Below are 230,686 nucleotides of genomic sequence, written 5' to 3' on the forward strand. Positions count from 1 at the left end.
CGATCCAGGAAATCACGGGCATGGAGGGCGATGTCATCACGATGCAGGAAATCTTCAGTTTCAAGCAGACGGGCGTGGGGGAGAGCGGGGCCGTCGTCGGGTATTTCTCGGCCAGCGGCATCCGTCCCCATTTCCTGGAACGCCTGAAGAGTTTTGGCATCGGCATTTCCAGCGCGGTCTTCGAGCCAACCGGCCCCGGGCGCTGACGCGGTATGGGCTATCTTTCGTATCTGGTGTATCTGCTGATCTTCCTGGCGGTCATGCTGCTGGTCGGCGCCGTTTACTTCAACCTGCAGTCGCGCGGCGCCGGTGCCGCGCGCGTGGCGCGCCGCTTGCGGGCGATGAATACGGCCAGCGACGACGCGCAGAAAACCGTGTCGATCACCAAGAACCGGCTGCTCAGCTCGCATGCGGGCGTACAGGGCTTGCTGGAATCGCTGCCTGGTGTGCAATGGATGGACCGCTTGCTGTTGCAGTCGGGTAAAAACTGGAATGTGGGCAAGTTGCTCGGCTATTGCCTGTTGGGTTGGCTATTCGGGCTGCTGCTGGGCAGCCTCAGCCCCTTGCCCTGGTATCTGCGTTTGCTGCTGAGCCTTGCCTGCGCGGCGCTGCCGTTCCTGCTCGTGGTCCGTGCCAAGGCCAGCCGGCTGGCGCGCATCGAGCAGCAGTTGCCCGACGCCCTGGACATGATGAGCCGTGCCATGCGTGCCGGCCACGCCTTTCCCACGGCCCTGAAAATGGTCGGCGAAGAGATGACGGGGCCCCTGGCCGAAGAATTCCGCGCCGTGTTTGATGAAGTCAATTTTGGGGTGGCGATGTCCGATGCCCTGTCGGGCCTGGCGGCGCGCGTGCCCAGCACGGACTTGCGCTATTTCGTCATCGCCGTGCTGATCCAGCGTGAAACGGGCGGCAACCTGACGGAGTTGCTGAACAGTATCAGCGCCATCATCCGCGACCGTCTCAAGCTGCTGGGGCAGGTGCGCGTGCTGTCGGCAGAAGGGCGCATGTCGGCCTGGGTGCTCGGTTCGCTGCCATTTGGCGCCGCCCTGATGATGCATCTGATGAACCCGCAATTCCTGTCCGTGCTGTACACCGACAGGGGCGGACGCAAGATGGTGGCGGTGGCATTCTGCCTGCTGCTGGTCGGCGTGCTGGTGATCCGCAAGATCGTGCGTATCCGTGTGTGAGGCAATGAAATGAGGCAATTGACTATACGGAAGGTGGCACGATGAGCGGTTTGCAGATTGGCCTGTTGGTGGTGCTGTTCCTGATCGTGTTCGGCATCGTTCTGGTGCTGGCGCGCTTGTTTGCGGGCAATGCCGTGCAAGTGCGCCTCGATACGCTTGACGGCAAGAAGGTCGATACCGACAAGGGACGCCGCACCAGTCAGCGCTGGATGGCGCGTGTCGTCAGCCTGACGCGTCCGCTGGCCAAGCTGTCGGTGCCGGAAGAGGGCTGGGAAGAATCGCCGGTCCGCATCCGCTTCATCAATGCGGGTTGGCGCAAGAGCACCGCGCCGGCGCTGTTCTACGCCGCCAAGACGGGGCTGACCTTGCTCTTGCCCATTCTGATGTATCTGCTGCTGCGCCATGGTGACCACAAGCTGTTCCTCTGGGGGGTGGCAGCGGCGGCCACCGGCTATTACCTGCCCGACCTGTGGCTCAAGCATTGTTTGAAGGAGCGCCAGCGCGAAGTCTTTGAAACCTTCCCCGATGCGCTGGATTTGATGACCGTCTGCGTCGAAGCGGGCCTGGCGATGGACGCCGCGCTGGCCCGCGTGGCACAGGAAATTGGCATGAAAAGCGAGATCCTGGCCGAGGAGTTGCAACTGGTGACGCTGGAACTGCGCGCCGGCAGTACCAAGGACAAGGCCTTGCGCAACCTGGCCCTGCGCACCGGTGTGGAAGATGTCGATGCGCTGGTGACCCTGCTGATACAGGCGGAGCGTTTCGGCACCAGCATCGCCGCCTCGCTGCGTGTGCAGTCTGAGCAGCTGCGCACCAAGCGACGCCAGCGCGCCGAGGAAACGGCCGCAAAAATCGCCCTTAAATTGCTGTTTCCACTGATTTTTTTCATTTTCCCCGCATTGATGGTCGTCCTCATGGGGCCAGCCATCCTGCAGATTTACCGTGTCTTGTTACCGGCGATGAAGGGCGTATGAGCATGCCCGTGCGTCTTTTCAGCCTGCTCCTGCTGCTCTGCCTGTTACAAGGCTGCACGAGCGCGCCCTCCGTGCCCATGTGGAACATGCAGGCGGTACAGCGCATCAGCCATTCCGCCGGCCAGAATGCCGTCACGTATTTTGAACTGGGCAAGTTCTACCAGGCACGCGGCCAGCTGGTGCTTGCCGCCGACGCCTTCGCCGCCTCGATCGCCCTTGATCCGCAGCAACTGGCGGCGCGCAATGCGCTGGCCGTGCTCGACGCGCGCCAGGGCCGGCTTGAACAGGCTGCCACGGCGCTGCTGGTGCTGGTGCGCGACTTTCCCGAGGCTGCCCAGCCCCTGAATAATCTCGGCTATGTGTATTACCTGCAAGGGGACCTGGCGCAAGCGTCCAGCATACTCGAGCAGGCCATGGCGTGCGATGGCGGCACGGCACTGGCGCGCAATAACTTGCAACTGGTGCAGGCGGCGCAGCTGGCGTTGGTGCAGGCGGCGCAGCTGGCGTTGGTGCCGGCCGCGCCGGTCGCGCCAGCCGTGGCCGTCGCGCCGGAGGCGCTGGCCGAGATCGAAATCATCAATGGCAATGGCATACGCGGGATGGCGGCGCAGATGCGCTTGCGCATGCAGGCGCGGGGCATGGCGGTCAGCCGGCTGCGTAACCAGCCCGGTTTTCGCCAGGAACGCAGCCAGATCCTGTATGCGCCAGGCCACGCACGCCAGGCCGGCGCCTTGCGTCTAGCCCTGGCGCAGCGGGGGGAGGCCATGCAACTGGTGGCGGTCGCCAGCCAGGGGCGCGGCGCCGGCATCCGCCTGATCCTGGGGCGCGACCAGGCTTGAACAAGATAGCAGTAACACATGATCAGCAGCAAAATAACAGGGAGAAGTGCATGTCTGGATTGATGAGTAGCGGTATGCCGGCGCGTTGGGCGCTGTGTCTGGCTGCCGGCACGGCAGTGACCTTGCTGGCCGGCTGTGGTGGGGGCGGTTCCGGCAGCAGCGATTGCAGCACCTTGGACCCGAGCCGCAATCCGAACCTGCCCGGCTGCGTGGTGCCGCCCGTCACGCCGGTGGTTCCCGTGACACCGGTGCCGGCGACCTTGGCGATGAGCCTGAAAGACGGGGCAGGCAAGGCGACCACCTCGGTCAGTCCCGGCAACAGCGCCACCGTGCAAGCCGTCGTCAAGGATGGCAGTGGCGCCGTGCTGCCGGGCGTCTTGCTGACCTTGAACAGCAGCGACAAGAGCGCCAGCTTCACCCCGGGTGCGGCCAGCGCCCTGACGGATGCGAACGGCGTGGCCAGCATCGTCATCGCAGCCGGCAGCCAGAGCGGCGCTTTTGCGCTGACGGCCAGCGCCACGGTGAACGGCAGCGTGTTGACGTCGAATATCAATTACACGGTGGTCTTCCCGACCCTGACCCTGAGCGGCGTGGGCGTCGTGCCGGCGACCCTGTCGGCGGGCGGCACGGCTGGCCTGAGCGTGACGGTGATGAATGGCGCGGCCGTGTATGCGCCGGTACAGTCGGTCGTCTTCAGCTCGCCTTGCGCCGCAGCCGGCAAGGCGGCCATCAGCAGTCCTGTCAATACGGTCAATGGCGTGGCCAGCACCTCATACATCGACAAGGGCTGCGGCGCGCCCGACGTGATCACGGCCAGCACCATTTTCAATGCCACTACCTTGAGCCAGACGGGCACCCTGACGGTGCAGACGGCCAGTGCCGGCCAGATCGGCTTTGTCTCGGCGCTGCCGCAAAACATCGCCCTGAAGGGCACGGGTGGTGCGGGCCGGCAAGAGTCATCCATCGTCACCTTCAAGGTGCTCGACAGGAATGGCAATCCCGTCAGTGGCCATGTGGTTGACTTTTCGCTTAACACCACGGCTGGTGGCCTGAGTCTCAATCCGGCACAATCGACCAGCGGCGCCGATGGCAGCGTCAGCACCACGGTGGCCTCCGGCACCGTGAACACGCCGATCCGCGTCACTGCCACCCTGCAAGGCACCAGCCTGTCGACTGTCTCGGACCAGCTGGTGGTGTCCACCGGCGTGCCCGAGCAGGACAGTTTTACCTTGAGCACGTCCATGTTCAATACGGAAGGCCGGGATTATGCCGGCTGCACCGCGCCGACGGGCGCTACCATCACAGCGCGCCTGGGCGACCACTTCCATAATCCCGTGCCCGACGGTACGGCCGTCAGCTTCACGGCCGAAGGCGGCACCGTCGATGCATCCTGCCTGACGGGCCTGGTCAACACCACCTTGACGGACGGTACGGTGATCACGCAGAAGGGCATACCGGGTTCCTGCAGCGTGCGTTTCTGCCCCGGTAACCCGCGTCCGCTTGACGGCCGCGTGACCATCCTGGCATACGCCTTGGGCGAGGAAAGTTTCGCTGATACGAATGGCAATAATCTGTTCGACAGCGGTGAGACGTATGTCGACCTGGGCGAGCCGTTCCGCAATGACCGCGCCATCGTTGGCAGCAATGCCAATTTCAAGGATGACGCCTACAGCACGGGTAATGCCGTGCGCGCCGATGGCGAACCCACTATCGACTCGAACGGCAACGGAAAATGGGACGCGACGGGCGACAAGCAGTATAACGGCGTGCTGCGTTCGGCCTCCAGCGTCAACACCACGGCGGCCAACACCGTGCATATACGCCAGGCACTGGTGCAGGTGCTGTCCGGCAGCACGGCGCGTTTCACGCCGCTGGGCGCTGCCACCATTGATCTGGACAAGTGCGTCGATGGCACCGTGTTCGAGAACAAGGTTCACACCTTCCAGCTCGCCATCCGCGACGACAATGACACCGTGTTTGTGATCAATGGCAAGGATGTCACCAAGCGGGCGTTCGACTTGCCTGGCAATCCGCTGCCGGCCGGCACGACGATCAGCTTCTCGGCGAGCAATGGCAGCATCGTCAGCGGCGCCAGCTTTGTCGTGCCGAGCATGGACAGCGCCAGTTCCGCGAACTGGATCTATCCCGTGCAAATGATCAGTGACGTGACCCAGATCGGCACCGCGTGCCAGCCGAACAGCGTGCGCAACGGCCTGTTGACGGTGACGGTACGCACGCCGAATGGCATCTTGACGTCGGCATCGTATGCGGTCAGCGACTGATCGCTACACCTGCGGGCAATAAAAAAGCTGCCGGAGTTTCCTCCGGCAGCTTTTTTTACATCAGAGCGCGCTTGGCGATCAGGCGAAAGGCGTCAGCAGGGTGATCATCTGGCCAAAGATCTTCGGGCTGGCGGCGATGACGTCGCCCTTGTACAGGTAGTCCGATTCGCCGGAAAATTCACCGACGATGCCGCCCGATTCCGTGATCATCAGGGCACCGGCAGCGATATCCCAGGGCTTCAAGCCTTTTTCGTAGAAGCCGTCCAGGCGGCCGCAAGCGACGTAGGCCAGATCCAGCGCGGCCGAGCCGGCGCGGCGCACGCCCTGGCTGCGTTCACCCATGATCGCGTACATCTTCAGGTATTCGTCCAGCGCGCGTGCGCTGCCGGCCACGTAGCCGGTGCCCAGCAGGGCGTTCGAGATGCGGTCCAGTTTGGTGACGCGGATGCGTTTTTCGTTCAGGTAGGCGCCGGCGCCCTTGGTGGCCGTGAACAGGTCGTTGCGTACCGGATCGTAGATGACGGCTTGCGTGACAACGCCGCGATGCGCGAGCGCGATCGAGATGCAGTATTGCGGGAAGCCGTGGATAAAGTTGGTGGTGCCATCGATCGGGTCGATGATCCACTGATATTCATTCTCGTCGTGCGAGTTGGCGGAAGCTCCCGATTCCTCAGCCAGGAACGCGTGGTCCGGGTAGGCTTTGGACAGCACCTCGATGATGGCTTGTTCGGCCGCCTGGTCGACGTCGGTGACGAAATCGTTATGTTGTTTTTCCGTGACGACGACGCGGTCGAGGTCAAAAGAGGCGCGATTGATGACGGCGGCGCCGCGGCGGGCGGCTTTGATCGCCGTGTTGAGCATTGGGTGCATGTGAGCTTCCGTTAAAAGCACGCGACCGCCCATGGCCGCCTTGCGGCGCCGGTACGATAGAGTGCAAGAATGAATTAAAGAGCGGAGCGGTGCCGAAGTGGTTAAAATCCCGGCCTGGCGTCAGCGTTTTGTGACTCCGTTTCCCGAAATTTCCTGTATCGATACCGCGCAATAGCGCTATTTTAAATGAATCTGCCCGAAATCAACACGTCTCTTTTCACACGCCTGCGATTTATTCTTGTCGAAACTAGTCGTCCTGGCAACATTGGCGGCGTCGCGCGCGCCATGAAAACGATGGGTTTTTCCGATCTGGTGCTGGTCAACCCGCGTTTTCCCGATGCCTTGACGGACGCGGAAGCGGTGGCCTTCGCCAGCGGCGCGCAGGATATTTTGTCCGGCGCGCGCATCGTCGGTTCGATCGCCGAGGCGCTCGAAGGCTGCAATTACGCGGCGGCCGTGTCGGCCCGTTTGCGCGAATTCTCGCCGCCCGTCACCGCCCCGCGCGCCATTGCCAGTCAGCTGGCCGCCAGCGAAGACCTGCACGCTGCGGTCATCTTCGGCAACGAGCGCTTCGGCTTGCCCAACGAGATCGTCGAGCAGTGCAATGTGCTGATCAACATTCCCGCCAATCCCGCGTATTCGTCGCTGAACCTGTCGCAGGCGGCGCAGGTGGTCGCCTATGAGTGCCGCGTGGCGGCCCTCGGCGATGGGCAGCTCGCCAGCCCCGTCGGTTTCCATGGCGACGCGGCCAGCCTGGCGCAGGTCGACGGCATGTATGCGCATCTTGAGCAGGCGCTCGTGGCCATCGACTTCCTCGATGCCGACAACCCGAAAAAACTGATGCCGCGCCTGAAACGCCTGTTTTCGCGCACGGGGCTGGAGACGGAAGAAGTCAATATCCTGCGCGGCATCGCGCGCCATATCCTGGCGGTGGCCAAAAAAGGCCCATGATCGAGACGCGGCTGCTGCGCCAGTTCATCGCCGTTGCCGAGGAACTGCACTTCCGGCGCGCGGCCGAACGGCTGCACATGGCGCAGCCGCCGTTGTCGCAGGCGATCCTGCGGCTGGAAGACTTGCTGGGCTACCCCGTATTCGAGCGTACCAACCGCAAGGTCAGCCTGACGCCAGCGGGGGATGCTTTCCTGGCCACGGCGCGCCAGGTGCTGGCCAGCCTGGAAGAGGGCGTGGCCGCCACGCGCCGCGTGGCGCAGGGCATCGAGGGGCACTTGCGCCTGAGTTTCATCCACATCACGCCGTATGCCCACGTCTTGCATGCCTTGCGCGCCTTCCGCCTCGCCTCGCCGGCCGTGCAATTGACCTTGCGCGAAGCGTCGACGCAGCAGCAGGTCGAGTGGCTGGAAAAAGGTGAGGTCGATATCGCTCTGCTGCGCGCGCCCGGTCGCAGCACGCCGGGCTTGCGCTTCGAGCGCCTGTCCGGTGAAGACATCGTCGTGGCGCTGCCATCCGGTCACCGCTGCGCGGGCCAGGCAAGCGTGGATCTGGCGGACCTGGCCGGTGACGATTTCGTCGCCTCGCCGCGCGCGCTGGGCCAGGGTTTTCATGATCAGCTGGCCAGCCTGTGCCTGCATGCGGGTTTCGTGCCGCATGTGGTGCAGCAGGCGCGCCGATTGCAAACGGTGCTGGGCCTGGTGGCGGCCGGTTTCGGCGTGGCCCTGCTGCCGGCCAGCCTGAGCGCCTGCATGCCGGCCGGCGTGGTCATGCTGGCGCTGCACAGCACTGCGCCCGCGCCGCTGCGCCAGCTCGACCTGTACATGGCGTGGGACCCGCAGCGCACGTCTCCCGTGCGCGAGCGGCTGCTGGTGCAGCTGCGGCTGTCTGCCACCCAATGCGACTTAAATTGAGACGTTCAATTGAGACGTCAGGCGTCTCGTTTCAAGATAAATAAGATATTTTACAGATGGTGGTCCAGGGGCCAGCATGGCGCTTTGATTATCAGGAATGGCCATGTCCAACGTTTCGTCGCGCAGCCGCGCGCTGCCCCCTTCCATTTATTGGCTGTCGTTGTGCAGCTTTGCCTTCGGCCTGTGCGAATTCATCGCCGCCGGCCTGTTGTCCCCCATGGCGCGCGACCTGCACGCCAGCGTGGCGGCGACCGGCGGCGCCATTGCCGCGTATGCGCTGGGAGCGGCCATCGGCGCGCCCATCCTGACGGCCATGCTGGCGCGCCGGCCCAGGCGCCAGGTGCTGGTGGCCACCATGCTCGTGCTGGCGGCAGGCAGCGTCGCCATGGCGCAAGCGCCTGCACTGGGCGCGCTGCTGGGTGTGCGCTTTGCCGTGGGCCTGGCGCACGGCGTGTTCATGGCGGTGGCCTCGCACGCGGCCACCAGCCTGGTCGACCCGTCCCGCGCGGGCAGGGCGTTATCCATCGTCTGGCTGGGCCTGACTCTGGCGCTGGCCGGTGGCGTGCCGCTGGGGACGTGGCTGGGCGCCGTCGCGTCGTGGCGCTGGGTATTCGCCGCCATCGGCGTGCTGGCCCTGTGCGGCGGCGCCGGCTTGCGCTGCGCCATGCCGGCCGCGCGCCAGAAGGCCGCCGCCGTATCGGCTCTGGCCAGCCTGCGTGCCATCTTGCAACCGCCCCTGCTGCTGGCGGCCGGCGTGGCGGCGCTGGTCAGCGTGGCCACCTTCAGTTTTTTCACGTATATCTCTCCCTTCCTGCTGCAGCTGGGCGGGCTCGATGCGGGCTGGCTCAGCGCCGCCATGCTGTGCTTTGGCGCGTGCGCCATCGGCGGCAACCTGCTGGGCGGCTGGTGCGCCGACCGCCCCCACGCGCTGCGCTCCACCGTGCTGGCCCTGGCCGCGCTGGCGTGTAATCTGCTGGGGTTCTATGTGCTGCGCGCGCAACCCCTGGCCATGCTGGCCCTGTGCGGCACTTTGGGTATGCTGTTCTTTGCCCTCGTCACCCTGTCGACCATGCGCCTCTTGCTCCTGGCACAACGGCATTGCCCGGGCAGCGACGCCGTGGCCGCGGGCCTGAATATCGCCGCCTTCAATGCGGGCACGGCCCTTGGAGGCGCGCTGGGCGGTGTACTGATCGTCACCTTCGGCATGGCCAGCATCGCCATCGGCGGCGCGCTGGCGGCGCTGCTGGCCATGCTGCTGCTGTGCTTCCAGTCGCGCAAACTAGACGCGCTGCTCTAGTTTTTGCGTTCAAACGCCCACTGCCTTTGGCGTACACTGGCCTGCAAAAGGCCGTACAAAACAAGGGGACACATGGGATTGCAACGCAGATCGTTTCTGAAACTGGGCGTGCTGGGCGCCTGCGCTCTGGCCGCTGGCGGCGCCGCGTACCGCGCGCTGCGGGGGCCGGCGGCGCCTGGCCGCTTCGTGCTCGATGGCGCGGCGCGCGCGGCGCTGGCGGCCATCGTGCCGGCCATGCTGGGCGAGGCATTGCCGCACGGGGACGATGCGCGCAGCAAGGCCCTCGACGGCGCCATCGCCGGTGTGGACACGGCCATCCGTGGCTTGCCCCTGTCGGCGCAGCAGGAAGTGCAGGATTTGTTTGGCCTGCTGGCGCTGGCGCCCGCGCGGCGTTTCGTCGCCGGCGTGAAAGATGGCTGGCCCGAGGCCGATCCGGTCCAGGTGGCCGCCTTCCTGCAGTCGTGGCGCACGCACCGCCTTGCCACCCTGCAGACGGCCTATCTGGCCCTGCATGATTTGATCCTCGGCGCCTGGTATGCCGATGCCGCCCACTGGGCCGCCATCGGCTATCCGGGACCGCTGCCCGAACTGAGCGCATAAGGCATCCATGAGCACATCCCCCATACCCGATCCCATCGCCGCCGGCATTGCCGCCGGCTGGAACGTCACCGACGCCAGTACCCTGGCCGCCGATCGCAGCTTCGAGGCCGATGTCGTCGTCATCGGCAGCGGCGCCGGTGGCGGCGTGACGGCGGAAATCCTCGCGCTGGCCGGCCTGAAGGTGCTGATCGTCGAGGAGGGCGGCTTGAAGTCCTCGAAAGACTTCAAGATGCGCGAAGCGGACGCTTATCCCACGCTGTACCAGGAATCGGCCGCGCGCAAGACGCGCGACAAGGCCATCAACATCCTGCAGGGGCGCACGGTGGGCGGTTCGACCACCGTCAACTGGACCTCGAGCTTTCGCACGCCACCCGGCACCCTGGAATACTGGCGCCAGCATTTTGGCTTGGCCGGCTACTCGGTGGACGCCATGGCGCCGTGGTTTGCCATGATGGAAAAACGCCTGCACGTGAGCGACTGGGCCGCGCCGCCCAACGAAAACAACGATCTGCTACGCCGTGGCGCCATGGCGCTGGGCATACCCACGGCCGCCATCCGGCGCAATGTGAACGGCTGCTGGAACCTCGGCTACTGCGGCATGGGTTGCCCGACGAATGCCAAGCAGTCGATGCTGGTGACGACGATCCCTGCGGCGCTGGCGCTGGGCGCGGGCCTGCTCGTGCATGCGCGCGCCGAGCGTTTCAGCTTCAAGGGCGAGCGCATCGACAGCCTGCAGGTGACGGCGCTGGACGCCGCCGGTCAGGCGCCGACGGGCGTGCGCCTCACGCTGCGCGCCAAACACTTCGTGCTGGCTGGCGGCGCCATCAATTCGCCCGCGCTGTTGCTGCGCTCGCAGGCGCCCGACCCGCATGGCTTGCTGGGCCAGCGCACCTTTTTGCATCCGACGTTGATCTCGGCCGGCCTGTTCCCCCAGCGCGTCGATGCCTATGCGGGTGCACCGCAGACGATTTATTCCGACCATTTCCTGCACGCCGCGCCCATCGATGGTCCTATCGGCTACAAGCTCGAAGCGCCGCCCCTGCACCCGCTGCTGATGGCCACCACCATGGGCGGCTTCGGCGATGAACATGCGCGCACCATGCGCGAATTTCCCCATGCGCACGGCTTGCTGGCGCTGCTGCGCGACGGCTTCCACCACGATTCGGCGGGCGGCAGCGTCTCCATCGACAGCTTCGGTGCGCCCGTGCTCGACTATCCGCTCACGCCCTTCATCTGGGATGGCGCGCGGCGCGCGCTGCTGTCGATGGCGGAAATCCAGTTCGCCGCCGGCGCGAAAAGTGTCTATCCTGTGCATGAGCTGGCCAGCCATTACACCAGCTGGGCGCAGGCGAAACAGGCCATCGGCGCTTTGCCGATGAAGGCGCTGCTGGCGCGCGTGGTGTCGGCCCACGTGATGGGCGGCTGCGCCATGTCGGACGATGCGCGCCTGGGCGTGACGGGGGCCGATGGCCGCTATCACGGCGTGCGCAACCTGTCCGTGCACGACGGTTCGCTGTTTCCCACCTCGATCGGCGCCAATCCGCAGCTGAGCATCTATGCGCTGGCGGTGCGCCTGGCCAGCGGCCTGGCGCAGCAGTTGACGGGCAAGCCGGCCCCCGTGCCCGCCCCTGCCACTGCATGATCGCGCGCATCCTCAAGTGGCTGATGCTGCTGCAGGTGCTGGCCGTGCTGGGCGTGGCGTATCTGGCGATGCAGGCGTGGGGTGTGGCCTCGCCAGCGCTGGCCGTGCTGCTGGCGCTGGCCATGCTGCTGGCCGTGCGCGCGCTGATCGTGGCGCGCAATTTTTGGCAAAGCCGGCGCCTGGGCAGCCCGGTACCGCTTGAATACCAGCTGGGCGCCATGGGCGCCGCGCGCCTGTTTTTCGGCGAACTGTGCGCCACCTTGTGGACCTCGTCATGGGGCATGCTGCGTCCGCGCCTGCATGCGGCCGATTGCGTCACGCCCGGCCAGGGCCTGCCGGTGCTGCTGGTGCACGGCTATGTGTGCAACCGCGGCTATTGGACAAAGCTGAGCCGGCAGCTGGCGCAGGCGGGCATCGTGCACAAGGCGATCGACCTGGAGCCGATCGATGCCAACATCGAGGACTTCGTGCCGCAGGTCGAGCAAGCCATCACCGAGCTTTGCGCCCGCACGGGCAGCGACCGCGTCATTCTCGTCGCGCACAGCATGGGTGGCCTGGTGGCGCGCGCCTGGCTGCGCCATTACGGCGCGGCCCGCGTGGCGCGCATCATCACCATCGGCACGCCGCACCACGGCACGGCGCTGGCCAACCTGGCGGCGGGGACGAATGCGCGCCAGATGAGTCGTATCGATGGCGCACCGAGCGGCTGGCTGGCGCAGCTGGCCGCCAGCGAGGCGCCGGAAACGCGCGCCCTGATCACGTCGATGTACTCGCATCACGATAATATTGTCGCGCCGCAATGTTCCGCACACTTGCCCGGCGCGCGCAATCTGGCCTTCGGCGGCATCGGCCATGTGGCGCTGGCCAGCGATGCGCGCGTGCTGCGCCAGCTGTTAGCGGAAATAGCTATCAAGTGCGAAGTCGCCCAAGCCCCGTCCAGCCCCCATTTTTCGTGAATCCTGTTGTGTTTTATCAGCATGGCAAGACTGTCTCTTTTGACTCTGCTGTTGCCCAGGTTTAACAGGTACAGGCCCAGAAAATGCTGTTTTCCACAGGCGTCCTGTATTAAGCTAGCATCACGAAGGTGACGGCCAGCAATGATTGCCGAGGCCGTATGCGCCGCGCCACGGCGATCCGCATGCGAGATATTTGCGGGGATGCATGGCAGGATGTTGTAGGATCAGCATGTTGCCGCGCAAGCGGAAAAATCGGTACAGGCAGAAAATGAGACTATGCAGTTTTCATGGGGGTGCTAATTGTCCGCACGTATCCTGATTATCGAAGATAACGCCACCAATATGGAATTGATGGTGTACCTGTTACGTGCCTTCGGGTACACGCCGCTGGCCGCCTATGATGGCGAAGAGGGCGTGCGCATGGCGCGCAGCGAATTGCCGGACTTGATCATCTGCGACGTGCATTTGCCCAAGCTCGATGGCTATGGCGTGGTGGCCGAGCTGAAGAAAGACCCGCTGCTGCGCAAGATCCCGGCCCTGGCCGTGACGGCGCTGGCCATGGTGGGTGACCGCGAACGCCTGCTCGAAGCGGGTTTCAATGGCTATATCGGCAAGCCTATCGAGCCGGACCTGTTCGTGGCGGAGCTGGAATCTTTTTTACCCGGGGCGCCGTCGACGCCAGTTAAAAACGACATAGCGACCATCTTGATCGTCGACGATCATGTGCTGAACCGCGAATTCCTGACCGCACTGCTGGGCTACGGCGGCCACCGCCTGCTGGAGGCGGCCAATGGCGCCGACGCGCTGGAAATACTGCGCACCGAGCGGCCGGACCTGATCATCTCCGACATCCTCATGCCGAACATGGACGGCTACGAATTCGTCACGCGCGTGCATGCCGATCCCGCGCTGACCGACGTGCCCATCATTTTTTATACGGCCACCTACCGCGAGCAGGAAGCGATCTTGCTGGCGCAGGCGTGCGGCGTGCGCTGGGTGTTGCCCAAGCCGTCCGATCCTGAAGTCATCGTGCGCACGGTCAACGAGGCGCTGGGACTGATGCCGGCGGCCGCCCAGGCGCCCATTGTGCCGGGCGGTGCTGCGGCGCGTCCCGCCACTGGCAAGCTGGCCGGCATCGATCACCAGGTCAGCGGCTACCTCGACGAAGTCGAGTCCAGCAGCCAGCAGATTTCGCAGCTGGCCAGCCTGCGCGAAGGCCATGCCGCCATGCCCGAAGACCTGGGCATCATGACGGAGCGCCTGTCGCGCTCTCTGTCGAGCCTGCAGGCGGTGAGCCTGCGCCTGACGGCCCTGATCGAGCTGGGCATCGAGCTGGGCGCCGAACGCGATCCGCGCGCCTTGATCGAGGCGGGCTGCAAGGTGGCGCAGAATATCTGCGTCTCCAAGTATGCCTGCATCGGCGTGCTGGAAGAGGGCGCCGAAAAGCTCAGTTATTTTTCCTCGTGCGGCGCCGAGAAAGACCTCGAGCGCATTGCCAGCGCGCCGCGCACGGGCATCCTGAACCGCTTGCTGGAACAGCGCCAGCCCTACCGTGTCAATGGCTTGAAGGGCGACCCCGGCGCGCTGGGCCTGCCCGACACGCACCCGCCCGTGCATTCCTTCCTGGGCGTGGCCATCGCCTCGCGCGAGCGCAGCCACGGCTGGCTGTACCTGGTCGACAAGCTGGGGGCGACTGAATTTTCCGAAGTCGACGAACGCGTGGCCGCCACGGTGGCGGCGCAGATCGCCGTCGCCTACGACAACCTGCTGCTGTACGACGAGATCAAGCGCCACCACGAGCAGCTGACCCTGGACATGGCGGCGCGCATCCGTCTCGATGAAGACTTGCGCCGCTTCCGCCTGGCGATGGATGCCACGGCCGACGCGATTTTTCTCGTCGACCGCGCCGGCATGTGCTTCGTCGACGTCAACCAGACTGCCTGCCGCATGCTGGGCTTTGAGCGCGAGGATTTCCTGCGCGTGGGGCCGGGGCGCGCGAACGAGGGCGAGACCCAGCTGGAAGAACTGTACAACAAGCTGCTGGCCGGCGACCAGGGTGGCCCGATGACGGAGTTGCAGCTGCAGCGCAAGGATGGCTCGCCGCTGTCGGTGGAAGTGCAGCGGCGTACCCTGCGCTCGGGGCAGAGCTGGATTCTGGTGGCTGTGGCGCGCGACATCACCGAGCGCAAGGATGCCGAGCAGCGCCTGATGAAGCTGGCCCATTTCGATACCTTGACGGGCTTGCCGAACCGCAGCCAGTTTTACGCCTCGCTGACCCATTCGCTGTCCCAGGCGGCCGAACACCAGTGGGCCGTGGCCGTACTGTTCATGGATATCGACCGCTTCAAGAATATCAACGACACCCTGGGCCATACCATCGGCGACGACCTGCTGCGCCAGTTTTCCAGCCGCCTGGTCGATTGCCTGCGCGTGCGCGATACCATCGGCCGCTTTGGCGGCGATGAATTTGCCACCATCCTGGTGCTGCCGGAAGGCGTCCAGCATGCCGTGGGCGTGGTCGAGAAGATCCGCGAAGCGATGCGCAAGCCCTTCGACTTGCAGGGCCACGAGGTGACGGTGACGGTCAGCATCGGCATTTCCGTGTTCCCCGAAGACGGCGTCGATGCGGACACCCTGATTCAGTATGCCGACACGGCCATGTACCGCGCCAAGGAGGCCGGGCGCGATGCCTTCCGCTTCTTCACGGCGGAAATGAACGCGCAATCGATGGCGCGGCTGGACATGGAAAATGCCCTGCGGCGTGCCATCGACAACGAGGAATTCGTGCTGTTCTTCCAGCCCAAGGTGAATATCATATCGGGGCGCATCAGCGGAGCCGAGGCGCTGATACGCTGGCGCCGCCCCGGCCACGGCATGGTTTCGCCGGCCCTGTTCATCCCCTTGCTGGAAGAAACGGGGCTGATTGTGCGCGTCGGTAACTGGGTGCTGGACGAGGCATGCAAGAAGATCAGCGAATGGGGTGCCAGCAGCATCGGCCCCGTGCACCTGTCGGTGAATGTCTCGGGCATCCAGTTTTTCGTCGGCGGCCTGGAAGAAGAGGTGCTCAAGGCGATCAGCAAGCACGATATCGCGCCCGACCTGCTGGAACTGGAGCTGACGGAAAGCTCGCTGATGTCGAACGCCGAGGAAACCATCGCCGTGCTGCGCAACCTGAAGGCGCTGGGTATCCAGATTTCCATCGACGATTTCGGCACCGGCTATTCCAGCCTGGCCTACCTGAAGCGCTTCCCCATCGACAAACTGAAGATCGACATCGCCTTCGTGCGCGAAGTGACCAGCAATCCGGACGACGCGGCCATCGTGCTGGCCATCATCAGCATGGCGCACAGCATGAAGCTGGAAGTGATCGCCGAAGGCGTGGAAAACGATGCGCAGCTGGCTTATTTGCGGCGCCACGGCTGCGACGAGATGCAGGGCTATTATTTCAGCCGCCCCGTGCCCCAGGAAGAATTCGAACAGATGCTGATGGCGGGCAAGCTGCTGCAGGCGCCGCAGGATGCGGGCAGCGAAGAGCAGCAAACCTTGCTGATCGTCGACGACGATGTCTTCATGCTCGACGTGCTCAGCGACTTCCTGGCGCAGGACGGCTACCGCATCCTGACGGCGCAGACGGCCGCCGAGGGCTTCGACATCCTGGCGCGCCACAAGGTGCAGGTGATCCTGTGCGACCAGTGCATGCCGCTCATGAGCGGCACCGAATTCATGGAGCGTGTCAAGCACCTGTGCCCCGATACTTTCCGCATCATGCTGTCGGCTTTTGCCGACCTGACGCCCATCATGGCGGCCATCAACCGTGGCGCCGTCGACCGCTTCTATACCAAGCCGTGGAAAGGCGCCGTGCTGCGCGAGAACATTCGCGAAGGCTTCCGCCTGCACACGCTGCTGCATGGCCCGGTGAAAGCGGCCGCCTAGGCGCTTGCCACTGCGTGTGCTGGCGCACGTTCAGACGCAGCTTTGTATCGAATTAGACTCCCGTCTCTAGTTTTGCTCTCTAGAATAAAAGCATCCATGAAGTGGCATGGCCTTTCATATGACGGGAGCGGGCGATGGTGAAGAAATTGAAGGAATTGACGGAAGACAAGGAATTGGCGAGCGCCGTGCGCTCGTCCGCGCAGCAGATCTGGCAAGCGGGCCTCGGTGCCTTCGCCAAGGCGCAGGAAGAGGGCGGGCGCGTGTTTTCCAAGCTGGTCAAGGAAGGCACGGAATTCCAGAAGCGCGCCGAAGACAAGGTGGCCGATGTCGGCGACAGCGTCAGCAAACTGGCCGATGGCGTGGGCAAGCAGGCCAGCGGCTCCTGGGACAAGCTGGAACAGGTGTTTGAAGAACGCGTGGCGCGTGCCCTGGCCACCATCGGCGTGCCGATGCAAAACGACATCGCCGCGCTGCATGCCAAGATCGATGCCTTGAGCTTGCAGGTGGCAGCGCTGTCGGACAAAGCCACGCCGGCGCCCAGGCCGAAGGCTGTGGCCAAGCCCGCCGTGAAAGCGGCGCCGAAAAGCGTAGCGAAAGCCGTGCCGAAGGCAGCACCGAAGGCCAGCGTTGCCAAGACCCCGGCCAAGGCGGCAGCTACGGCGGCACCGCGCGCCGCAGCCAGGCCGGTGAGCAAGCCAGTGAGCAAAGCGGTGAGCAAACCCGCCGCGAGAGCGGCGGCGAAGAAAAAAGCAGCGCCGGCCTGAGCTGGCGCAGCATTCCTCCAGCCTGCTCGCGCAGGCTTTTTTTTGCCTGCGTTTTTCACCTGCGCCATGGGGCGCAGTGTTTCATTTCGGCTATCTTAGGTGGTATGCTTGCGGCAGAACACAGAGAGATTGCCCGCCATGCTACAAAAAGCACCACGCCGTACCCGCGAACGCATCCTGGAGTTGTCGCTGCGCCTGTTCAATGAGTTTGGTGAGCCGAATATCACGACGACCGTGATTGCGGAAGAGATGAATATTTCGCCGGGAAACCTGTATTACCACTTCCGTAACAAGGATGACATCGTCAACTCGATCTTCGTCCAGTTCGAGGCGGAAATCGAACGCATCCTGACCGTGCCTGACGGGCGCCGTTCGAATATCGAGGATGTCTGGCTGTATTTGCACCTGATGTTCGAACTGATCTGGCGCTACCGTTTTTTCTATCGCGACCTCAATGATTTGCTGTCGCGCAACCGCAAGCTGGAACTGCACTTCAAGCTGATCCTGGCGCACAAGATCAAGGTGGCCACGCAGCTGTGCGAAGATTTGCGCAGCGAACAGTCTTTGGAAGCGTCGGACATGGAAGTGGCCGCGATGGCGACGAATATGGTGGTCGTCGCCACGTACTGGCTGTCGTACGAATATGTGCGCAACCCGCGCAAGTACAGCGAGCAGCAATCGATGTCCGATGCGCTGGCACGCGGCTGCTACCAGGTGTTGTCCCTGATCGGCCCGTATTTGCGCAATGAAACGCATTTGCTGTTTCGCAAACTGTCGGAAGAGTATGTGACCAAACTCAAGAACGACTGACGCGGCTGCTGGCGCCACGTCGTCATTTACAGGAGAGATATATGGCTTGGAAACAATTCCCCTATCCGGACGCAGCCTATGTCTACACGCCGCAAACCCTGGAAGCGGCCTGGGCGCGCCTGCATGCGGGCGATGTGGAACCGTTTCCCACGCACCCTGCGCTGGTGCAAGCCTGGCTGGCCTTCCACGCGGGCGACTTTGAACGCGCCGTGAAGCTGGGTCTGGCCGTCGGCGTGCCCGGCTATGCGGTGGCGCACAAGGCGACCTGCATCTATGCCACGCACCTGGAAGTGGAGGACCGCCAGAAACTCGACATGTACGAAGAAGTGGCGGAGCGCTGCGAGCGCCAGCAGAGCGAACAGCCGGACAACCCGGCCGGCTACTACTGGCATGCCTATAGCCTGGGCCGCTGCGCGCTGGGCACCTCCGTCGTCAAGGCCCTGGCGCAGGGCATGGGCGCGCGCGTGCGCAATAGCCTGGACCGCACGATGACGGTGGCGCCCATGCATGCGGAAGCGCATATTGCGTTTGGGATTTATCATACGGAAATTATCGACAAGGTCGGCGCCATGATCGGCAGCCTGACCTATGGCGCCAACAAGGAAGATGGCTATCAGCACTTCAAGACGGCGCTGGCCCTGACGCCGTATTCGGCGCTGGCGCATAGCGAATATGCGCGCGCCTTGAGCATGCTTGATGGAAAGAAAAAGCTGGCGGAAGCGCTGGCCCTGTATGAAAAGGCGGCCGAGTGCGTGGCACTGGACGCCAAGGAACGCCTCGAGGTCGAGGCGGCGATCGATGAATTGAAAGGCTAGGGAATACTGTGATCAAGGCTTTATGTGTGTACTGTGGCGCCAACGCGGGCGTCTCGCCCGACTATGCGGTGGCGGCGCGCGAACTGGCGCGCGTACTGGTGGCGGAAAATATTTCACTGGTGTATGGCGGCGGCAAGGTCGGCCTGATGGGCGTGATCGCCGATGAAGTGCTGCGCCTGGGCGGCGAGGTGACGGGCGTGATTCCCACCCAGCTGGTTGAACGCGAAGTGGGCCACATGGGCTTGACGCGACAGTTCATCGTGAAGGACATGCACGAGCGCAAGGCGATGATGGCCAGCCTGTCCGACGCCTTCATCGCCATGCCCGGCGGCTATGGCACCCTGGAAGAGCTGTTCGAGATGCTCACATGGGCCCAGCTGGGCTTGCACGCCAAGCCCATCGGCTTGCTCAATGTCGACCGTTTCTATGATGGCTTGCTGGCGTTCGTGGATAACGGCAAGGAACAGGGCTTCATCCGTCCGCAGCACGCAGCTTTCCTCAATGCCGACGCCGATCCCGCCGCGCTGGTGCAACGCCTGAAGGAATGCGTGCCCTAAGTTCCCGTATGGAGTCTCATCAGGAGCCATGCACGGCGGTGCATGGCTTTTTTATTTCCGTACGGGAAGATTGATCAATCTCAATAAATTGATTAATAAAAATGTGTCCATAATATTTCTCTTGATGCATGTTTTTTTGAAAATGAAGATGCTTTTTATGTAAGCATGTGGTCTACTTGCATGGTTCACAAGACAGGCATGTCGGATCGCCGCTGGGCGCATGGTGCCGCCCCCCGCGATGCCGGTATGTCGTAAGTTGCCACGACCTCGCTACTTCATCATCTTGAAAGGATGTTATTTTGAAACCTATGACCTTCTTGCGCGCGACCGCTGTTGCCGCCATTCTCGCCGCCGCCGGTGGCGCCCAGGCGCAAACCACCACTATCACTTTCGATCCGCTGGAACAGCCGGGTTACCTCAGTTCCGTGTTCCCCTCGTATTCCGAAGGCGGCTACAATTTCGACAGCAGTTTCCTGGGCCTGTTGAGCTCGCCGCGTCAGAGCAGCCTTGCCTACGCCGGCTCGGCCGGCCTTGGAGCCACGGCACTGTCGACGACAACGCTGAGCCGTGCTGACGGCGCCGCCTTCTCGCTGAGCTCGATCAGCCTGGCGGACTTCGTGAGCTGGCCTGGTCCCTACGACGTTACCTTTGTCGGCCACCAGGTGGGCGGCGGCACGGTGACGCAAACCTTCAACCTCAACGGCAGTCATACTTTCAGCAATTACACGTTCACGGGCTTCGATAACCTGTTGTCGGCCTCGTGGAAAGAGGGCGCCTTCCATACTTTCCAGGTTGACAATATCGCCGCCAGCGTGAGCCCCGTGCCGGAACCTGCCACGTACGGCATGCTGCTGGGCGGCCTGGGCTTGCTGGCCTTTCTGCGCCGCCGCAAGAACGCCGCCTGAGTCTGAATTGGCGCCGGCCCTGCCGGCGCACACGCAAAAAAGCCGCCTGTACCAGGCGGCTTTTTCATGCTGGTCGGCACCGGCCGTCACGACCACAGGCGCTGGCCCGACAGGTCGAGCTGGGTCAGGTACAGGCGCACGTCGAATTCGTACTGGTGGTATTGCGGTTCCATATACGTGCACAGCTTGTAGAACGGCTTGTCATGTTGCTTTTCTTTTACATGCGCCAGTTCGTGCACGGCGATCATGCGCAGAAATTCCAGCGGTACTTCCTTGAACATGGTGGCCACGCGGATTTCATGCTTGGCCTTGAGCTTGCCGCCCTGCACACGCGAGATCGAGGTATGCAAGCCCAGCGCATGCTGGATCACGTGGATCTTGCTGTCGAACGCCACTTTGTTGATGGGCTCGGCATTGCGCAGGAATTCATTCTTCAAGTCTTGCACGTACTGGTACAACGCCTTGTCGTTGCGCACATCGTGCGCATTCGGGTAGCGTTTTAACAGTACTTCGCCCAGCTTGTCCTGCGCGATCAGTTGTTGCACTTGCGCTTGCGTTTGTTCGGAATAGGCGCTCAGGTATTTCAGGGATGGCTGCATGCGGGGAAGGGCGGGGCGGGGCGCGAATGTGTCAGTAAGGCGAGAATGTACCATACCGCCGCGCCCCGCGCTGCGCCAGTCCCGGCACGGGGCTGCCAGGGCCGCCCCGTGCCGTCATCAAGCCGCGTGCCAGGCCAGCCAGGTCAGCCCTTGTCGTCTTCGTCCTTGTTGCCCTGCCGGCTGGCCTTCGACTGCTGCTCGGCGCCGCCGCCGCGTGCCGCCGTGCTGCCGCGGCTTTCATTGGCGCGCTGCGCCGATTGCCGGCTTTCGCCGCCCTTGCGGCCGATTTCCGCCATGTGTACACGGTTGCGGCTGACGGCTTCACCGCCTTTCTGCCCGGCCCGGCGTGCTTCTTCCGAGTCGAATTCATGCGCCGTACCCTTTTGATGGGCTGCCTGACCGCCCTTGCTGGCAATTTCGCGTTGCTGCTCCTCGTTCATGGCGGCAAAGCCGCGCTTGCTCGTGCCTTTGCTGCTGCCCGGTTCGCCGGCTTTCTGGCTGCTGCCAGCGCCTTTGCCCTGCTCATTACTGTTAGCCATGTCGCTCTCCTTGCTGTCGGGTGGGGGCACTGTTCAATGCGCCTGATCGGATTGCCTGCCGGTCTCGCGGCCTTGGCCCGCGCCATCGCGGTGGCCCGAGGCATGCATTTTTTCGATCATCTCACGCTGGCGCTGCGTGGCTTTTTCCGTTTCTTCGGCCGTCTTGCGCACCACTTCATCGGCGAAGGCCACGGCCGTGCGGCTCGCTTCGGGCAGGTGGTTCTCTGCCGTGCGGTTCATCTCGACATTGGCGTTGGCGACCAGGTTGCCGAGTTGCTGCTGGTACTGGCGCAGCTTGTCGCTGCCCGGCTGCAACTGGGCTGCGGCCAGCGACATGAACTCGCCCGTGTCGCGCGCAGACAGCAGTTGCTGGCTGGCGTTGCTCCATTCCTGCAGCAAGTCTTGCGCCAGCCGCAGATGCAGCTCGCTCAGTTGCTGCGCCGTATCGAACAGCTTGCGCGATAGTTCCGTGGCGAAATTGCACTGGGTCTCCAGGTGGGACTTCAGGGCGGGGCTGAGACTGGGGGGGGTACTGTTGGTGAACATGTTCTACCTCAATGAAAATCTGGTCCGAGAAACACCCGGTGTACCGGATGCGACGTGTGCTGAAACAAGCAAAGAGATAGACGCCGGATGGCGTGCCAGGTTCCACGCCGGAGGCGGGTTTGGTGCGAGAATGGCGCCTTGCAGCCTGAAAAAAGCGATGACTTTGTGCCAGATCAAAGGAACGTCAATCAGCTTGTCACCGCAGGTAGCCATGCAGCTTGCGTGGAAAATGCAGGTTTACAGGCCCGGCCGTGCGACAATAGCTGGCTCGCGGCAGCGCAGCCGATGGCCGGCGCGCGTGGCTGAGCCGAGCATAGCCCACCTTTTTTGCCTTATTCCGCGACCATGACGCATCCTGAATACATCCTGACCCTGTCCTGCCTGGACCAGCGCGGCATCGTGCACCGCGTGTCCGGCTTCCTGGCCGAACACGGCTGCAACATCCTCGATTCGGCCCAGTTCGGCGACCAGGAATCCCAGCTGTTCTTCATGCGCGTCCATTTCGCGCTGGAAGACGTCGCCGTCAGCGACGCCCAGTTGCGCAGCGACTTCGCCGACCTGTCGCAAGTCATGCAGCTCAATGGCCAATTCCATGGCCAATTGCACGATGCGCGTGTCAAGCCGCGCGTCATGCTGATGGTGTCGAAGATCGGCCATTGCCTGAACGATTTGCTGTTCCGCTACAAGAGCGGCTTGCTGAACGTGGAAATCCCCGCCATCGTCTCGAACCACATGGAGTTCTACCAGCTGGCGGCCAGCTACAATATTCCCTTCCATCACTTGCCACTGGCGGCCGGCGCGCCGGAAGCGGCCAAGCTGGCGCAGGAAGCGAAGATCATCGAGCTGATGGACACGCACAAGATCGACCTGGTGGTGCTGGCGCGCTACATGCAAATCCTCTCGCCCGGCCTGTGCCATGCGCTCGACGGGCGCGCCATCAATATTCACCATTCCTTCCTGCCCAGCTTCAAGGGCGCCAAGCCGTATGCGCAGGCGCACTTGCGCGGCGTCAAGCTGATCGGTGCGACGGCCCATTTCGTCACGGGCGACCTGGATGAAGGCCCGATCATCGAGCAGGATGTCGAGCGCGTCGACCATGCGATGGATGCCGACACTCTGACGGCCATCGGCCGCGACGTCGAATGCGTGGTGCTGGCGCGCGCCGTGAAATGGTTCGTCGAGCACCGCATCCTGAAAAACGGCGACAAGACCGTGGTATTCCGCTGATACCGCCGCCCGTACCATATTGACATCCACTTTACCGAGACAGAAACACGATGGCCCTCAAAGCAACAATTTTCAAAGCCGATCTGCAGATCGCCGACATGGACCGCAATTACTACCAGGATCACGCGCTGACGCTGGCGCGCCACCCGTCCGAAACGGATGAGCGCATGATGGTGCGCCTGCTGGCGTTCGCCATCCACGCCGACGAGGCGCTGACCTTCACCAAGGGCTTGTTCGACACGGAAGAGCCCGACCTGTGGCAGAAAGACCTGACGGGCGCCATCCAGTTGTGGATCGAAGTGGGCCAGCCCGACGAAAAGCGCATCCTGAAGGCCTGCGGGCGTTCGGAGCAGGTCATCGTCTATAGCTATGGCGCAACCAGTCACATCTGGTGGAAGCAGATTGCCAACAAGCTGGAACGGGCGAAGAACCTGACCGTGATCAACCTGCCATCCGAGGCGGCGCAAGACATGAGCAAGCTGGCGCAGCGCAACATGCAGCTGCAATGCACGATCCAGGATGGCCAGATATGGCTGACCGACAGCGTCAACACGGTCTTGATCGAGCGCGAACCGGTGAAGCCGGCGCGCTGATTTTGACTGTTTGAAACGCAAAAAGCCCGGATCGCTCCGGGCTTTTTGCGTTGCGGTAGCGCTTTTATGGGGCCGCGTCTTCGTCGTTGCTGACGATCACCAGCAGCTGCGCCTGCTGTGCGCCGATGCTGCGCGTGCGGTGCGGAATCAGGGCGTTGAAATACACGGAGTCGCCCGTTTGCAACTGCACGGTTTCCTGGGGAAACTCGATTTCAATCGTGCCCTGGTGCACGAACAGGAATTCCTCACCGGCATGTTCCTTGAAGGCGGAGGCCACGAAATCGGGCGCCGGATACACCATGAAGGGCAGCATTTTCTTCGGTGCCACGCCGGCCGCGATGCTGGCGAAATGCGGCAGTGGCGGCATCGCACCCGCGCTGCCCGGATCGCCGGCGCGCGTGATGGTGACGGCCGCTTGCTGGTAGCTGTCGCTGAACAGTTGCTCCACGTCCACCTGCATGGCGTGCGACAGTTTCAGCGCCACAGCGATCGAGGGCACGCTCAGGCCCCGCTCCACCTTGGACAGGTAACTCTTCGTCAAGCCGCTTTTTTCCGCCAGCTGGTCCAGGGTCCAGCCCTTGTGTTTTCTCAGCAGTTTCAGACGCATAGCCATGGTTGCATCAGTCGATTTAAAAAAACTATTGTACCTCATGACACAAAGTGTCCTAAAATACACTCAGTTTCCTTGGATTGGGTTGCGCGGCCACTGCCGTGCATGCCGGGAAGCGTAGTCAGCATGAGTGAAGGAAAGACGATGCAGAAAAATACTCCGTATGAAGTCGCCGCCCCGGGCGCCAGCCTGGCCTTGTCGAAAGACGCACTGGTGGCCATCGCCGAGCGGCGCCTGGCCAGCGTCACGCAGGACAGCCCGTGGTCGGTGCGGCAAACCCTGGCGCTGTCCTGCCGCATTCTGTTCGATGGCGGGCATGATTCCGGACTGGCAGGGCAGATCAGCTGCCGTGGCGGCCAGGACGGCACGTTTTACACGCAACAGCTGGGCCTGGGCTTCGATGAAATCACGGCCAGCAACCTGATCGAGGTTGACCACGACCTGCGCGTGGTGCACGGCGAGGGCATTCCCAACCCGGCCAACCGCTTTCACAGCTGGATCTACCGCCAGCGCCCGGACGTGGCCTGCATCATCCACACGCATCCCACGCACGTGGCGGCGCTGTCGATGCTGGAGCAGCCGCTGATCGTGTCGCACATGGATACCTGCCCCCTGTTCGACGATTGCGCCTTCCTGCCCTCGTGGCCGGGCGTGCCGGTAGGAAATGAAGAGGGCGAGATCATCGCCGACGCCCTGGGCGACAAGCGCGCGATCTTGCTGGCCCATCACGGCCAGCTGGTGGTGGGCCGCACGGTGGAAGAGGCGTGCATGCTGGCATTGCTGATGGAACGGGCCGCCCGCCTGCAATTGCTGGCCATGGCTGCCGGCACCATTTTGCCGCTGCCGCCGGCCCTGGCGCGCGAGGCGCACGACTGGATTTCCACGGCGCGGCGCGACAGCGTGACCTTCGCCTACTACGCCCGGCGCGCCCTGCGCCAGCATGCCGATTGCCTGGCTTAACGACATTTACTGGAGGACACCACATCATGCAAACCTTATTTCAAGGCATCATTGCCTACCCTGTCACCCCGTTCACGGCCGATGGTGGCGACGTCGACTTGCCGCGCCTGCAGCAACTGATCGAGCGCCTGATCGCCGATGGTGTGCACAGCATCGCCCCGCTGGGCAGCACGGGCGAGAGCGCCTACCTGCAGGACGGGGAGTGGGATGCCGTGGCCGCCACCTCGCTGGCCGCCGTCGCCAGACGGGTGCCCACGGTGGTGGGTATTTCCGACCTGACCACGGCGGGCGCCATGCGCCGCGCCCGCTTTGCGGAAAAGCAGGGCGCCGACGCGGTGATGGTCTTGCCGGTGTCGTACTGGAAATTGAGCGAGGAAGAAATCGTGCGCCACGTGGCGCGCATCGGCGATGCCGTGGGTATTCCGATCATGCTGTACAACAATCCGGCCACCAGCGGTATCGACATGTCGCCCGAGTTGATCGTGCGCATCTGGCGCGACGTGCCGAATGTGACGATGGTCAAGGAAAGCACGGGCGACATTCAGCGCATGCACCGGCTGGCGCAGCTGAGCGGGGGTGAGTTGCCGTTCTATAACGGCAGCAACACCCTGGCCTTTGCCGCGCTGGCGGCCGGTGCCCGCGGCTGGTGCACGGCCGCGCCCAACCTGCATGCGGGCTTGCCGCTGGCCCTGTATGCGGCCGTGCAGGCGGGCGACTTGCCGCGCGCGCGAGAACTGTTCTTCCGGCAATTGCCGTTGCTGCAATGCCTGATGAAAGGGGGCTTGCCGCCCACCGTCAAGGCGGGGCTGGCGCTGCGGGGCTTTGATGTGGGTACGCCGCGTGCGCCGCTGCAGCCGCTGGGCGAGGCGGCCACGCGCGAGCTGGCCGCCGTGCTGGCCAGCCTTATGGCTTAATTCGGCGCAGCGCCCAGGCGCTTGATGCTGCTGGAGCGCTGCATGCTGCGGCTGATGCGCGGGTCGCCGTAGTAGCTCACTTCGCCCGAGCCGCCGATGCTGATGCTTAAGTCATCCTTGGCCCACACTTGCGCCTCGCCCGAGCCGCCGATGCTCACCTGCACCTCGCGCGCGGCCAGGCGGCCCGCCTGGATGTTGCCCGAGCCGCCGATCGATGCCGTCAGCTGTTCCGTCTTGCCGCTGGCCTTGAAGTTGCCGCTGCCGCCGATGGCGACAGCCACCGCGCGGCTGTCGAGGTCGCGCGCATTGATGGAGCCCGAGCCGCCCACGTCGAAGCGCAGTTTCTCGGCGCGCAAGCCCGTTGCCGTGACGTTGCCCGAGCCGCCCACGCTGATGCGCTCCACCTGGCGCGCCTGGATGACGATGGTCAGGCTGCTCTGGCGGAAGTTGGCGTTGCGCTTGGCGGGCCGGATGCGCAGGGTGCCGTTTTCCACCGCCGTCTCGATCAGCGGCAGGATATTGTCGTCGGCCTCGATGGTGACGCTGTCCGTATTGCCGATACGCAGCTCGACCGTGCCCGGCACGTTCAGCGCCACGCCATGGAAGCTGCCCACTTCGCGTGTCTGTTTTTGCAGCTTGCCGCTGCCCTGGATGCTGTTGCCGGAGATCCAGTCGAGCGGCGACGCCAGCGCCGGCGCGGCCGGGATGGCCAGGGCGCAGACGGCCAGCAGCAGGGCGGTAGCGGCACGGGCATGGCGTGGCTGGAAAAGTGTCGGTGTCATTCTTGCTCCCTGTTTTGAATTGGACTGCATGCATGGTATGCCAGCCGGTGGCGCCTGCGCAGCGCGCTGCGACGGACTGCGCCAGCAGCGGCATGGAATGCAGGAGGATGCGACAGGATGGCATGAGGTATCATGCCGGTATTGGACATACGACGAGCGGTACGCGCCGCTCACACTACTGGAATTACATGCTGATCATCACCATCAAACAGGGCAAGGAAAAGAGCTTGCTGGGCCAATCGTGGATTTACGCGTCCGCGATTGAAAAAGTCGAAGGTAAGCCGCAGGAAAAAATGAAGCCCGGCTCGACGGCCATCGTGCAAAGCTCGTCGAAGCAATTCATCGCCCGCGCCGCCTACAATTCGAAGTCGCAGATTCGCGCGCGCATCTGGAGCTTCAAGGAAGACGAACCGGTCGATCACGCGCTGATCAAGCGCCGCGTCAAGGCTGCCATCGAGAAAAAGCTGCCAGCCATCAAGAAGGCGGGCGAAAACCAGCTGTTGACCCTGATCAAGGGCGAAGACGAGGGCTTGCCCGGTCTGGTGGTGCAGCTGTTTGGCGGCGTGCAAGGCTATCTGATCTGCGAATTCAATGCGGGCGGCGTCGACGCGTGGAAAGTGGCCATCGTGCAATCGCTGATGGCGTCCACCGCTTGCGTCAACGTGTACGAGCGCTGCGACGACCTGATGCGCAAGGGCGAAGGCTTGCCCCTGATCGACGGCGCCCTGGCCGGCGAAGAGCCGCCCGATGAAGTCATGCTGACGGACAACGGCGTGCGCTATGCGCTGGATCTGAAGACGGGACATAAGAGCAAGTTCCGTTGAGAGCGGCTGCCTGACAAGAAAAAAGCCGGCGCGAGCCGGCTTTTTTACTTCATATGCGTGTCTGCAAAACGTTCAGGGCAAGGCGCATCGACGCAGACAGTACGAGTAGTACGGCAAGGAGATGCAACGCCGCCATGGACGTTTTTCAGGCGCGCTACTCCAGCGGCACGCTGCGGTAGCGATTCACTTCCAGTGCGCTCACCGCCGGCGCATCATTGCCCCACGAAGCGCGCAGATACGTGACCACGGCCGCCACCTCGGTGTCATCCATGACGGGGCCGAACGGCGGCATGCCGTAGGGACGCGGGTTGCCGGTGGTCCCCGGCGCGAAGCCGCCGTTGAGCACGAGGCGGATGGCGTTGACGGCCGAGTCCGTCGTCAGCGCGCGGTTGCCGGCCAGCGGCGGGTAGCCGGGTGGCACGCCCTTGCCGTCGGCCTGGTGGCAGCTCGCGCATTGCGCCTCATACAGTTTCGCGCCCAGCGCCAGTTGCTGCCGACCTTGCTCCGAGGTGTCGCGCGGCGCCTTTTTCGCCGCTTGCGCGGGGCCGGGCAAGCTTTTCAGGTACACGGCCATCGCCTGCACGTCGGTGCTGCCCATGTGCTGCAAGCTTTGCCGCACCACCTCGGCCATGGGGCCGAAGACGGTGGCGCGCGGCGAGACGCCCGTTTGCAGCAATTCCACGATATGCGCCGTGTCCCAGTCACCGAGGCCTGCTTCCGCGTCCGACGTCAGCGAGGGCGCATACCAGCCCAGCACGGGGATCAGGCCGCCCGACAGGCCGTCGTCGCTGCCGCCCAGCGTGGTGCGGCTGCTATGGCAGGCGCTGCAGTGGCCCAGGCCCTGCACCAGGTAGGCGCCGCGGTTCCATTCCATGCTTTTAGTCGTGAGCGGCTGGTATACGCCCGGCTTGAAATACAGCGCGCGCCAGGCGGCCAGCGCGATCTGCTGGTTGTAGGGGAAGCGCAGCGCGTGCGGTGCGTTCGCCTGCCTGTGCGGCGGCACGCTCTGGAAATACGCGTACAGCGCGTCGCTGTCCTCGCGCTGCACCTTGGTGTAGCTGGTGTAGGGAAAGGCCGGATACAGCAGCCGGCCATCCTTCGACTTGCCATTGTGGATGGCGCGCCAGAAATCGTCTGCCGTCCAGCTGCCGATGCCCGTTTCCTTGTCGGCCGTGAGGTTGGGCGAGAGCACCTTGCCGAACGGCGTCTGCAAGGCCCGTCCGCCCGCGTAGGGCACGCCGCCACGCGTCGTGTGGCATGCCATGCAGTCGCCCGCCTTGGCCAGGTAGGCGCCGCGCGCGACCAGCTGCTGCGGGCTCAGGGTGCTGGCAACGGCGGGCGGGCCGATGTCGTCGTCCGGGTACAGCAGGAACTTGGCGCTGCCGCCGGCGATCAGCACCAGGCCTGCCGCGATCATCCATTTCTTCATGGCGCCACCTGCGCGGTAGAACCTGGCACGCCGCCACAGTGCAGCGGCAAGGGCAGGGCGATGCCGCTGGCGGGACGCGCGTCGGCGCTGGCCACCTGCGTGCCCAGCCAGGCCGAGACGGCGCCCACATCCGCGTCCGACAGGCGCTGCGCCACTTGCGCCATGCAGTCGGGCGCATGGGCGCGGCGGATGCCGTTCTTCCAGGCGCCCAGTTGGGCGTTGATGTAGTCGCGCGGCAAGCCCAGCAAGCCGGGGATGGCGGGCGCCACGCCGGCCAGTTTCTCGCCATGACAGGAGATGCAGGCGGGAATCTTTTTCCCACTGTCGCCGTGCAGCACCAGCTGCTTGCCACGCGCCAGGGCTGTCGCACCGGCGCTGCTGGGCTGGGCCGGCGGCGGGGCAGGGTGCTGCGCCGCAAAATACTCGGCGATTTCACGCAGGTAATCGTCCGGCAAGTGCTCGACCATGTAGTTCATCATCGGATACTGGCGCCTTCCCTCGCGGAAATTGAGCAGCTGGTTGTACAGGTAGCCGGCCGGCTTGCCGGCGATGCGGGGAAAGAAGGCGTCGTGGCGTTCCTTGGGCGCATGGCAGGCCGTGCACGCCTTGATGCGCTGTTCCAGGCTGTCGTGGCCGACTGGCACGCTGGCCGGTGCGGCCAGCGCCATGCCGGGCAAGGCGCAAGCCAGGGCCAGCACCAGCACAAGGGGGGAATGCGGTAGCATGGAGAGTTGCATGGGGAAATAACCTGTCTCGTCGGTCGGTGGCGTGCCGGTGTTGCTGCCCGGATGTTGTTACCCTAGCATATAACGGGCGCTGTCACTGTGACAGGATCAGTTGTGCAATAAAAATACGGATCAGTTTGAGGAGCAGGGTTGAAACGATATGAAGAATTGGCGGAAGAAGTCGCCGCCATGATCAGCACGCAGCTGTTGCTGCCTGGTGATAAGTTACCTTCCGTGCGCCAGCAGCATGCGCGCAGGGGCGTGAGCCCGTCGACGGTGTTCCAGGCGTATTATTTGCTCGAAGCGCGCGGCATGATCGTCTCGCGCCCCCGCTCCGGCTATTACGTGGCGCCGCAGCGCGCCGCGCTGGCACCCGAGCCAGACAGCTCGCGCCCGCTCGACGCCAGCACCACCGTCGATGTCAGCGACCTGGTCTTCGAGGTGCTGGGTGCCGTCGGCGCGCGCGATATCGTGCCCTTCGGCTCGGCATTTCCCAGTCCGCATCTGTTTCCGATGGAACGGCTGGCGCGTGCCGTGTCGGCCAGCATGCGCCGCCTCGACCCCTGGAGCACGGTCACGGATTTATCCCTGGGCAATGCGGAATTGCGCCGCCAGATCGCGCTGCGCTACCAGCTCGACGGCGTGCTCGTTTCCAGCGACGACATCGTCATCACGAATGGCGCGCTGGAAGCGCTGAACCTGTGCCTGCAAGCCGTCACGCGGCCCGGCGACACGGTACTGATCGAGTCGCCCAGTTTCTATGCCTGTTTGCAGGCGCTGGAGCGGCTGGAACTCAAGGCCGTCGAGATAGCCACCAGCCCGCGCGACGGCGTCGACCTGGCGGCGCTGGAAGAGTTGCTGCAACGTCACCAGCCCAAGGCGTGCTGGCTGATGACGAGTTTTCAGAATCCCCTGGGCAGCCTGATGCCGCCGGAAAAGAAACGCGCACTGGTGGCACTGCTGGCGCGCCATGGCGTGCCGCTGATCGAGGATGATGTGTATGGCGAGCTGTATTTCGGCAAGCAGCGCCCCGGCCTGACGAAAAGCCATGACAGTGCGGGTCTGGTCATGCATTGCAGTTCGTTCTCGAAGACGCTGGCGCCCGGTTTTCGCCTGGGCTGGGCCGTGGCGGGCCGCTACGCGCGCCAGGTCGAGCGTTTGAAACTGACCACCAGCCTGTCGGCGCCGATACCGCTGCAGATGGCGCTGGCCGATTACCTGGCGCACGGCGGCTACGACCGCCATTTGCGCCAGCTGCGGCTGACCCTGGCGGCGCAGCAAAACACCATGCTGCAAGCCATCGCCGTGCATTTTCCGCCCGGCACGCGGGTGACGCGGCCGCAGGGCGGCTATTTCGTCTGGGTCGAGATGCCTGCCGGCATCGATGCGCTGGCCTTGCACCGCAGCGCGCTGGCGGCCGGCATCAGCATTGCGCCCGGCCCCATCTTTTCCGCCACGCGCGCGTTCCGTCATTGCATCCGTCTCAATTACGGCCACCCGTGGAGCGCGCAGCTGGAAGAAGCCATCGCCACGCTGGGGCGGCTGGCGCTGGCGGCAAGCGGCGCGTGAAAAAAAAGTCCCTTGCGGCAGCAAGTGTTTCATTCCAAAAAGAAATATTGCTGTTATATTGATGTATCTATAACTAGTGATGGGAATGATAATGGATAACACGCAGCCGGAAGTGGGTCGTACGCAAGATACGACGCTGGCCATTTTGTCCCACGTTGGCGGCTTGTTCACCAGCTGGGTGGCGCCGCTGATCATTTATTTGATCAAGAAGGATGATGCGGATAAATTTTCGGCCGAGAACGCCCGCGAGGCGCTGAATTTCCAGATCACCCTGATCATCTGGTATTTCGCCTGCTTCATCCTGTCGTTCGTGCTGATTGGCCTGTTCCTGTTCTGGGTAGTGGCGCTGGCCAACCTGGTGTGCTCGATCGTCGCGGCCGTCAAGGCCAGCAATGGCATCACTTACCGTTATCCCTTGACCTTGCGCCTCGTCAAATAAGCTTGCGCCGGCCGCCGGGTTTCATCCCGGACGGCCGGGCAGGGCCAGGAAGGCGGCAAAGTCGGGCGCCACCGTGCTGGTGGCGCCTGTTTCGTGCGACCACAGCACGACCACCGGTTCACCGCTCGGCCCCGTTTGCGCATAGTCAAAGCAGTAATAGTCGCCCGTGCCGAACTGGGCAAAGGGCAGCAGGGTACTCGCATCGTTGCCGCCATCCACATTCTCCAGCCATTCCTGCCAGCTCGTGTTGTAGTGGCGCGCTATCGATTCCCACGTCTTGCGCGCATTGGTTTCATCGTAGACGGGAAACACGCTCAAGGCGCCCAGCGCGCGGCCATTGTTTGGCAATAACCATTGCACGTAGGACGCGGGCAGCGTTCGCCCCAGCGCCTGTTCGGCGGCGGCGATCGCTGCCAGGCTGGTACCGATGGACTTGTTCTTGCTCATGCTGCAGGATGGCGCGCCGGCTCAGGCGGCGATAGGCGGCGGGACAGGTGGCGTGCTGGCGCGCAGGGCTTTTTGCGGCGTCACTTTACCGCCGTCGGCGATCCAGCGGCGGTACACGCGCAGGGCCACTTGCGCATCGTCGGCCGCGTACAGGATCTGCTTTTCCGTCAGGCGCGAGGTGGCCCAGTTGGTGGTGGAGATTTTTTTCGATTTCTGCAGATGCAGGCCGAAGAACTTGGCCACGGCTGTCTTGGCGCCCAGGTCGTTGCGCTGGCCGCCGCGCAGGGCGACGGACAGGTCGAGCACCTGAACGGGAACAATGCCCAGTTTGTTGCGCAGGCGCTTGACGTCGTCGGACAGGCCAAAGCCCACCTTCAGGGTGGTGGTCGATTCGAGGATGGCTTTCAGTTCGGCCAGGGCCGGCGCAGGCGTGCTGCCCACCTGGAACAGGTAGGCGATGTCGTCGGTGGCCAGCTGGATCAGGTGCGGCCCCGTGGAGGACTCGCCCTTGACAAACGTCGGCTTCGATTCCGTATCGAAGCCGATGGCGTCCGCGGCCAGCAGGGCGGCCATGGCCGCTTTTGCATCGTCACTGGTGCGTACCAGCTTGACGTGCTCGAGTGCAATGCCTTGATACGGGGGCAGTGGCGGTGCGGCAGCTGTGTCCATGAAACCGGATCAGCCTTTGCGCGAGAATTTCGCGGTCAGCTGATTCAGTTTTTCCAGGCGCAAACGGTCCGCTTCTTCGGCCGCCGCCGCGTCGCGTTCGGCTTTCTTGCGCTCGGCTTCTTTCTTGAAGCGCTGCTGCAATACTTGCGTGGCGTGGTCGCGGTGGGTTTGCGTCACTTCCGCGCCGGCAGTGCCGTCGAGGTCGTAGCGGATCTTGGCTTTTTCCATCATGCGCAGGTAGCGCAGCGAACCCGTGTGGATGCCCAGCGCCGTGCGCATCAGCTTGCGGTCCAGGTCCGGCAGGCGCGCCAGGATCTGCTTGTCGATACCGATCGACAAGGGCAGGCAATCGCGGAAAGGCGGGAATTGCTCCTGGAACTGCTTCAGCAGCGCGCGCGCGGTCAGGCCGGCAGGTGCCGGCGTGGTCGCCGCTGCGGCCGGTGCCGCCGCTGGGGCTGCATCGACTGGCGTGTCAGGAGTGGTGGCTTGCTGGTCTGGCGTGGAGCTGGTCATCGACATCATTGGTTGGGCTATAAAAGGGGAGCATAGCACGCGCCACAGGCAAGTGCATTGTCTTTTTTGGCAACTTGCGCAGAGATAAGCGGGTCCGTACTACAGTGCACGCAGCGCGAAATGCGGGAAATGTGTATAATGTCGGCTTGCGCTGATGACTGGGCCCCGTGTTTGACGGTCTGGCTCAGGTGTGCAGGGGATAGGAGCAGTGCGGTGCAGGGCCATCATTATTGATATTTTTGATATCAGATATTTTGCTTATCAATTATCCAGATAACAGGCCTTCGTGCATAATCTTGCTCTCCGCTGTGTCTTCACTGAACAACAATAGATTCAAGCCCGTTCTGGTACGGGCTTTTTTTCATTCCGCAATGTACATCGCTTATTTATCTGATCCGGCTTCGGCCCCGCCGCCCTCATTGCGGGATGCGCGGGCTTTGAGCGCCCTGATAAGCAGGCGCCGCTGCCGTTAACGGCAGCCGCAACAATACGCTCCATCGAGTCCGGTTTCGCAGGCTTAGGTGGAATCATTCACTTCGCGCCGACACCATCTGGTCTCGCATTAAGAGATATCTCATGAAGAATACGCCAAAAACTTTAACGTTGTCCGCCAAGGCGCCACGCCCAGCCGCGGCACCACTTGCCGTACCCAAAACGACTTTATCTTACTTCATCGATAATGCGCAAGCGAATCCGGAAGCGACCGTCACGACGGCACCCACCGTCGTCACCGTGGTGAAGAAAAGCCGCTCGCGCCTGGCCGCCGTGCCACCGGCCGATGCGGCTGTGGAAGCGGCCGTCAGCGCCCCGGCTGCCGAGGCTGTTGCCGACGTGGCCGAGTCCGCCGAAGCCGTACCGGCCAAGACGCCAAGCGTGAAGATCGCCCCCGGCGCCAAGGCCGCGGCCGCGCCGCGCAAGGTCAGCGAAAGCGCCGCCACGAACAAAGTGGTGACGGCAGCCCGTTCGAAAGTCGTGCGCGCCAAGCCTGAAGTGGCGCCCGTGACCATCATCACCGGCGCGCAAGTGGTCAGCAAGACCACTGACGCCGATGCCCTTGCCGCCATCGATACCTCGAATTACTTCTTGCCGACCGTCAAGGTGCCAGGCCGCCGAGGCCGCAAACCAAGTGAATTCACGCCGGAAAACGATGAAGTGGCAGCACTCAACGCCGTCGAGCGCGCCGAATTGAAGGCCGTGTCGAAAGCGCGCGACCGCAAGGCCAAGGGCGGCCTGGCCGATGCACTGGGCGATCCGGAAGCCTCGGCAGCGGACCTGGAACGCCGCCGCAAGCAGATCACGGGCTTGATCAACATGGGCAAGGAACGCGGTTTCCTCACCTATGCCGAGATCAATGACCAATTGCCGGAAAACATCATCGATCCGGAAGCGATCGAAGGCATCATCGCCACCTTCAACGACATGGGCATCGCCGTCTATGAGCGCGCCCCTGACGCGGAAAGCCTGTTGTTGACCGACAACGTCGCCACCGTCACCAGCGACGATGAAGTGGAAGCGGCTGCCGCGACCGCCCTCTCGACGGTCGACTCCGACTTCGGCCGCACCACCGACCCCGTGCGCATGTACATGCGTGAAATGGGCGCCGTGGCGCTGCTGACGCGCGAAGGCGAGATCGAGATCGCCAAGCGCATCGAAGGCGGCCTGAAAGACATGATCCAGGCGATTTCCGCCTGCCCCACCACCATCGGCGAAATCGTTGCGCTGTCGCAAAAAATTGCGCGCGACGAAATCAAGGTCGATGAAGTGGTCGACGGCTTTGTCGACTTGAACGAAAGCAATGCCCCGGCGCCTGCCGCTGCCCCCGCGCCTGCTGCCGCCAGCGGTGACGACGAGGAAGAGGAAGAAGAAGCCGAGGAAGAAGATGGCGACGCGAACGGCGGCGCGGCCGGCTTCTCCAGCGAGCAGCTGGCGCAGCTGAAAAAGAATGCGTTGGAGAAATTCAACGTCATTTCGACGCAGTACGAGAAGATGCGCAAGGCGCCCGAGGGTTATAACTCGAAAGCCTACGTCAAGGCGCAGGAAGCCATTTCGCAGGAATTGCTGGGCATCCGCTTCACGGCCAAGGTCGTCGAAAAGCTGTGCGACACCCTGCGCGGCCAGATGGAAGAAGTGCGCCACATCGAGCGCGCCGTGCTGGAACTGTGCGTGAACAAATGCGGCATGCCGCGCGCCCACTTCATCAAGGTGTTCCCGGGCAATGAATGCGACCTGGAATGGGTCGACCGCGAAGTCGATTGCAAGTATCCGTACAGCGCCATCCTCAGCCGCAACGTGCCTGCCGTCAAGGAACTGCAAAAGAAGATGATCGACCTGCAAGCGCGCGTGGCCTTGCCGCTGGCTGACTTGCGCAAGATCAACAAGCAGATGGCTGCCGGCGAAAAGCGTGCGCGTCACGCGAAACGCGAAATGACGGTCGCCAACTTGCGTCTGGTCATCTCGATCGCCAAGAAATACATCAACCGCGGCTTGCAATTCCTCGATCTGATCCAGGAAGGCAACATCGGCTTGCTGAAGGCGGTCGATAAATTCGAATACCGTCGCGGCTACAAGTTCTCGACCTACGCCACCTGGTGGATACGCCAGGCGATCACGCGTTCGATCGCCGACATGGCCCGCACCATCCGCGTGCCGGTACACATGATCGAAACGATCAACAAGATGAACCGCATCTCGCGCCAGATCATGCAGGAAACGGGCAGCGAACCGGACCTGGCGACCCTGGCCGTCAAGATGGAAATGCCGGAAAACAAGGTGCGCGAGATCATGAAGATCGCGAAAGAGCCGATTTCCATGGAAACGCCGATGGGCGAAGATGGCGATTCGCAACTGGGCGACTTCATCGAAGACAACACCACCCTGGCACCGCTGGACGCCGCGCTGCATGCGTCGATGCGCAATGTGATCAAGGAAGTGCTGGACTCGCTGACGCCGCGCGAAGCGAAAGTGCTGCGCATGCGTTACGGCGTGGAAATGTCGAACGACCACACGCTGGAAGAAGTGGGCAAGCAGTTCGACGTGACGCGCGAGCGCATCCGCCAGATCGAGGCGAAAGCCATGAGCAAGCTGCGCCAGCCTTCGCGTTCGGACAAACTCAAGACTTTCCTCACGCAAAACTAAGCGTAGGGCAAGTACACAAAAAAAGAGGCGCAAGCCTCTTTTTTTTCGTCCATCCGTAGCGTTGGCTTACATGAAACGCGTGCGCGCGCCCAGCAGGCCCATGCGATAGTTGCGCTGCAATTTGTACAGCACCACGCCGCTGGCGGAGATGAGGATGGTGATGAGCAGCCAGTCCAATGGATTGCTGCGCTGCGGTGCGGGCGCCGCTTGCGACGGCACGGCGAAGGCCTGGAACTTGTGCCCCGTGTAGATGGCGCCGACCACCAGGCCCGCATCGGTGATCTTGTTGGTCAGGTACAGGCCGTCGTCGCGGCGGCGCACCGTCATCACGCCTTCCTTGTAGACAAAGGTCATCGGTTCAAAGCCTTTGATGCTGACGCTGCCGACGACGTGTCCGGCCGCGTTGACTGCCGTGGCGTAGCTGTCGCCCTGGCCTATCATGGCGCCCAGGTCGAGCATGCGCTTGCCGTCCCAGGCAAACGCGTGCCAGCGGCGCTTCTCCGTTTCCGATGCGCCCACGACCAGGCCTGCGTCATTGATGGCAGTGGCTGAACTGATGCGTCCGCCGGGCAGGGTGCCGATTTCCTGCATGCCCGTGCCGGGGCGGTAGACGAAGGCGCGGCGGTAGCCGTCGCCGCGCTGCGCCGTGCCCACCACCACGCCATGTGTGTTCAGGCCGCTTGCATAGCTGCTGGCGCCGCCCAGGGTACCCAGGTCTTGCAGGCTGTGGTCGGCTTTCGTGACAAAGGCGTGGAAATCGCCGGCGCTGGTGTCGGCATAGCCGGCGATCATGCCGTCGCGCGTGATGGCCGTGGCATAGCTGCTGGTGCCGCCCAGAGTGCCCAGGTCGCGCATGCCGCCTGCCGCGTCGTAGCGGAAGGCGTGCCAGGCGCCACCGGCCGTTTGCGCCGAGCCGACCACCACGCCATGGGTATTGATGGCCTTGGTAAAGCCTTCATTGCCGCCCAGGGTGCCCAGTTCGCGGATGCGGCCATGCTGATAGGTCACGGCGCGGCGCCGTCCTTCTTCTTCCATGATGATGCCGGCCACCAGGCCGGCCGGGTTCAGGTCGGAAGCGATGCTGCCATTGCCATCCCTTTCACCAAAGCCGCGTTCGGCATAGGTGGTGGCGCTGGCGGTGGGGATAGCGGCCAGCAGGAGCAGGCCGAGCAGTGGGGCGGGGAAGCAGGCGAACCGTGGCAGCATGATAGTTTCCTCAAAGAAAAAACTTACTATACTTTTTTATGGCGCAAATGCATACTTAATTTGCTACTGTTTTTGCTAATTTTTGTGTTTTGGCATGATCGGCATGGCGCTGGCCTGCCTGCTGGGGCAGGTGGATGGCCAGCGCCGTGCCACGGCCCGCCTGGCTGTCGATGCGCAGTTCGCCGCCCAGCGCATGGACACGTTCGCGTATGCTTTTCAGGCCGAAGGCGGCCCGCTTGCCGTGGTCGCCCGGCTGCATGCCGATGCCGTTGTCGCTGATGCGCAGGACGATGGCGTCCGCATCTTGCGCCAGCGCCACTTCCACTTCGCTGGCCTGGGCGTGGCGCACGATGTTCGACAACGATTCCTGCAGCACGCGGAAGATGGCCGACGTCTGGCGCTGGTCCAGGCCCAGGTCGGGCGCCTCGCTGTCGAGCGTGAGCCGGTAGCGGATGGCGCCACGGCTCTCCATCTGTCGGATCAGCCACTCGGCCGCCGGGCCCAGTCCCAGCTCCAGGGTACTGGGATGCAAGTCATTGATGATGGTGCGCACCGAGCGGATGGTGGCGTCGATGGTGTCGAGCACGCGCTGTGCGTGGCGGTGCAGGCGCGGGTGGCTGGTGGCCGTGCGCGCATGCAGCAGCGACACATCGATGCGCAGCACCATCAGGTTCTGGCCCAGGTCGTCATGAATATCGAGCGCGATGCGGCGCCTTTCCTGTTCCTTGATGGTTTGCTGGTGGTCGCTCAGTTCGCGCAGCTGGGCCAGGGTACGCTGCAGGTTTTCCTCGTTGCGCTTGCTTTCCGTGATGTCGATGCCCATGGCGATGATCATCTGCGGCCGGCCTTGCGCGTCGAAGATGGGTTTTTTATGCGTCTGCAGCAGGCGGTTTTCCTGCAGCCGCGCATTCCATACCAGTTCTTCGCGGATCACCACCTGGCGGCTGGCAAACGCTTCCTGGTCCGCCGTGTGGAATCCCTGGGTCTGCTCCGCGGGGAAGTGCTGCACGTCGCGTCCTTCGGCGATATCCTGGAATTGCACGCCCCATTGCTGCTCGCAGGCCTGGTTCATCAGCAGCATGCGCGAATCGGCATCTTTCAGGAACAGCGACAGGGGCATCATGGAAATGATGTCCTGCAGCCGCTCTTCGCTGCGCGCCAGGGCCGCTTCCGTTTGTGCGCGCATGGCGATTTCCGCGGAGAGCTGGAGATTGACATCGAGCAGTTGGGCGGTGCGCAGGGCCACGCGGCTTTCCAGCTCCGCATGGGCCAGGCTCAACGCGTGTTCGGCCCGCTTGTGTTCGGTGATGTCGCTGGCCAGCACCAGTGCGCCCGTCACCGTGCCGTGCTGGTCGTACAGGCGGCGTCCGCTGAGCATGGCCCAGCGCTGTGTGCCGTCGCCATGCCGGTATTGCAATTCGCCCATGCAGCTATCGCTCGCCGTCTGGCGTAGCGGACACAGGCGCAGCAAGGTGGCCTCGTCGTGGAATTCCTCCATGGAGTGGTGCAGCAGCTGGTCGGCGGGGACACCGAGCATGTCGCACAGGCGCTGGTTGACGTACAGGATACGGCCTTGCGCATCCGTTTGCCACATGCCGTCCTGCGCCGTTTCGCTCAGGTGCTGGTAGCGCAGGAGGCTGGCGTCCAGTTGCGAACGCGTGCTGGCGAGGTGGGCGCGCAGCCTGCGCATCAGCCAAATGGCCGTGCCGGCGGCGCTCGCCAGCAGCAGGGTCAGCCAGACATGCTCCCAGAAGTCGAGCGCCGGCCAGGCCGCACCGGCCAGCCAGCCCAGCATGATCAGGATGAGGGCGGCGCAGGCCGCACTCAGCGTTTCAATCGACCATTTGCTCATCCGCGTCCCTGGCGTCATGGTTGGCCGCTGCGGTGTGCATGGGGCCTAAGTTGGGAAGGTGTCAACCGCTAGTGTAATACCAATTGTTGTTTTATTGAGAATATTTTGTAATTGGGCAAGAAAAAGGGCCGGCCCTTGCGGTGCCGGCCCTTGTCTGCCGATGGCAGCCTGGCGCGATCAGCCCGTGTTGCGCAGACCGGCCGCCACGCCGTTGATCGACAGCTGGATGCCGCGGTGGACCCTTTCGTCGATCTTGCTTTCCGCCGACAGGGCGCGGTTGCGCTTGATCAATTCCACCTGCAAGTGGTTCAGCGGGTCGAGATAGGCGAAGCGGTTCTGGATCGAGCGGGCCAGCAGCGGATTGCCCGCCAGGCGCTCCGTGTTGCCGGTGATCAGCTCCAGGCAGCGCAAGGTGTTGCCATGCTCGTCCGTGATGCGCTTGTAGATGCGTTCGCGCAAGTCCTGGTCTGCCACCAGTTCCGCATAGCGCGAGGCAATCGCCAGGTCCGTCTTGGCCAGCACCATGTCCATGTTCGACAGCAGGGTGGCAAAGAACGGCCATTCGGCGTACATGGCGCGCAGGGTGGCGATTTTTTCATCTTTCGACGCGCCGTCGGCCTGGTCGATCCAGGCCTCGATGGCGCTGCCGAAACCGAACCAGCCCGGCAGCAGCAAGCGGCACTGGCCCCAGGAAAAGCCCCAGGGAATGGCGCGCAAGTCTTCGATGCGCTGGTTGGCCTTGCGCGAGGCGGGGCGCGAACCGAGGTTCAGCTCGGCGATTTCCGCAATTGGCGTGGCCGAGAAGAAGTACTCCGTAAAACCCGGCGTTTCATACACGAGGTGGCGGTAGGCGTGATAAGCCAGGTCCGACAGCTGCGCCATCACGGCTTCGAACTGCGCCAGCTCGCTTGCGTGCGCGGGATTGGCCGCCTGCGGCGCCAGGCTCGCTTCGAGGGTGGCGGCGACCAGCAATTCCAGGTTGCGCCGGCCGATTTCCGCGTTGGAAAACTTCGAGGCGATGATTTCGCCCTGTTCCGTCAGGCGGATCTGGCCGTTGACGGTGCCCGGCGGCTGGGCCAGGATGGCTTCGTAGCTGGGTCCGCCGCCGCGTCCTACCGTGCCGCCGCGCCCATGGAACAGGCGCAGCTTGACGCCGGCCTTCTGGAAGTCGGACACCAGCGCCAGTTCCGCCTTGTACAGTTCCCAGTTCGATGTGAGGAAACCGCCATCCTTGTTCGAATCGGAATAGCCGAGCATGACTTCCTGCAATTGTCCCTGCTTGGCGATCAATTGCTTGACCAAAGGCAAGGCCATGACCTCGCTCATGATGCCGGCCGCGCGCTGCAGGTCGGGGATCGTTTCGAACAGGGGAATGACCATCAGCTCGCACGTGCTCTCGCCGTCGTCTGCTGCCTTCCAGTCGGTGCGCAGCAAGCCCGTTTCCTTTTGCAGCAGTAACACTTCCAGCAGGTCGGACACGGTTTCGGTGTGCGAAATGATGTAGTTGCGGATGGCCCGCGCGCCGTAGCGCTGACGGATGTCGCGCGCCGCGCGCAGGATCGCCAGCTCGGAATCCGTTTCCGTGGCGTAGGCGATGTAGGGCGAGTACAGCAGCCGCGGCTGGGCCAGTTCGCTCAGCAGCAGTGTCTGCTTGTCTTCCTCGGACAGCGACGTGTAATCGGCGGCCACGCCGCTGTGCGCGAACAGGTCGGCCAGCACGCGCTCGTGCACGTCGGACGTCTGGCGCATGTCAAGCGAAGCAAGGTGGAAACCGAAGATGTCGGCCGCGCGCGCCAGGGTGGCCAGGCGCGGGCGCACCAGGGCCGCGCCGTGGTGCGATTCGAGCGAGGCGACGATGGTGCGCAAGTCGGCGACAAACGCGCCCGCGTCCGGATAGGCGGCCGCCGGCCCCACTTCCTTGCGCAGGATATTGGTGGCGCCCAGCGCGCGGGCGGTGGCGGCCAGGCGCGCATAGATGCCGATCAGGGCGCGGCGGTACGGTTCATCGCTGCGATGCGGCGAGGCGTCCGGCGACTGGTCGGCCAGTGCCTGCAATTCGGCGCTGACGCCCACCATCAGGGTCGAGACGGACAATTCCGCGCCCAGCGCGTGCACTTCGTCGAGGTAAAAGTCGAGGATGGTGGTGGCGTGGCGTGCCAGCGCGTGCTGCATGGTGCCCGCATTCACGTTCGGGTTGCCGTCGCGGTCGCCGCCGATCCAGCTGCCCATCTGCACGTAGGCGGCATTGATCGGTTCGATGGTGCCGTCGCCGTTCGGGTACTCGGCGGCGATATCGTCCTCGATGTCGTCATACAGGCCCGGCAGTTCGCGCAGGAAGGTGATGCGGTAGTAGGACAGGGCGTTTTCGATCTCGTCGGCCACCGTCAGCTTCGAGTAGCGCAGCATGCGCGTCTGCCACAGGGTGGAGACGCGCGAGCGCAGCAGCTGCATGTTGGCGTGCCGCTCTTTCGGCGTCTGCGGCAGGTCGCGCTCGGCCAGCAGGCGGGCGATGTCGTGCTCGGCGTCGAGAATGCTCTTGCGCTGCACTTCCGTCGGGTGGGCGGTCAGCACAGGGGCGATCAGCGCCTCCTGGAAGAAGGTGTCGACCGTCTTGCGCGGCACGCCGGCGGCGCGCAGTTTTTTCAGCGCGAAGCTGATGCTGCCCTTTTGCGCTGGCGAGCCGGCCAGCAGGTGGGCGCGGCGGCGGCGGATGTGGTGTTGATCTTCCGCAATGTTGGCCAGGTGTGAAAAATAGGAAAAGGCGCGCACCACGGAAATCGTCTGTTCGCGGCTCAGTTCTTTCAGCATGGCGTCGAGTTCCAGCGCGGCGCCGGCGTCCGCTTCGCGGCGGAAGCGCACGGACGTCTGGCGTATGGTTTCCACCACATTGAAGACGGCGTCGCCTTCCTGCTCGCGCAACACGTCGCCCAGCAGGCGGCCCAGCAGGCGGATATCTTCTTTCAGTGGCGCGTCCTTGTCGGAACCGGCCGCTGGAACTATTTCTGGTGCTACTGCGTCATTGAGCATAATAAAGAACCAAAGTAAGTGTAAAAGCAAGGGAATGTGGATCGCACCGGGCGTTTGGCCGCAGAGGGGAGGGGGCGCATGATAAAATTTGTGGTCTTCAACATGGACGCTAGCCTGACTTGGCCTTCTAGGCCAAGGGATAACGATTATAGCGACGCCGGGTGCCTTTTCGATATAAATTGATATCGGACGGGCGAATTGGCAACGATAATGACAACGACAGCCACAGCGAAAGAACTTGTTTTGAAAGCATCCGAATTGACCCCGAACGAATTGAATATTCCTGCCCGCCTGGTGATCGCCACGCGCGAGAGCCGCCTTGCCATGTGGCAAGCGGAACACGTGCGTGCGCGCCTGGCCGCCCTGTATCCGCAGTGTAGCGTTGAAATTCTCGGCATGACCACACGCGGCGACCAGATTCTGGACCGCGCCCTGTCCAAGGTAGGCGGCAAGGGCCTGTTCGTCAAGGAGCTGGAAGTGGCGATGGAAGAAGGCCGCGCCGACCTGGCCGTGCATTCGCTGAAAGACGTGCCGATGGAGTTGCCTGAAGGCTATAGCCTGGCCGCCATCCTCGAGCGCGAAGACCCGCGCGACGCGTTCGTGTCGAACGACTACGCCAGCCTGGCCGAGTTGCCGCACGGCGCCGTGGTCGGCACCAGCAGCCTGCGCCGCCAGTCGCTGATCGCCGCGCGCTACCCGCACCTGACGATCCTGCCCCTGCGCGGCAACCTCGATACGCGTTTGGGCAAACTGGACCGTGGCGATTACGCCGCCATCATCCTGGCCGCCGCCGGCCTGAAACGCCTGGGCCTGGCATCGCGCATCCGCGCCGTGCTGGCGCCGGAAGACAGCCTGCCGGCCGCAGGGCAGGGCGCCATGGCGATCGAAATCCGCAGCGGCCGCGTTGACGGCGCCGACCTGGTGCGCCTGCTGGCGCCGCTGAACCACACGGCCACGGCGCAAGCCGTCACGGCCGAGCGCAAGGTGTCGAAGATTTTCGGCGGCAGCTGCCAGATTCCGCTGGCCGCCTTTGCCACCGTCGAGGGCGAACAGATGCGCTTGCGCGCCATGGTCGCCACGCCGGACGGCGCGCGCATGGCCAGCGCCGACGTGAGCGGCCCGGCCGGCGCGCCGGAACAGCTGGGCGAGCAAGTGGCCGAATTGCTGCGCGGCCAGGACGCCGCCGGCATCCTCGCCTCGTGCGCGGTCACGCCCGACAACCATGAAGGCCTGGCGCCGCATGCCTGACAGCGTGGTGATCACGCGGCCTGCGGCGCAGGCAGGGCCGCTGGCCGCTAAAATTGCGGCGCTGGGCTGGCCCGTGACCCTGCTGCCGCTGCTGGAAATCCACGCGCTTGACGGCGAGGACGAATGCGCGCAGCTGCAAGCCGTGCTGGCGCGCCTGGCCGACTACGACCTGGTGGCGTTTGTTTCGCCCAACGCCATCGATTGCGTCTTTGCGCACCTGGCCGTCTGGCCGCCTGGCGTGCCGCTGGCCGTGGTGGGAGAGGGCAGCAAGATGGCCTTGGCCGCGCATGGCGTCACGCACGCCAACGCCAGCATCACCAGCCCGTTTGACACGGCGCGCAGCGATTCCGAACATCTGTTGCTGGCGCTGGACTTGCCGGCCCTGCGCGGCAAGCGCGTGCTGATCGTGCGCGGCGACGGCGGACGCGACTACCTGGCTGACGGCTTGCGCGCGGCCGGCGCTGAAGTCGAGTTCGTCACGGCTTACCGCCGCAAGGTGCCAACGCTGACGCCGGCCTTGCGCGCGACCCTGGAAAACCTGTTGCAGCATAATAATGAATGGATCATCACCAGCTCGGAAGCGCTGCGCGGTTTGCTGGCGCTGCTGGGCGAAATGGGCGATGAAAAGATGGCTGTTGTGAAAATGCAACAGCAGCATTTGATCGTGCCGCACGCGCGCATTGCACAAACGGCGGCGGCCCTGGGTTTTGCCCGTGTCACCTTGACAGGATCAGGCGACGCAGGAGTGCTCGCCGCGTTACAATCACGACCATGAACGAAATGCCTACACTCTCCGAACCGAATGCAACGCCTGGCGGCGCCGTGAAGACGGCGCCGCAGGCGGCCGACCAACCTGCTGGCCGCGCGCCGACGCTGCTCGAACAGCTGCAAAAGCCCATGAGCATCGCCGTCATCGTGCTGGCCGTGCTGCTGGCTGCGCAAAGCTGGTCGACCAGCAAGCAGATCCGCAACCTGCGCGAAGAAGTAGCCAAGCGCCTGCAAAAGGGCGATGTCAGCAACGCTGAAACGGGCGTGCTGGCGCGCAACGTGCAAGAAGGCACGAAAGAGCTGCAAATCAAGGTGGGCGCGCTGGAAAACCGCCAGAGCGAAACGCAAAGCCAGCAGCTGGCGCTGGAACAACTGTATAACGACTTGTCGAAGAACCGCGACGAGTGGGCGCTGACGGAAATCGAGCAAGTGCTGTCGACGGCCAGCCAGCAGCTGCAACTGGCCGGCAACGTGCCCGGCGCACTGATCGCCCTGCAAAACGCCGACCGCAGCCTGTCGCGTTCCGACAAGCCGCAATTCATCACCATCCGCCGCGCCATCGGGCGCGACATGGAAAAACTCAAGGCCCTGCCCAGCGTCGATTCGACGGGCGTGGCCCTGCGCCTCGATGCCGTGATCGCCCAGATCGACGCCTTGCCGATGCTGTCCGACGAAACGCCGGCCTTGCCGGCCGCGCCGGAAAAGCCTGGCAAAGCCAAGGCCGGGGCCAAGCCCGTGCGCGATGCCAGCGGCAAGCTGGTCGGACCGCCGGCGCCGGAACCGCTGCTGCAAACAGTGCGCGACGGCTTCAATACCTGGAGCGGCGACATGTGGAATGACGTGCGTCAATTGATCCGCATCCGCAGAGTCGATACGCCGGAAGCGCTGATGCTGTCGCCGACGCAGTCGTATTTCTTGCGGGAAAACGTCAAGCTGCGTCTGCTGAATGCCCGCATGGCCTTGTTGTCGCGCAATGAAACGGCATTCCGCAACGACTTGATCGCTGCGCAGGATGCGCTGGCCAAGTATTTCGACACCCGCGCCAAGAGCACGCAGACGGCGCAAGCCTTGCTGCGCCAGGTGCAGGGCAGCAACCTGGCCATCGAAATGCCAACCTTGTCCGACAGCCTGGCGGCTGTGCGCAACTACAAAGCGAAGTCCTGAGCCCATGCGTCTATTTCTCTGGTTACTCGCCCTGATGGCCGCGGCGATCGGTATCGCCGTGACGGCCCGTTTCAACCCCGGCAACGTGGTGCTGTTCTATCCGCCGTACCGCATCGATTTGTCGCTGAACTTCTTCCTGCTGCTGCAGGTCGTGCTGTTCGTGCTGCTATACCTGCTGGTGCGCGCCGTGCGCGGCACCGTGCGCATGCCGGCGCAAGTGGCGGCCTACCGCCAGCGCAAGCGTGAGCGCGATGGCAACAAGGGCTTGCGCGAAGCCTTGAAAGCCCTGTTCGAAGGCCGTTTCGGGCATGCCGAGAAGGCCGCCCTGCGCGCCGCCGAGCTGGAAGAAAATGCCGGCCTGGCCGCGCTGATCGGCGCGCGCGCCGCGCACCGCATGCGCCAGTCCGAGCGCCGCGACAGCTGGCTGGCCCGTGTCGAAGGCGATGCCAGCCTGAAAACGGCCCGTTTGATGACGGTGACGGAATTGCTGGTCGACGACCACCAGCCGGAAGCGGCCCTGGCGGCCGTGCGCGAGCTCAATGCCAGCGGCACGCGCCATATCCACGCGCTGCAATGGTCGCTGAAGGCCGAGCAGCAGGCGAAGAACTGGCCGGAAGTGCTGCGTCTCGTGCGTTCGCTCGACAAGCACCGCGCCCTGCATCCGGCCCTGTCGTCGCGCCTGCGCGAGCTGGCCTACGACCATTTGCTGTCCGACCCCTCGCATGACGCCGAATCGCTGATGCGCGTCTGGTCCACCGTGCCCAGCAGCGACCGGGTCAAGCCGTATATCGCCTGCCGTGCCGCCACGGCCCTGAATGCGCGCAGCCTGCACGATGAGGCGCGCCTCGTGTGCGAAGAGTCGCTGGCCGCCGACTGGGACGAGCGCGTCGTGCGCGCCTACCGCGAAGCGGCGGCGCCCGCCGGCACGCCGGCCCTGCTGCTGCAGATCGAGCATTGCGAGCAATGGATGAAACAGCGTCCGCTCGATGCGGAACTGGCGCTGACCCTGGGCACCCTGTGCCTCAAGCAAAAACTGTGGGGCAAGGCCCAGCGCCACCTGGAGCAGGCTTTGTCCGACGCGAACGAGCCGCAAATGGTGCGCGATGCTCACCTGAAGCTGGCGCAGATGCACGATGCCTTGCAGCAGACGGAACAGGCTGCAGCGCATTACCGGCAGTGCGCGCTGGCCACCATCCTGTAAGCCATTTCATCAGACGTAAAAAAGCCGTTCAGTGCAGACTGAACGGCTTTTTTTTGTGCGCACTGCAGGACGCAGTGCGCTGCTAACTAACTTACTTCTTCGGTACGGCAGTGCCTTCGGGCAAGGCATACGCGATCAGGGTGTCGCTCATCTTCGTGCCCAGCGAACCGTGGCCGCCAGCCATGACGACGACGAACTGGCGTCCCGACTTGTTCGACACATAGCTCATTGGCGTAGCCTGGCCGCCGGCCGGCAGGCGCGCTTTCCAGAGTACTTTGCCGTTGCTGACATCGTAGCCGCGGATGTAGTAGTCGAGCGTGCTGCTGAGGAAGGTCACGCCACCACCGGTGGTGACCATGCCGCCCAGGCTGGGCACGCCCAGTGGCAATGGAATCGGCACGGGACCGCTGTCGCGCGTGGTGCCGTTCTTGTGCATCCACACTTTTTTCATGGTGCGCAGGTCGACGGCGGCCACATAGCCCCACGGCGGTGCCTGGCATGGGAAGCCCAGCGGTGACAAAAAGGCCTTGATTTCCACGGCGAACGGTACGCCCGTCTGTGGCTGCAAGCCCATTTCGCCCCCCGTGCCGCCCTTGGCCGTCGTTTCGGCGCGTGGCACGAGTTTTTCCAGGAAGCCCATGTAGTCAGGGTTGACGATCAACAATTGGCGCACGGGGTCGATGGCCGCGCCGCCCCATTCGAAGATACCGAGCGGGCCCGGCGAGATGACGGCGCCCTTGCCAGCCGTTTGCGGCGTGAACGGGCCTTCATAGCGGCGTTCCTTGAAGATGATGCGGCAGGCGAGCTGGTCGAACGGCGTGGTGCCCCACATGTCCGCTTCGCTGATATTGCGCTCAGGCAAGAAGGTCAGGGCCGAGAACGGCTGCGTGGGCGACAAGGTGTCGCCAGCGGCAGGATTGCTCGTCGGCACAGGTTTTTCCGGCGCCGGCACGACCAGGCTGCCATCGCGGCGGTCGATCACATAGATGTCGCCGCGTTTCGTCGTGGCAACAACCGAGGGAACTTTGCCTTTCGGCGTGTCGATGTCGACCAGCGAAGGTTGTCCGCCGATATCCATGTCCCAGATATCGTGGTGCACGGTCTGGTACACCCAGCGCACTTTACCCGTCGCCAGGTCCAGCGCGACGATGGCGCTGTTGAATTTCTCGCCATTCTTGTTGCGGTTGCCGCCCCAGGTATCGGGGGTTTCATTGCCCATCGGAATGTACACCATGCCCAGCTTTTCATCGATGCTGGCCACGCCCCACGAATTGGGCGAATTGTTGGTGTAGTTCTTGCCTTCAGGGAAGGGCTTGGTATCTTCCGGCGTGGCCGGGTCCCAGTTCCACAGCAGCTTGCCGGTGACGGGATCGTAACCGCGGATCACGCCCGATGGCTCTTCCGTCGAATGGTTGTCCGTCACGCTGGCGGCGATCACGGCCACGTTTTGCGCCACGGCCGGTGGGGACGTTGGCATCAGGAAACCGCGCTTGATCATGGCCATGTTTTTATACAGGTTGACGACGCCGTTGTTGCCAAAGCTCTTGCACGACTCGCCCGTATCGGCGTTGACGGCGATCATGGTGCCATCCATGGTCGGCGCCAGGATGCGGCGCGGGCATTCCATGCTGGCAGCTTCGGGGGCAGGGTTGTTTTTGGCGCGGCCCGCGTTCACGTCCCAGTACGCCACGCCGCGGCAGATCATGTGCTGGTAACTGGCCGCATCGCGGTTGATCTTCGGATCGTGGCGCCAGATTTCCTTGCCCGTATCCGGGTTCAGGGCGATGACGATATTGTGCGGCGTGCACAGGTACAGCATGTCATTGACCTTCAGCGGCGTGACTTCGTTGGCGATCTCGCCCGGGTCGTTCGGACCCTTGAAGTCGCCCGTGTGGTAAGTCCAGGCTTCTTTCAGGCCGGAAATATTGGCCGGCGTGATTTGCGCGGCCGGCGCATAGCGGTCGCCATAGCCGGAGCGGCCGTACGCGGACCAGTCGTTGTGCTCGACGCCGGGCGCCAGGTCGCCGCTGGCGGTGGCGGCCATGTTTTCGGCCGGCACGTCGCCATGCAGGTCATGGTAGTCCTGGAACAGGGCGATGACGCCAGCGATGACGGTCAGGGCCACGGCGGCGCAGAGGGCTGTCTTGCCCGCTTGCGGCTGTTTCTGGGCGGCAGGCGGGGCCAGGCGGCGGCTGACGAAGGGCAGCAGCAGCCAGACGGCGGCGACAAACCAGATATCGAGGCGCGGCAGCAATTGCCACCAGTCGAATTTCACTTCAATCACGGACCAGATGAGGGTGGCGATCAGCAGCAGCGCCATGAAGGCTTGCGCGCTGCGCTTGCCTTTGAAGACGAGCACGCCTGCGATCAGCATGCCTATGCCGGCCAGCAAGTAGTACCAGGAGCCGCCGAGCGTGGCCAGCCAGATGCCGCCGCCCAGCAGGGCGAGGCCGAACAGAACAAAAATAACGCCGGTGACCTTTAATAAAGGACCGGGCCGGAAAGAGGGAATCATCATATTCCTTTTTGCAAGGATTTATCGGTGGCGCGTTGATGCGCCATATTGAATTCAGGGAAAGCGTCGATTGCAGAATATACAAAGTTTGGAATCACCGGAATGTTGCAGTTTATCAGAATTGGTGATTTTCTTCTGGTGGCACCCTTTTTGGGCTGGGGCGCTATTTTAATCAAATACATGCTTCAAATAAGCGCAAATATTATGCTGGAAGAGTGGATTGCCGGGCTGCGCAGCCGTTCGGCGTAGCATGTTGAAGCGCCTGCATAATTATGCGAAGACATCGCTGGATTAATGGTGATGAAATTGTTGTTATAAATTGCTGCAATAAATACAATTCAGCATATAATAACCATGCCTTCTGCAGGGTGATATTGAAATGAAAATACACAGGTATTCAAGGTATTATCTGCTGGGTGGTCGTAGTATTACTTAAGTGTTTCTACTTATTGTTTCCGGCGGCCTGTTTATTCTTTCGCTGGCAGGTTGCGGGGACCGGCGGAGCGTGCCTGCCACTGTTGTTGGCTTGTTGCGCAAAACGCCGGCGTGCCGCTGCTGCATCGCACAAGCCGCCTGTACTTCGCTATAATTGCGCGGTTAAAACACAATCCGCTAATGAGGAACCCCATGAGTTTGAATAACGTCTCTTCCGGCCGCGACCTGCCGAACGATTTCAACGTCGTCATCGAAATCCCGATGAATGCCGATCCGATCAAGTACGAAGTCGACAAGGAAAGCGGCGCGATCTTCGTCGATCGCTTCATGGGTACCGCCATGCATTACCCATGCAACTACGGCTACGTGCCGAACACCCTGTCGCCGGACGGCGACCCGGTTGACGTGCTGGTCATCACCCCGTTCCCGCTGATCCCGGGCGTGGTCGTGCGCTGCCGTCCTATCGGCGTGCTGAAAATGACCGACGAGTCGGGCGAAGATGCGAAAGTGCTGGCCGTGCCAGTCGACAAGGTCCTGTCGATCTACAGCCACTGGCAAAAGCCGGAAGATCTGAATGAACTGCGTTTGCGCCAGATCCAGCATTTCTTTGAGCACTACAAAGATCTGGAAAAAGGCAAATGGGTCAAGATCGACGGCTGGTATGGCCCTGACGTGGCCAAGGAAGAAATCCTGAACGGCGTCGCCGCCTACAAGGCAGATGCTGCAAAAGCATAAATAACGGGGCGCTTCACTGCCGCTCACCGTTCAAAACGCTCCCCGCCAGCCATGGCCGGGAGCGTTTTTTATGCACGAAACGGGCTGTGCTCGTTCAATTCATCGAGGTAGGCATCGATGCCGCCCCGTTCGCGTTCGAGGAAGCGCTGCACGGCGTCGGCAAAGGCCGGGTGCGCCAGCCAGTGGGCCGACCAGGTCTTTTGCGGCAGGAAGCCGCGCGCCATCTTGTGCTCGCCCTGGGCGCCGCCTTCGAAGGTGGCGATGCCGTTGGCGATGCAAAATTCCAGCGGCTGGTAGTAGGCCGTCTCGAAATGCAAGCAGGGCACGTGTTCGAGCGCGCCCCAGTAGCGGCCATACAGGGTGTCCTTTGTATGGATCACCAGCGAGGCGGCAATGGCCCGGCCTTCGCGTTCGGCGATCACCAATAAAATGTTCTGCGGCATGCTGGCACCGATGCGCTGGAAGAACTCCAGGCTTAAGTACGGCGACGAGCGGTGTTCCGCATAGGTATTGCTGTAGCAGCGGTGGAACAGCTGCCAGTCGGCATCCGTCGCGTCCACGCCGCGTACCTGGCGCAGGGTCACGCCCGCTTCCTGTACCTTGCGCCGCTCGGCGCGGATATTCTTGCGTTTCTTGTGTTCCAGGGTGGCGAGGAATTGCTCGAAATCCGTGTAGCCGGGATTGAGCCAGTGAAACTGCACGCCACTACGCATCAGGTAGCCAGCTTGCTCCAGCTGGCGCGCTTCGCTTTCCGGCGGGAACAGGATGTGGCAGGACGACACTTCGGCCGCTTGCTGCTGCGTCTGCAGGAAGGCCAGCAGGGCGGCGCGTGCCTGGTCATCGCGGGCCAGCAAGCGCGTGCCGCTGACGGGCGTAAAGGGAATAGCGGACAACAGTTTCGGGTAATATTCCAGGCCATGCTGCTGATACGCGTCGGCCCAGGCCCAGTCGAACACGTATTCGCCATACGAATGCATCTTCAGGTACAGGGGCAGGGCGGCGGCCAGGGTCTCGCCTTGCCATAGCACCAGGTAATTTGGCTGCCAGCCCGTGTCCGCGCTGGCGCAGCCGGACTCGTGCAGCGCGTGCAGGAAGGCGTAGGAAAGGAAGGGAGTGGCGTCCGCCTGGCTGGCCAGCAGTTCAGACCAGGCCGCTTCGCCAATTTCAGCCAGGGTAGAGACGATAGCCGTGCGATAATTCATTGTTGTAGTGTGCATTCATCACTCTCGGGGCGCCGCCGTCGGCCTGCGCGCCCCTGTCTTGTTTAATAGAACGAAAATATCCATCATCATCATGACAGTCAAAGTCGCAATTGCTCAAATGAATAGTACGGTCGGCGATCTGGCCGGCAACCGTGCCAAGATCTTCGACCTTTCCCGCCGCGCCTTTGAAGCGGGCGCCGATATCGTGCTCACGCCGGAACTGTCGCTGGTCGGCTATCCACCCGAGGACTTATTGCTGCGCAATGCATTCTACGCAAAAACGCAGGAAGCGTTTGCGGCGCTGGCCGCGGACCTGGCGCAGTTCACCGATTTGCACGTGGTGGTGGGCTTGCCCCTGCAGGACGAGAAGGGCGTGCGCCACAATGCCGCCTCCGTGCTGCTGAACGGTGAAGTGCTGGGCACCTACCGCAAGCACGATTTGCCGAATACCACCGTTTTCGATGAAAAACGCTATTTCACCTCGGCGGACCAGGCTTTCGTGTTTGGCGTGAAGGGTGTGCGTTTCGGCATCAATATCTGCGAAGACACGTGGTTCGAGCACGCGCCCATGCGCGCCCGCGCGGCCGGCGCGCAAGTGCTGCTGGTGCCGAACGGCTCGCCCTACCACATGAACAAGCAGCATCTGCGCTATGAAACCATGCGCAGGAACGTCAGCGCGCAAGGCATGGCCCTCGTGTACGCCAACCTGGTCGGTGGCCAGGATGAGCTGATTTTTGACGGCGACTCGTTTGTCATGGACGCGGCCGGCACCATTTGCGCCCAGCTGCGCCACTTCGAGGAAGACTTGCAGCTGGTCGAGTTCGACGGCGCCACGCCCGTGCCGCAGGCCCTGGCCGCCCCGTTGACGACGGAGGCGCAGGTGTATCAGGCGCTGGTGCTGGGCGTGCGCGACTACATAGTCAAGAACGGTTTCCCTGGTGTGCTGATCGGCATGTCGGGCGGCGTCGATTCCGCGCTGACCCTGGCCATCGCCGTCGATGCGCTGGGCGCCGACAAGGTGCGCGCCGTGATGATGCCGTCGCAATTTACGGCCGATATCTCGTGGATCGATTCGCGCGACATGGTAAAACGCCTCAATGTGCGCTACGATGAAATTCCGATCAAGCAAACCTTCGACGCCTTCCGCGCTACCCTGGCCGGCGAGTTCGCGGGACTGGCGGAAGACGCGACGGAAGAAAACATCCAGGCGCGCATCCGTGGCACCTTGCTGATGGCCCTGTCGAACAAGCATGGCAGCATCGTGCTGACGACGGGCAACAAGAGCGAGATGGCTGTCGGCTATTGCACCCTGTACGGCGACATGGCGGGCGGCTTTGCCGTCATCAAGGATATCGCCAAGACCCTGGTGTACCGCTTGTGCGCCTGGCGCAACAGCATCTCAAGCGTGATTCCCGAGCGCATCCTGACGCGCGGACCGTCGGCCGAGTTGCGCGCCGACCAGCTGGACCAGGATTCCTTGCCGCCGTATGACGTACTCGACGGCATCATGCAGCTGTACATGGAAGAAAACCGGCCGATCGCCGAGATTATCGAGGCTGGCTACCCGCCGGCCGATGTGGCCCGGGTCACGCGCCTGATCAAGATCAATGAATACAAGCGGCGCCAGTCGCCGGTGGGCATCCGCGTCACGCACCGTGGCTTCGGCCGCGACTGGCGCTACCCGATTACCTCGAAATTCTACGAATAAGCAGCCATCTGTCCACAATCCAACAATTTTAAGGAGTAGCCATGAAACAGATTACCGCCATCATCAAACCATTCAAGCTCGACGAAGTACGCGAGGCCCTGGCCGATGTGAACGTGACGGGCTTGACCGTGACGGAAGTGAAGGGCTTTGGCCGCCAGAAGGGCCATACCGAGCTGTACCGTGGCGCCGAGTACGTGGTCGACTTCTTGCCGAAAGTCAAAGTCGAAGTGGTGGTGGACGACAGCGTGTCGGAACTGGTGGTCGACGCCATCATCAAGGCGGCCCGCACGGGCAAGATCGGCGATGGCAAGATCTTCGTGCGCGACGTGGAGCAAGTCATCCGCATCCGCACGGGTGAAACGGGTCCGGACGCGGTGTAAGTCTGGGTCAACAATGTTGTCGGATTACGGCTCTTCGAGCCTAATCCGACCTACGTGTAGCAATGTGTGTCATGCCGTAGGTGGGCTGAGCGCGCCAGCGCGTAAGCCGACGCTGCTGAGCCACCAAAGCTGCCGAATTGCGCAGCAGCGCGCTTCACCGCCCCAGCCGCATGTCGAATTTCCAGCATATCAGGCGCAGAATCGTGATGCCGCTGGCGCTGGTCCACAGCGCGAAGTCGTGCTGGGCGCCGAAGTGCATTTGCAATAAATAAGCCCAGCAGCCGAAAAACGCGCAGATGGCGTACGGTTTGCCGTCGCGAAACACCATCGGCACTTCGTTGCAGACGATGTCGCGCATCACGCCGCCAAAAATCCCCGTAATCACGCCCATCATCGAGGCGATAAAGATCGGCATGCCGGCGCGCATCGCTTCGGCCACGCCGGCGATGGCAAACATGCCCAGGCCGATGGCGTCGGCGATGACGATCAGGCGCTCCGAGACGATCTGGCGCAAATGCTGGATCAAGGGCGCGGCCGTCAGGGCCAGCACGAAAATCAGAATCGCGTATTCCTGATGCGAGACCCAGAACAGGGGCCGCTTGTCGAGCAGGATGTCGCGCAGGGTGCCGCCGCCGAACGCCGTGATGAAGGCCACGACGAACACGCCGACCAGGTCCATGCGCTTGCGGCGCGCTTCGATGAAACCGGAAAATGCGCCCACCAGGATGGCGATGACCTCGATGATCTTGATCAGCGAGCCAGGTGGCAATTGGGGTGGCATCATGGGTGGAGCGCTTGAGCAGGAAATAATTGTCACAGGTTAACATGACATGGCCCCGAATGGTGACAAACGGGGCCGTGTGCAGTGCGGAACTTGTTATTGAATTGTGATCTTGCTGTCAAGGCTAGCGAATGGGCTGCAGCGCTGCCGAGAGCAGCACGACGAGGGCGCCATCGCCCCCTTCGGAACGGCGCGCCTGGCAAAAGGCGACGACTTCATCCTTTTGCACGAGCCAGCTGTGCACCATCGATTTCAAGACCGGTTCCTGGCCTTTCGAGCCAAAACCCTTGCCGTGGATCACGCGCACGCAGCGCAGCTTGCGCCGCGTCGCCTGGTTCAGGAAGGCGCTGATGCCGTCGCGCGCCTCGTCGCGGCGCAAGCCGTGCAAGTCCAGCTCATCCTGGATGGGCCAGTGGCCCTTGCGCATCTTTTTGACCACGTCCGGTCCCACGCCGGGGCGGGCGTAGTTCAGGGCCGGATCGTTTTCCAGGTAATGGTCGACCTCGAACAAGTCCGACAGCGACTCGCGCAGCACGGCCGCATGGTCCTCTTCCGGCGTCAGCTTGCGCGCCGGCTGCTGGGCCGCCATGGCACCCGCCTTGGGCAGGCTGGGCACGTAGCGGTCCGACTCGGGCAGGCGCTTGACGCCGCCGATGCTGGCCTTGAACAAATTGCTTTCCACGGCCTGCACCTTGACCTGTTGGGCGCGTTCAGCCGCGGCTTGCGCGCGCGCATCGGCCTGCTCCTTGAGCTGCTTGCTGACCGCTTTCAGGTCGGCAAAGTCTTTCATCGACGCCATGCGACGCTTACTCCTGGCCTTCCAGGTAGCGCTGGGCGTCCAGTGCTGCCATGCAACCCGTGCCGGCGCTGGTGATGGCCTGACGGTAGATATGGTCTTGCACGTCGCCGGCGGCAAACACGCCTGGCGCGCTGGTGGCGGTGGCCATGCCTTCCAGGCCGGTTTTTGTCTTGATGTAGCCGTTGTGCATGTCCAGCTGGCCTTCGAAGATGCCCGTGTTCGGTTTGTGGCCGATGGCGATGAACACGCCGTGCACGTTCAATGCTTCGACCTTGCCGTCGATGGTCGACTTGATGTTCAAGCCCGTCACGCCGCTGTCGTTGCCCGTCACTTCATCCAGTGTGTGGTTATATTTCAACACGATCTTGCCTTCGGCAACCTTGGCGTTCAGGCGGTCGATCAAAATGGCTTCGGCGCGGAACTTGTCGCGGCGGTGGATCAGCGTGACTTTATTGGCGATGTTCGACAGGTACAGCGCTTCTTCGACGGCCGTGTTGCCGCCGCCGACGACGGCCACTTCCTGGTTGCGGTAGAAGAAACCATCGCAGGTGGCGCAGGCGGACACGCCCTTGCCCATGAATGCCGCTTCCGATGGCAGGCCCAGGTATTGCGCGGATGCGCCCGTGGCGATGATCAGCGTGTCGCACGTGTATTCGTGGCTGTCGCCCTTCAGGCGGATCGGCTTTTCGTTGAGGAAGGTGGTGTGGATATGGTCAAACACGATTTCCGTATTGAAACGCTCGGCGTGCTGCAGCAAGCGTTGCATCAGGTCCGGGCCTTGCACGCCCATCGGGTCGCCGGGCCAGTTTTCCACGTCCGTGGTGGTCATCAATTGACCGCCCTGTTCCACGCCGGTGACCAGCATCGGGTTCAGGTTGGCGCGGGCGGCGTAGACGGCGGCGCTGTAGCCGGCTGGGCCGGAGCCGAGGATCAAAACGCGGGCGTGTTTGGTAGTGGTCATGGGAGGCTTCTCTATGAGTGGGGTCTGTCCGAATTGGGGGCATACGCGCGAAGAACAAGGGCGTATTGCGCTTGCGCAAGCAATCTACGATTATAGACCAAGCCGCCTGTAGCGACGAATCGTGGGGCCGTCCGGGGCATATATGGCTTAGAATACTTCCTTATTATGGGAAATTCCCTTTCAGAAACATTTATCACCTTGCAGCGCTTCCCAGAATGACTAAACCAGCCCAGGCCAATCAAAATAGCTACACCCGTAAACCGGTCGAACGCCGGCCTCTGCCGAACCGGCTGGTACGGCTGCTGTCCGAGGCGCGCTGGTTCGCGCTGGCCGCGTTTGCCCTGTATTTCGTGCTGATACTGGCCAGCTTCAACAAGCTCGACCCGGGCTGGTCGCACGCGACCTCCGTCGACAAGGTGGCTAACCTGGGCGGCAAGCTGGGTGCGACCTTCTCCGATTTGTTGCTGTATATCTTCGGCTTTTCCGCCTGGTGGTGGTGCGTCTGGCTGCTGCGCACGGTATGGAATGGCTATCGCCGCCTGAGCAAGCGCTTCCTGCTGGAAGAGGAAGAGGTGGAGCGCGAGCACCATGTCGAGATGCTGATCCGCATCGTCGGCTTCTCCATCATGCTGATCGGCAGCATGGGCCTGGAATACCTGCGCTTGGCGAAAAGCCTGCACGTGCAGCTGCCGCGCGAGCCGGGCGGTGTGCTGGGCCAGCTGGTGGGCCACTCGGCCCACGTGGCCTTCGGCTTCACCGGCGCCACCTTGCTGTTGCTGCTGCTGTTCGGCCTGGGATTCAGCCTGTTCTTCCACGTTTCCTGGTTGCAAGTGGCCGAGCGCATCGGCGGCACCATCGAAGACGCCTTCAACTGGTTCGTGCTGCGCTACCAGGATCGTGAAGACCGCCGCCAGGGTGAAGTGGCCGCCGTGCGCCGCGACGAAGTGGTGGTCATCGAACGGGCCAAGCACGTGGAAAAGCATGTGGCCGCGCCGCCCGTCAAAATCGAGCCGCAGGTGGTGACCGTGGTGAAATCGGAGCGCGTGGAAAAGGAGCGTCAGGCGCATCTGTTTGAAACCCCCGGCGACGGCAAGCTGCCGCCGCTGTCCCTGCTCGACGAGGCGCCGCCCGTGGTGGAAACGGTGTCCGTGGAAACGCTGGAATTTACGAGCCGCCTGATCGAAAAGAAATTGTCGGACTTTGGCGTGGATGCCAAGGTAGTGGTCGCTTACCCCGGCCCCGTGGTGACGCGCTATGAAATCGAGCCGGCCACGGGCGTCAAAGGCAGCCAGATCGTAGGCCTGGCGCGCGACCTGGCCCGTTCACTGTCGCTGACGTCGATTCGTGTGGTGGAAACCATTCCCGGCAAGAATTACATGGCGCTGGAACTGCCGAACAGCAAGCGCCAGATCGTGCGCCTGACGGAAATCCTCGGCTCCAAGGTCTACAACGATGGCGTGTCCAGCCTGACGATTGCGCTGGGCAAGGATATCGCCGGCAAGCCCGTCGTGGCCGATCTGGCCAAGATGCCCCACTTGCTGGTGGCCGGTACCACCGGTTCCGGTAAATCCGTGGGCATCAATGCGACGATTTTGTCGCTGCTGTACAAATCCGATCCGCTCGACGTGCGCCTGATCCTGATCGATCCGAAGATGCTGGAAATGTCCGTCTATGAAGGCATCCCGCACTTGCTGGCGCCCGTCGTGACCGACATGCGCCAGGCGGGCCACGCGCTGAACTGGGCCGTAAACGAGATGGAACGCCGCTACAAGCTGATGAGCAAGATGGGCGTGCGTAACCTGGCCGGCTACAACGCGAAGATTGCCGACGCGAAAAAGCGCGAAGAACACATCCCGAATCCGTTCAGCCTGACGCCGGACTCGCCCGAGCCGCTGGAGAAACTGCCGACCATCGTCATCATCATCGACGAGCTGGCCGACTTGATGATGGTGGTGGGCAAAAAAGTCGAGGAATTGATCGCGCGTATCGCACAAAAGGCGCGCGCCGCCGGTTTGCACTTGATTCTGGCCACGCAGCGCCCATCTGTAGACGTGATCACGGGGCTGATCAAAGCCAACATCCCCACGCGTATCGCCTTCCAGGTCTCGTCGAAGATCGACTCGCGCACGATTCTCGACCAGATGGGCGCGGAAGCCTTGCTGGGCATGGGCGACATGCTGTACATGCCGCCCGGCACCGGTTTGCCGATGCGCGTGCATGGCGCGTTTGTGTCGGATGAAGAAGTCCACCGTGTTGTCAGCTATCTGAAGCTGCAGGGCGAACCGAATTACATCGAGGGCATCCTCGAAGGCGGCACCCTGGAAGGCGATGGCGCCGAAGGCGGCGCGCCGGGTGAGGGTGGCGGCGAGGCCGATGCCCTGTACGACCAGGCGGTGGCGGTGGTGCTGAAAAACCGCCGCGCCTCGATTTCGCTGGTGCAGCGTCATTTGCGCATCGGCTACAACCGCGCCGCCCGTCTGCTTGAGCAGATGGAGCAGAGCGGGGTGGTATCAACCATGCAATCCAATGGCAACCGGGAAATCCTGGTGCCGGCGGCAAGTAGTGAACAAGGGTAAACAGAATGAAGAATACGACTTTCGCAACAAAAATGATCATCGGCGCGGCCAGCGTCGCCTGCAGTCTGCTGTTCGCCGCCAGCGCCTCGGCCAGCGCGCTGGAGCAGTTCAAGAGCTTTGCCGCCGGCACCAAGTCGGCCAAGGGCGAGTTCGTGCAGCGGCAAGTCAAGAAGGCGGACGCCAGCGGCAAGGCGAAAGTATCGACCCCCGCCAGCGGCACGTTTGAATTCGCCCGTCCAGGCAAGTTCATCTGGACCTATCTGAAACCGTATGAGCAATTGCTGCAAGCGGACGGCGACAAGCTGTATATCTACGACAAGGATTTGAGCCAGGTGACGGTCAAGAAACTGGGCGACGCGCTCGGTTCCTCGCCAGCCGCCATCTTGTTCGGCAGCAACGACCTGGAAAGGAATTTCACCCTGGCCGAAGCGGGCACGCGCGATGGCCTGGAATGGCTGAAAGCGACGCCTAAAGCCAAGGATACGACCTTCGACGAAATCACCATCGGCCTGCGCAATGGCGTGCCCGAAGCGATGGAGTTGCGCGACTCGTTCGGGCAGACGTCGGTGCTGGCGTTCAAGAATTTCCAGAAAAATCCAGCCTTGTCCGCGAACCATTTCAAATTCGTGATGCCAAAAGGCGCAGACGTCATTAATAACTGATTGTAGACCTCTTGTTGTTGACCGGCCTCGCAGCGATGCGGGGCCTTTGCATTCTTACCCGGTAAATACTATGGCGGATCTTTTTTCCACCGCACCGCGCCAGCCGCTGGCCGAAGCCTTGCGGCCTGCTACCCTCAACGAGGTCATTGGCCAGACGCATTTGCTGGGCGTGGGCAAGCCGCTGCGTCTCGCATTCGAGGCGGGCAAGGCCCATTCGATGATCTTGTGGGGGCCGCCCGGCGTGGGCAAGACCACCTTGGCGCGCCTGATGGCGAACGCTTTCGACAGCGAATTCATCGCCCTGTCGGCCGTGTTTGCCGGCGTGAAAGATATCCGCGCAGCCATGGACCAGGCACGCCATAGCCTGGACCAGTTCGGCAAGCACACCTTGTTGTTCGTCGACGAAATCCACAGGTTCAACAAGTCGCAGCAGGATGCCTTGCTGCCCTTCGTCGAATCGGGCCTGGTGACGTTCATAGGCGCGACGACGGAAAACCCCAGCTTCGAAGTCAATTCGGCGCTGCTGTCGCGCGCGCAAGTGTATGTGTTGAAATCGCTCAACGAAGACGAGATGAAGCTGCTGCTGGCCAAGGCGCAAGCGACGGCGCTGACGCACCTGACGTTTGACGAGGCGGCCGCCGACACCCTGATCGGCTATGCCGATGGCGATGCGCGGCGTTTCCTGAACTTACTGGAACAGGCCGAGACGGCCGCCAGCTCGACGGGCACGACGAAGATCGACGCGGCCTTTGTCGACAATGCGCTGACCCTCAATTCGCGCCGCTTCGACAAGGGTGGCGACAATTTCTATGACCAGATTTCCGCCCTTCACAAGTCCGTGCGCGGCTCGAACCCGGATGCGGCCCTGTACTGGTTTTGCCGCATGATCGATGGCGGCGCCGACCCGCGCTACTTGTCGCGGCGCATCGTGCGCATGGCCTGGGAAGACATCGGCCTGGCCGACCCGCGCGCCTTGACCATGGCCAACGACGCAGCGGCAACCTATGAGCGTTTGGGTTCGCCTGAAGGCGAGCTGGCGCTGGGCCAGGCCGTGATCTACCTGGCCATCGCCGCGAAAAGCAATGCCGGCTACAACGCGTTCAACACGGCCATGGCCTTCGTCAAGAAAGATAAATCGAAGGAAGTGCCCGTGCACTTGCGCAATGCGCCGACCAAATTGATGAAGGAACTCGGTTACGGCCACGCCTACCGCTACGCGCACGACGAACCCGATGCGTATGCGGCTGGCGAAACCTACTTTCCGGACGGCATGGCCGAGCCGGGCTGGTACCAGCCTGTGCCGCGTGGCCTGGAAAGTAAAATTGCCGACAAGTTGGCGTGGTTGCGCGAGCTGGACAGAAAAGCAGGCAAGGGCTGAGGCTACAGGCCCAGCAAGCTAAAACCGTCATCCTGCGGCGCGTAGCCGACCAGCTGGCGCGTCGCTTCGATGGATAGCCGCTTGTAGCGGTTGTCCGACACGCCATGCACGACGTGGTAGCCGGGCGGCACCTGCGCACTCACGCAGCAGGCCAGCAGCTGCACCACGTCGCGTTCGCTGATGAAGGCGGCGATGTCGCGCGCGCTGTGCTGTTGACCTGGCGCAAAGTGGGCCACGTTGGCGATGCGCACGGCAATCGCCGTCATGCCATGCTGGTGCGCGAATGCGCAGGCCACGCCTTCGCCGAAGGCCTTGCTGGCGCCATACATGTTGGCGGGCCGGGCCGGCATGTGCTCATGCACTTGCATATCGAGTGGATATCCCTCGATTGCTTGCGCGCTGCTGGCAAACACCACTCTTTTCACTTTCTTTACCTGTGCCGCGCGGAAGATGTTGTGCGTGCCGATGATGTTCGGCTGCAGCAATTGCGCATCGAAATCGGCGCTGGCGTGCGGCACGCCGGCCAGGTGCAGCACGACATCGGTATCCATGCAGGCGGCCAGGCAGGCGGCGTAGTCGCTCACGTCGAGCTGCATGGACGGGCAGGGCGCTTCGGCCAGCCCTTCCGTGTGCAGGTCGGCCAGGCGCAGGGAGAATTCCCCGTGCCGGCGCTTCCAGAAAACGGTGCCGATAACGCCGGCGGCGCCCGTGACGAGCACGCGCAATGTTGCTTGATTCATGTATTCCTTGTATTGAGTGTGTGAGGCCGTGCCAGGTTCAGCCAGCGCAGCAGGGCGGGGCGGGGAGCTGCCGTGGAATGCACGCGGATGCGTCCGCTGCCCACGGCTTCGACCAGCACCAGGCCGTCATTCGGTATCGTGTAGCGTTCGCCGCTGCGCAGCACGCAATCGTCGAACTGGGCGTAGGCCGTAATCCACGCCGTGCCGGACAGGCATTCGATGACCCTGGCGTGCGCTTTTTCCAGGCGCAAGGGCCGTTCGCTGCGTAATTCGTGGTCGGTATGCATGGCATCGCTCCTGTTGTGCTGACAGGAACAGCTTAGGCGCTTGCGGTGAACCATGACAGATGCAGGAAAACGAAATTGTGATGCATACAGTACATTTCGTCGTAGACTGTGCTTGTCAAAAAATCGGGCAACTGTATCTGTGCGGGCCGCGCGCGGCAGCCGCATACTGAAGGGATGAACATGAGCGCGCATTTGAATCTGTACGAGCACCTGGCCAACGAGCTGGGCGCCCTGATCGACTCGCGCGTGTTCGCGCCCGGCGACCGCCTGCCGTCGATCCGCCACCTGGCGCAGCAAAAGCGCATTTCCGTCAGCACGGTGATGCAAGCCTTGCGCCTGATGGAAGACCGGGGGCAGGTCGATGCGCGGCCCCAGTCCGGCTATTTCGTGCGCCACCGGGCGCCGCGCCGCCCGTGCAGTGCCGACGCCCAGCATTTGAAGGAGCCGGCCTTTGTCGGCATCAACAATCTGTTGATGCGCGTACTGAAAGACAATGAAACGGCGAATATCGTGCAGCTGGGCACGGCCTGGCCGCCGGACGAGATACTGCCCGTCAAGCGCATGCAGCGCACCATCAGCGCGGTGGCGCGGCGCGAACCCGCGTTATTGAGCAAGGTCAGCTGCTACGACGTCAGCGAAGGCAATTTCCTGCGCCAGGTGACGCGCCGCGCGCTGGACTGGGGCAAGCTGGACCCGCACGAGATCGTCGTGACGAATTCCTGCACGGAAGCGATCAGCCTGTGCCTGCGCGCCGTGGCCAGGCCGGGCGACACCATCGCCATCGAGTCGGCCACGTATTTCGTGCTGCTGCAGATGATAGAAAGTCTGGGCATGAAGGCGCTGGAAATTCCCACCGACCCGAAGACGGGACCTTCGCTCGATGCGCTGGAGCTGGCCCTGCGCGCCGGCCTCGTGCAAGCGTGTCTGTTCGTGCCGAATGCGAACAACCCGCTCGGTTGCGTCATGCCGGAAGCAAACAAGAAGCGGCTGGCGGGCCTGCTGTCGGAATTCAATATTCCGCTGGTGGAAGACGATGTATATGGTGACCTGTGCTTTGCGCCGCAGCGTCCCTGGCCCGTGAAGGCTTACGACACGAGCGGCAACGTCTTGCTGTGCTCCTCGTTTTCCAAGGCGATCACGCCCGCCTCGCGCGTGGGCTATGTGCTGGCCGGGCGCTTCGCGCAGGAGGTGGCCTTGCTCAAAACCGTGTCGAGCGGTGCCACCAGCCATTTCTTCCAGGCCGTGCTGGCCGATTTTTTGGAAGGCAGCAGCTACGACCAGCAGCTGCGCAAGATGCGGCGCACCCTGGTACAGCGCATCGCCCGCATGTCCGACGCCGTGGCGGCCAGTTTTCCGGCCGAGTGCATGCTGTCCGAGCCGCAGGGCGGTTTCGTGCTGTGGGTGCAGATGCCGCCGCAAGTCGATGCGCTGGCCCTGCATGGCCAGGCCATCGCCGACGGCGTGGCGTATATGCCGGGCCAGCTGTTCTCGGCCTCGGGCAAGTTCAGCAATTATCTGCGCCTCAATTGCGGCAATGCGTGGACGCCGCGCATCGAGCAGGCGATTGGCCGCCTGGGCCGCCTGGTGCATGAGGCCTTGTAACTATTGTCTGCGTTTCAGTCCCTGTTTTTCACCGTTCGCTCCCTGTTTTTCGCCGCTGGTCGCAAGCCGGTGGCGTTGTTTGTCGCCGTTGGCTAAAGTACCACCATACCAGCAGCAGTCAACGACGCAAACTAACCAGGAGTCACATCATGCACGCACTGAAAAACATGGAAATCACCTTTGTCGCCGCCGCCATCATCGCCATCGGCGCCAGCTTCGCCACCGCCGGCGCGAACACCGTGGAAGTGAGCGCCAGCAGCACCGTGATCGCTCAGGCTGTCGACAGCACCATGCCTGTCGTCACCGTCAGCGCCCGCCGCCTGACCGCTGCCGAAAAAGCCGCGTTTATCTGAGCACCGGTTGTAAAGCGGGCGCGAGTGCCTGGCCAGGCCGCCATGACGATGGTGGACCGTGCGCAAAACTCATCGAAGTGAACAGGGTCTTGGTACAATGAGTGCTTTCGATACATCGGCACCGCCATCCACCCATGATAGATATCCAACTTCTCCGTAAAGACATCGCCACCGTCGCAGAACGCCTGGCGACGCGCAATTTCCCGCTCGACGTGGCCGGTTTTACCGCCCTCGAAGCCGAACGCAAGGCGATCCAGACGCGCACCGAGGAACTGCAGGGCAAGCGCAACGCGCTGTCCAAGCAAATCGGCATGTTGAAAGGCAAGGGGGAAGACACCTCGGCCGTGATGGCGCAAGTGGCCGGCCTGGGCGATGAGCTGAAAGCCGATGAAGCAGCGCTGACCCTGGTGCAAGCCAAGCTGAGCGACTTCATCATGGCCGTACCGAATTTGCCGCACGAATCGACGCCAGCGGGCGAAAACGAAGCGGGCAACGTGGAAGTGCGCAAGGTCGGCACGCCGCGCAGCTTCGATTTCGAAGTCAAGGATCACGTCGACGTGGGTGCCCCGCTGGGCCTGGACTTCGAAGTGGCCACCAAGCTGACCGGTTCGCGCTTCTCCGTCATGAAGGGCGGCATCGCCCGTCTGCACCGCGCGCTGGCGCAGTTCATGCTGAACACGCACGTGGATGAGCATGGCTACACGGAATGCTATACGCCATACATGGTCAACGCCGACTCGCTGCGCGGCACGGGCCAGTTGCCGAAATTCGAAGCCGATCTGTTCTCGGTGAAAAAAGGCGGCGCGGAAGGCGAGGGCGAGACCTTCTACCTGATCCCTACCTCGGAGGTGTCGCTGACCAATATCGCGCGCGATGAAATCCTCGCGCTCGATCAATTGCCACTGAAAATGACGGCCCACACGCCATGCTTCCGCTCGGAAGCGGGCAGCTACGGCCGCGACACGCGCGGCATGATCCGCCAGCATCAGTTCGACAAGGTGGAAATGGTGCAAGTGGTGCACCCGGATACCTCGTACCAGGTGCTCGATGACATGGTGGGCCATGCGGAAGCCATTTTGCAACGCCTGGGCCTGCCATACCGCGTGATGTCGCTGTGCACGGGCGACATGGGTTTTGGCGCCACCAAGACCTTCGACTTGGAAGTGTGGTTGCCGGCGCAAAACACCTATCGCGAGATTTCCTCGCTGTCGAACTGCGAAGCCTTCCAGGCCCGCCGCATGCAGGCGCGTTTCCGCAACGCCGCCGGCAAGCCGGAACTGGTGCACACCCTGAACGGCTCCGGCCTCGCAGTGGGTCGCACCTTGGTCGCCGTGCTGGAAAACTACCAGCAAGCAGACGGCAGCGTCGAGATCCCGGCCGTGCTGCGTCCGTATATGGGTGGCCTGACGCATCTGAAGGCTTAAAAATAGTCCTTTTCTTTTTGTTGCGGGCTGCTATAATCTTGCCTTCTCGCAGCAATGCGAGGAAAGACCGCAGTAAATGGAGAGGTGGCAGAGTGGTCGAATGTACTTGACTCGAAATCAAGCGTACGTTAAATCGTACCGTGGGTTCGAATCCCACCCTCTCCGCCAGAACAAATAGAGAAAGCTCCCGCAAGGGAGCTTTTTTTATTTGTGCCGGCGGAAAGGAGTACGCCCCCTGCGGGGCGTACGCGTGGGATTCGAAGCCCCGCGCATATTTGCGCGGGGCTCTCCGAATCGCCCATATAGGTTTTGGTTTTAATTGCCAGCCCTCAGTTGCAAATCGCCAATAAAACCCCTACCCAACCCAACAACACCCATGCTAAAATAGCGCCTCATTCAAACCGGCACGCCAGTTTGAATGAATAGACCGCAGTAAACGGAGAGGTGGCAGAGTGGTCGAATGTACTTGACTCGAAATCAAGCGTACGTTAAATCGTACCGTGGGTTCGAATCCCACCCTCTCCGCCAGAATACATAGAAGAAGCTCCCGCAAGGGAGCTTTTTTTATACCCACGACATATGCAAGCCACCAGCGCAACAATGCAGGTAGAAAAACCGCCCAAAGCGCGCAGCGCAAGGCGTTTTTCCTCCGTTCAGGCTTTGAAAGCCAGCGCCGCCACGAACGCAAGCTAGTGCACCAGCCTCGCCACCGCAAACCTTCAAACCAGCAACATCCGTTTTCATCCCCCCGACATCCACCTTGATGCCAGCCACATCAACCTTCAAATCAGCAACATCCAGTTTTACACCAGCCATGTCTTTTGCGAGTGCGTTGACCTGCTCGTCCATGGTGCCATTCTCCGTGCGTTTCATTCCATGCTCCTCGCTTTTTTTACCCCTGTCAAACAGTGTCCCGAGGGTATCGTGCATGGCCCTGCTATTCTTTGCCAAGCGTTGCGCCAGTGCCGTCGCGCGCTGCAGGTCGACTATTCCTTCGCCCTGTAGCTGGTCCGTGGCAGTCTGTAACGCGACGGCGATCTGTTCGCCGGGGCTGGCCGCAACCTGCAGCCATGCATCGATCTTGCGCTGGCGTGCCTGTCGCTCCAGCGCATCAGGCCGCACCCTTGTATCGCTCAGCTTGTGCATGCTGTTCATGCCGCGTCCTCTTCGCCGGGGGCCTATGCCGATGCTGTCCACGCTACCCCTCGCCATCGCCGCCCACCTTGACCCCGCTCAGCCTATGGTAATCTACCGTATCCCATCCCGCCCTCATACCAAAGCAAAGCAATGAGCCGATTCTGGAGCACCATCGTCAGCGAGCTGACCCCCTACATCCCCGGCGAGCAGCCGAAACTGCCCGACCTGGTCAAACTCAACACCAACGAAAATCCCTACGGCCCGTCGCCGCAGGTGCTGGCCGCGCTGCACGAAGCAGCCAACGACAGCCTGCGCCTCTACCCGGACCCGTCCGCCAGCGAATTGAAGCAAACCCTGGCCGACTACCACGGCTTGAATAGCGCGCAAGTGTTCGTCGGCAATGGTTCCGACGAAGTGCTGGCGCTGGCCTTCATGGCCTTGCTCAAGCACGATGCGCCGCTGCTGTTCCCCGACATCAGCTACAGCTTCTACCCCGTGTATTGCAAACTGTATGGCATCGATTACCGCACGGTAGCGCTCGACGACGCCATGCGCATCCGCCCGGAAGACTACCAGGGGCCGTGCGGTGCCATCATCTTCCCCAATCCCAACGCGCCGACCGGGGTGGACTTGCCGCTGGCTGGCGTGGAAGCGATGCTGCGCGACCATCCCGACGCGGTGGTGGTGGTCGATGAAGCGTATGTGGATTTCGGCGGGGAAAGCGCCGTGGCCCTGGTCGAGCGTTATCCGAACTTGCTGGTGGTGCAGACGTTCTCGAAATCGCGCTCCTTGGCCGGCTTGCGCGTCGGTTGTGCCTTCGGGCATGCAGACCTGATCGAGGCGCTGGAAAGAGTCAAGAACAGTTTCAACTCGTATCCGCTGGACCGGCTGGCGCTGGCCGGCGCCGTCGCCTCGCTGCACGACGAAGCGTATTTCCAGCAGACGCGCCAGGCCGTCATCGCCAGCCGCGAACAGCTGGCGGCAGACTTGACTGAGTTGGGCTTCGAGGTGCTGCCTTCGGTGGCCAATTTCGTCTTTGCCCGCCACCCGCAGCACGACGCGGCGCAATTGGCGGCCGGCTTGCGCGCCCGCTGCGTCATCGTGCGCCATTTCAATGCACCGCGCATCAGTCAGTATTTGCGCATCAGCATCGGCAACGTAGGCGAGTGCGCAGCCCTGATGGCTGCCTTGCGCGAGCTGTTGTCGTGATGGCAGGCCTGGTACGGCTGCGGGCAGCCGTACCAGGCGCCAGTTTGATTACTGCAGGTTGGCCCGGCGGCGGCGCGCCATAAAGCCGAGCAAGCCCAGGCCGCCCAGCAGCATGCCGTAAGTGGCTGGCTCCGGTACGGCCGACACGGACAGGTTATTGATGGTTGGCCAGATACCGATCTGTCCGGCGGTGCTGACGGCCAGGTCGGAGAACGCACCCGACGACACGAAGCCGATAAACGAGGCTTGCGTCGGCAGGGCCAGCTCGTAGGTGAGCAGTTCGCCCAGCGCATTGCGCGCTGTCAGCGTGATGCTCTGGCCATTGGCATACTCGCCGGATAAGTTCGATCCGAAGAAGTATCCCCCTACACCGCGTACGGCGCTGGAAAAGTTGGAGAACAACACGCTGTCGTTACGGTTGTTCGTACTCAGCCAGTTGTCGCTGCCCGTGCCCGCGCCATACAGGATGGGCGAGACGCCAACGCTGCTTGCCGTGTAGGCGTAGCTGCCGGCGCTACGGTTCAGCGGCCCGCCAAGCGCATCGATGGGTAAATCATCAAAGGTATCGACGCCGGTATTGCCGACCGCTGCCAGATAGGCGGACTGGCTGGTAAAGACCGTGATGTCTGCCTGTGCGGCGCTGGCGGCGAATAGCAGGACGGCGGCGCTGATGATTTTCAGGCGGGGGAATGTGGTTTGCAAGATTGACTCCTTAACAGGGATGGGGAAAAGGACAGCGGCACTGTGCATTGAAATTCCTAATGCTAAATCAATATAATATTTGCTAGAAAAAAATGCAATACAAAGTTTCTTTATGATAATTTCCGTCTTGTATGGTTGAAATGCGGATGTTCCCCAATCGCCACCGCTGGCGCGGCCATGATGGCCAGATGGCCGCGCCATGCTGCCGTCACGCGCCATTTGTGCAACAATAATCGGATTCATACCTCGACAGGACGGACAATATGGCAAAAGTGGCATTCATCGGTTTGGGCGTCATGGGTTTCCCCATGGCAGGCCATCTGGCGGCGGGCGGGCATGACGTCACCGTGTACAACCGCAACCCGGCCCGCGCGGCCGCCTGGCTGGAGCAGCACAAGGGCAACAGCGCCGCCACGCCGGCCGCCGCTGCCGCGGGCGCCGAGTTCGTGTTTACGTGCATCGGCAACGATAACGACCTGTACCAGGTGATCCTGGAAGAGGGCGGCTTGCTGTCCGCCATGGCGCCGGGCAGCATCCTGATCGACCATACGACGGCTTCCGCCGAAGCGGCGCGCACCATCCATGCGGCGGCGCAAGAGCAGGGCGTGTTCTTCCTCGACGCGCCCGTGTCCGGCGGCCAGGCGGGCGCGGAAAACGGCAAGCTGACGGTGATGGTGGGCGGCGACGCGCAAGCGTATGCGCGGGCCGAACCCGTCATCGCGCTGTTCTCGCGCGCCGTCACCTACATGGGCGCGTCCGGTTCGGGCCAGCTGACGAAGATGGTCAACCAGATCTGCATCGCCGGCCTGGTGCAGGCGCTGAGCGAAGGCATCGCCTTCGCAGAAAACGCGGGCCTGGACGCGGCGCTGGTGGTGGACGTCATTTCCAAGGGCGCGGCGCAGTCGTGGCAGCTGGAAAACCGGGGCAAGACCATGATCGAACGCAAGTTCGACTTCGGTTTCGCCGTTGACCTGATGCGCAAGGACCTCGGTATCTGCCTCGCTGAAGCCAAGCGCAACGGCAGCGACCTGCCCGTGACGACCTTGACGGACCAGTTCTATGCCGAAGTGCAGCAGGAGGGTGGCAACCGTTACGACACGTCCAGTCTGATTACCCGCTTGAACAAAAAGTAAGCCCTTAGGCTCATAAGTACAAGAACGGCGCGTCCCTGCAAAGGGCCGCGCCGTTTGTCGTTTACGGGGGGTAAAAATAAAAAAACGTCAGTTTCCGGAACATCCGGTTTCGATTTTCATGGAAAAGCATGGACTTCGCTAGCTCATCGTGTATTATTAAAAAACGAGATGAAATGTCCCAATTTTTAAAACATTATGAGCGGACCCGCATGAAAACCAACTCCTCAGCGATAACACGCGTTGTCGACAAGAACATTCCCTACCTGTCTTCCGCCGTTGCCATCTGGCGCCCCCGCGCCGTGCTGCGCAGCTGGCCCGGCGTGGCCATCGCGCTGGTGATCGCCCTGTCTGCTACCTTTATTTCCAGCAATTACGGCGGCCCGCAACTGCTGTATGCGCTGTTCTTCGGCCTGGCCTTCCACTTCCTCGCGTCCGATCCCACCTGCAAGCCCGGCATCGAATTTTGCAGCAAGATCCTGCTGCGCACGGGCGTGGCCCTGCTGGGCGCGCGCATCACCTTCAACCAGATCGCTTCCGTAGGCGTAACGCCATTATTGATCGTCGTCGGCGGCCTGGTGGCGACCTTGGGCTTTGGCTACCTGCTGGCCAAGTGGCTGAAACGCCCCATCACGGAAGGCATTTTGTCGGGTGGCTCGGTCGCCATCTGCGGCGCCTCGGCCGCGCTGGCCATCTCGGCCGTGCTGCCGCAAACCAAGGAAAACGAAAAGTTCACGCTGCTGACGGTGGTGGGCGTGACGTCGCTGTCGACCCTGGCCATGATTGTTTACCCGCTGCTGGTCAAGCTGCTGGGCTTTGACCCGACGGAAGCGGGCGTCTTCATCGGCGGCACCATCCACGACGTGGCGCAAGTGGTGGGCGCCGGCTATCTGGTGAGCAACCACACGGGCGACGTGGCCACCTTCGTGAAACTGACGCGTGTCGCTTGCCTCGTGCCCGTCGTGCTGGGCCTGTCGATCATGTTCAAGCGCAAGGATGGCAAGAGCGAAGTCGATGCGCCGCCGCTGGTGCCGTTTTTCCTGATCGGTTTTGTGTGGCTGGTGATTACCAACAGCCTGGGCCTGATCCCGCAGGAAGTGAATGGCTGGATCAACAATGCCTCGCGCGCCTGTCTGGTCATTGCGATTGCCGCGCTGGGCGTGAAAACATCGTTCCAGTCGCTGGCCTCGCTGGGCTGGCGTCCCGTGATCATGCTGGTGATGGAAACGGTGTGGATCGCCGCCTTCGTCGCCATCGCCGTCCTGCTGACGCGCTAAGCGAGTCGGGCCCGCCATGAAGATCCTTGTCCTCGGCGCCGGCGTGGTCGGCACGGCATCGGCCTGGTATTTGCGCCAGGCGGGCCACGACGTGCGCGTGCTGGAACGCCAGGCGGGCGCCGCGCAGGAAACCAGTTTTGCCAACGGCGGGCAGATTTCCGTCTCACACGCGGAACCGTGGGCCAATCCCGCCACCCTGCGCAAGGTGCTCACGTGGCTGGGCAAGGACGACGCGCCGCTGCTGTTCCGTCCCCGCCTTGACCCGCTGCAATGGCAGTGGGCCTTGCACTACCTGCGTGAATGCCTGCCGGCCAGGGTGTCGCGCAATATGCGCCAGATCGTCGCCCTTGCCGAGTACAGCCGGCAGAGTTTGCAGGCGCTGCGGCGCGAGACGGGCATAGCCTACGACCACCTGGAGCGGGGCATCCTGCATTTCTATACGGAGCAGCAGGAGTTCGATAAATCGCAAGCGGGTGCCGCGCTGTTGCGCGAACTGGGCTGCCCGCGCAATACCGTCAGCGCCGATGAAGTGATCCGGCTGGAACCGGCCCTGCGCCACGCGCGCAGCCGCATCGTCGGCGGCGATTTTACGGCCAGCGACGAATCGGGCGACGTGCATCTGTTTACCACGGCCCTGGCCGCGCGCGCCGCCAAGGCCGGCGTGGATTTTCAGTTCAGCACGACGGTGACGCGCTTGCTGGCCGATGGCGAGCGCATCACGGGCGTGGAATGCATCGACGCGCAGGGCCGCCACCGCATCGAGCACGCGGATGCCGTGGTGGTGGCCATGGGCAGTTTTTCCGCACCGCTGCTGCAGCCGCTGGGCATCCGCTTGATGCTGTATCCAGGCAAGGGTTATTCCGCCACGTATCCGATCATCGACCCCGTCAGCGCGCCGTCCGTATCGCTGACGGACGATGGCCACAAATTGGTGTTTTCGCGTCTGGGATCGCGCCTGCGCGTGGCCGGTACGTGCGAGCTGAACGGCTACACGCGCGAACTCAATCCCGTGCGCTGCGCCGCCATCACGCGCCGCGTGCAAGCGCTGTTTCCCCACGCCTGCGATTACAGCGCCCCCGTCTACTGGGCCGGCTTGCGCCCCCTGACACCGTCGAACGTGCCGTATATCGGCGCCACGCGCTACCGCCAGCTGTTCCTCAACACGGGCCACGGCACCCTGGGCTGGACCATGGGCTGCGGCGCGGGCAGGGCGATCGCCGACCTCGTATCGGGACGGCGGCCCGACGTCGATTTTGCGTTTTGCGGCGAAGCCCCGCGGCATGAGGCCGCTTTGGTTCAACTTAGGAGAGCACCACGATGAGAGACGACGCCACCCCCAGCCAACCACCGACCGGCCTGACCCTGGCCGGCACCACCTATCAGTCGCGCCTGCTGGTAGGCACGGGCAAATACAAGGATTTCGAGGAAACGCGCCGCGCCATTGAAGAGAGCGGCGCCGAGATCGTCACGGTCACGATCCGCAGGGTCAACATCGGCCAGGAGAAGGGCGAGCCCAACCTGCTCGACTTCATTCCACCGTCGAAATACACGATTTTGCCCAACACGGGCGGCTGCTACAACGCGCGCGACGCCGTCTACACCTTGCAACTGGCGCGCGAACTGCTGGGCGGGCACCCGCTGTGCAAGCTGGAAGTGCTTGGCGATGAAAAGACCCTGTTTCCGAACATGCCGGAAACGTTAAAAGCGGCCGGGGAGCTGGTGCGCGACGGTTTCCAGGTGATGGTGTATTGCAGTGACGACCCCATCCAGGCGCGCATGCTGGAAGACCTCGGCTGCATCGCCGTCATGCCGCTGGCGTCCCTGATCGGCTCGGGCATGGGCATTCTGAATCCGTGGAATCTCTCCCTGATCATCGAGCAGGCCAGCGTGCCCGTGCTGGTCGACGCGGGTGTGGGCACGGCGTCGGACGCGGCCATCGCCATGGAACTCGGCTGTGACGGCATCCTGATGAATACCGCTATCGCAGCGGCGCGCGAGCCGATCCGCATGGCGCGCGCCATGAAATTGGCAGTGCAGGGCGGACGCGAGGCTTACCTGGCCGGACGCATGCCCCGGAGAGCAGGCGTCATGAGTGCTGCGCCCTCATCGCCGATGGCCGGGCTGATCGCCTGAGCCAGATTTGTAGCACCGTAGTTGATTTTCGTTTCAAGCGTTTATAAAAACCACAATACCTGGAGATGACATGAAACACACACTCGTAGCGGCAGCCATCCTGGCCTCCTTCCTTGCCGGCAACGCCAGCGCCCAATCGTCCGTCACCGTGTACGGCTTGCTGGACGCGGGCCTGACGTCCGAACACGGCGGCGCGGACGGTTCCGTCACCAAGCTGGCCACCGGCGTGCAGTCGGGCAGCCGCATCGGCTTCAAGGGCACGGAAGACCTGGGCAACAATCTGAAGGTCAACTTCTTGCTGGAAAATGGCCTTGACCTCGATACGGGCGCCAACCGCCAGGGCGCGCTGTTTGGCCGCAAGGCCTATGTGGGCCTGTCCGGCGACTTCGGCGCCGTCAACCTGGGCTTGCAACACAACCCGCTGTTCACTGCGCTGGACAATATCGACCCGTTCGAGACGGGTCTGACGGGCGCCTCGCTCAACCTGATGAGCGTGGCCAGCCTGCGCACGAAAAACGCCATCATGTACGAAACGCCGAAGGTGAAGGGCTTGTCGGCTGCCATCATGGTTGGCCTCGGTGAAAAGCCGGACAGCGCCAGCCTGGGCCGCACCGTCGACTTTTCCATCGACTATGCCAACGGCCCGCTGGTGCTGACCCTGGCGCACGACAAGCGCAAGGATAGCGAGCTGAACACAGCCAAGGTGACTTTGCTGGGCGGCACGTACGACTTCGGCCCCGCCAAGCTGCACGCCGCATATGAGACGGACAAGGACGATGCGGGCACGGATTTCCGCAACTACATGCTGGGCGTGTCCGCGCCGGTCAGCGCAGCGGGCAGCGTGATGGCGTCGTACATCAAGAAGGATGACCGCACGAATGCGCGCCGCGGCGGGCGCCAGCTGGCCATTGGCTACACGTATGCCTTGTCCAAGCGCACCAATCTGTACACCTCGTACGGGCGCATCAACAACGATGGCGCGGGCACCAACTTCGTTGGCGACGCTTCCAGCGGCGGCAGCGTGCCCTTGCCTGGGCATAACTCCAGCGCCTTCACGGCGGGCATGCGCCTGAAATTCTAAGGCGCAGCGCACGAGGTATCGATGGCGGGCTGTCTGTTGCGGATAGTCCGCCATTGTTGTTTCAGCAGTGGTGCACATGCACGGATTCCGGATTCAGGAATGAAACAGTCCGATTTTTCATGAATTTTCATTGACAGCGCATTTCGCAACCGTTAAATTGAACACGTATTTCAAATATCGGAACAAAATATACCGATTTTTCATAAAACCGTAAGGAGACTGAGCCATGACCGATTTGTCCGACCAAAAAGCCGCCGCCGCAGTGGCCACCCCCACCGGCCCGCAAAAAATGACGCCTTCCGAAGCGTTCGTGGAAACCCTGGCCGCCAATGGCGTGACCGACATGTTCGGCATCATGGGCTCGGCCTTCATGGACCCGATGGACATCTTTGCCCCGGCCGGCATCCGCCTGATCCCTGTCGTGCACGAGCAGGGCGCCGGCCACATGGCCGACGGCTATGCCCGTGTCTCGGGCCGCCACGGCGTGGTCATCGGCCAGAACGGCCCCGGCATCAGCAATTGCGTGACCGCGATTGCCGCGGCCTACTGGGCGCACACCCCCGTCGTGATCATTACCCCTGAGACCGGCACGATGAGCATGGGCCTGGGCGGCTTCCAGGAAGCGAACCAGCTGCCGATGTTCGAGGAATTCACGAAATACCAGGGTCATGTGACCAATCCGGCCCGCATGGCGGAATTTACGGGTCGCTGCTTTGACCGCGCCATGTCGGAAATGGGCCCGACGCAACTGAACATCCCGCGCGACTATTTCTATGGCGAAATCAAGGCAGAAATCCCCAAACCGAACCGCCTGGACCGTGGCGCCGGCGGAGAACACAGCCTCAATGAGGCGGCCGAACTGCTGGCCAAGGCCAAGTTCCCCGTCATCATCTCCGGCGGCGGCGTGGTCATGGGCGAAGCGATCGAGGAATGCAAGGCGCTGGCCGAGCGCCTCGGTGCGCCAGTGGTGAACAGCTATTTGCACAACGACTCGTTTCCCGCCAGCCATCCGCTGTGGTGCGGTCCGCTCGGCTATCAAGGCTCGAAAGCGGCGATGAAACTGATCGCCCAGGCCGACGTCGTCGTGGCCCTCGGTTCGCGTCTGGGACCGTTCGGCACCTTGCCGCAGCACGGCATGGATTACTGGCCGAAAAACGCCAAGATCATCCAGATCGATGCGGACAACAAGATGCTGGGCCTGGTGAAAAAGATTTCGGTGGGCATCTGCGGCGACGCCAAGGCGGCCGCCAAGGCGATCCTCTCGCGCCTGGATGGCAAGACGCTCGATTGCGACGCCACGCGCGACGCGCGCTATGCCACCGTGCAAGCGGAAAAAGCCGCGTGGGAAAACGAACTGGACAACTGGACGCACGAGAAGGATGCGTACAGCCTGGACATGATCGAAGAGCAAAAGAAAGAGCCGGGCAATTACTTGCACCCGCGCCAGGTCTTGCGCGAGCTGGAAAAAGCCATGCCGGAAGACGTGATGGTGTCGACCGACATCGGCAACATCAACTCGGTGGCCAACAGCTATCTGCGCTTTGAAAAGCCGCGCAGCTTCTTTGCGGCGATGAGCTTTGGCAACTGCGGCTACGCGTTCCCGACCATCATCGGCGCCAAGGTGGCCGCACCGCACCGTCCGGCCGTGTCGTATGCGGGTGACGGCGCCTGGGGCATGAGCCTGATGGAAACGATGACCTGCGTGCGCCACAACATCCCGGTGACGGCGGTGGTGTTCCACAACCGCCAGTGGGGCGCGGAAAAGAAAAACCAGGTGGATTTCTACAACCGCCGCTTCGTCGCCGGTGAACTCGACAACCAGAGCTTCGCGGAAATTGCACGCGCCATGGGCGCCGAAGGCATCACGGTCGACAAGCTGGAAGACGTGGGGCCAGCCTTGAAGAAGGCCATAGCCATGCAGATGAATGAAGGCAAGACGACCATCATCGAAATCATGTGCACGCGCGAACTGGGCGACCCGTTCCGCCGCGATGCGCTGAGCAAGCCGGTGCGGCATCTGGATAAATATAAAGACTACGTCTGATGTGGCGGGTGTTGTTGGATTACGCCCTGGCGGGCTAATCCAACCTACCCAACCTACCCAACCTACGCCACTGTGTAGAGGTCGGATTAGCCGGGCGCAAGCCCGGCGTAATCCGACACCACCCTGACCGATCCTTGTATGACCCCGGCAATCGCGCCGGGTTTTATGTGCCGGAATCATTTGCATGCTGCCATGGTTCCGGCACTTTTTTTACCGAATTGGAGTCGCCATGAAAGCCCTGCACCGCATCATAGCCCAAGCCCGCGCCGTGCCGAAAAACATCGTCTTGTGCGAGGGCGACGATGCGCGCGTATTGCAGGCGGCCGCGCGGGCGGCAAGCGAAGGCCTGGCGCATATCACCCTCGTCGGCAAGCCGGCCGCCATCCTGGCCCTGGCGCGCGAACACGCGCTGGACCTCGATGCCGTGCGCCTGGTCGACCCGGCCACTTCCGAGGAGTCGGAGCACTATGCCCAGCAATTGTTTGTGCTGCGCCAGGCCAAGGGCATGACGGTGGAGCAGGCGCGTATCGCCGTGCAAGAGCCGCTGTGCTACGCCAACCTGATGGTGCGCCTGGGCGACGCCGACGGCTGCGTGGCGGGGGCCGTGCACACGACGGCCGACGTGGTGCGCAGTGCCATCCAGATCATCGGCGTCGATCCCGCCTTCAAGCTCGTGTCCAGCTTTTTCCTGATGATGCTGTGCGAACCGTTCCACAGCCTGAAGGGCGGTTTCATCTTTTCCGACTGCGCCCTGGTGGTCGACCCGAAGGCGGAAGAGCTGGCCGACATCGCCATGGCCGCCGCCGACAGCGCGCAAGCGTTGCTGATGGAAGAGCCGCGCGTGGCCATGCTGTCGTTTTCCACCAGCGGCAGCGCCCACCACGCGGCCGTCGACAAGGTGCACGCGGCCACGGACCGGGTCAAGGCCCAGCGTCCGCTGCTGGCCATCGATGGCGACGTGCAGCTCGATGCGGCCATCGTGGCCGAGATTTCGCAGAGAAAAGTCAAGGATTCCGTCGTCAACGGCCGCGCGAACGTGCTGGTGTTCCCGAACCTGGATGCGGGCAATATCGGCTACAAGCTGGCCGAGCGCATGGGCGGCGCCGTCGCCATCGGCCCCTTGCTGCAAGGCTTGAACAAGCCGGCCAACGATTTGTCGCGCGGTTGCTGCGCCGACGATGTGTATAACGTGATTGCGGTCACGTCCGTGCAGGCCCAGGGTGGGCGCTGAGTTGTTCAGCCTGCCCGTGCTGGCGCTGCTGGGCGTGGTGGCGGCCGGTACGTATTTCCAGACCGTCACGGGCTTTGGCCTGGGCATGATCGTCATGGGCGTGGCCAGCGGACTGGGCCTGGCGCCCGTGCCCGCGCTGGCGGCCCTCGTCAGTTTGTTGTCGCTGGCCAATTGCCTGGTGGCCTTGCCGGGCGCCTTGCATCATCTGGATTGGCGCGCTATCCGCGCGGCCAGCATCGGCTTGCTGCCGGCCATGGCGGCCGGCGTCTTGCTATTGGGATACCTGGACCAGGCGTATGCGCCCTTGCTGAAGCTGCTGCTGGGCGCGGCCATCGTGTATGGCGGCGTCAGCATCCTGCTGCAGGCGCCGCCTGGACCGGGCGCGGCCGATAAACGCAGCTTTTTCATCAGCGGCGTATGCGGCGGCCTGTTTTCGGGCCTGTTTTCGCTGGCCGGACCACCGCTTGTGTACCAGTTCTACCGCCAGGAAATGAGTTTAAAGACCATCCGCTACAGCCTGATCTTCCTGTTCGCCATCAGCGCGGGCGGACGTTCGCTGATGGCGGGCAGCCAGGGTCAGCTCGATGCGAAAGTGTTACTTTTGTGCATGCTGGCCCTGCCTGTCGGCGTGCTGGCCACCATGGCAGGCAAGCGCTATCCGCCACCGATCGCCCAGCGCGGCATGCGCCGCATCGCGTTTGCCGTGCTGACCTTGATCGGCCTTTCCTTGATGGCGGCGGCCGTGCCGCAATTGTTTACTTAGCGAGCGCGGGTTCAGGGCCGTACTGCCGCGTTGGCGAAGAAGCGGTAACCGGCGTTGCGCGCCGTATTGATGGGCAGGGACAGCCCGGTGGCTTGCTCGGTCTTGCGGCGCAGGCGGCGGATCTGCGTGTCGAGGCGGCGCTGATCGTAGTCGAGGAAATCCTCGCCCAGCGACTCGACGATTTGCTGGCGGCTGACGATGCGCTCGGGCTCTGCCATCAGTACCTGCAGCACGGTCAAGTCTTGCTGCGACAGCGCGATGGCGCAGCAACCGGGCGGCAACAGGCGGCGCGGCCCCAGTTCGAGTATCCACGTGGGCACGGTCACCGGTTCGCCCAGGCGGCGGCGCAGGCTGCTCAGGGTGGCAGCCAGCTCATCGAGGTCGGTATTTTTCGGCAGATAGTAATCGGCGCCGTCGATCAAGCCGCTTACCTTGTGTTGCATCGCGCTGCGCGCAGTAAAGACGACAATGCCTAGTTGCCGGCCCTCGGCCCGCAGCGCGCGGACCAGTTCCATGCCGTCGCCATCGGGCAAGCCCAGGTCGATGACGGCAATATGGTGCTGCGTGGGAGCGTAACAGGCTCGAAAGTCAGCCAGGTTGGCGACTGCACTGACGCGATAGCCGCAATCGCCAAGAAATTCGGTCAGTTCTTGCCGCAGGACGGCTTCATCTTCAAGCAGAATAAGGTTCAACATGGGGCAAGGATACCCGATCGTTTTCGCGGCGTGAAGGTCTGACTGGAATTGCCCGCGCTGTTTCCCCGCTTTACCTGTGGCGTTGTCGGCGTCACCGCTGCCGCTGGTCGTCCTGCTCATCGTGCTGGCCACATGGTTCACACTGTGCGGACAGCGTCCGGCACGCGCCTTCCTGCTGATTTTCGTCCTGATCAGTTTTCTGCGCAGTATGGCGGTGCTGCCACCTTGGGCGCGTTTGTCCACATGATGCTGATGAGCCCGCGTTTGAACCGGCGCAATGTGGAACTGTGCTGCGGCAAGGTCAGGCAGAACAGTGCCGGCATGGATGGCATCGTCAGTTTTTCGCTGCATACACCCGCCTGGATACATCGCGATTCCCGACTGAATCAGTCGGGAATCGCTCAGATTTGCTCACTTATAAATCTGGAATCGTTGTTATATTTTCCCTAAAGAAATTTCTGTAGCTTTTGGCCACATTTGTGTGGTGAAAGGCAATAGGGTTGAAAGCGAGGGAGAGGCTGTCTGTGCGCATGGCGCATGCATGGCCGATATCGCCATTTCCACCGACTCACCCGCCGCCAGGGGCGCGGGTGGGTCGGCGCGTGGGTACTCCGTATACAAAATATCAACAAGGATAGACTGCATGCATCGTCACGGATCATTGAATCACATTTATCGACTCGTCTGGAGTCATGTTCTGAACGCCTGGGTTGCCGTTGCCGAGACGTCGCGCGGGCGCGGCAAGGGCGGACGCCGCAAGTTGGCCGCGGCCGCGGCCGCCATGGCGGCGTTGGCGCTGGGAGGCCCCGCCTGTGCCGGGCCCACGGGAGGCCAGGTAGTGGCCGGCTCGGCGAGCATCACCCAGTCCGGCGCGACAACGACGATTCAGCAGACGAGCCAGCAAGCTGCGCTGAACTGGGCCAGCTTTAATGTGGGCAGCAAGGAAACCGTCAACTTCGTGCAACCGTCGGCCAGCGCGCTCGCCGTCAACCGCATTCTCGACAGCAATGGTTCGCAGATACTCGGGCGACTTAATGCCAACGGCCAGGTCTACCTGATCAACCCGAACGGCATCCTGTTTGGCCGCACCGCGCAGGTCAATGTGGGTGCTCTTGTCGCTTCGACCCTCGATGTCGACACTGCCAGCCTTGCTGGCAACAAGCATGTCTTCAGCGGCAATGGAGGCGGAAGCATCGTCAATGAGGGCACCATCCGTGCTGCCGATGGTGGCTATGTCGCGCTGGTGTCCGCGAAGATCAGCAACAGCGGCACCATCGCTGCCCATGCCGGCAGCGTGCTGATGGGTGCTGGCAGCCAGGTCACGCTGGACCTGGGTGGTCCCGTCAAGCTGCAGGTGACGCAAGGCGCACTCGATACCCTGATCGACAACGGCGGCGCCATCCGGGCCGATGGCGGCCAGGTCTACCTGACGGCCAAGGCGGCGGGCGAACTGGCGGCGAGTGTCATCAATAATACGGGCGTGATCGAAGCGCATACCCTGGCCACCGGTGAAAAAGGCCAGATTGTGTTGCTGGGCGATATGAAGAAGGGCAACCTCCATGTCGCCGGCGTGCTCGACGCCAGTGCGCCGCAAGGCGGCGACGGCGGCTTCATTGAAACCAGCGCGAACCAAGTCGACATCGGCGCCGTGCGTGTCACTACGGCTGCACCGCGCGGCAAGACGGGCACCTGGCTGATCGATCCGAACGACTTCACTGTCGCTGCCAGTGGCGGCAACATGACGGGGGCCGATGTGTCCAATGCCCTGGCCAGCAATAATTTCTCCATCATGACGACCAGCATGGGCACGACGGGCGGCCTAGGCGATATCTATGTGAATGACGCCGTCAACTGGTCGGCCAACAAACTCACGCTTACTGCCGAGCGCAACATCAATATCAATGCGAACCTGAACGCCACGGGCACTGCGTCGCTGGCTTACCAGTATGGCCAGGCGACGGCCGATGGCGCGGGCAGCGGCTATCAGGTGGCGGCCGGCGTGGCCGTCAACATTCCTGCCGCCAGTGCCTTTACCTGGCAAAAGGGCAGTGCTGGCGCAGTGAAGAATCTGGTGCTGGATAACGGCAAGGTACGCTTTGGCTCTGGCCAGGAAGACTCCTTTACCAGCGACGGCCTGCTAAAGACGCCATTTTATTTCGATAACACTAGCCCGGGCCGCAACGGCTGGTTCCAGCTGACCCTTGGCCGGCCCTTCGACTTTGCCGTGGCCGCTGGCGGCAATGGCGGCAGCGCCTGGAACAACAATGGACAGGTCCTGACCACCGACCGTTTTAACGGCGGCTTCCCTGGCATGGACGACGATTTCCCCGGCATGCCTACGGGCGGCAGTTATTCCTCGGCGCTGAGCAACCGTACGCTGAACATCGCCGGCTACCGGGAAGGCCTGGGGACGATCGTGACGACGGGGACGCTCAATTTCAGCAGCCTGAATCAGTCAGCCAGCATCGCGCACACCTATATCTTGAAGGCGGGTGATGCCTTCGTCAACATGGACAGCCGGCTGACCAATTTGAGCAATGCGCCGCTGACGAATGTCCGCATGTGGCTGGGCACGGGCGATGATTTTATCGGCAATTCGGATCGCAATTTCAAGATCAAGGGCAACATCGTTTCGGGTGCGTTTGCCCAGTTGACCGATAGCAATACCGCGTCGAATGCCATCATGGTGACGGAAACCAATAGCATTACCAGCGGCTCGGCCGTGCTGTTCTATTCCACGACGGCTGGCGTGGATACCGTGCACAGCAATTGCTGCTTCTTTTCCAATGCCGTCAACCAGAACCCGCGTGGCGCATCCGTCGCTTCCGGCCCGACGGACGGCAGCTACGCCATGTTCCTGCGCGCAGCCGACCTGGCGCCGGGCCAGTCCGGCGGTCTGTCCGTTTACTATGCGGCGGCGCCTGTGGCGCAATTGAAGGACGCCATCGTTTCCGTCGACAATGCCGCCGGCAACGCTTCCAAACCTGTGTATGTCCGCTTGACGCCAGGCAGCAGCGTGTATGGCGACTTGCCCGTCTTTAACTATGCGCTGTACGATGCGCTGAGCGGCGGCACGCTGATTAGCGATGCCGGCGCGAGCGGCACGGTTTCCTGGCTGGGCGCGCCGACGGCTACGTCTTCGGCTGGCGTCTACACGATCAGCTACAACACTGGCTTGGTGCTGGGCAAGACGGGCTATACCCTGACGCCGGGCGGCCCTGTCTACTGGACGGTGACGCCCCGCCCGCTGAACGTGGCCGTGACGAAAACCTACGATGGCAGCAGCACCTTCAATTCGGGCTTCGTCCTGTCTGGCTTGGTCAATGGCGACAGCGCGCCCACGGTTGCCGGTTCGGCCACTGTTGGCAGCCGCAATGCCGGCCGCTACAGCAGTTTCGATTCCAGCACCTTGAGCCTGTCCAACAGCAATTATGTGCTGAACGCCAGCGGCGTCAGCGCCAGCATCGACCCGCGTCCCATCATGGTGGCCGCCGACGCGAAGAGCAAGGTGTACGGCAATGTCGATCCGAACCTGACTTACCAGGTGACGAAAGGTGCGCTGGTGGAAGGCGACAGCCTGTCCGGCGCCTTGCGCCGCGTGGCCGGTGAAAACGTGGGCAGCTACACGATCGACGCCTCGGCCCTGGCCAACGGCAACTATGTGGTGACGGCGCACAACGGCGCCTTGAGCATCGATGCGCGCCCGATCACGGTAACGGCCGATGCGAAAAGCAAGGTCTACGGCAACGTCGATCCTGGCCTGACGTATCAGGTGACGCAGGGCAGCCTGGTGGCTGGCGACAGCCTGTCCGGCGTCTTGCGCCGTGCTGCCGGTGAAAACGTGGGCAGCTACACGATCGACGCCTCGGCCCTGGCCAACGGCAACTATGTGGTGACGGCGCACAACGGCGCCTTGAGCATCGATGCGCGCCCGATCACGGTAACGGCCGATGCGAAAAGCAAGGTCTACGGCAACGTCGATCCTGGCCTGACGTACCAGGTCACGCAGGGCAGCCTGGTCGCTGGCGACAGCCTGGGTGGCGTGCTGCGCCGTGCTGCCGGTGAAAACGTGGGCAGCTACACGATCGACGCCTCGGCTCTGGCCAATGGCAACTATGTGGTGACGGCGTACAACGGCGCCTTGAGCATCGCCGCGCGCCCGATCACGGTAACGGCCGATGCGAAAAGCAAGGTCTACGGCAATGTCGATCCTGGCCTGACGTACCAGGTGACGCAGGGCAGCCTGGTCGCTGGCGACAGCCTGGGTGGCGTGCTGCGCCGCGCGGCCGGTGAAAACGTGGGCAGCTACACGATCGACGCCTCGGCTCTGGCCAATGGCAACTATGTGGTGACGGCGTACAACGGCGCCTTGAGCATCGCCGCGCGCCCGATCACGGTAACGGCCGATGCGAAAAGCAAGGTCTACGGCAATGTCGATCCTGGCCTGACGTACCAGGTGACGCAGGGCAGCCTGGTCGCTGGCGACAGCCTGGGTGGCGTGCTGCGCCGCGCGGCCGGTGAAAACGTGGGCAGCTACACGATCGACGCCTCGGCCCTGGCCAATGGCAACTATGTGGTGACGGCCCACAACGGCGCCTTGAGCATCGATGCGCGCCCGATCACGGTAACGGCCGATGCGAAGAGCAAGGTCTACGGCAATGTCGATCCTGGCCTGACGTACCAGGTCACGCAGGGCAGCCTGGTCGCTGGCGACAGCCTGTCCGGCGTCTTGCGCCGTGCTGCCGGTGAAAACGTGGGCAGCTACACGATCGACGCCTCGGCCCTGGCCAACGGCAACTATGTGGTGACGGCGCACAACGGCGCCTTGAGCATCGATGCGCGCCCGATCACGGTAACGGCCGATGCGAAAAGCAAGGTCTACGGCAACGTCGATCCTGGCCTGACGTACCAGGTGACGCAGGGCAGCCTGGTCGCTGGCGACAGCCTGGGTGGCGTGCTGCGCCGTGCTGCTGGTGAAAACGTGGGCAGCTACACGATCGACGCCTCGGCCCTGGCCAACGGCAACTATGTGGTGACGGCGCACAACGGCGCCTTGAGCATCGATGCGCGCCCGATCACGGTAACGGCCGATGCGAAAAGCAAGGTCTACGGCAATGTCGATCCTGGCCTGACGTACCAGGTGACGCAGGGCAGCCTGGTCGCTGGCGACAGCCTGGGTGGCGTGCTGCGCCGTGCTGCCGGTGAAAACGTGGGCAGCTACACGATCGACGCCTCGGCCCTGGCCAACGGCAACTATGTGGTGACGGCGCACAACGGCGCCTTGAGCATCGCCGCGCGCCCGATCACGGTAACGGCCGATGCGAAAAGCAAGGTCTACGGCAATGTCGATCCTGGCCTGACGTATCAGGTGACGCAGGGCAGCCTGGTGGCTGGCGACAGCCTGGGTGGCGTGCTGCGCCGCGCGGCCGGTGAAAACGTGGGTAGCTACACGATCGACGCCTCGGCCCTGGCCAATGGCAACTATGTGGTGACGGCGCACAACGGCGCCTTGAGCATCGATGCGCGCCCGATCACGGTAACGGCCGATGCGAAAAGCAAGGTCTACGGCAACGTCGATCCTGGCCTGACGTACCAGGTCACGCAGGGCAGCCTGGTCGCTGGCGACAGCCTGGGCGGCGTGCTGCGCCGTGCTGCCGGTGAAAACGTGGGCAGCTACACGATCGACGCCTCGGCCCTGGCCAACGGCAACTATGTGGTGACGGCGCACAACGGCGCCTTGAGCATCGATGCGCGCCCGATCACGGTAACGGCCGATGCGAAAAGCAAGGTCTACGGCAATGTCGATCCTGGCCTGACGTACCAGGTGACGCAGGGCAGCCTGGTCGCTGGCGACAGCCTGGGTGGCGTGCTGCGCCGCGCGGCCGGTGAAAACGTGGGCAGCTACACGATCGACGCCTCGGCCCTGGCCAACGGCAACTATGTGGTGACGGCGCACAACGGCGCCTTGAGCATCGATGCGCGCCCGATCACGGTAACGGCCGATGCGAAGAGCAAGGTCTACGGCAACGTCGATCCTGGCCTGACGTACCAGGTGACGCAGGGCAGCCTGGTCGCTGGCGACAGCCTGAACGGCGTGCTGCGCCGTGCTGCCGGTGAAAACGTGGGCAGCTACACGATCGACGCCTCGGCCTTGGCCAACGGCAACTATGTGGTGACGGCGCACAACGGCGCCTTGAGCATCGATGCGCGCCCGATCACGGTAACGGCCGATGCGAAAAGCAAGGTCTACGGCAACGTCGATCCTGGCCTGACGTACCAGGTGACGCAGGGCAGCCTGGTCGCTGGCGACAGCTTGGGTGGCGTGCTGCGCCGTGCTGCTGGTGAAAACGTGGGCAGCTACACGATCGACGCCTCGGCCCTGGCCAATGGCAACTATGTGGTGACGGCGCATGACGGCGCCTTGAGCATCGATGCGCGCCCGATCACGGTAACGGCTGATGCGAAAAGCAAGGTCTACGGCAACGTCGATCCTGGCCTGACGTACCAGGTGACGCAGGGCAGCCTGGTCGCTGGCGACAGCCTGTCCGGCGCCTTGCGCCGCGTGGCCGGTGAAAACGTGGGCAGCTACACGATCGACGCCTCGGCTCTGGCCAATGGCAACTATGTGGTGACGGCGCACAACGGCGCCTTGAGCATCGATGCGCGCCCGATCACGGTAACGGCCGATGCGAAGAGCAAGGTCTACGGCAACGTCGATCCTGGCCTGACGTACCAGGTGACGCAGGGCAGCCTGGTCGCTGGCGACAGCCTGGGTGGCGTGCTGCGCCGTGCTGCCGGTGAAAACGTGGGCAGCTACACGATCGACGCCTCGGCTCTGGCCAACGGCAACTATGTGGTGACGGCGCACAACGGCGCCTTGAGCATCGCCGCTGATCCAGGACTGGAAAATGCGATTCGCCTGGCGCGGCGCCAAGTCACCACTGGCACCAATGATGTGGCGGCGGGCACGGCGGAAAACGCCGGGGCACTAGCCGTAGCGGGTGTCGCGGCATATGCCGTGCCCGGCGACGGCAGTAAGCCTGATAGCGGCGTCAACCTGATCGGCGGACTGGCGCTGGTGCCGGTAACTGATGCGGTGCACGCCACGCCAGCGCAGGGAGGTAGCGGCACGCCTGGCTTTACGCGCATCTTTGTCGTCAACGGCGGCATTAATGTGCTGGCTGCCGCGCCGGTAGACGGAGGAGTGGCGCAATGATTGTACTGATTCAACAAACAAAAAAATCGATGAAAAAACAACAACTACCTCGGCGCAACACTGTTGCCATGGCGCTGAGCGTCGCCTTATTACATTTTTCGCCCGCCGCACAGGCGCAGGTTCCGCCTGACGCGGGCCAGACCTTGCAGCAACTTCAGCCGCCGATCGCAGCGCCGCGCGAAAGCCAGCCTTTGAAGATACAGGCGCCGCTCGATTCCGCGCCCATCGCGCCGGGAGGGGCGGCCGTCATCTTGAATGCGGTCAAGCTGAGTGGCAATTCCGTGTTCAGCGAAGAAACGCTGCGCGCGGCGTTGGGCGACGTCACGGGCAAGACGTTCGACCTGGCCGGCTTGCGCGGCCTGGCCCAGCGCATCACGGACGTTTACCAGGCGGGCGGCTATCCGTTCGCCCGCGCCATCCTGCCGCCGCAAGACCTGGCGAACGGTGACTTGCGCATCGAGGTGATCGAGGGACGTTATGGCGTGGTGCAGGCACAGGGCGACGATACCGGCCTGGCGCGGCAAGCGACAGCTTTCCTCGATGGCTTGTTTCCTGGCAGCGTGATCGCCAGTGCACCGCTGGAACGCGCCGCCCTGTTGCTCGATGATTTGCCTGGCATCCAGACCAGCGCCACGATGCGTCCTGGCACGCAGGCGGGGACGGGCGATTTGATCGTCCAGGTCGCCCGCGACCAGCGCGTGCGCGGCGACATCGGCCTGGACAATGCCGGCAGCCGCTACACGGGGAAAAACCGCGTGCGTGCGAATGTCGACATCAATAGTCCCTTCCTGCTGGGCGACCAGCTCACCGTGCGTGCGCTGCTGAGCGAGGAGAAATTGTGGCTTGGCTCGCTTGGCTACAGCCTGCCGCTGGGCACGTCCGGCTTGCGCGGCAATGTCGGCTACTCACATACCAGCTATGAGCTGGCGAAGGAATTCGCCAGTCTGCATGCGAACGGAACTGCGAAGGTTGCCAGCGCTGGCCTCAGCTATCCCATCCTGCGCTCGCAAAAGGCCAATCTGACCTTGATCGCCACTTATCAATCGAAGGATTTGCACGATAACCGCGATAGCACCCAGACCTACGAAAGCAAGTCCAGCCAGTCCATGCCACTGGCCCTGCAATTCGATTACCGCGACGCGTTCGATGGCATCACCTATGGCAGCGCGAGCTGGACTCCAGGCAAGCTGAAACTCGATGCGGGCTTGACGGCCGTTGATGATTACAAGAGCAACGGTCGTTTTCACAAGGTCAACCTCGACGTGGTGCGCTTGCAATCCTTGCCCGCCGGTTTCAACCTGATGGCCCACCTGAGCTGGCAGCAAGCCAACAAGAACCTGGATTCGTCCGAAAAGCTGAGTCTGGGCGGCGCCAGTGGCGTGCGCGCATATCCATCGGGTGAAGCCACCGGCGACGAGGGGGGGCTGGTACAGCTGGAACTGCGCTATGACGCCGGCGCCTATACGCCATATGCCTTCATGGATGCGGGCCGCATCACGGTCAACGCCAAGCCGGTGGCGGCCGGTGACAACCGGCGCAGCCTGAGCGGCGGCGGCCTGGGCTTGCGCTACCAGCGGCAGGCATGGAGTGCAGACGTGGCTCTGGCCTGGCGCAGCATAGGTGGCCGTTCACTGTCGGAAACGAACAGCGATCCCAAACCGCGCGTCTGGCTGAATGTGGAATACCGCTTTTAGCTTGTAGTTCGTCGGATGGCAAGGTGCACGGTTGACGCGTGCGCCTTGCAAAATATGCAAACACCCGTTATATTCCCGGTTCTTTCCAGAACCTCTTCCTTATTGGAGCCAAAAGTGCCTCGCTTCTTCGCCATCACCTGCTAACGCTGACGAAATGCTCTTGCAGCATCGTTCGGCGCGTTGACGCCCCCGATTGCTGCGGCACTGCTCTTTCCGCACACGTATCCAGGACCACCGTCCTGATCGTCCACGCCCGAACACGTCGTCAGCACCCCTGACCCTGTATGGACACGCCCCGGTGAACGCGGCGTGGGACGCTATGTTTTTACAATCTTTGCCTTTATTTAAATACCCGCGCACGCCGCACCTGGAAGGCTCGCGCCTGCAGGACGGCGACGACGGCTCGGACCAGATGCCCCTGAAAAAGCTGGCCGGCCAGTACGTCGTCATCGAGGAAAAAATCGATGGCGCCAACTCCGCCGTGTCGTTCAGCGATGCGGGCGAGGTGCTGCTGCAGTCGCGCGGCCATTACCTGGCGGGCGGCGGCAGCGAACGCCAGTTCAACCTGTTCAAACCGTGGGCGCATGCGCATGAACACGCCTTGCTGCATCTGCTGGAAGATCAGTATGTGCTGTTTGGGGAATGGTCGTACAGCAAGCATTCCGTGTTTTACGACCGGCTGCCTCATTACTTCAACGAGTTCGACGTGTACTGCCGCCGTACGCAAATGTTCCTGTCCACGGCGCGCCGCCACGCCATGCTGGCCGGCTCGCCCGTGCTATCGGTCCCCGTGCTGTATGCGGGCCTGATGCCCACGTCGCCCAAGCAGCTGTGGCAACTGCTGCGCCACTCGCTGGCCAAGTCCCTTTTGTGGCGCGACGCTTTCGAGGGTGTGGTGGCGCGCGAACGCCTGCCGCTGGACCTGTGCTGGAAGCAGACGGACAAGTCCGACCATGCGGAAGGCCTGTACCTGAAAGTGGAAGACGACGAGCAAGTGCTGGCCCGCTACAAGCTGGTGCGGCATGATTTTACGCAAACCATCCTCGACAGCGGCTCGCACCACAGCATGCGGCCCCTGATCCCGAACCAGCTGGCCGACGGCGTGGACCTGTACGCGCCGCAGCCGCTGGTCACGTGGGAAAGCCTGGGTTTGCATACCTGCCAGTCGCTCGACGAACTGGCAGCATTCTCAAGGAGTATGAAATGATGAATTGGAAAACCCTGCAGCAACTGGTGCCCATAGCGGGCCAGTCGCCCGACTTCAGCGCCTGCTTGGCCGCTTTCCCGCAGCTGGAACTGGCCAAGACGACGCCGCAAAACCCCGTATATCACGCGGAAGGCGATGTGTGGACGCATACCATGATGGTGGTCGAGTCCCTGCTGGCCATGCTTGAGTACCAGCAAGCCACGCGGGCGGAACAGGAAATCGTGTTCCTGGCCGCCTTGCTGCACGACGTGGCCAAGTGCAGCACCACGGTGATCGACCCGGTGACGGGCGCCATCGGCCAGCCTGGCCACTCGCGCAAGGGCGCGCTCGATGCGCGCATCGCCTTGTGGGACTATGACGTGCCGTTTGCCGTGCGCGAGGAAATCTGTCGCCTGATCAATGTGCACCAGGTGCCGTTCTTTGCGCTGGAAACATCGCGGCGTGGTGTCACGCCCGAGTTCACCGTGCGCGAACTGTCGTGGCAGGTCGATATCCGCCTGCTGGCCATGCTGGCCGAGGCCGATATCTGCGGGCGTATCTGCCCGGACCCGCAGCGCATCCTCGACGCCATCGAGCTGTTCCGGGAACTGGCGCGCGAGGAGGGCTGCTACGGCCAGCGCAGGGCCTTTGTCGACGACCACACGCGCGTCAAATACTTTCGCGGCGCCGAGGCGCATCCCGATTATTCCCTGTTCCAGGAGCCGGGTTCGCACGTGATCGTCATGTCGGGTTTGCCCGCCTCCGGTAAAAACACGTGGGTGGACAAGCACCATCCGCGCCTGCCCGTCGTGTCCTTCGACGACGCGCGCACGGCCCTGGGCTTGAAGCATGGCAAGAACGAGGGGCAGGTGGGCGATTATGCGGAAGAGCGGGCGCGCGAACTGCTGCGCCGTGGCGAACCGTTCGTGTGGAACGCCACGCATCTGTCCAAGCTGATGCGCGAAAAGACGCTCAACCTGCTCTACAAATACCACGCGCAGGTGGAGCTGGTGTACCTGGAGCAGCCGCGCAAGGAATTGCTGCGGCGCAACGGCCAGCGAGACACGTCGCTCAGCAACAAGAAGCTGCAAGCGATGTTGTGGAACTGGGAAATCCCGCTGCCGATGGAAGCGCACACGGTGCGCTACGAGGTCAGCTGAACGTTTAGCGTTTGCGCCCACCCAGCAGCTGGGCGATCTCGCTGAACAGTTCATTGTTCAGCGAGGCGGGCAGGGTGGTGGCCAGGCTGCGGCTGTAGTAGGCGCCCAGGTCCAGGCCCAGGCCCAGCCCGCAAATTTCCACGGCGCCCTGCGCTTCGCGGCGCGCCACCACCTGTTTCAAATGCTGGGCCAGGTAAAACTCGTCGTTGGCCAGATTCGTGGCCGTATCCATCGGGCAACCGTCGGAGACGACGAGCAGGATGCGCCGCCGTTCCGGGCGCGCCAGCATGCGCGTGCAGGCCCAGTCCACGGCTTCGCCATCGACGCCTTCGCGGTACAAGTCCGCTTTCAGCAGGGCCGCGATGTCGGGCCGCGCGCGGCGCCAGCGCGTGTCGCCATCCTTGAACACCATGTGCACGAGTTCGTTCAAACGCCCCGGATTCGCGGGCGAGCGGGCGCGCATCCAGTCGCGTTTTACTCTTCCCCCATTCCACGCACCCGTCGTAAAGCCCAGCAACTCCGTGCTGATTCCCGCCTGGTCCAGCGCACGCAACAGAATGTCGAGCAGTACGGCCACCGATTCCGCGTGCGTCTTCATGGAACCGGAGCAGTCGACGAGAAAACTGACCAGGCAATCGGCTTGCGGCAAAAACTGTTCCTTGCGGAATAGCCTGCGCTCGGAAGGCGAGCTGATCAGCTGCGCCAGGCGCCGCCCATCGATGTATCCCTCTTCCTCGCCAAAGGACCAGCCGTCGCGCCGGGGCACGGCCAGCAATTGCGTGAACCGCCTTGCCAGGCGCGCCGTGTTGATGCCCAGGCTGGCGATGCGACCATCCATGCGCTCGCGGTAGTCGAGCAGCAGGGCGCGGCGCACCAGTTCTCCCGCGTTTTCCTCGCGGTCGTAGGCCGTGGAGTATGCCTTGTAGGCGCCATCGCTGTCGCGCAAGGCGCGGCTGTCGCCCAGCGGGGCGGCATCGGGCAGGTGGTCATTATCGCTGTCGAAATCGAGCAGCAGCTTGAACGCTGCCTGCGCCTTGGCGTCGCCCCCATCGTCCTGGCTACCGTCGCGCGCCGTTTGCGCCTCTTTCAGCATGGCATCGACGGCCTGGGCGATGGCCAGCGCGTGGCGCGCAAAGCCGGCTTGATCCAGGCGGTGGCGGCGCAAGCCCGCCAGGTCGCCGCTCAGTTGCGACGACACCGACCAGCGCGTGGCTTCAATAAAATCTTCCGTTTTTTCCAGTACGGGCCTGGCCGTCAGGCGCGACCAGCACATCTGGAACACTGTATACAAGAGCAAGCCCGAAGCGCCTTCGGCCAGGCCGGAATCGTAAAACGCGTGCGACCATGCCGTAAAACGGTGGCGCAGGTTGGCGATGACGCCAGCGTGGTGCTCTGGCGCAAGCGTTTCCACCCTTAACTGCTCCAGCAGCTCAAAGACGAGGCGCGCCACGGGGTCAAGCGGACACAGCGACTTGTGCAGGGCCGCATCCGTATGCAGCAAACGCAGGGCCACGCTGTCGGCCGCGCCACGCAGCGACGGCAAATCCTGCAGCGCCGCATCGGGCTGCAGATGGGCCGCGTGGATGGGCAGGGGGCGGTGGCCGTCGTGCAGGCGCCGGCCCCGGTAGCGTATCGAGGAAGAACCACTGAGCGCGCGGATGGCGCCCGCGCACAGTTCATCCGTTTCCTGCTGCTCGCGCGTGTAGGGAGCAGGCGCGGTCGCGTCCGTACTCATGCCTGGCTCGCCAGCAATTCCTCATTGAAACAGCGCTGGTAATACTCGGCCACCATGGGCCGCTCGGCCTCGTCGCATTTGTTGAGGAAGGACAGGCGGAAGGCCAGGGCCGGGTCGCGGAAGATCTGGCAATTTTCCGCCCAGGTAATCACCGTGCGCGGCGACATCAGACACGCCAGGTCGCCTGCCGCATAGCCGTGGCGCGTGAGGCTGGCCACGGCCACCATGGCGGCCGCCAGCTGGCGGCCCGCTGCATCGTTCATGGCAGGGACTCTCGCCAGCACGATTTCCGTTTCTTCCGCTTGCGGCAAATAGTTTAACGTGGCAACGATATTCCAGCGGTCGATCTGCGCGTGATTGAGCACTTGCGTGCCGTGGTACATGCCGTTCAGGTTGCCCAGGCCCACCGTGTTCGAGGTGGCGAACAAACGGAAGTGGGGATGCGGCGTGATGACCCGGTTCTGGTCGAGCAAAGTAAACTTGCCGTCGCGTTCGAGGATGCGCTGGATGACGAACATCACGTCGGGGCGGCCCGCGTCGTACTCGTCGAAGATCAGGGCCACTGGGCGCTGCAGTGACCAGGGCACGATGCCTTCCTGGAATTCGGTGACTTGCTGCTGCTCGCGCAGCACGATGGCGTCCTTGCCGACCAGATCCAGGCGGCTGATGTGTCCGTCCAGATTGACGCGCACGCAAGGCCAGTTCAGGCGCGCCGCCACCTGCTCGATATGCGTGGACTTGCCCGTGCCGTGCAAGCCTTGCACCATCACGCGGCGGTTATGCGTGAAGCCGGCCAGGATCGCCAGGGTCACATCCTGGTTGAAGCGGTAGGCGGGATCGATGTCGGGCACGTGCGCGTCGCGCTCCGTGAAGACGGGCACGAGCAGGTCGCTGTCGATATGGAACAGGCCGCGCACGGACTGCATGGTTTGCGCTGCGGCGGCGGGGGGATGTTGGCGTGAATCTGGCACCTTGTTCTCCTGTGAAACCGCAGCATGGGCGCTACGGCGGTTATGAATGACCGGTTTGTAATGCGGCGTCGTCGTCCCCGCCCGTCGTCGGCATGGTTTCCGATTCGATGGCGGCCAGGGCTTGCGCGGCGCGTTGTAATGCTGGTAAGAAATGTAAAGCCTTGTCGTGCGTCAAACGGATAATGGGCGCCTGGATCGCCACGGCCAGGTTCGAGCGGCCGTTCGGGTTCGGTACCAGCACGGCCACGCACAGCAGGCCGGGCAGGAATTCTTCGTCATCTAGCGCGTAGCCGTTGCGGCGCACCAGTTCCAGTTCGCGTTCCAGCTTGACGGGGTCCGTTTCCGTCTTGTCCGTAAAGCGCGTCAATTCCATGTGGCCCAGCAGGCGGCGCCGTTGCACGGGCGTCATTTGCGCCAGGAACAGCTTGCCGCTGGACGAGCAGTGGGCCGGCACGCGCGAGCCGGGGTGCAGATAGAAGCGCAGCGGCGCCGCCGTTTCCACCCGGTCCAGGTACACCACTTCGCTGCCGCTGAAGGCCGTCAGGTTGCAGCTTTCGCCCACTTCCTCGACCAGCTGGCGCAAGACCATGCGGCGGGCGCCATGGAAAGTATTGTTAATCAAGAGGTTTGACGCCAGGCGGCGCAGGCGCACGCCGGTGCTGTAGTGGCGGCCATCGCTTTCGCGCTGCAGCACGCCCACGCTTTCCAGTTGCTGCAACATGCGGTGCAGGGTGGGTTTCGGCAAGCCCGTTTCTTCCACCAGCGCTTGCAGCGACAGCAACTGGTCTTTCTCGGCAATCACTTCCAGCAAGGCAAACAAACGCATCGTGGGCGTGTCGCCTTCCAGTTTTTCCGGCTCAAGTTTTGGGGATGAAATCATGTCCATGGTGGCCTCGGTGTGGTGTCTGTCGTGTTATTTCATTTTCGAACTCAAATTGTACCGTTTTCTTGAAAATCTGTTTGACTTTTGATTGCTGAACGCTTAAATTGAATTGTATATCAAATTTCGGAACAAAATATACCGTTTTTTGATAATTTAGACGAAACTTATTACCACAGACCAGGAGACACCCATGAATGACATGACCGAGCAAAAAGCCGCCGCCGCAGCGGCCACCCCCACCGGCCCGCAAAAGATGACGCCTTCCGAAGCGTTCGTGGAAACCCTGGCCGCCAATGGCGTGACCGACATGTTCGGCATCATGGGCTCGGCCTTCATGGACCCGATGGACATCTTTGCCCCGGCCGGCATCCGCCTGATCCCTGTCGTGCACGAGCAGGGCGCCGGCCACATGGCCGACGGCTATGCCCGTGTCTCGGGCCGCCACGGCGTGGTCATCGGCCAGAACGGCCCCGGCATCAGCAATTGCGTGACCGCGATTGCCGCCGCCTACTGGGCGCACACCCCCGTCGTGATCATCACGCCGGAAACGGGCACGATGAGCATGGGCCTGGGCGGCTTCCAGGAAGCGAACCAGCTGCCGATGTTCGAGGAATTTACGAAATATCAAGGCCACGTCACCAATCCGGCCCGCATGGCGGAATTTACGGGCCGCTGCTTTGACCGCGCCATGTCGGAAATGGGCCCGACGCAATTGAACATCCCGCGCGACTATTTCTATGGCGAAATCAAGGCAGAAATCCCCAAACCGAACCGCCTGGACCGTGGCGCCGGCGGAGAACACAGCCTCAATGAGGCGGCCGAACTGCTGGCCAAGGCCAAGTTCCCCGTCATCATCTCCGGCGGCGGCGTGGTCATGGGCGAAGCGATCGAGGAATGCAAGGCGCTGGCCGAGCGCCTCGGTGCGCCAGTGGTGAACAGCTATTTGCACAACGACTCGTTTCCCGCCAGCCATCCGCTGTGGTGCGGTCCGCTCGGCTATCAAGGCTCGAAAGCGGCGATGAAACTGATCGCCCAGGCCGACGTCGTCGTGGCCCTCGGTTCGCGTCTGGGACCGTTCGGCACCTTGCCGCAGCACGGCATGGATTACTGGCCGAAAAACGCCAAGATCATCCAGATCGATGCGGACAACAAGATGCTGGGCCTGGTGAAAAAGATTTCGGTGGGCATCTGCGGCGACGCCAAGGCGGCCGCCAAGGCGATCCTCTCGCGCCTGGATGGCAAGACGCTCGATTGCGACGCCACGCGCGACGCGCGCTATGCCACCGTGCAAGCGGAAAAAGCCGCGTGGGAAAACGAACTGGACAACTGGACGCACGAGAAGGATGCGTACAGCCTGGACATGATCGAAGAGCAAAAGAAAGAGCCGGGCAATTACTTGCACCCGCGCCAGGTCTTGCGCGAGCTGGAAAAAGCCATGCCGGAAGACGTGATGGTGTCGACCGACATCGGCAACATCAACTCGGTGGCCAACAGCTATCTGCGCTTTGAAAAACCGCGCAGCTTCTTTGCGGCGATGAGTTTTGGCAACTGCGGCTATGCATTTCCGACCATCATCGGCGCCAAGGTGGCCGCACCACACCGTCCGGCCGTGTCGTATGCGGGTGACGGCGCCTGGGGCATGAGCCTGATGGAAACGATGACCTGCGTGCGCCACAACATCCCGGTGACGGCGGTGGTGTTCCACAACCGTCAGTGGGGCGCGGAAAAGAAAAACCAGGTGGATTTCTACAACCGCCGTTTCGTCGCCGGTGAGCTCGACAACCAGAGCTTCGCGGAAATTGCACGCGCCATGGGCGCCGAAGGCATCACGGTCGACAAGCTGGAAGACGTGGGGCCAGCCTTGAAGAAGGCCATAGCCATGCAGATGAATGAAGGCAAGACGACCATCATCGAAATCATGTGCACGCGCGAACTGGGCGACCCGTTCCGCCGCGATGCGCTGAGCAAGCCGGTGCGGCATCTGGATAAATATAAAGACTACGTCTGATGTAGCGGGTGTTGTTGGATTACGCCCTGGCGGGCTAATCCAACCTACCCAACCTACCCAACCTACGCGTGGTGCTGGCGTAGGTCGGATTAGCCGGGCCTCGGCCCGGCGCAATCCGACATAGCGCTGTGACCAAATTCTCACAGATTGTCACGGAAACATCATAATTTCATTAAAGAATACAAGGCGTCCCGTTTTTTGGATTATTTGATTTGACAAGGTCATGCTTAAGGCTTAAATTCAATAAAAGACAAAAAACGGAACGTAGCGTATCAAAAACGATTTACGGAGACAAAAATGAACACACGAGTACCTACCGATGCTGTCACCACCGACTTTCTGCAAGCGTTCGGCGATGCCTGGAACCGCCATGATATTGAGGCCCTGATGGCCGCCATGGCCGACGATTGCGAATTTCACGCCGTGGCCGGTCCTGACTTGCTGGGCAAGAGTTTCATTGGCCGCGACGCCGTACGTGCCGGTTTCGAATTGGCATGGCAAACCTTCCCCGATGCCGCCTGGCTCAATCCCCAGCACTTCGTCAGCGGCGAGCGCGGCGTGACCGAATCGACGTTTGCCGGCACCAAGGCGGACGGCACGCGTATCGAGGCGCGCATGGTCGACATCTTCACCTTCCGCGATGGCAAGATCGCCGTGAAGAACGCCTTCCGCAAGGATCGCCCACCGGTCGCTACCGGCCACAAAGCCTGAGCCAGCACGTTCACCGGGAATGATCATGAACAAACCTGTCGACACTCCATCTGACGTACTGGGCAACAGCACCGCCGCCCGCACGCCTTACGATCCCGCCTTCGATCCGCTGGTGGCCCAGCGTCCCGGCCACGGCAATGCCTACGCGCCCACCTACTGGATCGGCACGGCCGGCGAGCCGCCCGCCGACGACGGCCCCATCACGCATGACATCGACGTCGACGTGGCCATCATCGGCTCGGGTTTTACCGGTCTCTCCTGCGCCATCTTCCTGGCCCAGGAACACGGCATCAAGGCCACCGTGCTGGAAGCGAACCGGGTCAGCTGGGGTTGCAGCACGCGCAACGGCGGCCAGGCACAATGCACGACGGGCCGCCTGAAGCGTTCGCAGTGGATCGACCGCTATGGCCTGGACACGGCCCTGAAACTGCACACGGAAGTGTGCGACGCGATGCAAACGTTCAAGAAGATCACGGCCGACATCGATTGCGAGCCGCAGCCGGGCGGCCACCTGTACATCGCCCACAAGGCGAAAGCCATGCCCGCCCTGGTCAAGGAAGCAAAGCTCATGCGCGAGGTCTTCAAGTACGACGCCCGCATCCTCGACGCCGACACCGTCAAGCGCGAATTCGTCGACGACAAGGAAGCGGCCGGCGCGCTGCACGAGCCGGAAGGCATCGGCATCCACGCGGGCAAGCTGGCGTTCGGCTACCTGCGCAAGGCGCGCGCGCTGGGCGCCAAGGTGCATCCATCAAGCCCCGTGATGGGCTGGGAAACGCGCAATGGCGTGCATTATCTGCAAACGCCGGGCGGCGTGGTGCGTGCCCGATCCGTGGCCGTGGCCACGGGCGGCTACACCTCGCCCCATCTGCATCCGCAAGTAAAAAACCGCTTGTTGCCTATCCTGTCCAACTCGCTCGTCACGCGTCCGCTGACCGCGGCGGAAATCGCGGCGTGCAATTTCCGCACCCACCAGGTGATCACGGATACGCGTATTTTGCGTCACTACTACCGCTTGATGCCGGACAACCGCGTGCAGATCGGCAGCCGCAGCGCCATTACGGGCGCCGACGCGCCGGACGAGAAATACAAACAATTTTTGATCAACGATCTGCACCGCAAGTTCCCCGCGCTGACCGGGATCGGCATCGATTACTCGTGGTGGGGCTGGGTCGATGTCAGCCACGACATGATGCCGCGCATCGTGCAACCGGACCCGAAGCAATCGATCTTCTATTCGCTCGGTTACGGCGGCAACGGCGTCATGTACTCGGCGCAGGCGGGCCGGCGCATGGCCGAGCGCATCGCGGGCAAGGCCAGCGACACGGGCTTGCCGATCTTCAATTCGAAACTGCCGTATCCCAACATGATGGAACTGGTCGAGTCGCAAGCGTTCGCCCCGTTCCGCCGCCTGGGCCAGCGCTTCCTGTACCGCTGGTATCACTTGAAGGATGAAGTTTTCTAAAAGCAGCACTGCAGTTCAAGTCGCCGCATGAGCTGGCATAGACCGGCCAGCGGCGCCATCCGTAAGGATGTTATTGCCCGCACGTTCACACATAACAATACACTTGGAGTGAGACATGAACACATACACGAGCAAAACCCCGAGCAAAACGGTTTTTTCAACGATGCGCCGCGCCGTCCTCGGCACCCTGGTGCTGGGCGTCGCCCTGGCCTCCAGCGGTACCGCTTTCGCGCAAAGCAAGGAAGTGACGATTGCCTATCAGGAAATCAACGGTCCCTTCCTGGTGGCGATTGCCAGCGGCGAAGTGGAAAAAACCACCGGCTATAAAATCAACTGGCGCAAGTTCGATTCGGGCGCCAAGGTGGCCACCGGCATGGCGTCGGGCGACGTGCAGATCGGCGTCATCGGTTCCAGCCCCCTGACGGCGGCCGTCAGCCGCGGCGTCGATCTGCAGCTGTTCTGGATCATCGACGACATCAACGAAGCCGAAGCGATGGTGGCCCGCAATGGCGCCGGCATCAGCAAGCCCACGGACTTGCGCGGCAAGAAGATCGCCGTGCCATTTGTTTCCACCACACACTTCCACACCATGTTCGCGCTGGAAACCTGGGGCATCAAGCCCACGGAAGTGAAATTGCTCAACATGCAGCCGAACCAGATCGCCGCCGCCTGGGAACGGGGCGACATCGACGCCGCCTTCGTGTGGGACCCGGCCTTGAGCAAACTCAAGCAAAACGGCAAGGTGCTGGTGACCTCCGGCGAACTGAGCAAGAAGGGCAAGGCCACGTTTGACGGCATGGCCGTCGAGCGCGCCTGGGGCGAAGCGAATGCCGACTTCATGGCCAAGTTCGTCAAGGTGATGGCCGCTTTTGATGCCGACTACCGCGCCAATCCGAAGGCGTGGACCATCGATTCCCCGCAAGTCAAAGCCAACGTCAAGCATTCGGGTGCGGCTGCCAAGGACGTGGCCGCTTCCGTGGCCCTGTACGCCTACCCATCGTTACAGGAGCAGGCCTCGCCGGCCTGGCTCGGTGGCGGCGCGAAGGGCGGCGTAGCGCAAGCCTTGCTGGCCACGGCGCAATTTTTGAAGGGCGAAGGCAAGATCGACACCCTGGCAACAGATTACGCCAAGTATGTGACACCCAAGTATGCACAGGCCGCCGGCCTGCTCAAGTAAACGGTGGCGTGTCGGCGCGCTTGCGGGCGCGCCGACGCGAACACAATGCGTTGCACTGAAGTTACTACACCTATGCGGGGATACGATGGAAAACCTGTACGTCAAGGATGTCAGCGTAATTTATCCGGGCAAGACGGCCGGTGAACGCGTACATGCCTTAAATAATATCAATCTCACCATCAATAGCGGCGACTTCGTCGTCGCGCTCGGTGCTTCCGGTTGCGGCAAGACAACCTTGCTGAGCCTGATGGCGGGTTTTATTGCCCCGTCCAAGGGCGAAATCATGCTCGGGAACAATAAAGTCGAAGGGCCGGGCGCCGACCGTGGCGTGGTGTTCCAGAAACATGCTTTGCTGCCCTGGCTGAACGTGATGGAAAACGTGGAATTCGGCCTCAAGCTGCAAGGCGTGCCGAAAGCCGTGCGGCGCGAACAGGCGGCGAAGAACCTGGCGCTGGTCGGTTTGAAGGACTTTCACGACAATATGATTTATCAGTTGTCGGGCGGCATGCAGCAAAGGGTGGGCATCGCCCGCGCCCTGACCAGCAATCCCGCCATGCTGCTGATGGATGAACCGATGGCGGCGCTCGACGCGCTGACGCGTGAAACCATCCAGGAGCTGCTGCTCGATATCTGGGCCAAGTCCAGCACCATGTTCTTCTTCATTACCCACAGCGTCGACGAGGCGCTGTTCCTGGCGAACCGGCTGATCGTCATGTCGCCCCGTCCGGGCCGCATCACGCATACCTACGAACTCGATTTCAACAAGCGCTTCCTCGAATGCCGCGATGCGCGCGCCGTGAAATCGAGCCCGGACTTCATCAAGATGCGCGAAACAGTGCTCAACATCATTTATGGCGACGAGCGCGCAGTCAACAAAGAGCTGGAGGTGTCCCATGCATAGCCCATCCGTCGTGGGATTTCCCCCCACCACCGCCAAGCGCGCCGGTTTCTTTGGACGCCTGTTCGCTCCCCGTTGCGCCATGCCCGGCGAAGCTTTCGGCGCGCCGGGGCAGGGCAATTCCAGCCGCATCGCCAGCGTCACCGTCATCGTCGTGCTGTTGCTGTGGTTTGGCGTGACGGCCAGCGGCATGGTGAAACCGCTGTTCCTGCCGTCGCCGCAAGCCGTGTACGAGAAATTCATCATGGCGGCCACCACCGGCTTCGGCGGCGCCACTTTGTGGGAACACACGGTTGCCAGCCTGGTGCGCGTCTTCGGCGCCTTCGGCCTGGCTTGCGTGCTGGCCATTCCCATCGGCGTGATGATGGGCGTCAATCGCGTGGCACGCGGCATCTTCGATCCCTTGATCGAGTTCTACCGTCCTTTGCCGCCGCTCGCTTACTTGCCACTGGTCATCATCTGGTTCGGCATCGGCGAGTTTTCGAAGGTCTACCTGATCTTCCTGGCCATCTTCGCGCCGATGGCGATCGCCGCCCGCGCCGGCGTCAGTTCGGTGTCGCTGGAGCAGATCCACGCGGCCTATTCGATGGGGGCCACGCGTTTCCAGGTCATCGTGCACGTGATTCTGCGTGCCGCCATCCCGGAAATTCTCACCGGCATGCGCATCGGCATCGGTGTGGGCTGGACCACGCTGGTGGCGGGCGAGATGGTGGCAGCCACGCGCGGCCTCGGCTACATGGTGCTGAGCGCCTCCGAGTTCCTCGCCAGCGATGTGGTGATCATGGGCATTATCGTGATCGGCTTCTTTGCTTTCCTGTTTGATTTGATGATGCGCTACCTCGAACGTACCCTCGTGCCATGGAAGGGCAAGGTGTAAGACGTTCCCGGGAGTGGCGCGCACGCCACAAGTGTTGCCGCCGCTCCCTTTTTTTTTACCGCCATACCCCGTACGTATTCTCCAGCGCGCTTGCCCTAGGGCTGCCGCGCCGGGCCGCTGCATTTCCAGATTGACTTCTGGCATGCAGCCAACCAGACTGATTTGATGATGTATCGATGCTGCTTGACGGTGTTGCCAAAATAAAACAAAGCCGCGCGGCAGGAACAAGCCGCAGCAGGCGAGGGTGCACCGAGCTTCAGATATTACTAGGAGACAAAAATGATTAGCGACAACCACAATAATACCGGCTTGCAGCACTCGCTGAAGCAGCGCCACATGAGCATGATCGCCATCGGCGGCGTGATCGGCGCCGGCCTCTTTGTCGGCAGCGGCGTGATCGCCAAGGCCGCCGGCCCGGCCGCCATCCTTTCCTTCCTGCTCACGGGCGGCCTGGTCGTCCTGATCATGCGCATGCTGGGCGAGCTGGCCTCGTCCCTGCCCGTGGTCGGTTCCTTTTACGAATACGCGCGCCTGGCCTTCGACGACAAGCCGAAAGTGTCGAAATTCCTCGGCTTCATGAGCGGCTGGATGTACTGGTATTTCTGGGTTGTCGTGGTCGCGCTGGAAGCCATCGCCGGCGCCAAGCTGGTCAACTTCTGGCTGCCCGACGTGCCATCGTGGGCTATCAGCCTGGTCTTGCTCGTCTCCATGACGGTGCTCAACCTGTTCTCGGTGAAAGCGTTTGGTGAATTCGAATTCTGGTTCGCCTCGATCAAGGTGGTCGCCATTGTCGTCTTCCTGTTCGTCGGCGCCCTGTTTATCACGGGTAGCTTGCCCAACAGCATCCCAAGCCTGGGCTTTTTGACCAGCAATGGCGGCTTCATGCCGCACGGCTGGGGCCCTGTATTGAGTGGCGCCGTCGCCGCCACGGCCTTTTATTCGGGTGCCGAGATCGTCACCATCGCCGCCGCCGAAACGTCGGACCCGGCCAAGGCCATCGCCCGCGCCACCAATTCCGTCATCACGCGCGTGCTGATGTTTTATGTGGGGTCCATGTTTGTCGTCGTCTGCATCGTGCCCTGGGATTCGCCGGCCATCGCCACGCCTTTCGTCAGCGCCCTGACGGTCATGAACATTCCCTACGCGGCCCACATCATGAACGCCATCATCCTGACTGCCGTGCTGTCGGCCTTGAATTCGAGCTTGTACGCCTCCTCGCGCATGATCTTCGCGCTGACGCGCCGCGGCGACGCGCCGACCGGCCTGGTCAAGCTGAGCAAGAATGGCGTGCCCATTCGCGCCATCCTGTTCAGCACCCTGTTCGCCTATTTCGCCATTGCCGTATCGTATGTGTCGGCTGACCTGGTCTTCCCCTTCATCGTCAATTCCTACGGCATCCTGATCCTGTTTGTCTACCTGCTCATTGCGATATCTCAATTGCGCCTGCGCCGCCGCCTGGAACGCGAATGTCCCGAACGCATCAAAGTGCGCATGTGGCTGTTCCCCTACCTGACGTATTTCACCATCATCGCCATGCTGGTGATCCTCGGCGCCATGAGCGTGTCGTCCGATACGGAGCAGCGTGTGTCGTTCTGGTTCGGCCTGTTGAGCGTGGTCATCATGAGCGTCATGTATTACATCAAGAAGCTGGTCAACGATGACCGCAACGGCGGTGCTTCCGCCGACACCAAAGTGGAGCTCAAACATGTCTGACACGACCTTGTTGCCTGCAAGCCGGCGCCGCTTCCTGCGCACCACGGCCGCCCTGGGCGCCGCCGCGGTGGCGGGACCGACGCTCGCCGCTTCCGTCACCTTGCCGTTTGAAAACGGCGAGCGCGAACTGGTGGCTTTCCCGCAAAAGCGCCCGCTGATCCTGCTGACCAGCCGTCCGCCCCAGCTGGAAACGCCGTTCAGCGTCTTCAATGAAGGCGCGATTACCCCCAACGATGCGTTCTTCGTGCGCTATCACTGGAGCGGCTTGCCTACCAGCATCGATGGCGACAGCTACCGCTTGCGCATCGCCGGCCTGGTGAAAACGCCGCTGGAGCTGTCGCTGGCGCAACTGAAACAGCTGGCCGAACCCGTCGACATGGTAGCCGTGACGCAATGTTCGGGCAACAGCCGCGGCTTCTTCGCCCCGCGCGCGAATGGCGGGCAACTGGGCAATGGCGCCATGGGCAATGCCCGCTGGACGGGCATCCCTCTGAAAACCGTGCTGGAAAAAGCCGGTATCGCCGCCGGCGCCGTGCAAGTGGTCTTCAATGGCCTGGAAACGCCGCCCGTGGGCGACGGCCCCGATTTTCAGAAAGCCTTGTCCGTCGAGCACATCATGGCCGGCGACGTGCTGCTGGCCTGGGCCATGAATGGCGAAGACATTCCCTTCCTCAACGGCTACCCGCTGCGCCTGATCGTGCCCGGCTATTACGGCACTTACTGGGTCAAGCACCTGAACGACATCACCGTGCTCGACAAGCCCTTCGACGGCTTCTGGATGAGCACGGGCTACCGCATCCCCGACAATGGTTCCGGCTTCATCGAGCCAGGTACACCGGTGGGCAAGACGACCCCCATCAGCCGCCTCAACGTACGCTCCTTCATTACCAGCGTGCAAGATGGCGCGCACGTGAAGGCCGGGCGCGACCTGGCCTTGCGCGGCATCGCTTTCGATGGCGGCCAGGGCATCAGCGAAGTGGCGATTTCAGCCGATGGCGGCCACAGCTGGCAGGAAGCAAGGCTGGGCAAGGACCTGGGGCGCTTCTCCTTCCGGGAGTGGAGCATGGTCCTGAAGGCGCCGCGCAAGGGCAAGCACGTGCTGATGGTGCGCGCCGTCAACCGCATCGGCCAGAGCCAACCGATGAAAGCCCTGTGGAATCCCATGGGTTATATGCGCAACGTGGTGGAAACCACGCGCATCCAGGCAGTGTAAGGAGAACCATATGAAGATCTTGTTTGCCGCGTTGGCACTGTCGGCGGCGGGCAGCGTATGCGCGCTGGAAATCCATTTGCCACCGGAAACGGCGACCTACAAACCCAGCGAATTGCCCGGCTACCAGCTGGTGCAGCGCAACTGCATGACCTGCCACGCGGCCCAGTATGCATCGAGCCAGCCGCCTGCCTCGCCGCGCGCCTACTGGGAAGCGACCGTCAAGAAGATGAAAAAGCCGTTCGGCGCCCAGTTTGACGATGCGGACATGCCCGCCATGGTCGACTACCTGGTGAAAACCTATGGAGCGGAGCGGGGCGCCGCCGCACCCGCCGCGGCCGTGGCCAGGCCGGCCGCAGCGGCTGTCCCGGCCGCCAGCGGCAAGGATGCCAACACCTTGCTGGCTGCGAATGGCTGCATGGCATGCCACGCTCTCGACCAGAAAGTGATCGGCCCGGGTTTTGCCGAGGTGGCCGCCAGATACAAGGGCAAGGATGGCGTCGCTGCTGTGGCGGCCAACATCCGCAGCGGCGGCGCCGGCAAATGGGGACCCGTGCCCATGCCGCCATTCAGCCAGCTCAGTGTAGCCGATGCGGCGACCCTGGCGAAATACGTGCTGTCCAGGTAGCGCCTGGCCAGACCAGCGTAGTAGCGCACTCCCGCTCTTCTTTCTCTCCACAGGCTTGCAACACCTCAACCCCTGGCTGAGGTGTTGCAGGCCTGCCACGCCGGTGATCCTCGCGGAAATTTAACCAGCCGCCCATCCCCGTACCGCATCGTCAAAAATAATTTATATATCAATATTCATGTATTGGAAATCAATTTTCGCAAGTGTGTGACATGCCAGGAAGCCAAAAGAAAGTGTGTCGTGGAAGTCGTATCCTCGTATGGAAAAAATAACATTGTTTTTGTTGAAGTAATGCCAATGCCTTGCCTAATTTCCAGATGTGGTGCGTGCGAGGAATAGCGTGTTGATAGTGGTGGTATTGCAATGTTGTTGCGTTGTGACAACGAGATTTTCAGTTGAAGCGCGCATTTTCATAGGACTTTTCGTATTTTAGGACTGTCGCCATTGAGGGCGCACCAATGTGGTGAACGAGGTTATCAGATAGGTGTTTTCTCGCCTGACGAAAGGCTAAAATGGATTAATGTTGCTGAGCGGAACTTGATTTTTTAGTTGCCATTGAATTTAACATTGATATTAAAAATATACCGCCATTTCAGCTCTTGTATTCCCCCGTTGGTGCAGCCGGAAGCGGTGTGCCTGGCGCGGGCGCGCCGCCAGAAAGGATAACCTTGAACACCAAATTACTCCCCCTGACCCTGCTGCTTCTGATCCAGTCCGCCTGGGCCGTCGATCCGCCGAACGCCGGGAGCCAGCTGCAGCAGATTCCCGTCGCTCCCCAGTTGCCGAAGGCGCTGCCGGCTATCCGCGTGCAACAGGGCAATGTGCCGGCCACCACGGTGGGCGATACCACGCGCATCACCGTGCAGCGCCTGCAGGTGACGGCGCCGCCCGTGTTTCCTGAAAGCGAACTGATCGCCAGCACGGGTTTCGTGCCGGGCAGCGAGCTGACCCTGGGCGAGCTGCGCGCCATGGCGTCCAACATTGCCAGCTATTACCAGCAGCGTGGCTATTTCCTCGCGCAAGCGTATCTGCCGGCACAGGATATCGAGGATGGCGTGGTGCAAATCAGCGTGCTGCCGGGCCAGTATGGGCAAGTGCAGCTGCGCAACCAGAGCAATCTGTCCGACGGCCTGGCCGGCACGATATTGGCCGGCCTCGACGGGCAAGTGATTTCCACGCCGCCGCTGGAGCGGCGCTTGCTGCTGCTGTCGGACTTGCCGGGCGTGCAGGTCAGCTCGACCCTGGCGCCGGGCGCGTCCTTGGGCGCGTCCGACCTGATCGTCGAGGTGCAGCCGGGATCGCGCTTCAACGGCAGCATCGATGTCGATAACCAGGGCAACCGCTACACGGGCCGCAACCGCATCGGCGCCACCTTGAACATCAATGAACTGGCCGGCATCGGCGACGTGGCCAGCGTGCGCGCGTTTACCTCGGCCGACGGCTTGAACTACGGCCGCCTGGCGTACCAGGGCCAGGCCGGTTTGCTGCGCCTGGGCGGCGCCTACACGTATATGGATTACAAGCTGGGCAAGGAATTTGCCGTGCTCGAGGCCAAGGGCACGGCGAAGATCGCCAGCGCGTATGGCAGTTATCCGCTGATCCGCTCGCGCAGCAGCAACCTGTATGCGCAGGTCAGCTACGACGACAAGACGTTCCAGGATCGCACGGAATCGACGGGCAGCGTCAATGACAAGACGGCCAGGGTGTGGATGCTGAACCTGAACGGCGACGCCAAGGATGGCTGGGGTGGCGGTGGCTTCAGCAATTATTCGCTGACCTACACCACGGGCAAGATCGACATCGAAACGCCGGTGGCGCGCCTGATCGACCAGCTGACGGTGAAGAGCAACGGTCACTTCAACAAGCTCGCCTTCAACGCGGCGCGCCTGCAAAGCCTGGGCGGCGAGACGAGCTTGTTCGGCAGCCTCAGCGGCCAGGCGGCGTCGAAAAATCTCGACGTGTCGGAAAAGATGGGCATCGGCGGCATGGGCGGCGTGCGCGCCTATCCGGGCGGCGAGGCGTATGGCGACCAGGGTTATGTGCTGAACCTGGAATTGCGGCACAACTTGCCGGCGTTCACTGCCTTGCCCGGCCAGCTGCAGGTGCTGGCCTTTGCCGACACGGGCAGCGTCAAGCTCAACCGCAATGCGTGGAGCGCCGGCGAGAACCGCCGCACCCTGAGCGGCGCCGGCATGGGCGTGACGTGGACGGGCGCCAACGCGCTCGTGCTGAAAGCATATTACGCACACAAGCTGGGCAATGCCAAGGCGACCTCGGCACCGGATGCGGCAGGCCGCTTCTGGCTGCAAGCCGTCAAGTACTTCTAATTAATACAAGCTAAAAAATCAGGACACCGCCATGAACCGCATCTACCGCTCCATCTGGAACCAGGCCACGGGCGCTTACGCCGCCGTTTCCGAAAACGTCAAATCCGCCGGCAAGCGCTCGATGCCAGGATGCAGCGGCGGCGGCGCGCATTTCGCCTTGACCAGCATGGCGGCGGCGCTGATGTTGGGCTATGGCAGTTTGGCGCTGGCGGGGCCGGCGGGTGGCACGGTGGTGGCGGGCCAGGCAACGATCAACGGCGCGCCGGGTGCGACGGTGATCAAGCAGGGCAGCCAGAACGCCGTCATCAACTGGGCCAGTTTCAATGTCGGCAAGGGCGAGTCGGTGCAATTCCAGCAGCCGAACAGCAATGCGGTAGCCCTGAACCGCGTGCTGGGCAGCGATGGCACGATCATCCTTGGCAACTTGTCGGCCAACGGCAAGGTGTTTATCGTCAACCCGAACGGCGTGCTGTTCGGCCAGGGCGCATCCGTGAACACGGCCGGCCTGGTGGCGTCCACGCTGGATATCAACAACGCCGACTTCATGGCCGGCAAGTACCAATTTAGCGGCAATGGCACGGGCAAGGTCCTGAACCAGGGCTCGATCAGCGCACCGGGCGGCTATGTGGCCTTGCTGGGCGCCAACGTGTCGAACGAGGGCACGATCCAGGCACGCCTGGGTTCGGTGGCCCTGGCGGCGGGCCGCGCCATCACGCTGGACGTGGCGGGCGACGGCTTGCTCAATGTCGCTGTCAACGCGGGCGCCGTGGGCGCCTTGGTCAACAATGGCGGCATGATCCGGGCGGACGGCGGCAGCGTGGTCTTGACGGCGCAGGCGGCCGGTGACTTGCTGAAAACCGTCGTCAACAACACGGGCGTGATCGAGGCGCAGACGATAGACACGCGCGGCGGCACGATCAAGTTGCTGGGCGACATGCAAAGCGGCACGGTCAACGCGGGTGGCACGCTGGACGCCAGCGCGCCCCTGACGGGCAATGGCGGCTTTGTCGATACCTCGGCCGCGCACGTCAAGATCGATGATGCGCTGAAGGTGACGACGGCGTCGGCCAAGGGGATGTCAGGCACCTGGCTGATCGATCCCACGGACTTCAATATTGCCGTCTCCGGCGGCGACATGACGGGCACCTTTCTGAGCAACTCATTGAAATCGGGCAATGTGCAGATCCAGAGCGTATCGGGTGCTGGCGGTACGCAAGGCAATATCAACGTCAACGATAACGTCAATTGGTCGGCCAACAAGCTGACCCTGACGGCGCAGAACAATATCAACATCAACAAGGCCATGCGCGGCTCGGGCACGGCCAGCCTGGCGCTGGAATACGGCCAGAGTGGGGTCGCCGCCGGCAATCTGGCCACCTACAACGTCAAGGCGGAAGTGGATTTGCCATCGGGCAATAATTTCAGTACCAAGCTGGGCAGCGATGGCGGCGTGACCGTGTATCAGGTCATTAACAGTTTGGGCGCCTTCAACAGCACTACCGGCAACGACGTGCAGGGCCTGGAGGGCAATTTGTCCGGCAACTATGTGCTGGGCAGCAATATTGACGCGCGCGCCACGGGCAGCTGGGAGAGTGGCAAGGGATTTATGCCTATCGGCAATGATACGACACCATTCACGGGCACGCTCGATGGCCTGGGCCATGAAATCATCGGGTTGACGATCAACCGTCCGGAAATGGCCATCGGTATGTTCGGCAATATCGGCACGGGCGGGGCGGTGCGCAACATGGGCTTGGGCAACGTCAGCGTTGCAGGGTCGGTAGCTGCCTATGCCAGTAGTAGCTACGCCGGCATCGGTGCGCTGGCCGCCGTTAATAATGGCAAGATCGATAACGTTTATAGCAGCGGCGCCGTGCATGGTTCTGGCTATATCAACATGGGCGCGCTGGTGGGCACCAATGCGGGCACGATCAGCAACAGCCGCGCGGCAGGCACGGTCGTTGCCGGTGGTTTTGGCGCGGCAGGCGGCTTGGTGGGCGAGAATGCGGCGGGCGGCTTCATCAAGAACAGTTCCAGCGCCGTGGCTGCCACATCCACCAATTATTTCGCTGGCGGCCTTGCCGTCTACAACCGCGGCACGATCAGCGACAGCTATGCCACGGGCGCCGTCAGCGTTGGCGGCACGGGCGGTAGCTATGGCGGCGGCTTGGCGGCCATTAACACGGGCGAAGGCACGGTCACGAACAGCTATGCGACGGGCAATGTCACGGGAGCTTCCGGCCTGGGTGGCTTGCTGGGGCGGATAGAAAGCGGCGCGGTAACGAACAGCTATGCCACCGGCAATGTGACCGGGACGAATAATCTCGGCGGCCTGGTTGGCGTGTCCGCCGGTCCGATAAGCAACAGCTATGCCACCGGCAATGTGACGGGCAACTCCACCGTGGGCGGCGTGGTGGGCTACAACATTGGTGTTGCCCTCACCAATGCATATTATTCGGGCAAGCTCACGACGACCGGCATTAATAACGGCGCTATTGTTGGCGATCACAATGGTGGTTCCATTGTCAATGCCTACTTCAACAGCACGCTGAATCCGGCGGCAACTGCCGTTGGCCATGTAGGCAATGGTGCAACCACCGTTGCCCAAGGCCTGACCAGCGCGCAGATGTTGCAAGGTAGTAATTTCGCAGGTTTCAATTTCACCACCACGGCCGGCGCGGCGGGTAACAACTGGGTGATCGTCAGCGGCGATGGTTCGCTCAATGGCGCCAGCGCTGGCACGCGCCCCATGCTGGCGTCGGAATGGTCGAACACCATCAATTCCACGCACCAGCTGCAATTGATGGCGATGAGCAAGGCCGCCAGTTACACGCTGGGCAGCAGCTTCAGCGCAGCCAGCACGGCCGCGAACGGCAATGACGTGTGGGGCAGTACGGGCTTCATCCCGGTCGGCACGGCCGGGTCGGCCTTCACGGGTAGCCTCGACGGCACCGGGCATATTGTTTCCAACCTCAATATTATCAAGTCGGGCGTGGCGGGCGTGGGCTTGTTTGGCGTCGTCGGCAGCGGCGGCGTGATCGCCAATGTGGGCTTGTCTGGTGGCACGATCAGCGGCGGCGACAATACGGGCGCCCTGGTCGGCACGAATGGCGGCAGCGTCAGCGGCAGCTTTGCCACCAGCGCCGTCACGGGCGCCAACAATGTCGGCGGCCTGGTGGGCAGCAACACTGGAACGGGCACCATCAAGGATAGCTATGCCAGCGGCGCGGTGACTGGCAGCAGCGGCGCGGGCGGCTTGGTGGGCAGCAACAGCGGCACGCTCGACACCAGCTATGCGAATGGCAGCGTGAGCGGCGCCGGCGGCGGCCTGGTCGGCACGGGCGCGGGCAGCGTCACGGGCAGTTACTGGGATAGCACTGCCAGTGGCAAGGCAACGAGCGCGGGCGGCACGGAGCTGACCACGAGCGGGCTCAAGACGCTGTCGAACTACACGGGCGCAGGCTGGGAACTGGGCCAGATGTGGGTCGCCTACGATGGCCAGAGCGCGCCTTTCCTGCGCTCGTTCATGAAGCAGATCGCCGTGCGCGTTTCTTACGACAGCAAGGTGTATGACGGCGTGGCCTACGCTGGCGGCAGCAATAGCGTCACATATTCGAACACGGTGGCAGGCGCCGATCTGCTCGGTACGCTCGCCTATGCAGGCAATGCCACAGGTGCCGTGAATGCGGGCACGTACGGGGTGTCGGCCAGCGGCCTGTATGCCACGGGCGGGCAGTCCGGCTATGCGATCAGCTATATCGATGGCGGCCTGGTGATCACGCCGAAAGCGTTGACGGTGACGGGCGCGACGGCGGCGGACAAGACCTATGACGGCAGCGCCACGGCGGCCATCACGGGCGGCGCGCTGAACGGCCTGGTGGGCGGCGAAACGCTGGTCTTGAACAGCGTCAGCGGCGTCTTCAATAGCCAGAATGCGGGCAATGGCAAGGCTGTCACGGTCACTGGCGCCAGCCTGGGCAACGGTTCGGGGCTGGCCAGCAACTACACGGTCGGCAGTTCGTCGGCGGGAACGGCGAATATCACGCCGAAAGCGCTGACGGTGACGGGCGCGACGGCGGCTGACAAGACCTATGACGGCAACGCCACGGCGGCCATCACGGGCGGCGCGCTGCACGGCCTGGTCAGTGGCGAAACGCTGGTCTTGAACAGCGCCAGCGGCGTCTTCAATAACCAGAACGCGGGCAATGGCAAGGCCGTCACGGTCACGGGCGCCAGCCTGGGCAACGACTCGGGGCTGGCCAGCAACTACACGGTTGCCCAGTCGTCGGCGGGAACGGCGAATATCACGCCGAAAGCGCTGACGGTGACGGGCGCGACGGCGGCGGACAAGACCTATGACGGCAATGCCACGGCGGCCCTCACGGGCGGCGCGCTGAATGGCCTGGTGGGCGGGGAAACGCTGGTATTGAATAGCGCCAGCGGCGTGTTCAATAACCAGAACGCGGGTAACGCCAAGGCCGTCACGCTCACGGGCGCCAGCCTGGGCGACGGCACGGGCCTGGCCAGCAACTATACGGTTGCCCAGTCGTCGGCGGGAACGGCGAATATCACGCCGAAAGCGCTGACGGTGACGGGCGCGACGGCGGCGGACAAGACCTATGACGGCAGCGCCACGGCGGCCATCACGGGCGGCGCCCTGGACGGCCTGGTCAGTGGAGAAACGCTGGTCTTGAACAGCGCCAGCGGCGTGTTCAATAACCAGAACGCGGGCAATGGCAAGGCCGTCACGGTCACGGGCGCCAGCCTGGGCGACGACTCGGGGCTGGCCAGCAACTACACAGTTGCCCAGTCGTCGGCGGGAACGGCGAATATCACGCCGAAAGCGCTGACGGTGACGGGCGCGACAGCGGCGGACAAGACCTATGACGGCAACGCCACGGCGGCCCTCACGGGCGGCGCGCTGAACGGCCTGGTGGGCGGGGAAACGCTGGTATTGAATAGCGCCAGCGGCGTCTTCAATAACCAGAACGCGGGCAATGGCAAGGCCGTTACCGTCACTGGCGCCAGCCTGGGCAACGGCTCGGGGCTGGCCAGCAACTACACGGTTGCCCAGTCGTCGGCGGGAACGGCGAATATCACGCCGAAAGCGCTGACGGTGACGGGCGCGACGGCGGCGGACAAGACCTATGACGGCAGCGCCACGGCGGCCATCACGGGCGGCGCCCTGGATGGCCTGGTCAGTGGCGAAACGCTGGTCTTGAACAGCGCCAGCGGCGTGTTCAATAACCAGAATGCGGGCAATGGCAAGGCCGTCACGCTCACGGGCGCCAGCCTGGGCGACGGCACGGGGCTGGCCAGCAACTATACGGTTGCCCAGTCGTCGGCGGGAACGGCGAATATCACGCCGAAAGCGCTGACGGTGACGGGCGCGACGGCGGCGGACAAGACCTATGACGGCAATGCCACGGCGGCCATCACGGGCGGCGCGCTGCACGGCCTGGTGGGCGGGGAAACGCTGGTCTTGAACAGCGCCAGCGGTGTGTTCAATAACCAGAACGCGGGCAACGCCAAGGCCGTTACCGTCACGGGCGCCAGCCTGGGCGACGGCACGGGCCTGGCCAGCAACTATACGGTTGCCCAGTCGTCGGCGGGAACGGCGAATATCACGCCGAAAGCGCTGACGGTGACGGGCGCGACGGCGGCGGACAAGACCTATGACGGCAACGCCACGGCGGCCCTCACGGGCGGCGCCCTGGACGGCCTGGTCAGCGGAGAAACGCTGGTCTTGAACAGCGCCAGCGGCGTGTTCAATAACCAGAACGCGGGCAATGGCAAGGCCGTCACGGTCACGGGCGCCAGCCTGGGCGACGGCACGGGCCTGGCCAGCAACTACACGGTTGCCCAGTCATCGGCGGGAACGGCGAATATCACGCCGAAAGCGCTGACGGTGACGGACGTGACGGCGTCGAGCCGGGTTTACGACGGTACGCAGCAGGCATCGCTGTCGGGTGGCGTATTGAGTGGCCTGGTCGGTTTGGAAACGCTGAACCTGGATCTGTCGAACCAGGCTGGAACTTTCAGCGACAAGAACGTAGGCGCCGGAAAAGTAGTCACCGTGACGGGCGCGACGGTCGCGGATGGTACTGGCCTGGCCAGCAACTATGCTTTCAGTAACGCTACCGGGGTGACGGCCAATATCTCCAAGGCTACCATCAGTAGCGTGTCGAATGTGGGTGTCAACAACAAGACTTACGATGGCTCGATGACGGCCACCTTGAGCGGTACGGCTATATTCAATGGCAAGGCGGGCGCGGATAATCTGACGGTGTCGAGCGGCAATGGCAGTTTTGTTGACAAGAACGCCGGTGCCGGTAAAACGGTAAACGTCAGCAACATCACCCTGGGTGGCGCGGACGCCGGCAACTACCTCCTGGACAGCACGACTTCCAGTGGCGTGGCCGATATCGCCAAGGCAACGATCAGCAGCGTGTCGAACGTGGGCGTGGACAACAAGACCTATGATGGCTTGAGAACAGCCACCTTGAAGGGAACTGCAAGCTTTGATGGCATTATTGGCAACGACAGCTTGAGTGTCGCAGGCTCTGGCTTGTTCAGCGACAAAAATGCGGGCACGGCCAAGGTTGTCACGGTTAGCGGTATCACGCTGGCTGGTGCGGACGCTGGCAACTACATTCTCGGTAGCAATGCTTCCAGTGGCACGGCCGATATCACGCCGAAAGCCCTGACGGTGGCGGGCCAGGTGGCGGGCAACAAGGTCTACGACGGCAATGCGGTAGCGCAACTGTCTGGCGGCAGCCTGGTCGGCCTGGTGGGCGGCGAAACCCTGGGCTTCTCCGGCCAGACGGCGGCCTTCAGCGACAAGAACGCGGCCAGCGCGAAAACCGTGACGGTCAGCGGTACCACTTTGCTCGACGGGTCGGGTGCGGCCAGCAACTATACGGTGGTCAACCCGACCGGCTTGACGGCCAGCATCACGCCGAAAGCCCTGACGGTGGCGGGCCAGGTGGCGGGCAACAAGGTCTACGACGGCAATGCCGTGGCGCAATTGCTTGGTGGCAGTCTGGTCGGCCTGGTGGGCGACGAAACCCTGGTCATCGCCGGCCAGACGGCGGCCTTCAGCGACAAGAACGCGGCCAGCGCGAAAACCGTGACGGTCAGCGGCACCACCTTGCTCGACGGGTCGGGTGCGGCCAGCAACTATACGGTAGTCAACCCGACCGGCTTGACGGCCAGCATCACGCCGAAAGCCCTGACGGTGGCGGGCCAGTTCGCGGGCAACAAGGTCTACGACGGCAATGCCGTGGCGCAATTGCTTGGTGGCAGTCTGGTCGGCCTGGTGGGCGATGAAACCCTGGTCATCGCCGGCCAGACGGCGGCCTTCAGCGACAAGAATGCGGCGAACGCGAAAACCGTGACGGTCAGCGGTACCACCTTGCTCGACGGGTCGGGTGCGGCCAGCAACTATACGGTGGTCAACCCGACCGGCTTGACGGCCAGCATCACGCCGAAAGCCCTGACGGTGGCGGGCCAGGTGGCGGGCAACAAGGTCTACGATGGCAATGCGGTAGCGCAACTGTCTGGCGGCAGTCTGGTCGGCCTGGTGGGCGACGAAACCCTGGTCATCGCCGGCCAGACGGCGGCCTTCAGCGACAAGAACGCGGCCAGCGCGAAAACCGTGACGGTCAGCGGCACCACCTTGCTCGACGGGTCGGGTGCGGCCAGCAACTATACGGTGGTCAACCCGACCGGCTTGACGGCCAGCATCACGCCGAAAGCCCTGACGGTGGCGGGCCAGGTGGCGGGCAACAAGGTCTACGACGGCAATGCCGTGGCGCAATTGCTTGGTGGCAGTCTGGTCGGCCTGGTGGGCGACGAAACCCTGGTCATCGCCGGCCAGACGGCGGCCTTCAGCGACAAGAATGCGGCCAGCGCGAAAACCGTGACGGTCAGCGGCACCACCTTGCTCGACGGTTCCGGTTCAGCCAGCAATTATTCGGTCAGCAACCCGACCGGCTTGACGGCCAGCATCACGCCGAAAGCCCTGACGGTGGCGGGCCAGATCGCTGGCAACAAGGTCTACGATGGCAATACCGTGGCGCAGCTGATCGGTGGCAGCCTGGTCGGCCTGGTGGGCGATGAAACCCTGGCCATCGCCGGCCAGACGGCGGCCTTCAGCGACAAGAATGCGGCCAGCGCGAAAACCGTGACAGTCAGCGGCACGACCTTGCTCGACGGGTCGGGTGCGGCCAGCAACTATACGGTGGTCAACCCGACCGGCTTGACGGCGAGCATCACGCCGGCGTCCATCAGTGCCATTTCCGGTATCGTGGCAGCGAACAAGGTGTATGACGGTGGCACGGCGGCCAGCCTGAACCTGGCGGGCGCCAGTTTCAATGGCATGCTGGCCGGCGACGCCCTGAGCCTGGGCAGCGGACCCGTTCTTGGCACCTTCAGCGACAAGAATGCGGCGCTGGGCAAGACCGTGGTCATCAGCGGTTTGGGCCTGGCCGGTGCCGATGCGGGCAACTATGTACTGGCCAGCAGCCTGGCCAGTACCACGGCCACGATTACGCCAGCCGCCTTGACGGTCAGCGCCATCGGCGTCAACAAGGTGTATGACGCCAGCACGACTGCCGCCGTCTCCTTGCGCGACAACCGCATCGGTAATGACCAGCTGAGTATTGCCAGCAATGGCGCCAGTTTCAGCGACAAGAATGCGGGCGTGGGCAAGACGGTGACGGTGGCAGGCATAAGCCTGAGCGGCACGGATGCGGGCAATTACGTGGTCAACTCCAGTGCCAGCACCACGGCCACGATCTCGCAGGCAGCGCTGACGGTCAAAGTCGACAACACTGAAAAAGACCAGGGACGCGTCAACCCCGACTTCAGCGCCGGCTACAGCGGCCTGCTCGGTGGCGACACGCTGGCCGCCGAAGTGAGCGGCAACCTGGTGTTCAGCACGTCGGCAACGACGGCATCCGTGGCCGGCAATTATCTGGTATCGGCATCGGGCCAGGCGTCGAACAATTACGCCTTGAACTATGTGGAGGGCGTGCTGAAGGTCAAGCCGACGGAAGCGCTGCAAAGCGCAGTCGCCAGCGTGATCGCGGCCGTTGCCGTGGCGCCTTCGCAGGGCAATATGGTGCAGGCCGACATGATCGTCAGTGGCGAGACGGCACCAGGCAAGCCTGCCGCCACGCAGGAGGCGCCGCGCGAGGGAGAGAAGGGTAACGCAGGCAGCGCGCCGGTAGTGCAACTGGCCAGCAATGTCGTCAGCAATGTCCTGCCAGGCCTGCGCTTGAGCGTGGTCGATAGCGGCCTGCGCCTGCCGATCGAAGCTGGCGGCAACAAGCGCCAGGAAAACCAGTAAAGCCCGCTGCGTCACCATAGGGTGGCTTCGGAGTGCCGCTTCGTGTTTCGAAGCGGCATTTTTTATGCCGTCGCGTCGTCGCAACAGTTTTATAATGGCTGCACCATCCTTGTTTTCCGTCAGAAGAGCAGTGCTGAACAGAAAGTACCATCGCATGACATCCCATTTCATTGGCGTGGCCGGCTTGCCACGCGCTGGCTCCACCTTGCTGTGCCAGTTACTGGCGCAGCATCCCGACCTGTATTGCGAAGGCAATAGTTCCCCCCTGTGCAATACCTTGTTGGGCATGCGGCGCATGGTCAGCGACGATTCTTTTTTCCTGTCGCAGCTCGATAGCACCTTCGACGCCAGCTATGACCATTTGAAAACGGCCATGCAGGGCTTCCTGCGCGGCTGGTACCAGGATTGCGGCAAGCAGGGCGTGGTGGACAAGAACCGCGCCTGGCTGCATTGCGTGGAGATGCTGCTGCAACTGGCGCCGGAAGCGAAAGTCATCGTCTGCGTGCGCGAACTGGGCCAGGTCTACGGCTCCATCGAAGCGCAGCACCAGCGCACCATTCTTGTCGATTTTATCGATCACCTGGCCGATTTTGACCGCATGGGGCGCGCGGACATGCTGTTTGCCAAGGATCGCACCATAGGCGCGCCCTTGAGCTCCCTGCACGCCGTGCTGGACCTGCCGGTCGAGGTGCAGAAAAAGCTGTATTTCGTGCGTTTCGAAGACTTGATGGCGCGGCCGGTGGAATGCATGTCGCACCTGTATGCGTGGCTGGGTCTGGCGCCATGGCAGATCGATCCGCATAATCTGGCCGTCGGGATACAGGAAAGCGACAGCCATTACCGCATGAAATACACGCACCGCCAGCAGGCGACGATCAGCGTGCCGAAGCTGCATGCGATTCCCCCGCGCATCCAGGCGCAGATCGAAAGCGCGTATGACTGGTTTTATGAACTGTATTATCCGCAACACCAACGCGCGGCAATGCCCTCCGCCTGACAACACGTGCGGCAGTGCTAATACCACTTGCCGCACCGCTGCCGGCGCGGTATTGCCGGCAGCTGGCGCAAATCCTCCTTTTTTCTCTTCCCTCACTCTTCGCCTGGCGCGCCGTAGCCGTACCGCCTGAAGTCACTGGTATTGTAAAAAACACCGTTATATAAAACCACTTGACTACCAATTTTTGGCGTCGCATTCTCTGTGCAGAAAGCCGATGCTTTGCTGCGCTTTCTTTACGTACAACATAAAAAGCTACTTCGATAGTTTGCGTATAACGTTCAGGAGACAATGTGAAAACACGGCAATCAAGCCGGCTGGCTACGCCATTCATGGCTGGCCTGCTGGGCAGCGCGCTGCTCGCTTGCGGCGGCAATTCCACCACCGAACCCCCATCGACCCTGCTGGCCGCCACGGTCACCAGCGACAGTTGCGCGGCCTGGAGTGCCAGCGCCATCTACACGGCAGGGCAGTGCGCCGTGTACGACGGCAAGGTGTACCGGGCCAAATGGTGGGTGCAGGGCACGGCGCCGGGCAACGACCAGTGGGGACCGTGGAGCTTGGATTCCACCACCCCGACACCGACGCCCACACCGACGCCCACACCGACGCCCACCCCGACTCCGACACCGACACCGACACCGACACCGACACCCACACCCACGCCAGGCGTGCCCACCAGAGCCCAGGCCGAGGCGAACGAGGCGGCGCTGACGAACAATGATTTCTTCCGCAAGGTCAAGGCCTCGATCCGCACCCTGGGCAATACGGCCGTCGAAGCCGTGCAGCCTGGTCTGGCCGGCAATCCGCTCAACGTCAAGCGCGTCGAGCGCCTGCTGCCGGCGGCGAAGTGGGATTACTATTTTGCCGCGCGCGACGCCAGCTATACCTACCAGCGCTTCCTGCAAGCCGTGGCCAAGTTCCCCGCCGTGTGCGACGACTACGGCGACGGGCGCAATGCGGACGCCATCTGCCGCCACAGCCTGGCCACCATGTTTGCCCACTTCGGCCAGGAAACGGGCGACCATAACGCCAGCAGCCCCTTGCCGCAATGGCGCCAGGGCTTGAAGTATCTGCGTGAGCTGGGCTGTGACGAGACGGGCGCCGGCTGCGGCTACAACATCGAGTGCGCCGACCCCGTCTTCAACAAGGTCTGGACCTGCGGCACCAATGCCGACGGCAGCTTCAAGAAATACTTTGGCCGCGGCGCCAAGCAGCTGTCGTACAACTACAACTACGGTCCGTTTTCGCAAGCCATGCATGACGGCGATCAAACGGTGCTGCTGAAAAACCCGGACCTGGTGGCATCGACCTGGCTGAACCTGGCCTCGGCCACGTTCTTCTTTGTCTATCCGCAACCGCCGAAACCGTCGATGCTGCATGTGCTGGACGGTACCTGGGTGCCGAACGCGGCCGATACGACAGCCGGTGCGGGCAATAACTTTGCCACCACCATCATGATCATCAATGCCGAGTGCGGGCAGGGCACGGAAAAGCAGGCCGCACAAAACCGCATCGATTACTACAAGCAATTTGCCACCGACATGGGCTGGGATTATTCCGGCGAACAATTGTCGTGCGCCAACATGCAACGTTTCACCCCGGCCAGTTCCGCTTCCTACAACATCTATTGGGAAAAGAACTGGAGCGCGGGCGGCGCGAACCAATGCCAACTGGTCAGCTATCAAACCCCGTACAGCGCCTTGCTGGCCGGGAACTACGTGAAATGCGTGGAAGCCAACTGGAATGTGAAGTTGCAGTAACAGCAAGCGCAGGAAAGCCGGCCAGGGATCACAGTTGACAAGAGCCCCCAGAGGGGCCTGCAACAGCTCTCGATGTACAACCATAACGGAGACCAATACAACATGAAATCGAATGCATTATTGATGGCCTTGCTCAGCGGCGTGCTCGTCGCTTGCGGCGGCGGTGGCCAGGACGGCACGACCGCGCCCCCGAACACCTTGCTCGCGGCCGTGGAAGCGTGCGCCGTCTGGGATGCCGCCACCGTCTACACGGGCGGGCAGTGCGTGCTGTACCAGGGCGTCGGCTACAAGGCCAAGTGGTGGACACAGGGCAATGTCCCCAGCGCCACCGACCAGTGGGGGCCATGGGCCGTGACGGATACACCGACGCCGACGCCGACCCCGACACCGACCCCGACCCCGACCCCGACCCCGACACCGACCCCGACCCCGACCCCGACACCGACACCGACACCGACACCAACGCCGACACCGACACCGACACCCGCGGCTTGCCGACCCGACGGCTTGATCTCGGCCGTGCCAAATGTGCCGTATTGCAAGGTGTACGACGCGAACGGGCGCGAAGTGCTCGGTAATGGCTTGAACCGGCGCATCGTCGGCTATTTCGCCAGCTGGCGCACGGGCGTCGATGGCAGCCCTGCGTATCTGGTGAACAACCTGCCGTGGGACAAGATTACCCACCTGAACTATGCGTTTGCCTCCGTCGACCCGGCCACGTCAAAGATCGCCATCGGCAGCGGCGCGGCCAATCCCGACACGGGCCTCACCTGGCCGAATGTGCCGGCGGCGGCCATGGACCCATCCTTGCCGTACAAGGGCCACTTCAACTTGCTGTCGCAATACAAGAAGAAGTATCCGGGCGTCAAACTGATGATTTCCGTGGGCGGCTGGGCCGGCAGCGGCGGCTTTTACACGGCGACGACGAATGCGGATGGCAGCATCAACACGGCCGGCATCAACACCCTGGCCGATTCCATGGTGGCGTTCGTGCGCCAATACAACTTCTTCGATGGCGTCGATGTCGATTACGAACACCCGACCACCAACAATGAAGCGGGCAATCCGAACGATTTCGCCGTCTCGAAACCGCGCCTGGCGGGCTTGATGACGAGCTATAACGTGCTGCTGAAAGTGCTGCGCCAGAAGCTCGACGAAGCGGCCGTGCAGGACAATAAATACTATCTGCTCACCATTGCCGGCTCCGCCTCGGGCTGGGTCTTGCGTGGCGAAGAAAACATGTCGGGATTGAAATATCTCGATTACGCCAGCCTGATGACCTACGACTTGCATGGCGCGTGGAACCAGTATGTGGGACCGAACGCGGCGCTGTTTGACGATGGCAACGATGGCGAATTGCGTGCCGGCAACGCTTACCAGTACCAGAACATCGGCTACCTGAACACGGACTGGGCGTATCGTTACTACCGGGGCGCCATGCAGGCGGGACGCATCAATATCGGCGTGCCGTTCTACACGCGGGGCTGGAAGGACGTGACGGGCGGCACCAACGGTTTGTGGGGCACGACGGCGCTGACCAATTCCACCGTCACCTGCGCGGGCGTGAAAACCTGCGGCATGGGCGCCACCGGCATCGACAACGTGTGGTACGACCTCGACTCCCAAGGCAAACCCACTCCCGGTGGCGGCAACCCCATCTGGCATGCGCTGAACTTGCAAAACGGTATCGTGCCGAGCTACCTGGACGCGTATAAAGTCACGGACAAGGCGCTGGTGGGCACCTATGTACCGTTCTACAGCAGCACCATGGTGGCGCCGTGGCTGTGGAATGCGACCAAGAAAGTGTTCATTTCCACGGAAACCACGCAGTCGATCGCGGCCAAGGCCCAGTACATCGTCAACAACAATATCGGTGGCGTGATGATCTGGGAAATGGCGGGCGACTATGCCTGGGATGCCACGCGCAATGGCGGCAAGGGCGAGTACTTCATGGGCACCACCCTGACGGACGTGCTGTACCAGGCGTTCCGCACGGCTGGCGTATATGGCAACAAGCGCGCCGAAATCGCCATGCCGGGCACGGCGGCCAACGTCAGCATCACCCTCGGTGGCTGGAAGCTGGGTGACAACAACTTCCCTATCAACCCGGTGATGACGGTGAAGAACAACACGGCGTCGACCTTGCCGGGCGGCACCGTGGTGGAGTTCGACTATCCCGTGTCGGCACCGTCGGACATGAGCGATCAGTCCGGCTTCGGCTTGACGGTGATCAATGCCGGCTACACGGGGCCGAACAATATCGGCGGCTTCACGAAGAACTACAACCGGGCCCGCTTCGCGATTCCTGCCTGGCAATCGCTGGCGCCGGGGGCCTCCGTGGCGCTGACCCTTAACTACCGCCTGCCGATTTCGGGACCGGCCAACTATACGCTCACCGTGGGCGGCACCAAATATGCGCTGACGCAAGAGTACCCGGAATTGCCGGTGGCCTTGCCGTAAGGCGATGATACGGTGGGGTAAACAGAGAAGGGCGGAACCGCGGTTCCGCCCTTTTTAGTTCCTGCCCTTAGTCAGGCTGGCTTAAAACCATGTTTCTACCTGGAAACCGTAGGAAGTGCCGCTGGTATTGTTGTTGTAGATCGGGCCGCCGTTGTTCGACGCATTGACCGACGCGGTGGCCGCATCGTTCCATTTGCCGTAGGTAACAAAAGCGCGCAGTTCAGGACGCGACCACAGGCCAGGACCTGCCGAGATCGTCGGCGCGATGGTCAGCTTGGTCAGGCGCTTGGCCGGCTGGCCACCCGCTTGCGTCACGCGATCCGTGCCCAGTTCGCCCACCAGTTTGAAGTTGTCGGTGAATGCATACACAGGACGCACGCCGACCGAAGTCCAGGTCGAGGAACCTTTGGCGTTCGACTCGTCTTTTTGCCACAGGGCGACGAATTCCATGCCGAAATTGGCCATCGGCTGGATCGCCATGTCATTGAAGATGCGCGTGCGTTTCACGTCCGAACCGAAATTGGTGTCGCCCGAAGCGCCGAACTGCGCGCCATTGCCGGTGCCAGGACCGACGCCGTACTGCACGCCAAAGGTGTTGCCGCCGCCGAACACTTTACCTTGACGGTGGAAGGCCGACAGCTGCCAGCCGTTATTGCGCTTGCCCGTGGCGACATCATCCTTGCCTTCGCCGATGATGTAGGTCGCGGCCAGGTCCAGGGTGCCGTTTTCATTGACGGGAATCTCGCCAAAGATGAAGTTCTGGCGCACCGCCGATTTGGTGTTGACGCCGCCGTTCGGCAACGCGATCTTGATATCGTTGTCCTTGAAGAAGGCATACGAGAATTTACCCGGGCCGGCAGGAATGCGGTCCAGGCCGGCGCCCGTGCCGTTCATGTTGATGTATTGCAGATCCAGCATGTGGATGTCAGGACGGTAGTAGAAGCGTTTACCGATCCAGGCCGTGCCGCCGTTCAGGAAATCGAGTCCCTGCGCTTCGACGTAGGCCTTGACGATGCCCAGCTTGTTGTCGCCGAAATCGGAGTTTGGCGCGTAAGCGTTGACCCAGATGGTGGCCAGGTAGTTCACGCCGCCGGACTTGGCGACGGACTTGGTGTAGCCGAATTCCGTGTAGGCGTCGCACTCATTGCCCAGACGGTATTTCATGGTATTGCCACCCAGGCCGAAGCAGCCTTGCGAACCGCCGTCGCCCGAGGTATTGCTGCCGGCGCCGGCGCGCAGGTAGCCGTGGAAGCCTTCGGCATCACTTGGGTACATGGGGTCGGCAAGGGCGGAGGCGCTGGCGATGGCCAGGATCAGGGCAGGTAAAGTTTTCAATGCAGTGCGATTCATGCGGTCTCCAGAAAAATGTAGGTGGTAGCGCTGGCGCACGGAGGACGGGCAGCGCATACGGTCTAATGCCGAAAACCAAGTCTAGCAGCGCTTTTTTAACCACCCTGATACAAATCGAACAAGTAGCGATACTTTCTTTCAAAGTGTTGTTTTTACTCAATATCGATACTCTGGTGCATAGCGGGTCTGCAAAAGAGTATCGAATTGCGGTTTTGGAGTATCAGAAAGTATCAAAGTCCGGTGCTACATTGTGGTCGTGGTGCCAAGCATGCCGGCATTGCCAACGACAAAAAACACTGGAGACACACAATGAAACGTTCCGCCATTGCCGCGCTGTGCGCCGGCGCCTTCTGCTTCGCCTCGTCCGCGACTGCCGCCACCGACCTGGTCATCGCCACCGTCAACAACGGCCACATGATCGAAATGCAAAAGCTCAGCAAGTTCTTCGAGCAAGCCAATCCCGACATCAAGCTCAAATGGGTGACCCTGGAAGAGGGCGTCTTGCGCCAGCGCATGACCACCGATATCGCCACCAAGGGCGGCCAGTTTGACGTGATGACCATCGGCCTGTATGAAACGCCCATCTGGGGCAAGAAAAACTGGCTGATCCCCATCAAGCCGGACGCCAAATACGATATCGACGACCTGCTGCCGGCCATCCGCGAAGGCCTCTCCGGCGACGGCAAGCTGTACGCGTCGCCGTTCTATGGCGAAAGCTCGATGATCATGTACCGCAGCGACCTGGTCAAAAAAGCGGGCGTGACGATCGAAGACCGCCCCACCTGGAACCAGCTGCGCGACGTGGCCGCCAAGCTGCACGATCCGGCCAACGGCGTGTACGGCATCTGCCTGCGCGGCAAGCCGGGCTGGGGCGACAACATGGCGCTGATCACCACCATGGCCAATTCCTACGGCGGCCAGCTGTTCGACATGCAATGGAAACCGCAATTTACCAGCAAGCCGTGGAAAGACGCGGTCACCATGTATGTCGACCTGATGAAGAAATACGGCCCGCCGGGCGCAGCCGCCAACAGCTTCAATGAAAACCTGGCGCTGTTCAACCAGGGCAAGTGTGGCATCTGGATCGACGCAACGATCGCCGCTTCCTTCATCACGGACCCCAAGCAAAGCAAGGTGGCCGACAAGGTGGCGTTTGCCCAGTCGCCCGTCGGCGTGACGGAGCGGGGCGCCAACTGGCTGTGGATCTGGTCGCTGGCGATTCCCGCCAGTTCCAAGCACCCGAATGAAGCGCAGCGCTTCATCAACTGGGCCACCTCGCCCGATTACGTGAAGCTGGTGGCCAGGGAAACGAGCTGGGCCAACGTGCCGACGGGCACGCGCAAGTCGACATATGCGAGCCCCGAGTTCCAGAAAGTGGCGAAATTTGCCGCCGCCGAAGGCAAGGCCCTGGCTACCACGCGCGCCGTGCAAAGCACCATGCTGCCGTCGCCGTACGTGGGCGTGCAATTTGCCTCCATTCCCGAATTCCAGGTGATCGGCGTGGCGGCCGGCCAGCAGATGGCGGCAGCGCTGCTGGGCAAGGTGACGGTGGAGCAGGCGCTGGAATTGTCGCAGCAGACGGCGGAGCGGGAGATGCGCAAAGGCGGGTACTACAAGTAAGCCTGCTGCATAGTTTGCTTACTCCAATAGCGTAAAGCCGGGGTCAGTCCTTCGGATCGGAATGCGTCCCACTGGGCCGCATTCCCCCAACGTGCCTGCCCCCAGATTTTTGCTGGCGATTGTTGTCCCTTGCCCCAAGAGAACATTATGAAACGCATTATCCCCCGGACTTTGCTGACGCCGGCCGTGCTTGCCGTCTCCGTCATTTCCGTCGTTCCGCTGCTGATTACCCTGTTCTACTCGTTCGTGCGCTATTCCATGCTCGATCCGAGCGGCCATCCTTTCCATGGCCTGGCCAATTTCCACTTTTTCTTTACCGATGCCTCGTTCCTGCCGGCCTTGCAGAACACGTTTACCCTGCTGTTTTCCGTCATGCTGATCACGGTGGTGCTGGGTACGGCGCTGGGAATGCTGATCAATGAAGCGTTTCCGGGACGCGCCATCGTGCGCGTGCTGCTGATCTCGCCGTTTCTCGTCATGCCGGCCGTGAACGCCCTGATGTGGAAGAACATGCTGCTCAATCCGATCTACGGCCTGTTCGCGCAAATCAGCATCTTCTTTGGCGCCACGCCCGTCGACTGGCTGTCGGCCCACCCGCTGTTTTCCATCATCATGATGGTCTCGTGGCAATGGCTGCCGTTCGCTTGCCTGATCTTCATGACGGCCCTGCAATCGATGGACCGCGAACAGCTGGAAGCGGCGCGCATGGATGGCGCCACCTATTTGCAGCAGTTGCGCTATCTCTACATTCCCCACCTGGGCCGCGCCGTTTCGGTGGTGCTGATGATCGAGATGATCTTCCTGTTGTCGATCTTTGCGGAAATTTTCACCACCACGGGCGGCGGTCCCGGTTTCGACACGACCACCATCACCTTCATGATTTATCAGCAGGCGCTGCTGTCGTATGACGTGGGAGCGGCCTCGGCCGGTGCCCTGTTCGCCGTGCTCATCGCCAACATCGCCGCCTTCTTCCTGATGCGCGTCATCGGCAAGAATCTGTCGAAATAAGGAGACCTTGATGCATAGCAAATTCAATCTGTATGGCCGCACGGCCGCCGCCTGGCTGTGCGCGCTGCTGCTGTTCTTTCCCATCTTCTGGCTGGGCCTGATGGCCTTCAAGACGGAAGGGCAAGCCATTTCCACGCCGCCGCTGCTGTTCTTCACGCCGACACTCGACAGTTTTCGCGAAGTGCTGGCGCGCGACAATTACTTCGGCTACGCGTGGAACTCGCTGTTTACCAGCGTGGTGTCGACCGCCATTGGCCTCCTGATCGCCATCCCGGCAGCGTATTCGATGGCCTTCTTTCCCACGGGCGGCACCATCGGCTTGCTGAAATTTATGCTCAGCTCGCGCTACATGCCCGGCGTGGGCGCGTTGATGCCCATCTATATCTGCTACCAGTACTTCGGCCTGCTCGACACGCGCATCGGCCTGACCATCATGTTCATGCTGATGAATTTGCCCATCATGATCTGGCTGCTGTACACCAGCATGAAGGAGCTGCCGCGCGAAATCCTGGAAGCGTCGCGCATGGATGGCGCCACCGTGTGGGATGAATTCCGCCACGTCGTGCTGCCCCTGTCCGTGGGCGGCATCGCTTCCACGGCCCTCGTGTGCATGGTGTGGTCGTGGAATGAATCGTTCTGGTCGCTGAACCTGGGCGCGTCCAACGCGGGCACGCTGGCCTGGCTCATCGCTTCCTACTCCAGTCCGGAAGGCTTGTTCTGGGCCAAATTGTCGGCCGCTTCGCTGATGGCGATTGCGCCCATCATGGCGCTGGGCTGGTTCTGCCAGAAACAACTGGTCCAGGGCATGACCTTTGGCGCCGTCAAGTAGCATCGAAAAACAAATCAGAATTGAGACAAATCATGGCTTACCTTCAACTGAGCAATATCGAAAAATTCTTTGGCGAGCACCGCGCCATCAAGGGCATCGACCTGGACATCCAGCAGGGCGAGTTCGTCGTCTTCGTGGGACCGTCAGGTTGCGGAAAATCCACCTTGCTGCGCCTGATCGCGGGCCTGGAGCCGATCGACGGCGGCAAGCTGTCGCTCGACGGGCGCGACATCACCAACGTGCCATCGTCCAAGCGCGACCTGGCGATGGTGTTTCAGTCGTACGCGCTGTATCCGCACATGACGGTGTTTCAGAACATGTCGTTCGCGCTGAAACTGGCCGGCGTCGATCCGGCCATCATCCGCGAGAAAGTCGACAAGGCGGCCGCCATCCTCGACCTTGGGCGTTACCTGGAACGCACGCCAAAAGAGCTGTCGGGCGGGCAGCGCCAGCGGGTGGCCATCGGCCGCGCCATCGTGCGCGACCCGAAAGTGTTCTTGTTCGACGAGCCGCTGTCGAACCTCGATGCGGCCCTGCGCGTGCAGACGCGCATCGAGATCGCCAAGCTGCACCGCGAGCTGGGCGCCACCACCATTTATGTCACGCACGACCAGGTCGAAGCGATGACCCTGGCCGATCGCGTGGTGGTGCTGCGCGACGGCCAGATCGAGCAGCATGGTTCGCCCCTGGAACTGTATGACCGTCCCGCCAACCGCTTTGTCGCGCAATTCATCGGCACGCCCAGCATGAACGTGGTACCGGCCGATGCGGCGCCGCAGTTGCTGGCGCAGGCGGGCAGCGCGGCGCAGGCCGATGGTTTTGTCGGCATCCGCCCCGAGCACGTGCACCTGGGCGCGGCGCAGCCGGGCAGCGTGCCCGTCACCGTCGACCTGGTCGAATCCCTGGGCGTGGAAACCCTGACCTATGTGCGCCTGCCGAACAATGTGCAGGTGGTCTCGCGCGGTGCCGAACGCAGCAGCCTGCAGCCGGGCCAGCAGACGCATTTGACGTTTGAGCCGGGCTTCGTCCACTATTTTGACCGCGCCGGCAAGACCTATGCGGCGGCGAAAGGAGCGCTGTAATGGACGCCATCGCATTGAACCAGGCGAACCTGGCGCAGCTGCCCGCCAACGTGGCCGTGCCCGCGTACGCGCGCGAGACGCTCGTGGCCAGCATCGTGCATATCGGCGTGGGTGGCTTCTTCCGCGCCCACCAGGCCGTGTACCTCGATGACTTGCTGGCCTTGCCCGGAAATGAGCAGTGGGGCTATTGCGGCGTGGGCTTGCTGCCGACCGACGCGGCCATGCGCGACGCCATGCAGGCACAGGATGGGCTGTACACGGTGGTCGAGCGCAGCGCGGCCGGCGACTCGGCGCGCATCATCGGCAGCGTCGGCGAGTATCTGTATGCGCCCGACGAGCCGCAAGCCGTGCTGGAAAAACTGGCCGACCCCGGCACGCGCATCGTCGCGCTGACCATCACCGAGGGCGGCTACTACGTCAACCAGGGCACGGGCGAATTTGACGCGGATCACCCCGACATCGTGCATGAACTGGCGCATCCCGATGCGCCGCGCTGCTCGTTCGGCTACCTGGCCGCCGCCCTGGCCCTGCGCCACCGGCGGGGCCTGGCGCCGTTTACCATCATGTCCTGCGATAACCTGCAAAACAATGGCGACGTGACGCGCAAGATGCTGCTGGCCTTTGTCGCCCTGCGCGACCGTGAACTGGCGCGCTGGCTGGCCACGCATGGCAGCTTCCCCAACAGCATGGTCGACCGCATCACGCCGGCCACCACCGATGAACACCGGGCGCTGCTGCGTGACAGCTTCGGCATCATCGACGCCTGGCCCGTCGTGTGCGAGCCATTCCGCCAGTGGGTCATTGAAGACGAATTCCCGCAGGGCCGGCCGGCCTGGGAAAAGGTGGGCGCGCAGATGACGCACGACGTGCTGCCGTATGAAAAGATGAAGCTGCGTCTCTTGAATGCCAGCCACCAGGCCCTGTGCTACATCGGCATGCAGCTCGGCTACACGTTTGCGCATGAAGCGATGGGTGACCCTGGCATCCGCCTGCTGGTGCGGCGCATGATGGATGACGAGGTCACGCCCCTGCTCGATAGCGTGGAAGGCATCGATCTGGAACGGTACAAGGCTACCCTGATCGAGCGCTTTTCGAATCCGGCCGTGCGCGACCAGCTGGCGCGCATCGGCACGGAAGGCTCGGCGCGCATCCCGAAATTCGTGCTGCCCTCCGTGCGCGAAGCGCTGGCCCGTGGCGGCGCCATCAAGCTTCTGGCCTTCACGGTGGCGTGCTGGTTCCGCTACCTGGAAGGCCACGACGAGCAGGGGCGCGAGATGCCCCTGAACGACCCGTATGCGGCGCGCTTGCGCGCGCTGGTACTGCAGGGCGGCTCGGACGCCGCGCCGTTGCTGTCCCTGCGCGAGCTGTTCGGCGACCTTTGCGACACACCCGCGTTCACGCAGGCAGTGAGCGAAGCGCTGGCCAGCCTGTATGGGCTGGGCGCGCGCGCGGCGCTGGAACAGAGCGTGGCTTGAGGGGAGGGTGCGCCATGCCACGCAAAGCCGATGCTGTCTTGCCGCAGATGGAGCTGGAACAGCAGCGCGATGCCACGCCCGGCTTCGAGCCGAAAGGCAGTTTCGGTTTCATCCGCTACCTGGAGCACGGCTTTCCGAATGCGCTGGTGCGCTGGCATTATCATGACGAGTACGAGCTGCACCTGATCGTCGAGACGAGCGGCAAGGTCTTCGTGGGCGACTATATCGGCCAGTTCGCGCCCGGTCATTTGGTGCTGACGGGGCCGCGCGTGCCGCACAACTGGGTCTCGCTCGACACGCCCCCGGAAGGCGTGGCCCTGCGCGACATGGTGCTCCAGTTTTCGCATGCGCCGCTGGCGTCGATGGCGGCCGCCATCCCGGAACTGAAAGGGATTTTCCCGCTGCTGCAGCGCGCCCTGCATGGCGTGGAATTTTTCGGCGTCAGCGAGCAGTCGCTGCGGCGCTTTCAGCGTATCCGCGACAGCAGCGGCCTGCCGCGCTTCATCGAGTTTCTGACCCTGCTGGGCGAACTGGCGCAGACCAGCGACTACCAATTGCTGTCGACGGTGCCGATGCAGTCGAGCGACGACGACGTGGCTTTGGCGCGTATCAGTTCCGCCATCAACTTCATCGTGCACAATTACAGCAGCCAGTTCTCGCTGAAACAGCTGGCCGAGCAGGTGGACATGCCCGAGCGGACGTTTTCGCGCTTCTTTCGCAGCGCCACGGGCAACAGCTTCACTGACTTCGTCAACCGCCTGCGCATCAACAAGGCGTGCCAGCTGCTGATGGAGACGGAGCGGTATGTGAGCAACATCTGCTACGAAGCAGGATTCAATAATGTGGCCAATTTCAACCGGCGCTTCCTGGAATTGAAAGGCATGACGCCGAAGGAGTTTCGCCAGCAGGCGCAGGGCCGTTTTGGCGCCTGAGGTTTTTTAAGGTACATTCGATGGCACGGGCGGGGACCGTCTGGGAGAGACAAGCATGGAATACCTGTGGCAGAAGGACAGCGAGCGCAAGGCGCCCGAACTGGAGCGCGAAAGCTACGACGGCATCATCAATTACCTGGAACACGGCTATCCCAGCTCGCGCGTGCGCTGGCACTGCCACGAAGAATACGAGCTGCACCTGATCGTCGCCACCAGCGGGCGCTTGTTCGTGGGCGATTATATCGGCGAATTCTCGCCCGGCCACCTGGTGCTGACGGGCCCGCGCCTGCCGCACAACTGGATTTCCAACGTGGTGCCGGAAGGAGGCGTGGCCTTGCGCGACATGATCGTGCAGTTCGCCCACGCGCCGCTGGCCGGCGCCGCGCGCGTCATTCCCGAACTGCGCGAGCTGCTGCCGCTGCTGGAGCGCTCCAGCTATGGCGTGGAGTTTTTCGACATGGGCCATGAGGCCGAGCAGCACCTGGCGCGCATCCGCGCCACGCATGGCGCCGAGCGCTTCGCCGCATTCGTGCAACTGATGAGCAAGCTGGCGCGCACGGCCAACTATCGCTTGCTGTCGAGCGCCTCGCTGCGTTCCTACGATGATGACGCCACCCTGGCCAAGGTGAATTCCGTCCTCAACTACATCACCGATAATTACCGCGAGCCGATTTCGGCGGAAATGCTGGCCGAGCAGGTGGGCATGTCGCTGAGTAAATTCTCGCGCTTCTTCCGCAAGGCGACGGGTAACAGTTTTACCGATTTCATCAGCCGTTTGCGCATCAACAAGGCTTGCCAGCTGTTGATGGACACGGATCAATACGTCTCGAACGTCTGCTACGACGTGGGTTTCCAGAACGTGGCCAACTTCAATCGCCGCTTCCTGCAGGTGAAGGGCGTCACGCCGAAGGAGTTCCGGCGTCAGGCCGATGGGCGCTTTGGCGGCATCGGCGGGCCTGTTGCGGATACGCCACGGGCTTGAGGGCTGTCACGGGCTTGTCACTTTGCCCAGTTATTCTCCACGGCTTCAATCCCACTTTAGCCGAGGAATGCATGAACGCTGCTGTAACGTCGACCCCGAAATTGACCCTGCTGGCCATCGCCGCCAGCCTGTGCCTGTCCGCCTGCGGCGGCAGCGATAGTACACCGGCGGAACCGGCCAAGCCCGTGGCGCAGACGGGCGTGTTCCTCGACGGCGCGGTGGAAGGTCTCGATTACGTGGCCGGCAGCGCGGCCAAGGCCAGCACCAATGCCAAGGGCGAGTTCATTTGCAACCCGGGCGATACGGTGACCTTCAGCGTGGGCGGCCTGGCCCTGGGTTCGGCGCCATGCGGCGCCGTCGTCACGCCGCTGGCGCTGGCCGCCAGCACGAATGTGGCGGACGACAAGGTCGTCAATCGCCTGCTGGCGCTGCAATTGCTCGATGACGACAGCGATCCGTCGAACGGCATCAAGCTGACGGCCGAAGTGAAGGCGGCGCTGGCCGGCAAGACGCTGGACTTTGCCGTCGCTCCGGCCGTCTTCAACACGGCGCTGGCCGCGCATCTGGCAGCGGTGGGCGGGAAATTCGCCAGCCGCACGGTCGATGCCGAGCGCCGCGCGCTGGTGCGCGAGCATTTCGAAGACACCCTCGCCTCGAAAGCGGGCGCGCCCGTCAATGAAGCGCTGACGCAAGCCAATCCGGTGGGCGAAGTGAAAGTCACCGTGACGCGCTACCAGATCCAGGCGGCGGACAAATACTATGTGCCGTACGAAGGCGCGAATGCCAAGATCAAGGGCGAATTTCCGAACGGCTTCCTGCCGTCGTACGGTTCGGGCCTGGCCTACAAGGGCAAGAATGCCGCCGGCGACCTGGAATTCTATGGCTTGACGGACCGCGGCCCGAACGGCGACGGCCCGCTGGTGCCCGACCCGTCGGGCAAGGGCACGATCGGCAGCAAGATCTTCCCGTCGCCGAGCTTTACGCCTTCGTTCGGCGTGATCACGGTGGGCAAGAATGGCGCCGTGCTGGGTTCGAGCACGCCGATCAAGGTGTCGGCCAGCGTCAACAGCTCGGGCTTGCCCGTGCCCGTGGGTGCGGTGGGCAATTCGGCCGAGATTCCCGTCATGGATGCGATGAAGTTCGATGCCGCCGGCAAGGCAGTCTTCAATGCGGGCGGCCTCGATTCGGAAGCCATCGTCGTCGATGCGAAGCGCAATGCGCTGTGGGTGTCCGACGAATACGGCCCCTTCATCATCAGGATCGATGCCGCCACGGGCATCATCCAGGCCAAGTACGAGCCGGGCAAGGGCTTGCCGGCGCTGTTCGCCAAGCGCCGCGCGAACCGCGGCATGGAAGGCATGACGCTCGACACGAGCAATGACAAGCTGTACGCCTTCCTGCAAAGCCCTCTGTCCGACGGCACGGCACCCTACTCGGTGACGAAGAAGAATGAACAGGTCGAGCGCTTCGCCCGCTTCACGCGCTGGATCGAATTTGACCCGACGACGGGCACCAGCGGCAAGATGTTCGCCTACCCCTTGAATGCGGCCGACTACCAGGATGGCCGCACGGGCAACGCCAAGCTGGGCGACATGGTGGCGCTGGGCGGCGGCAAGTTCCTCGTCATCGAGCAGGGTGCCGCGCCATCGGGCAAGGTCTTCAACAAATTGATGCTGGTCGAACTGAAGGGCGCCACGGATATTGCGGCCGCCGCTTTCAACGCGACGACCTCGGACCTGGAAAAAAGCAGCATGGGCGGCGCAGCCGTGAATGGCGCCGACTGGGCTGCCGTCACGCCGCTGAAGAAAACTGTGCTGCTGGACTTGAACGCCATCGGCTGGGCGGCGGAAAAGGCCGAAGGCCTGACCCTGATCGACGACTCCACCATCGCGCTGGTCAACGACAATGACTTCGGCCTGAAAACCAAGATCTTCGACGCGAATGGCGTGGAAGTGGCGGATGCCGACGTGACCAAGTGCACGGTCGATGTCAACGGTACCATCGTCACCAGCAGCGCGGCCGGCTGCAATGCCGCCAACACCATCCGCGTGGCGCGCGGCGACGACCGCGAGCGTCCTAGCCGCTTGTGGATCGTGAAGTTTGCCAAGGCGCTTAATAGCTATTGAACGAGCGCGGTGGTGATGTCGGATTACGCGCCGCTGCGCGGCGCTAATCCGACCTACGCGAACATGAAAAAGCCGCGCGGTGCAGAGATGCACCGCGCGGCTTTTTCGCGTAGGTCGGATTAAGCCGAAGGCTGTAATCCGACATGTATCCGCTTATTTTTTCGTGTAGGTATTCAACCAATCGAGCACCGTGTGATGCCACAGCAGCGAATTGGCCGGCTTCAGCACCCAGTGGTTCTCGTCCGGGAAGACCAGCAGCTTGCTCGGGATGCCACGACGCTGCAGCGCCGTGAAGGTGCCCAGGCCTTGCGCGGTGGGGATGCGGAAATCCAGGTCGCCCTGTACCACCAGCATCGGCGTCTTCCAGTTCTTCACGAAGTTGACGGGGTTGAACTGTTCGTGCTTGGCCGGCGCGTCGTAGTACGGGCCGCCGTTTTCCCACTCGGTGAACCACAGTTCTTCCGTCGCGTAAGCCATGCCGCGGTTGTCGAACACGCCGTCGTGGTTGACCAGGCACTTGAAGCCGTCCGGCCAGTTACCGGCGATCCAGTTCATCATGTAGCCGCCATACGACGCGCCCAGCGCGCAGCTGCGCTCGCGGTCCAGCCATGGGAACTTCTTGGTGGCCGCTTCCAGGCCCTTCTGCAAGTCGAGTAGCGGCTTGCCGCCCCAGTCGCCGCTGATGGAATCCGTGAACTTCTGGCCATAGCCGGTGGAGCCGTGGAAGTCGATGAAGACGGTGGCGTAGCCGGCGCCCGCATACACTTGCGGATTCCAGCGGTAGCTCCAGCTGTTGCCAAAGCTGCCTTGCGGGCCGCCGTGGACCAAAAAGGCGACCGGATACTTTTCACCGGCCTTGGCATTCCATGGCTTCATCACGTGGCCGTAGACGGTTTCGCCATCCGCGCCGGCGAACGAGAACTGTTCATATTCGCCGAAACGCACGTCCGCCAGCGCTGCCGCATTCTGTTTCGTCAACTGCTGCAGCGGTGCGTTTTCCGACCTGGCGTCGAGTTTGCGCGTGTACAGCTGCGCGCCCGAGGCCAGGTTGGCTTGCGCCAGCACGATGGTATTGCCGCGCACGTCAAAGTCGCCCACGGCGCCCTTGCCCGTCAGCGCAGCGACCTTGCCGCTGGCCGCGTCGATGTGGAACAAACGGTGCTGGCCCACGTCATCGGCGGCGACCAGGAAAGCCTTGCCATCCGGCGTCCAGCGGAAGTCGGCCACGGAACGGTCCCAGTCGTCGGCCAGGGTGCGCTTCTTGCCCGTGGCGACATCCATCAGCACCAGGTGGAAACGGTCCGCCTCGAAGCCCGGCTTGGTCATGGCGACATAGGCCAGCGTGCGGCCATCGGGCGAATACGTGGCTTTCGCGTCCCAGGCCGGATTGTCGGCGGTGAGATTGCGCGGCGCCTGCCCGCCAGCGGCAGGAATCGTGTAGACGTCGAAGTTGGTCGACCATGCTTCCGTGCGGCCAGCCACGCGCACGGAGAAGGCCACCATCTTGCCGTCCGGGCTGAAATGGTATTCGCCATTGTCGCCGAACGGTTTCGATGGCGCGTCGCCATCGAGGGTGCCGCTCAGGCTCACGGGTGGGGCGCTGACCTTGCCGGTCGCGTCGATCGGTGCCGAGTACAGCGCGTTGCGGCGGCCATCGGCCCAGGTATCCCAGTGGCGCACGAACATCTGCTCGTAGACCATGCCGCTGGCCTTGTTTTTCGCTTTTTCATCGAGGCGCTTTTTCGTGCAGGCGATGTCCGCGCAATCGAGGAAGACGCCCATGCTGAAGGCCAGGCGGTCGCCCTGCGGCGACAGGCGGTAGGTGTCGACGTCCAGCGCCAGGTCGGTGACCTTGGCCGCTTCGCCGCCGTTCAGGGGCAGCTGCCACACTTGCGAGGAGCCGGAGCGGCCGGAGAGGAAGTAGATGGCGTCGCCGTTCGGCGACCATTGCGGGTCGCTGGCGCTGGCATCGCCACGCGTGAGCTGGCGTGGCGCCGCGTTCGGCGCGCGCAGGTCAATCAGCCACAGCTGCGTGTTGCCGCGGTTTTTGTCCAGGTTAGTCGTGCGCACCGTGTAGACGACGCGCGTGGCGTCCGGCGACAGCACGGGGCCGCCTACGCGTTCCATGGCGACCATGTCTTCCACGGTGAAACCGCGCGGCGCGGCCAATGCCGGCACGGCGGCAGTGGTGGCCATGGCGGCACTGAATGCTCCCAAGAGCAGCAGACGTAAACTCATTCAAACTCCCGATTCTTATGACGACGTTATTGATATGGTATTGACGTGGCCGGCTGTACCGCCGGCAGCCCGACATCATAGCAATAAAGGCGCGCCCGCTGCGGTAGTTGACCGCCGGTTAGCCGGCTGGAAGTGCCAGTTGGTCGAGTGCCACGTGGCCCAGGAAGCCGCCCTGGCTGGTGGCCGGCAAGCCGTCTTCGATGGCGTGGGCAAAGCGGATGCCGGAGTCTTGTTCCAGCGCGGCCAGCACGCGTGCCACGTGCGGATAATCGGCCAGGCTGGCCAGTTGCAGCGGTTCGGCCCAGCGCGCCGTGGCGGCCAGGTAGGCGTCGGCGATGCTCGGTGCCGTCTCCGAAGCGAGCCAGGCGCGGCCAGCGAGCAGGCGCTCCAGGTGCGCCAGGCTTTTGTTGACCTTCTCGGTGGCCATCTCGCGCCAGATAGCCGCGCGCGCATCGTCCGGCGCCGCACGCGACGCCTGGAAGGCGGGCATGAAGGCGGCGTGAAACGTCGTGTGCAGAAAGGACAGTACGCTGTTCAGGCGGTCGTAGGCGGGCGTGCCCTGCGCAAAACCGAGGCCTTTGTGCGGTGCGCGGGCGGCCAGGTGCAGCAGGATCGCCATGCTTTCCAGCAACGGCGCGCCCGCGTGCGTGAGCAGGGCCGGCGTCTGGCTCAGCGGATTGATGGCGAGAAAGGCGGGATGCTGCTTGCTGGCCGGGTCGCGTGCTTCCACGCGAGCCAGGCGATACGGCAAGCCGCTCCATTCGAGGGCGGCGATGGCGGCAAACGAGCAGCCGAACGGCACGCTATAGATCAGGGTGGTTTCCATGCTGGAGCTCAAATCGGATGAGGGAAGGGCAGTCTAAGGGTAATGGTTACTATTTGAAAGAAGGCAGAATAATGTGGTATAGGTACATTTTTTATACCAGTTGGGAAGCGAACCATGAAAGACAATGTCTCCGGCTGCGCCGTGGAAGAGGCCATGCGACTGCTGGGCGGGCGCTGGAGAGTGGTGTTGCTCAGCTATCTGATGGCGGGGCCGAAGCGTTTCAGCGAAATCCGCCGCGCCGTGCCGAATATCTCGCAGCGCATGCTGACCCTGGATTTGCGCGCGCTGGAAGAGGCGGGCTTGCTGACGCGCACGATTTACGCGGAAGTGCCCGTCAAGGTCGAGTACCAACTGACGCACGAGGGCCTGCGCCTGCGCGAGCTGGTCGAGATGCTGCGCGCCATTGGCTTGCGCCTGCGTGGGCAGGCGGATGCGGGCGGCGCCTTTCTTGCGTCCGACGCTGGATAAATGTCTCTAGAGAAACAGCTGTTTTTATGTAAAGTGCTAGACTGCCGGCCTTAGCTCACTACTCTCGATACCCATGCGCCTGACATCCCTTGCCCTGACCGCCGCCGCCCTGTTCGCCGCCTTGCCGGCCCATGCGGCCAGCATGCCGACACTCGAACAAATCCACGCCGCCGTGCAGGCGGGCGTGGCCAGGACACAAGCCAGGACGCAGTCAGCCATGCCGTTCTCTGTCAAGGTCACCAGCCTGCAGGGTTGCCAGGATTCGCTGGAAGTGCCAGGCGAAGTGGTGTGCCTGGTGGCCATGAGCGCCGGCATGCGCGACGGTTTTAATGTATTGCCCCTGCGTAAAGAGGGCGATACCTGGGTCGGCGTCGAACGCAAGAACGCCAAGTTCGCGGGACCGTTGCCGGCCGAGGCGCAAGCGATGATACGCGCCTGGGCCAAGGACGAAGTGGCGCGCAATCCGGACGCGGCCAAGGACGTGCAGATGCAGGAAGCGCAGAGCACCATGCAGGTCAAGGCCGTCAACGAGTGCGACGTCAAGCGCAAGACGGGCTACCTCGTGTGCGACACGGAATTGAGCGTTCCGAGCCGTCCGGATGGCATCAAGACGGAACTGACCTTCATGCTGGACAGCGGCAACTGGCGCTACGTGCCGCGCTAGACCGCCGGCCGCCGGCGGCCCCGCCGCTCGCACATCCGCCTGATACTTCTCCCTGCATGGCACCAGCGTCTTTTCGCGACGTCTGGCGCCGGCGCACGCCTTTCCTTTCCTGCACAGCATGCCCGTGTGGTGGCCCATGAGGCCGCCGGCAGGCATGCGCCTCCTCGGCAGGATGCACATAGTTCCACGAAACCAATATGGATTAATTGATATATTTATTAATTAATTATTTTTATCAAATGAAAGCGATAGAATTGGTGATTTTTGTCGTTTTTGTTGTGATATTGCCATATAAACTAATTTATTTGGTTTAATCATTATTTTCGGCGTATGATATTGATAATGGGCAAGTAAATGCCGCGATTTGAATGGGTGGAGAACCGTCGTGCTGAAAAAAATAACGAGTAGCGAACTCATGCTGGGAATGTATGTCGAGCGCCTCGGCCGCTCCTGGCTGGAGAACCCGTTCTGGAAGCGTTCCTTTTTACTCGAATCGCCGGCTGACCTGGAGCGTATCCGGGCGGCCCGCCTGAATGAAGTGTGGATCGACACGGCGCGCGGACTGGCGCCGCCTGAACCTGTTGCCGTTGCCGTTGCCGCGCCGCCCGTTCCTGCAGCCGACGCAGCCGGCACGGAAGCTGCAGTGCCGGCCGTCTCCGTCCCCGTTGTGAATGTGGCGCCCCCCGTGTCACGCGAGGCGGAAATGGCGCACGCCAGGCGCGTGCTCGAGCGCACGCGCCAGGCCGTGCAGACGATGTTTGACGAAGCGCGCATGGGCAAGGCTTTGGCCGTGGGACAGGCCCACGAGCTGGTCGACGACATCGCCTCCTCGATGCTGCGCGGTGGCGGCGTGCTGCTTGGCCTGGCACGCCTCAAAACGGCCGACAACTATACGTATATGCACTCGGTGGCCGTGTGTGCGCTGATGACGGCGCTGGCCAGGGAGCTGGAACTGGCGCCGGAGCAAGTGCGCTCGGCCGGCCTGGCGGGCTTGCTGCACGATATCGGCAAGATGGCCGTGCCGTCGGCCATCCTGAACAAGCCGGGCAGCCTGAGCGACGCGGAGTTTTCCTCCGTGCGTGCCCATCCGGCGGCCGGCCATCGCATGCTGCTCGAGGTGGACGAGATCGATCCAGTGACGCTGGACGTGTGTCTGCACCACCATGAAAAACTCGATGGCAGCGGTTATCCCAAAGGCTTGTGCGGCGAGGAAATCAGCCTGTATGCGCGCATGGGCGCCATCTGCGACGTGTACGACGCGATTACCTCGAACCGGCCGTACAAGCAGGGCTGGTGCCCGGCCGAGTCGCTGCGCCGCATGGCGGCCTGGCGCGGCGGGCATCTGGACGCGACACTGTTTGCCGCCTTCGTCAAATGCCTGGGCATTTATCCGCTGGGCACCCTGGTGCGGCTGCAATCGGAGCGCCTGGCCGTGGTGGTCGGGCAGGCGGCGGGCAAGACGCTGACCTCGCCCACGGTCCGCGTATTTTTTTCCATCCGCGCCGGTACCTGCATCGTGCCCAGCGTCATCGACCTGGCGGCGCCGGGTTGTCAAGAGCGCATTATTTCCACGGAAAGCGCTGCCCAGTGGGGCTTGCTGGACGTCGACCGTTACTGGGTCGGCGAACCTGCTGTGGCATAGAGGCAGCCACGCCAGGAATAAAGTATATTTTATTAATAATAAAATATTAAAATAATGATGCCAGTGCCGCGTCTGTTTTCCTGTCTGGCGACCGTTACTTGTCCGCACACCCGTCACCATACGGGCTACCACTGAGGATGTGACCATGCGAATCAATCTTCCCGTCAGCGATACCGAGATCACTCTGAGCGATACCGAGACCATCGTCTCGACTACCGACTTGCAAGGCAATATCACCTATGCAAACCCGTATTTCATCGCCGTCAGCGGTTACAGTGCGGAAGAATTGATCGGTGCGCCGCAAAACATCCTCCGGCATCCGGACATGCCGGTCGAAGCCTTCGCCGATTTCTGGGCCACCATCCGCTCCGGGCGTTCGTGGAGCGGCATGGTGAAAAACCGCTGCAAGGATGGTGATTACTATTGGGTGCTGGCAAACGTGACGCCGGTGGTGGAAGACGGCGTCGCTGTCGGCTACATGTCCGTGCGCACCAAACCGACGCGCCAGCAGGTGGCGCAGGCGTCGGCCCTGTACGCGCGCATCAAGGCGGGGCAGGCCGATGGCATCGCCCTGAGCCAGGGCGCGGCCGTGCGCACGGGCTGGCTGGCCAGGCTGGCGAGCATGCGCGACCTGCCGCTGGGCAAACGCATCGGCTGGAATTTGGGCTTGCTGAGTCTGGTACTCCTGCTGCAGCTGGCGTGGAATGCGGGTGTGCTGCCGGTCCGCGCGGGCGGCTGGCTGGCGGGCCTGTCAGCGCTGGCCTTGTGCGCGACCCTGTATTTCTGGCACAGCTTGCACCGCGCCGTGCTGCAACCGCTGCAGCGGGCGCGCCAGGCCTGCGACGTGATGGCGGGCGGCGACCTGACGGGCGAGCTCGATACCACGCGGCGCGACGAGATGGGGCAGCTGCTGCGCTCGCTACGCCAGCTGCGCGTGAACTTGCACTCCATCGTCGGCGATGTGCGCGGCAATTTCTTGCGTATCAGCATGGCCAGCCAGGAAATCGCCGCCGGCAATATGGACTTGTCGGGCCGCACGGAAGCGCAGGCATCTGCCCTGGAGCAGACGGCATCGAGCATGGAGCAACTGGCGGCCACGGTGCAGCAAAACAGCGGCAACGCCGTGCAAGCGAGCGACATGGCGGGCAAGGTGCATGGCCTGGCGGGGCGCGGCGGCGAAATCGTCGGCCAGATGGTGACGATGATGGCGGACATTAATGCCTCGTCAAGGAAGATCGGCGACATTACGGGCATTATCGAAGGCATTGCCTTCCAGACCAATATCCTCGCCCTGAACGCGGCAGTGGAAGCGGCGCGCGCGGGCGACCAGGGACGTGGCTTTGCCGTCGTGGCGGGCGAGGTGCGCAACCTGGCCCAGCGTAGCGCCTCGGCCGCCACGGAAATCAAGCAATTGATCACGGCATCGCTGGCGCAGGTGCAGGCGGGCGCGAAGCTGGCGCAACAGGCAGGCGCCAGCAGCGCCGAAATGCTGGGCGCCGTGCAGGGCGTGCACGGCATCATGGCCGAGATCGCCTCGGCCTCGCGCGAACAGAGCCATGGTATCGGCCAGGTCAACATGGCCGTGACGCAGATGGATGAAGTGACGCAGCAGAACGCGGCGCTGGTGGAGGAATCGGCGGCCGCCTCCGCTTCGCTGCAAGACCAGGCCTTGCAACTGGAGCAAGCCATGGCCTTGTTCAAGCTGGAACGGCGGCGCGGCGCCCCATCCGCGCCCTTGCGCGCGCCGGAGCGCCGCGCTACAGCAGGCGCTCTGACAGCGCCTTGAAGTCCACTTGCGGTACGAGAAAGGCAAACGGCCTGGATACGGGCGGCAGTTGCCTCTGCATGTCGCAGTCGGCGCGCAAGGCCGTCAGCGCTTGCACTTGATCCACATCAACGGGCAAGTCGATTTCACCGAAGACCAGCTTGCCGTTGCGCGGCACGTGCGCGATGGCCGCATCCTGGCAAGCGAGGAAGGCGACGGCAGCGTGCCAGCTGCCGAACAGCGTTTGCCAGTCGGCATCAAGATCATGTTCCGCGGTGATGTCCGCCTGCACCTCCAGCGCTGGGGCACTGCCGGTGCCGGATGCAATGCCGCAGTGCGCCTGCGTGGCGCCGACTTCCAGCGTCATGCCGGCGGCCAGGTGCGTCGGCAAGATATCGCTGAACAGCCGCGTGCCCAGCGCATGGGGCAAGCTATCCATGATGTTTTTCAGAAAATACACGCAGGGCACGGAGGGCGCGCCCGGCGGCGTGTGGTCCAGATATAAACGCCAGTTGCTTTGCAGGGGCGAGGGCAGCAGCCGGCGCAAGGGACCGGGCAGGGCAGGGCCGAAATGCCCGTGGCGGTAGGTCAGCACGGTAAACGGCGTCTTGCCGTCGCGCTGCCACAAGGCCACACCTGCGGGCACTAATTTTTGCGCGGCAGCGGCGTCGACCAGCCAGCTCACGTACACGACGTCGCGCACGTCGCTGTGCAGGGTCAGGAAGGGCAGGCGAGCCATGAGCGCCTGGCGCACGCTGGCGAAACGCGTGCAATTGGCGAGCGCGGCAAACAGGCGCCCCGGCCGGCCCGCGCGCGGATGGCGATAAGTGTTGTCTTGCAAGGAAAAAACTCTCGGGTGGAATACGGAAAGGTTGATACGCTGACGCTGCAACGCCCGCCCACATCATCGCAGGCCGCACAGGGCGCCGCGCAGCCGATGTGGGCGGGTGTCACCACTATTGCATATGCCAGCCGTGGCTGACCACGATCGACTGGCCGCTCAGTGCCGTCGACGGGAACGCCGCCAGGAAGACGGCCGTTTGCGCCACGTCCTGCGTGGTGGTGAATTCGCCGTCGATGGTGTCTTTCAGCATGACTTTCTTGATCACGTCTTCTTCGCTGATGTTCAGCTGGGCTGCCTGTTCGGGGATTTGCTTGTCGACCAGCGGCGTGCGCACGAAGCCGGGGCAGATGACGTTGGCGCGGATGCCGTCCTTGGCGCCTTCCTTGGCTACCACCTTGGCCAGGCCCAGCAGACCGTGCTTGGCGGCTACGTAGGCGCTCTTGAACGGCGAGCCTTCGTGCGAGTGCACGGAACCCATGTAGATGATGGCGCCGCCGCGGCCGGCCTTGATCATTTCGCGCATGCAGGCGCGCGTGGTGAGGAAGGCGCCATCCAGGTGGATGGCCAGCATCTTTTTCCACTGCTCGAACGGGTAGTCGACGACGGGACTGATGATCTGGATGCCCGCGTTGCTGATCAGGATATCGATGCCGCCGAAGTGGGCCGCGGCATCGGCCACGCCCTTGTCGACCTGCGCTTCGCTGGAGACATCCATGGCGACGGCAAACGCCTGGCCACCTGACTGCTTGATTTCCTCGGCCGTCTTGCTGGCCGCTTCCAGGGCCAGGTCGGCGATGACGACCTTGGCGCCTTGTTTCGCGTATTCAATGGCCATTTCCTTGCCGATACCACTGGCGGCGCCGGTAATCAGTGCGACTTTGTCTTTGAGTTGCATATTAATCCTTTGCATTGCGGGTTGGAGTGATCGTGGGAAGTCAGACTATGCCAGTATAGCCAGAAAACGCGTCAGGCATGACCCGCGCACGCCTGTCAGCCGGCTTGCTTCTCCTGTAATTGCTGCAGGCGCCAGGCGCCGGGATTGGTGCCCGCCCAGACGCGGAACGCGTGGTTGAACGCGCTTTGTTCCTGGTAGCCGAGCAGAAAGGCGATGTCCACCAGCGACAGGTCCGGCTCGCGCAAATAATCGCGCGCCAGGCCGTAGCGGGTATGGTCCAGCAGGGCCTGGAAGCTGGTGCCCGCGTCGGCCAGCTTGCGCTGCAGCGTGCGCGGCGTGACGGCGAGGGTGGCGGCAACGCCGGCCAGCCGCGCCGAACCCTGGCGCAAGCCCGCCACGATGGCCGCGTGCACTTGCGCCTCGATGCCGGCGCCGCCTCCTGTTTCGGCCTGGCGCTGCGCCAGCAGTTGTTCCGCGTGCTGGCATAGCACGGGGTACAGGCTGACGTCCGCGTTTGGCACGGGCCAGTCCAGCAATTGCGCGTCGAAGGTGGCTGTATTGGCAGGGGCGTTGAATGCGGGCAGGCTGCCCAGCACGCGCACGTATTCGTCGCGGTGCGTGGCGTGGCGCAGCAGCTCGCCGCCGCCATCATGGGTAAACGCCAGCCGGGCCGGGGGCAGCGGCATGCCGGCCAGCCAGTCGCCGCACACTTTGACACCGGCAAAGACGCTGTCGACCAGGTGCCGGCTGGCGCCCGGGTAATTGCTGGCCCAGCGGTAATGCGCGACGGCGCCATCGCGCTGCAGCGTCGAGCGGCCCAGGTCGTGCGCCAGCCGCTCGTAGCGGGCCGTCTGTTCCAGCGCCTGGCCCACGTTCTTGCAACTGAGCAAAATCAAGCCGTAGGCGCTGTACGTGCCCATGCGTACGCGCTGGCCCACGTGCAGGCCGAAATGCGCGTCGCCCGCCAGCTTTGCTGCCGCATCGAGCAGGCGCACGTAGTCGCGCGCGGCCAGGCTGGCCGCTGATGCTTCCAGGCTGTGCGGCGGCACGCCGGCCGCTTGCGCCAGGGTGGCTGCCGCGATGCCGTGCGCGCCGGCCGCTTCGAGCAGCGGCAGCAGATAGGCGCCGGCGACACGGCCGTCAGTACTTGTCATGATGGAACAATGCGATTGTCATGAAAAACCAATACCCTTCGTTTGTGGCGGCATATGCTATTGATCTGGCAAGAAAATATGGCAAGGACAGTATAGCAAGCCGCCGTGGCGCGCAACTGGCCAAATACAGGGGATGTCAATGCAACGCTGGAATGGCTGGGGGGACGAGAGCGTCACGTACGCGCTGAGCGAGGAGGCGCTGGCATTCCTGGGCGAACGCCTGGGGCCGGGCAGCGGCATGCTCGATGCCACATTGGACGAGGCTTGCGCGCAAGTGCCCGCGTCGCGCCTGGCGCCGCATCCGCTGATCGATACCCTGCCTGCCACGCGCGTGCGCCATTCGCTCGGCCAAAGCCTGCCCGACTGGTTCAAATTGCGCCACGGCCGCATCGGTGTTGTTCCCGATGGCGTGGCGTTTCCCGACAGCCCACTGCAGGTGCGCCAGCTGCTCGACCACGCGCGCCAGGCCTGCGTGGCCGTGATACCGCACGGTGGCGGCACCAGCGTGGCCGGGCACCTGACGGTGGCGGCGGGGGCGCGTCCCGTGCTGGCGCTGAGCCTCCTGCGTTTGTCTGCGCTGGGCCACCTGGACCGCGAGGCGCAGCTGGCCACGTTTGGCGCGGGCGTCTACGGCCCCGACCTGGAAGCGCAGCTGCGCGCGCATGGCTATACCCTGGGCCACTATCCGCAGTCGTTCGAATATTCCACCCTGGGCGGCTGGATCGCCACGCGCTCGTCGGGCCAGCAATCGCTGCGCTATGGCCGCATCGAGCAGCTGTTCGCGGGCGGCGAGGTGGAAACGCCGTCCGGCACCCTGACGATTCCCACGTTTCCCGCTTCGGCGGCCGGCATCGACCTGCGCGAAATGGTGCTCGGTTCCGAGGGGCGGCTGGGCATCCTGACGCAGGCCACGGTGCGCATCTCGCCGTTGCCGCCCTACGAAGCGTTCCACGCCGTGTTTTTCGCCGATTGGGGCCAGGCGCAGGCGGCCGTGCGGGTGCTGGCCCAGTCGCGCCTGCCCCTGTGCATGCTGCGCCTGTCGAACGCGCTCGAAACGCAGACCATGCTGACCCTGGCCGGCCACAAGAAACTGGTGGGACTGCTGGAGCGCTACCTGTCCCTGCGCGGCTGCGCGCAAGGCAAGTGCATGCTGATGCTGGGCGTCAGCGGCGAAGCGAAACCGGCGCGCGCGGCCCTGCGCAGCGCACTGGCGCTGGCGCGGCGGCACAAGGGTGTGCACGTGGGACGCCACATGGGCGACAAGTGGAAGCAGGGGAGATTTCGCAACGTCTACCTGCGCAATGGCGCCTGGGAGCACGGCTATGTCATCGATACGGTGGAAACGGCCGTCGACTGGCCCCGCGTCACGGCCATGATGGCGGCGCTGGAGCAGGCGGGCACCAATGCGCTGGCCGCGCACGGCGAGCAGGTGCATGCGTATACGCATCTGTCGCACGTGTATGCGCAGGGCGCCAGCGTCTACACCACGTATGTGTACCGGCTGGCGCCCACGTATGAAGACAACATGGCGCGCTGGCGCAGCCTGAAAGACGCGGCCTGCGCCGCCATCGTGGCCAACGGCGGCACCATCAGCCACCAGCATGGCGTGGGCACGGACCACGCGCCGTGGCTGGCCGCAGAAAAGGGCGAGCTGGGCATCGCCGCCATGCGCGCGCTGTTCCGCCAGGTCGACCCGCAGGGCATGATGAACCCCGGCAAACTGCTGCCTGATGTCGAAGGCCCATTGTGAACCGGGCGCAGTTGCCTGGCGTGCTGGCGCGCGAGTGGGACATCTTGATCGTCGGCGGCGGCATCACGGGCGCCGGCATCTTGCTGGAAGCAGCGCGGCGCGGCTTGAAGGCGCTGCTGGTGGAGCAGCGCGATTTTGCCTGGGGCACGTCGAGCCGCTCCTCGAAGCTGGTGCACGGCGGCTTGCGCTACCTCAAGCAGGGCCAGTTCGCGCTGACGCGCGAATCGGTGCATGAGCGGCAAGCCTTGCTGACGGATGCGGCGGGTCTGGTCGAGCCGCAGGGCTTTGCCTTTGGCGACTACACGGGCAGGAAACCGGGGCGGCGCCAGTTCATGCTGGGCCTGGCCATCTATGACCTGATGGCGGGCCGGCGCGCGCGCCGCTATGTCGACGCGGCCGACTTTGCCATGCTGGCGCCGCACATCCGGCGCGACGGCCTGCAGGGCGGCATGCTGTATCAGGACGCCAAGACGGACGACGCGCGCCTGGTGCTACGCGTGCTGCAGGAGGCGCGCCGCCATGGCGGCGTGGCCGTCAATTACCTGGGCGTGGCATCGCTGATCCGTGAAGATGGCAAGGTCGTCGGTGCCACCTTGATCGATGGCGTCGGCGCTGCAAGGTTGACCGTGCGCGCGCGCCTGGTGATCAGCGCCACGGGCGCCTGGGCCGATGGCTTGCGCGGCCAGGTGGGAGAGCCGCCGAAACTGCGGCCCCTGCGCGGCAGCCATCTGCTGCTGCCGGCCTGGCGCCTGCCGCTGGCGCAAGCCGTCAGCCTGATGCATCCGCACGATGGCCGTCCCGTGTTTGCGTATCCGTGGGAGGGCGTGACTCTGGTGGGCACCACCGATGTCGACCATGGCGCCAGCCTGGATCTGGAGCCTGCCATCACGCGCGGCGAACTCGCCTATCTGATGACGGCGCTGCGCTGGCAGTTCCCGCAACTGGCGCTGGGCGAAGACGACGTGCTGGCCACGTTCGCCGGCGTGCGTCCCGTCATCGACAGCGGCCAGCTTGACCCGTCGAAGGAAGCGCGCGAACATGCGCTATGGCTGGAACATGGCTTGCTGACGGTGGCGGGCGGCAAGCTGACGACGTTCCGCGTGATCGCCCTCGACGCATTGCGCCGGGCCGCACCGCTGCTGCCGGGCTGGCAGGCGGATTTGCGCCCCTTGCCGATCTTTGACGCAACGCCGCCCCTGTCGGGCAAGGCCTTGCTGCTCGATGGTGAACAGCGCGCGCGCCTGCTGGGCCGTCATGGCGCGGCCGCGCAGGCGCTGTGCGATGCGGCGCAGGAGGGCGAACTGGCGCCGGTTCCCGGCACGCAGACCCTGTGGGCCCAGCTGCGCTGGGGCGCGCGCAACGAGGATGTGCAGCACCTGGACGACCTGCTGCTGCGGCGCACGCGCCTCGGTTTGCAGCTGGCCGGCGGCGCGCTTGCTATCATGCCGCGCCTGCGTGGCGTCTGCCAGCATGAACTGGGTTGGGACGATGCGCGCTGGGATGCGGAACAGGCGCGCTACCTGGCCCTGTGGCGCAGCCATTACAGCGTGCCGCAAGACGAGTGAAACAACGATAAAAACAACGATAAAAATATCAAAGAGGAGAGCATCATCGAGACCACCCTGTTTGGCCAGCCCCTGGCGCTGGGCGACGCCCGCATCACCTATGACAGCCTGTCGCCGCTGGACCTGCGCCAGAGCGTGGAGGGTCTCGTCGACGACCTGGGCGAAGACCTGCTGCAAATCACGTGCGCGAATGGCGACATCGTCGACGTGGGCTGGTATCCGGCCTGGAATGAACAGGGACGCTTGCGCGTGGTGGCCGTGCGCGGGCAGGACTGGGAAGCGCCCGTGTTCAGCGCGCAGCCGGAAAAAGATCCGCAGGCGCTGCTGGCCGCGCTGCGCGCTGCGCTGGCCAGCGTGGCATAAGCGATGGCCTGCGCAGCGGGCAATGGCCCGTATATCCTCTCCATCGACAATGGCACGCAAAGCGTGCGCGCGCTGCTGTTTGACCGGGACGGCAACCTGGCGGCCAGGGCACAAGTGTTCCTCGAAGCGTATTATTCCGAGCACCCCGGCTGGGCCGAGCATGACGCCGACGGTTACTGGCAAGCTGTGTGCGAAGCGTGCCAGCAGCTGTGGCGCAGCACGGACATAGCCAAGTCCTCGGTGGCCGGCGTGGCCGTGACCACGCAGCGCGGCACGGTGGTCAATGTGGATGAACATGGCATCCCCCTGCGCCCGGCCATCACCTGGCTGGACCAGCGCAGCACGCGCGACATTCCGCAACTGGCGCCGTGGTGGCGCGCGGCCTTCCGCGCCATGCGCCTCGATGGCACGATCGCCTACTTCCGCCGCGAGGCCGAAATCAACTGGATCAGCGCGCACCAGCCCGACATCTGGCGCCGCACGCACAAATTTCTGCTGCTGTCGGGCTTTTTGAACCACCGCCTCTGCGGACGCTACGTTGATTCGACCGGATCGCAAGTGGCGTATATTCCGTTCGACTACAAGCGCCACGCCTGGGCCGGGCGCTTCGACTGGAAGTGGCAGGCGCTGGCGATCCAGCGTTCCATGCTGCCGGAGCTGGTGACGCCGGGCACGCGCATGGGTGCCATCACGGCCGCGGCGGCGGCAGCGACGGGCATTCTTGAGGGCACGCCCTTGCTGGCGGCGGCCGCCGACAAGGCGTGCGAGGTGTTGGGCGCGGGCTGCGTCGAACCGCATGTGGCGTGCCTCAGCTACGGCACCACGGCCACCATCAACACGACCAACCGCAAGTACGTGGAAGTGACGCGCTTCATTCCCCCGTATCCAGCCGCCATGCCGGGCGCCTACAGCACGGAAGTGCAGATTTTTCGCGGCTACTGGATGGTCAACTGGTTCAAGGAGCAGTTCGGCGACCGCGAACGGGCGGCGGCCGCCGAAGATGGTACGGGCCTGTCTGCCGAAGCGCTGTTCGACCGCCTGGTCGACGCCGTGCCGCCGGGCTCCATGGGCCTGATGCTGCAGCCGTACTGGAGTCCCGGCATCAAGGTGCCTGGCCCGGAAGCGAAAGGCGCCATGATCGGCTTTGGCGACGTGCACACGCGCGCGCATATGTACCGCGCCATCCTCGAAGGACTCGCGTATGCGCTGCGCGAAGGCAAGGAGCGCATCGAGCGGCGCAGCGGCATGGCCATTACGGAGCTGCGCATCGCGGGCGGCGGCTCGCAAAGCGACGCGGCCATGCAGCTGACGGCCGACATTTTCGGCTTGCCCGCCGCGCGCGCCCACGTGTATGAGAGTTCGGGCCTGGGCGCGGCCATCGCCGCTAGCGTGGGCCTGGGCTGGCATGCGGACTTTCCCGCCGCCGTGCAAGCCATGACGCGCAAGGGCAAGGTATTCCATCCCCATCCCGAGCACCGCAAAATCTACGAGCAGCTGTACCGGCGCGTGTACCAGAAAATGTATGCGCGGCTGCAGCCCCTGTACCGCGAGATCGCCGACATCACCGGCTATCCGGAATAAAACGCATCAAATCGTATTGCGAATCATTCGCATCCAATATATGATGTATTCCGCATTTCACCAAGGCAACTTATGCCGGTAACTGCAGTGCGCCGCCGGCCATGCGCCGGCGGCGTGTCCGCGCGGGCAGAGTTCCGCCGCAACGCTTCCATCAACGCCGCCGCTTGATCGTGCACCGCCTGTCCTCTGCCCAGCATTTTCACTCCCGCAACATCGAGTAACAAGCAAACCCAGGCAAGGATAGCGATGAAGAGCAGCAGCAAACAAGGATGGACCCCGCTGGCCGCCGCACTGGCGCTGGCATTGGGCGGCGCGCACGGCCATGCGTGGGCGGCAGCGATGGCCGACAAGGCCGAGAAGGCTGACGCCGTGCAGATGCCTGCCATCAGCGTGTTTGGCGACGCCATCAGCGCCGGCACGGCCGGGCGCTCGTACATCAACAGCGCCGACATCGAGCGCCAGCAGGCCGACAATGTCGCGTCCTTGCTCGACACCTTGCCCGGCGTGGACCTGGCCGGCACGGCCCGTCCCAGCGGCCAGAGCCTCAATATCTGGGGTTTTAATAAAGTGCAGGATGTGAAAGTCATCCTCGATGGCGTGCCCAAGGGCTTTGAAAAATACCGCCAGGGCTCCATCTTCATCGAGCCGGAACTGATCAAGCAGATCGAGGTAAACAAGGGCGCGCATACTAGCCTGTATGGCAATGGCGGTTTCGGCGGCGTCATCACGGTCGAGACCAAGGATGCGCAAGACTTGCTGGAAGGCGGAGAGAAAGTGGGCGCCATGCTGAAGTATTCGCGCCATTCGAACAATGCGGAAAACGACGCCACCGTGGCCGTTTATGGCCGCACGGAAGACGGCCGCTTCGATGCGATGGCCTTCACCACGCAACGCAAGTCCGACGATTTGCGCAAACCCGATGGCAAGCCATTCCGCTTTTCCGCCATCGATGCGCCATCGAGCCTGGCCAAGCTGAATATCCGCCTGACGCCGGAGCAGCTGCTGACCCTGACGGCCATGAAGAGCGGCAGCACGGGCTGGGGCCCGTTCGCCGCCATGGGCGAGGACGTGCCCACGCCGACCGAGGCGGAGATCAGGAAGTACGGACTGGAAGAGGCGTGGCAGCGCAAGGCCGTGTACCGCGACCAGGACGACGACACGTACTCCGTGAAATGGCAGTATGCGCCGCAAAATAATCGATGGATCAAGCTGACGGCCAGCGCCGGCTATTCGCACACGGACCAGCATGACAAGCGCCTGCCGTCCGCCTCGCTGGGCTCCTACCTGGGTTCGCTGGGCAACGAGAGCTGGGCTTCGTACGTGGACCGCATCGCGGAAGTGCGCAACGAAAGCGTGTTTGCGACGGGCGCCGTGTCGCACGTGCTGCAAACGGGCCTGCAATGGCACAAGAACGTGCGCGATACCCTGATGTACTACCCGTCGTCGACGGCGCTGAAGGATCCCAGCTACAACTACGGCTACTTCCAGCCCTACTACATGCCGGCCGGGCGCCAGGAAACCACGGGCCTGTATCTGCAGGATGCGATGACGTATGGCGACCTGACGCTGACGGCGGCGCTGCGTCACGACAGAGTCGTTTCCGAGGGCGTGCCGAACAAGGCATCGCGCTACAACAGCCCGCTGCCGGCCGCCGGCCACGATTTCAGCGAGAAAGTGCATGAAGACTGGTCGCCCCGCCTGGGCCTGTTCTGGAAGGCGTCGGGCAGCATGGCGCTGTTCGGCGACTTGAGCCGGACCTGGCGCGCGCCGACCATCGACGAGATGTATTCGAATGAATATTATGTGTCGCCGCGGCTCGGTTCATCGACGCCGGGCACCAGCCGCAACCTGGCCGTCGAGCGCGTGACGGCCGTACGCGCGGGTGTCATGCTGCACCGCCAGAACGTGTTCATGCAGCGCGACGACGTGCAGCTGCGCCTGACCGCGTACCAGAACCGCGTCAGCGACAATATCGGCCCGCGCCTGGGAATCCTGATCGAAGGCTATGTGCCGGGATCGGGCAAGGTGCCGCCGGCGCTGTCCGACTACCGCAACCTGGCTGGTTTCCGCACGCAGGGCGTGGAGGTCGAATCCTACTACAACGCGCCGCGCCTGTTTGCCAGCGCCTCGCTGTCAAAGCAGCGCGGCACGCGCACCGGTTCCCAGCGCGACCCGTGGGGTCAGGATGAGCCCGTGTCGACGATTGCGCCGGACAAACTGATGGCGGGCCTGGGCTGGCGCTTGCCCGACCTGGGGGCCAGCATCGGCTGGCAGGGTCGCTTCGTGGCGAAGCAGGAGCGCGTGCTACCGGTGGGCAATGTATACCGCCTGCCGCCGTCGAAAGGCTATGCGCTGCACACCTTGTTCGCGTCGTGGAATGGCAAACAGGGCGTGTGGCGCGGCACGGAAGTGCGGCTGACGGTCGATAATGTCTTCAACCGTAACTATATGCCGTATCTGAGCGAGGCGGTGACCGGCGTGGGACGCAATGCGAAGCTGAGCGTGTCGCGTAAGTTTTGATTAATTTTAAGAATGGCGGGCCTGAGACGCTTGGCCCGGGGTGCCTTTGCATATGACATGGGCCTACTCCCGGTTCGCCGTATCCTTAACGTAACACCAAGGCCTTGACCGTTTTCCAGGCCGTGCTGCCCGACTGCGTGACGCGCACCTGGTTGCGGCCCCCTTCCTTGGCCACGTACAGGGCGCGGTCGGCGGCGACGAACAGCGCTTCGCGGTCGTCCGGCTGGCGCGGGATGATGGTCGCCACGCCGATGCTGACCGTGATCCACGGCGAGGTGGCGGAGCGCGGGTGCGGCAGATGCAGTGCTTCGATGTGCAGGCGGATGGTTTCGGCCAGATGCAGGGCGCCGTCGGCATCCGTGTCGGCGCACAGCATGACGAATTCCTCGCCGCCGTAGCGGGCCGCCAGGTCGCCCGGGCGGGCGGCGTGCGAGGCGATGGCTTGCGCCACCTGCTGCAGGCAGCTGTCGCCGGCCGGATGGCCCAGGCTATCGTTGTACAGCTTGAAATGGTCGACGTCGAGCACCACCAGCGACAGGGCGCCGCCGCTGCGCACGGCGCGCTGCCACTCTTTTTCCAGGAAGCTGTCGAAATGCCGGCGGTTCGCGATCTTTGTCAGCGGATCGAGATAGGCGGCGCGCTGCAGCGCGTCTTCCGACTGCTTGTGGTGCGTGATGTCGTGCAGCAGGCCGATATACAGGGGCTGGCGCAGATACATGGGAGTGAGCGTCAGGTCCATGCTCAGCGCCGCGCCGTTGCGGTGGCGGATCACCACTTCGCGCGTGCCGTGGTTGTGCGCCGTCTCCGGATTGGCTGCGTACATGCTGAAGTAATCGAGGTATTCCTGCGTCACCAGGGGGCTGAGCAGTTCAGCGATCGAGCGTCCGGCCAGTTCGTTTTCGCGGTAGCCCAGGTACTGGTCGCAGGCCGGGTTGGTGTACTGGATGCGGCCATCGGCTTCGATGATCAGCAAGCCCTCGGCCATGTTGTTGACGATGGTGTGCAGGCGCTCGGCCTGCTCCTGCTGGGTTTCATTGCTGCTGCGGATGTGCAGCTGGGCGCGCACGCGCGCGCACACTTCGGCCATGCGCAGCGGCTTGTTGATGTAATCGACGGCGCCGCAGTCGAAGCCGGCCACCACGTCTTCCGTTTCCGTCCTGGCGCTCATGAAGATGACGGGGATGCCATGCGTCAGCGGGTGCTGCTTGAGGCGGCGGCACGTTTCGATGCCGTCCATGTCCGGCATCAGCACGTCGAGCAGGATCAGGTCGGGGCGGGCGCGCTGGGCGATCGCCAGCGCCCGCTCGCCGGACGTGGCGACATAGGTTTGATAACCCTGTTCGCTCATCAGCTTGCGCAGCAGCTCAAGGTTGGCTGGCGCATCGTCGACAATCAAAATGGCGGCGTTGCGCCGCTGGGAATGCTCCACACTGCCTGAACTCATTGCTTCCGGCTTTCTCGATGTACTCTGCGCTGCCAGCGTTTGCTGCATTTTCCGTGATGCTGACCGGGTTCAAATTGGATGCAGCGATCAAATCATACCGCCTTGCCAATTTCTTGGGTGGAAAAATCGATGCTGTGGCAAGTGGTGAAATATTATTTTTATGGCATTTTTAAGAATAAATACACGCAGTTGCTGTCGTGAAGGCGACTTTTGGGTGGACAGAGGCGTGCCCGTTGGTGCCGGGCAGCAGTGACACGCCCCGCGGCAGGCGGGGCGTGGAGAGTGCAATTACATTTTTGCGGCGATCAGTTTGCCCAGGATGGCGATGCCCTCGCGGATGCGTTCCGGCGGCACTGTCACGAACGACAGGCGCAGCGTGTGCGTGTCCGGCGTGTTCGCGTAGAACGGCGCGCCCGGCACGAAGGCAACTTTATTGGCGATGGCTTCATCGAGCAGCTTCATCGCATCGATGTGCTTCGGCAGGGTGACCCAGATGAACATGCCGCCTTCCGGGCGGGTCCAGGTGACGCCGGCCGGGAAGTGCTCTTCCAGCGCCGACAGCATGGCCTGGCACTGGTTGCCGTACAGGCTGCGGATACTGGGAATATGGCGGTCCAGGAAGCCATCCTTGATCACTTCATGCACCACCATCTGCGTCAGCTGCGAGGTATGCAGGTCGGCCGCCTGCTTGGCCAGTTCCAGGCGGCGCACCAGTGGCGTCGGCGCCACCACGTAGCCGAGGCGGATGCCGGGCGTGAGCACTTTCGAGAACGAACCCATGTAGATCACGCCATCCGGATTCATGTTGATCATCTTCGGATACGGCTCGCCGCTGTAGCTCAGGGCGCCGTACGGATCATCCTCGATCAGCGGCAGGCCGTGGCGGGCGCAGGTTTCCACCAGTTCCACGCGGCGCGCCACGGACAGGCTGCGGCCCGTCGGATTCTGGAAGTTCGGCAGCGCGTACAAGAGGCGCGCGCCATCGGCGACGGGGTCGATCGACGACGGCACCAGGCCTTCGTTATCGGTATCGACGGAAACGAATTCGGGACGGTAGACGGAAAACGCCTGCAGTGCGCCCAGGTAGCTGGGGGTTTCCACCAGTACGCGGCTGCCTTCGTCGATCAGCACCTTGCCCAGCAAGTCGAGCGCTTGCTGCGAGCCGGACGTCATCAGCACTTGCTCGGGCAGGATGGTGCTGCCATTGATCGAGAGCGAGTCGGCGATCCACTGGCGCAGCGGCAGGTAGCCATCGGTGGGGCCATATTGCAGGGCCACCTTGCCATTGTTCGACAGGACCTTGTCGAAGGCGGTTTTCATTTCTTCCACGGGGAAGGTGGCGGGCGAGGGCAGGCCGCCGGCAAACGAGATGATCTCGGGACGCTGCGTGATCTTCAGGATTTCGCGGATGAACGAGCTTTGCAGCTGTTCCGCGCGTTCGGCAAAGCGCCATTGGATCGGATTCGGATTTTCAATTTTCATACGAGTCTCACAGAAGATGCCGAGCTGCGCCGGCTGGATTTGTTGGCCCGCTTGTGGCGGTGCATGCGCAAGCGGCGCCGGATAGGCGTCGCCATGGTGCTGCGGTATTGTACGGCCTTGCACGCCGCTCTGCCCATCTGCGCGCGCAAGGGCGTTGCAAATGGGCGTCAGGGAACATCACTTCAGCTTGCGTCCGATGGCCACCACGGCGATCACGGCGCCGGCAAACAGCAGGCTTTCGCCCGTCAGTGGCTCGTGCAGCAGCACGGCCGCGCCCAGCAGGGTGAGGAAGGGCTGCAGCAACTGCGTCTGTCCCACGCGCGCCACGCCGCCCAGCGCCATGCCCCGGTACCAGAAAAAGAAGCCGATAAACATGGAAAACACGGAGATATAGGCAAAGCCCAGCCAGGCCGCGCCGCTGGCCTGCGCCATCAGCGCGCGCTGCGGCCAGGCGTTCCACAGCACCACGGGCAAGACAAAAGGCATGGCCAGCAGCAGCGCCCAGGAAATCACGTGCTGGCCCGGCATGGCTTGCGCCAGGCGTCCGCCTTCGGCATAGCCGAGTGCCGCCAGCAGCACGGCGGCAAAGATCAGCCAGTCGGCCAGGTGGAAGCTGCCGCCGCCCTGGCGCAGCGCGAACGCCACCACCAGCGCCGTGCCGAGCAGGGCCATCAGCCAGAAACCCGGCGATGGACGTTCCTTGCCGCGCAGCACGGCAAACACGGCCGTGGCCAGCGGCAAAATACCCACCAGCACGGCGCCGTGCGAGGCGGGCAGGCTGCGCATGGCGATCGACGTCAGCCAGGGGAAACCCAGCACGCAGCCCAGCGAGACGAGCGCTAGCGGCAGCCATTGCTCGCGCCGCGGCAACGGCGCCCGCTGCTGCCATAGCCACAGGCCGGCCAGGCAGGCGGCCACCAGGGCGCGCCCCAGGGCGACAAAGGTGGGGTCGAGTTCGGCCACCGCCAGGCGCGTGAAGGGCAGGGTCAGGCTGAAGAGGGCGACGGCGATCAAGCCCAGCAACAGGCCTGTGCGGTCGGCGCCGAGGCGCGGGAGGGAGCTGGGGGAGGTGGTGGCGGGCGATGGCATGGCTGTCCTGGTGCGGGTGGTGTGGAAGAAAGACGGGCAGATGTGGATGAATCCGCCCGGTACTGCTATCCTAGGGCTCAATAGCAATACAGTACAAATACACTTCTGCGCATAATTTCACATACTGTCATGGTCATATGAGCAATACACTCGCCTCTCCGTCCCTGCCTTTGCTGTCGCGCGCCTCGGGCGAAACGCTGATCGACCAGATCGTGCGCTCGCTGGCGGCGCGCATCGACGACAAGCTGCTGCGCGGCGGCGCGCGCATGCCTTCGATCCGCCAGTGCGCCGCCAGCCTGGAAGTGTCGTGCGCCACGGTGGTGGCCAGCTACGACAAGCTGGTGGCGCGCGGCTACCTCGAATCGCGGCGCGGTGCCGGCTTTTTCGTGCGCGAGCGCTCGCCGCTGAACGTGCCGGCGCCGCCTGCTGGCGCGCAGGACGCGGCGGCGCAGCCGATGGACGTGGTCTGGCTGATCCGTAACATGTTCCGCCAGACGCCGGTCATCCCCGCGCCCGGCTCCGGCATGCTGCCCGCCGAGTGGCTCGATGGCGACCTGGTGGCGCGCGCTTTGCGCGACGTCAGCCGCCAGCCCGGCAGTTTGCTGCTGGGCTATGGCGCGCCGCAGGGATTCCTGCCGCTGCGCCAGCAGTTGCAGCTGAAGCTGGCGGGGCTGGAAATCGCCTGTCCGCCCGAGCAGATCGTCACCACGGTGGGCGTGATGCAGGCACTGGACCTGGTGGCGCGCGAGTTTGCCCGTCCCGGCGAGACCATTTTTGTCGACGATCCCGCCTACTGGCTGATGTTCGGCGCCTTTTCCGCCATGGGCATGCACGTCATCGGCATCCCGCGCCTGGGGGATGGCCCCGATATCGCCGTGCTGGCCGAGCTGGCGGCCTTGCACCGTCCCAGGCTGTATGTGATCAACTCGGTGCTGCACAACCCCAGCTCGACGTCGCTGTCGGCGGCCAAGGCGTTCCAGGTGCTGCGCCTGGCCGAACAGCACGATTTCCTCGTCGTCGAAGACGATATCTATTGCGACATGCATCCCGGCGGCGAGGTGCAGCCGGCCACGCGCCTGGCCGCGCTGGACCAGCTGCGCCGCGTGATCTATCTGGGCGGCTTTTCCAAGAGCCTGGCGGCGAACCTGCGCGTGGGCTTTATCGCCACGTCGCCCGAGCGGGCGCAGCGCCTGGCCGACCGCAAGATGCTGGCCACCTTGACCACCAGCGACATCGGCGAGCGCGTGGTGTATAAAATCCTTTCGCAGGGCCTGTACCGCAAGCATGCCGAGCGCCTGCGCGCGCGGCTCGACAAGGTGCGCGAGGGTAGCTACCGCAAGGCCGAACAGGCGGGCTTGCGCTTCGACCCTGCGCCGGCCGGCATGTTCGTGTGGGCCGATGCGGGCTGCGACACGAACCTGCTGGCCGAAAAGGCGCTGGCCGAGGGGCTGGTGCTGGCGCCGGGCAGCCTGTTTTCGCCGCGCCAGCTGCCGTCGACCCGCATGCGCCTGAACCTGGCCACGGTGCAGGACCAGCGCGTCTGGGATTTCTTGGGCCGCGCGCTGGGATAAGGCGCCGCGTGAATGCATCGCGTGAAACGGGGGCCTTGAAATCGCTTATATAATCCCCAACTCCGTAGCATCCGTCCCATCCACAAGACTATGAGGTAAAAATGGCTGTCTCCGAAAAGCAAACCCTGGGTTTTCAGACCGAAGTGAAGCAAATGCTGCACCTGATGATCCATTCCCTGTACTCGAACAAGGAAATCTTCCTGCGCGAACTGATCTCGAACGCGTCCGACGCGGCCGACAAATTGCGCTTCGAAGCGATCGATAACGACGCCCTGTATGGCAACGATAACGAATTGAAGATCAAGGTCAGCTTCGACAAGGATGCGCGCACCATCACCATTTCCGACAACGGCATCGGCATGACCCGTGACGAGGCGATCTCGCACCTGGGCACCATCGCCAAGTCGGGCACCAAGGAATTCTTCGGCAAGCTGTCGGGCGACCAGCAGCAGGACGCGGCCCTGATCGGCCAGTTCGGCGTGGGCTTCTATTCAGGCTTCATCGTCGCCGACAAGATCACCGTTGAAACGCGCCGCGCCGGTGCGGACGCGTCCGAAGGCGTGCGCTGGGAATCGGCCGGCGAAGGCGATTACAGCATCGAAACCATCGAAAAAACGGGCCGCGGCACGGACATCATCCTGCACCTGCGCGAAGGCGAGGACGAATTGCTGTCGAGCTGGAAGATCAAGTCCATCATCCGCAAGTACTCGGACCATATCTCGCTGCCGATCGTGATGCAGAAGGAAGAGTGGGACGAGGAGAAAAAAGAAACCGTCCTGAAAGACGAATTCGAAACCGTCAACCAGGCCAGCGCACTGTGGGCCCGCAACAAGGCCGACATCACGCCGGAACAGTACGACGAATTCTACAAGCACGTCTCGCACGACTTCCAGTCGCCGCTCACGCACACGCACAACCGCGTGGAAGGGCGCAGCGAATACACGCAGCTGCTGTACATCCCGGCCAAGGCGCCGTTCGACATGTGGGACCGCAACAAGCGCGGCGGTATCAAGCTGTACGTCAAGCGCGTCTTCATCATGGACGATGCCGAGCAGCTGATGCCGACCTATTTGCGCTTCGTGCGCGGGGTGATCGACTCGGCCGACCTGCCGCTGAACGTGTCGCGTGAAATCCTGCAGGAATCGCGCGACGTCAAGGTGATCCGCGAAGGCTCGACCAAGCGCGTGCTGGGCATGCTGGAAGAACTGGCGAATGCGGACGAGCAGGACAAGAAGGACAAATACGCCGTCTTCTGGAAGGAATTCGGCCAGGTGCTGAAAGAAGGCATCGGCGAAGATGCGGCCAACAAGGAACGCCTGGCCAAGCTGCTGCGCTTTGCCTCGACCGCCAACGACAGCGACGGGCAAATCACCTCGTTCGCCGATTACGTGGCGCGCATGAAGGAAGGCCAGGACAAGATCTATTACGTCACGGCCGACAACTATGCTGCCGCCAAGAACAGCCCGCACCTGGAAATCTTCCGCAAGAAGGGCGTCGAAGTGCTGCTGCTGACGGACCGTGTCGATGAATGGATGCTGTCGTTTATCCAGGACTTCGAAGGCAAGGAACTGGTCTCCGTCGCCAAGGGCGGCCTGGACCTGGGCGCGCTGGAAGACGAGGCGGAAAAGAAAGAGCACGAAGAAACGGAAACCTCGTACGCCGACCTGGTGGGCAAGATGAAGGCCGTGCTGGCCGACAAGGCGAAGGACGTGCGCGTGACGTTCCGCCTGACCGATTCGCCAGCGTGTCTGGTGGCCGATGAAAATGAATTGTCGGGCAACCTGCTGCGCATGCTCAAAGCTGCTGGCCAGAGCGCGCCGGAATCGAAGCCGATTCTGGAAATCAATCCGAACCACCCGCTGGTGACGCGCCTGAAATACGAAGATGCGCAAGGCGGCAAATTCGGCGACTGGGCCAACATCCTGTTCGACCAGGCCATGCTGGCCGAAGGCGGCTCGCTGGCCGATCCTGCCAGTTTCGTGAAACGCCTCAACGAATTGCTGCTCAATACAGCGAAGTAATCGCCGCCGCATGCCTAAAACGTAGGTCGGATTAGCGCAGCGTAATCCGACACGGCGGCGGTGACCGATGTACTGAAGCCGGCCCTTTCCTCGTGAAAGGGCCGGCTTTTTCTTTAAGGGGCCTCATGAAGATCCGCTGGATGGCTGGCCTGGGCGCGCACGCGCTGGGCTGCCTGCTGTTTATTGTGTTGAGCTGGCTGGGGTTTTTCCTGTACACGCAGCTGTTCGGCAGCCTTGGCTCGCGCGGCGTGGCCGGTGGCCTGGCCCTGCTGCTGGTGTTCTACGTGTATGCGGGCACGAATCTGCTGCTGGCGCTGCTGCCACCCGGCTGGTGGAAGCCTGTGCTGTGTGGCTTGCTGGGCGCAGCCGTGCTTGCGTATCTGCTGCCGCAGCATCCGCTGCGGGCCATCTACTTCAGCGTGCTGTCGGGCGGCTTGAGCTGGCTGGCCGTGCTGGCCAGCGCGCGCCTAATCCAATTCCTGCGCGGCTGACAGGCCCGTGAGAAAAGCGGCGACGGCCTCGGCGGCCGCTGCCGGCGCCGCCTGCAGCAGCATGTGCGGCGCGTCGATATCGACCAGCTGCGTGCCGGGCGCCTGCCGCAGTATCTGCAGGGCGTTTGCCGGCGGCACCAGACGGTCGTGGCGTGCGCGCAAATACAGCACGGGCAGGCTGCCGCGCGCGAAGCTGGGTGAGGCGTCCTTTTCCCGTATTTCCAGCACGGCGCGCAGGCGCTGGCGCAGCACGCTGGGCGGCACTTGCGCCAGCGCCGCTGCCAGTTCCGCCTGCAGTGGCGGCGTGGCGTAGGGCGTCAGCAATGCCTGGCGCAGGGCGAAGCCGGGCAGGGTGCCGAAGGGGATCAAGTCCAGCAGGTGGCGCAGCGGTGCCAGCAGCGGGCGCGGATTGCGCACGAATGAACAGCACAGGATCAGGGCGCGCATGCCGGGCGGTGGATCGGCGCGCAGGGCGGCCCCCAGCGGCCCGGAAAACGATTCGGCCAGCACGACGAAAGGGCGGTTGCGCGGCAAGCGTTCGCGCACGAACGCTTCCAGCGCCGCATAGTCGAGTGGTGTGGCCGGATAGGCGATGGCCTGGGTGGCGATGGCGCTTTGCGCGCGCAAGGCGGCGTCAAAACGCTGGAATAGCCGGGCCGTGCCATCCATGCCGGGCAGGAGGACAAGCAGGGGCGGGGCGTGGGTCGGTGTCGTCATTGCGGCCATCATAACAGCCGCACCGGCGCAGGCGCCGTCCGCCAGCCGCACCGCATGGGGGCTGGCGCCATGCTAGAATCGCCAGCGCGCCATGCGTGGCCGTGATCGCGGCCAAATCCCCGACAGACAGAATCATGCATATCATCTTTTCGAACTATCGCACCCTGGGCGGCGTCTTGCTGGCAGCGGCCTGCGTCCTTTCCCAGCCTGCCGGTGCCAAGGCGGCACCCTCGGCACCGGCCGGGAAAAGCCTGTCCTCGCTGCTGGCCGGCGGCCCTTTGCCGCGCCTGAGCGATGACCCGCAAGTGCGCGCCGCGCTGTTCGATTTTTTCGGTTACGCGCGCGGCAGCTACACGGAAGACGATGAATTGCTGCTGGCGCAGGCGCTCGAAGCGATCAGCGAAAAGCGCGACGCCACGCGTACCGCGCTGGCCGATGGCCGCCAGTTGCTGGCGTCGATGAATGACCGCAAGCAGGGCCGCGAACGGGGCGCCATGCTGCTCGACAAGCGCGGCGTCATCCTCGCCTTTGGCCTGGTCAACGGACATTGCCACCTGGAGGGCCAGCCGCTGGCGAAAGTCTGCAATCCCGATCCGAATGCGGTACTGACGGTATTCCACCGCAAGGGCATGCTGGTCGGCGACGCGGCGCCCCTGCTGGCCTGGGCCCGGCAATTGCCGCCCATGCTGGCGCTGATCGCGGGCGACAAGGAAGCGGGCGCCGATGGGCAGAAGATCGCCAGCGTCGAGTATGTGCTGGCGCAGCCGGCCTTGCCTGGCTGGAACCGCGCCCAGCTGCCGCCGGCCTATCCGCCGGCGCTGTTGCCGCTGCTGCTAGATAAATCCACGGTGCTGACGTCGGCCGGCGCCGGCGTGTTTGCCTATCCGCTCACGCTCAAGGGCAAGAAACAGAACAATGTGCTGGACCATGCCGAAGGCCGCCCGCCGCGCGACCTGGAAGTGGCGTTGCGCAGCTATGCCAGCTTCGATGCGGTGGTCGAGCGCTACCGCCAGCTGGCCAAGGGCGCCAGGCTGCAGCGCAATGAGCGCACGGCCTACCTCGATGGCGACATGGGGCAGGGCAGCTACCGCGTCTACATCCGCAACACGGGTGTGGATGGCGTGATGATCGACGTGGCGCTATGGCAGCGCAAGCTGGCGGCCGGCCGCTGATTTTAGTCAGGGCGCGCTTGTTCGTAGCCCAGTTGCACCAGCTGCGCGGCGATGGCGTCGTCGCGTGTTTTCCTGCCGGTGCGCAGGCGCGCATGCGTCAGGGACGCGGGCAAGCCTTGCGCCAGCAACGCGTCGATGTCGAGCATGGTCTCGGATGCCGACAGCTGGCGCAGGGCGGGCAAGGTGGCCAAGCCGGGCAGGCTGTCGAGCGTCTTGCAGGTGTGCAGGTCCAGGCGTTCGAGCACGGGATTGGGTCCCAGCGCGATGTGCCGCAGCTTGATCTGGTCTTCCACCCATAGCGCCTGCAGCAGGGGAAAACGGCCGATATCGCCCAGCGTTTCCAGGCCGCGCACGCGTACCACTTCCAGTTTCTTCAACAGCGGCGCCTCGATGTGCGCGAGCGATTCGCGGCCACCCAGCTGCAACAGCAGCCTGTCCAGGCGGGCCATCTCCGAGATAAAATCCAGCGCTACCTTGTTCTTGATGCGGTACAGCGACAGCTCGTGCAGCGCCGGCACGCTGGCCAGGGTGTCGATGTGCTGGTGGTGGCCCTCGACGACCAGGCTGGCCAGGTGCGCATAGTGGCGCAGGGGCGCCAGATCGATATTGTTCCTGGCCGACTCGCCCAGGTTCAGGTATTCGAGGCCGCGCAAATTGTCCAGCTGCAGGATGTCGGCTTGCGCCAGCTCGTACACGCCCAGGCTCAGGCGCTTCAGGTGGCGCAGCTCGCCCAACGCTTCCAGATGGATGGCTTGCCGGTGGCAGTCGATGGACAGGCTGGCCACATGCGGTAGCGCGCGCAGGATGCGGGCATCGAACAGCTTCGGGTCATAGCCGTAGAGGCGGATGGTCAGCGCCGTGCCGCAGCTGGCGGCCAGGGCGTCGAGCTCGGCCAGCAGCGGCTCCGGCTCGCCCAGGGTATTGAACTGCACCAGCACCTGCTGGCCGCTGGCGATGGCGGCGCGGATCGCCCCGGCGTCGATGCGCTCGGGGTTCTGGATGCACTGCCGCTGTCTTGCTTGCGTCATGGTCACAGTCCTATCGGATAGTCCACCTGCCTTGGTGGCGGGCAGCCTTGCGGCCCAGGGAACGTCTGCTTGCCCGTGTCATCGTAGCGCTTGCCGCACTCGACGAGCACGCGTTTGCGGAAGGTGTAGACGCTGGCCACCTTGCCGTTCGGGTGGTAGCAGATATTGTCGCCATCGCGGTCGGCCGAGGCGTAACTGATCATCGACTCGCCATTCACCGTGCGCGTGCTGTGGCCGCTGCGCGGCTCCGTGCATTTGAGCTGGCCGCTTGGATAATACGCGTTGAAGACGGAAGTGTCGGCGGCGCGGTCGACCAGCAATTCGTCCTTGCGCTTGCCGTCCGGGTAGTTCGAATAGCCTTCCTGGCGCTGGCCGTACTGGAAGGCGTAGTAGTACTGCGGCTTGCCGTCCGGGTAGTACATGTGGTGGTACTCGCACACATCGTCGCGCGTGCTGCCGTCCTCCTTGAAGGTGCAGCGGTGGATGTCGTTGAGCAGCTGGCCGTCTTCATAGTACTCGCGCAGGTGCGTGAGCAGGCGCCCCTGGTCGATGACGGCCAGGCGTTCCGGCTTGCCGTTCGGGTAGTAGCGCGCGTCCAGGCCCTGCTTCTTGCCCTTGTCCCACAGCGTGTCGAGGCGCAGGATTTTGCCGCTGTCGTCGAACGCCTGTTCGCGCCCGTCCAGCTGGCCGTTGCGGTAGGTGGCCGTGTAGATCAGGTATTCCTTGCCGGCCGGGCCCAGATAGCGCGTGCGACTGCCATCGAGCACGCCCGCCTGGTAATGGTCGCGCTGGCGCAGCGCGCCTTGCGCATCCGTGTCGAGGGCCTCGCCCTGTTTTTTGCCTTTCACAAAAGTGACGCTTTGCGTGACCTTGTCCTTGAGCTTGAGCTTCCACGGCCCGTCGCGCAAGCCGTCGATGAAGCTGCCGTCACCGTCTTGCGTGATCCATGCGCCATGGCGCGTGCCGTTGACGTAGTTGCCGCGCGTTTGCAGCTTGCCGCCCATGCTGCGCTCGTGCGGGCCATTCAGCTGGCCGCCCGCGTAGGTGTCGAAACCCGTCACTTCCTCTGCATCGGCATAGTTGACGACCGTCCAGCGGCCTTCGCGCTTGCCGGCCCGGTACATGCCGCTCTCGCTTTGCTTGGGATAGTTGAAGGACCACAGGCCTTCCTGCAGGCCGTTGACGAAATGGCCTTTTTCGCTGCCTTCATGCATGCCTTCGCGCACCCACAGTCCCTGGCGCTTGCCTTTCACGTACTGGCCCCGCTCGACGACCGAGCCGTCGTCCCAGGCCAGGCTGTAGATGACGGACGGGCCGTCCTGGCTGCCCGTGAATTGCTGCGGCGCCGTTTCCCACGTCACTTGCCACAGGCGGTAATTGGGCAGGATGCCGGCGCCCGCATCGCTGTACAGGGTGTAGCTGGCGGTGAGAAAACGCTCGCCTTTTTTCTGGAAGGTTTTCTTGTAGGTGATGGCGTCCTTGCCGCCTGCCGCCACGGGTTTGCCGTCATCGCTGTAGTAGCCGACGATGGTGCCTTGCGTATGGTCGATGGCGTCGACATCCGCATTGCCGCTCTTGCCCCGCGCGACGCTGTAATCCATCGGTGCCAGTTTTGCCAGCGCGGCCTTGACCTGCCCCGCATTGGGAGCGGCGCTTTGCGCGGCGATGCGGTTCAGTGCCGGCTGCAAGCCGTCCAGGCGCCGGTATTTGCCGGAGCTGCGGTGGTAGCGGTAGGCGCGCAAGCCGTTCTTGTCACCCTGGCGGAACAGCACCAGCATGGTTTGCACGCTGTCGTCCGTTTCCTTGTCCAGCGAGGCGTAGAAGACGGAGCGGATGACGGCGTTGCCGAACTGGTCGAGCAAAATGGCTTTTGCGCTGCTGCTTTTGCACTCGCAGTAATAGCCGTTGACGCCCTCTTTTTCCTTGAGAAAGGCGACGTCAGCCCCGCTGTCCTGCGATGCATTGATGGCGGGGTGGGCGAGGCTCTTGCCTTCGTAGAAGGGCGCGCCGTGGGCGAGGGCGGAGCAGAGAAGCAGGGGCAAAAGCAGACGTTTCATCGTGGGGCTGGCGCCGGAGCGCCGCAATGGAAAGGCCACGATTCTGCCTGTGTTCTTACTTGTGGGCAAATGCGGATCTATCGTGCGCGCCCCCGTTCAGGCCTGGTGCGCGGCGCAAAAATCGAGCAGCAGCTGTTCGCCGTCCGGCCAGGGACCGTAGCCGGCGTCGCCGTTGATATGGCCGGCGTCGCCGATCATGGTGAAATCGCTGCCCCAGGCGCTGGCAAACGCGCGTGCCCGTGCGAAGCTGACGTAGGGATCATCGCCGCTGGCCACCACCAGGCTGGGAAACGGCAAGGCTTGCAGCGGCATGGGCGAGAAACCCGTGGTGCCGGCGGGGTAGGAAGGCGCTTCCACATCACTGGGGGCGACCAGGAAGGCGCCGGCGATCTTGTGCGGTGAACCGCTGGCCGCCCAATGGGCCACCAGCGTGCAGGCCAGGCTGTGCGCCGCCAGCACGGGCGCTCGCTCGCAGGTGGCGATGGCGCGGTCGAGCTCCGCCACCCATTCGTCCTTGTCCGGCGTCTGCCATTGCCCATGCGGCACGCGCGACCATTGCGGGTGGCGCGCTTCCCAATGGGTTTGCCAGTGCTGCGGCCCGGAGTTCCACAGGCCGGCCAGGGTCAGGACGAGAGGCGACATCGATGCTCCTTAAATTACAACTCCGTGCGCAGTGCGAATAACTCGGGAAACAATACCACGTCGAGCATCTTGCGCAAATAGCTCACGCCCGCCGTGCCGCCCGTGCCCGTCTTGAAGCCGATGATGCGCTCCACCGTCGTCACATGACGGAAGCGCCAGAAGCGGAAGGCTGTTTCCAGGTCGACCAGTTTTTCCGCCAGTTCGTACAGGGCCCAGTGTTTCGAGGGGGCGCGGTAGACTTCCAGCCAGGCTGCCTTGACCGAGGCGTCGGAGGCGGTCGGCAGGGTCCAGTCGGCGTCCAGGCGCTCGGGCGCGATATGCAGGCCGCTGCGCGCCAGCAGTTTGACGGCTTCATCGTAGACCGATGGCGTGCGCAGGGCCGTATCGAGCACCTGGTAGGTGTCGGGAGCCGTCGTGTGCACGTTGAGCAGGGCGGCGTTCTTGTTCCCCAGGATGAATTCGATCTCGCGGTACTGGAAGGACTGGAAGCCGGACGAGGCACCCAGGTAGGGCCGGATGGCCGTATATTCGGGCGGCGTCATGGTGGCCAGCACGTCCCAGGCATGCACCAGCTGGTCCATGATGCGCGCCACGCGGGCCAGCATTTTAAAGGCGGGCGCCAGATCGCCGCTTTGCAGGTTGGCGCGCACGGCGTGCATTTCGTGCAGCATCAGCTTCATCCACAACTCGCTGGTCTGGTGCTGCACGATGAACAGCATTTCGTTGTGGTTCGGCGACAGCGGATGCTGCGCCGTCAGGATGCGGTCCAGCGCCAGGTAATTTCCGTAGCTCATCGATTCGCTGAAATCCATTTGCGCGCCATGCCATTCGGCGCCTTGCTGTGCGCCCGCATGCATGGGGCAGCCGCTGCTGTTTTCTTTGCTCATGGTGTTTTCCTGGTCCAGGTTCAGGTGACGGCATCGCGCTTGGCGGCGATGTCGTAGGCTTGCGTGTCGAGGATGTCGCGCAGGATCTCCACGGCATCCCACACGTCGGCAAAGCTCGTGTACAGGGGCGTGAAGCCGAAGCGCATGATGGCCGGCTCGCGGTAGTCGCCGATCACGCCGCGCGCGATCAGCGCCTGCATCACGGCATAGCCGTGCGGATGCGTGAAGCTGACCTGGCTGCCGCGCCGCGCATGCTCGCGCGGCGTGACGAGGCCCAGCGGATGGCTGGCGCAGCGCTGTTCCACCAGTGCGATGAACAAATCGGTCAGGGCCAGCGACTTGCGGCGGATCGCTTCCATGCTCGTTTGCGCAAAGATCTCCAGGCCGCATTCGACCAGGGCCAGCGAGAGTATCGGCTGCGTGCCGCACAGGGCGCGGGCGATGCCATCAGCCGGCGCAAAGCCCGGGTCCATGGCGAACGGTGTGGCGTGGCCCCACCAGCCGGACAGCGGCTGGCGGAAGCGCGCCTGGTGTTTTTCCGGCACCCAGATGAAGGCGGGCGAGCCGGGGCCTCCGTTCAGGTATTTATAGGTGCAGCCGACGGCCAGGTCGGCGCCGGCGCCGTTCAGGTCCAGCGGCACGGCGCCGGCCGAATGGGCCAGGTCCCACAGCGCCAGTGCGCCTTGTGCGTGGCAATGGCTGCTGATGGCGGCCATGTCGTGCTGGTAGCCGGTACGGTAGTTGACGTGCGTGAGCATGGCGACGGCGCAATCGGCGGCGATGGCTTGCGCCAGTTCCTCGGGGCTGTCGACCAGGCGCAACTGGTAGCCGCGGTCGAGCCAGGCGGCCAGGCCTTGCGCCATGTACAGGTCGGTGGGGAAGTTGCTGCGTTCGCTGACGATGACCCTGCGCGCGGCCTGCGCGGGATCGCTGGCCTGCATCTGCAGGGCGGCGGCCAGCGCCTTGAACAGGTTGACGGAGGTGGTGTCGGTGATCACCACTTCGCCAGTCTGCGCGCCGAGCAGCGGCGCCAGGCGGTCGCCCAGGCGCTTGGGCAGGTCGAACCAGCCAGCGCTATTCCAGCTGCGGATCAGATCCGTGCCCCATTCGGCCGTGATGACGTGCTGGGCCCGGGCCAGGGCCGTTTTCGGCCGGGCGCCCAGGGAATTGCCGTCGAGATAAATCACGCCCTGCGGCAAGTCGAATTGCTGGCGCAGGGGCGCCAGGGGGTCGTCGAGATCGCGCGTGCTGCAGTCATGTCGAGAAATCATGGAGGCTTTCATGTTGATACTTGCATTAATAGCACGATATTGCTTGAGGTCTAAAGTATCGTGCGCAAGCCGGCAGTGTAGCAAATCCCCGCCAAAAAGCGGCATTTCCGCCTGGGATGAAGGGCAGAAAGTGCTGCCTTGTGGGGCGTCAACGAAAAAAATCACGATTTTTTAAAAATATTTTCAAATCGCCCTAAAGTTCTGCGATTCGTCGCCGTCAACAATTACATGAACGGCGTCAAACCGCCAAAAAGAATGCGGGTCTTTTAAATATTTTTCGAAAAAGCCCTAAAGTTCCTGTCAAGGCAGCCGTTATCTAGGTAAGCAGACTTGATTTTGATCAAGTTGTTGTAAAAAAGTGATATTTTTTACAGGCCTGAAGCCGGGTAAATCCCCTTCAACGCCCACCTCCCGCAGCCGCGCCACCACTGGCGTGCGACCATGATCGAGTAGTGTTTGTCAGACAAACACCTACGGTCCTGCCCGCCATTTCCCGACCAAAAATACAGTCCTTCGCCTCTGTTGCGTTTGATGTTGCTCCTGCAGAATGTATCTCACTGGCAACAGACAACGCCAGCTGAATTCAACGGATTGAGGAGATGGAAATGACTGCTAACGACATGATGGCTGAGATTCGCGACGCTAACCTGAGCTACCTGATGCTGGCCCAGCAAATGATTCGTGCGGACAAGGTAACGGCCATCTTCCGTTTAGGCATCGCCGCCGAAATCGCCGAATTGATCGAAGGCATGAGCAATGCGCAGATCCTGAAGCTCGCTGGCGGCAACATGATGCTGGCCCGCTTCCGCTTCGACGACAGCGCCATCCTGGGCATGTTGACGAACTACAATAAAGACCGCTCGCTGGCCCAGTCGCATGCCGCCATTTTGATGGCCGGCCAGGGCGTCGAAGAAATCGCTTGATTCAGCAACCTTGTCAGTCAGTATCGGTAGTCAGTATCAGTCAGTCGCGGAGTACACAGCATGGCCAAGAAAAGTGTCGTATCGGAAGCGCAAGAAATCCAGCTGGCCATCGAATTGATACAGCTGGGCGCGCGCCTGCAACTGCTGGAGACGGAAGTGTCGCTGTCGCGCGAACGCCTGCTGAATCTGTACAAGGAATTGAAGGGCGTCTCGCCGCCCAAGGGCATGCTGCCCTTTTCCACCGACTGGTTCCTCACCTGGCAGCCGAATATCCATTCCTCGCTATTCATCAATATCCACAAATTCCTCGTCGACCACGCCGGCGCCAGCGGCATCGAGGCCGTGATGAAGGCGTATAAACTGTATCTGGAGCAGATGCCGCCCGAAGCGGGTGAAGAGCCGCTGCTGTCGCTGACGCGGGCCTGGACCCTGGTGCGTTTTTTCAGCAGCAAGATGCTGAATATGGCGCCCTGCGGCAAGTGCGGCGGCAAGTTTGTCGTCAACTGCCTCGACCTGAATGCCGATTATGTCTGCGGCCTGTGCCATATGCCTTCGCGTGCCGGCAAGACCAAGAAGGCGCGTGATGAAGCGGCCGCTGTCGCGTCGCCGAGCCTGGCCACCTGACACTGCCCCCGCATCGTTCAAGCCGGAGCCGGTCGCCAGACCGGACTCCGGTTTTTTCATGGTGCTTTCGCTTACACTGGCGTTTTCCTCCTTTGACTAGCCCATGCTGCAACAAATCCTGCGCGCGCCCGCGCTCAAGGCCATCCTGATCCAGGTGCTGGCCTTTCCCTTGATGTTGCTGTTGGTGTATGGCCTGGCGCGTGCAGGCGTGGCCATGTCCTTGCCGGTCGTGGCCCTGCTGCAGGGTGTGCTGGCGGCGCTCATTACCTGGCGCGCCGGCCTGGCGCGCTGGTGGTGCGCCATCGGCCTGCTGTTTGCGCCCGCGCTGCTGGCGGCCAGCCTGCTGCACTGGCCGCCGGTCGTGTTCCTGGTGGCCTTTGTTTTCCTGTTGAGCCTGTATTGGTCCACGTTTCGCACGCAAGTGCCGTTTTACCCGTCCGGGCCGCGCGTATGGCATGCGGTGGCCGAGCTGATCGCGGACCGTCCCGGCGTGCGCCTGATCGATATCGGCAGCGGCCTGGGCGGCCTGGTGCTGGACCTGGCGCGGCGGCGTCCCGATGGGCAGTTTTCCGGCATCGAGCTGGCACCGCTGCCGTGGCTGGCAAGCGAGCTGCGCGCGCGGTTGGCGGGGAGTCGCGCGCGCTTCCTGCGCGGCGACTACGAAGCGCTCGATTTCAGTCGTTACGATGCGGTCTTTGCCTACCTGTCGCCGGCGGCGATGGCGGCCCTGTGGCGCAAGGCGGAAAAGGAAATGTTGCCCGGTAGTATGCTTCTTAGTTACGAATTCCAGATCGCGGCACGCGAACCCGATAAGACCATCGCCGCCACAGAGGGTGGCCCTTTACTTTACATATGGTGCTTTTAAGCAATTGTCTGCGTTATTTGCTTGCCCGTAGGGCAATCTCACGTTATTGTAGTTCCACACGGCATTTTCTCGGAATTGCCTTGCAAAGCAGCACATTTGAATTAACTTCCGGTTGCTTTTTTGTCGCTGTCTCTTCGTCGGCGGCGCGGCCACCAGAAGGCAGGAACAGGTTTGAACATGCCGGGCATACAGCCCCGGCCATTATTGGGAGTCAGGGCACTTGTTAGTCATAATCGGATACATCATCGTCTGCGCCTCGGTCTTTGGCGGCTTCGCGCTGGCAGGCGGCCATCTGGCGGCGCTGTTCCAGCCGCTGGAGTTGCTGATGATCGGCGGCGCCGCCCTGGGCGCCTTCCTTGTTGGTAACAATAACAAGGCGATCAAGGCGACGATCGCCGCCTTGCCCAGCCTGTTCAAGGGGTCGCGCTATACGAAAGATCTGTACATGGAACTGATGTCGCTGCTGTTCGAAGTGCTCAGCAAGGTGCGCAAGGAAGGCTTGATGTCGATCGAAGGCGATATCGACAAGCCTGAAGAAAGCCCCCTGTTTTCCAAGTATCCGGCGGTGCTGGCCGATCACCACATCGTCGAATTCATGACCGATTACCTGCGCCTGATGGTGTCGGGCAATATGGATGCGTTCCAGATCGAAAACCTGATGGACAACGAAATCGAGACGCACCATCACGAAGGCGCCGTGCCGGCCCACGTGATCGCCAAGGTGGGCGACGGCTTGCCCGCGTTCGGTATCGTCGCCGCCGTGATGGGCGTGGTGCACACGATGGAATCGGTGGGCATCCCCCCAGCCGAGCTGGGCATGCTGATCGCGCACGCGCTGGTCGGCACCTTCCTCGGCATCTTGCTGGCGTATGGTTTCGTGGGCCCGCTGGCCAGCCTGCTGGAGCAGAAGCTGGAAGAGTCGAGCAAGATGTTCCAGTGCGTGAAAGTAACCTTGCTGGCCAGCCTGAACGGGTATGCGCCGGCGCTGGCCGTGGAGTTCGGCCGCAAGGTCCTGTTCTCGACCGAGCGCCCGACGTTCAACGAGCTGGAAGACCACATCAAGAAATCGAAAACGAAGTAAGCAGTGAACAGACGCCTGGACACCATGATTCATTTGCAGCACACGGAAGGGGGACGCCATGGCCGATGAAGGCATGCGCCCGATTATCGTCAAGCGTATCAAGAAGACGGCTGGCGGCCACCATGGCGGGGCGTGGAAAATCGCCTACGCCGACTTTGTCACGGCAATGATGGCCTTCTTCCTGCTGATGTGGCTGTTGGGTTCCACCTCGAAGGGCGACTTGAACGGCATTTCCGAATTCTTCAAGACACCGCTGAAAGTGGCGATGGCGGGCGGTTCCGGCAGCGGAGAGAGCAATTCCGTGATCCAGGGCGGCGGCCAGGACCTGTCGCGCCAGGATGGACAAGTGCGCAAGGCGCAGGAAGAGCCGCAGCGCAAGTCGTTCGACCTCAATTCCGCCAAGGCCGCGCTTGAACGCGAGGAAGGCAAGCGCCTGCAGGCGCTCAAGGCGCGCATCGAAGCGACCATCGATGCCGATCCCCTGCTGAAGAAATACAAGAACCAATTGCTGCTCGATCTCACCAGCGAAGGCTTGCGCATCCAGATCGTCGACGAGCAGAATCGTCCGATGTTTGCACTCGCCAATGCGAATCTGCAGCCATATACCAAGGAAATCTTGCACGCCATCGGCTTTGTGCTCAATGAGGTACCGAACCGCATCGGCCTGTCCGGACACACGGATTCGACGCCCTACATGAGCGATGCCGGCTACAGCAACTGGGAATTGTCGGCTGACCGCGCGAATGCGTCGCGGCGCGAACTGGTGATTGGCGGCATGAAGGAAGAAAAAGTATTGCGCGTGGTGGGGCTGGGTTCCGCCGCCCACCTCGACAAGCTCGATCCCTTCAATCCGATCAACCGGCGCATCAGCATCATCGTCATGAACAAACGCACGGAAGAAAATGTCTTGCGCGATGGCTCGGCGATAGAGTTGCCGGTGACTGATGCCGCTTCCGCCGCTGTCGCTTCGGGGCTGGCGGCCGGTGCGCCGCCTGCTGCGGCGCCAGCTCCCGGCCCGGCAGCGGCGAAAAAATAACACGCAAGGCTGTCAACGCGTAGTGTATTGAAACAATGAGACCTTTATGACAAGAAAGAAAATACTTGGCTCGCATGTAAAACGCCTGCTGTCTGGTGTGTCGGACCATGGCCGCAAGCACTTGACGGAGGTGGAAACCGACCTGGTGCAGACCGGCATCTTGCTGGAAGAGGCGATCGAGAAGCTGTCCTTCAATTTCATGGCGATACACGCAGCCGTCGCTGCGCAGCAAGATACCATCGCCATGCTGCTCGCAGGCGGTATTCCGGCCGAGCAGCAGCGGGAAAAACTGCTGGCATTGCAGGACGAGGTGGGGGGCTACGTGAATGCCGCCATCACCAGCCTGCAGTTCCAGGACATGACCAGTCAGCTGATCGAGCGCACCCTGAAGCGCGTGACGGGCTTGCGCGAGTTCCTCGGTACCTTGGGTTCGCATGGCGCGGAGATGTTGCCGGAGAGCGACAATGAAGAAATTGTCGCCTTGCTGGGGCGGGTCAGCATGGCGCTGGCGATTCAAAGCCTGGAGTTGCGCAGCGTGCTGCGCAAGGCTGTCAGTCAACAGCATTTGGAAAGCGGCGACATCGAGTTGTTCTAGCATGCCAGTGTGGAACGCTTGCGGTTGCATGGATTGATTAATCAAATACTCGGGCAGGATGCCCGGAATAAGTGGGAGCAAAGATGGCCAAAACGATACTTGCAGTGGACGATTCCAGCTCATTGCGCCAGATGGTGGCGTTCAGCCTGAAAGCCGCCGGTTACCAGGTGGTGGAGGCCGTCGACGGTCAGGATGGGCTGGAAAAAGCCAAGCTGCAAACCGTGGACCTGGTATTGACGGACCAGAACATGCCGCGCATGGATGGCCTGGAGCTGATCAAGCTGCTGCGCGAACTGCCGACCTACCAGAAGGTGCCGATTCTGATGCTGACGACGGAGTCGTCGGACGAAATGAAGTCGAAGGGACGTGCCGCCGGCGCCAATGGCTGGCTAGTCAAGCCCTTCGATCCGCAACGCCTGATTGAAGTGGTCAAGAAGGTGATCGGCTGATGCCAGCCGCGCAGTGCAACGATGCAAATGACGGAGTCACCCTATGACCATCGATATTAGCCAGTTTTTCCAGGTCTTTTTCGATGAGGCCGAAGAACTGCTGGCTGAAAAAGAACGGCTGCTGCTGGCCGTCGATATTGCGGCGCCCGACGCCGAAGACCTGAATGCCATTTTCCGCACCGCCCATTCGATCAAGGGCGGCGCATCGACGTTCGGCCTCTCCGACATGAGCGAGGTGACGCACATCCTCGAGTCACTGCTCGACCGCATCCGTCAGGGCCAGATGGCCCTGACGGCGGAGCACGTCGACGCCTTTTTGGCCGCCAAGGACATCCTCAAGATGCAGCTCGACGGCCATCGTCTGGGCAGCGCCGTCGACCAGGATGCCGTGGCCAATGTGCGCATGATGCTGCAATCGTTCTCGCAGGACGTGCCCGTGGCCGCGCTCACGCCCGTCGCGCCAGCGTTCCATACGGCGGAAAAAGAAGCCGTCAGCCACGCCGGTGGCCAGCGCTACCGCCTGGAGCTGCCGAAAATGGAAGAGCGCGAAGTCGAGGCGCTGGCGGCCGAACTGGGCTTGCTGGGCGACGTCGCCGTGTCCGCCCTGGCCGACGCGCGCAAGGTGCTGGAAGTGACGACGCATGAAAGCCTGGACGATATCCTGGCCATCTGCTCGTTCGTGCTCAATCCCGACGACATGGTGATCACGCAGGCGCCGCCACTGGCGCCAGGCGAAGCCGAAGCGGCCCGCGTGGCACAGGAAAAAGCCCAGGGTTATGGTTTCTTCGACCCGCTGCCAGGCAAGCCCGGCACGCAGGACGCGGCGGATCCCGGCTATGGTTTTTTCCAGCCGCTCGAGGACATCCGCGCCGCCGCCGGCGTGCAGAGCGACGCCGAACAGGGTTACGGCTTCTTCCAGCCGCTCGAACAGATTCGCGCCGACGCGGCCAGGGCGGGCAACGCCAGCGCCGCCGCCGTGCCGGCCGTGGCGAGCGCCGCGACCGAGGTGGAGCAGGAAAAGAAACCGGCCAAGAAAGAGGGCGAGAAGGCCGGTACCGAATCGTCGTCGATCCGCGTCTCGATTGAAAAAGTCGACCAGCTGATCAACCTGGTGGGCGAACTGGTGATCACGCAGGCGATGATCGAGCAGCGCGCCGGCGCGCTCGACCCGATGCTGCACGAGAAACTGCTCGACAGCGTCAGCCACCTGACGCGCAATACGCGCGACTTGCAGGAAGCGGTGATGTCGATCCGCATGATGCCGATGGATTTCGTCTTTTCGCGCTTCCCGCGCATGGTGCGCGACCTGGCGACCAAGTTGGGCAAGAAGGTGGACTTCATCACCAATGGCGCCGCCACGGAACTGGACAAGGGCCTCATCGAGCGCATCGTCGATCCGCTGACGCACCTGGTGCGCAACAGTATCGACCATGGCGTGGAAATGCCGGCCGCCCGCGTGGCCGCCGGCAAGACCGAGGCCGGCCGTTTGTTCCTCTCGGCCAGCCACCAGGGTGGCAATATCATTATCGAAGTATCCGATGATGGCGCGGGATTGAACCGCGAGCGCATCCTCGCCAAGGCGCAGCAGCAGGGACTGGACGTGTCCGAGACGATGAGCGACGCCGACGTGTGGCAGCTGATCTTCGCGCCCGGCTTTTCCACCGCCGAGGCGGTCACCGACGTGTCGGGCCGCGGCGTGGGCATGGATGTCGTCAAGCGCAACATCAGCGCCATGGGCGGCGTCGTCGACATCCGTTCGGCGAAGGGATTCGGCACGACGATTTCGATCTCGCTGCCGCTGACCCTGGCCATCCTCGATGGCATGTCGATCAGAGTCGGCGACGAAGTGTATATTTTACCGCTGGGCTTTGTCATCGAATCACTGCAACCAGCCGTTGAGGATATCAAGGACATCAGTGGCAAGGGGCAGGTGGTAAAAGTGCGCGGCGAATACCTGCCGCTGATTCCGCTGTACCAGATGTTCGACATCACGCCGCGCTTTACCAGTCCCTCGGAAGGCATCTGCGTGATCCTCGAGACGGAAGGACGCAAGGCGGCCCTGTTTGTCGACGACCTGGTGGGACAACAGCAGGTCGTGGTGAAAAACCTCGAATCGAATTACCGCAAGGTAGTGGGTATTTCTGGCGCCACCATCCTGGGCGATGGCGGTGTGTCGCTGATTCTCGATGTCGCCGCCCTGATCCGTTCCTCTCGCCAGCTGGCCGACGAGTCCATTTTTTCGTAATACCGATAGATAAAAGATAGGAAAACGCACCATGTCAGATACTCAACAAACATCCGGAAGCAATACGGGCGACGGCAAGGACATCGCCGGACGTGAATTCCTGGCCTTCACCCTGGGCTCGGAAGAGTACGGCATCGATATCCTGAAGGTCCAGGAAATCCGTGGTTACGAAGCGGTCACCCGCATCGCCAACGCGCCTGAATTCATCAAGGGCGTGATCAACCTGCGCGGCATCATCATTCCCGTGGTCGACATGCGCATCAAGTTCAACCTGGGCACGCCCGTGTATGACCAGTTCACGGTGGTGATCATCCTGAACATCGGTGGACGCATCGTCGGCATGGTGGTCGACAGCGTTTCCGACGTCACCACCCTGACGCCGGAGCAGGTCAAGCCGGCGCCGGAGATGGGCACCGCCTTCTCGACCGACTACATGATTGGCCTGGGCACCATCGACGAGCGCATGCTGATTCTGGTCGATATCGACAAGCTGATGTCGAGCAGCGAGATGGGCCTGATCGACAAGCTGGCGGCGTAAGCGGCAGCAGCGGCGCCATTGGCGCCGCGGTTTTACCGCAAGTATCACTACAGATATGCATGTACCGGCGCGGCCAGAGGCGCGCCGGCAGGCTGCAAGGTCCGACAGAGACCAGGCCACAACACGGCGCTGTCCGGTTGAACGGGCGCCGTTCACATAAATATTGGAGACTGCAATGAGTTTGCGCGATTTCAAGATAGGCACCCGGCTGGGGATAGGCTTCGGCAGCATCCTTGCCATCCTGGTGGTGGTGATCGTTTCGGCGAATGCACTGAATTATCGTAACAAGGCCCAGTTGCTCACGGGCCTGGCACTGGCCAGCGAAAAAAATACGCAGGCGTCGCTGATGAAAAGCGCGATGCTGGAAACCGGTATCGCCATGCGCAATATCGGCCTGCAGGGCGATGTGGGCCTGATGCAGGTGGAAGAGGGCAAGGTGCGCGAGCAGCGCAAGCTGTACGACGGCGCGCGCGGCAAGCTGTCGAGCCTGGGTCTGTCCGATGGCGAGAAGACGCTGCTGGCCAATATCGCCAGGGTCGACGGCGAAGTCGATGCCGCCTTCAAGGAAGCGATGGGGCAGGTGCTGGCGTTTAACAGCGAGGGCGCGGCGAAGGTGATTGCCACCCGCATCGACCCCTTGAACAAGACGACCCTGGCCGATATCAACAAGCTGCTCGACTTGCAGCATGTGGCCCAGCAAAGCTTCATGGACGACTCGCTGGCGGCCGATGCGCGCCTGATGACGGTACTGTTCATCCTGGGCGGCGCGGCGGTGGCGATCGGCGCCTGGTGCGCCATCTTCATCACGCGCTCGATCACGGTGCCGCTGTCTGGTGCACTGGCGGTGGCGCAGAAGGTGGCAGCGGGCGAGCTGACATCACGCGTGGTGGTCGAGGGCAAGGATGAAACGAGCGCGCTGCAGCAGGCGCTCAAGGACATGAACGAGAGCCTGGTGCAGACGGTCAGCGACGTGCGCAATGGGACGGACACCATCACCGTGGCGTCGCGCGAGATCGCCAGCGGCAATGCGGACCTGTCGGCGCGCACGGAGACGCAGGCCAGTTCGCTCGAAGAGACGGCGTCGTCGATGGAAGAGCTGACGTCGACCGTGAAGCAGAATGCGGACAACGCGCGCCAGGCCAACCAGCTGGCCGTGTCGGCATCGTCGGTGGCGGAGCAGGGCGGCAAGGTGGTGGCGCAAGTGGTCGATACCATGGGGTCCATCAAGGACAGCTCGCGCAAGATCGTCGATATTATCGGCGTCATTGACGGCATCGCGTTCCAGACGAATATTCTGGCGCTGAATGCGGCCGTCGAAGCGGCGCGTGCAGGCGAGCAGGGACGCGGTTTTGCGGTGGTGGCGTCGGAAGTGCGCAATCTGGCGCAACGCTCCGCTGGCGCCGCGAAAGAGATCAAGGGCCTGATCGGCGACTCGGTCGACAAGGTCGATGCGGGCAGCCGCCTGGTGGACGAGGCGGGGCAGACCATGGGCCTGATCGTCACGTCGATCCGGCAGGTGGCCGACATCATGGGCGAAATCACGGCGGCAACGCAGGAACAGAGCCATGGCATCGAGGAAGTGAATCAGGCCATCGCGCAGATGGACCAGATGACGCAGCAAAATGCGGCGCTGGTCGAGGAAGCGGCGGCCGCAGCCGAGAGCATGCAGGAGCAGGCGCAGAAACTGGCCGACGCCGTCAGCATCTTCAAGCTGGACGGCGAGAGCGCGGCGCAGGCGGCCATGCCCGCGCCGGTGACGGCGGCGGCACGGCCTGCACCCGCAGTGGCGGCAACGACACGGCGGTTGGCAAAGGCGGCGCAGGCCGGCACGCCACCGCCTGCGAAAAAGCTGGCGGCGGCCGGCGGCGACGATTGGGAAGAGTTCTGACGCCAACCCGGTCCCGCTAGTTATACTTGCAAAGGCATTGGTCAGAGTAGTCATAGAGAGGTAAAAACAAAATGCCGCAAACTAAAACGGATTCGGTCAAGGAATTTGATTTCACTGGCAAGGACTTCGAACGGGTCCGCGCCATGATTTACAAGCGGGCCGGCATCGCGCTGGCCGACAGCAAGCAGGAGATGGTCTACAGCCGCCTGGCCAGGCGCCTGCGCGCGACTGGCATTTCCTCGTTCGTTCGCTATCTGGACGACCTGGAAGCGGGTCGCATGGGTGACGAGTGGGAAGCGTTCACGAATGCGCTGACGACCAACCTGACGTCGTTCTTCCGCGAGGCGCATCACTTCCCGCTGCTGGCCGAGCATGTGAAAAAACTGAGCGGTCCGATCACCATCTGGTGTTCGGCCAGTTCCACCGGCGAGGAGCCGTACTCGATCGCCATGACGGTGTGCGAGGCGTTCAATACGCTCACGCCGCCCGTCACCATCATCGCCACGGATATCGACACGAATGTGCTGGCCACGGCCGCCAATGGCGTCTACAACCTGGACCGGCTCGAGAAGATGCCGGCCGACCGTGCGCGGCGCTTTTTCTTGCGCGGCAAGGGCGATCGCGAGGGGCAGGTGCGGGTACGCCCGGAACTGCGCCAGATGATCACCTTCAAGCCGCTCAACCTGCTGGCCGACAGCTGGCCATTGACGGGCCAGTTCGACGTCATTTTCTGCCGTAACGTGATGATTTATTTTGACAAGGCGACGCAGCGCAAGATCCTGTCGCGCTTTGTGCCGTTGATGAAGCCGGATGCCCTGCTGTTTGCGGGCCATTCGGAGAATTTCCTGTACGTGTCGGATTCATTGAAGCTGCGCGGTAAAACAGTCTATGAGCTCGATCAGCCTCGGGGCGCCGCGCCCAAGGCATCGTCGCATCGTACATGAGAGTGAAATATGAGCCTGGAATCCAAAGAGCAATTTGCCACTAACGTCTATTACGACAGGACGTTCAATTGTGATGCCGCCAAGATCTTGCCTGGTGAGTATTACTTTACCAACAAGGACATGCTGATCGTCACCGTGCTCGGCTCCTGCGTCTCGGCCTGCATCCGCGACCGTGTCACGGGCCTGGGCGGCATGAATCACTTCATGCTGCCCGACGGCGGCAGTGATCCGAATAGCCCGATTTCCGCGTCGATGCGCTATGGCACTTACGCCATGGAGATATTGATCAATGATCTGCTGAAGGCGGGTGCGCGGCGCGAGAACATGGAAGCGAAGGTGTTTGGCGGCGGCGCCGTGCTGCGTGGCTTCACGGCGATCAACGTCGGTGAACGCAATGCGGCTTTCGTCATCAATTACCTGAAGGCGGAAAAGATGCGCGTGGTGGCCGAGGACTTGAATGACATTCACCCGCGCAAGGTGTATTTTTTCCCCCGTAGCGGCAAGGTGCTGGTGAAAAAGCTGATGCAGACGCACAACGACACCCTGGTGCGCCGCGAACTCGATTACGCGAGCCGTCTCAAGGTTGCCCCGGTGGGCGGCGAGATCGAACTGTTCTAGTAACACCAGACCAAACCTACTGCGCGTCGTGCTTTGCGGCCTGCGATGCTCACCGTGCTTCAGCACGGTTGCGCTTCTTAGCCACAAATCACTGCCGCTCGCTACGGTTTTGTCTGGCGTTTTTACCGATTAAGAATACGGGCCGCAAGGCCTGGAAGGATAACTATGAAGATCAAAGTATTGATCGTGGATGATTCGGCGCTCATTCGCAGCGTCATGACGGAAATCGTGAATAGTCAGCCCGACATGGAAGTGGTGGGGGCGGCGCCCGATCCGCTGGTGGCGCGCGAGATGATCAAGCAGACCAACCCCGACGTGCTGACCCTCGACGTCGAGATGCCGAAGATGGATGGCCTCGACTTCCTGGAAAAACTGATGCGCTTGCGTCCGATGCCGGTGCTGATGGTATCGTCGCTGACCGAGCGCGGTTCGGAAATCACCATGCGTGCGCTGGAACTGGGCGCCATCGATTTCGTCACCAAGCCAAAGATTTCCATCCAGAGCGGCATGCGCGAGTATACCGACATGATCGCCGACAAGATCCGCGCCGCCTCGAAGGCGCGCATCCGCGCGCGTACGCTGCCGTCGGCGGGCGACAGGGTAGCCGCACCGCTGCCTGCGCTGCGCAGCCCCTTGACGTCGAGCGAAAAGCTGATCATCGTGGGTGCCTCCACGGGCGGCACGGAAGCGATCCGTGAATTTTTGATGCAGATGCCGTCCGATTGCCCCGGCATCCTGATCACGCAGCACATGCCGGAAGGATTTACGCGTTCGTTTGCGCGCCGCCTCGATTCGCTGTGCAAGATCTCGGTGCAGGAAGCGGCAGGCGGCGAAAGGGTGCTGCCCGGCCACGCCTACATCGCGCCCGGCCATTCGCACCTGACCCTGACGCGCAGCGGCGCCAACTACATGACCAAGATCGACCAGGGTGAACCGGTCAATCGCCACCGCCCCTCGGTCGATGTGCTGTTCCGTTCGGCCGCGCAATCGGCGGGTAAAAATGCCGTTGGCGTGATCCTGACCGGCATGGGCAAGGATGGCGCACAAGGCATGTTGGAGATGAAGGCCGCAGGAGCGTATAATTTTGCGCAGGATGAAGCCAGTTGCGTGGTGTTTGGCATGCCGCGCGAGGCGATCGCCATCGGTGCTACGCATGAGGTCGGCGCTCTGACGGCGCTGCCCGGCATGGTGTTGGGACACCTGGCTGCGCATGGCATGCGTGCTTTGCGCGTGTAAGCCACGTTTTGTATGATCTGGGGCAAGTTTGTTCGCCTAAAAGCAACGAAAATGCTATCCTACAACTTGCTGCCGTAGTGTCGACCATAATGTCGGCATTCATGTCGATATTATTAACAAACCGCTACAGAAACAACGGAGTTATTCATGGCTGATCCAAAGATGAAATTTTTAGTCGTTGACGATTTTTCGACGATGCGCCGCATTGTCCGGAATCTGTTGAAGGAACTGGGTTATGCCAACGTCGATGAGGCGGAAGACGGCGTGATGGGCCTGGCCAAGCTGCGTGCGGAATCCTACGATTTCGTCGTCTCGGACTGGAACATGCCTAATATGGATGGCCTGACGATGCTGCAGCATATCCGCGCCGATCCCGCACTGGCCAAGCTGCCCGTGCTGATGGTGACGGCCGAAGCGAAAAAAGAAAACATCATCGCCGCCGCGCAAGCTGGCGCCAGCGGTTATGTTGTCAAGCCGTTCACGGCCGCGACCCTCGATGAAAAGCTGAACAAGATTTTCGAGAAGCTGGAAAAAGCCGGCGCCTGATCACGGCTTGATACCGATCAAGAAAAACGCTGCCAGTGCGAACTGGCAGCGTTTTTTTTGTCCCTTGCTTCAGCTCCAGCCTGCGGCGTAGACGGAAAGCAAATCGTCGATGCTGATGCTATACCAGGCCGCCATTCGCGCGCAAGGTCTGGCCATTCACCCAGCGGCCATCCGGCCCGGTCAGGAATGCCACGGCGGCGGCGATGTCGTCCGGCGTGCCCAGGCGTTCCAGGGGCGCCATCTTGCTCATGCGTTCTATCATTTCCGCCGTCTTGCCGTTCAAGAACAGGTCCGTGGCCGTGGGGCCGGGGGCGACGGCATTGACGGTGATGTTCTTGCCGCGTAGTTCCTTGGCGAAGATAGTCGTCATCGTCTCGATGGCGGCCTTGCTGGCGCCATAGATGCTGTAGCCGGGCAGGGCCAGGCCCATCACGCTGCTCGAGAAGTTGACCACGCTGCCGCCGTGGCGCAAGCGCGTCGCCGCCTGGCGCATGGTGTGGAAGCTGCCCTTGACGTTGATGGCGAACAGGCTGTCGAAGGTGGCGTCGTCCGTGTCGGCCAGGGCCGGCAGCGCGGGCGGCATGATGCCGGCGTTGTTGACCAGCACGTCGACGCCGCCGAAGGCCGCTTCGGCCGCAGCGAACAGCGCTTGCACGTCGCCCGCATCGGCGACGTTGGCCTTGACTGCGATGGCCGCGCCGATGCCGCGCGAGGCGCCCGTGACGATGGCGACCCTGGCTGGGGTGGGTATGGTATGCATGCTGCTTCTCCTGTCGTGTGGGAGGCCCGCGCGGTGTGTCTGCGAGCCGGTATGGCGATTGTGATCTTTATCGTTGCGTGGATAAAGACTGGTTTGATGGTTTTAGTGTGCAATCAGAATCAACAATCCAGCAGAAGGCATGGCGCCAGCCGCCTGGCAAAAGCTATCAAGCAACAAGTTGCGACTTGGAATGAAATATTTCCTAAAGTTAACTTTACACGTCAACTAAAGTGGCTCATGATCGCTGCACTATTCCACCTCTGTCCCCGACCCCGACAAGAAGGAGCGCCACATGCGCCGAGCACCCGTATTATTCTTTGCCCTGAGCACGGCCTTGCTGGCAGCTTGCGGCGTGAGCCTTGAGCAAGCCAGCGTTGCCCCTGTCGCGCCTGCCGTCGCCGAGGCGCCGGAGCCTGCCGTGCAGTTGCCTGCCGATGGCGATGGCGATGGCCGGCATGCTTATCTGCACCGCGTGGGCGGTCATGATTATGTCAGCCTGCGCCAGAATGGCCCGCAGGGCGGCCTGCCGATACTCACGGGGGCGCAGCGCGGTGCGCGCGCGATCCGGCTGCTGGCAGCCGATCCGGCCCAGGCACGGGCCATCCTGCGCAGCCTGAGGCTGCCTGCGAACCAGCGCAAGCTGTGGGCGGGCGAGGAAATCGTGCTCGATGCTGCCAGCTATGACATGTTGCAGGCGGTACGCGGCCATCACAAACTGCTGTTTGCCGAGCTCAAGCTGGTGGGGATGGAGTAGTCGATAAAGAAACGGGGCCGAATGGCCCCGTTGTGATTGCGTTTAAATTTCTAAATTATCAATTAATCGCGTCTGTCCCAGTTTGGCGGCGGCCAGCACCACCAGCGGTTCGCCGGCGGCCAGTTCGGCGGCGCTCGGCGCTTGCAGGTTGGCGCGCTTGCGCACGGCGATGTAGTCCGATTTCCAGCCGCGGCCGTCGAGCAGTTGCATCGCTGCCTGTTCCAGTTCACCCACGGCCAGGTTGCCCTTGCGCACTTCCTCTGCCACGAAATTAAGTCCCTTGTACAGTTCCGGCGCTTCCGCGCGTTCGCTTTCCGACAGGTACATATTGCGCGACGATAAGGCCAGGCCATCGTCGGCCCGATACGTTTCGGCGGCGATGATTTCCGTCGGCAGCGCGAACTGGCGCGCCATGTTGCGGATGATCATCAGTTGCTGGTAATCCTTCTTGCCGAATACGGCCACTCGCGGGCCCACGCACGAGAACAGCTTGGTGACGACCGTGCACACGCCTTCGAAGAAGCCGGGACGGAATTCCCCTTCCAGGGTATTGCCCAGATCATCGGGCGGGCGCACGCGGTATTCCTGCGGTTCCGGGTAGAGTTCCTTTTCCGTCGGCGCGAACAGCACGTACACGCCTTCCTTTTCCAGCTTGGCGATGTCGGCCGCCATGGTGCGCGGATATTTTTCGAAGTCTTCGTTCGGGCCGAATTGCAGGCGGTTCACGAAGATCGAGGCGACGACAGGGTCGCCATGCTTGCGCGCCAGACGCATCAGCGACAGATGGCCTTCGTGCAGGTTGCCCATGGTGGGGACGAACGCCGTGCGCAGCTGTCCGCTGAGCTGGTCGCGCAATTCTTCGATGTCGGAAATAATTTTCATGGATTGCTTTCGCTAAAACCCCGTTGTACGGTGGTCAGTGACAAAGGGAAGGGATCAGGCGGGCGAATACGCCAGCCGGACGTAGATGGGGGCAAACGGTTCTGCCTGCGTGATTTCGATCAGGGTTTCCTTGGCCAGTTCCAGCAGGGCCACGAAGTTGACCACCACCACGGGCACGCCGCCGGCAATGTCGAACAGCTCGCTGAACTCGACGAAGCGCGACGACTGCAAATGGCGCAGGATACTCGACATGTGCTCGCGCACGGACAGTTCCTGGCGGCTGATGCGGTGGTGCTGGGTCAATTTGGCGCGTTTCAGCACGTCGAGCCAGGCCTGCTGCAAGTCCACCGGTTCCACGTCGGGCCAGGTGGGCGTCAGGCTTTGCTCGATGAAAATCTGCGTGCGCACGAAATCGCGCTCGAACTGGGGAATGGCGTTCAGGTCGTAGGCGGCCAGCTTGATCTGCTCGTACTCGAGCAGGCGGCGCACCAGTTCGGCACGGGGATCGCCGCCGTCTTCCTCGACGTCGCTCTTGCGCGAAGGCAAGAGCATGCGCGACTTGATCTCGATCAACATGGCCGCCATCAGCAGGTACTCGGCGGCCAGTTCCAGGTTGCTCACGCGGATCTGGTCCACGTATTTCAGATATTGCAGGGTCACCTGCGCCATCGGAATATCGAGAATGTTGAAGTTTTGCTTGCGGATCAGGTAAAGCAGCAAGTCGAGCGGGCCTTCGAAGGCTTCGAGGAAGATTTCCAGCGCGTCCGGCGGGATGTACAAATCCGTCGGCATGCGCAGCATCGGTTCACCATACAGGCGGGCGATGCCCGGCGGGTCGGCGGCAGGCGCCACGTCCGTGACCGCTGTTGCAGATGCTGCAGGGTCGCCGCTGCCGTCGCCGCCAGTGGCGGGTTCGGGCGACTCGATGACTGCGCCTTCACCGGAAGCGTCGGCTTCCGGCGTGACTACAGACTCTTCAGGCAGCATCGTGCCGGTTCCAGATCTTAGTTCTTGTTCTGGTAAACGTAAGCCTGTTGCTTGACGGCCGAGGCCAGCTGGCGTTCCTGCTCATCGATGCTGACGGCCGGCTTGTCCCACAGCAGGGCGCGGCCCGCTTGCTGGCCCGCTTCCATGCCAGGATTCTTGGCCTTCAGTTCGGCGATGAACAAGGTGTGGTCGGATACGTAGTTGTTGTGTTTTGCAGGCAGTTTCATATTCTCTTCTGAGTGTCTTATAAGTAAGGTCAGCCGGCCGTATTTTACCGCGCCGTGCCGCCTGGCGGGTTGTCGTATCGGCAAGTCCGGGGGCGAAATTGCTAAAAATCAATAACGCAATCAATAACGCAACAAGCGCCGCATCACCATCGGCGCCGGTTCGGCGGGGTTGGCGTGCGAATATTCCAGTTCTTCGGCCAGGTCGAATTCAAAGGCCGCATAAAAATCGATCAGTTTGCGCTGGTCGCGTCGCACTGCCAGGCGCAATTCCTCGGCCTGGCACGACAGGCCGTGATGAATGATGGCTTCCAGCAAGTGCTGCGAGACGTGGCTGCCCCGGTAGGCGGGCAGCACGCCCATACGTGAAATCTTCCAGATGGCGGGGTCGCTGTCGAGCGGCATCCAGCGCAGCGAACCGGCTGGAATGTCGTCGATCAGCAACAGAAAACCGCCGCCGTGGCGCAATTGCGCTTCCACTTGCTGCGCCGTCTCGTGGTGCCCACTGGACGAGGCCGCCACCTTGCCGGCCCACGCGGCTCGGGTCAGTTCGGCCATCAGTTGTGCATCGGCATTTGTTGCTTCGCGCACCACGATATTCATCATCGGTCCTTGTGGGGGCTTAGCGGATGCGCATGCCAGGTTCGGCGCCCGGCCACGGGTTCAGGATGTAGATGCCCGGATTGGCCTTTTCGTCGGCGGCGGACGCTGCCATGACCATGCCTTCCGAAATGCCGAACTTCATCTTGCGCGGCGCCAGGTTGGCCACCAGCACGGTCAGCTTGCCGATCAGTTCTTCCGGCTGGTAGGCCGAACGGATGCCCGAAAACACATTGCGCAAGCGGCCTTCGCCCGCGTCCAGCGTCAGGCGCAGCAGCTTGTCGGAGCCGTCCACCAGTTCGCAGTTGACGATTTTGGCGATGCGCAGGTCGACCTTGAGGAAGTCGTCGATCTTGATCTCGGGCGCCAGTTCTTCGATGGCGGCAGCGGTGGCAGCTTCAGGCACTGCTGCGTCGTTGGCGGCGTCGGCGGCCGGCGCGGCAATGGCGGGGGCCGCTTGCGGCGCGTCAAACAGCGCTTCGATCATCTTTGCATCCATGCGCGTCATCAAGTGGCTGTAGGCGCCGATGGTGCGGCCCAGCATGCTGTTCGCGACGGCGTCGCCGAATACTTGCGTATCCGCCCAGCTGAACTCGGCGTCGTTGAGGAACGAGGCCACGTTCTTGGCCACGCCCGGCAGGACTGGCGACAGCAGAATTGTCAGTTGGCGGAACAGGATCAGGGCCGTGGTGCACACGTCGTGCAACTCGGCTGTTTTTTCCGCATCCTTGGCCAAAATCCACGGCTTGTTTTCATCGACATACTGGTTGGTGATGTCGGCGATTTCCATGATTTCGCGCAAGGCCTTGCCGAATTCGCGGTTCTCGAAGTGCGCAGCAATGCTGGCCTGGCGCTCGACGATGACGCCGTTGACGTCCACCGTCAGCGCGCGGTTGATCCAGCTTTGCGCGCCTTCCGACAGGGTCGATGCCAGCTTGCCGTCGAAACGCTTGGCGATGAAGCCGGCGCAGCGGCTGGCGATGTTCACATACTTGCCGATCAGGTCGCTGTTCACGCGGGCGACAAAATCTTCGCCGTTGAAGTCCAGGTCTTCCACTTTCGAGTTCAGCTTGAAGGCGATGTAGTAGCGCAGCCATTCCGGGTTCATGCCCAGATCGAGGTAGCGCAGCGGCGAAATGCCCGTGCCGCGCGACTTCGACATCTTTTCGTTGTTGACCGTCAGGAAGCCGTGGACGTTGACTTTCAGTTTGTCGATCACCGGGTGATTGGCGAACTTCAGCATGGCGGGCCAGAACAGCAAATGGAAGGAGACGATGTCCTTGCCGATGAAGTGGATCTGTTCCGTCGATGGGTCATTCAGGAAGGCGTCGAAATCGATGCCTTTCTTGTCGCAATAGTTTTTCAGGCTGGCCAGGTAGCCGACAGGTGCATCCATCCACACATAGAAGAATTTGCCTGGTGCATCGGGAATCGGGATGCCGAAGTAGGGCGCGTCGCGCGAGATATCCCAGTCGGCCAGCTTTTCACCGGCTTCGCCCAGCCATTCGCTGACCTTGTTGACCATCTCAGGCTGCAAGCGGCCTGGCGTATTGAGCCAGCTTTTCAGGAATTCGAAGCAGCGCGGGTCGGACAGCTTGAAGAAATACTGTTCCGACGGCTTCATCACGGGCGTCGCATTGGTGAACACGGAGAACGGATTGACCAGGTCGGTCGGCTGGTAGGCGGCGCCGCACACTTCGCAATTGTCGCCGTACTGGTTCTTGGCGCCGCATTTCGGGCATTCGCCCTTGATGTTGCGGTCGGCCAGGAACATGCCCTTGACCGGGTCGAAGAAGCGGTCGACGGTTTTCGTGACGATCAGGCCGGTATCGCGCAGCTTGCGGTAGATCGATTGCGACAGGTCGACGTTTTCCGGCGAATCGGTCGAATACCAGTTGTCGAAGGCGATATGGAAGCCATCGAGGTACTGGGCGCGGCCGGCGGCGATGTTGGCGACGAATTGCTGCGGCGTGATGCCTTCCTTTTCGGCGGCGATCATGATGGGCGTGCCATGCGTATCGTCGGCGCCCACAAAGTGCACTTCACGGCCGGCTGCGCCATCGCGTTGCATTCGCTGGAACCGGACCCAGATATCAGCCTGGATGTATTCCATGATGTGGCCAATGTGAAAAGCGGCGTTTGCGTAAGGCAGGGCAGTGGTGACGAACAGCTTGCGAGTCATGATTGATGCACTTTTGGGATGGATAATAGGGCATTTTAACAGCGGAAAGGCAATATGAGCAGATGCAGCGCTGGCAAGTGATGCTTTTGCCGCCATCGCGCCACGCAAATTTGCGCTAGACTGCGCGTATTGCACATATGTAGTACACACGGAGATTTACATGAGCATCACAGTAGAAGACGTCAAGGCCGCGCTGGCCCAGGTTATTGATCCAAATACACATAAAGATTTCGTTTCCAGCAAAACCGTCAAGAATCTGAAGGTCGATGGCAATGATATTTCCCTCGACATCGAACTGGGCTACCCCGCCAAAAGCCAGATCGACCTGATCCGCAAGTCCGTGCTGGCCGCGCTGCGTGTGCTGCCGGGCGTGGGCAACGTCAGCGTGGGTGTGTCGTCGAAAATCATTTCGCACACGGTGCAGCGCGGCTTGAAGCCGATGAGCAATGTGAAAAACATCATTGCGGTCGCTTCCGGCAAGGGCGGCGTGGGTAAATCGACCACGGCCGTCAACCTGGCCCTGGCCCTGGCGGCCGAAGGCGCCACCGTCGGCATGCTCGACGCCGATATCTATGGCCCGTCGCAGCCGATGATGCTGGGCATCAGCGGCCAGCCGAAGACGCTCGATGGCAAGAGCATGGAGCCGATGGAAAACCACGGCCTGCAAGTGTCGTCGATCGGCTTCATGATCGATCCGGACGAGCCGATGGTGTGGCGCGGCCCGATGGTCACGCAAGCCTTGCAGCAACTGCTGGACCAGACCAACTGGCGCGACCTCGATTATTTGATCGTCGACATGCCGCCAGGCACGGGCGACATTCAATTGACCCTGTCGCAGAAAGTGCCCGTTACCGGCGCCGTCATCGTCACGACGCCGCAGGACATCGCGCTGCTGGACGCGCGCAAGGGCCTCAAAATGTTCGAGAAAGTCGGCATTCCTATCCTCGGCGTGGTGGAAAACATGAGCACGCACATCTGCTCGAACTGCGGCCATGCGGAAGAAATCTTCGGTGCCGGCGGCGGCGCGAAGATGTGCGCCGACTTTGGCGTGGAATTCCTCGGCGCCTTGCCGCTGACCATGGCGATCCGCCAGCAAACGGATTCGGGCACGCCGACCGTCGTGGCCGAGCCCGATGGCCCCGTTGCCGCGATCTACAAGCAGATCGCCCGTACCATCGCCATCAAGGTGGCGGAAAAGGCGAAGGATATGACGAGCAAGTTCCCGAGTATCGTTATTAAAAACGACTGATTTAACCCAAGGCAGAGACTGGGGTCGAACCCTCAGGGTTCGACCCCGGCCCTTCATTGGTTAACAATCCGGCGCCATGGTCGTCAGTAATATGGTTTCATGCAGTCCGTGTTGTTACTAAACAAGAGGAGAGATCATGCACCTGAACACTGTATTCCTGCGCCAAGCCGCAGCCGTGGTTGTTGGCAGCCTGCTGGCCGCCAGCGCCTTTGCCCAATCCGTATCATTTGTCGAGCCTGTTGATGGCGCGACGGTGACGAGCCCGTTCAAGGTCAAATTCGCCGTCAGCGGCATGGACGTCAAGCCGGCCGGCGACATGACGGCCAAGACGGGCCACCATCATTTGCTCATCAATATGGGGCCGATGAAGGCGGGCGAGATGATCCCCATGGACGAAAAACATTTGCATTTCGGCAAAGGCCAGACGGAAACGGACGTCACCTTGCCGCCGGGCCAGTACACCCTGACCATGCAGTTCGCCAACGGCGCACACCAGTCGTATGGGCCGGAGTTGAGCAAAAGCATCAAGGTGACGGTCAAGTAATCGCGTATATTGATTCATGTCGGCATCAGGCCGGGTTCCAGCGATGGTGCCCGGCCTTTTTCATGGTCGTGCTTCTTGTCATCATTGCGTCATACAGTTTGCGTATGCTGCCCGGTGGCCTAACTTTGGATGAGTGCATATGAGCAAGAATTTCTCCCTTTCCCGGCAACTGGCGCAGGCGCTGCTGCTGGTAGCCAGCGTGGCGGTGTGCCAGGCGCATGCGGCCAAGGCGGTTCCTGCTGCTGCTTCTGCCACTGCCGCGCAGCCTAAGCTGGTGGTGGTGCTGGTAGTGGACGGCTTGCCGCAGGAACAGGTGACGCGCTACCGCGAGCAGTTCGGCCAGGGCGGTTTCCGCCGCCTGCTGGAGCAGGGCGCGTGGTTCAGCGATGCGCACCAGGCGCATGGCATCACGGTCACGGCCATCGGCCACTCGGCCGTGCTGTCGGGCGCTTACCCGTACCAGCATGGCGTGATCGGCAATAACTGGATCGATCCCGTCACGAAAAAATCCGTGTACTGCACCGAGGATGGCAATTTCCATTACATCGGCGAAGCAACACAGCCCGACGACGGCACGGCGCCGACCAGGCTGCGCGTCAGTACCCTGGGCGACGAACTGCGCTATGCCACGGGCGACAAGGCCAAGGTCGTCACGGTGTCGGGCAAGGACCGCGGCGCCATCCTGCTGGCCGGGAAAACGGGCACGGCCTATATGTACATGGAAAAGACGGGCAACTTCGCCAGCAGCACCTACTATATGCAGCAGCATCCGCAATGGGTGCAGCGCTACCAGACAGCCAAGCCGCAGGACCGCTACTACGGCAAGAGCTGGACGCCGCTGCTGGCCGATGCGGCCTATGCGCGCGACGCCCGTGATGATCTGGTGCCGGCCAAGCCGGGCACGCGCAACACCTTCCCGTTTGCCTACTACAGCGACAGCGGCAAGCTCGACGGCGAGTACTACAGCCGCTTGAAGGCCGGTCCCTTCCTCGACGAGCTGACCCTGGAATTTGCGCGCGCCGCCGTCGATGGCGAAAACCTGGGCCGCAACCCGGCCGGCGTGCCCGATATCCTCGGTGTGAGCCTGTCCGCGCACGACTATGTGAACCACGCCTACGGCCCAGAAAGCAGGATGTCGCACGATCACCTGCAGCGGCTGGACCGCATGCTGGCCGGCTTCTTTGCCGACCTCGATAGAAAAGTCGGCATGGATAACGTGCTGGTGGTGCTGACGGCCGACCATGGCTTTGCCAACGTGCCGGAATTTGCTGAAACGCGCGGCTTCTCGGCCAAGCGCATCGATGGCGCCAAACTGGTCGATGGCTTGAACCAGCACCTGGCAACGACTCTGGGTATCGATAAACTGGTGACGACGTCGTCGCTGCCGAATATCTACCTCGATTACGCGCTGGCGGAAAAGGGCGGCGTCCATCGCGCCGCGCTGGAAGACGCGGCGGCCCGCTTCCTGCTGCAGCAGGAAGGTCTGGCACAGGTCTACACGCGCACGCAGATGGAAACGGGCGCCGTCGCCACGCGCATGGACACGCTGATGCGCCGCGCCTGGAACCGCCAGCTGTCGGGCGACCTGATGGTCGTCACAAAGCCGGCCTGGTACTTCGGCAAGGGCGCTGGCGGCACCTCGCACGGCACGCCGTACACATATGACACCAACGTGCCGCTGATGGTATTCGGTCCCCGCTGGATCAAGCCGGGCGCCTATGGCCAGTACGCGGAAGTGGTCGACATCGCGCCTACGCTGGCCCATCTGCTGCGCATACGCCAGCCGTCCGCGTCGGAAGGGCGGGTGTTGACGGAGGTGGTGCGGTAGAAGGGGGGGCTACGTGCTTGTCGGGTTACGCGCTTTGCTCTAACCCGACCTACGATGACCTTGCGAAGAGCGTAGGTCGGATTAGCGGGGCAAAGCCCCGCGTAATCTGACAACAGTGTTGGCAAAACAGCTTACAGCAGCCAGTCTATCGGCAGCACCGACAAAATCGCCACCCCCATGCGCTTCCACACGCTGGTGCCCGGTTCCGTGTCGTAGCGCGTGGTGGCGCCGCTGGCGTCGCGGGCGATCCAGTACAGCGCGCCGTCGTCGCCCAGCAGCACCTGGTAGGCGCGCTGCGGGATGGTGGTGCGCATGGCCAGGCCCAGCTGGCTGGCCAGCGCGGGGCTGTCGATGACGAGGCCCATTTCCGTGTTCAACTCGATCGAGCGCGGGTCGAAGTTGAACGAGCCGACAAAGATGCGCCGGTCATCGACGGCAAAGGTCTTCGCATGCAGGCTCGATGCGGAACTGCCCAGGTGGCCAGGCTGTGCGCGCGCATCGCCGCGTTCCCACGAGCGGCGCGATTCATACAGCAGCACGCCCGCTTCCAGCAGCGGTTTGCGCCATTTCGCATAGCCCGCATGCACGGCCGCCACGTCGGTCGCTTCCAGCGCATTCGTCAGGATGCGCACGCCCACGCCTTTTTTTGCCAGGTCGGTAAAGGCTTGCGTGCCCGATTTGCCGGGCACGAAATACGGCGACACCAGGTCGACTTCCTTTTCCGGCACGCCGAGCAGGTTTTGCAGGTTTTCCGCCACGCCCGTGCCGGCCCGGGCCTTGTCCAGCACCTTGGCCGGGTCGTCGCTGACCATGCGCGTCTGAGCCCATTCGAAGGGCAGGGTGCGTTCCATCATCTGCCTGACGAAGGGCGAAGTACGCAGCGCCTGCACGTATTCCTCGGCCGCCCTGGTGTCGTCGATGCGGGCCGCTTCGGCGGCGATGGTGGCCGCGTCGCCCTCGACGGGGCTGGTCAGCAGCAGGCTGGCCGGGTAGGCCGAGGCGCTGTTCCAATAGCGGTCGAAATCCTGCGAGACCTCGTCGACGACCGGGCCGACGGCCAGCACGTCAAGGTCGGCAAACAGCACGTCGCCGGCCGCGCCAAAATATTCATCGCCCACATTGCGCCCGCCGACGATGGTGGCCTGGTTATCGGCCGTGAACGATTTATTGTGCATGCGCCGGTTGAGGCGGGAAAAATCCGTGGCAAAGGCCAGCGCGCGCGGCGCGCGGGGCACGAAGGGATTGAACAGGCGGATTTCCAGATGCTGCTGCTTGCCCAGCATGCTCAGGGTCAGGTCCAGGCCCGCCGTGTTGTTATCGTCGAGCAGCAGGCGCACGCGCACGCCCCGTTCGGCCGCCTGGCGCAGGGCGTCGAACAGCAGGGTGCCGGTGATGTCCTTGTGCCAGATGTAGTACTGCACGTCCAGGCTGCGCTGGGCGGCGGCGGCCAGCAGCGCGCGCGCGGCAAAGGCGTCGCGCCCGTCGACCAGCGGGTAAATGCCGGATACGCCGGGATGCTGCGCCACCATGGGCGCAATGGCCGTGGCCAGTTGGGTGTGCTTTGTGTCGGTGATGACGCTGGAGGGCATGCGGCCTTCCAGCGAAGGCAGCGCGGCGCAGCCGGCAAGGACGGCGGACAGCAGCAGGGACAGCAGCAGCCGGGTGGTGCTGCGGAAGGGAAATGCTTGGGCGGGCATGGCAGGCTTTCATCGAATTGCCTCGATGTTAGCAGATGCGCATGCCCGCACGCGGGTGCGGTTTTACAGTCGTTCCAGTGCGATCAGCTCGGCCACCGTCTGGCGGCGGCGGATCAAACGTGATTGCTCCCCATCGACAAGGTATTCGGCCGCATGCGGGCGGCTGTTGTAGTTCGACGACATCGACGCGCCATACGCGCCCGCGCCTTCGAACACCACGTAGTCGCCCACCTGCGCTGCTGGCAACAAGCGGGTTTCGACCACGCCGCCATCGCGCTGGGTAAACACGTCGCCCGATTCGCACAGGGGGCCGCCGACCACGGTGGCGTGTTGCGTGTCCAGTGCCCGGCCGTCATGCGCGATGACCGACATTTCATGGTAGCTGCCGTACATGGCGGGGCGCATCAGTTCATTGAAGCCCGTATCTAACAAGGTGAAATGGTTGCCGCCCATTTGTTTGGTGGCGCGCACTTCGGCCACCAGCAGGCCTGCATCGGCCACCAGGAAGCGGCCCGGTTCGATTTCCAGGTGCACGGCGTGGCCCAGATGCGCCTCGATCTGCTTGCGCGCCGCATCCCACAGCTGGAAGTAGTGGTTCGTGTCGACCGGCTGCTCGCCTTCGCGGTAAGGGACGGACAGGCCGCCGCCCGTGGAAATGGCTTCCAGGTCATGACCCATGTTTTTCACCAGGTCGACCATGGTGCCGCAGACGGTTTCCAGGTGGCTGTAGTCGACGCCCGAGCCGATGTGCATGTGCAGGCCCACCAGGTGCAGTCCATGTGCGCGGATGACGGCCAGCGCCTCCGGCAGTTCTTCGTGCCAGATACCGTGCTTGCTGTTTTCGCCGCCCGTATTGGTCTTGTTGCTGTGGCCATGGCCATAGCCGGGATTGATGCGCAGCCAGACGCGGTGGCCGGGCGACACGGGGCCAAGCTGGCGCAGCATGTCGACGGAGCCGCAATTGACTTCGATCTTCGCCGCCGCCACGCGCGCCAGGGTGGCGCGGTCGAACAGGTCGCAGGTGAATACCACCCCGGCGGCGCCGTTCGTTTGCGCCGGCGTAAAGCCTGCCTGCAGCGCGCGCTCTATCTCGCCCAGCGAGACGGCGTCCACGTGCACGCCCGCTTCGCGCATCAGGGTGAGCAGATGGATGTTCGAATTGGCCTTTTGCGCGAAGCGGACCGTGTCGAACTGCGCCAGCTGCGCCACGCGCGCGCGGATGGTGGCCGCGTCATACACCCACAGGGGCGTGCCGTGTTCCTGGGCGAGTTGGGCGAGGGTGGCGTCTGGCACTGGTTTCATGGTGGTTGTCTTTGTCGTTTGATGGGTGGCGTCGGAGGTGGTGTCGGATTACGCGCTTTGCGCTAATCCGACCTACGTGCCAATCATGATGCGGGTTTTCTTTGTAAACATAAAATATCTATTTAGGGCTACCTTATTCATTTATGATATGGGCATGACTATCTCCCTGCGCCATATCGAAGTCTTCCGCGCCATCATGACGACGGGCAGCGTGACGGCGGCCGCCGCCATGCTGCATACCTCGCAGCCCACCGTCAGCCGCGAGCTGGCGCGCCTCGAACATTTGACGGGCTTGACCCTGTTCGAGCGCGAGCGGGGGCGGCTGCGCCCGACGGCGCAGGCGCTGCAGCTGTTCGAGGAAGTGCAGCGCGCGTATTTCGGCCTGGAGCGCATCGTCAGCACGGCGGCGGCCCTGCGCCAGTTCGACCAGGGGCAGCTGTCGATCGCCTGCCTGCCCGTGTTTTCCCAGTCGCTGCTGCCGCAGGCGTGCAAGCGCTTCGTCGCCGATTTTCCCAAGGTGAGCATCAGCATCACGCCGCAGGAGTCGCCGCTGCTGGAAGAGTGGTTGTCGGCGCAGCGCCACGACATCGGCTTGACGGAAGTGGACAATGCGCCGCCGGGCACCGCACTGGCGACATTGATGTCTGTCGATGAAGTGTGCGTGCTGCCCGATGGCCATACGCTCGCCAGCAAGGCCGTGCTGCAGCCGGCGGACTTCGCGGGCCAGCCTTTCATCAGCCTGGCCGCCGTCGACCCCTACCGCCAGCAGATCGACGCCATCTTCGCGCAGGCGGGCGTGGAGCGGCGCATGGCGCTCGACACGCACAGCGCCGCCTCCGTCTGCGCCATGGTGCGCGAAGGCGTGGGGCTGGCCATCGTCAATCCGCTCACGGCGCTGGACTACGCGGGGCAGGGCTTGCAGATCCGCCGCTTCGGCGTGTCCCTGCCGTTCACGGTGAATCTCGTGAAACCCTTGCACCGGCCCTTGTCGCAACTGGTCGCCCTGTTCGAGCAGGCGCTGCATGCCCAGGCAGACGAGGTGAAAAGGCGCTTGCTGCAGCTGTGACGGTGCTTGTGGAGTGGCGGCGGTCAACAGAGTAAAATGGCGTTTTACTTATTCAAGCCTGATTACCTCGATGACCACAACCGCTACTCCCGTCCGTACCCGTTTCGCTCCCAGCCCGACCGGCTATCTGCACCTGGGCGGCGCCCGCACCGCTTTATACAGCTGGGCGTATGCCCGCCACTTCGGTGGCACCTTCGTGCTGCGCATCGAAGACACGGACGTGGAGCGCTCCACGCCGGAAGCCGTGCAAGCCATCATCGAAGGCATGAAGTGGCTGGGCCTGGACCACGACGAAGGCCCGTTCTACCAGATGCAACGCATGGACCGCTACCGCGAAGTGGTGGCAAAGATGCTGGCCGAAGGTACGGCATACCACTGCTACTCGTCGCCGGAAGAAGTCGAAGCGATGCGCGAGCGCATGCGCGCCGCCGGCGAAAAGCCGCGCTACGACGGCACCTGGCGCCCGGAGCCGGGCAAGACCCTGCCGGCTATCCCCGCCGACCGCAAGCCTGTCGTGCGCTTCAAGAATCCACTTGATGGCGACGTGACCTGGGACGACGTGGTCAAAGGCACGATCACGATTTCCAACCGCGAGCTCGATGACCTGGTGATCGCCCGCCCGGACGGCACACCGACGTATAACTTCTGCGTGGCAGTCGATGACTGGGACATGCAGATCACCCACGTGATCCGCGGCGACGACCATGTCAACAACACCCCGCGCCAGATCAACATCCTGCGCGCCATCGGCGCACCGCTGCCGCTGTATGGCCACCTGCCGATGATTTTGGGTGCGGACGGCGAGAAGCTGTCGAAGCGCCACGGCGCCGTCAGTGTGATGGATTATCCGGCGCAGGGCTTCCTGCCGGAAGCGATGCTGAACTACCTGGCGCGCCTGGGCTGGAGCCATGGCGACGATGAAGTGTTCTCGACCGAGCAGTTCTGCGAGTGGTTCAACCTGAACCACCTGTCGAAATCGGCGGCCCAGTTCAACAATGAAAAACTGGCCTGGCTGAACAATCACTATATCAAGCAGGCCGACAACACCCGCCTGGCCGACCTGGCGCGCCCGCAAATGGTCGCCGCCGGCGCCGTCTTCGAAGGTGCGCCTGACCTGGCACAAGTGCTGGGCATGATGAAAGAGCGCGCCAATACGGTCAATGAACTGGCTGCCGCTTCGATGCTGTTCTTCCGCGCGCCGCAACCGGAAGCGGAACTGGTAACGCAGCACATCACGGATGCCATCAAGCCCGTGCTGGCGCAGTTTGCAGAGCGCATCGCCACGGTGGAGTGGAGCAAGGACGCCGTGGCCGCCATGATCAAGGAAGTGCTGGCGGCCAACACCATCAAGATGCCGCTGCTGGCCATGCCCTTGCGCCTGATTTTGACGGGCCAGCTGCAGACGCCGGCCATCGACCAGGTGGTGGTGATCTTCGGCCGCGAGACCGTGCTGGCGCGCCTGGCAAAGTGGCTGTAATCGCCGCGCGGAATTGGGCGTGTAAATGCAGTGCAGAAACCGCCCCTATGAAAAGTTGCTCATAGACGAAAAAGGGTATTTGCAGAGTGAAACTTCTTTGCTATACTCTTGTTTCTGCACCAACGGGGGTATAGCTCAGCTGGGAGAGCGCTTGCATGGCATGCAAGAGGTCAGCGGTTCGATCCCGCTTACCTCCACCAGCAGCAAAATCGCAGTCAGGTTTTGTTAGTCGTTGAAGTGGTGCAGATGTTGTTTGGAAGTTCCGCGGTCCCCATCGTCTAGAGGCCTAGGACATCACCCTTTCACGGTGAGTACAGGGGTTCGAATCCCCTTGGGGACGCCAGGTAGTTGTGGTATAGTAGTGGCAGTTGTTTGTACTGATTGTTGTAAGTTCAGGCCCGTAAAAAACAGGTTCTGGATGGAAAGCAAGTAGTGGAACAAAGTCGCCAAGTGCGGCTTTTATTATTTCTGCGCCCGGGGGGTATAGCTCAGCTGGGAGAGCGCTTGCATGGCATGCAAGAGGTCAGCGGTTCGATCCCGCTTACCTCCACCAACAGCGCAGAAGTAAGGCAGCAAACTGTAGAAGTAAAAATGTAGTGCCAAGGTCCCCATCGTCTAGAGGCCTAGGACATCACCCTTTCACGGTGAGTACAGGGGTTCGAATCCCCTTGGGGACGCCAGTTCAGTCTGGTGTTGTGGTAGTGAAGAAGTAGCAGTGTTTCTGCGCCCGGGGGGTATAGCTCAGCTGGGAGAGCGCTTGCATGGCATGCAAGAGGTCAGCGGTTCGATCCCGCTTACCTCCACCAACAGCGCAGAAACGGGTAGTGAATAAATCAAAGTCGCCTGGAGCGGCTTTTTTTATTTCCGCAACACTTCCCGCCATACCCCTCGGGGGAATATGGCTAAGCTGTTAGCGCGCTTGCATGGCATGCAAGAGGTCAGCGGTTAGCTCCCGCCAACCTCCACCAACAGCGCAGAAACGGGTAGTGAATAAATCAAAGTCGCCTGGAGCGGCTTTTTTTATTTTCGGACTCTTTTCCGCCATACCCGACAGGGGAGTGTGGCGTAGGTCGGATTAGCGTAGCGTAATCCGACAGCACCATGTTCTGCGGTCAACATCCGTATCCATGCCGCGTCCGCTAACAGCGCATACATCACATGATAATCAAAGTCGCCTCGAGCGGCTTTTTTTATTTCCGTGGCACTTATCGCCATACCCGACAGGGGAGTGTGGCGTAGGTCGGATTAGCGTAGCGTAATCCGACAACACCATGTTCTGCGGTCAACATCCGTATCCATGCCGCGTCCGCCAACAGCGCATACATCACATGATAATCAAAGTCGCCTTGGGCGGCTTTTTTTATTTCCGGACTCTTTTCCGCCATACCCTTCGGCGAGCGTGGCCAAGCTGTTAGCGCGATGGCATGGCATGCAAGACGTCAGCGCTTGGCTCCCGCTGATGCCCATGCATGGGTTGCTGGAAGTCGAGGTGGACAGCGGGCGGCGCATGGCCGGCAGTTATCAGCGTTCCGTTATGCTGCCCAGCGGTCGCGATAGATCGGCAGTGAAGTCGACATATTGGGTGGAAAGCCCGCGTAGCTGGTCGAGCAGTGGACGGTTGTCTCCGCGCCGCCACTGAAAAGAATAGATTACCGGCGCTGGCATTTCGGCGGCGGCGAGCGGGAGCAGCAGACCCTGGTCAACCAGCTTTTGACTCCAGCCAGTGGGCAGTATGCCGATCCCGACAGAGGCAATCAGCATGCCGGCAATGGCCCCCCAATTATTGCAACTTATACGCTCAACGGCAGCGATGCCGTGAGCCAGTAGCCAGTCATCAATCAGTCGCGTGGTGCCAGCTGATGGCGGTAAGGCAACGATGGGCTGTCCAGCGTCAAGTAAATCGGCGGCACCACGTAAGCCAGGCGGGTTGTCAGATACAGCCAGGGTTGGCGCGGCAAGCCAGATGAATTGTGCTTGGCTGACTGGTTGCGACAGGATGCCGTGGTGCGATGAGCGTCCGGCAATGATCGCAAAATCGAGCTCGCCCTTGGTGACACGGCTTTCCAGAACTGAGCCCACGTCGACATAGGGTTCGAGCGTCAATTTGGGATGCAGTGCCCGGACTTGCGCAATGAACTGCGGTAGCCAGGTCAGCGCGCTGAGTTCGCCAACACCAAAGGTGCAACGGCCAACTAGCCCGGCAGAGGGTGCGAAGGCGGTACGTATTGCGGCGGCGTCATCGAGCAGCGCCAGCGCGCGTGGCAGCAATGCCTGGCCTGCATCGCTGAGTACGGCGCGGTGGCCACTCCGGTCGAACAGATTGATGCCAAGCGCTTCCTCCAGTTCTGAAATGCGCTTGGAGAGAGACGATACGGACAAATGCAGGCGTTCGGCGGCAATCGCAAAGTTGGCGCAGGTGGCGGCCCAGTAGAACGCTTCGAGTTGCTTTAAAGTCATGGGCATCACTTGTTCTCTTTTTTCGAATTTAATTGTACATAATTTTTCGCTTTTATCTAAATTGTGCTTGATCAAAAATGCTTGACAGGGCAAATCGCGTCGGTGCCAGGCGTTGGGCGGGCGGCATATGCAGGCTGTCGCCCCTCGCCAAAGTGATGCATGTAGCAGTGAAATGACGAGTTTGCTATTTTTTTGAGAGGCGCAATGAACAAGAAGCGTTATGCAGTTATCGGCGGGGGGATAAATGGCCTCGCAGTCGCACGTCAGTTATTGTTGGATTTTCCCGACGCCACGGTGGTGCTGTTCGAAAAGGAGGCGAGTGTCGCCAGTCATCAGTCCAGCCACAATTCGGGTGTGGTCCATGCCGGTCTGTACTATGAGCCGGGGGGGCTCAAGGCGCGACTTTGCAGGCGCGGGGGCGAATTGATTGGCAACTATTGCCGCGACAATGCGATCCCCTACGACGAGTGCGGCAAAGTTGTCGTCGCGCTACAAGAGGAAGAGTTACCTCGCCTGGAGGCGATTTATCGGAAAGCGCAGGCCAACGGTGTGCCTGGCGTGCGGCTGATCGGCTCAAATGAGCTGCGCGAAATCGAGCCCAACTGCATCGGCCTGGGCGCCTTGCATTCACCGAAAACGGCGATTGTCAGTTACGGTCAAATTGCGGCCCGAATCGCCGATGAAATCAGGGAACGTGGCGGGCGCATTTGTCTGAATTCGCCGGTTGAGCGCCTGCTTGAGCAAGGCGGCGAAGTACGGGTCGAACTTGCAGGCGGAGAGGTCTTCGATACGGTATTCGATCAGGCAATTGCCTGCGCGGGTTTGCAGTCAGATCGCCTGGCAGAGCGTTCGGGCGATCAGGACACGCCACGCATCGTACCGTTCTTCGGCCAGTATTACGTGATCGACGAGGCTTTCAAGTCGCATGTCAAAGGCTTGATCTACCCGGTGCCGGACCCGCGCTTTCCTTTCCTCGGGGTGCATTTCACAAAGCGTATCGACGGACAGATGACAATCGGCCCGAATGCTTTCATATCCTTCGGTCGCGAGAACTATGACGGCCGCAGCATGAACCTGGCCGACATCTTCAATTTTGCCAGCTACCCCGGCTTTTGGAAGTTTGCTGCCCGTAACCTGCCGGCGACGCTTCGGGAACTGAAGACTGTGGTCAGCGAGGCGAGCTTTGTCCGCGAGGCGGCGCGCTATGTGCCGACGCTTGCCTCGGTCGGTATTGTTCCGGCGGTTCGTGGGATCCGTGCCCAGGCAATGGAGGCCAATGGTGCGCTGGTTGACGATTTCGTGATTCGCCAGCACGGCAACATTACCCACATCCGCAATGCACCGTCACCAGGGGCGACATCGTCGCTAGCCATTGCTGAATACATTGTACGTGAAGTGATGAGGCGCTGAGTTTGCGCAGCGGACAACGTACGCTTGTCTGTCGCTCCCCAGCCAGCCCCAACTCGAACGCTCTAGGCGAAAAAGAAAAAAATTAATTCATGAAGGAGACATTTTGAACATTCAAAAAACGGAACAGGAAACCCCGGCACAGACAAAAAGTCGTTTGCGCAAAGTGGCGGCAGCGACCATCGTCGGCTCAATGCTGGAGTGGTATGACTTTTATCTTTACGCGACGATGGCGTCGATTGTCTTCAGCAAGGTCTTCTTCGATACCTCGGACCCGGCGAATGCATCGCTGCAAGCCTTTGCCACCTTCGCCATCGGCTTTGTGGCGCGACCGATCGGGGGGCTGTTCTTCGGCTACTTCGGCGACCGCTACGGGCGCAAGAAAATGTTGTTCGTTACTTTCTGTATGATGGGCTTGTGCACGACCGCCATTGGCCTGGTCCCTTCCTACGCCAGCATCGGCGTTTGGGCGCCCCTGTGCCTGGTGCTGATCCGCATTGTGCAGGGCCTGGGTGCCGGTGCAGAACTGGCGGGGGCGGCGGTAACTTCCTACGAACATGCGGCCGACAACAAGAAGGGGCGACAAGGTGCGTGGCCTGCATTGGGGCTGAACCTTGGCCTGTTGCTATCGTCGCTGACCGTTTATCTGCTGACCGTCAATGGCGACAAGTTTTTGCTTGCCGGCGGTTGGCGCATTCCCTTCATCCTCAGTTTCGTGCTGGTACTGGTTGGGCTCTGGGTGCGTGGGAGTCTGCCGGAAACGCCAGAGTATCACCACTTCGAGGAAAGCCATCGCCAGAAGAGGTCGTTCCGAGAATTGTGGAAAACCAATCTGAAGGGCCTGGGCGTCGTCTTCTTTGTCGCCATTGGTTACAACGCACTGAGCTATGTCTTCAAGACCTTCTCGCTGGCCTACCTGACCCAGTTCAAAGGCATTTCGGCCAGCGTGACATCGCTATCGGTGACACTGGCCAGTCTGGTCGCAATCTTTACCGTCCCGCTCTTCGGCTATCTGTGTGACAAGTTCAGCAGCAAGAAGCTGCTGATCGTCGGCGGCCTGCTGTCAGCATTGTTCGCGTACCCGTTCATGCAGTTGCTGGACAGCGGCGAGAACAGGCTGATTTACCTGGCGCTGATCGTCGGCACCGGGGTGCTGGCGCCGATGATGTTCGCCCCACAGGGCTCTTTCCTCAGTCGCCAGTTTGCCGTGCAAAACCGCTCGACGGGGGTCGGTTCGGGGCGTGAAATCGGCACTGCCATTGCCGGCGGTATTGCCCCGTTGTGGGCGTTATCAATGGTTGCCCAGTCTGCGACTCGTGACACGAGCGCAGTGGCCTTGATGCTCACGTGCTCCGGAGTGATCGTCGCATTGGCAGCATACTTCGACCAAGGTTATCGCTTCAGCCATTACAAGAACTGATGCTCAAGGCGGCGGGCCAAGCTTGCTCAGCTCCTCCCGCCGCCCAACCCTTGTATGACGTGGGTTTGGGCCAGTACAAACGAAGGGGGGGAGTAAGAGGCTTTCCTTTTGCTTGTCTGGCTGCTGTTGCTGAGGACCTGTACCTCGCCCGCGCAGCCGATCGATTGCACATTGAGCAATCGCCGCCGGGAACGGTTTCCTCCATGGAAAATAAGATGCGCCTGCGGTTGATTTTGTGAATGGCCCCGTGCTATACTTCGCGCACGCTTTTTTGAGGGGCTAAGCAAAGCCTTCAACGAAGAGTCCGCTGAGAGTCAAGCCAGCACAGGTCCCCATCGTCTAGAGGCCTAGGACATCACCCTTTCACGGTGAGTACAGGGGTTCGAATCCCCTTGGGGACGCCAGGATTTAGTTGTAAAGTGAGCGCAGTGCTGAACGGGCCTGACAAGTCAGGCTTTTTTTGTTTCTGCGATTGCTGCAGTACCGGGTCAGGATGCGAAGTAATGCATTCAGGACAGATTTCTGTCCCCATCGTCTAGAGGCCTAGGACATCACCCTTTCACGGTGAGTACAGGGGTTCGAATCCCCTTGGGGACGCCAGATTCGCAAGCAGTAAGCAAGTAAAGTAACAGGTCGGGATGCGGAATAATGCATCTTGGACAGATTTTCTGTCCCCATCGTCTAGAGGCCTAGGACATCACCCTTTCACGGTGAGTACAGGGGTTCGAATCCCCTTGGGGACGCCAGACCGGCTGAAACAGCCAACAAAAAAGCCGCCTGGTAACAGCGCGGCTTTTTTGTTGTTTGCCGGCATGCCAACGTTTTTCCTTCACTCTTGCCTGCTCATGCCATTACCTAGCGATCGCGCGCCATCCCTGGCCATCTTCTGCAAAGTTGTCGACAACTACGGCGATATCGGCATTTGCTGGCGCCTGGCGCGGCAGTTGAGCGGCGAACACGGCGTGGCCGTCACTCTGTGGGTCGACGATTTATCCAGTTTCCGGCGTATCTGCCCGGAAATCGACGTGACGGCGCCAGTGCAGCAGGCAGGCGGCGTCACGGTGCGCCACTGGCGCGATCAGGAGGGCGTGTTTGCCCCGGCCGATATCGCCGATATCGTCATCGAGTTTTTTGCCTGCGACATTCCACCCGGCTACATCGCCGCCATGGCGCAGTGCACGCCGCAGCCGGTGTGGCTGAACCTGGAAGGCTTGACGGCGGAAGAGTGGGTCGAGGGTTGCCATGCGCTGACGTCGCCGCGCCACGGCATGATCAAGCATTTCTTCTTCCCCGGTTTTACCAATAAAACGGGCGGCTTGCTGCGCGAAGCGGCGCTCGATGAAAAAAGGCTGGCATTCCAGGCCGATGCCGGCGCCATGGCGGCATTCCTCGGGCAATTCGGCGTGAGTCCGGCGGAAATGTCTGCTTTGAAAGTATCGCTGTTCTGCTACCCGTCCGCGCCCGTCGCCGAGTTGTTTGGCGTGTGGCAGGCGGGCAGCGCGCCCGTGACATGCCTGGTACCGGAAGGCGTCGCGTTCGATGCCGTTCAGGCGTTTATCGGCGACGATGCGGCGACGGCTGGTGCGGCGCGCACGCGTGGAGCGCTCACCGTGCGCGTGCTGCCTTTCGTGCCGCAAGACGATTACGACCGCTTGCTGTGGGCCTGCGACGTCAATCTCGTGCGCGGCGAGGATTCCTTCGTGCGCGCGCAATGGGCCGGCCAGCCGTTTCTCTGGCATATCTATGTGCAGGATGAGAACTTGCATCACGTGAAATTGCGCGCCTTCCTGCAGCGCTATGCGGCCGATGCCGATGGTGTCATCGACAGCCTGGCGCAGGCGGCGCTGGCCTGGAATGGCGCCAGCGCGGACGCCTTGCCGTGGACGCTGCTGTGGCCCGCCTTGCAGGCCGACCTGCCGCGCATCAGGGCGCGCGCGCAGGCCTGGCAGCGGCAGATGCAGTCCAATGGCGATCTGGCAAGTAACTTGCTGGCGTTCGCCGGCGCGACGAGATAGGCGCTTGCCAAAAATTAAGGTAAAATGCCCGGTTATTTCTAACGTATTTTTAACCGATCAAACGCAAGCTTGCGGCGCTGATGGCGCACAGGCGGCAGATGGTCTTCATGCAACCCACTTTTTACGTACATTCCTATGAAACCCGCAAAAGAAATTCGTGTTGGCAATATCATCATGGTCGACAGCAAGCCAATGATCGTGTTGCGTTCTGATGTCAACGGTTCGAGCCGCACGGGCTTCACCTATAAATGGAAGATGAAAAATCTTCTGACGAACACCCCGATGGAAAACGTGTTCCGCGGCGACGACAAGTTTGACGTTGTTGTTCTGGATAAAAAGCCAGTGACGTATTCGTACTTCGCCGACCCGCTGTTCGTCTTCATGGACACCGAGTACAACCAGTATGAAATCGAAGAAGAAAACCTGGGCGATGCACTGCATTACCTGAAGGATGGCATGGAATGCGAAGCCATTTTCTACGACGGCAAGGCCATCTCCGTTGAACTGCCTACGACCATCGCCCGTCAAGTGGTGTACTCGGAGCCTGCGGTCAAGGGCAACACTTCGGGCAACGTCCTGAAAGAAGCCAAGATCGAAAACGCCATCGAAGCGCACCGCCACATCGTGCAAGTGCCGCTGTTCGTGGCACAGGACGATGTCATCGAAATCGACACCCGTACCAACGAATACAAGCGTGTCGTACGCAACTGATAGAGCGTCACGCTGCGCTGTTCGCAGGGCCCGGCAAATGCCGGCCTGGCTTGCCCCAGTGCTTGACCATCAAGAAACGCTGCCTTCGGGCGGCGTTTTTTTTGCTTAAAAAATAATTCCCTTTGACAACAATTGAGTTGCAAGGACTGCTATGCTATGGATGGCACATTATTGCGTTAGAAGCACTGAAGTTTCCTGGAGATAGCATGCAGCGTAGTCATATGGTGCGCAACGGCGCATATCGCGGCGCGACGCCTGCCGTGGCGGCCGTGCCGGCGCGCGTGTCGCGCCCGGTACTGACCCGTGCCACGGCGCCCGCCAGCCCCATGGCCCACCTGCTCGATGCGGGCGTCTTGCCGCAACAGCAGATGATGCAGGCAGGCAAGCTCAGTTCGCATGCGCTGACGTCGCAGTACCTGGCGCGTATCCGCTCCCTGTGCAGCATCGGCGCGCGTGCCTATGCCGGCATTGAAATCAATCCCGATGCGCTGAAAATTGCCCTGGAAATGGACCGCGAGCGGCAGGGGCACAAGGTGCGCGGCCCCTTGCATGGCATCCCCATCGTCTTGCGCGACAATATCGCCACCGGCGACCGCATGAAGACGCGCACGCAGGCGCCGCTGGCCACGCAGGCCAGCTGCGATTCCTATGTCGCGGCGCGCTTGCGCGCGGCCGGCGCCGTCATCATCGGCAAAAGCAATTTGCGCCAGTGGGCCGCCGTCAGCGTGCCGCATGCCAGTGCCAGCTGGGCCGGCCTGACCATCCTGGCCGTGGACAGCGCGGCGGACGGCTCCATTGTCGCGCCTGCTTCAAACTGCGGCCTGGTCGCCATCAAACCCACGGGCAGGGCAGCCGCCGGGCAGGGCGGTGAGCCAGCCACGGCGGGACCGATGGCGCCCAGCGTGCGCGAAGCGGCCTGGCTGCTCGCTGCCCTGACGGGCGAGCGCCTGGCCGATGGCATGGTGCTCGATGCCGCCGCCTTGCATGGGCGCCGCATCGGCGTGGCGCGCCACCTGTTCGGCCAGTGTGCCGGCACCGATGCCGTGATCGAGCAGGCACTGCTGGTGCTGCGCGAACAGGGCGCGGAACTGATCGAGACGCCGCCTGCGCCCGGACCTGGCGGCATCGCAGCGTTGCTGTGTTCGCATGAACTCGATGCGCTGGTGGGGCCCACGTGCCACGGCGTATCGCAGCCGCAGTGCGCCTTGCCGCAGATTACGGTGCCTGCCGGCGTGGCGGAGGGCTTGCCCGTCGGTTTGTCCTTCATCGGACCTGCCCACGGCGACATGCCGCTCATCGCGATGGCCTATGCCTATGAGCAGGCGACGTTGCACCGGCGTACGCCGGCATTACCGTCCAGCATCACGCAGGCGCTGCGTTGACCATGATGATACTTTTCGCTTTCTTTCGATAAACTATGCTCGCAACCTTGCTGCTCAGTGCGGCCATCGCCGCCACCCCCACTCCTTTTGATGCCGCGCAACTGTCTGGCAGTTGGTCCGACAGCGTGAATACGAGCAGTGTTTGCGAAGAAGCGCGGCACTTTACGCGCATGCAGCTGTCTGATGATCATCAGCGGCTGGCGATCTTCAGCGACCGCACCTGGAAAAGCAAGCTCGGTGAAACCAACCGCTTTGCCGCAACCGTGGTGGCGGAAACGGAGCGCAGCCTGACTTTGCGCTATGACAATGAAACCCGCCTCAATGCCGCTGGCAAGCTGGTGGAATGGCAGCTGATTATCGTCGCGCCCGGCGTGTACCGCTGGCGCGAGACGGGCTGGCCGGAAGGCAAGGTCAACGGGGTCGTCGGCATCCGCTGCTCTCCCTGATGCCGATGTGCAAGCATGGCATTCTGCTATGCTGCCCGCATTATCCGATGCCTTTAGGAGAAGTCATGTCCGCACGTTTGCTGTCCCCCCTGTTCCTGGCCGCTGCCGTGGCGCTGGCCGCCATGCCGGCGCAAGCGCGCACGCCCAGGCTGTCGCTCATTGAGCAAGCGCAAAGCTGCGACGGTGGCCATACCTGCCCGTATTTCCCCGACGTCTACAAGGCGGACTACGCGTTTCGCAAGGCTTTCAATGTGGGCTTGAAAAAGGCTGGCCTGAAGCGGCAGCGCTGGGTGCCCGATGGCGTGGCCAGTCCGCTCAAGCCGGTCGAGATTGACGGCAAGGCGCGGCTGCTGAGCAGTGTCTGCGAGCCGCACAATTGCGGCCACCGCTATAGCATTTTGTACGACCCGGCTGAGCGCAGCATGACAGGCGTTTATATCGGCAGCGATGGCAAGGGCGGCTCGCGCACCGTGTATTTCGGCGAACCCAGCATCGCCGAAGCCGACCTGCTGTTCAAGAACTGATGCACGCGCCACTGCGCATCTCCAGCGAACGCGACGAACTGGATGTGCCCATGATCCACCGCTACCTGAGCGAGCAGTCGTACTGGAAGCGCGGTGTGGCGATAGAAGCGGTGCGCAAGGGAATCGCCAACGCGCTGTGTTTCGGCGGCTATGTCGATGGCCAGCAAGTGGCGTTCGCCAGGATCATCACCGATTACACGGATTTTGCCTACCTGCGCGATGTGTTTGTGCTGCCGCAATATCAGGGGCGCGGATATGGCAAGCAGATGGTGGCCGCCGTGCTCGGCGATGCCCGCTTGTGCGATGTTGCCTGGATGCTGGGGACCGATGACGCGCATGGCCTGTATGCGGGCTTTGGTTTTGCGCCGCTGGAGGCACCGCAAAAATACATGCGCCGCCCGGCGCCGTAAAATTATCAAAAAAACCTTTAGGTGGCAAGATAACTATTAGCATTATTGTACGAAATAATGTTGCATTGATAATGGCGTCATGTCATTATTCGTGCTCTGCAGCGTGCGGTGTTGCTGGTGCTGTGCTTTGTCGTCGCCCCCCTGGGCGCCGGCAAAGATGGTGAGCGGTCCGATTGCTCGTCCCTGCACGTTTTCTCGTCTCTTTAAAGGAATACATCATGAAACAATATGGAGCCGAGTTCCTCGGCACGTTCTGGCTGGTGCTGGGCGGTTGCGGCAGCGCCGTGCTGGCGGCTGCCTTTCCCGGCCTTGGCATCGGTTTTGCCGGCGTGGCGCTGGCGTTTGGCCTGACGGTGCTGACCATGGCTTACGCCATCGGCCACATCTCGGGTTGCCATTTGAATCCTGCCGTCTCGATCGGTCTGTGGGCCGGCGGCCGCTTTCCCGCCAATAAACTGTTGCCGTACATCATCGCGCAAGTGCTGGGCGCCATCGTGGCCGGCGGTGTGCTTTACCTGATCGCCAGCGGCCAGGCCGGTTTCGATGTCAGCAAGGGCTTTGCCTCGAACGGCTATGGCGCCCATTCGCCGGGCGGCTATTCGATGCTGTCGGCGCTGGTGATTGAAATCGTGCTGACGATGTTCTTCCTGATCGTCATTCTGGGCGCCACCGACAAGCGCGCCCCGGCCGGTTTTGCCCCGCTGCCGATCGGCCTGGCGCTGACCCTGATCCACCTGATCAGCATTCCCGTGACGAACACTTCCGTCAACCCGGCCCGCAGCACGGGCGTGGCCTTGTACGTGGGCGACTGGGCCACCAGCCAGTTGTGGCTGTTCTGGCTGGCACCCATCATCGGCGCCTTGCTGGGCGCGCTGGCCTACCGCTTGATTGCTGGCGAGAAGGAGTAGGTCGGCTTAGCCCGCAGGGCGTAAGCGGACAACGCCAACAGCGTAGCTTGTCGGCTTACGCGCGGCTGCGCCACGCTAAGCCGACCTACGAGGCTGGCATAGCGCCTGGTTGTCGGTGAAAAAGTAAGCCGACAATGCCGATAGCGGCGCTTGCGGCCTACGCGGCGCGCCACTCGCTCAGGTAGTGCTGCGGCGTGCGGCCCAGGATGCGGCGAAACATGGCGCTGAAGGCGCTGGGGCTGGCGTAGCCCAGCGCATAGGCGATGGCGGCCACGCCTTCGCCCCGGTCGAGGCGGCAGAATGCCTCGGCCAGGTGGACTTGCTGCAGCCATTGGCGGTAGTGCAAGCCTGTTTCCTTGGGAAACAGACGGATCAGGGTGCGCGCGCTGGCGCCCGCATCCTGCGCCCAGTCTTCGATGCTGCGCCGGCTGCCCGGCGCGCTCATGATGGCCGAGCAGACGGCCACCAGGCGGCGGTCGCGCGGCCAGGGGATGGCGAGGGGCACCGTATCGGCCGCCGCCAGTTCCGACAGGATCAGGTGCGCCAGCCAGTCGCCGCGCCCCGCCAGCGCATATTCGATCGGTTCGGCCAGCAAGGCCAGGATCAGCTCGCGCAGCAGCCGGCTCACTTCCAGCACCTTGCAATCGGCGCCATATTGGGCCGCTATCTGCGCATCGATATACACGGTGCGCATGCTCAGTTCGCTCAAGATATGAACTTCATGCACGACGCCCACGGGGATCAGCAGGGCGCGCCGGGGCGGCAATATCCACACGCCGTGCCCGGTGGAGACGCGCATCACGCCTTCCGTCGCATACAGCAGTTGTGCCCGCACATGGCTGTGCGGCGCCGTATAGTCGCCCAGCGCATATTGCCGGGACATGGCCGTCACGGGGCGCGGCACGTGCTGGTAATCGTGTGAGCTGGTGCTGCGGCTGAACGGCACGCCATCGGGGTGGGTCTGGGCGGTTGGGGGGCTGTACATATGGGGCCTGGGCTTGTCTCTTGGTTGTCACTTGGGCGACGATTATTGGAAGTTGTCAGTTCAGCGACCATACTATACTGGCTTCTTTGCCGGGCCGCCCGCCGTGCCCGATTATTGCGGATGACACATGCACACAACCACACCTGCCCCAGCATTGGCCAAGTCCCTGCCGGCGGCCCCCTCGCTTCATCGTTCCCAACAACAATCCGGTCTGGCCATGCACATCCTGGGCGCCGTCGCCTTCGTGCATTTGCTCAATGACCTGATCCAGGCATTATTGCCGTCGATTTACCCGATGCTGAAAGCCGAGTTTTCACTCAGTTTTACCCAGGTCGGCCTCATCACCCTGACGTTCCAGTGCACGGCATCGTTGCTGCAGCCCTGGATCGGCTTGTACACGGACCGCCGTCCACTGCCATTCCTGCTGCCCATCGGCATGTGTTTTACCCTGGCCGGCGTGCTGATGCTGTCCATCGTCTCGACCTTCCCGACCCTGTTGATCGCTTCGGGCCTGATCGGCGTCGGTTCCTCGACCTTCCACCCGGAAGCATCGCGCGTGGCGCGCATGGCATCGGGCGGGCGCTACGGCTTTGCGCAATCGCTGTTCCAGGTGGGTGGCAATGTCGGTTCCGCGCTGGGACCGCTGCTGGCGGCGGCCGTCATCGTGAACCGTGGCCAGGGCAATATCGCCTGGTTCAGCCTGCTGGCCGTGCTGGCCATCGGCGTGCTGTACAAGGTCAGCCACTGGTACAGCGGCCACTTGGCCAGCTTCAAGCCGAAGGCGGGCGGCCACGGGCCGAACTTGTCGCGCAACAAGGTGCTGCAAGCGTTGGGCGTGCTGGCGCTGCTGGTGTTCTCGAAGTACATCTACATGGCCAGCCTGTCGAGCTACTACACTTTTTACCTGATCGATAAATTCCATTTGTCCATCGGCGCGGCGCAGCTGTACCTGTTCCTGTTCCTCGCCGCCGTGGCGGCCGGCACCTTCATGGGCGGCCCCATCGGCGACCGCATCGGCCGCAAGCGCGTGATCTGGATTTCCATCCTCGGTGCCGCACCGTTCACCCTGCTGCTGCCGTATGTCGACCTGTTCTGGACGGCCGTCTTGACGGTGATCATCGGTTTTGTGATTTCCTCCGCCTTTTCCGCCATCGTCGTCTTTGCGCAGGAACTGGTGCCGGGCAAGGTGGGCATGATCGCGGGCATCTTCTTTGGCCTGATGTTCGGCGTCTCCGGCATCGCCGCCGCCGCCATGGGCCACCTGGCCGACGTGGCGGGCATCGCCTATGTGTATCAACTCTGTTCCTACCTGCCGCTGCTGGGCATATTGACGGTGCTGTTGCCGCATATCGAGCAGGCGAAAAAATAAGCGGGCGGCGCGGGAGGGCTTGACGGCCCGCCCGCGTACATGCGATATTTGCCCCATGAGCACTTTCATTCTCCCTCCAGTTTTTGTATCCGGCTTTGCATCCGGCGCCGCCGCTGCGCTGTGTCCGTGTACCTGGCTTCGTGAGGATGCGGCCTGGCGCCGTTAAACGTTTTACTCCTCATTCGATGGCCACAGTGTTGAAAAACCTGTGGCCATTTTCTTTTTCCGCAACGCGCATGAAAGTCCCGCATGACACTTCATTTGTACGATACGTATAGCCGCAGCCTGCGGCCGTTTGAACCCATCGCCCCTGGCCAGGCGGGCCTGTATGCCTGCGGGCCCACCGTCTACGATTACGCGCACATCGGCAACCTGCGCACCTATCTGTTCGTCGACGGCTTGCGCCGTGCGCTGGAATTCAATGGCTTGCAGGTGCGCCATGTGATGAACATCACGGACGTGGGCCATTTGACGTCGGACGCGGACTGCGGCGACGACAAGATCGAGGCGCGCAGCCGGCGCAGCGGCGAATCGGCCTGGGACATTGCCGCCGCCTTCACGCGCGCGTTTGAAGACGATTTGCGCCAGTTGAATATCCTGCCGCCCAGCGTCTGGTGCCGCGCCACGGACCATATCGCGGAACAGATCGCGTTCATCGGCGACCTGGAAGCGAAGGGCTACACCTACCGCACCGACGACGGCATCTATTTCGACACCACGCGCCAGGACGATTATGGCAAGCTGGCGCGGCTGAAGCGCGACGGCCTGCAGGCGGGCAAGCGGGTGGAGCTGGGCGAGAAGCGCGATATCTGCGACTTCGCGCTGTGGAAGTTCAGCGGCGTACCGGGCCAGCGGCAGATGGAGTGGGACAGCCCCTGGGGCCTGGGTTTCCCCGGCTGGCACATCGAATGTTCGGCCATGGCGGAAAAACACCTGGGCGCGTATTTCGACATCCATTGCGGCGGCGAAGACCACGTGGCTGTCCACCACAGCAACGAGATCGCGCAAACGCAGGCGCGCCACGGCACGCGCCTGGCGAACTTTTGGCTGCACGGTGCTTTCCTCAAGACGCAGGATGCGAAGATGTCGAAATCCTCAGGGGACTTTTTGCGCCTGCAAAGCCTGCTGGAGCAGGGCGTCGATCCGCTCGCCTACCGCTACCTGTGCCTGGGCGCCCATTACCGCAGCAGCCTCAATTTCACGGACGACGCCCTGCGCGCCGCCAGCAGCGGCCTGGCGCGCCTGCGCTCTACCGTGCATGGCCTGGGCGATGAACATGGCGAGGCCGATCCGGCGTGGCTGGACCGTTTCGCGGAACAGATCAACGATGACCTGAATTTTCCGCGCGCGCTGGCCGTGGCCTGGGATCTGCTGAAAAGCGACCTGCCCGATGCCATGAAAAAGGCCACCATGGCCCGCTTCGATGCGGCCCTGGGGCTCGGTCTGCTGGCCTGGCAGCCGGTGCAGGTGGAAGTGCCGCAGCCGGTACAGGCGTGGATGGCGCAGCGGGCCATCGCCCGCGCGCAGCGCCAGTGGGCCGAGGCGGACCGTTTGCGCACACTGGCGCGCGCGGCCGGCTATGACATTGACGATACGCCGCAAGGGCAACAGGCGCGGCCTTTGTGAAGATGTCCTGCATAATGGCCGCCTGATGAAACTGGAGATGCCGTGAAGCGTCGTGTGCTGCTATTGAGTTATTGCCTGGCCTTTTCTGCCGCGCAGGCGGCCAGCGAGTGTCCGGGCTTTCCCGCACTGGCCACATCGGGCGAGGCGCTGCTGGCGCAAGTGCGCGCGTTGCCACCCGTCGGTATCGACCGCGAACGGCAGGCGTGCGCGCCGGCGACCATCATCGACTTCGCCTACAGCGGTGGCACCTTGTGCAGTTTTGGTGGTGACAAGGAGAGCGTGGAGGCGGCGACGGCCGCCGTCACGCGCCTGGCCGATGGCGGTGAGCTGGTCGAATACCTGTATCTGTTCCCGTATGCGCCGGCCACGCACGCGCGCTTGCTGGCGCTGCTGGCCGAGCGTTTTACACCAGTCGACAAGGCGGCCTGGCCGGCCTTCCTGCAGGGGATCACGCCGGGCAAGGAAACCACGGCCCTGTTCACGCATGGCGGCTTTTATATCTCGCTGGGCAAACCCTCCGAAGGCGATCCTGCCGCACGGTATTCGAATGTGATCTTTGAAAAGATGGACCAGCCTGCGCTGGGTGTGCGCAAGGTTTGCCGGGAAGGGCGCGATGGCTGAAGCGGATGCTTTTCCGGCCGCCTTGGCCGGCACTGTGGCGCAGCTGCTGCCCGCGCTGGGGAGCAGCCGGGCACACCCGCCATTTGCCGTGTACCAGAATGGCGAGGCCTTGCTGATTCCGACGCGCACGTACTACGAGCGCGAGCAGCTGCTGGCCTGCACCCAGCTGGCAGGCGACGCCGGCGTGATCGCCCTGTGCCTGGGCACGCGCCACCATGACGGCCATCTGCGCGAAGCGTGTGCAAGACAGCTGTTGCAGCAGGAGAGGGCGTGGACGGTGCCGTTTGTCGTGCACCTGTGCGGCGAATACGTGCTGGAGATTATTGAGATAATTGGCGCGGCACTGCCGGCCTGGAATGGGGAGGCGCTGGCGCGCTACCTGCGGGAAAACCCCGCGTATGTGGCTACCCTGGAGCGGCGCAGCATCAGTTACTGGAACTGCTACTACCGTTGGCGCTATCCCGTGTGGGAAGATTATCCGGGACGCAGGACCATGGCGGCCCTGCGTGCCTTGCAGGCGCTTACGCCTCGATAAAGCGCATCTTGAAGCTGCGGCCCTTGATGTTGCCGAAGTCGCGGCCCAAGGTATTGCCAGCGTTGAGGCGCTTGAAGGCTGCTTCCGCCACCTTGCGGTCGAGCGCCACGTAGGTCATGAACTCGAACACGTTGATCTTGCCCACCTGCTCCTTGGTCAGGCCCGCATCGCCCGTCAGCGCGCCCAGCAAATCGCCCGGGCGCAGCTTGTCCTTCTTGCCGCCCATGATGCACAGGGTGACCATCGGCGCCGGCAGCGCCTCGATCCCGTCATCTTCCGCCAGCTCTTTCAGGTCGTGCCATTCGGCGGCACTGTTCTGGTACTGCTCGATCAGCTTGACCCATTTTTTCTCGTTCGGTGCGCACAGCGACAGGGCCAGGCCCTTCTTGCTGCCACGGCCCGTGCGGCCGATGCGGTGGATGTGTACTTCCGTGTCTTTCGAGACGTCGACGTTGATCACGGCGCCCAGGTCGGAAATGTCGAGCCCGCGCGCGGCGACGTCGGTGGCCACCAGCACGGAGCAGCTGCGGTTGGCGAACAGCACCAGGATTTCATCGCGCTCGCGCTGTTCCAGCTCGCCATACAGGGCCAGCGCGGAAAAGCCTTGCTGGCGAAGTTCGTCGGCCAGTTCGCGGCAATGCACCTTGGTGTTGCAGAATGCCAAGGTCGATTCCGGCTTGAAGTGTTTGAGCAGCTTGCCGACGGCACCATTGCGCTCGTCGAAGCCGATTTCATAGAAGCGCTGTTCGATCTTGTCGTTGTCGTGCTGCGCCTCGACCGTCACTTCCAGCGGATTGACGAGGAACGACGCCGTGGCGCGGCGGATGTCTTCCGGATACGTGGCCGAGAACAGCAGGGTCTGGCGGCGTGCGGGGCAGGCGCTGACGATACCGGCGATTTCCTCGTAAAAGCCCATGTCCGTCATGCGGTCCGCTTCATCGAGCACCAGGGTCTGCACGTGGTTCAGGTTGATGGTGCCGCGGCCCAGGTGGTCGCGCATGCGGCCCGGCGTACCGACGACGATGTGGGCGCCGTGTTCCAGTGAGGCGATTTGCGGGCGCATCGGCGCGCCGCCCGTCAGGGTCAGGATCTTGATGTTGCCGGCCGCGCGGGCCAGGCGGCGCAGCTCATTGGCTACCTGGTCGGCCAGTTCGCGCGTGGGACACAGCACCAGGCCCTGCACGGCAAACCAGGCCGGATTGAGCTTGTGCAGGATGCCGATGCCGAAGGCGGCGGTCTTGCCGCTGCCCGTCTTGGCCTGGGCGATCAGGTCGCGGCCATCGAGCACCGCCGGCAGGCTTTGCGCCTGGATGGTGGTCATCTCGTGGTAGCCGAGCGAGTCCAGATTAGCCAAAAAGGCGGGCGTCAGCGGCAGGCTGGAAAAAGAATTGGTGGTGGCGGTGGTGGTGTTCATAGGGGCGGAGCCGGTAAAAAGCGGGTGGATGGGCACAGTCTACAGGCTTACGCCCTTGTGCGGTGGTGTGGAAGCCGGCGGCAAACGGCCGCCGGCATGGGATTAATTATCGGGCGCCCAGATGGGCAAGCCGGTCAGATCAAGGCCTGCGTCGCGCGTCCACACGGGTAAGCCCGTGGCGTCCGTCGGCTCCAGCAATTCGAGCTGCACCTGCTTCAAAGCCACCTTGCGCGCGCGCGTGCGGCGCTGCGGCTCCGGCGCCGGCTCTGGCGCCTCGTGCGCTGGCAGCGGGCCGAAGCCGGGCAAGTCGATGGTGGCGTTGTCTTTTTTATCTCTCATTTCTGAACCTCTGGTCCCTGGCCGCGAAAAATGGCGCCGGGGAGCGGGCAAAAAGCTGTCCGCCATGTGAATACGCGTTAACTTCATCCACAAAACAAAAGCCCGGCTACTGGAGTCGGGCTCATTGTGGATGCAACCGTCAGGAATACCTGCCCTGCGGATTTAAGTGCGGCACGCAGTGTATCACAGGCGTGCCGCACTGTGGGAGGCTTAGCGGAAGCTCAAGGCGCCAGTCAAGTCGCCCGGCGGCAGCGCGCCGCGTGACGCGAACGCATCATTGCGCACTTTCAGGCCCTCGAGCAGCGGCAAGTCGTGCAGGCGCGTGATCAGGCGCAGGATCGACGTGGTGTCATAAAAACTGTGGTCGACGGCGCCTTTTTTCGCGTACGGCGAGACGACGATGGCGGGAATGCGCGTGCCCGGACCCCAGCGGTCGCCTTTTGGCGGCGCCACGTGGTCCCACCAGCCGCCGTTTTCGTCAAACGTGATCACCACGATCATGTCTTTCCACTGCGGCGATTCCTTCAGATGCTGGATGACGTTGGCCACGTGCTGGTCGCCCGACTCGATATCCGAATAGCCGGCGTGCAGGTTCAGATTGCCCTGCGGCTTGTAGAAGGTCACGGCCGGCAGTTTGCCTGCCACGGCGGCGGCGAGGAATTTGTTCGAGATCGGGCTGTCGCCCGTGCCGCCGTCGCGCAGGTGCTCGGCGCGCGCGGCCGTGCCTGGGGCGAACTGCTTGAAGTAGTTCAGCGGCTGGTGGTGGAACTGGAAGTTCGGCTTGCTGCCGCCGCCCTTCTGGTCGAGCGCCGCTTGCCAGCCGCCGCCGTACCACGCCCAGCTGACGCCCTTGCGCGACAGCAGGTCGCCGATGGTGTCATAGGTTTGCGGCGGCAGGGTATTCGCGTCAGCCGGGTCGGCATGCAGCGGATCGCCATCGAAGGCGGGGCGGACGTAACTCGGTTGATATGGCGGCGCCATGGTGTTGACGGCATAGCCGTCCGGCGTCAGGGCGCCGTCGTTCACGTACTTCGGCTTGCCATCGAGCGCGGAGGCGGGGCACTCGGGAGAGATCGCCAGGCGCACGCCTTGCGGGCCGTCCGACAGCACGGCGATCTTTTTCTTCGCCGCCGTTTCGGATGCATTGAAATATTCGTTGGCGCGCCCCGTGACGAGGAACTGGTGGTTCATGTAAGAGCCGCCGAAGGCCGCCATGAAGAAGTTGTCGCACAGCGTGTATTGCTCGGCGATCTGCCACAGGTTCAGGTTTTTCGACGTTTCGCCGTAGTGGCCCATCACCAGGCCGCCGCTGTCGGCCCACGCGGCAAAGCCGTCGTTCTTGCCGCCGTTGATCTGCATCTGGTTGTTATAGAAGCGGTGCACCAGGTCGCGCGTGATGATGCTTTCGGGTAGGGGCTTGCCGGCCGCGTCGCTCAATTTGTAGGGAGCGTTCGGCAGGCCGGAAATCTGCTCTTCCTTGATCAGGTAATCGATGCCGCCGATATTTTGCTGGTTCGGCACCAGGCCGCCCCAGATTTTCGGCAGGGTGGCCAGCGGCTTGCCGTCGCGGTCCAGCTGCCGCGCCTGTTCCGCCGTGACGGCGGACAGGGGCGCGCTGGTGCCGGGGAAGTTGGCAAACAGGTTGTTGAAGCTGCGGTTTTCCAGATAGATCACGACCACGTTCTTGACGTGGGCCTTGAGTTTCGCGTCGAGCGAACCCTTGGCGATGGTCTTCCTGGCTGGCGCGGCGTCGGCCAGCGCCGGCAGGCTGGCGGCCAGGCCGACTGCGGAAGCGGCCTGGAAAATGCGCCGGCGCGAGGGATTGGCGGGTTGGTCGGCCGGATCGGCTGGCAGGGCGGGGGCGAGGTCCTTCACACATTCTCCTTGGGTGTTTCTGTGGCACGGGCAGTGTTTGTGCCCGTGAAGCGGAAAATTGTATCACCGGCCCCTGGATGATGCGAAATATTCGGCCCGCCCCGTTCAGTGCATCAGAACTGATACCGCACGGTCAACGCCACCTTGCGCGCCGGACCATGCATGCCCGAGTACCACCAGTCCGACACGGAAGCCGTGTACTGCTTGTCGAACAGGTTGGCCACGTTGACGGTGGCAGAGAGCTTGTCGCTGACGTCGTAGCGCGCCATCAGGCTGGCCACCGAGTACGCCTTCTGTTCCCAGTGCAGGGTACTGTTGATCTGCCACGCGTCGATGTCGGAATACACGCGGCTTTGCCAGTTCACGCCGCCGCCCAGCGTCAGGCGATTTAGCTCGCCGGGCAGGCGGTAGGTGGTCCACAGTTTCACCAGGTGGCGTGGGAAGGTGGTCAGGATCGCCTTGCCGGTATTGTTTTCCGTCTGGCTGTAAGACCACGATGCCGAGATGTTCCAGTCCGGCGTGATGGCGCCCGTCGCTTCCAGGTCCACGCCCTGGGTTCTGGCGCCCTTGATGGTGCGGTTGGCGGGATTGTTCGTGCCGGGTACGGTGTAGCCGGGATCCGATTCGGCCAGGTTGCTCTGGCGGATCTGGTACAGCGCCGCAGCCGTGTTCAGGCGGCCATCGAGCCAGCCGCTCTTGATGCCCGCTTCCAGTGTCTTGCCTTCGCGCGGCGCCAGCAGCTTGCCGTAGCGGTCCTGCGATGCCTGCGGCTGGTAGATGGTGGAGTAGCTGGCGTAGGCGCTGTGCGTGCCGTCGATGTCGAACACCAGGCCGCCATACGGCGTGAAGACCCGGCTTTCCGAGGCTGGCGACGCGCTGTAAAAATTCACGGAAGGTGCGTCCGAGATGTAATTCTCGCTGTAGCGCAGCACTTTTGCCCCGGCGATCAATTTCAGGCGCTCCGATAGCGTGAAGCGGCTGGCCGCGTAGGCGCTGGCCTGGCGGCGCGTGCTGTCGTAAGTGACGACGGCATTGCCAAACGCGGATGTTGTCGTGCGGTTCCAGCGGTACAGGTTGGCGGGCGTGCTTGCGACGCCGCCGCCGAAGCGGCCATCGGTCGTGCTTTGAAATTCGTTGTAGTCCATGCCCAGCACCAGTTCGTGCTGGCGGCCGAACGCGCTGAACGGGCCGCGCACATTGACGTCCACGCTGTTGACCTGGAGCTGGTAATCGCGGTAGTCGGCGTTTAAGCGCAGGCCGTCGCCCGTGGCCTGGTCGGCGAAGCCGCCACTCACGTCGAGGTAGATGGAACGCTCTTCTTGCGACGACTGCACGCGGTTGGCCGCAATTTTCAGCTTCCAGTCGTTCGCCAGCGCATGTTCCAGGGTGGCGAAGACGTCGGTCGATTTGGTGTCGAAGCGATTCGACCTGGCCGCCGGGCTGAAGGAGCGGGGCAGGTCCGTCATGGCGCCATTGCTGTAGAACAGGGGGAAGCCCAGGTAGGACAGCGAACCATTCGAGCGCTTGCGCTGGTGCGTGACGCCGGCTGTCAGTTTCGTGCCGCTTGAGAGGTCCGCCTCGACCACGCCGTAGACCACTTTCTTGTCGCGGCTGTAGCCGTCGATGATGCCGTCGCCTTCCTCGTACACCGTCACCAGGCGGCCGCGCACGGTGCGCGCCTCGTTCAGCGGACCGGCGATATCGGCCATGGCGCGCCGTTCATCGTAGGAGCCCAGTTCGCCCTCGACGGACGCCTGGAACTGCGCCGTCGGCTTCTTGCGCACCATGTTGATGGCGCCCGAGGCGTCGCCCGCGCCCGTCATCAGGCCCGAGGCGCCGCGCAGCACTTCGATGCGGTCGTACAGCGCCATGTCGGCCAGGCTTTGCGACGGTATCGCATTGAGGCCCAGGTTTTCCGAATGCGTGCTGACGCCATCGAGCTGGTAATTGGTGATCGAATAGCCGCGCGAAGTAAAGCCCGTGCGCTCGCTGCCCAGCGAGAACAGGGTGATGCCCGGCGTTTGCGCCATGACCTGCGCGATGGTGTTCAGGCCCTGGTCCTGCATGCGCTGCTGCGTGATGACGCTGACCGACTGCGGTGTTTCCCTGATCGACAGGCCCAGCGGGGTGGCAGTGGAAACCGGCAGGGCGGAGACATACGCGCCCGAGCCTTCCGTCGCATCCTGCTGCGCCTTGACCGATACTTCCGGCATCATGGCGATGGCGTCCGCGCCGGATTCCGACTGCGCCGGACGCAGCACATAGCTGCCGTTGGCGCTGCGCTCGGCCTTCAGGCCCGTGCCGCGCAGCACGCCGTTCAGGGCGGCCAGCAGCTCGTGGCGGCCCGTGAGGCCTACGGAGGTCTTGCCGCGCGTCTGTTCCGGCATAAAGCTGAGGATGACCCTGGACTGGCTGGCGACCTGGCGCAGCGCCGCAGCCAGGTCGCCGGCCGGCACCTGGAAGTCGAGAGTGGCCGCGGCAGCAGCCGCGCTTTCCTGCGCCAGGGCTGGCGCCTGGGCGTTCAGCAGCAGGGCCGAAGCGATGCAGATGAGTTGGATGGCGTACGCCATGCGCTTGATGCGCGGCGTGGAATGAATGGCAGGAGACATGGTTACCTTGTGGTGTAGTCGTCAAAAAGAACGTTGCCTACACAGGTCACGCGAGAATCGAAAACGGGTACTTTTTTTGCGCTGGCGTCTAAATAAATGCCTAGCGCTGCCGGCGTGCCTCCACCTGCACCCAGTAGCGCGTGCGCAGGCGCACGTCGACGGGCAGGGAGTCGGGCAGCGACAGCAGCACGGCGTCCAGGTCGGCCAGCGGGAAGACGCCGGAGATGCGCAGGCCGGCGACGGCGTCGTCGCAGCCCAGCAAGCCGTGGCGGTAGCGGCTCAATTCATGCAGGAAGTCGCGCAGCGGCATGGCGTCGGCCAGCAGCAAGCCCTGGCGCCAGGCCCAGATGTCGGGCGAGACGGCGTGCTCTGGCAGGATTTGTTGCGCCGTCATGCCGCCGCCCTGGCCTGCGCGGATGAGTTGATTGCCGTCGCCATGGCGCGGCGTCAGCCGCACGGCGCCTTCTTCGACGGCGACCAGGGTATTGCCGTCCGCCTGGCGCACCGAGTAGCGCGTGCCCAGCGCCTGGGCGTGGCCATGCGCGGTCTCGACGAGGAAGGGGCGGTAGGGCCGGCCCGTTTCGCGGGCGGTGGCGATGAACACTTCGCCCCGCACCAGTTGCAGCAGCCGTTGCGTGCCGCTGAAGCGGATGTTCACCGCGCTGCCGCTGTTCAGGTGCAAACGGCTGCCGTCGGGCAGGGCCAGCTCGCGGCGCTCGCCCACGCCCGTGGCCATGTCGGCCAGCGCGGCGCGGGCAAAGTCGGGTGCATAGGGCGAGCGCGCGCCGAACCAGCCCGTGAGGCCGATGGTCGATACCCACGCCAGCAGTTGCAGGCTGTTGCGGCGCGAGATGGGCGAGGCAGGACGCCGTGCCAGCGCCGTGCGGCACGCTTGCGCATCGAGTTCGCGCAAGCCGCCGCTGGCGCTTTCGATGTGTTTCCACGCCCGCTCATGGTCGGGGTGCGCCTGGCGCCACTCTTGCCAGGCCGTCTTTTCCGCCGGCGTGGTGACGCCGCTCATCAGGGTGGCCAGCCATTCGGCCGCCTGCATGGCGATGGCCAGGTCGATGGGCTGGCCCAGTGCATACACGGTGGCGGTGCGCATGTCAGGCGCTGGCAAAATCGGGTACGGCAAAAAAGCACAGCAAATTGGCCTTGCTCAGGTATTTTTTGACGGAATGCGTGGTGGTGCCCAGTTCGGCGGCGATCTCGGCGTAGCTCATGCCGTCCAGGTGGGCCAGCAGGAAGGCGGCCCTGGCCTTGGTGGAGAGCTGGTCCAGCGCGCGGTCGACCTGTTGCAGCGATTCGAGCAGGATGGACATCGCTTCCGGCGAGGGTGCGCACGCTTGCGGCTGGTGCCGCAGGGCGTCGAGGTAGGCCCGTTCCAGTTCTTCGCGCCGGCAGTGATTGGCCAGCAGGCGCTTGGCGATGGTGGCCAGGAAGGGGCGCGGCTGCGCGATCCCGGCGCTGCTGCGTGCAAGGAAAATCTTGAGGAAAGTATCCTGCGCCAGGTCGCCCGCCAGCCCCGCGTCGTGCAGGCGACGCTTCAGCCAGTGCAGCAGCCACGAGTGGTGCTCGGCATACAGGGCCTGGAAATCGGACGGCGGGGAAGGGGCGGACAGCATGTGCACAGTACAGCTTAATCTAAATGAGAATTGTTCTCATAATAGCGCAGCGGCGCACGCCAGGCAATCAGGAAAACGCGGCGTTGCTGAAATGCGACTGCGCGCCCGGGCCGCCTGCGGTGCTGGCTTTGCGCTGCCGCACGGCAGATGTAAAAGTTTCCTTGGCGCAAGCTTTCATGTGAGAAAATGCGGCTTGTCGATGTGGTGCGGAGCGAAAAATGATGTGGATGGTTGGCGGTGCCCTGGTTCTTTTGGTCGCCAGATTTCTATGGTTGGCCTTTTTCCATCGGGTCAACGCGATGTCGCGCCAGGCTGAACTGATGAACTGGCTCGACATCGGGCGGGTGTCGAATGCCGATGGTGGCAAGGATATTTTGTTGGCGAGAAATGAGCGCGGTGCCCGGATCGACTGGCGCACGGGCGAGGTCTGGTTGATGAATCCCAAGGTGGAGGAGCCGTTTGCCGATTTTCTCGCCGTCGAGCGCTGGCTGACTTTGCGTGAGATGCCGATTGCGGACAAGCCTTTGCCTGCCGCTCCTGCGCCAGCGGAGCCGGAACCGGCGCCTGAGCCAGGCCCCGTGCGTGATACCTTGCCGGCCTTCCAGCAAAAGGTCGACGCTTGCCTGGCCAAGGCGCAGGGTGGGCAGGAATTACTGGAAACCAAGCAGGCCTTCGAGGCGGGCAGCGAGCCTTACCTCGAGGCATCGACTGAACTGAGCAAGACCGCGCTGGAGCTCGATGTCTCCCCTGCGATGGTGGCCACGTTTCATATCAGCGCCTTTGCCGCCCTGGCTGAAACAGCGGGCGCCGACAAGCTGGAACGGGTGGCGGCCAGTTTGCATGCGGCGGCCAGGCAGATCCGGGCCAGCGTCACCGCGTAAAGATGGGGCAGGCCAGGCCAGGCCTGGAATGAAAAAAACCGCTGAATCCCTTGCAGGAGTCAGCGGTTTTTATGTATTGGTTGCGGGGACAGGATTTGAACCTGTGACCTTCGGGTTATGAGCCCGACGAGCTGCCAGACTGCTCCACCCCGCAGCCGAATTATAGCGGGGTTTGCTGCAATGCGCAATGGCCAGGGGCCTTGCGCAGGAAAGGGGGCAATGCGGGGGGCAAGGCAGCGGCACGGCCGCGCCATTGCGGCGCAGGCATCATCGTGTGACTCATGCCGCCGTCGAGCGGATGGCGGCGGCCAGGCGGCGCAGCGAGTTCCGCGTCTGTGGATCGGAGGCACTGGAATACAGCAGCACGTCCAGCGTGGGCAGGGCCGGCAGTCCGAACTTTGGCCCCGCATCCATCGTTCCCGCGGGCGCCACCCGGCACCCCAGCGCCGCAATGGCGAAACCTGCAGCAACGGCGGCGCCGATGGTGGTGATGCCGCCGCCGACGAAAACCTCGGTCCACGCGATGCCGTGCTCCTGGAGCGCGGTGAGTGCAATGCTTCTTACCCGGCAAGACTCGGATTGTGCCGCGAGACGCAGGGGCTCGCCCGGGTGGTATGCGAAGCCGGTGGCGGCCATCCAGCCAAAGCGTTCTTCAAGTATCAGGTCGCCACCTTTGCGCAGATGGTCATGCCCCAGCACGATGGCGGCATCGAGCGTGCCGCGATCAAAGCAGGCGAGCACTTCGTGCGATGAGGCGATGCGTACTTCCAGCACCAGATCCGGTTCGGCGTCGTGCATCTGTTTCAGCAACAGTGGCAGCTCCGCGCCAACGATGTGGTGGCTGATGCCGATCACCAGCCGCCGCTTGCTGACGCTGAAGGCGGCAAGGGCACCTTGATGGGCAGCTACCAGCTTGCGCGCTGCGACCATGAACTGCTGTCCGTCCGCAGACAGGCCCACCAGGCGCGGCGTACGCTCCAGCAAATGCCGGCCGAGCATCTTTTCCAGTCGCTTGATCTTCAGGCTGATGGCCGACTGGGTGGTGTCGAGCGCCTCGGCCGCGCGCGTGAAGCTCTTCAGTTCCGCTGTCAGAACGAAGGCTTGCACGGCCTCGATATCGAGTGTCTTCACGGGCAATCATTTAAAAAACGAATCATTGAAATATGGTGCCATGTGTTTTCATTATGGTCAATGGCGCCTATCGTCAGCTATCTCAATCAACCATCAGGAAGGAGTCACTCATGCCGATGACACGCGTATCCCTGCGGCGAGGCAAGCCCGCCGCCTATCGTCAGGCCATACTCGATGGCCTGTATCTTGCCATGCGCGAAACGTTTGACGTGCCGGACGATGACCGCTTCATGACGATCAGCGAGCACGACGAAGATGATTTCAGCTACGGCAAGTCGTATCTTGGCATCGCGCGCAGCGACGATCTCGTCATGATCCAGATCACGGTCAGCAAGACCCGGACGATAGCGCAGAAAAAGGCGCTCTATGCCCGGATTGCCGAGCGCCTGTCCAGCAGTCCCGGCCTGCGTCCAGAGGACATTTTTATCAACCTCGTCGAGGTGGCGCCTGAAAACTGGTCGTTCGGCCATGGCATCGCCCACTACGCGCCGCGCGATGCATAAACGATGCAGGCATGAAAAAGCCGCTGATCCCTTTGCAAGAATCAGCGGCTTTTATGTATTGGTTGCGGGGACAGGATTTGAACCTGTGACCTTCGGGTTATGAGCCCGACGAGCTGCCAGACTGCTCCACCCCGCAGACGAATTATAGCGGGGTTTGCTGCAATGCGCAATGGCCTGGTTTCAGACCCTCGATGACGCTGCCGCCAGGCGCCACAGCGACGTGACTTCCTTCGAGCGGGCCGCATGCAGGCTGTCCGTGGCATCTTGCGCGCGCGGGTGCGTGGGTTTCACGTCCAGGCGATCGATCACTTTCAAGCCCGCTTGCGCTATCCATTCCAGCAATTGCGCGCGCGGGCGCAGGCCCAGGTGCTCGGCCAGGTCCGACAGGATCAGCCAGCCTTCGCCGTTTGGCTCCAGGTGATCGGCCAGGCCGGCGAGGAAACCGCGCAGCATGCGGCTGTCCGGATCGTAGACGGCGTATTCGATGGGCGAGCTGGGGCGGGCCGGCAGCCATGGCGGATTGCACACGACCAGCGGCGCGCGGCCGGCAGGGAACAGGTCGGCCTGCACCACGTCGACCTTATCGAGCAAATCTAGGCGCGCCAGGTTTTCGCGCGCGCAGGACAGGGCGCGCGGGTCCTGGTCGGTGGCGACGATGCGTTCGATGCCGCGCTGCGCCAGCACGGCGGCCAGCACGCCCGTGCCGGTGCCGATGTCGAAGGCCAGGCTGGCGCGCGGGGGCAGCGGCGCGTCGGCCACCAGGCCCACGTATTCACCGCGAATCGGCGCGAACACGCCGTAATGTGGGTGGATGCGCTGGCCCAGGGCCGGCAGTTCCACGCCCGTGCGGCGCCATTCGTGCGCGCCGATCAGGCCCAGCAGTTCGCGCAGCGAGGCGACGAAGGCTGCTTCGCCACGGCCATACGCCTCATTACACGCCAGTTTCACGTCCGGCGCGCGGCGCAGCGGGATCGTGTAGTCGGCGTCAAAAGGCAGCAGCAGCATGGCCAGTGTGCGGGCGCGCTGCGACTGGGCCTGGCGGTGCAGGTGGAACGCTTCCGTGGCGGACGGTTCCGGTTTTGCCAGCTTGGCGGCCATGGCTTTTTTGCTCGGTTTGTCGTTCTTGTGGTCGGCGCGCCGCGCCAGCGCCTGCAGCAGCTGGCGCGCGTTCTGGAAGTCGCCACGCCACAGCATGGCCGTGCCTTCGCAGGCCAGGCGGTAAGCCTGGTCGGCCGTCGTGCGGTCATCGGCGATGACGACGCGCTTGGGTGGCGGCATGCCGCTTTCCGAGCGCCAGCGGGCCGAATGTTCGGCGCCGTTTTCGCTCCAGTGGATCTGCGGATGAACGGTAGGGGAAGAGGTGTCGGACATGGGATTCAATCGATAGAAGGGGGCGCGCGGCATGGTCGCCTGCGCAGGCCGTCTTCCATTATACGTCGCTGGCCGTGCCGTCAGCGCTGTCCGTGCCATAGGCGAGTGCCAGCGCGCGGGCGCGCGCCTGGTCTGCGGGCGTGCTTTCCACGGTTTTTTTGGCGGCCTCGGCGGTATTGTCCGGCTGCACCAGCTTGAGCAAACGCAAACTCAGGCTGCCCGCCAGCTCGCCATTGTTGCCGCTGGCGCTGGCGCCGTCGGACGTGCCCTGATAGAGATTGCTTTGCAATTGCTGGCCCAGCAGCTTGAACAGGTCGTGCAGATTGCCGGCGAAGGTCGTGGCGGGCAACTCTTTGGCGGGCAGGGCGGCGTCACCGGATGGCGGAACTTCCTGCGCATCATTTTGCGTGTGCGCAAAGGCGCCCGCGCTGATGTTCGATTGATATTGCACTTCCAGTTCGAAGTCGAAGGTCTGGCCATCGGCCGTGGTGATCTTGCCCTTGCCGATGAAATGCGCGTTTTCATCGAGGCTGAAGGCGGCGGCGCGGCTGCTGCCTTTGGTGCCCGAGATGCTGGCACTGCCGCTGCTGAAGCTGGAACTGGCTTGCAGGTCGACCGAATCGAAGGCGATCGTGGCGCCGTCGCCGAACAGCTGGCGTGTCATGTTGCCAAGAAAATCTTGCGCCACATCGACAGTGGCGTTGCCCAGCGCATCGGTCCGTTGCGACAGTCCCTTGGCCGACAGGTCCAGGCCGTTTTTTGACAGGGCCACCACGTCTTGCGCCGTGCGCCGCATCAGGGGCGAGCCGGCCTGCCCCGTGCTGTTGCTGCTGCCGCTGCCCGTGCGGGACGGCTGCTGGCCAGCCAGCGTATTCGCGGCGGGTTGACGGCTGGCAAGGGCGGGAAGCTGGGACATGGTCGGTTCAAATGGGGAGGATATGCCAATTAACGGCAAGTTCTTCCCATTCTTTAACCATTCGAGCCTGTCCCAGTAGATCTTAGTGGTGGTGCGCCCAGTTACCGTCCGCCGACTCCAGGTAAGACTTGACGGCATCGGCCTGGCCCGTGGCGTGACGCTTGAGTTCGCCGCATGCGCAAATGCCCTGATACGGCTGGATATGCGAGCAGGCGGAGACTTTTTGCAGGTAGACCTGCATGGATTTGTGACATTTTACGCACTTGAAGGTGAGGCTGCGGGCGGCTTTCATGGGGTTCCTTGAATTGTTGCGGGGCGTAGGCGGTGCCTGCGCGAAGGCGGCGATTTTAACGCACTCCGGCCATCGTTACACGTTGTTGCATCTGCGCCACGCGCAGGTCAACTGAATCCGCGCCATGACGTTGAACGTATATAGGAGGTCGTCTGACCGCCGTTGAAGAGGTAGCACCATGGACAAGCATGACAAGGAAAAGCCTGTACAGCCCGCCAAGGAGCTGGTCAGGAAGTGGCTGAAAGCGGAGCTGGCACAACGCCGGCCCCCGCCCGACCCCGAGCAGATCCGCCGCGAACTGGGCTGGGATATGCTCAAGCTGTGCCGGGAGCCGGCCAGCCGCTAGCGACCTAGTGCACCGTCACCACGCTCTTGCCGCCGGAGCCGGGCTGGACCAGGATCTTGGTGGCGATGCGCTCCGTCATTTCCTGGACGTGCGAGATGACGCCCACTTTGCGGCCCATCGCTTGCAGGCCGTCGAGCGCATCCATGGCCACGCGCAGGGTTTCCGTGTCCAGGCTGCCGAAGCCTTCGTCGATGAACAGCGATTCCACGCGCACGCGGTTCGAGGACAGCGAGGCCAGGCCCAGCGCCAGGGCCAGCGAGACGAGGAACGATTCGCCGCCCGACAGCGAGTGCACGGAGCGCAGCTCGCCGCCCATGTCCTGGTCGCGCACCATCAGGCCCAGCGACGGCTTGTCCGGATTGTCGATGCGTTCGAGCTGATAGCGGCGCGCCAGATGCTGCAAATGCGCATTCGCATAGCCGAGCAGCACTTCCAGCGTGAATTGCTGCGCGTAGTTGCGAAATTTCTTGCCGTCGGCCGAGCCGATCAAGTCATCCAGGCTGGCCCAGCGCCGCTCGATGACGGCTTGCGCCTCGATTTGCGCCAGCATCGCTTGCGCGCTGTGGCGCCTGGCGTCGTCCTGCGCGATGGCCAGGCGTAAGCGCGTCGCTTCCTGGTTGGCCGCCTGGCGTTCCAGCACCAGTGCGTCCAGCGCCGCCTGCAGCGCGGCCACGTCCATTTCCAGCGCTTCCGGCGGCTGCTGCACGTGCGCAGCCAGCTGCTGCCGGCGTTCGGCCAGCACGGAAACGGCCGCCGTGTGGCGGTCGGCGATCACTTGCAGGGCCTCGCGTTCGGCGCGCATGGCGTCCGGCGCGATGGCCAGGTGCGCGTGCAAGCCGGCCATGTCGGCGGGTGCGTGACCAGGGTGGGCAAGCTGGAACCGGCGCAGCCAGTCGTGCAGCGCGGCGGTGGCGCCGTGTTCCTGTTCCCGCAAGGCGGTCAGGCGCTGCGACAGCTGCGCGCACGCTTCCTCCAGGCGCGTGCGCTGCTGGCTGGCCGATTGCGCCGCCGTTTGCTGCTGCGCCAGCAGCTCTTTGGCAGCGGCGATGGCGCCTGCCAGCGCGCCTTCCACCTCGGTCACGGCTTGTCCCTGCCATAGCGCGTTGCGTCCGGCTTGCAGTGTCGTGCGCTGTTTGTCGGCGGCGGCAAACGCGGCGTGGGTCTCCTGCGCCGTTTGCTGCGCCTTGCCGGCGGCCAGCAGCGCCGCGTCCAGCTGCGCGGCCAGGGTGGCCAGCGCGTGGAGGCGGCTGTCCTGCTCCGCCTGCTGTTTCAGCCATTGCCGGCTTTCCGTTTCACGCGCCGTGCGGAAGGCGGCCGGGCTGGCGCGCCAGCTGTCTTTCCAGTCCTCGGCGCCGTCGGCGTCGGTAAACGCGCCATCGAGCTGCGCCAGCAAGGCATCGAGCGCGGTGCGCGCCGTCTCGCCCTTGTCGGCGTTGCCCGCTTGCTGCGCCTGCAGCTGTGCCAGCCGCGCCTGTGCATCGGTGACGCTGCTGGTGCAGCGCGCGTGCTCGTTTGACGCCAGTTCATATGCCGCCTGCGCCTGCTCGCGCCGCGCGCTGGCCTGGCGCAGCGCCGTTTCCTGCTGCGCCAGCGCCTGCAAGCCGGCCGCATTGGCCGCCAGCTGCTGCGTGAACCAGTCCGCGCGCAGGTTTGCCGGCGGCAGTTGTAAGGTGTCCGCATGCGGCCGCCACTGTGCATTCAGGCTGTCGATGAGGGACGGCAGCGCAGATAATTCTTCCGCCGTCTGTGCCTGTTCGTGCGTACGGGCGGCCAGCGCCGCCTTGTGCGTGGCCAGGCGTTCCACATTGCCGCGCGCTTGCGAGCGGCAAGCCAGTACCTCATCCTGCAAGCTGGCCAGCATCGCCTGCAAGGCGTGATCGGCGTGGCTGTACGGATGTTCCAGCGCGCCGCAGACGGGGCAGGGCTGCTCATCCTGCAAAGTGGCCCGCAGCTGCTCGACGCTGGCCGCGCATGCCGCTTCCGCCCCTTTCAAGGACTTTTCCGCCTGCGCCAGGCGCGCTTCCAGCAACGCCGTTTGCGCCGCTTCCGCCGCGAATGCCGTACTTTCCGTTTGCGCTGCCTGCGCCAGCTGGGCCGCCCTGGCTTGCCAGTGCGCCAGCGCCTGCTGCTGGCGTGCCAGTTCGCTCCAGGTTTTTTCCGCGCTGGTCAAGATGCGCGCGTGCGCCTCCAGCTGGCCGCGCTGTTCCTGCAGCGCCTGGCCATCGATGGCTTGCACGGCCACCAGCGCCTCGCGCCGCTGCGCATCGCGCACGGCCAGCGCGGCAGCGGCGCTGGTCAGCGCCGCTTGCGCCGCCTGCGTGGCGTCAAGGGCCTGGCGCACCTGCCGGGCCGATTCAGCCATGCTGGCGTCGGCCGCATCGGCTTGCGCGGCCGCTTGGCCTGCCTGGGCAAACAATTGATCCCACAATTGCCACGCTTGGGCCAGCGCCTGCCACTGCTGGTGCGATGCCAGCCACTGGCGGCCCGCTTCCTGCTCGGCCAGCGCGGCGTGCTGGCGCTGCTGCAGCGCCTGCAGCGCGCTGCGCGCCGACTCGTTGGCCTGGTCGGCGGCCTGCGCGGCCTGCCATGCCTGGCCATGCGCGGGCAATTGCGCCAGGATGCCGGCGTCGAGCGCCTTGGCCTGATCGAGCAGGAGCGCCGCATCGCGCTGCGCCGCTTCCCTGGCAAGCAAGGCCGCCGTCGCCAGCTGCACGGCCTGCGCCAGTTGCGTTTCGGCGGCGACGGCTTGCGCCGCCTGCACGCGCGACGCTTCCAGTGCGGCGCCGCTGCCGGCGATGTCGCTGGCCAGGCGCGCCACGTCGTCGATCAGGGGCCGCGCCGGCTGCAGCAGTTCCCATTGCGCCAGCGCCGTGCGGCGTTCTAGCGCGGCGGCGCGTTCGGCATCCGCGCTGCCCAGCGCTTCTTGCGCCGCCGTCACCTGGGTTTGCAGCTTGTGCGTCTCCTGGTGCCAGCGCTGCTGCAGTTCCAGCACCGCCTTGCGCAAGTCGATGTGTTGCAGGGTGTTCTCGGCCGCGCCGCACTGCGCCTCGGTGGCGGCGCGCTCTGCCGGTGACAAGGGCCGCTGGTCGGCCAGTTTTTCGCCCAGGCGTTCGAGGATCTGCTTTTCCTTCTTTGCCCGCTCGAAGGCGCGCATGGAAATGTCGGTATAGATGCTGCTGCCCGTCAGGGTTTCCAGCAACTCTCCCCGTTCATTGTCTTCCGTCTTGAGGAAGGTGGAAAACTCGTTCTGCGCCAGCAGCACGGCGCGCGTAAACTGGTCGAAGGACAGGCCGATGCGTTTTTCGATCTCGTCCTTGACTTCCGTCTTGGTGCCGCCGATGGCTTGCAGCGCGGGCAACTGGTGCAAGCTCATGGCGGTCGCCTGCAGCGCCCCTTCGGCCCGGGTGCGCGAGCGGCGCACGCTCCAGCGCGCGCGGTAGCTGGCGCCGTCGTTGCCGACAAAGTCCACTTGCGCGTAGCCGTCCGGCGTGCCGCGGCGCAGCAGGGTGCGCGTATCCTGGGCGTTGACGGTTTCCTTGCCCACGTCGGGCAGGGCGCTGCCCCGGCCCAGCACTTTCAGCAAACGCGGCGTGGCGTCGTACAGGGCCAGGCACAGGGCGTCGAGCAGGGTGCTCTTGCCCGCGCCCGTGGGGCCGCTGATGGCGAACAGGCCGGAAGACGCCAGCGGCTCCTGCTGGAAGTCGACTTCAAATTCGCCGGCCAGCGAGGCCAGGTTTTTACCGCTGATTTTCAGGATTTTCATGGTTTTTCAGGAGCAGTCAGGCGCCGGGCAGCAGCAGTTCGGCCAGCGCCGAGAGGAGTTCGGGCGGCGCTTCCTTGGCGTATTTTTGCTGGTACAGGCGGCGGAAGATATCGTCGGGTTGCAGCTGGCTCAATTGGTCGAGCGTCATGTTCTCGGGCGCGCTGCTGCGCGCGGTGCTCGAGGTTTCGATCTTTGCCAGGCGCACCGGCTTGCCGTCGAGCGCCGTTTCGATGCGCGTGCGCAGGCCCGGCTCGGGCGCGTCCAGGCGCACGCGCACTTCCAGGAGCGGTTGCGCCTCGGCCGGTGCGTCAGGTACGTCGAGGGCGGCCAGCTGCGCCAGCACTTCGGCTATCGGCGCCGGCGTGGCGGGCACGCGCAAGAGGGGCACGGCGCGCGGCACCTCGATGACGCGCACCGACTGCAGCGTTTCGCCGTCGATATCGAGGCACAGCACCTGGTGGCGGTAG

188 protein-coding genes and 12 tRNA genes (2 of these 200 only partly in view) are annotated in these 230,686 nt (G+C 62.9%); 134 read left to right on the forward strand and 66 right to left on the reverse strand.

Translation table 11 applies throughout. From position 1 onward, the window contains the following. The 5 genes from FJQ89_RS26815 to FJQ89_RS26835 all read left to right on the forward strand — a co-directional run. On the forward strand, positions 1 to 206 hold the 3' end of the coding sequence (locus tag FJQ89_RS26815) for a TadA family conjugal transfer-associated ATPase (protein ID WP_141173010.1). The gene continues 1,141 nt to the left of window position 1, outside the view; the window shows 206 of its 1,347 coding nt (coding positions 1,142-1,347); its start codon lies off the left edge, out of view; the stop codon is at positions 204 to 206. Positions 207 to 212: 6 nt separating this feature from the next. Continuing rightward, the gene (locus FJQ89_RS26820; RefSeq protein WP_141172387.1) at positions 213 to 1,187 is read left to right on the forward strand and encodes a type II secretion system F family protein; all 975 of its coding nucleotides are present in this window, start codon (positions 213 to 215) and stop codon (positions 1,185 to 1,187) included. 41 nt (positions 1,188 to 1,228) lie between these two features. Then, a complete protein-coding gene (locus FJQ89_RS26825) occupies positions 1,229 to 2,161 on the forward strand; it encodes a type II secretion system F family protein (RefSeq protein WP_141172388.1) in 933 nt (310 codons plus the stop codon). Then, positions 2,158 to 3,000 (forward strand): LytR C-terminal domain-containing protein, encoded by an 843-nt coding sequence (locus tag FJQ89_RS26830; protein ID WP_141172389.1) that lies wholly within the window; start codon positions 2,158 to 2,160, stop codon positions 2,998 to 3,000. Before FJQ89_RS26825 ends, FJQ89_RS26830 begins: the two co-directional genes overlap by 4 nt. A gap of 74 nt (positions 3,001 to 3,074) precedes the next feature. Then, complete coding sequence (locus FJQ89_RS26835) at positions 3,075 to 5,282, forward strand: Ig-like domain-containing protein (RefSeq protein ID WP_141172390.1); 2,208 nt, start codon at positions 3,075 to 3,077, stop codon at positions 5,280 to 5,282. A gap of 78 nt (positions 5,283 to 5,360) precedes the next feature. Here FJQ89_RS26835 and FJQ89_RS26840 read toward each other — a convergent pair whose 3' ends face one another. Continuing rightward, on the reverse strand, positions 5,361 to 6,143 hold the full coding sequence (locus tag FJQ89_RS26840) for an inositol monophosphatase family protein (RefSeq protein WP_035826389.1): 783 nt from the start codon (positions 6,141 to 6,143) through the stop codon (positions 5,361 to 5,363). Positions 6,144 to 6,338: 195 nt separating this feature from the next. Here FJQ89_RS26840 and FJQ89_RS26845 point away from each other — a divergent pair, with 195 nt between their 5' ends. The 12 genes from FJQ89_RS26845 to FJQ89_RS26900 all read left to right on the forward strand — a co-directional run bounded on the left by FJQ89_RS26845 (position 6,339) and on the right by FJQ89_RS26900 (position 20,293). Further along, the gene (locus FJQ89_RS26845) at positions 6,339 to 7,103 is read left to right on the forward strand and encodes an RNA methyltransferase (protein ID WP_141172391.1); all 765 of its coding nucleotides are present in this window, start codon (positions 6,339 to 6,341) and stop codon (positions 7,101 to 7,103) included. Further along, entirely contained in the window at positions 7,100 to 8,014 is a 915-nt protein-coding gene (locus tag FJQ89_RS26850) for a LysR substrate-binding domain-containing protein (protein ID WP_141172392.1), read from the forward strand. The genes FJQ89_RS26845 and FJQ89_RS26850 overlap by 4 nt, the downstream gene beginning before the upstream one ends. A 103-nt stretch (positions 8,015 to 8,117) precedes the next feature. Beyond that, positions 8,118 to 9,311: an MFS transporter gene (locus FJQ89_RS26855; protein WP_243136297.1), complete on the forward strand. Its 1,194-nt coding sequence runs from the start codon at positions 8,118 to 8,120 to the stop codon at positions 9,309 to 9,311. Positions 9,312 to 9,383: 72 nt separating this feature from the next. After that, a complete protein-coding gene (locus FJQ89_RS26860) occupies positions 9,384 to 9,911 on the forward strand; it encodes a hypothetical protein (protein WP_141172393.1) in 528 nt (175 codons plus the stop codon). Positions 9,912 to 9,918: 7 nt separating this feature from the next. After that, entirely contained in the window at positions 9,919 to 11,553 is a 1,635-nt protein-coding gene (locus tag FJQ89_RS26865; RefSeq protein ID WP_141172394.1) for a GMC family oxidoreductase, read from the forward strand. Next, complete coding sequence (locus FJQ89_RS26870; RefSeq protein ID WP_141172395.1) at positions 11,550 to 12,509, forward strand: esterase/lipase family protein; 960 nt, start codon at positions 11,550 to 11,552, stop codon at positions 12,507 to 12,509. The genes FJQ89_RS26865 and FJQ89_RS26870 overlap by 4 nt, the downstream gene beginning before the upstream one ends. 300 nt (positions 12,510 to 12,809) lie before the next feature. Further along, positions 12,810 to 16,442, forward strand: coding sequence for an EAL domain-containing protein (locus FJQ89_RS26875; RefSeq protein WP_141172396.1), 3,633 nt, complete (start codon positions 12,810 to 12,812; stop codon positions 16,440 to 16,442). A gap of 134 nt (positions 16,443 to 16,576) precedes the next feature. Beyond that, entirely contained in the window at positions 16,577 to 17,206 is a 630-nt protein-coding gene (locus tag FJQ89_RS26880; protein WP_141172397.1) for a phasin family protein, read from the forward strand. Positions 17,207 to 17,344: 138 nt separating this feature from the next. Further along, positions 17,345 to 18,016: a TetR/AcrR family transcriptional regulator gene (locus FJQ89_RS26885; protein ID WP_034758777.1), complete on the forward strand. Its 672-nt coding sequence runs from the start codon at positions 17,345 to 17,347 to the stop codon at positions 18,014 to 18,016. A 41-nt stretch (positions 18,017 to 18,057) separates the two neighbouring features. Continuing rightward, on the forward strand, positions 18,058 to 18,831 hold the full coding sequence (locus tag FJQ89_RS26890; protein ID WP_141172398.1) for a tetratricopeptide repeat protein: 774 nt from the start codon (positions 18,058 to 18,060) through the stop codon (positions 18,829 to 18,831). A gap of 11 nt (positions 18,832 to 18,842) precedes the next feature. After that, positions 18,843 to 19,388: an LOG family protein gene (locus tag FJQ89_RS26895; RefSeq protein WP_168208596.1), complete on the forward strand. Its 546-nt coding sequence runs from the start codon at positions 18,843 to 18,845 to the stop codon at positions 19,386 to 19,388. 308 nt (positions 19,389 to 19,696) lie between these two features. Beyond that, positions 19,697 to 20,293: a PEP-CTERM sorting domain-containing protein gene (locus FJQ89_RS26900; protein WP_141173012.1), complete on the forward strand. Its 597-nt coding sequence runs from the start codon at positions 19,697 to 19,699 to the stop codon at positions 20,291 to 20,293. An 86-nt stretch (positions 20,294 to 20,379) separates the two neighbouring features. Here FJQ89_RS26900 and FJQ89_RS26905 read toward each other — a convergent pair whose 3' ends face one another. The 3 genes from FJQ89_RS26905 to FJQ89_RS26915 all read right to left on the reverse strand — a co-directional run bounded on the left by FJQ89_RS26905 (position 20,380) and on the right by FJQ89_RS26915 (position 21,977). Then, positions 20,380 to 20,892, reverse strand: a complete 513-nt coding sequence (locus tag FJQ89_RS26905; RefSeq protein ID WP_071078582.1) for a YgjP-like metallopeptidase domain-containing protein — start codon at positions 20,890 to 20,892, stop codon at positions 20,380 to 20,382. A gap of 143 nt (positions 20,893 to 21,035) precedes the next feature. Beyond that, complete coding sequence (locus FJQ89_RS26910) at positions 21,036 to 21,431, reverse strand: KGG domain-containing protein (protein WP_141172400.1); 396 nt, start codon at positions 21,429 to 21,431, stop codon at positions 21,036 to 21,038. 33 nt (positions 21,432 to 21,464) lie between these two features. Further along, positions 21,465 to 21,977 (reverse strand): phasin family protein, encoded by a 513-nt coding sequence (locus FJQ89_RS26915; RefSeq protein ID WP_141172401.1) that lies wholly within the window; start codon positions 21,975 to 21,977, stop codon positions 21,465 to 21,467. A 345-nt stretch (positions 21,978 to 22,322) separates the two neighbouring features. On the opposite strand from FJQ89_RS26915, the gene purU reads away from it, so the two are divergent. Further along, positions 22,323 to 23,204, forward strand: a complete 882-nt coding sequence (gene purU / locus FJQ89_RS26920; RefSeq protein WP_141172402.1) for a formyltetrahydrofolate deformylase — start codon at positions 22,323 to 22,325, stop codon at positions 23,202 to 23,204. 50 nt (positions 23,205 to 23,254) lie between these two features. Further along, the gene (locus tag FJQ89_RS26925) at positions 23,255 to 23,797 is read left to right on the forward strand and encodes a YaeQ family protein (protein ID WP_071078577.1); all 543 of its coding nucleotides are present in this window, start codon (positions 23,255 to 23,257) and stop codon (positions 23,795 to 23,797) included. Positions 23,798 to 23,861: 64 nt separating this feature from the next. On the opposite strand, the gene FJQ89_RS26930 is transcribed toward FJQ89_RS26925, so the two are convergent. Further along, complete coding sequence (locus FJQ89_RS26930; RefSeq protein ID WP_141172403.1) at positions 23,862 to 24,410, reverse strand: helix-turn-helix domain-containing protein; 549 nt, start codon at positions 24,408 to 24,410, stop codon at positions 23,862 to 23,864. Positions 24,411 to 24,551: 141 nt separating this feature from the next. Here FJQ89_RS26930 and FJQ89_RS26935 point away from each other — a divergent pair, with 141 nt between their 5' ends. Together FJQ89_RS26935 and FJQ89_RS26940 are read left to right on the forward strand one after the other, a co-directional pair. Beyond that, on the forward strand, positions 24,552 to 25,367 hold the full coding sequence (locus FJQ89_RS26935) for an aldolase (protein ID WP_141172404.1): 816 nt from the start codon (positions 24,552 to 24,554) through the stop codon (positions 25,365 to 25,367). 26 nt (positions 25,368 to 25,393) lie between these two features. Then, positions 25,394 to 26,281 carry a dihydrodipicolinate synthase family protein gene (locus FJQ89_RS26940; RefSeq protein WP_141172405.1) on the forward strand — a complete coding sequence of 296 codons (888 nt, stop codon included), beginning with the start codon at positions 25,394 to 25,396 and terminating at the stop codon, positions 26,279 to 26,281. On the opposite strand, the gene FJQ89_RS26945 is transcribed toward FJQ89_RS26940, so the two are convergent. Next, positions 26,278 to 27,063 carry a head GIN domain-containing protein gene (locus FJQ89_RS26945; RefSeq protein ID WP_141172406.1) on the reverse strand — a complete coding sequence of 262 codons (786 nt, stop codon included), beginning with the start codon at positions 27,061 to 27,063 and terminating at the stop codon, positions 26,278 to 26,280. The two genes, FJQ89_RS26940 and FJQ89_RS26945, sit on opposite strands and share 4 nt — an antisense overlap. Before the next feature lie 188 nt (positions 27,064 to 27,251). Between FJQ89_RS26945 and FJQ89_RS26950 the strand changes: the two genes are divergently transcribed. Beyond that, the gene (locus tag FJQ89_RS26950) at positions 27,252 to 27,887 is read left to right on the forward strand and encodes a class I SAM-dependent rRNA methyltransferase (protein ID WP_096234638.1); all 636 of its coding nucleotides are present in this window, start codon (positions 27,252 to 27,254) and stop codon (positions 27,885 to 27,887) included. 154 nt (positions 27,888 to 28,041) lie between these two features. Here FJQ89_RS26950 and FJQ89_RS26955 read toward each other — a convergent pair whose 3' ends face one another. Then, positions 28,042 to 29,316, reverse strand: a complete 1,275-nt coding sequence (locus tag FJQ89_RS26955; protein ID WP_141172407.1) for a c-type cytochrome — start codon at positions 29,314 to 29,316, stop codon at positions 28,042 to 28,044. After that, positions 29,313 to 30,041 carry a c-type cytochrome gene (locus tag FJQ89_RS26960; protein WP_141172408.1) on the reverse strand — a complete coding sequence of 243 codons (729 nt, stop codon included), beginning with the start codon at positions 30,039 to 30,041 and terminating at the stop codon, positions 29,313 to 29,315. Before FJQ89_RS26960 ends, FJQ89_RS26955 begins: the two co-directional genes overlap by 4 nt. Positions 30,042 to 30,191: 150 nt before the next feature. Between FJQ89_RS26960 and FJQ89_RS26965 the strand changes: the two genes are divergently transcribed. Both FJQ89_RS26965 and FJQ89_RS26970 read left to right on the forward strand, forming a co-directional pair. Next, positions 30,192 to 31,610, forward strand: a complete 1,419-nt coding sequence (locus FJQ89_RS26965; protein WP_141172409.1) for an aminotransferase-like domain-containing protein — start codon at positions 30,192 to 30,194, stop codon at positions 31,608 to 31,610. A gap of 91 nt (positions 31,611 to 31,701) precedes the next feature. Beyond that, positions 31,702 to 32,049, forward strand: a complete 348-nt coding sequence (locus tag FJQ89_RS26970; protein ID WP_205704538.1) for a DUF4870 domain-containing protein — start codon at positions 31,702 to 31,704, stop codon at positions 32,047 to 32,049. A 21-nt stretch (positions 32,050 to 32,070) separates the two neighbouring features. Here the strand turns inward: FJQ89_RS26970 and FJQ89_RS26975 are convergent, their stop codons facing one another. Genes FJQ89_RS26975 through FJQ89_RS26985 form a run of 3 tightly spaced genes read right to left on the reverse strand, consistent with a single transcriptional unit; the run spans position 32,071 to position 33,678 of the window. Continuing rightward, entirely contained in the window at positions 32,071 to 32,496 is a 426-nt protein-coding gene (locus FJQ89_RS26975) for an SMI1/KNR4 family protein (RefSeq protein ID WP_141172410.1), read from the reverse strand. Positions 32,497 to 32,517: 21 nt separating this feature from the next. Next, on the reverse strand, positions 32,518 to 33,165 hold the full coding sequence (locus FJQ89_RS26980) for a 3'-5' exonuclease (RefSeq protein ID WP_141172411.1): 648 nt from the start codon (positions 33,163 to 33,165) through the stop codon (positions 32,518 to 32,520). A 9-nt stretch (positions 33,166 to 33,174) separates the two neighbouring features. After that, complete coding sequence (locus tag FJQ89_RS26985; RefSeq protein WP_243136299.1) at positions 33,175 to 33,678, reverse strand: ProQ/FINO family protein; 504 nt, start codon at positions 33,676 to 33,678, stop codon at positions 33,175 to 33,177. Between the two features lie 576 nt (positions 33,679 to 34,254). On the opposite strand from FJQ89_RS26985, the gene rpoD reads away from it, so the two are divergent. Then, the gene (gene rpoD, locus FJQ89_RS26990; RefSeq protein ID WP_141172413.1) at positions 34,255 to 36,813 is read left to right on the forward strand and encodes an RNA polymerase sigma factor RpoD; all 2,559 of its coding nucleotides are present in this window, start codon (positions 34,255 to 34,257) and stop codon (positions 36,811 to 36,813) included. Between the two features lie 66 nt (positions 36,814 to 36,879). Here rpoD and FJQ89_RS26995 read toward each other — a convergent pair whose 3' ends face one another. The 3 genes from FJQ89_RS26995 to ppc form a co-directional block, all read right to left on the reverse strand. Next, the gene (locus FJQ89_RS26995; protein ID WP_141172414.1) at positions 36,880 to 38,019 is read right to left on the reverse strand and encodes an HAF repeat-containing protein; all 1,140 of its coding nucleotides are present in this window, start codon (positions 38,017 to 38,019) and stop codon (positions 36,880 to 36,882) included. Positions 38,020 to 38,074: 55 nt separating this feature from the next. Continuing rightward, positions 38,075 to 39,871, reverse strand: a complete 1,797-nt coding sequence (locus tag FJQ89_RS27000) for a PAS domain-containing sensor histidine kinase (protein WP_168208531.1) — start codon at positions 39,869 to 39,871, stop codon at positions 38,075 to 38,077. A 177-nt stretch (positions 39,872 to 40,048) separates the two neighbouring features. Beyond that, complete coding sequence (gene ppc / locus FJQ89_RS27005; protein ID WP_141172416.1) at positions 40,049 to 42,898, reverse strand: phosphoenolpyruvate carboxylase; 2,850 nt, start codon at positions 42,896 to 42,898, stop codon at positions 40,049 to 40,051. A 243-nt stretch (positions 42,899 to 43,141) separates the two neighbouring features. Between ppc and hemC the strand changes: the two genes are divergently transcribed. Genes hemC through FJQ89_RS27025 form a run of 4 tightly spaced genes read left to right on the forward strand, consistent with a single transcriptional unit; the run spans position 43,142 to position 47,279 of the window. Beyond that, positions 43,142 to 44,146, forward strand: a complete 1,005-nt coding sequence (gene hemC / locus FJQ89_RS27010; RefSeq protein ID WP_141172417.1) for a hydroxymethylbilane synthase — start codon at positions 43,142 to 43,144, stop codon at positions 44,144 to 44,146. Next, on the forward strand, positions 44,121 to 44,921 hold the full coding sequence (locus FJQ89_RS27015) for a uroporphyrinogen-III synthase (protein ID WP_243136300.1): 801 nt from the start codon (positions 44,121 to 44,123) through the stop codon (positions 44,919 to 44,921). Before hemC ends, FJQ89_RS27015 begins: the two co-directional genes overlap by 26 nt. Then, a complete protein-coding gene (locus tag FJQ89_RS27020) occupies positions 44,918 to 46,078 on the forward strand; it encodes a uroporphyrinogen-III C-methyltransferase (protein ID WP_141172418.1) in 1,161 nt (386 codons plus the stop codon). Before FJQ89_RS27015 ends, FJQ89_RS27020 begins: the two co-directional genes overlap by 4 nt. A gap of 34 nt (positions 46,079 to 46,112) precedes the next feature. Then, a complete protein-coding gene (locus tag FJQ89_RS27025; RefSeq protein ID WP_243136600.1) occupies positions 46,113 to 47,279 on the forward strand; it encodes a heme biosynthesis protein HemY in 1,167 nt (388 codons plus the stop codon). 91 nt (positions 47,280 to 47,370) lie between these two features. Here the strand turns inward: FJQ89_RS27025 and FJQ89_RS27030 are convergent, their stop codons facing one another. Next, complete coding sequence (locus tag FJQ89_RS27030; protein ID WP_168208532.1) at positions 47,371 to 49,797, reverse strand: membrane-bound PQQ-dependent dehydrogenase, glucose/quinate/shikimate family; 2,427 nt, start codon at positions 49,795 to 49,797, stop codon at positions 47,371 to 47,373. A 99-nt stretch (positions 49,798 to 49,896) separates the two neighbouring features. Here FJQ89_RS27030 and FJQ89_RS28135 point away from each other — a divergent pair, with 99 nt between their 5' ends. After that, entirely contained in the window at positions 49,897 to 50,043 is a 147-nt protein-coding gene (locus tag FJQ89_RS28135) for a hypothetical protein (protein WP_168208533.1), read from the forward strand. Positions 50,044 to 50,421: 378 nt separating this feature from the next. Continuing rightward, on the forward strand, positions 50,422 to 50,964 hold the full coding sequence (gene ppa, locus FJQ89_RS27035) for an inorganic diphosphatase (RefSeq protein ID WP_071078556.1): 543 nt from the start codon (positions 50,422 to 50,424) through the stop codon (positions 50,962 to 50,964). A 68-nt stretch (positions 50,965 to 51,032) separates the two neighbouring features. Here the strand turns inward: ppa and FJQ89_RS27040 are convergent, their stop codons facing one another. Then, positions 51,033 to 52,166 (reverse strand): GNAT family N-acetyltransferase, encoded by a 1,134-nt coding sequence (locus tag FJQ89_RS27040; protein ID WP_141173015.1) that lies wholly within the window; start codon positions 52,164 to 52,166, stop codon positions 51,033 to 51,035. 91 nt (positions 52,167 to 52,257) lie between these two features. On the opposite strand from FJQ89_RS27040, the gene FJQ89_RS27045 reads away from it, so the two are divergent. Further along, positions 52,258 to 53,874, forward strand: a complete 1,617-nt coding sequence (locus FJQ89_RS27045; RefSeq protein WP_141172419.1) for an NAD+ synthase — start codon at positions 52,258 to 52,260, stop codon at positions 53,872 to 53,874. 41 nt (positions 53,875 to 53,915) lie between these two features. After that, a complete protein-coding gene (locus FJQ89_RS27050) occupies positions 53,916 to 54,254 on the forward strand; it encodes a P-II family nitrogen regulator (protein WP_034758685.1) in 339 nt (112 codons plus the stop codon). A gap of 154 nt (positions 54,255 to 54,408) precedes the next feature. On the opposite strand, the gene FJQ89_RS27055 is transcribed toward FJQ89_RS27050, so the two are convergent. From FJQ89_RS27055 to trxB, 3 genes are all read right to left on the reverse strand, one after another. Then, positions 54,409 to 55,038, reverse strand: coding sequence for a trimeric intracellular cation channel family protein (locus FJQ89_RS27055; protein ID WP_071078511.1), 630 nt, complete (start codon positions 55,036 to 55,038; stop codon positions 54,409 to 54,411). 121 nt (positions 55,039 to 55,159) lie between these two features. Beyond that, positions 55,160 to 55,834, reverse strand: a complete 675-nt coding sequence (locus tag FJQ89_RS27060; RefSeq protein ID WP_141172420.1) for a Smr/MutS family protein — start codon at positions 55,832 to 55,834, stop codon at positions 55,160 to 55,162. Between the two features lie 7 nt (positions 55,835 to 55,841). Next, positions 55,842 to 56,795, reverse strand: a complete 954-nt coding sequence (gene trxB / locus FJQ89_RS27065) for a thioredoxin-disulfide reductase (protein WP_141172421.1) — start codon at positions 56,793 to 56,795, stop codon at positions 55,842 to 55,844. Between the two features lie 215 nt (positions 56,796 to 57,010). On the opposite strand from trxB, the gene FJQ89_RS27070 reads away from it, so the two are divergent. The 3 genes from FJQ89_RS27070 to FJQ89_RS27080 all read left to right on the forward strand — a co-directional run bounded on the left by FJQ89_RS27070 (position 57,011) and on the right by FJQ89_RS27080 (position 61,411). After that, the gene (locus FJQ89_RS27070) at positions 57,011 to 59,371 is read left to right on the forward strand and encodes a DNA translocase FtsK (protein WP_141172422.1); all 2,361 of its coding nucleotides are present in this window, start codon (positions 57,011 to 57,013) and stop codon (positions 59,369 to 59,371) included. Positions 59,372 to 59,376: 5 nt separating this feature from the next. Further along, positions 59,377 to 60,033, forward strand: a complete 657-nt coding sequence (gene lolA, locus FJQ89_RS27075; RefSeq protein ID WP_243136301.1) for an outer membrane lipoprotein chaperone LolA — start codon at positions 59,377 to 59,379, stop codon at positions 60,031 to 60,033. 70 nt (positions 60,034 to 60,103) lie between these two features. After that, complete coding sequence (locus FJQ89_RS27080; RefSeq protein ID WP_141172423.1) at positions 60,104 to 61,411, forward strand: replication-associated recombination protein A; 1,308 nt, start codon at positions 60,104 to 60,106, stop codon at positions 61,409 to 61,411. Between the two features lie 2 nt (positions 61,412 to 61,413). On the opposite strand, the gene FJQ89_RS27085 is transcribed toward FJQ89_RS27080, so the two are convergent. Together FJQ89_RS27085 and FJQ89_RS28140 are read right to left on the reverse strand one after the other, a co-directional pair. Beyond that, the gene (locus FJQ89_RS27085) at positions 61,414 to 62,151 is read right to left on the reverse strand and encodes an NAD-dependent epimerase/dehydratase family protein (protein ID WP_141172424.1); all 738 of its coding nucleotides are present in this window, start codon (positions 62,149 to 62,151) and stop codon (positions 61,414 to 61,416) included. Continuing rightward, the gene (locus FJQ89_RS28140) at positions 62,148 to 62,438 is read right to left on the reverse strand and encodes a DUF2917 domain-containing protein (RefSeq protein WP_168208534.1); all 291 of its coding nucleotides are present in this window, start codon (positions 62,436 to 62,438) and stop codon (positions 62,148 to 62,150) included. Before FJQ89_RS28140 ends, FJQ89_RS27085 begins: the two co-directional genes overlap by 4 nt. Before the next feature lie 180 nt (positions 62,439 to 62,618). Between FJQ89_RS28140 and FJQ89_RS27095 the strand changes: the two genes are divergently transcribed. The 5 genes from FJQ89_RS27095 (at position 62,619) to FJQ89_RS27115 (ending at position 66,345) form a co-directional block, all read left to right on the forward strand. Further along, on the forward strand, positions 62,619 to 64,040 hold the full coding sequence (locus tag FJQ89_RS27095) for an aminotransferase-like domain-containing protein (RefSeq protein WP_141172426.1): 1,422 nt from the start codon (positions 62,619 to 62,621) through the stop codon (positions 64,038 to 64,040). Between the two features lie 149 nt (positions 64,041 to 64,189). Then, complete coding sequence (locus FJQ89_RS27100) at positions 64,190 to 64,393, forward strand: hypothetical protein (protein ID WP_141172427.1); 204 nt, start codon at positions 64,190 to 64,192, stop codon at positions 64,391 to 64,393. A 134-nt stretch (positions 64,394 to 64,527) separates the two neighbouring features. After that, positions 64,528 to 65,817, forward strand: a complete 1,290-nt coding sequence (serS, locus tag FJQ89_RS27105; RefSeq protein WP_141172428.1) for a serine--tRNA ligase — start codon at positions 64,528 to 64,530, stop codon at positions 65,815 to 65,817. A 78-nt stretch (positions 65,818 to 65,895) separates the two neighbouring features. After that, positions 65,896 to 65,985: transfer RNA gene (locus tag FJQ89_RS27110), tRNA-Ser, on the forward strand. Positions 65,986 to 66,255: 270 nt separating this feature from the next. Beyond that, positions 66,256 to 66,345, forward strand: a tRNA-Ser gene (locus FJQ89_RS27115). Positions 66,346 to 66,381: 36 nt separating this feature from the next. Here FJQ89_RS27115 and FJQ89_RS27120 read toward each other — a convergent pair. Next, the gene (locus FJQ89_RS27120) at positions 66,382 to 66,972 is read right to left on the reverse strand and encodes a hypothetical protein (RefSeq protein WP_141172429.1); all 591 of its coding nucleotides are present in this window, start codon (positions 66,970 to 66,972) and stop codon (positions 66,382 to 66,384) included. 132 nt (positions 66,973 to 67,104) lie between these two features. Between FJQ89_RS27120 and hisC the strand changes: the two genes are divergently transcribed. Then, entirely contained in the window at positions 67,105 to 68,163 is a 1,059-nt protein-coding gene (hisC, locus tag FJQ89_RS27125) for a histidinol-phosphate transaminase (RefSeq protein ID WP_141172430.1), read from the forward strand. 48 nt (positions 68,164 to 68,211) lie between these two features. On the opposite strand, the gene FJQ89_RS27130 is transcribed toward hisC, so the two are convergent. Then, the gene (locus tag FJQ89_RS27130; RefSeq protein ID WP_141172431.1) at positions 68,212 to 68,913 is read right to left on the reverse strand and encodes an FxDxF family PEP-CTERM protein; all 702 of its coding nucleotides are present in this window, start codon (positions 68,911 to 68,913) and stop codon (positions 68,212 to 68,214) included. 215 nt (positions 68,914 to 69,128) lie between these two features. On the opposite strand from FJQ89_RS27130, the gene FJQ89_RS27135 reads away from it, so the two are divergent. From FJQ89_RS27135 to FJQ89_RS27170, 8 genes are all read left to right on the forward strand, one after another. Further along, the gene (locus FJQ89_RS27135) at positions 69,129 to 69,998 is read left to right on the forward strand and encodes an NAD(P)-dependent oxidoreductase (protein WP_141172432.1); all 870 of its coding nucleotides are present in this window, start codon (positions 69,129 to 69,131) and stop codon (positions 69,996 to 69,998) included. A 209-nt stretch (positions 69,999 to 70,207) separates the two neighbouring features. Continuing rightward, a complete protein-coding gene (locus tag FJQ89_RS27140) occupies positions 70,208 to 71,272 on the forward strand; it encodes a YeiH family protein (RefSeq protein ID WP_077401830.1) in 1,065 nt (354 codons plus the stop codon). Between the two features lie 16 nt (positions 71,273 to 71,288). After that, the gene (locus FJQ89_RS27145) at positions 71,289 to 72,593 is read left to right on the forward strand and encodes a D-amino acid dehydrogenase (protein ID WP_141172433.1); all 1,305 of its coding nucleotides are present in this window, start codon (positions 71,289 to 71,291) and stop codon (positions 72,591 to 72,593) included. Further along, positions 72,590 to 73,405, forward strand: coding sequence for a thiazole synthase (locus tag FJQ89_RS27150; protein ID WP_141172434.1), 816 nt, complete (start codon positions 72,590 to 72,592; stop codon positions 73,403 to 73,405). The genes FJQ89_RS27145 and FJQ89_RS27150 overlap by 4 nt, the downstream gene beginning before the upstream one ends. A 70-nt stretch (positions 73,406 to 73,475) precedes the next feature. Next, positions 73,476 to 74,486, forward strand: a complete 1,011-nt coding sequence (locus FJQ89_RS27155; RefSeq protein ID WP_141172435.1) for a porin — start codon at positions 73,476 to 73,478, stop codon at positions 74,484 to 74,486. Positions 74,487 to 74,712: 226 nt separating this feature from the next. Then, the gene (gene xsc / locus FJQ89_RS27160) at positions 74,713 to 76,530 is read left to right on the forward strand and encodes a sulfoacetaldehyde acetyltransferase (RefSeq protein ID WP_141172436.1); all 1,818 of its coding nucleotides are present in this window, start codon (positions 74,713 to 74,715) and stop codon (positions 76,528 to 76,530) included. A 229-nt stretch (positions 76,531 to 76,759) separates the two neighbouring features. Further along, entirely contained in the window at positions 76,760 to 77,761 is a 1,002-nt protein-coding gene (pta, locus tag FJQ89_RS27165) for a phosphate acetyltransferase (protein WP_141172437.1), read from the forward strand. A 1-nt stretch (position 77,762) separates the two neighbouring features. Beyond that, positions 77,763 to 78,524 carry a sulfite exporter TauE/SafE family protein gene (locus tag FJQ89_RS27170; RefSeq protein WP_243136305.1) on the forward strand — a complete coding sequence of 254 codons (762 nt, stop codon included), beginning with the start codon at positions 77,763 to 77,765 and terminating at the stop codon, positions 78,522 to 78,524. 11 nt (positions 78,525 to 78,535) lie between these two features. On the opposite strand, the gene FJQ89_RS27175 is transcribed toward FJQ89_RS27170, so the two are convergent. Next, positions 78,536 to 79,219, reverse strand: a complete 684-nt coding sequence (locus FJQ89_RS27175) for a response regulator transcription factor (protein WP_141172439.1) — start codon at positions 79,217 to 79,219, stop codon at positions 78,536 to 78,538. A gap of 48 nt (positions 79,220 to 79,267) precedes the next feature. On the opposite strand from FJQ89_RS27175, the gene FJQ89_RS27180 reads away from it, so the two are divergent. The 5 genes from FJQ89_RS27180 (at position 79,268) to FJQ89_RS27200 (ending at position 90,475) form a co-directional block, all read left to right on the forward strand. Next, positions 79,268 to 79,669 carry a hypothetical protein gene (locus FJQ89_RS27180; protein WP_141172440.1) on the forward strand — a complete coding sequence of 134 codons (402 nt, stop codon included), beginning with the start codon at positions 79,268 to 79,270 and terminating at the stop codon, positions 79,667 to 79,669. A 193-nt stretch (positions 79,670 to 79,862) separates the two neighbouring features. Further along, a complete protein-coding gene (locus FJQ89_RS27185) occupies positions 79,863 to 86,435 on the forward strand; it encodes an MBG domain-containing protein (RefSeq protein WP_168208535.1) in 6,573 nt (2,190 codons plus the stop codon). Between the two features lie 29 nt (positions 86,436 to 86,464). Further along, positions 86,465 to 88,129, forward strand: coding sequence for a ShlB/FhaC/HecB family hemolysin secretion/activation protein (locus tag FJQ89_RS27190; protein ID WP_141172442.1), 1,665 nt, complete (start codon positions 86,465 to 86,467; stop codon positions 88,127 to 88,129). A 319-nt stretch (positions 88,130 to 88,448) separates the two neighbouring features. After that, positions 88,449 to 89,336, forward strand: coding sequence for an RNA ligase family protein (locus FJQ89_RS27195; protein WP_141172443.1), 888 nt, complete (start codon positions 88,449 to 88,451; stop codon positions 89,334 to 89,336). Continuing rightward, on the forward strand, positions 89,333 to 90,475 hold the full coding sequence (locus FJQ89_RS27200) for an AAA family ATPase (protein WP_423245177.1): 1,143 nt from the start codon (positions 89,333 to 89,335) through the stop codon (positions 90,473 to 90,475). Before FJQ89_RS27195 ends, FJQ89_RS27200 begins: the two co-directional genes overlap by 4 nt. 4 nt (positions 90,476 to 90,479) lie before the next feature. Here FJQ89_RS27200 and FJQ89_RS27205 read toward each other — a convergent pair whose 3' ends face one another. The 3 genes from FJQ89_RS27205 to FJQ89_RS27215 form a co-directional block, all read right to left on the reverse strand. Then, complete coding sequence (locus FJQ89_RS27205; protein WP_141172444.1) at positions 90,480 to 92,210, reverse strand: cobaltochelatase CobT-related protein; 1,731 nt, start codon at positions 92,208 to 92,210, stop codon at positions 90,480 to 90,482. After that, positions 92,207 to 93,136, reverse strand: a complete 930-nt coding sequence (locus FJQ89_RS27210; protein WP_141173018.1) for an AAA family ATPase — start codon at positions 93,134 to 93,136, stop codon at positions 92,207 to 92,209. Before FJQ89_RS27210 ends, FJQ89_RS27205 begins: the two co-directional genes overlap by 4 nt. Positions 93,137 to 93,221: 85 nt before the next feature. Beyond that, positions 93,222 to 94,061 (reverse strand): IclR family transcriptional regulator, encoded by an 840-nt coding sequence (locus FJQ89_RS27215; protein WP_373629721.1) that lies wholly within the window; start codon positions 94,059 to 94,061, stop codon positions 93,222 to 93,224. Between the two features lie 202 nt (positions 94,062 to 94,263). On the opposite strand from FJQ89_RS27215, the gene xsc (FJQ89_RS27220) reads away from it, so the two are divergent. The 14 genes from xsc (FJQ89_RS27220) to FJQ89_RS27285 all read left to right on the forward strand — a co-directional run bounded on the left by xsc (FJQ89_RS27220) (position 94,264) and on the right by FJQ89_RS27285 (position 121,647). Further along, a complete protein-coding gene (xsc, locus tag FJQ89_RS27220) occupies positions 94,264 to 96,072 on the forward strand; it encodes a sulfoacetaldehyde acetyltransferase (RefSeq protein ID WP_141173019.1) in 1,809 nt (602 codons plus the stop codon). A 297-nt stretch (positions 96,073 to 96,369) separates the two neighbouring features. Beyond that, positions 96,370 to 96,783 (forward strand): nuclear transport factor 2 family protein, encoded by a 414-nt coding sequence (locus FJQ89_RS27225; protein WP_141172445.1) that lies wholly within the window; start codon positions 96,370 to 96,372, stop codon positions 96,781 to 96,783. Positions 96,784 to 96,808: 25 nt separating this feature from the next. Beyond that, a complete protein-coding gene (locus FJQ89_RS27230; protein ID WP_141172446.1) occupies positions 96,809 to 98,248 on the forward strand; it encodes an NAD(P)/FAD-dependent oxidoreductase in 1,440 nt (479 codons plus the stop codon). Between the two features lie 115 nt (positions 98,249 to 98,363). Next, on the forward strand, positions 98,364 to 99,425 hold the full coding sequence (tauA, locus tag FJQ89_RS27235) for a taurine ABC transporter substrate-binding protein (RefSeq protein ID WP_205704539.1): 1,062 nt from the start codon (positions 98,364 to 98,366) through the stop codon (positions 99,423 to 99,425). A gap of 85 nt (positions 99,426 to 99,510) precedes the next feature. Then, positions 99,511 to 100,326, forward strand: a complete 816-nt coding sequence (locus tag FJQ89_RS27240; protein WP_141172447.1) for a taurine ABC transporter ATP-binding protein — start codon at positions 99,511 to 99,513, stop codon at positions 100,324 to 100,326. A gap of 79 nt (positions 100,327 to 100,405) precedes the next feature. Continuing rightward, positions 100,406 to 101,200, forward strand: coding sequence for an ABC transporter permease subunit (locus FJQ89_RS27245; protein ID WP_243136601.1), 795 nt, complete (start codon positions 100,406 to 100,408; stop codon positions 101,198 to 101,200). Between the two features lie 279 nt (positions 101,201 to 101,479). Beyond that, entirely contained in the window at positions 101,480 to 102,913 is a 1,434-nt protein-coding gene (locus tag FJQ89_RS27250; protein ID WP_141172449.1) for an amino acid permease, read from the forward strand. After that, complete coding sequence (sorA, locus tag FJQ89_RS27255; RefSeq protein ID WP_141172450.1) at positions 102,906 to 104,126, forward strand: SorA family sulfite dehydrogenase catalytic subunit; 1,221 nt, start codon at positions 102,906 to 102,908, stop codon at positions 104,124 to 104,126. Before FJQ89_RS27250 ends, sorA begins: the two co-directional genes overlap by 8 nt. Before the next feature lie 10 nt (positions 104,127 to 104,136). Then, the gene (sorB, locus tag FJQ89_RS27260; RefSeq protein WP_141172451.1) at positions 104,137 to 104,751 is read left to right on the forward strand and encodes a SorB family sulfite dehydrogenase c-type cytochrome subunit; all 615 of its coding nucleotides are present in this window, start codon (positions 104,137 to 104,139) and stop codon (positions 104,749 to 104,751) included. Between the two features lie 668 nt (positions 104,752 to 105,419). Further along, positions 105,420 to 107,078 (forward strand): ShlB/FhaC/HecB family hemolysin secretion/activation protein, encoded by a 1,659-nt coding sequence (locus tag FJQ89_RS27265; RefSeq protein WP_141172452.1) that lies wholly within the window; start codon positions 105,420 to 105,422, stop codon positions 107,076 to 107,078. Positions 107,079 to 107,109: 31 nt separating this feature from the next. Next, positions 107,110 to 116,430 (forward strand): YDG domain-containing protein, encoded by a 9,321-nt coding sequence (locus tag FJQ89_RS27270; RefSeq protein WP_141173021.1) that lies wholly within the window; start codon positions 107,110 to 107,112, stop codon positions 116,428 to 116,430. Positions 116,431 to 116,584: 154 nt separating this feature from the next. Continuing rightward, a complete protein-coding gene (locus FJQ89_RS27275) occupies positions 116,585 to 117,427 on the forward strand; it encodes a sulfotransferase family protein (protein ID WP_141172453.1) in 843 nt (280 codons plus the stop codon). Between the two features lie 290 nt (positions 117,428 to 117,717). After that, positions 117,718 to 119,187 (forward strand): glycoside hydrolase family 19 protein, encoded by a 1,470-nt coding sequence (locus FJQ89_RS27280; protein ID WP_243136307.1) that lies wholly within the window; start codon positions 117,718 to 117,720, stop codon positions 119,185 to 119,187. A 102-nt stretch (positions 119,188 to 119,289) separates the two neighbouring features. Continuing rightward, the gene (locus FJQ89_RS27285; protein ID WP_141172454.1) at positions 119,290 to 121,647 is read left to right on the forward strand and encodes a chitinase C-terminal domain-containing protein; all 2,358 of its coding nucleotides are present in this window, start codon (positions 119,290 to 119,292) and stop codon (positions 121,645 to 121,647) included. An 81-nt stretch (positions 121,648 to 121,728) separates the two neighbouring features. Here FJQ89_RS27285 and FJQ89_RS27290 read toward each other — a convergent pair whose 3' ends face one another. After that, positions 121,729 to 122,997: a maltoporin gene (locus FJQ89_RS27290; RefSeq protein WP_141172455.1), complete on the reverse strand. Its 1,269-nt coding sequence runs from the start codon at positions 122,995 to 122,997 to the stop codon at positions 121,729 to 121,731. Positions 122,998 to 123,306: 309 nt separating this feature from the next. Between FJQ89_RS27290 and FJQ89_RS27295 the strand changes: the two genes are divergently transcribed. The 8 genes from FJQ89_RS27295 to FJQ89_RS27330 all read left to right on the forward strand — a co-directional run bounded on the left by FJQ89_RS27295 (position 123,307) and on the right by FJQ89_RS27330 (position 133,051). Further along, a complete protein-coding gene (locus tag FJQ89_RS27295; protein WP_141172456.1) occupies positions 123,307 to 124,617 on the forward strand; it encodes an ABC transporter substrate-binding protein in 1,311 nt (436 codons plus the stop codon). Positions 124,618 to 124,764: 147 nt separating this feature from the next. Further along, positions 124,765 to 125,625 (forward strand): carbohydrate ABC transporter permease, encoded by an 861-nt coding sequence (locus tag FJQ89_RS27300; RefSeq protein WP_141172457.1) that lies wholly within the window; start codon positions 124,765 to 124,767, stop codon positions 125,623 to 125,625. Positions 125,626 to 125,635: 10 nt separating this feature from the next. Then, the gene (locus tag FJQ89_RS27305) at positions 125,636 to 126,454 is read left to right on the forward strand and encodes a carbohydrate ABC transporter permease (RefSeq protein WP_071078291.1); all 819 of its coding nucleotides are present in this window, start codon (positions 125,636 to 125,638) and stop codon (positions 126,452 to 126,454) included. 32 nt (positions 126,455 to 126,486) lie between these two features. Further along, entirely contained in the window at positions 126,487 to 127,536 is a 1,050-nt protein-coding gene (locus FJQ89_RS27310; RefSeq protein WP_141172458.1) for an ABC transporter ATP-binding protein, read from the forward strand. Beyond that, the gene (locus FJQ89_RS27315) at positions 127,536 to 129,011 is read left to right on the forward strand and encodes a mannitol dehydrogenase family protein (RefSeq protein WP_205704540.1); all 1,476 of its coding nucleotides are present in this window, start codon (positions 127,536 to 127,538) and stop codon (positions 129,009 to 129,011) included. The genes FJQ89_RS27310 and FJQ89_RS27315 overlap by 1 nt, the downstream gene beginning before the upstream one ends. 14 nt (positions 129,012 to 129,025) lie before the next feature. Beyond that, positions 129,026 to 129,943 (forward strand): helix-turn-helix domain-containing protein, encoded by a 918-nt coding sequence (locus FJQ89_RS27320; RefSeq protein ID WP_116743744.1) that lies wholly within the window; start codon positions 129,026 to 129,028, stop codon positions 129,941 to 129,943. A gap of 55 nt (positions 129,944 to 129,998) precedes the next feature. Next, complete coding sequence (locus tag FJQ89_RS27325) at positions 129,999 to 130,925, forward strand: helix-turn-helix domain-containing protein (protein WP_141172459.1); 927 nt, start codon at positions 129,999 to 130,001, stop codon at positions 130,923 to 130,925. 71 nt (positions 130,926 to 130,996) lie between these two features. Continuing rightward, positions 130,997 to 133,051 (forward strand): esterase-like activity of phytase family protein, encoded by a 2,055-nt coding sequence (locus tag FJQ89_RS27330; protein WP_141172460.1) that lies wholly within the window; start codon positions 130,997 to 130,999, stop codon positions 133,049 to 133,051. 153 nt (positions 133,052 to 133,204) lie between these two features. Here FJQ89_RS27330 and FJQ89_RS27335 read toward each other — a convergent pair whose 3' ends face one another. Beyond that, entirely contained in the window at positions 133,205 to 135,289 is a 2,085-nt protein-coding gene (locus tag FJQ89_RS27335; protein ID WP_141172461.1) for a S9 family peptidase, read from the reverse strand. Between the two features lie 118 nt (positions 135,290 to 135,407). Next, complete coding sequence (locus tag FJQ89_RS27340; RefSeq protein ID WP_141172462.1) at positions 135,408 to 136,115, reverse strand: glutathione S-transferase family protein; 708 nt, start codon at positions 136,113 to 136,115, stop codon at positions 135,408 to 135,410. Positions 136,116 to 136,229: 114 nt separating this feature from the next. Between FJQ89_RS27340 and FJQ89_RS27345 the strand changes: the two genes are divergently transcribed. The 4 genes from FJQ89_RS27345 to FJQ89_RS27360 all read left to right on the forward strand — a co-directional run bounded on the left by FJQ89_RS27345 (position 136,230) and on the right by FJQ89_RS27360 (position 140,675). Then, positions 136,230 to 136,583 (forward strand): winged helix-turn-helix transcriptional regulator, encoded by a 354-nt coding sequence (locus FJQ89_RS27345; protein ID WP_141172463.1) that lies wholly within the window; start codon positions 136,230 to 136,232, stop codon positions 136,581 to 136,583. A 73-nt stretch (positions 136,584 to 136,656) separates the two neighbouring features. Further along, positions 136,657 to 137,247 carry a hypothetical protein gene (locus FJQ89_RS27350; protein WP_141172464.1) on the forward strand — a complete coding sequence of 197 codons (591 nt, stop codon included), beginning with the start codon at positions 136,657 to 136,659 and terminating at the stop codon, positions 137,245 to 137,247. A 385-nt stretch (positions 137,248 to 137,632) separates the two neighbouring features. Further along, entirely contained in the window at positions 137,633 to 138,889 is a 1,257-nt protein-coding gene (locus FJQ89_RS27355) for an HD-GYP domain-containing protein (RefSeq protein WP_141172465.1), read from the forward strand. A gap of 145 nt (positions 138,890 to 139,034) precedes the next feature. Further along, positions 139,035 to 140,675: a methyl-accepting chemotaxis protein gene (locus FJQ89_RS27360; RefSeq protein ID WP_141172466.1), complete on the forward strand. Its 1,641-nt coding sequence runs from the start codon at positions 139,035 to 139,037 to the stop codon at positions 140,673 to 140,675. Here FJQ89_RS27360 and FJQ89_RS27365 read toward each other — a convergent pair. The 3 genes from FJQ89_RS27365 to FJQ89_RS27375 form a co-directional block, all read right to left on the reverse strand. Beyond that, positions 140,647 to 141,495, reverse strand: a complete 849-nt coding sequence (locus FJQ89_RS27365; protein ID WP_141172467.1) for a DUF2071 domain-containing protein — start codon at positions 141,493 to 141,495, stop codon at positions 140,647 to 140,649. The genes FJQ89_RS27360 and FJQ89_RS27365 overlap by 29 nt on opposite strands. 115 nt (positions 141,496 to 141,610) lie before the next feature. Continuing rightward, on the reverse strand, positions 141,611 to 142,393 hold the full coding sequence (locus FJQ89_RS27370) for a 3-hydroxybutyrate dehydrogenase (protein ID WP_141172468.1): 783 nt from the start codon (positions 142,391 to 142,393) through the stop codon (positions 141,611 to 141,613). Between the two features lie 95 nt (positions 142,394 to 142,488). Next, positions 142,489 to 143,547: an AraC family transcriptional regulator gene (locus FJQ89_RS27375; protein WP_141172469.1), complete on the reverse strand. Its 1,059-nt coding sequence runs from the start codon at positions 143,545 to 143,547 to the stop codon at positions 142,489 to 142,491. A gap of 139 nt (positions 143,548 to 143,686) precedes the next feature. Between FJQ89_RS27375 and FJQ89_RS27380 the strand changes: the two genes are divergently transcribed. From FJQ89_RS27380 to FJQ89_RS27400, 5 genes are all read left to right on the forward strand, one after another. Next, positions 143,687 to 145,297, forward strand: a complete 1,611-nt coding sequence (locus FJQ89_RS27380; RefSeq protein WP_141172470.1) for an FAD-binding oxidoreductase — start codon at positions 143,687 to 143,689, stop codon at positions 145,295 to 145,297. Beyond that, a complete protein-coding gene (locus FJQ89_RS27385; protein WP_141172471.1) occupies positions 145,294 to 146,862 on the forward strand; it encodes a glycerol-3-phosphate dehydrogenase/oxidase in 1,569 nt (522 codons plus the stop codon). The genes FJQ89_RS27380 and FJQ89_RS27385 overlap by 4 nt, the downstream gene beginning before the upstream one ends. Positions 146,863 to 146,997: 135 nt before the next feature. Continuing rightward, positions 146,998 to 147,225, forward strand: coding sequence for a hypothetical protein (locus FJQ89_RS27390; RefSeq protein ID WP_141172472.1), 228 nt, complete (start codon positions 146,998 to 147,000; stop codon positions 147,223 to 147,225). A 3-nt stretch (positions 147,226 to 147,228) separates the two neighbouring features. After that, positions 147,229 to 148,806, forward strand: coding sequence for an FGGY-family carbohydrate kinase (locus FJQ89_RS27395; protein ID WP_141172473.1), 1,578 nt, complete (start codon positions 147,229 to 147,231; stop codon positions 148,804 to 148,806). A 246-nt stretch (positions 148,807 to 149,052) separates the two neighbouring features. Further along, positions 149,053 to 151,326: a TonB-dependent hemoglobin/transferrin/lactoferrin family receptor gene (locus FJQ89_RS27400; RefSeq protein ID WP_141172474.1), complete on the forward strand. Its 2,274-nt coding sequence runs from the start codon at positions 149,053 to 149,055 to the stop codon at positions 151,324 to 151,326. A gap of 85 nt (positions 151,327 to 151,411) precedes the next feature. On the opposite strand, the gene FJQ89_RS27405 is transcribed toward FJQ89_RS27400, so the two are convergent. The 3 genes from FJQ89_RS27405 to FJQ89_RS27415 all read right to left on the reverse strand — a co-directional run bounded on the left by FJQ89_RS27405 (position 151,412) and on the right by FJQ89_RS27415 (position 155,341). Continuing rightward, the gene (locus tag FJQ89_RS27405; protein WP_141172475.1) at positions 151,412 to 152,770 is read right to left on the reverse strand and encodes a diguanylate cyclase domain-containing protein; all 1,359 of its coding nucleotides are present in this window, start codon (positions 152,768 to 152,770) and stop codon (positions 151,412 to 151,414) included. Positions 152,771 to 153,058: 288 nt separating this feature from the next. Further along, a complete protein-coding gene (locus tag FJQ89_RS27410) occupies positions 153,059 to 154,252 on the reverse strand; it encodes an aminotransferase-like domain-containing protein (protein ID WP_141172476.1) in 1,194 nt (397 codons plus the stop codon). 177 nt (positions 154,253 to 154,429) lie between these two features. Further along, positions 154,430 to 155,341 carry a DMT family transporter gene (locus FJQ89_RS27415; RefSeq protein WP_141172477.1) on the reverse strand — a complete coding sequence of 304 codons (912 nt, stop codon included), beginning with the start codon at positions 155,339 to 155,341 and terminating at the stop codon, positions 154,430 to 154,432. A gap of 137 nt (positions 155,342 to 155,478) precedes the next feature. On the opposite strand from FJQ89_RS27415, the gene FJQ89_RS27420 reads away from it, so the two are divergent. The 3 genes from FJQ89_RS27420 (at position 155,479) to FJQ89_RS27430 (ending at position 159,424) form a co-directional block, all read left to right on the forward strand. After that, positions 155,479 to 156,912: an aminotransferase-like domain-containing protein gene (locus tag FJQ89_RS27420; protein ID WP_141172478.1), complete on the forward strand. Its 1,434-nt coding sequence runs from the start codon at positions 155,479 to 155,481 to the stop codon at positions 156,910 to 156,912. 101 nt (positions 156,913 to 157,013) lie between these two features. Continuing rightward, entirely contained in the window at positions 157,014 to 158,933 is a 1,920-nt protein-coding gene (gene htpG, locus FJQ89_RS27425; RefSeq protein ID WP_141172479.1) for a molecular chaperone HtpG, read from the forward strand. A gap of 125 nt (positions 158,934 to 159,058) precedes the next feature. Beyond that, entirely contained in the window at positions 159,059 to 159,424 is a 366-nt protein-coding gene (locus FJQ89_RS27430; protein ID WP_141172480.1) for a hypothetical protein, read from the forward strand. Here the strand turns inward: FJQ89_RS27430 and FJQ89_RS27435 are convergent. Next, entirely contained in the window at positions 159,401 to 160,141 is a 741-nt protein-coding gene (locus tag FJQ89_RS27435) for an alpha/beta fold hydrolase (protein ID WP_141172481.1), read from the reverse strand. The genes FJQ89_RS27430 and FJQ89_RS27435 overlap by 24 nt on opposite strands. 134 nt (positions 160,142 to 160,275) lie before the next feature. Here FJQ89_RS27435 and FJQ89_RS27440 point away from each other — a divergent pair, with 134 nt between their 5' ends. Beyond that, positions 160,276 to 161,313 carry a hypothetical protein gene (locus tag FJQ89_RS27440; protein ID WP_141172482.1) on the forward strand — a complete coding sequence of 346 codons (1,038 nt, stop codon included), beginning with the start codon at positions 160,276 to 160,278 and terminating at the stop codon, positions 161,311 to 161,313. A gap of 2 nt (positions 161,314 to 161,315) precedes the next feature. Here FJQ89_RS27440 and FJQ89_RS27445 read toward each other — a convergent pair whose 3' ends face one another. The 5 genes from FJQ89_RS27445 to kynU form a co-directional block, all read right to left on the reverse strand. Then, positions 161,316 to 162,341 carry a leucine-rich repeat domain-containing protein gene (locus FJQ89_RS27445; protein WP_141172483.1) on the reverse strand — a complete coding sequence of 342 codons (1,026 nt, stop codon included), beginning with the start codon at positions 162,339 to 162,341 and terminating at the stop codon, positions 161,316 to 161,318. Positions 162,342 to 162,343: 2 nt separating this feature from the next. Continuing rightward, positions 162,344 to 164,398: a toxin-antitoxin system YwqK family antitoxin gene (locus tag FJQ89_RS27450; protein ID WP_141172484.1), complete on the reverse strand. Its 2,055-nt coding sequence runs from the start codon at positions 164,396 to 164,398 to the stop codon at positions 162,344 to 162,346. 96 nt (positions 164,399 to 164,494) lie between these two features. Continuing rightward, a complete protein-coding gene (locus tag FJQ89_RS27455; RefSeq protein ID WP_141172485.1) occupies positions 164,495 to 165,040 on the reverse strand; it encodes an RBBP9/YdeN family alpha/beta hydrolase in 546 nt (181 codons plus the stop codon). A gap of 14 nt (positions 165,041 to 165,054) precedes the next feature. Then, positions 165,055 to 165,927, reverse strand: a complete 873-nt coding sequence (kynA, locus tag FJQ89_RS27460; RefSeq protein ID WP_243136309.1) for a tryptophan 2,3-dioxygenase — start codon at positions 165,925 to 165,927, stop codon at positions 165,055 to 165,057. A gap of 20 nt (positions 165,928 to 165,947) precedes the next feature. Next, positions 165,948 to 167,198 (reverse strand): kynureninase, encoded by a 1,251-nt coding sequence (gene kynU, locus FJQ89_RS27465; protein ID WP_141172486.1) that lies wholly within the window; start codon positions 167,196 to 167,198, stop codon positions 165,948 to 165,950. Between the two features lie 605 nt (positions 167,199 to 167,803). Here kynU and flhD point away from each other — a divergent pair. From flhD to cheY, 14 genes are all read left to right on the forward strand, one after another. Then, positions 167,804 to 168,121, forward strand: a complete 318-nt coding sequence (gene flhD, locus FJQ89_RS27470) for a flagellar transcriptional regulator FlhD (protein WP_034758381.1) — start codon at positions 167,804 to 167,806, stop codon at positions 168,119 to 168,121. Positions 168,122 to 168,181: 60 nt separating this feature from the next. Further along, a complete protein-coding gene (gene flhC, locus FJQ89_RS27475) occupies positions 168,182 to 168,745 on the forward strand; it encodes a flagellar transcriptional regulator FlhC (protein ID WP_141172487.1) in 564 nt (187 codons plus the stop codon). Between the two features lie 103 nt (positions 168,746 to 168,848). Then, positions 168,849 to 169,610, forward strand: coding sequence for a class I SAM-dependent methyltransferase (locus tag FJQ89_RS27480; RefSeq protein WP_141172488.1), 762 nt, complete (start codon positions 168,849 to 168,851; stop codon positions 169,608 to 169,610). Positions 169,611 to 169,830: 220 nt separating this feature from the next. Further along, positions 169,831 to 170,691 (forward strand): flagellar motor stator protein MotA, encoded by an 861-nt coding sequence (gene motA, locus FJQ89_RS27485; protein ID WP_141172489.1) that lies wholly within the window; start codon positions 169,831 to 169,833, stop codon positions 170,689 to 170,691. 58 nt (positions 170,692 to 170,749) lie between these two features. Beyond that, a complete protein-coding gene (motB, locus tag FJQ89_RS27490) occupies positions 170,750 to 171,727 on the forward strand; it encodes a flagellar motor protein MotB (RefSeq protein ID WP_141172490.1) in 978 nt (325 codons plus the stop codon). A 46-nt stretch (positions 171,728 to 171,773) separates the two neighbouring features. Further along, on the forward strand, positions 171,774 to 172,322 hold the full coding sequence (locus FJQ89_RS27495; protein WP_071078262.1) for a chemotaxis protein: 549 nt from the start codon (positions 171,774 to 171,776) through the stop codon (positions 172,320 to 172,322). A gap of 83 nt (positions 172,323 to 172,405) precedes the next feature. Next, on the forward strand, positions 172,406 to 172,771 hold the full coding sequence (locus FJQ89_RS27500; protein ID WP_034758362.1) for a response regulator: 366 nt from the start codon (positions 172,406 to 172,408) through the stop codon (positions 172,769 to 172,771). Between the two features lie 43 nt (positions 172,772 to 172,814). Next, entirely contained in the window at positions 172,815 to 175,016 is a 2,202-nt protein-coding gene (gene cheA / locus FJQ89_RS27505) for a chemotaxis protein CheA (protein ID WP_141172491.1), read from the forward strand. 31 nt (positions 175,017 to 175,047) lie between these two features. After that, entirely contained in the window at positions 175,048 to 175,554 is a 507-nt protein-coding gene (locus tag FJQ89_RS27510) for a chemotaxis protein CheW (RefSeq protein WP_071078260.1), read from the forward strand. A 175-nt stretch (positions 175,555 to 175,729) separates the two neighbouring features. Next, positions 175,730 to 177,442, forward strand: a complete 1,713-nt coding sequence (locus FJQ89_RS27515) for a methyl-accepting chemotaxis protein (protein WP_141172492.1) — start codon at positions 175,730 to 175,732, stop codon at positions 177,440 to 177,442. Positions 177,443 to 177,513: 71 nt separating this feature from the next. Continuing rightward, positions 177,514 to 178,386: a CheR family methyltransferase gene (locus FJQ89_RS27520; RefSeq protein ID WP_102121798.1), complete on the forward strand. Its 873-nt coding sequence runs from the start codon at positions 177,514 to 177,516 to the stop codon at positions 178,384 to 178,386. Between the two features lie 9 nt (positions 178,387 to 178,395). Beyond that, positions 178,396 to 179,004 carry a chemoreceptor glutamine deamidase CheD gene (cheD, locus tag FJQ89_RS27525; RefSeq protein WP_071078257.1) on the forward strand — a complete coding sequence of 203 codons (609 nt, stop codon included), beginning with the start codon at positions 178,396 to 178,398 and terminating at the stop codon, positions 179,002 to 179,004. Positions 179,005 to 179,169: 165 nt separating this feature from the next. Then, positions 179,170 to 180,240, forward strand: coding sequence for a protein-glutamate methylesterase/protein-glutamine glutaminase (locus tag FJQ89_RS27530; RefSeq protein WP_141172493.1), 1,071 nt, complete (start codon positions 179,170 to 179,172; stop codon positions 180,238 to 180,240). A gap of 147 nt (positions 180,241 to 180,387) precedes the next feature. Then, the gene (cheY, locus tag FJQ89_RS27535; RefSeq protein ID WP_010396677.1) at positions 180,388 to 180,786 is read left to right on the forward strand and encodes a chemotaxis response regulator CheY; all 399 of its coding nucleotides are present in this window, start codon (positions 180,388 to 180,390) and stop codon (positions 180,784 to 180,786) included. A 118-nt stretch (positions 180,787 to 180,904) separates the two neighbouring features. Here cheY and FJQ89_RS27540 read toward each other — a convergent pair whose 3' ends face one another. Continuing rightward, entirely contained in the window at positions 180,905 to 181,546 is a 642-nt protein-coding gene (locus FJQ89_RS27540) for an SDR family oxidoreductase (protein WP_141172494.1), read from the reverse strand. A 292-nt stretch (positions 181,547 to 181,838) separates the two neighbouring features. Between FJQ89_RS27540 and FJQ89_RS27545 the strand changes: the two genes are divergently transcribed. Continuing rightward, entirely contained in the window at positions 181,839 to 182,300 is a 462-nt protein-coding gene (locus FJQ89_RS27545) for a hypothetical protein (protein ID WP_141172495.1), read from the forward strand. A gap of 42 nt (positions 182,301 to 182,342) precedes the next feature. On the opposite strand, the gene panC is transcribed toward FJQ89_RS27545, so the two are convergent. The 5 genes from panC to metG form a co-directional block, all read right to left on the reverse strand. Continuing rightward, positions 182,343 to 183,182 (reverse strand): pantoate--beta-alanine ligase, encoded by an 840-nt coding sequence (panC, locus tag FJQ89_RS27550; RefSeq protein ID WP_035826607.1) that lies wholly within the window; start codon positions 183,180 to 183,182, stop codon positions 182,343 to 182,345. Between the two features lie 54 nt (positions 183,183 to 183,236). Continuing rightward, positions 183,237 to 184,169: a segregation and condensation protein A gene (locus tag FJQ89_RS27555; RefSeq protein WP_141172496.1), complete on the reverse strand. Its 933-nt coding sequence runs from the start codon at positions 184,167 to 184,169 to the stop codon at positions 183,237 to 183,239. 17 nt (positions 184,170 to 184,186) lie between these two features. After that, positions 184,187 to 184,396, reverse strand: coding sequence for a DUF3460 family protein (locus FJQ89_RS27560; RefSeq protein ID WP_034778041.1), 210 nt, complete (start codon positions 184,394 to 184,396; stop codon positions 184,187 to 184,189). 120 nt (positions 184,397 to 184,516) lie between these two features. Further along, on the reverse strand, positions 184,517 to 184,996 hold the full coding sequence (locus FJQ89_RS27565; RefSeq protein WP_096238395.1) for a GNAT family N-acetyltransferase: 480 nt from the start codon (positions 184,994 to 184,996) through the stop codon (positions 184,517 to 184,519). 19 nt (positions 184,997 to 185,015) lie between these two features. Then, positions 185,016 to 187,175: a methionine--tRNA ligase gene (gene metG / locus FJQ89_RS27570; protein WP_141172497.1), complete on the reverse strand. Its 2,160-nt coding sequence runs from the start codon at positions 187,173 to 187,175 to the stop codon at positions 185,016 to 185,018. A gap of 160 nt (positions 187,176 to 187,335) precedes the next feature. Between metG and apbC the strand changes: the two genes are divergently transcribed. The 3 genes from apbC (at position 187,336) to FJQ89_RS27585 (ending at position 190,796) form a co-directional block, all read left to right on the forward strand. Then, positions 187,336 to 188,424: an iron-sulfur cluster carrier protein ApbC gene (apbC, locus tag FJQ89_RS27575; RefSeq protein WP_141172498.1), complete on the forward strand. Its 1,089-nt coding sequence runs from the start codon at positions 187,336 to 187,338 to the stop codon at positions 188,422 to 188,424. Between the two features lie 136 nt (positions 188,425 to 188,560). After that, positions 188,561 to 188,968 (forward strand): DUF4399 domain-containing protein, encoded by a 408-nt coding sequence (locus tag FJQ89_RS27580; RefSeq protein WP_141172499.1) that lies wholly within the window; start codon positions 188,561 to 188,563, stop codon positions 188,966 to 188,968. Between the two features lie 139 nt (positions 188,969 to 189,107). Next, on the forward strand, positions 189,108 to 190,796 hold the full coding sequence (locus tag FJQ89_RS27585; RefSeq protein ID WP_243136311.1) for an alkaline phosphatase family protein: 1,689 nt from the start codon (positions 189,108 to 189,110) through the stop codon (positions 190,794 to 190,796). Between the two features lie 131 nt (positions 190,797 to 190,927). Here FJQ89_RS27585 and FJQ89_RS27590 read toward each other — a convergent pair whose 3' ends face one another. Then, positions 190,928 to 192,493, reverse strand: coding sequence for a phospholipase D family protein (locus tag FJQ89_RS27590; protein ID WP_141172500.1), 1,566 nt, complete (start codon positions 192,491 to 192,493; stop codon positions 190,928 to 190,930). Between the two features lie 63 nt (positions 192,494 to 192,556). Further along, positions 192,557 to 193,795 carry a diaminopimelate decarboxylase gene (lysA, locus tag FJQ89_RS27595; protein ID WP_141172501.1) on the reverse strand — a complete coding sequence of 413 codons (1,239 nt, stop codon included), beginning with the start codon at positions 193,793 to 193,795 and terminating at the stop codon, positions 192,557 to 192,559. Positions 193,796 to 193,949: 154 nt separating this feature from the next. On the opposite strand from lysA, the gene FJQ89_RS27600 reads away from it, so the two are divergent. From FJQ89_RS27600 to FJQ89_RS27630, 7 genes are all read left to right on the forward strand, one after another. Beyond that, entirely contained in the window at positions 193,950 to 194,861 is a 912-nt protein-coding gene (locus FJQ89_RS27600) for a LysR family transcriptional regulator (RefSeq protein ID WP_141172502.1), read from the forward strand. Between the two features lie 70 nt (positions 194,862 to 194,931). After that, complete coding sequence (gltX, locus tag FJQ89_RS27605) at positions 194,932 to 196,338, forward strand: glutamate--tRNA ligase (RefSeq protein WP_141172503.1); 1,407 nt, start codon at positions 194,932 to 194,934, stop codon at positions 196,336 to 196,338. Between the two features lie 124 nt (positions 196,339 to 196,462). Then, positions 196,463 to 196,538: transfer RNA gene (locus tag FJQ89_RS27610), tRNA-Ala, on the forward strand. Positions 196,539 to 196,605: 67 nt separating this feature from the next. Further along, positions 196,606 to 196,681 (forward strand) — tRNA-Glu (locus tag FJQ89_RS27615). Between the two features lie 134 nt (positions 196,682 to 196,815). Beyond that, positions 196,816 to 196,891, forward strand: a tRNA-Ala gene (locus FJQ89_RS27620). A gap of 51 nt (positions 196,892 to 196,942) precedes the next feature. After that, positions 196,943 to 197,018: transfer RNA gene (locus FJQ89_RS27625), tRNA-Glu, on the forward strand. Between the two features lie 50 nt (positions 197,019 to 197,068). After that, a tRNA-Ala gene (locus FJQ89_RS27630) sits at positions 197,069 to 197,144 on the forward strand. A 715-nt stretch (positions 197,145 to 197,859) separates the two neighbouring features. Here the strand turns inward: FJQ89_RS27630 and FJQ89_RS27635 are convergent. Further along, positions 197,860 to 198,795, reverse strand: a complete 936-nt coding sequence (locus tag FJQ89_RS27635) for a LysR family transcriptional regulator (RefSeq protein WP_141173026.1) — start codon at positions 198,793 to 198,795, stop codon at positions 197,860 to 197,862. Between the two features lie 204 nt (positions 198,796 to 198,999). Here FJQ89_RS27635 and lhgO point away from each other — a divergent pair, with 204 nt between their 5' ends. The 12 genes from lhgO (at position 199,000) to aqpZ (ending at position 208,018) form a co-directional block, all read left to right on the forward strand. Further along, positions 199,000 to 200,205, forward strand: coding sequence for an L-2-hydroxyglutarate oxidase (lhgO, locus tag FJQ89_RS27640; protein ID WP_141172504.1), 1,206 nt, complete (start codon positions 199,000 to 199,002; stop codon positions 200,203 to 200,205). A gap of 103 nt (positions 200,206 to 200,308) precedes the next feature. Then, positions 200,309 to 201,622, forward strand: coding sequence for an MFS transporter (locus FJQ89_RS27645; RefSeq protein WP_243136312.1), 1,314 nt, complete (start codon positions 200,309 to 200,311; stop codon positions 201,620 to 201,622). 328 nt (positions 201,623 to 201,950) lie between these two features. After that, positions 201,951 to 202,026: transfer RNA gene (locus tag FJQ89_RS27650), tRNA-Glu, on the forward strand. A gap of 120 nt (positions 202,027 to 202,146) precedes the next feature. Next, positions 202,147 to 202,222 (forward strand) — tRNA-Glu (locus tag FJQ89_RS27655). Positions 202,223 to 202,292: 70 nt separating this feature from the next. Then, a tRNA-Glu gene (locus FJQ89_RS27660) sits at positions 202,293 to 202,368 on the forward strand. A gap of 99 nt (positions 202,369 to 202,467) precedes the next feature. Further along, positions 202,468 to 203,637: an elongation factor P maturation arginine rhamnosyltransferase EarP gene (gene earP, locus FJQ89_RS27665; RefSeq protein ID WP_141172505.1), complete on the forward strand. Its 1,170-nt coding sequence runs from the start codon at positions 202,468 to 202,470 to the stop codon at positions 203,635 to 203,637. Between the two features lie 135 nt (positions 203,638 to 203,772). Continuing rightward, entirely contained in the window at positions 203,773 to 204,348 is a 576-nt protein-coding gene (locus tag FJQ89_RS27670) for an elongation factor P (RefSeq protein WP_071078242.1), read from the forward strand. A gap of 206 nt (positions 204,349 to 204,554) precedes the next feature. Beyond that, on the forward strand, positions 204,555 to 205,730 hold the full coding sequence (locus FJQ89_RS27675; protein WP_141172506.1) for an amidase family protein: 1,176 nt from the start codon (positions 204,555 to 204,557) through the stop codon (positions 205,728 to 205,730). 35 nt (positions 205,731 to 205,765) lie between these two features. Beyond that, positions 205,766 to 206,176 carry a hypothetical protein gene (locus tag FJQ89_RS27680; protein ID WP_141172507.1) on the forward strand — a complete coding sequence of 137 codons (411 nt, stop codon included), beginning with the start codon at positions 205,766 to 205,768 and terminating at the stop codon, positions 206,174 to 206,176. Positions 206,177 to 206,241: 65 nt separating this feature from the next. Next, entirely contained in the window at positions 206,242 to 206,700 is a 459-nt protein-coding gene (locus FJQ89_RS27685) for an Ivy family c-type lysozyme inhibitor (protein ID WP_168208537.1), read from the forward strand. After that, entirely contained in the window at positions 206,700 to 207,110 is a 411-nt protein-coding gene (locus tag FJQ89_RS27690; RefSeq protein WP_141172509.1) for a GNAT family N-acetyltransferase, read from the forward strand. Before FJQ89_RS27685 ends, FJQ89_RS27690 begins: the two co-directional genes overlap by 1 nt. Positions 207,111 to 207,328: 218 nt before the next feature. Continuing rightward, positions 207,329 to 208,018 (forward strand): aquaporin Z, encoded by a 690-nt coding sequence (gene aqpZ, locus FJQ89_RS27695; protein ID WP_141172510.1) that lies wholly within the window; start codon positions 207,329 to 207,331, stop codon positions 208,016 to 208,018. Between the two features lie 157 nt (positions 208,019 to 208,175). Here aqpZ and FJQ89_RS27700 read toward each other — a convergent pair whose 3' ends face one another. Further along, positions 208,176 to 209,003, reverse strand: coding sequence for an AraC family transcriptional regulator (locus FJQ89_RS27700; RefSeq protein ID WP_141172511.1), 828 nt, complete (start codon positions 209,001 to 209,003; stop codon positions 208,176 to 208,178). A 217-nt stretch (positions 209,004 to 209,220) separates the two neighbouring features. On the opposite strand from FJQ89_RS27700, the gene FJQ89_RS27705 reads away from it, so the two are divergent. The 4 genes from FJQ89_RS27705 to FJQ89_RS27720 all read left to right on the forward strand — a co-directional run bounded on the left by FJQ89_RS27705 (position 209,221) and on the right by FJQ89_RS27720 (position 213,154). Then, complete coding sequence (locus FJQ89_RS27705; RefSeq protein ID WP_205704541.1) at positions 209,221 to 210,372, forward strand: MFS transporter; 1,152 nt, start codon at positions 209,221 to 209,223, stop codon at positions 210,370 to 210,372. Positions 210,373 to 210,621: 249 nt separating this feature from the next. Then, on the forward strand, positions 210,622 to 211,998 hold the full coding sequence (gene cysS / locus FJQ89_RS27710) for a cysteine--tRNA ligase (protein ID WP_141172513.1): 1,377 nt from the start codon (positions 210,622 to 210,624) through the stop codon (positions 211,996 to 211,998). A gap of 42 nt (positions 211,999 to 212,040) precedes the next feature. Beyond that, positions 212,041 to 212,619: a hypothetical protein gene (locus FJQ89_RS27715; RefSeq protein WP_141172514.1), complete on the forward strand. Its 579-nt coding sequence runs from the start codon at positions 212,041 to 212,043 to the stop codon at positions 212,617 to 212,619. Then, on the forward strand, positions 212,612 to 213,154 hold the full coding sequence (locus tag FJQ89_RS27720; protein ID WP_141172515.1) for a hypothetical protein: 543 nt from the start codon (positions 212,612 to 212,614) through the stop codon (positions 213,152 to 213,154). The genes FJQ89_RS27715 and FJQ89_RS27720 overlap by 8 nt, the downstream gene beginning before the upstream one ends. Here the strand turns inward: FJQ89_RS27720 and dbpA are convergent. From dbpA to FJQ89_RS27750, 6 genes are all read right to left on the reverse strand, one after another. Continuing rightward, positions 213,141 to 214,568 (reverse strand): ATP-dependent RNA helicase DbpA, encoded by a 1,428-nt coding sequence (gene dbpA / locus FJQ89_RS27725; protein WP_141172516.1) that lies wholly within the window; start codon positions 214,566 to 214,568, stop codon positions 213,141 to 213,143. The two genes, FJQ89_RS27720 and dbpA, sit on opposite strands and share 14 nt — an antisense overlap. 102 nt (positions 214,569 to 214,670) lie before the next feature. Beyond that, positions 214,671 to 214,907 (reverse strand): hypothetical protein, encoded by a 237-nt coding sequence (locus tag FJQ89_RS27730; protein ID WP_071078230.1) that lies wholly within the window; start codon positions 214,905 to 214,907, stop codon positions 214,671 to 214,673. Between the two features lie 210 nt (positions 214,908 to 215,117). Beyond that, the gene (locus FJQ89_RS27735) at positions 215,118 to 216,782 is read right to left on the reverse strand and encodes an acid phosphatase (protein ID WP_141172517.1); all 1,665 of its coding nucleotides are present in this window, start codon (positions 216,780 to 216,782) and stop codon (positions 215,118 to 215,120) included. Between the two features lie 113 nt (positions 216,783 to 216,895). Continuing rightward, the gene (locus tag FJQ89_RS27740; RefSeq protein WP_243136313.1) at positions 216,896 to 219,391 is read right to left on the reverse strand and encodes a TonB-dependent siderophore receptor; all 2,496 of its coding nucleotides are present in this window, start codon (positions 219,389 to 219,391) and stop codon (positions 216,896 to 216,898) included. Between the two features lie 100 nt (positions 219,392 to 219,491). Further along, positions 219,492 to 220,496: a FecR domain-containing protein gene (locus FJQ89_RS27745; RefSeq protein ID WP_141172518.1), complete on the reverse strand. Its 1,005-nt coding sequence runs from the start codon at positions 220,494 to 220,496 to the stop codon at positions 219,492 to 219,494. Position 220,497: 1 nt separating this feature from the next. Continuing rightward, positions 220,498 to 221,016 (reverse strand): sigma-70 family RNA polymerase sigma factor, encoded by a 519-nt coding sequence (locus tag FJQ89_RS27750; protein ID WP_141172519.1) that lies wholly within the window; start codon positions 221,014 to 221,016, stop codon positions 220,498 to 220,500. A 320-nt stretch (positions 221,017 to 221,336) separates the two neighbouring features. Between FJQ89_RS27750 and FJQ89_RS27755 the strand changes: the two genes are divergently transcribed. Continuing rightward, positions 221,337 to 221,897 carry a hypothetical protein gene (locus FJQ89_RS27755; protein WP_141172520.1) on the forward strand — a complete coding sequence of 187 codons (561 nt, stop codon included), beginning with the start codon at positions 221,337 to 221,339 and terminating at the stop codon, positions 221,895 to 221,897. A 77-nt stretch (positions 221,898 to 221,974) separates the two neighbouring features. Here the strand turns inward: FJQ89_RS27755 and FJQ89_RS27760 are convergent. After that, positions 221,975 to 222,051: transfer RNA gene (locus FJQ89_RS27760), tRNA-Met, on the reverse strand. Between the two features lie 125 nt (positions 222,052 to 222,176). Continuing rightward, positions 222,177 to 223,028: a LysR family transcriptional regulator gene (locus FJQ89_RS27765; protein WP_141172521.1), complete on the reverse strand. Its 852-nt coding sequence runs from the start codon at positions 223,026 to 223,028 to the stop codon at positions 222,177 to 222,179. A gap of 110 nt (positions 223,029 to 223,138) precedes the next feature. On the opposite strand from FJQ89_RS27765, the gene FJQ89_RS27770 reads away from it, so the two are divergent. Further along, positions 223,139 to 223,531: a tautomerase family protein gene (locus FJQ89_RS27770; protein WP_141172522.1), complete on the forward strand. Its 393-nt coding sequence runs from the start codon at positions 223,139 to 223,141 to the stop codon at positions 223,529 to 223,531. A gap of 59 nt (positions 223,532 to 223,590) precedes the next feature. Here the strand turns inward: FJQ89_RS27770 and FJQ89_RS27775 are convergent. The 4 genes from FJQ89_RS27775 to FJQ89_RS27790 all read right to left on the reverse strand — a co-directional run bounded on the left by FJQ89_RS27775 (position 223,591) and on the right by FJQ89_RS27790 (position 226,110). Beyond that, positions 223,591 to 223,667: transfer RNA gene (locus FJQ89_RS27775), tRNA-Met, on the reverse strand. A 44-nt stretch (positions 223,668 to 223,711) separates the two neighbouring features. Next, positions 223,712 to 224,902: a methyltransferase gene (locus FJQ89_RS27780; protein ID WP_168208538.1), complete on the reverse strand. Its 1,191-nt coding sequence runs from the start codon at positions 224,900 to 224,902 to the stop codon at positions 223,712 to 223,714. Between the two features lie 58 nt (positions 224,903 to 224,960). Next, entirely contained in the window at positions 224,961 to 225,818 is an 858-nt protein-coding gene (locus tag FJQ89_RS27785) for a hypothetical protein (protein ID WP_141172524.1), read from the reverse strand. Positions 225,819 to 225,900: 82 nt separating this feature from the next. Next, positions 225,901 to 226,110, reverse strand: a complete 210-nt coding sequence (locus tag FJQ89_RS27790; protein ID WP_099759861.1) for a hypothetical protein — start codon at positions 226,108 to 226,110, stop codon at positions 225,901 to 225,903. A gap of 178 nt (positions 226,111 to 226,288) precedes the next feature. On the opposite strand from FJQ89_RS27790, the gene FJQ89_RS28145 reads away from it, so the two are divergent. Next, positions 226,289 to 226,456, forward strand: coding sequence for a hypothetical protein (locus FJQ89_RS28145; RefSeq protein WP_168208539.1), 168 nt, complete (start codon positions 226,289 to 226,291; stop codon positions 226,454 to 226,456). Positions 226,457 to 226,460: 4 nt separating this feature from the next. On the opposite strand, the gene FJQ89_RS27795 is transcribed toward FJQ89_RS28145, so the two are convergent. Continuing rightward, complete coding sequence (locus tag FJQ89_RS27795; protein WP_141172525.1) at positions 226,461 to 230,219, reverse strand: AAA family ATPase; 3,759 nt, start codon at positions 230,217 to 230,219, stop codon at positions 226,461 to 226,463. 16 nt (positions 230,220 to 230,235) lie between these two features. Then, positions 230,236 to 230,686, reverse strand: the final stretch of a protein-coding gene (locus FJQ89_RS27800) for an exonuclease SbcCD subunit D C-terminal domain-containing protein (RefSeq protein ID WP_141172526.1). The gene runs 776 nt beyond the window's last position; 451 of the gene's 1,227 nt are visible here — the last part of the coding sequence; its start codon lies off the right edge, out of view — the gene reads right to left on this strand; its stop codon occupies positions 230,236 to 230,238.

This window comes from Janthinobacterium tructae (assembly GCF_006517255.1).
GTDB classification, from domain to species: Bacteria; Pseudomonadota; Gammaproteobacteria; order Burkholderiales; family Burkholderiaceae_D; genus Janthinobacterium; species Janthinobacterium tructae.

What these genes read in the sequence shown, in the direction of transcription:
- FJQ89_RS26820 (WP_141172387.1), top strand. Translation starts at nt 213, where the DNA reads ATGGGCTATCTTTCGTATCTGGTGTATCTGCTGATCTTCCTGGCGGTC.
- FJQ89_RS26825 (WP_141172388.1), top strand. Translation starts at nt 1,229, where the DNA reads ATGAGCGGTTTGCAGATTGGCCTGTTGGTGGTGCTGTTCCTGATCGTG.
- FJQ89_RS26830 (WP_141172389.1), top strand. Translation starts at nt 2,158, where the DNA reads ATGAGCATGCCCGTGCGTCTTTTCAGCCTGCTCCTGCTGCTCTGCCTG.
- FJQ89_RS26835 (WP_141172390.1), top strand. Translation starts at nt 3,075, where the DNA reads ATGCCGGCGCGTTGGGCGCTGTGTCTGGCTGCCGGCACGGCAGTGACC.
- FJQ89_RS26840 (WP_035826389.1), bottom strand. Translation starts at nt 6,143, where the DNA reads ATGCTCAACACGGCGATCAAAGCCGCCCGCCGCGGCGCCGCCGTCATC.
- FJQ89_RS26845 (WP_141172391.1), top strand. Translation starts at nt 6,339, where the DNA reads ATGAATCTGCCCGAAATCAACACGTCTCTTTTCACACGCCTGCGATTT.
- FJQ89_RS26850 (WP_141172392.1), top strand. Translation starts at nt 7,100, where the DNA reads ATGATCGAGACGCGGCTGCTGCGCCAGTTCATCGCCGTTGCCGAGGAA.
- FJQ89_RS26855 (WP_243136297.1), top strand. Translation starts at nt 8,118, where the DNA reads ATGTCCAACGTTTCGTCGCGCAGCCGCGCGCTGCCCCCTTCCATTTAT.
- FJQ89_RS26860 (WP_141172393.1), top strand. Translation starts at nt 9,384, where the DNA reads ATGGGATTGCAACGCAGATCGTTTCTGAAACTGGGCGTGCTGGGCGCC.
- FJQ89_RS26865 (WP_141172394.1), top strand. Translation starts at nt 9,919, where the DNA reads ATGAGCACATCCCCCATACCCGATCCCATCGCCGCCGGCATTGCCGCC.
- FJQ89_RS26870 (WP_141172395.1), top strand. Translation starts at nt 11,550, where the DNA reads ATGATCGCGCGCATCCTCAAGTGGCTGATGCTGCTGCAGGTGCTGGCC.
- FJQ89_RS26880 (WP_141172397.1), top strand. Translation starts at nt 16,577, where the DNA reads ATGGTGAAGAAATTGAAGGAATTGACGGAAGACAAGGAATTGGCGAGC.
- FJQ89_RS26885 (WP_034758777.1), top strand. Translation starts at nt 17,345, where the DNA reads ATGCTACAAAAAGCACCACGCCGTACCCGCGAACGCATCCTGGAGTTG.
- FJQ89_RS26890 (WP_141172398.1), top strand. Translation starts at nt 18,058, where the DNA reads ATGGCTTGGAAACAATTCCCCTATCCGGACGCAGCCTATGTCTACACG.
- FJQ89_RS26900 (WP_141173012.1), top strand. Translation starts at nt 19,697, where the DNA reads ATGACCTTCTTGCGCGCGACCGCTGTTGCCGCCATTCTCGCCGCCGCC.
- FJQ89_RS26905 (WP_071078582.1), bottom strand. Translation starts at nt 20,892, where the DNA reads ATGCAGCCATCCCTGAAATACCTGAGCGCCTATTCCGAACAAACGCAA.
- FJQ89_RS26910 (WP_141172400.1), bottom strand. Translation starts at nt 21,431, where the DNA reads ATGGCTAACAGTAATGAGCAGGGCAAAGGCGCTGGCAGCAGCCAGAAA.
- FJQ89_RS26915 (WP_141172401.1), bottom strand. Translation starts at nt 21,977, where the DNA reads ATGTTCACCAACAGTACCCCCCCCAGTCTCAGCCCCGCCCTGAAGTCC.
- purU (WP_141172402.1), top strand. Translation starts at nt 22,323, where the DNA reads ATGACGCATCCTGAATACATCCTGACCCTGTCCTGCCTGGACCAGCGC.
- FJQ89_RS26925 (WP_071078577.1), top strand. Translation starts at nt 23,255, where the DNA reads ATGGCCCTCAAAGCAACAATTTTCAAAGCCGATCTGCAGATCGCCGAC.
- FJQ89_RS26930 (WP_141172403.1), bottom strand. Translation starts at nt 24,410, where the DNA reads ATGGCTATGCGTCTGAAACTGCTGAGAAAACACAAGGGCTGGACCCTG.
- FJQ89_RS26935 (WP_141172404.1), top strand. Translation starts at nt 24,552, where the DNA reads ATGCAGAAAAATACTCCGTATGAAGTCGCCGCCCCGGGCGCCAGCCTG.
- FJQ89_RS26940 (WP_141172405.1), top strand. Translation starts at nt 25,394, where the DNA reads ATGCAAACCTTATTTCAAGGCATCATTGCCTACCCTGTCACCCCGTTC.
- FJQ89_RS26945 (WP_141172406.1), bottom strand. Translation starts at nt 27,063, where the DNA reads ATGACACCGACACTTTTCCAGCCACGCCATGCCCGTGCCGCTACCGCC.
- FJQ89_RS26950 (WP_096234638.1), top strand. Translation starts at nt 27,252, where the DNA reads ATGCTGATCATCACCATCAAACAGGGCAAGGAAAAGAGCTTGCTGGGC.
- FJQ89_RS26955 (WP_141172407.1), bottom strand. Translation starts at nt 29,316, where the DNA reads ATGAAGAAATGGATGATCGCGGCAGGCCTGGTGCTGATCGCCGGCGGC.
- FJQ89_RS26960 (WP_141172408.1), bottom strand. Translation starts at nt 30,041, where the DNA reads ATGCTACCGCATTCCCCCCTTGTGCTGGTGCTGGCCCTGGCTTGCGCC.
- FJQ89_RS26970 (WP_205704538.1), top strand. Translation starts at nt 31,702, where the DNA reads ATGGATAACACGCAGCCGGAAGTGGGTCGTACGCAAGATACGACGCTG.
- FJQ89_RS26975 (WP_141172410.1), bottom strand. Translation starts at nt 32,496, where the DNA reads ATGAGCAAGAACAAGTCCATCGGTACCAGCCTGGCAGCGATCGCCGCC.
- FJQ89_RS26980 (WP_141172411.1), bottom strand. Translation starts at nt 33,165, where the DNA reads ATGGACACAGCTGCCGCACCGCCACTGCCCCCGTATCAAGGCATTGCA.
- FJQ89_RS26985 (WP_243136299.1), bottom strand. Translation starts at nt 33,678, where the DNA reads ATGACCAGCTCCACGCCAGACCAGCAAGCCACCACTCCTGACACGCCA.
- rpoD (WP_141172413.1), top strand. Translation starts at nt 34,255, where the DNA reads ATGAAGAATACGCCAAAAACTTTAACGTTGTCCGCCAAGGCGCCACGC.
- FJQ89_RS26995 (WP_141172414.1), bottom strand. Translation starts at nt 38,019, where the DNA reads ATGCTGCCACGGTTCGCCTGCTTCCCCGCCCCACTGCTCGGCCTGCTC.
- FJQ89_RS27000 (WP_168208531.1), bottom strand. Translation starts at nt 39,871, where the DNA reads ATGAGCAAATGGTCGATTGAAACGCTGAGTGCGGCCTGCGCCGCCCTC.
- ppc (WP_141172416.1), bottom strand. Translation starts at nt 42,898, where the DNA reads ATGCTCAATGACGCAGTAGCACCAGAAATAGTTCCAGCGGCCGGTTCC.
- FJQ89_RS27015 (WP_243136300.1), top strand. Translation starts at nt 44,121, where the DNA reads ATGAAGGCCTGGCGCCGCATGCCTGACAGCGTGGTGATCACGCGGCCT.
- FJQ89_RS27020 (WP_141172418.1), top strand. Translation starts at nt 44,918, where the DNA reads ATGAACGAAATGCCTACACTCTCCGAACCGAATGCAACGCCTGGCGGC.
- FJQ89_RS27025 (WP_243136600.1), top strand. Translation starts at nt 46,113, where the DNA reads ATGGCCGCGGCGATCGGTATCGCCGTGACGGCCCGTTTCAACCCCGGC.
- FJQ89_RS27030 (WP_168208532.1), bottom strand. Translation starts at nt 49,797, where the DNA reads ATGATGATTCCCTCTTTCCGGCCCGGTCCTTTATTAAAGGTCACCGGC.
- FJQ89_RS28135 (WP_168208533.1), top strand. Translation starts at nt 49,897, where the DNA reads ATGTTGCAGTTTATCAGAATTGGTGATTTTCTTCTGGTGGCACCCTTT.
- ppa (WP_071078556.1), top strand. Translation starts at nt 50,422, where the DNA reads ATGAGTTTGAATAACGTCTCTTCCGGCCGCGACCTGCCGAACGATTTC.
- FJQ89_RS27040 (WP_141173015.1), bottom strand. Translation starts at nt 52,166, where the DNA reads ATGAATTATCGCACGGCTATCGTCTCTACCCTGGCTGAAATTGGCGAA.
- FJQ89_RS27045 (WP_141172419.1), top strand. Translation starts at nt 52,258, where the DNA reads ATGACAGTCAAAGTCGCAATTGCTCAAATGAATAGTACGGTCGGCGAT.
- FJQ89_RS27050 (WP_034758685.1), top strand. Translation starts at nt 53,916, where the DNA reads ATGAAACAGATTACCGCCATCATCAAACCATTCAAGCTCGACGAAGTA.
- FJQ89_RS27055 (WP_071078511.1), bottom strand. Translation starts at nt 55,038, where the DNA reads ATGATGCCACCCCAATTGCCACCTGGCTCGCTGATCAAGATCATCGAG.
- FJQ89_RS27060 (WP_141172420.1), bottom strand. Translation starts at nt 55,834, where the DNA reads ATGGCGTCGATGAAAGACTTTGCCGACCTGAAAGCGGTCAGCAAGCAG.
- trxB (WP_141172421.1), bottom strand. Translation starts at nt 56,795, where the DNA reads ATGACCACTACCAAACACGCCCGCGTTTTGATCCTCGGCTCCGGCCCA.
- FJQ89_RS27070 (WP_141172422.1), top strand. Translation starts at nt 57,011, where the DNA reads ATGACTAAACCAGCCCAGGCCAATCAAAATAGCTACACCCGTAAACCG.
- lolA (WP_243136301.1), top strand. Translation starts at nt 59,377, where the DNA reads ATGAAGAATACGACTTTCGCAACAAAAATGATCATCGGCGCGGCCAGC.
- FJQ89_RS27080 (WP_141172423.1), top strand. Translation starts at nt 60,104, where the DNA reads ATGGCGGATCTTTTTTCCACCGCACCGCGCCAGCCGCTGGCCGAAGCC.
- FJQ89_RS27085 (WP_141172424.1), bottom strand. Translation starts at nt 62,151, where the DNA reads ATGAATCAAGCAACATTGCGCGTGCTCGTCACGGGCGCCGCCGGCGTT.
- FJQ89_RS28140 (WP_168208534.1), bottom strand. Translation starts at nt 62,438, where the DNA reads ATGCATACCGACCACGAATTACGCAGCGAACGGCCCTTGCGCCTGGAA.
- FJQ89_RS27095 (WP_141172426.1), top strand. Translation starts at nt 62,619, where the DNA reads ATGAGCGCGCATTTGAATCTGTACGAGCACCTGGCCAACGAGCTGGGC.
- FJQ89_RS27100 (WP_141172427.1), top strand. Translation starts at nt 64,190, where the DNA reads ATGCACGCACTGAAAAACATGGAAATCACCTTTGTCGCCGCCGCCATC.
- serS (WP_141172428.1), top strand. Translation starts at nt 64,528, where the DNA reads ATGATAGATATCCAACTTCTCCGTAAAGACATCGCCACCGTCGCAGAA.
- FJQ89_RS27120 (WP_141172429.1), bottom strand. Translation starts at nt 66,972, where the DNA reads ATGAACAGCATGCACAAGCTGAGCGATACAAGGGTGCGGCCTGATGCG.
- hisC (WP_141172430.1), top strand. Translation starts at nt 67,105, where the DNA reads ATGAGCCGATTCTGGAGCACCATCGTCAGCGAGCTGACCCCCTACATC.
- FJQ89_RS27130 (WP_141172431.1), bottom strand. Translation starts at nt 68,913, where the DNA reads ATGCACAGTGCCGCTGTCCTTTTCCCCATCCCTGTTAAGGAGTCAATC.
- FJQ89_RS27135 (WP_141172432.1), top strand. Translation starts at nt 69,129, where the DNA reads ATGGCAAAAGTGGCATTCATCGGTTTGGGCGTCATGGGTTTCCCCATG.
- FJQ89_RS27140 (WP_077401830.1), top strand. Translation starts at nt 70,208, where the DNA reads ATGAAAACCAACTCCTCAGCGATAACACGCGTTGTCGACAAGAACATT.
- FJQ89_RS27145 (WP_141172433.1), top strand. Translation starts at nt 71,289, where the DNA reads ATGAAGATCCTTGTCCTCGGCGCCGGCGTGGTCGGCACGGCATCGGCC.
- FJQ89_RS27150 (WP_141172434.1), top strand. Translation starts at nt 72,590, where the DNA reads ATGAGAGACGACGCCACCCCCAGCCAACCACCGACCGGCCTGACCCTG.
- FJQ89_RS27155 (WP_141172435.1), top strand. Translation starts at nt 73,476, where the DNA reads ATGAAACACACACTCGTAGCGGCAGCCATCCTGGCCTCCTTCCTTGCC.
- xsc (WP_141172436.1), top strand. Translation starts at nt 74,713, where the DNA reads ATGACCGATTTGTCCGACCAAAAAGCCGCCGCCGCAGTGGCCACCCCC.
- pta (WP_141172437.1), top strand. Translation starts at nt 76,760, where the DNA reads ATGAAAGCCCTGCACCGCATCATAGCCCAAGCCCGCGCCGTGCCGAAA.
- FJQ89_RS27175 (WP_141172439.1), bottom strand. Translation starts at nt 79,219, where the DNA reads ATGTTGAACCTTATTCTGCTTGAAGATGAAGCCGTCCTGCGGCAAGAA.
- FJQ89_RS27185 (WP_168208535.1), top strand. Translation starts at nt 79,863, where the DNA reads ATGCATCGTCACGGATCATTGAATCACATTTATCGACTCGTCTGGAGT.
- FJQ89_RS27190 (WP_141172442.1), top strand. Translation starts at nt 86,465, where the DNA reads ATGAAAAAACAACAACTACCTCGGCGCAACACTGTTGCCATGGCGCTG.
- FJQ89_RS27195 (WP_141172443.1), top strand. Translation starts at nt 88,449, where the DNA reads ATGTTTTTACAATCTTTGCCTTTATTTAAATACCCGCGCACGCCGCAC.
- FJQ89_RS27200 (WP_423245177.1), top strand. Translation starts at nt 89,333, where the DNA reads ATGATGAATTGGAAAACCCTGCAGCAACTGGTGCCCATAGCGGGCCAG.
- FJQ89_RS27205 (WP_141172444.1), bottom strand. Translation starts at nt 92,210, where the DNA reads ATGAGTACGGACGCGACCGCGCCTGCTCCCTACACGCGCGAGCAGCAG.
- FJQ89_RS27210 (WP_141173018.1), bottom strand. Translation starts at nt 93,136, where the DNA reads ATGCAGTCCGTGCGCGGCCTGTTCCATATCGACAGCGACCTGCTCGTG.
- FJQ89_RS27215 (WP_373629721.1), bottom strand. Translation starts at nt 94,061, where the DNA reads ATGATTTCATCCCCAAAACTTGAGCCGGAAAAACTGGAAGGCGACACG.
- xsc (WP_141173019.1), top strand. Translation starts at nt 94,264, where the DNA reads ATGACCGAGCAAAAAGCCGCCGCCGCAGCGGCCACCCCCACCGGCCCG.
- FJQ89_RS27225 (WP_141172445.1), top strand. Translation starts at nt 96,370, where the DNA reads ATGAACACACGAGTACCTACCGATGCTGTCACCACCGACTTTCTGCAA.
- FJQ89_RS27230 (WP_141172446.1), top strand. Translation starts at nt 96,809, where the DNA reads ATGAACAAACCTGTCGACACTCCATCTGACGTACTGGGCAACAGCACC.
- tauA (WP_205704539.1), top strand. Translation starts at nt 98,364, where the DNA reads ATGAACACATACACGAGCAAAACCCCGAGCAAAACGGTTTTTTCAACG.
- FJQ89_RS27240 (WP_141172447.1), top strand. Translation starts at nt 99,511, where the DNA reads ATGGAAAACCTGTACGTCAAGGATGTCAGCGTAATTTATCCGGGCAAG.
- FJQ89_RS27245 (WP_243136601.1), top strand. Translation starts at nt 100,406, where the DNA reads ATGCCCGGCGAAGCTTTCGGCGCGCCGGGGCAGGGCAATTCCAGCCGC.
- FJQ89_RS27250 (WP_141172449.1), top strand. Translation starts at nt 101,480, where the DNA reads ATGATTAGCGACAACCACAATAATACCGGCTTGCAGCACTCGCTGAAG.
- sorA (WP_141172450.1), top strand. Translation starts at nt 102,906, where the DNA reads ATGTCTGACACGACCTTGTTGCCTGCAAGCCGGCGCCGCTTCCTGCGC.
- sorB (WP_141172451.1), top strand. Translation starts at nt 104,137, where the DNA reads ATGAAGATCTTGTTTGCCGCGTTGGCACTGTCGGCGGCGGGCAGCGTA.
- FJQ89_RS27270 (WP_141173021.1), top strand. Translation starts at nt 107,110, where the DNA reads ATGAACCGCATCTACCGCTCCATCTGGAACCAGGCCACGGGCGCTTAC.
- FJQ89_RS27275 (WP_141172453.1), top strand. Translation starts at nt 116,585, where the DNA reads ATGACATCCCATTTCATTGGCGTGGCCGGCTTGCCACGCGCTGGCTCC.
- FJQ89_RS27285 (WP_141172454.1), top strand. Translation starts at nt 119,290, where the DNA reads ATGAAATCGAATGCATTATTGATGGCCTTGCTCAGCGGCGTGCTCGTC.
- FJQ89_RS27290 (WP_141172455.1), bottom strand. Translation starts at nt 122,997, where the DNA reads ATGAATCGCACTGCATTGAAAACTTTACCTGCCCTGATCCTGGCCATC.
- FJQ89_RS27295 (WP_141172456.1), top strand. Translation starts at nt 123,307, where the DNA reads ATGAAACGTTCCGCCATTGCCGCGCTGTGCGCCGGCGCCTTCTGCTTC.
- FJQ89_RS27300 (WP_141172457.1), top strand. Translation starts at nt 124,765, where the DNA reads ATGAAACGCATTATCCCCCGGACTTTGCTGACGCCGGCCGTGCTTGCC.
- FJQ89_RS27305 (WP_071078291.1), top strand. Translation starts at nt 125,636, where the DNA reads ATGCATAGCAAATTCAATCTGTATGGCCGCACGGCCGCCGCCTGGCTG.
- FJQ89_RS27310 (WP_141172458.1), top strand. Translation starts at nt 126,487, where the DNA reads ATGGCTTACCTTCAACTGAGCAATATCGAAAAATTCTTTGGCGAGCAC.
- FJQ89_RS27315 (WP_205704540.1), top strand. Translation starts at nt 127,536, where the DNA reads ATGGACGCCATCGCATTGAACCAGGCGAACCTGGCGCAGCTGCCCGCC.
- FJQ89_RS27320 (WP_116743744.1), top strand. Translation starts at nt 129,026, where the DNA reads ATGCCACGCAAAGCCGATGCTGTCTTGCCGCAGATGGAGCTGGAACAG.
- FJQ89_RS27325 (WP_141172459.1), top strand. Translation starts at nt 129,999, where the DNA reads ATGGAATACCTGTGGCAGAAGGACAGCGAGCGCAAGGCGCCCGAACTG.
- FJQ89_RS27330 (WP_141172460.1), top strand. Translation starts at nt 130,997, where the DNA reads ATGAACGCTGCTGTAACGTCGACCCCGAAATTGACCCTGCTGGCCATC.
- FJQ89_RS27335 (WP_141172461.1), bottom strand. Translation starts at nt 135,289, where the DNA reads ATGAGTTTACGTCTGCTGCTCTTGGGAGCATTCAGTGCCGCCATGGCC.
- FJQ89_RS27340 (WP_141172462.1), bottom strand. Translation starts at nt 136,115, where the DNA reads ATGGAAACCACCCTGATCTATAGCGTGCCGTTCGGCTGCTCGTTTGCC.
- FJQ89_RS27345 (WP_141172463.1), top strand. Translation starts at nt 136,230, where the DNA reads ATGAAAGACAATGTCTCCGGCTGCGCCGTGGAAGAGGCCATGCGACTG.
- FJQ89_RS27350 (WP_141172464.1), top strand. Translation starts at nt 136,657, where the DNA reads ATGCGCCTGACATCCCTTGCCCTGACCGCCGCCGCCCTGTTCGCCGCC.
- FJQ89_RS27360 (WP_141172466.1), top strand. Translation starts at nt 139,035, where the DNA reads ATGCGAATCAATCTTCCCGTCAGCGATACCGAGATCACTCTGAGCGAT.
- FJQ89_RS27370 (WP_141172468.1), bottom strand. Translation starts at nt 142,393, where the DNA reads ATGCAACTCAAAGACAAAGTCGCACTGATTACCGGCGCCGCCAGTGGT.
- FJQ89_RS27375 (WP_141172469.1), bottom strand. Translation starts at nt 143,547, where the DNA reads ATGACAAGTACTGACGGCCGTGTCGCCGGCGCCTATCTGCTGCCGCTG.
- FJQ89_RS27380 (WP_141172470.1), top strand. Translation starts at nt 143,687, where the DNA reads ATGCAACGCTGGAATGGCTGGGGGGACGAGAGCGTCACGTACGCGCTG.
- FJQ89_RS27395 (WP_141172473.1), top strand. Translation starts at nt 147,229, where the DNA reads ATGGCCTGCGCAGCGGGCAATGGCCCGTATATCCTCTCCATCGACAAT.
- FJQ89_RS27400 (WP_141172474.1), top strand. Translation starts at nt 149,053, where the DNA reads ATGAAGAGCAGCAGCAAACAAGGATGGACCCCGCTGGCCGCCGCACTG.
- FJQ89_RS27405 (WP_141172475.1), bottom strand. Translation starts at nt 152,770, where the DNA reads ATGAGTTCAGGCAGTGTGGAGCATTCCCAGCGGCGCAACGCCGCCATT.
- FJQ89_RS27410 (WP_141172476.1), bottom strand. Translation starts at nt 154,252, where the DNA reads ATGAAAATTGAAAATCCGAATCCGATCCAATGGCGCTTTGCCGAACGC.
- FJQ89_RS27415 (WP_141172477.1), bottom strand. Translation starts at nt 155,341, where the DNA reads ATGCCATCGCCCGCCACCACCTCCCCCAGCTCCCTCCCGCGCCTCGGC.
- FJQ89_RS27420 (WP_141172478.1), top strand. Translation starts at nt 155,479, where the DNA reads ATGAGCAATACACTCGCCTCTCCGTCCCTGCCTTTGCTGTCGCGCGCC.
- htpG (WP_141172479.1), top strand. Translation starts at nt 157,014, where the DNA reads ATGGCTGTCTCCGAAAAGCAAACCCTGGGTTTTCAGACCGAAGTGAAG.
- FJQ89_RS27430 (WP_141172480.1), top strand. Translation starts at nt 159,059, where the DNA reads ATGAAGATCCGCTGGATGGCTGGCCTGGGCGCGCACGCGCTGGGCTGC.
- FJQ89_RS27435 (WP_141172481.1), bottom strand. Translation starts at nt 160,141, where the DNA reads ATGACGACACCGACCCACGCCCCGCCCCTGCTTGTCCTCCTGCCCGGC.
- FJQ89_RS27440 (WP_141172482.1), top strand. Translation starts at nt 160,276, where the DNA reads ATGCATATCATCTTTTCGAACTATCGCACCCTGGGCGGCGTCTTGCTG.
- FJQ89_RS27445 (WP_141172483.1), bottom strand. Translation starts at nt 162,341, where the DNA reads ATGACGCAAGCAAGACAGCGGCAGTGCATCCAGAACCCCGAGCGCATC.
- FJQ89_RS27450 (WP_141172484.1), bottom strand. Translation starts at nt 164,398, where the DNA reads ATGAAACGTCTGCTTTTGCCCCTGCTTCTCTGCTCCGCCCTCGCCCAC.
- FJQ89_RS27455 (WP_141172485.1), bottom strand. Translation starts at nt 165,040, where the DNA reads ATGTCGCCTCTCGTCCTGACCCTGGCCGGCCTGTGGAACTCCGGGCCG.
- kynA (WP_243136309.1), bottom strand. Translation starts at nt 165,927, where the DNA reads ATGAGCAAAGAAAACAGCAGCGGCTGCCCCATGCATGCGGGCGCACAG.
- kynU (WP_141172486.1), bottom strand. Translation starts at nt 167,198, where the DNA reads ATGATTTCTCGACATGACTGCAGCACGCGCGATCTCGACGACCCCCTG.
- flhD (WP_034758381.1), top strand. Translation starts at nt 167,804, where the DNA reads ATGACTGCTAACGACATGATGGCTGAGATTCGCGACGCTAACCTGAGC.
- flhC (WP_141172487.1), top strand. Translation starts at nt 168,182, where the DNA reads ATGGCCAAGAAAAGTGTCGTATCGGAAGCGCAAGAAATCCAGCTGGCC.
- FJQ89_RS27480 (WP_141172488.1), top strand. Translation starts at nt 168,849, where the DNA reads ATGCTGCAACAAATCCTGCGCGCGCCCGCGCTCAAGGCCATCCTGATC.
- motB (WP_141172490.1), top strand. Translation starts at nt 170,750, where the DNA reads ATGGCCGATGAAGGCATGCGCCCGATTATCGTCAAGCGTATCAAGAAG.
- FJQ89_RS27495 (WP_071078262.1), top strand. Translation starts at nt 171,774, where the DNA reads ATGACAAGAAAGAAAATACTTGGCTCGCATGTAAAACGCCTGCTGTCT.
- FJQ89_RS27500 (WP_034758362.1), top strand. Translation starts at nt 172,406, where the DNA reads ATGGCCAAAACGATACTTGCAGTGGACGATTCCAGCTCATTGCGCCAG.
- cheA (WP_141172491.1), top strand. Translation starts at nt 172,815, where the DNA reads ATGACCATCGATATTAGCCAGTTTTTCCAGGTCTTTTTCGATGAGGCC.
- FJQ89_RS27510 (WP_071078260.1), top strand. Translation starts at nt 175,048, where the DNA reads ATGTCAGATACTCAACAAACATCCGGAAGCAATACGGGCGACGGCAAG.
- FJQ89_RS27515 (WP_141172492.1), top strand. Translation starts at nt 175,730, where the DNA reads ATGAGTTTGCGCGATTTCAAGATAGGCACCCGGCTGGGGATAGGCTTC.
- FJQ89_RS27520 (WP_102121798.1), top strand. Translation starts at nt 177,514, where the DNA reads ATGCCGCAAACTAAAACGGATTCGGTCAAGGAATTTGATTTCACTGGC.
- cheD (WP_071078257.1), top strand. Translation starts at nt 178,396, where the DNA reads ATGAGCCTGGAATCCAAAGAGCAATTTGCCACTAACGTCTATTACGAC.
- FJQ89_RS27530 (WP_141172493.1), top strand. Translation starts at nt 179,170, where the DNA reads ATGAAGATCAAAGTATTGATCGTGGATGATTCGGCGCTCATTCGCAGC.
- cheY (WP_010396677.1), top strand. Translation starts at nt 180,388, where the DNA reads ATGGCTGATCCAAAGATGAAATTTTTAGTCGTTGACGATTTTTCGACG.
- FJQ89_RS27540 (WP_141172494.1), bottom strand. Translation starts at nt 181,546, where the DNA reads ATGCATACCATACCCACCCCAGCCAGGGTCGCCATCGTCACGGGCGCC.
- FJQ89_RS27545 (WP_141172495.1), top strand. Translation starts at nt 181,839, where the DNA reads ATGCGCCGAGCACCCGTATTATTCTTTGCCCTGAGCACGGCCTTGCTG.
- panC (WP_035826607.1), bottom strand. Translation starts at nt 183,182, where the DNA reads ATGAAAATTATTTCCGACATCGAAGAATTGCGCGACCAGCTCAGCGGA.
- FJQ89_RS27555 (WP_141172496.1), bottom strand. Translation starts at nt 184,169, where the DNA reads ATGCTGCCTGAAGAGTCTGTAGTCACGCCGGAAGCCGACGCTTCCGGT.
- FJQ89_RS27560 (WP_034778041.1), bottom strand. Translation starts at nt 184,396, where the DNA reads ATGAAACTGCCTGCAAAACACAACAACTACGTATCCGACCACACCTTG.
- FJQ89_RS27565 (WP_096238395.1), bottom strand. Translation starts at nt 184,996, where the DNA reads ATGAATATCGTGGTGCGCGAAGCAACAAATGCCGATGCACAACTGATG.
- metG (WP_141172497.1), bottom strand. Translation starts at nt 187,175, where the DNA reads ATGACTCGCAAGCTGTTCGTCACCACTGCCCTGCCTTACGCAAACGCC.
- apbC (WP_141172498.1), top strand. Translation starts at nt 187,336, where the DNA reads ATGAGCATCACAGTAGAAGACGTCAAGGCCGCGCTGGCCCAGGTTATT.
- FJQ89_RS27580 (WP_141172499.1), top strand. Translation starts at nt 188,561, where the DNA reads ATGCACCTGAACACTGTATTCCTGCGCCAAGCCGCAGCCGTGGTTGTT.
- FJQ89_RS27585 (WP_243136311.1), top strand. Translation starts at nt 189,108, where the DNA reads ATGAGCAAGAATTTCTCCCTTTCCCGGCAACTGGCGCAGGCGCTGCTG.
- FJQ89_RS27590 (WP_141172500.1), bottom strand. Translation starts at nt 192,493, where the DNA reads ATGCCCGCCCAAGCATTTCCCTTCCGCAGCACCACCCGGCTGCTGCTG.
- lysA (WP_141172501.1), bottom strand. Translation starts at nt 193,795, where the DNA reads ATGAAACCAGTGCCAGACGCCACCCTCGCCCAACTCGCCCAGGAACAC.
- FJQ89_RS27600 (WP_141172502.1), top strand. Translation starts at nt 193,950, where the DNA reads ATGACTATCTCCCTGCGCCATATCGAAGTCTTCCGCGCCATCATGACG.
- gltX (WP_141172503.1), top strand. Translation starts at nt 194,932, where the DNA reads ATGACCACAACCGCTACTCCCGTCCGTACCCGTTTCGCTCCCAGCCCG.
- FJQ89_RS27635 (WP_141173026.1), bottom strand. Translation starts at nt 198,795, where the DNA reads ATGACTTTAAAGCAACTCGAAGCGTTCTACTGGGCCGCCACCTGCGCC.
- lhgO (WP_141172504.1), top strand. Translation starts at nt 199,000, where the DNA reads ATGAACAAGAAGCGTTATGCAGTTATCGGCGGGGGGATAAATGGCCTC.
- earP (WP_141172505.1), top strand. Translation starts at nt 202,468, where the DNA reads ATGCCATTACCTAGCGATCGCGCGCCATCCCTGGCCATCTTCTGCAAA.
- FJQ89_RS27670 (WP_071078242.1), top strand. Translation starts at nt 203,773, where the DNA reads ATGAAACCCGCAAAAGAAATTCGTGTTGGCAATATCATCATGGTCGAC.
- FJQ89_RS27675 (WP_141172506.1), top strand. Translation starts at nt 204,555, where the DNA reads ATGCAGCGTAGTCATATGGTGCGCAACGGCGCATATCGCGGCGCGACG.
- FJQ89_RS27680 (WP_141172507.1), top strand. Translation starts at nt 205,766, where the DNA reads ATGCTCGCAACCTTGCTGCTCAGTGCGGCCATCGCCGCCACCCCCACT.
- FJQ89_RS27685 (WP_168208537.1), top strand. Translation starts at nt 206,242, where the DNA reads ATGTCCGCACGTTTGCTGTCCCCCCTGTTCCTGGCCGCTGCCGTGGCG.
- FJQ89_RS27690 (WP_141172509.1), top strand. Translation starts at nt 206,700, where the DNA reads ATGCACGCGCCACTGCGCATCTCCAGCGAACGCGACGAACTGGATGTG.
- aqpZ (WP_141172510.1), top strand. Translation starts at nt 207,329, where the DNA reads ATGAAACAATATGGAGCCGAGTTCCTCGGCACGTTCTGGCTGGTGCTG.
- FJQ89_RS27700 (WP_141172511.1), bottom strand. Translation starts at nt 209,003, where the DNA reads ATGTACAGCCCCCCAACCGCCCAGACCCACCCCGATGGCGTGCCGTTC.
- FJQ89_RS27705 (WP_205704541.1), top strand. Translation starts at nt 209,221, where the DNA reads ATGCACATCCTGGGCGCCGTCGCCTTCGTGCATTTGCTCAATGACCTG.
- cysS (WP_141172513.1), top strand. Translation starts at nt 210,622, where the DNA reads ATGACACTTCATTTGTACGATACGTATAGCCGCAGCCTGCGGCCGTTT.
- FJQ89_RS27720 (WP_141172515.1), top strand. Translation starts at nt 212,612, where the DNA reads ATGGCTGAAGCGGATGCTTTTCCGGCCGCCTTGGCCGGCACTGTGGCG.
- dbpA (WP_141172516.1), bottom strand. Translation starts at nt 214,568, where the DNA reads ATGAACACCACCACCGCCACCACCAATTCTTTTTCCAGCCTGCCGCTG.
- FJQ89_RS27730 (WP_071078230.1), bottom strand. Translation starts at nt 214,907, where the DNA reads ATGAGAGATAAAAAAGACAACGCCACCATCGACTTGCCCGGCTTCGGC.
- FJQ89_RS27740 (WP_243136313.1), bottom strand. Translation starts at nt 219,391, where the DNA reads ATGTCTCCTGCCATTCATTCCACGCCGCGCATCAAGCGCATGGCGTAC.
- FJQ89_RS27745 (WP_141172518.1), bottom strand. Translation starts at nt 220,496, where the DNA reads ATGCGCACCGCCACCGTGTATGCACTGGGCCAGCCCATCGACCTGGCC.
- FJQ89_RS27750 (WP_141172519.1), bottom strand. Translation starts at nt 221,016, where the DNA reads ATGCTGTCCGCCCCTTCCCCGCCGTCCGATTTCCAGGCCCTGTATGCC.
- FJQ89_RS27755 (WP_141172520.1), top strand. Translation starts at nt 221,337, where the DNA reads ATGAACTGGCTCGACATCGGGCGGGTGTCGAATGCCGATGGTGGCAAG.
- FJQ89_RS27770 (WP_141172522.1), top strand. Translation starts at nt 223,139, where the DNA reads ATGCCGATGACACGCGTATCCCTGCGGCGAGGCAAGCCCGCCGCCTAT.
- FJQ89_RS27780 (WP_168208538.1), bottom strand. Translation starts at nt 224,902, where the DNA reads ATGTCCGACACCTCTTCCCCTACCGTTCATCCGCAGATCCACTGGAGC.
- FJQ89_RS27785 (WP_141172524.1), bottom strand. Translation starts at nt 225,818, where the DNA reads ATGTCCCAGCTTCCCGCCCTTGCCAGCCGTCAACCCGCCGCGAATACG.
- FJQ89_RS27790 (WP_099759861.1), bottom strand. Translation starts at nt 226,110, where the DNA reads ATGAAAGCCGCCCGCAGCCTCACCTTCAAGTGCGTAAAATGTCACAAA.
- FJQ89_RS28145 (WP_168208539.1), top strand. Translation starts at nt 226,289, where the DNA reads ATGGACAAGCATGACAAGGAAAAGCCTGTACAGCCCGCCAAGGAGCTG.
- FJQ89_RS27795 (WP_141172525.1), bottom strand. Translation starts at nt 230,219, where the DNA reads ATGAAAATCCTGAAAATCAGCGGTAAAAACCTGGCCTCGCTGGCCGGC.